Source organism: Mesorhizobium sp. WSM3868 (assembly GCF_002294785.1).
Classification (GTDB): Bacteria; Pseudomonadota; Alphaproteobacteria; order Rhizobiales; family Rhizobiaceae; genus Mesorhizobium.
In genome coordinates, this window is the sequence record NZ_NSGB01000010.1 from 1 (window position 1) to 224,546 (window position 224,546).

The window sequence follows — 224,546 nt, forward strand, 5'->3', positions numbered from 1 at the left end:
TCTGTCTTCACCGCCGCCACGACGCGCTCTCGCAGATCCATCGATAGTGCCATCCATGCTGGCCTCCTTCCCAGCATGAATGGTGAATCATAAACCCGCTGATTTGGGAATCCTCAACGACTCCCAACAATTTCATCCTGCTCTAGGAGGTTCTACCCCCGCTTGCGCAGTTCCGGATGCGCCTCGATCTCACGCCGCAGCGACGCTGCCGCGTTCACATATGGCTCCTGCCTGGCGACGCTCCAGTATTTGAGCTCGTCCAGCGGGATGCTCTCGCCGGTCACCGCGCAGCGCACGAACGCGCCGGGGCTCGTCACCTGGAAGTCGCCGTCGAGATAGCGGATGCGCGCTTCCTTGCCGCCGGGGCCTTCAAAACGGTTCATCATGGAATGGCGCATAGGTTCATAGGGGTTCAATCGCCACAAATCGAAGGCAAGGTCAAGCTTGGCGCAATGCTCATGTAGTATGCCGGTTGGCACAATGGTTGTCGGGAAGCGCCATGGACATCACCAACGCCAGCGTGACGTCGCTGCTGAAAGAGGCGCTGGCGCCGCAGCCGGTGCCGTCGCCCAAGGCCGAACCTGCGACCGCGGCGCTGGTCAAGGCGCTCGTCCAGCCGCCGGCGCCGTCCGTCGTGTCCTCCGCACAGGTGGCCGCGCAGGCGCTGAACGGCACGTTGCCGGCCGCTCAACCAACTCAGCGTCTGTCCTCGGCCGAGATCGAGAACGCCTACAGAGCCGTCCTGGAATCCGATGCCGGCACTGATGGCGCCTCGACGAAGTCTCCGGCTGGCAGGTCGGCGGCTGACGCCGATCAGCCTTCGCGGGCGCTGCCCCAGGTTCCACCGCCAGCCGCCGATGGCACCGCAAGGGTCGTGGCGGCGCCCTCTTCGTTCTCGCCGGTGCTTGCGTCCGGAGTGCTGGTAGCGGCCAACGCCAATGCGCCGCCGCGCGGCGGCGTTCGCAGCCCCGGCCATGCCCCGCGATCCGAACCCGGCCAGACGCCGCTGTGGATGATATCGATCGTGACGGCCGTCGTCTCGGCTGCGACCACCTCGATCGTGCTGATGCTGCTTCGCTGATCCGGGCGATCTAGTCCTCGTCCTGCAGGAAGGCTTCGAGCTTCTCCGGCGCCAGGCCCGCCTGTTCGGCGATGCGCCTGGCGAGATCGGCGGCGGCCGCGCGCGGCCGGCCGACCGGGCGGTCGAGCCAGTAGGACACCGGATTGAGCGCGACCCGCTCGTCAACGGGAACAATCCGGCCCGACTTCAACTGGTCTGCCGTCAGCGGCGGCCGCGCCAGCGCGATGCCGAGCCCGTGCGCCGCCGCGTCGAGCACCAGATTGTAGTCCTCGAAACGCCGGTCCTGCGGGCGCGGGCGATAATCGACCTCCTGTGCCGCGAACCAGGCGCGCCAGGCGGACGCGTCGGAATCGTTGATCAGCGGCAATTTGAGCAGCCGGTCCGGGTCGCCGTGCCCGATCTCCTCCGCCAGCTCCGGCGAGGCGATCGGGAAGATGTGCTCCTCGAAAAGCTGGACCGAGACGCGGCCCGGAATGCGACCGCGCCCGCAGCGCACCGAAAGGTCGATGCCCTCGTCGGCAAGGTCCGCCTGGCGGTTGTCGACGTCGAGCACGATGCGCAGCCGGGTCGGGTTGTTTTCGAGCGCCGCCATGCGCGGCATCAGCCAAAGGCCGCTGACCGAAGGGATCGAAGCCAGCCGCACCACCGCGGTGCCGCGCGGCTCGACCCAGCGATCGGAATTGACCGAGATCAGCGCGAAGGCCTCGGTGGTGCGCAGGTGCAGCCGGTTGCCCTCATTGGTCAGCGTAACGCCGCGCGCGTTGCGCTCGAACACCTTGAGCCCGAGCCAGTCCTCCAGCTTGGCGATCTGACGGCTGATCGCGCCATGGGTGAGGTTGAGCCTTTCGGCCGCCGCGGAAAAGCTTCCCGTCCGCGCCGCCGCGTCGAAGGCGCGCAAAGTCTCGAGCGGCAATAGCTGGTCAGAGCTGTGAAGCATGCTCACAGCTGACCCTCGAATTGCTCGTTTGTCAATCGGCGGGCAATGGCGTTTTCTCTCTCTATGGCACTGAGAGGCGAGGATTCGGCAATGAGCGCTTACACCGGCACGTTGAATGAGACACAGCGCATGGACACCACGGCCGCGATCGCGGTGGCGCTGACGGTGGTCGGCTGGGCGTCTGCCTTCCCGGCGATCCGCGCCGGCCTCGCCGCCTTCCAGCCGCTGGAGCTCGGGGCGCTGCGCTTCGCCATCGCGGCCGTGCCGGCAGCGATCTTCCTTGCGGTCAAGCGTCCGGCGCTGCCGAGGATCGATGAGCTGTGGCGTTTCGGCTTCGGCGGTGCCATCTTCGTCGCGCTCTACACCGCCATGCTCAATTTCGGTGAGCTCACCGTCTCGGCGGGCGCCGCCGGCTTCATCATCAATGTCAGCCCGATCTTCACGGCCATCATGGCCATGGCGCTGCTCGGCGAGCGCTTTTCCGGCATGGCCTGGTTCGGCACGGTGATCTCGTTTGCCGGCATCGGCATCATCGCGGTGGCGGACGGCCATGGCCTGCATTTCAACACCGGCGCGTTGCTGGTGCTGGGCTCCGCCCTTTGCTCGGCCGTCAACACCATCGTCCAGAAGCCGCTCTTTGCCCGCCATCATCCGCTGACGATCGCCGCTTCCAACATGGTGCTCGGCGCGCTCTGCCTGTCGCCCTTCCTGGCGGAAGCGTTTTCGCAGGCCGCGGTCGCCGACATGGCCGGCCTCGGCGCCGTCATCTATCTGGGCATCGTGCCCAGCTTGATCGCCTACGCCGCCTGGGCCACCGCGCTGTCGCGCCTGCCGGCCGCGCGCGCCTCGAACTTCCTCTATCTGGTCTCGCCGACCTCCGCCCTGATCGGTTTCTTCTGGCTCGGCGAAGTGCCGACACTCTTCGGCATCCTCGGCGGCGCACTGGCGCTCGGCGGTGTGATCGTGGTGAATTTGAAGCGGTAAGTCAGAGGGTCGAGGCCGGTTCCTGACTCAAGAAAAGCGCCGCCTCGAGCGGACCTTTATCTGGCCGCTACGCGGCCACGAGAACCGGTTGGTGCTGGCGCTGAAGGTCTCCTCTCCCCATCGGGAGAAGTCAGCGGAAGTGAAGCGGAGGCTGGGTGAGAGCTTTGGTGCGCTCACCTTCGCCCGAACAATCTTTCAATGTCGGCGAGTTTCAGCTCGATATAGGTCGGCCTGCCATGGTTGCAGGTGCCGGAGCCGGGCGTCGCCTCCATTTGGCGCAGCAGCGCGTTCATCTCTTCGGCCTTGAGCAGCCGGCCCGAGCGCACCGAGCCGTGGCAGGCCATGGTCGCGGCTATTCTGTCCAGCCGTTCCTTCAGGGTCTCGACCGTGTCGTTGTCGGCGATCTCGTCGGCGAGGTCACGCACCAGTTGCTGCACGTTGGTTTCGCCGAGCATCGACGGCGTCTCGCGCACCGCCACCGCGCCCGGGCCGAAGCGCTCCAGGCCGAGGCCGAATTTGGCCAGCGTCTCGGAATGCATCGCCAGCCGCTCGGCATCCTCTTCCGGGAGGTCGACGATCTCGGGCAAAAGCAGCATCTGCGAAGGCACGGCGCGAGAGTGCAGCGCGTTCTTCAAGGCCTCGTAAACGAGGCGCTCATGTGCGGCATGCTGGTCGACGATGATCAGCGAATCCCGGGTCTGGGCGACGATATAGTTCTCATGCACCTGAGCGCGCGCCGCGCCCAGCACAGTGCCGAGCAGCGCCTCGGCCGGCTCGGCGATGCCCGCCCGCGCGTCGGCGCTTGCCAGCGGCCCGGTGTCGAAGGCAGCCTGATCGTTCTCGGCGAAGCCGCCTCGCGCCGGCCGCGCTTCGCCCATGTCGAGCGGCCGCTGCGGCGAGCGCGCCAAAGTCGAACCATGATCAAAGCTGGAGCCGGAGGCGCGAAAAGCGGCCTCATAGCTGCGGTGGCCACTGGCCGGTCCGGGATGCGAATAGGACGCCGCGCCGGGCCGGAAAGCCGCCATCATGCCGGCCGCGCCGGTGGTCGCGGCCCGGATGCCGGCGCCGGCCATCGCCTCGCGGATGGCGCCGACAATCAACCCGCGCACCAGGCCCGGATCGCGGAAGCGCACATCGGCCTTGGCCGGGTGGACGTTGACGTCGACGGTTGCCGGATCGAGCGAAAGGAACAGCACGGTCACCGCATGCCGGTCGCGCGGCAGCACGTCGGCGAAGGCGCCGCGGATCGCGCCGGCGATCAGCTTGTCGCGCACCGGCCGGCCGTTGACATAGGCATATTGCTGCAGCGCGTTGGCGCGGGTGTAGGAAGGGATCGAGACGTGGCCGGCAAGATGCACGCCGTCGCGCATGGCATCGATCGCAATGGCATTGTCGGGAAAGTCGGCGCCCATCACTTGCGCGATGCGGGCGAGCCGGCCCTCCGGCGTGTCGCCGGTCGCCGGCAGCTCCAGCGTCGAGCGGTCGGACCCGGCAAGCGTGAAGCGCACGGCGGGGAAGGCGATGGCGATGCGCTTCACCACGTCGCCGGTGGCCGAGCTTTCGGCGCGCTCGCCCTTCATGAATTTGAGCCGTGCCGGCGTGGCGAAGAACAGGTCGCGCACTTCGACGGTGGTGCCGCGGTTGGCCGCCGCCGGCTTGACGGCCGACACCCGGCCGCCCTCGATGCTGATCTCGGCCGCGCTGTCGCCGGCGGCCGTGCGCGAGCGGATCGAAAGCCTGGCCACCGAGCCGATCGACGGCAACGCCTCGCCGCGGAATCCGAGCGAGCGGATGTCGTGGATGTCGTCCGACAGCTTCGACGTGCAGTGTCGGGCAACTGCCAGCGCCAGTTCGCGCTCGGGAATGCCCGAGCCGTCATCGGTGACGCGGATGAGCGAGAGCCCGCCGCCGGCGGTGACGATCTCGACGCGCGACGCGCCGGCATCGAGCGCATTCTCGACCAACTCCTTCACCACGCTTGCGGGACGCTCGATGACCTCGCCGGCGGCGATCTGGTTGATCATCGTTTCGGAAAGCTGGCGAATGGGCATCCGAGGATTATAGGCGGATTCGAACGGTGTGGGGGAGGGGCTACTTCATGCCTGCGCCACCAGCCAGTCCCTGACCTTGCGCGCGTTGTCGCTGAGCTCGCGGTTCTTCGGCCAGATGACGTGGAAGCCGATGCCGGTCCTCATCACATGCTCGGTCACCGGCACCAGCAGCCCTGATGCCACCAGCCGCTCGACCAGATGCCGCCAGCCAAGCGAGATGCCTTGCCCTTCCATCACCGCCTGGATCACCAGGGCATAGTCGTTGATGCGCAGGCCGCGCTCGGCATTGCGCAGGCTGGTTCCGGCCGACGCGAACCATTCGTCCCAGTTCGGCGCCTCGCGATAGGGCTCCTCGAGATGGATCAGCCGGTGCGTGGCCAGTTCCTCGACCGTCTTCGGCATGCCGAATTTGGCGAGGTAGCTGGGGCCGGCGACGGGGAAGATCTCTTCATCGGACAGCGACAGCGAGTGATAGTCCGGCCAGTCGCGCGGCACGCCGCCGCGCACCCCGAGCGGAATACCCTCGGCAATGATGTCGAGGTCGCGGTCGGCGGTCTGGATGCGCAGGTCGATGCCCGGCAGTTGGTCGCGGAACTGCTGCAGACGCGGCATCATCCAGAACGAGCCGAAGGCCGTCGAGGCGGCAAGGGTCACATGGCCGCCGGTCGCCTGCAGGCGAAGGTCCTCGGCAGATTTGCGGATATGCGACAACCCCAGCGAGACGTCCGCGTGGAAGCGCTCGCCGGCCTCGGTCAGGAGCACCTGGCGGTGGCGGCGCTGAAACAGCTTGGCGCCGAGCTGTTCCTCCAGTCCGCGCACCGCATAGGAGACGGCCGCCTGGGTCATGCCGAGCTCGCGCCCGGCGGCGGTGAAGCTCGACAGCCGGCCTGCCGCCTCGAAGACGACGAGGCTGCCGGCCGAGGGCAGGAGGTGGCGCAGGCTTCGCATAAGCGCAACTTATACAAGAGATCAGGATTTTCCAGCGTCACATCCATATTTCGTGTCGCTAACTTGGTCGGGCGGGATGAAGGAGACAACATGAACGCACCGGCCGCTGAATTGACTGAGCCGACCCACCGTCGCGGCGGCGGCCGCCTTGGGCGCAAGGCGCTGAGAAGCGTGCCGGTCGCGTCCTTCCCGACGCTCGTTCGCCAGATTCCGGCCTATGAGATCGTGCCCGACGAGGCGGTGGAGCTGATCCACGAGGAGTCGCTCAAAATCCTCGAGGAGGTTGGCTGCGAGTTCCGCGACGACGAAGCGATCGCGCTTTGGAAGGCGGCGGGTGCCGACGTCAAGGACACACGCGTCCGCATCGATCGCGCGCTGCTGATGGAGCTTGTCTCGAAGGTCCCGCCGGAATTCACGCTCAATGCGCGCAACCCCGAGCGGACGGTTCGCGTCGGCGGCAAGAACTCGATCTTCGTGCCGATGTATGGCGCGCCTTATGTGCGCGACCTCGACAACAAGCGGCGTTACGGCACGCTCAACGACCTCAACAATTTCCACAAGCTCGCCTACATGGCGCCGGCGCTGCATTCGTCGAGCTCGATCATCTGCGAGCCGATGGAGATCCCGGTGCCGAAGCGGCACCTCCACATCATCCATTCGGCGCTCAAGCACTCCGACAAGCCGTTCATGGGTATCGTGACGTCGAAGGAGCGGGCCGAGGACACGATGGCTATGGCTGCGATCGTGTTCGGCGAGGAGTTCGTGCGCGACAATCCGGTGCTGGTGGCGATCACCAATTGCAATTCGCCGCTGGTGTGGGACGCCACCATGCTCGACGCCATGCGGGTCTATGCCCGCCACAACCAGCCGCTGATCCTGGCACCCTTCGCGCTCTGCGGCGCCTCGACCTCGGCCTCCGCCGTCGGCGCGGTCGCGCAGGTCAATGCCGAGGCGCTCGCCGGGGTGGCCTTCACCCAGCTGATCCGTCCCGGCTCGCCGCAGATCTATGGCCAGTTCATGGTGACCGTCGACATGAAGACCGGCGCCCCGATGGGCGGCACGCCGGAGGCTGCGCAGATGATGTATCTGATGGGCGCGCTGGCGCGGAAATACAAACTGCCATGGCGCACCTCGGGCTTCCATGTCGGCTCCAAGCTCAACGACGCCCAGGCAGGCTACGAGGCGAACATGCTTATGCATGCCGCGATCCTCGCCGGCGCCAATTACATCTGGCACTCCGCCGGCTGGCTCGAGGCCGGCCTTACCTGCGGCTATTCGAAATTCGCCACCGACTGCGAGCAACTCATCGGTTGGTACAAATATGCCGGCGGCGTTCCCTTCGACGATTTCAAGGAGGCTATGGCGGCGATCCGCGAGGTCGGTCCGCAAGGGCATTTCCTCGGCACGCAGCACACGCTCGAGCATTTCGAGCGCGCCTTCTTCATGCCGAGCATCATGGACTTCAATTCCTTCGAACAATGGACAGCCGAGGGCGCGAAGGATCATGATACGCGCGGCCTCGAAAGGGCGCGCAACATGCTCGCCGACTACCAGGAGCCGAAGCTCGACGAGGGCATCGCCGAAGGTCTCAAGGATTTGATCGCGCGGCGCGAGGAAAAGCTGCCTGATACCGTTAGTTGACAAAAAATGGGCAGCAAGCCAATGGCTCAGCCAGCGCGCACCTTACCGTTGGCCAGGTGTTTCTGAAGCGATTGACAGGCGTTCATAATATGATCGTAGACCAACTTTGCGGCCTGTTCGATCTCGCCAGCGCGGCAGGCGGCCAGGATTTCGCGATGTTCTCGATCCGCAAGCTCATGACCGCCGGAAATCGTCAGCTGAACTCGCAGATAGCGTTCGATGCGATCGTTAACCGACCGGATCATGCGGAGCAGATATGGTCGCCCGGCGTCTAGATAAAGACTGGAATGGAACTCCCAATTCAGTTCCGCCCAGCGGCCGACGTCGGTTTCCTTCGCGAAGGAGTCGCAACTTGCTTGCGCCTTATCGAAGGTCTTCTCGTTCATGTGGGGGAGGGAAAGCCGAATTGCGTTCGATTCCAGCATGGCTCGGACCTCGAAAATCTGCACGATCTCCGGTTCCGACATGCTGGCGACAATTGCGCCCTTGTTTCGCTGAAATGCCACGAATCCCTCGGCCTCGAGCCGCTTCAAAGCTTCCCGCACCGGAATCTTACTGATGTTGAACATGCGGGCGACGTCGTCTTGCCTGATCGGTTCGCCCTCATCCAGCGACCCGGATATGATTGCTCCGCGGATGAACTTCAAAACCACGTCGGAAGCGGTTGGTGCGGCACCCAGATCGGGAATGTCGGCAAATGCAAATGGCACGTGTAGAGTCTCCGCAAGGAGCGTCAGATCTGCAAACATAGATATCGTAGACGATGTTCGCGATCAAATACGCTCGCGATTCTGCTCAATCCGAGTGGCTGCGTGGCCTGAGATGCCGTCCGGCGTGGGCTCTTTTGAGCCCGGCCGATCAGCAGCGACTGGCGCATTTCGCTTCAATCGAGCCTTGACGAGAGCCGAAGATCGTATACGATATCCCATCGGAAGCCGCGGCTCTGGGGACTCCCGAATGCGAAGCACGAAAGTCATCCATGTTGTTTCCTGCCACGCGGAGGGCGAAGTCGGGGATGTCATCGTTGGCGGAGTGTCTCCTCCGCCGGGAGACACCGTCTGGGACCAGCGCAAATGGATCGCAGAAGACAACGGACTTCGGAACTTCGTTCTCAATGAACCGCGCGGCGGCGTCTTCCGGCACGTCAACCTTCTGGTCCCTCCCAAGCATCCCGACGCGCAGATGGCCTGGATCATAATGGAGCCGGAGGATACGCCCCCGATGTCCGGCTCCAATTCGATCTGCGTGTCGACGGTAATTCTGGACACCGGGATCATCCCCATGCAGGAGCCGGTAACCGAAATGGTGCTTGAGGCGCCGGGCGGTCTGGTACGCGTGCGGGCCGACTGTGCCGGAGGAAAAGCCCAGCGCATCACGGTTGAAAACGTACCCTCATTCGCCAGCAGGGTCGGCGTGCCGCTTGAGGTCGATGGCCTCGGTACCATCACGGTCGACACGGCCTATGGAGGCGACAGTTTCGTCGTCGTCGACGCACCTGCCCTTGGGTTAGCGCTTGAAACCGACGAGGCTCGTGATCTCGCCGAACTTGGGGTGCGCATCACCGATGCGGCCAATCGACAAATGGCGTTCTTCCACCCTGAGCGTCCCGATTGGCGCCACCATTCGTTCTGTCTTTTTGCCGGCGCCATCACCCAGGATGGCAACCGCCTCCGAGCAAAATCGGTCGTTTCGATAAAACCTGGCAAGCTCGACCGATCGCCGACCGGAACGGCGGTGTCGGCCCGCATGGCGCTCTTGCACGCGAAGGGTCAAATGACAGCCGAGGATTGGTTCACCGGTGTGTCCATCATCGGGTCAGAATTTCACGGCAAGATTCTCGGCACCACGCAGGTTGTCGGTATGCCCGCAATACGCCCCCAGATCAGCGGTCGCGGTTGGATCACCGGCATCCATCAGCACATGCTGGATCCTGAAGATCCTTGGCCGGCGGGCTATCGCGTGGCGGACACCTGGCCGATGAAGCGTGCGAAGGTGTGAAGATGGTTCTTCGCCCGGCATCTTTCTCCAGCTCATGCCCCAAGAAGCTTGACGCTCAAGGCTCGTATACGATATTCGAAATGCCGCAGGATGGAGCGAGTTCTCACTATCTCAGGCAAGGCAGCGTCTGGACGCACACTCACGCTGCAGGCGCCATCTACAGCTGAAAAAAAGTGCACCAGGATGGCCAATGTTTCGCAACATGGGAGGAAAAAATGACAATCTTCAAAAGCAACGGTGATCGCGTTCCTGCCGCCATCAAGGCGATGGCTAAAGAAGCGCGCGCGGGCCGCGTGGACCGGCGCGAATTCCTGGCGCTGGCAAGCGCCTTCGGCGCGTCGACGGCGTTCGCCTATGGCATGATCGGCCTTGCCGCGCCGACAAGAGCCCTGGCGCAAGAGCCGAAGAAAGGCGGAACGCTGCATGTCGCGATGTCGGTCAAGGCGCAGAAGGACCCGCGCACCTATGACTGGACCGAGATGGCGAACGTCACTCGCACCTGGCTGGAGCCGCTCGTGCGCTACACGCACCAGTTCACTTTCGAGCCGGTGCTGCTCGAAAGCTGGGACGTCAACGACGACGCAACCGAATACACGCTGCATCTGCGCAAAGGCGTCACCTGGAACAATGGCGATGCCTTCAACGCCGATGACGTGGTCTTCAACCTCAATCGCTGGTGCGAGAAGGGGGCTTCCGGCAATTCCATGGCCGCCCGCGTCGGCGCGCTGGTCGATGCCAAGACCGGCAAGGCAAGGGATGGCGCGATCACCAAGGTCGATGACCATACGGTCAAGCTGAAGCTGTCCGAGGCCGATATCGCGATCATTCCGGGTTTCACGGACTATCCGGCGCTGGTCGTGCATCGCAACTTCGACAAGGACGGCGCCGATCCGATCAAGAAGCCGATCGGCACCGGGGCTTTCGAGCTGGTGTCTTACGATGTCGGCCAGAAAGCCGTGGTCAAGCGCCGCGAGAACGGCAAGTGGTGGGGTGGCGAAGCGCCGCTCGACGGGGTCGAGTTCATCGACTACGGCACCGACTTCAACGCCACGCTGAATGCCTTCGATTCGGGCGAGATCGACCTCGATTTCGAAACGCCGGCCGACTTCATCGACCCCCTTGACAAGATGGATCTGGTGAAATCGGAAGTCGCGACGGCGACCACGCTCGTGGCGCGCACCAACATCACGCACAAGCCTTACGATGACAAACGGGTGCGCAACGCGCTGCAGATGGCCGTCGACAATAACCAGGTCATGCAGCTCGGCTACGCGGGCCGCGGCACGGTCGGCGAGAACCACCATGTCAGCCCTATCCATCCGGAATACTATCCGCTGCCGAAGAAGGAACGGGACGCGGCGGGCGCCAAGAAGCTGATGGCCGACGCCGGGCAGGCCGACTTCGAGCACGAGCTGATCACCGTCGAGGACGAATGGCAGAAGAACACCGGCGACGCGATCGCCGGCCAGTTGCGCGATGCAGGCATCAAGGTGAAGCGCACGGTGCTGCCCGGTTCGACCTTCTGGAACGACTGGACGAAATATCCTTATTCCATGACCATCTGGTACATGCGCCCGCTCGGCGTGCAGGTGCTGGCGCTGGGCTACCGTACCGGCGAGGCCTGGAACGAGACCGCGTTCTCGAACCCGGATTTCGACGCCAAGCTCAAGGAGGCGCTGTCGCAGATCGACGTCGCCAAGCGCAAGGAGGTTATGAAGGACGTCGAGCAGATCCTGCAGGACTCCGGCGTCATCGTCCAGCCGTTCTGGCAGAAGCTCTACTGCCACATGAACAAGAAGGTGAAGAACTACGCCATGCACCAGACCTATCAAATGGACTTCCAGAACGTCTGGCTGGAAGCTTAAGCCGCGCAGCGCAAGGACTTCATGCGCCGTGAAAAAGCCGATATGCAGGATGCGTGGTGGTGATCGTGCCACCACGCCGCCGACCATCCGGAGATCCTGCATGAGACCGATGATGCTTGCAGTTGCCATCTCGATCGCCTTGCCTGCCGCGGCGCTCGCCGGGCCGGCTTCCAACGCCGTGAAGTTCTTCTATGTGCCTGAAGTGAAGTTCGAGGCGGACGCGAAATACCGCGACCGCTTCACCGAGCCGGTCACCAAGCTCTTCGAAGCCAACGACAAGGCGCGCAAGGAGAAGCCCGACGAGGTATCCTGCATCGACTTCGACCCAGGCCTCGACGCCCAGGATTTCGACCAGAAGACCGTGTCGAGGACACTGAAGCTCGCCGAGGCCGTCAATGGCGACACCGCTGAGGTGACGGCAAGCTTCAATCTTTTCCCAGAAGGCGATGACTCCAAACGCGAAATGGTGTGGTCGCTGAAGAAAGTGGACGGCAAGTGGAAGATCGCCGACATCACCTCCAAAACCAGCGACTGGACGCTCAGCGCGCTGGAATGCGGCTCCTCGACGGAGTGACGCCGTGCTTCGGCGTCTGGTCCTCGCGCTGTCGAGCTTGTCGATGCTGACCGCGGGGCTGAACGGCGGCGCCTACGGGCAAGGACTGTTCGGCTCGCCGCCGCCGAACGCGTCCTCAGGCGACAATGCGCCTGCGATCGACAAGTCGGCGCCGGCCACATCGCCTGAAAGCAAGCTGGCCGAACCGGCGCCAGCTGCGCCCGTCCTGCCCGGATCGCCGACGGCGGTGGTGAAGCCCTTCTACGAGCATCTCGGGCTGGAATTGGACCCCGGCCAGCGCAAGAACTTCAGCGATCCGGCGAAGAGCGTGCTCGACAAAGCCGACGCGCTGCGCGCCTCGGGTCAGGGCGAGTGCCTCGATCCCAACATGGCGCTCGACAATGCCGATTACGACAAGCTCGCCATCGACAAGAGCCTGCGCACCATCGAAGCGATCAATGGTGACGAGGCCAAGGTGGTGGTCGTCTTCGTCGTCGAAGGCCACCAGCACCGTCTCGAATGGAAGCTGAAGAAGGTCGGCGGCGACTGGAAGATCTCCGACCTCCTGTCGGTCACCGGCGAATGGGCGCTCAGCCAGTACCAGTGCGAATGAATATGATTGAACTTCGGCGCCGGCGATCCTTCGCGCCCCCCTCTGGCCTGCCGGCCATCTCCCCCACAAGGGGGGAGATTGGCAGCTTCGGCGACCCGCCTACTTTGCCACGATGGAGATTGGCGAAAGCCGGGGTGACGTCCGATCTCCCTCCAAGTGGGGGAGATGTCCGGCAGGACAGAGGGGGGCGCTGTCCCGCCAGCCTTTCGCAACAAATTTCACCCGCGCCCGCGATATGGCGGCACCCCGGTGTCGGGCAGCCAGGCGCCTTCAGGCGGCGCGCCGGTCTGCCAGAAGACGTCGATGGGAATGCCGCCCCGCGGGAACCAGTAGCCGCCGACGCGCAGCCAGAGCGGCTTGGTCGCTTCGACGATGCGGCGGCCGATCATGACGGTGCATTCCTCGTGAAAGGCGCCATGGTTGCGGAACGAGGTCATGAACAGCTTCAGCGACTTCGATTCCACCAGCGTCTTGTCGGGCGCGTAGTCGATGACGATGTGGGCGAAGTCGGGCTGGCCGGTGACCGGGCAGAGCGAGGTGAATTCCGGGCAGGTGAAGCGCACGATCGCGGGCGGGCCGTCGCCTCGCTCGAACGGCACGGTTTCCAGGACTGCCTGTTCGGGACTCTGCGGCGTCTCGACGTGTTTGCCGAGCTGGGTCAGGTTTTTGGCGTCGGTCATCGATGGCTCCTTGCTGCCGCCGATGATTGCAAGGGCGGCAGGTGCAATCAGTTGAAAGTGCGCCGCGATCGAACGGACGCGGCGTATTTGGCGGCTCATTAGCATTGGAGCGAAAGCCGCGCAGCGGTTTTCGGATGAATCCGATGCGTGAAATGGAAGCGGGAGCAGCTCCCGCGCAATTTGATACGGCAGGAAGACGATGACCAGCAACGACCCGCTTCTCCAACCTTATCCGCTCAAGCACCTGACGCTGAAGAACCGGGTGATGTCGACCAGCCATGAGCCGGCTTATTCCGAGGACGGCATGCCGAAGGAGCGCTACCGGCTCTACCACGCCGAGAAGGCCAAGGGCGGCATGGCGCTGACGATGACAGCGGGCTCTGCCATCGTGTCACGCGACAGCCCGGCCGCCTTCGGCAACCTGCATGTCTATGACGACGCCATCGTGCCGTGGCTCGCAGAGCTTGCGGATGCCTGTCATGAGCATGACTGCAAGGTCATGATCCAGATCACCCATCTCGGTCGCCGCACCGGCTGGAACAAGGCCGACTGGCTGCCGGTGCTTTCCGCCTCGCCGGTGCGCGAGCCGGCGCATCGCGCCTTTCCCAAGACCATCGAGGATTGGGACATCGAGCGCATCGTTGCCGATTATGCTTCCGCCGCCCAGCGTTGCCAGGCGGCCGGCCTCGACGGCATCGAATTCGAATCGTACGGCCATCTGATGGACGGCTTCTGGTCGCCGGCCACCAACCATCGCGACGATGATTTCGGCGGCTCGCTCGAAAACCGGCTGCGCTTCACCAACATGGTGCTGGATGCGGTTCGCGCCGCGGTCGGCGAGAAATTCGTCGTCGGCATCCGCATGGTCGCCGACGAGGATTTCGAAAAGGGCCTATCGAAGGAGGAGGGCGTCGAGATCGCGAAACGTCTGGCTCGCTCCGGCAAGGTCGATTTCCTCAACATCATCCGCGGCTCGATCGAGACCGACGCGGCGCTGACCAAGGTCATCCCGGTGACCGGCATGCGCTCGTCGCCGCATCTCGATTTCGCCGGCGAGGTGAGGGCGGCGACGAAATTCCCGACCTTCCACGCGGCGCGGATATCCGATGTCGCGACCGCGCGTCATGCGATCGCCTCTGGCAAGCTCGACATGGTCGGCATGACGCGCGCCCATATCGCCGATCCGCATATCATCCGGAAAGTGATGGAAGGGCGCGAGCACGAGATCCGGCCTTGCGTCGGCGCCACCTACTGCCTCGATCGCATCTATGAAGGCGGTGAGGCGCTCTGCGTCCACAACGCCGCCACCGGCCGCGAAGCGACGATCCCGCATGTCATCGCGAAAAGCGAAGGGCCGAAGAGGCGGGTGGTGGTCGTCGGCGCCGGGGCGGGCGGTCTGGAAGCGGCGCGTGTCGCCGCCGAACGCGGCCATCAGGTGGCGGTCCTCGAAGCGTCCAGCCAGGCCGGCGGCCAGGTGCGGCTCGCGACGCAAAATCCGCGCCGTAAGGAACTGATCGGCATCATCGACTGGCGGCTTGCCGAGCTCGATCGCCTCGGCGTCGAGATCCGCTACGACACATGGGCCGAAAAGGACGATGTCCTGGCACTGGCGCCGGATGTGGTGATTGTCGCCACCGGCGGCCTGCCGCAGAACCCGCCGCTGGCAGCGGGCGACAATCTCGTCACCTCGAGCTGGGACATTATGGCCGGCAGCGTCAAGCCGGCCGAGAACGTTCTGGTCTATGACGACAATGGCGGCCATCAGGGCATGGGCGCGGCGGAATTGATTGCCAACAGCGGCTCGAAGCTGGAGCTGGTCTCGCCCGAACGCTTCTTCGCGCCGGAAATGGGCGGCCTGAACCACGTGCCCTATATGCGGGCTTTCCACGAGAAAGGCGTCACCGTCACCATCAACACTCGTCTGCGCTCCGTGCGACGCGAGGGTAACCAGCTCATCGCCGAGCTGGCGTCGGACTTCGCCGATGGCTGGCGCGGCGAGCGGCGCGTCGACCAGGTGGTGGTCGAGCATGGCACCGCGCCGCTCGACGATCTCTACCTCGCGCTGAAGCCGCTGTCGAAGAATGGCGGCGCGGTCGACTACGAGCGGCTCGTAAGCGGCGGCGACATTTTTCCGCCGCGCAATCCGGAAGGCGGCTTTGTTCTGTTCCGCATCGGCGACGCAGTCGCCTCGCGCAACATCCACGCGGCCATCTATGACGGCATCAGGTTCGGCATCCGGATCTGAACCTGGGTCCTCCATTGGCCAGGCTGGAATCATCGAAACGCGGGTCGCGGCCTGCGCCATCCTGGCCAGGCAACTGGGCCGCGAGGATCTCGCCGCGACAATCGAAACATATGGTGGCCGTGATGAAGCGCTTGGCTGGGCGGCAGCGCTTGAGGACGTCAGGCTGGAAGGTTTTCGCATCGCCCAACATGCGCACCTACACAAAGCTGCGACGGGAAAATCTGCGCGGCGGTTCCGTTGAGGTGATCTGATGCGCCGGCGACGGCCGCACTGGGGAACGCACCGGACCGTCACAAGGAGAGCCACCTGCCGCGTTGGTCCGGTGCGCCGCGCGCGGCCGCCGGCCCGCACCGGTACCGCGCGAGCCGTTGACGGTCAGAACATCCTGGCCGTGGCCATGCACAATACGGTGATGACCAGCAGCCCGCCGGCAAGGCGTTCGCCTTTGGTCATTTTCGCGCGCAACTGCGCTTGCGTCGCCGCATCGGCACCTGCCAGTTGCCTGCTGGAAGAGGCTACAAGGGCGCCCTGCACGCCGGCGGCGATCAGCGCTGTCGCAATGCCCAGCGCCAGCACCATTTCCATCGGGCCGAAAGCGCCTTCGTGGAAGAAATACCAGAGCAGCAGACCGGTCAAAAAGACCATGCCGGAGGCGCCGAGTTGCGGCCGGATGAAGCGCTCCGCCTTAATCTCCGGATCACGGGCAACCGCAATGGTCGTGCCGGCCCAGAAGACGCCGGCCATAACATGCAGGCCGATGACGACGATGTAGACATATTGCATGACCGCATTCCTCTCGTTCGCCCCGCCACCGGTGTAACGCTTTGCCTGTCGGTTTTTGTCTGTCGGCTGGGTCCGACAACGTTAATCCGCAACGTTAACAAGACAAAGTTAGATATCTAATAGTTAGATGTCAATGCTTCATGCGGAGTTCCGCCAATCCATTGCTTGTTCTAGTGTCCGGCCATGACGCCATTTGATCGCCCGCCCATCGGCATGAATCTCGCTCGCACCGCCAAACTGGTGGCGCAGGCCTTTGACGCTGCCTTGGTGGAGGCTGGCGGAACGTTGCCGGTCTGGGTGACCTTGCTCTCGGTCAAGTCGAAGGAGCTGGCCAACCAGCGCGAGCTTGCCGGCATGATCGGCATCCAGGGCGCGACGCTGACGCATCACCTCAACGCCATGGAGGCGCAAGGGCTGTTGACGCGCCGCCGCGATCCGCAGAACCGCAGGGTGCATCAGGTGGCTCTGACCGAAACCGGCGAAGCGCTGTTCGAGAAGTTGCGCCTCGCGGCCGTCGCCTTCGACAAAAGGCTGAGAGCCGGGCTGCCGGACGAACGACTTGCGGAATTCGCCGAGGTGCTGGCGGCGCTTCGGGCGAATGTGGGCGGTTAAGCCCGGCTGCCCTGCAGCACCTTGAGCTTCGCCTTCTTCGGGCTGCGCGCGGTAAGCCATTCGCGCGCCTTGTCCTGCGGCATCGGGAAGGCGATCGAATAGCCCTGCACCTGGTCGCAGCCGATCGCCATCAGCGAGTCGAGCTCGGCCTCCGTTTCCGCGCCCTCGGCGACGATCGAGATGCCGAGCCCGCGGGCAAGCTCGGTGATGGCGCGCACGATCTTGGTGTTGTCGCCGTTCTCGTTGATATTCTGGACGAAGCGGCGGTCGATCTTCAGCCGATCGATCTCGTTCGGGTTGACATGGCTGAGTGAAGCATAGCCCGTGCCGAAATCGTCGAGCTCGAGGTGGACGCCCGCCGCGCGGATATGCCTGAGCTTGGCGGCGATGCCGGTCTTCTCGTCGTCGAGGATGACGGATTCAACGATTTCCAGCGACAGCTTCTGCGGCGCAAGCCCGGCTCGTTCCAGCGTTCCGAACAGGAAACTGTCGAAGTCCGGCTCGCGCAGCTCGGTGCCCGAGACATTGACGGCGATGCGTCCGAAATCGATGCCGGCGCGATCCCATTCGGCGGCTTCGTTGATCGCCTTGCTGATGACGATGCGGCCGATATCCGGCATGAAGCCGCACTTCTCCGCCACCGGGATGAATTCGCCGGGCGAGATCATGCCGCGCGTGGCGTGCTTCCAGCGCACCAGTGCTTCGATACCGCTGATCTTGCCGCTGGTGAGCGACACTTGAGGCTGGAAATAGACCTCGAAGGTCTTTTCCGCGATCGCCGTGCGGATGTCCTGCTCGAGCTGCTTGCGGTAGTCGAGCTCGCGCCGCAGCTCTTCGGAGAAGAAGGAGAAGCTGCCGCCGCCGAGCTTCTTGGCCGAATAGAGGGCGAGATCGGCATGGACGAGCAGGTCCTGCGCGTTGTCGGCGTCGACTGGATAGACGGCGATGCCGGCGCTGGCGCCAGGCATTATGGTCGTGCCCTGGAAGGTGATCGGCTCGTTGATGTTGGCGATGATGCGCTTGGCCAGCGCATGGATGTCCTCGGTGCTGCCGGCGCCGTTGAGGATCATCACGAACTCGTCGCCGCCGAGACGGGCGCAAAGATCCGATGCGCGGCAGGAATCGCGCATGCGTTGCGCGGTGACAACAAGCACATAGTCGCCCGCCGCGTGCCCCAGCGTGTCGTTGATCTGCTTGAAGCGGTCGAGGTCGAGTTGGATCACCGCCAGCCGCTCGCGGCGCCGATGCGCGCCCTTGATCAGCGTGTCGAAATGATCGGTGAGGAAGGTGCGGTTGTGCAAGCCGGTCAGGCCGTCATGCACGGCGATGAAGGCCATCGAATTGCGGGCGTCGACCAGTTCATGCGTCTTGCGCAGGATGGCCTTGGACATCGGCCGGAAGATGAATAGCGCGACCAGCACGATGACGCCGATGGTGGCAAAGAACAGCGTGCGGTGCAGGCTGAGCATCTCATCCGACCGCTCGGTGGCGAAGGCGCTGATGCGCTGGCCGAGCGCGGCATAGCCGGACAAAGTCGCATTGGCGACGGAGGCGTCGAGGCCGACGCGCTCGCCGCCGCCCTTATAGCCGTCGCTTTGCATGCCGAGCTGGGATGCAAATGATGAAACCAGTCGATCGCCGTTGGCGATAAGGCCGACCGAGAAATAGTCGAGATGGAACGGCTTGCTGAACAGCACATATTCGATCGACTGCGGATCGTTGCGCGCCGGCGATAGCGGATCGGCACCGGTCTCCTTGAGCAGCCGGTCGTAATTGGTCTCGAACTCGCCCGTTGCCTGCTTGAGCGCGGTGACCAGCGCCGGCTGCTTGTCGCGCGGGGCCGCACCGGTCGCGCTGGCCAGGAAGACGATGCGCTGCGACAGCGCCTTCTGCGTGGAGACGATGTTGAGCAGCGCGTCGTTATGCTGCTGCTGCGCCATCAACTGCTGCAGCAGGATGAAGGAAGCCATCACCATGGCGGCGATGATCAGCAAGGCCAGCCAGTAGCCGCTCTTGATCAGCAGAATCAGCTTGCGCGAAACGCTGTGCACCGGCTGCTGCGACATAACTGAGTGACCCCTCCCGATCGACGGATTCCTGCCATGGATTTGCGGCGCCAGAACCCTTGACGTGAAAGGGTTAACAGCTCGGCAAACCGACACGGTGCCAGAGGCGGTGGCGCGACAAAGCTGAGAGGATGGTTATTATGTCCTTTCGCCGATCGTCGCATTTGAACACATTCTTGTCCGGCTGCGCTGAAGGAGCTGCGGCGCGGCTTGCACAACGCCACCGAAGCGGTCGTTTTTGCGATGGATTTTTCTTGTCCGCAGCGCGACAGTCCGCATCAAACAAAATAGGGCCATACGATGAGCGCAGCGTTTCTCTCCCACATCGACAACGAGCTTGAAGGCCTGAAATCGGCCGGGCTCTACAAGTCCGAGCGGGTGATTTCCTCCACGCAGTCGGCCCTGATCGAGGTTGCCGGCCAGAAGGTGCTGAATTTCTGCGCCAACAACTATCTCGGCCTCGCCGACAGCCCCGAGCTGCGCGATGCGGCGAAGCAGGCGCTCGACCGCTACGGCTACGGCATGGCGTCGGTGCGCTTCATCTGCGGCACCCAGGAAGAACACAAAGAGCTCGAAGCCACCATCTCATCCTTCCTCGGCATGGACGACACCATTCTCTACGGCTCCTGCTTCGACGCCAATGGCGGCCTGTTCGAGACGCTGCTCGGCGAGGAGGACGCCGTCATCTCGGACGCGCTGAACCACGCCTCGATCATCGACGGGGTGCGGCTCTCCAAGGCCAAGCGCTTCCGCTACGCCAACAACGACATGGCCGACCTCGAGGCGCGGCTGAAGGAGGCGAAGGACCGCCGCTTCCGGCTGATCGCCACCGACGGCGTGTTCTCGATGGACGGCATCATCGCCAACCTGCAAGGAGTCTGCGACCTCGCCGAGAAATACGACGCCATGGTCATGGTCGATGACAGCCATGCCGTCGGCTTCGTCGGCAAGAACGGCCGTGGCTCGGCCGAGCACTGCGGCGTCGAGGGCAGGGTGGACATCATCACGGGCACGCTCGGCAAGGCGCTGGGCGGCGCGTCCGGCGGCTATACCGCGGGGAAGAAACAGGTGGTCGACTGGCTGCGTCAGCGCTCGCGGCCCTATCTCTTCTCCAACACGCTGATGCCGGCGATCGCCGGCGCCTCGCTGAAAGTCTTCGAGCTGATCCGCAATGGCGATGCGCTGCGCCGCCGCCTATATGCCAATGCGGAACGCTTCCGGTCTCAAATGGGCAAGCTCGGCTTTACGCTTGCCGGCGCCGATCATCCGATCATCCCGGTGATGCTGGGCGACGCCACTCTTGCGCAGGAGATGGCCGCCCGCATGCTGAAGCGCGGCATCTACGTCATCGGTTTTTCGTTCCCGGTGGTGCCGAAGGGCCAGGCGCGCATTCGCACCCAGATGTCGGCGGCGCACTCCGGCGCCGATATCGATCGCGCCGTCGAGGCGTTCGGCGAGGTCGGGAAGGAACTGGGTGTAATCGCTTGACGGTGCCGCCGGCAATGGAAAAGGGCCATGGCGATCGATGTAACGAGCAGTATCGAGATCGCCAGCCCGCGCGCGGTTGTCGCCGCCTTTTCTTCCGATCCGGACAATGTTCCGCGCTGGTACGTCAACATCAAGTCGGTGGAATGGAAGACTCCCCGACCGGCCCAGATAGGATCGAGAATTGCATTCGAGGCGCAGTTCCTCGGACGGCGGCTCGCTTATACCTACGAGATCCTGGATCTCGTGCCGGGCGAGAGGCTGGTGATGCGATCCGACGAAGGACCGTTTCCGATGGAGACGAGCTATGGATGGCGGGATTCCGGCGAAGGCCGCACGCATATGACGCTCCGGAATCGCGGCTCGCCGGCCGGCTTTTCCCGTCTCATGACCCCGCTCATAGCCGTGGCTGTCCGACGTTCGACCAATCGCGATCTGCTGCGGCTGAAGAACATCCTGGAAGCGGCAGGTTGATGATCCGTCAGGACGGGGAAGATTTTCTGGAGAGTGTTCGATGTCCAACATGATGAAGGCGCTGGTGAAGGCCAAGGCCGAGCCGGGCATCTGGATGGAAGAAGTGCCGGTGCCGGAAATCGGCCCCAACGACGTGCTGATCAAGGTCAGGAAGACCGCGATCTGCGGCACCGACGTCCACATCTACAATTGGGACCAGTGGGCGCAGAAGACCGTGCCGGTGCCGATGGTGACCGGCCATGAATTTGTCGGTACCGTCGCGGATTTCGGCGCGGCCGTCACCGAATACAAGGTCGGACAGCGCGTCTCGGGCGAGGGCCACATCGTCTGCGGCCACTGCCGCAACTGCCGCGCGGGGCGAGGGCATCTCTGCCGCAACACGCTCGGCGTCGGTGTCAACCGGCCCGGCGCCTTCGGCGAGTATGTAGCGATCCCGCAGCACAATGTCGTGCCGATCCCCGACGACGTGCCGGACGAGATCGCGGCGATCTTCGATCCATTAGGCAATGCTGTCCACACCGCACTGTCCTTCGACCTGGTCGGCGAGGATGTGCTGGTCACCGGCGCCGGCCCGATCGGCATCATGGGCGCGCTGGTCGCGCAATGCGTCGGCGCGCGGAAAGTCGTCATCACCGACATCAACCCGGTCCGGCTGGAACTGGCGCGCAAGCTCGGCGTCCAGCATGTGGTCGACGCCTCGAAGGAGAAGCTGCGCGACGTGATGCCGGCACTCGGCATGACCGAAGGTTTCGACGTCGGGCTGGAGATGTCGGGCGCCGCGCCAGCCTTCCGCGACATGATCGACACCATGAACAATGGCGGCAAGATCGCCATCCTCGGCATCGCTCCCACCGGCTTCGAGATCGACTGGAACAAGGTCATCTTCAAGATGCTGCATCTCAAAGGCATCTACGGCCGCGAGATGTTCGAGACCTGGTACAAGATGATCGCCCTGGTGCAGGGGCCGCTGGATGTTTCGGGTCTGATCACGCATCGCATCGGCATTGACGATTTCCAGGTTGGGTTCGATGCGATGAGGAGCGGTAGTTCCGGCAAAGTGGTGATGGACTGGTAGGTTTGGTGGAAGCAGCATCCTGGCAATGCTGGCGGGACAGCACCCCCCTTTGGCCTGCCGGACGGACAGAGGGGGTGTGAAGGATCGCTAAGAAGAAGATAAAGCCTCTTCTAGCGCTGCCACCCCCCTGACAATCGCCGCTCTCTCTTCCTCGCTCAGCCTCGCCAGCAGCTCCCTTTCAAACGCTTTCGCCAGCGGCACCATCTCGCGATAGGCGGCGAGGCCCGCCTTGGTCAGCGTCAGATGCTCGACGCGGCGGTCGTTCTCGTCCGGCGTTCTTGTCAGCCAGCGCCGACGTTCGAGCGCGGCGACTGCGCGCGACACCTTGGTCTTGTGCATGGCCGACTGCTCGCCGAGTTCCGTCGCCGTCATCATCCCGCGCTGGCCGAGGCCTGAGAGCGTGCGCCATTCCGGCCGCGTCAGACCGTGGCGCTCCTTGTAGATGCGCGAGAATTCGCGGCTCACGGCGTCGGCCAGCCGGTAGAGCCGGTAGGGCAGGAAGTTTTCTAGCTCGAGAATCTCCGATTTCATTTGGCGCACCATCGATGCGGGGTTCGGCGTTGATAGTTACATCTTCGATGGTTACAAATGAAACCAGTTTGGTCAACATCGCCGGAAAGCCTTCCTCAACGCTGAGCGCGGCAGCCCGGGATCAGAGAGGATCGGATGGCTTTTTCCTATATGCCGGGCTTCGGCAACGACTTCGAGACCGAGACGCTGCCGGGATCGCTGCCGCAGGGCCGCAACTCGCCGCAGCGGCCGGCCTACGGGCTCTATGCCGAGCAGCTTTCGGGCTCGCCCTTTACCGCGCCGCGCGGCACCAACGAGCGCTCCTGGCTTTACCGCATCCGTCCAAGCGTGAAACACACCGGCCGCTTCAAGGGCGCGAGCTATCCTATGTGGAAGACCGCGCCCAACGTCGGCGACCACGAGCTGGCACTCGGCCAGTACCGATGGAACCCGGTGCCGATCCCGACCGAGCCGACCGACTTCATTTCCGGCATGCGCACCATGACCACGGCCGGCGACGCGGTCGGACAGTCCGGCATGGCGGCACACGTCTATGTCGCCAACCGCTCGATGGTCGACGACCATTTCTTCAATGCCGACGGCGAGCTCATGATCGTGCCGCAGGTCGGCACGCTGCGCTTTGTCACCGAGATGGGCGTCATCGAGCTTCGCCCCGGCGAGATCGCGGTGCTGCCGCGCGGCCTCGTCTTCAAGGTCGAGATCGCCGACAGTCAGGCGCGCGGCTATGTCTGCGAGAATTACGGGGCAAAATTCACCATGCCCGACCGCGGCCCGATCGGCGCCAATTGCCTGGCCAATCCGCGCGACTTCAAGACCCCCTGCGCCTGGTTCGAGGAGAAGGAGACGCCATGCCGGCTGATCGTCAAATGGTGCGGCACTTTCCACGTCACCGAGCTCGGCCATTCGCCGCTCGACGTCGTTGCCTGGCATGGCAACTACGCGCCCTATAAATATGATCTGGCGACGTTTTCGCCGGTCGGCGCCATCCTGTTCGATCACCCTGACCCGTCGATCTTCACCGTGCTGACGGCGCCGAGCGGCGAGGAGGGCACGGCCAATGTCGACTTCGTCATCTTCCCGCCGCGCTGGCTGGTGGCGGAAAACACTTTTCGGCCGCCCTGGTACCACCGCAACATCATGAGCGAGTTCATGGGCCTGATCGACGGCCAGTACGATGCCAAGGAGGAAGGTTTTGTCCCCGGCGGCATCAGCCTGCATAACCAGATGCTGGCGCACGGGCCCGACGCCTCCGGCTTTGAGAAGGCCACCCGCGCCGACCTGAAACCGGTCAAGCTCGACAACACCATGGCCTTCATGTTCGAGACGCGCTTTCCGCAGATGCTGACGCGCTACGCCGCCGAACTCGACACCTTGCAGGCGAACTACATCGACTGCTGGGCCGACCTGAAGAAGCGCTTCAACGGCACGCCGGAAGGCGACTGGTCCTGATTGGTGAGGTCAGAATCAGGAAAACATCGGCGGGTGGCTTGACGATCACTCGCGACGGCCTTGTTGTGGGACGAGCGGCACAAAGCCCGCGAGGAGAGGAAACCGCATGAAGCTTGCCACTTTGAAGAACGGGACGCGCGACGGGAAGCTGGTCGTGGTTTCGCGCGATCTGACGCGGTTCACCGACGCCTCTTTCCTGGTGCCGACGCTGCAGGCTGCGCTCGACAATTGGGGGCGCTTGGCGCCGCATCTGGCGGCGATGGCGGAATCGCTCGAGACCAACGCGGTGCCCTCGGCCCGCTTTCACGAGCATGACGCCCATTCGCCGCTGCCGCGCGCCTATCAATGGGCGGACGGCTCCGCCTATGTGAACCATGTCGAGCTGGTGCGGAAGGCACGCGGCGCCGAGATGCCGGCGAGTTTCTGGACACATCCGCTGATTTACCAGGGCGGTTCGGACTCCTTCCTTGCGCCGCGCGATCCGATCCGCATGGCCGACGAAGCCTTCGGCATCGACATGGAGGCGGAAGTTGCCGTCATCGTCGGCGATGTGCCGATGGGCGCCGGGCTGAGCGAGGCGCGCGAGGCCATCCGCCTGGTCATGCTGGTCAATGATGTGACGCTTCGCGCCATCACGGGGCCGGAACTGGCAAAAGGCTTCGGCTTCTTCCAGTCGAAGCCGTCTTCTGCTTTCTCGCCGGTCGCGGTGACGCCGGACGAGCTTGGTGATGCCTGGGACGGCGGCAAGGTCAGCCTGCCGCTGCTCGCCGATCTCAACGGCAAACCGTTCGGCCGTGCCAATGCCGGCATCGACATGACCTTCGATTTCCCGGCCTTGATCGTGCATGCCGCGAAAACGCGGCCGCTTGCCGCCGGCACCATCATCGGCTCCGGCACCGTCTCCAATAAGCTGAATGATGGGCCAGGCAGGCCGGTCGCGGCAGGCGGCGCCGGCTATTCCTGCATCGCCGAACTGCGCATGATCGAGACCATCGAGAGCGGCGAGCCGAAGACCCCGTTCCTGCGCTTCGGCGACACGGTGCGCATCGAGATGAAGGACAAGGCCGGCCATTCGATCTTCGGCGCCATCGAGCAGAAGGTCGAGAAATACGAGGGGGAGAAAGGAACCTGAAAGGGTGACCTTGCTTGAGCACCTGCGCCGCATGGCGCGCAACAATTTGTGGTCGAACGACCGGCTCTACCGCGCCGTGCTGGAGCTTAAGCCTGGCGAGTTCGAGGCCGGTCGAACCAGTTTCTTTCCCTCGATCAAGGAGACGCTCAACCACATCCTCGCGGTCGATCGTCTCTATCTCGATTTTCTGACGGATGGCGGCCTCGGTGCTGCGGCCTATGACGACTTCATACCGTTCGACGATGCGTCAAGCCTGGCCGCTGCACAGACCGATTTTGACCGCAGGCTTGTCGCCTTCTGCGACGGCCTGTCGGAGGCAGATCTCGACCGCCACGTCATCACCGACCGCCGCGAGGACGGCATGATCCCCGAAAGGATCGGCGACATCCTCGCCCATGTCTTCCTGCACGACATCCACCATCGCGGCCAAGTGCACGCGATGCTGTCGGGCACCTCGGTTGCACCGCCGCAATTGGACGAGTTTCTGCTCGATTATGATCTGAAGCTCAGGCAGGCGGAAGTCGAGCGGCTGGGGATTGCGGATCAGGCCAGCGTGACATCATACGCTGAAAAATGACGGTCCGCTGAAATCAACGTAAGGCCTTCAATTTGCGCTTGTGCAATGAGCAGGCGGTCGAAGGGATCGCGATGGTGGAGCGGCAGATGCTCAAGCCGTTCTGCGTGTAGTTCGTTCACACTGAGGATCGGAATACCGTTCGACCGCAAGATTTCCGATATATTGCCTGCGAGCGTGACCTTGCCGAGCGATTTTTTGATGGCGATTTCTGCCACGGAAATGGCGCTGACGATGACATCTTCGCCGGCAAGGAAGATGTCACGATGATGATCCGAAAGGCGTGAATCCGCGTTGAGAACCCAAAGCAGAATATGGGTATCGACCAGATATTGGCGGCTCATTTGATGTACTCGTCCCATTCGGGACCGAGTTCATCGAAATCATCCGAGATGCGAATCTGGCCTTTCAGAGCCCCGAACAACCCTTTGCTCCCGCCAGGCCGGGCGGGAGCGCTCAAGGTTGCCACGATTTCCCCGTGCCGGGTCAGATGGATCTCTTCACCAGCTTGAGCACGTTTCACCAACTCAGAGAGCTGGGCCTTCGCTTTCGCCATCGGAACGTTCATTGCTAGACCTTTCTGACCATAATTTAGGTCATAATCGGTCGGGCCGCAACCGAGCTTAAGGAGGCGCTACGCCGCTTTGCCATTCAGCTTGATCACGCCGCGCTTGATCTGGTCCTGCTCGATCGATTCGAACAGAGCGCGGAAATTGCCTTCGCCAAAGCCTTCGTCGCCCTTCCTCTGGATGAATTCGAAGAAGATCGGCCCGATCACCGTCTTCGAGAAGATCTGCAGCAGGATCTTGGTCATACCGCCGTCGACGACGCCTTCGCCGTCGATCAGGATGCCGTGCTTCTTCATGCGCTCGATCGGCTCGTCATGGCCGTGCACGCGCTCATGCGACATCTCGTAATAGGTGTTGGGCGGGCCGGGCATGAACTTCAGCCCGTTGGCGGCGAGCTTGTCGGTGGCATCGTAGATCGCGTCCGTACCGACGGCAATGTGCTGGATGCCCTCGCCATTGTACTTCTTCAAATACTCGGCGATCTGGCTGGTTTCGTCCTTGGACTCGTTGAGCGGAATGCGGATCTTGCCGCAGGGCGAGGTGATCGCCCGGCTGACCAATCCGGTGATCCTGCCGTCGATATCGAAGAAATGGATCTGCTTGAAGCCGAACAGGTCGCGGTAGAAGTCCCACCACTTGTCCATGTTGCCGCGATAGACATTGTGGGTCAGGTGGTCCAGGTAGTAGAAGCCGACGCCTTCGGGTTTCGGATTGCGCTCGCCAAGCCACTCGAACTCAGCATCGTAAGCCGAGCCCTTGTCGCCATAGGTTTCGATGAAATAGAGGAGCGATCCGCCGATGCCGACGATCGCCGGCGCGTCGAGCGCCTTGTCGGTGCCCTCGTAGGGCACAGCACCCTTCGACACGGCGTGGTCGAAGGCATGCTTCGCATCGACCACGCGCCACGCCATCGAGGCGGCGCAGGGGCCGTGCTTTTCGACGAATTTCATCGCATGCGAGCCTGGCTCGGCATTGACGACATAGTTGATGTCGCCCTGGCGCCAGACGGTGATGTCCTTGGTGCGGTGCTTCGCCACCGCGATATAGCCCATGCGGGCAAAGAGCTCGGCAAGTTTTGCCGGGTCTAAATGCGCGAACTCGACGAATTCGAAGCCGTCGGTGCCGGCGGGATTCGCCTTGCTGATCTTGGCGGGTGGGGCGTCATGCGGGAAGGGTCCCATGGCATTCCTCCGAAAGCTGTTGCGGCCGTGCTTGGCCGATTTTCACCATAATAACGCTGGACGGCTGCATGGTGCTTGCATTCAACCGCCTGGAATGCCCACAATGTGCGCAGATTGTGCATGATTGGGGACAAAACCATGGATGATGCGCGCCTTGATCAATTTGACCGCAAGATACTGGCGCTCCTGCAGGGCGATGCGCGGCTCACCAACAATGATCTTTCGGAGCGCGTGAACCTGTCGGCCTCGCAATGCTCGCGCCGCCGCCAGCGGCTGGAGGAAGATGGCTATATCAGGGGCTATCGCGCCGTGCTCGACCGCGACCGTCTCGGCTTTTCGCTGGTCAATGTGATTTCGGTGACCTTGGCCACCCACAACCGCGACAATGCCCGCCGCTTCGGCGAGCTGGTGGCGCGGCTACCCGAGGTGCAGGAAGCGCACGCGCTGACCGGCGAGATGGATTACATCCTGAAGGTGGTGACGCCCGATCTCAAATCGCTTTCCGAGTTCGTCAACGGCGTGCTGCTGCCGCATGAATCGGTGCAGCATGTGAAGACGGCGATCGTGCTGGAAACGCTGAAAGAGACCGGCGCGCTGCCGATTTAGTTTGCGGAGATCTTTGTTGGATGCGACGGCGACGGAACGCGAACCTGCGGAATTGGCTCTCGCCAATGCGCAAGCTTTCACCCCCGCTGCTGCTGGATCAGCCCATAGAGGTTGGTGCAGCGCGCGCCGGAGCGGCAATAAGCGAAGACCGGGCCTTCGAGGTCGTCCAGCGCTTCGGCCTGATCCTCGACATTGTCCATAGTGAGCTGGCCGCTGATCACCGGAATGTAGCGGAAGGCGAGCCCCGCGGCTTCCGCGGCCGCCTTGACGCTGTCGGCCGAGGGCTGGCCGGGCTGTTCGTCGTCCGGGCGGTTGCAGATGATGCTCTTGAAGCCGGCGTCCTTGATGGCAACGATATCCTCAGGCTGGATCTGGCCGGAGACCGAATAGTCTTCGCTGATCTGGCGGTATTCCATGGCATCGTCCTCGCAATCTCTTTGGCCGCAGTCATGCCACCGCGCGGCATTAGCGACAATCCGTAGCACCGGATTTCTCTGCCAAATAGAGAGTGCGGGGCGGAAAATCCAACCGGGCCGGTTTTAGCCCGGTTGGATGATGCCGCTTAGCTTCCGAGCAGCGCGCCTTTGAACTGCTCGATGTTGTTGTGCATCATGTCGATATAGGTCGAGGCCGGGCCGTCGGGCGGCGACAGCGCATCGGAATAGAGCGTGCCGCCGACCTTGATGCCGGTCTCGCTGGCGATCTGCTCGATGAGCCTGGGGTTGGTGATGTTCTCGATGAAGATCGCCGCCGCCTTGTCCTGCTTGACCTGGTTGACCAGCTTGGCGACGTCGGCGGCCGAAGGCTCGGAATCGGTCGAGATGCCTTGCGGAGCAAGGAAGGTCAGGCCGTATGCATGCTCGAAATAGCCGAAGGCGTCGTGCGAGGTGATGACGACACGCTTGGCCTCGGGGATCGCCTGGATCGCCGCGGTCACTTCGCCCTCCAGCGCGCCGAGCTTCTGGGTGTAGGCGGCGGCATTGGCCTTGTAGCTGTCGCAGCCCGCGCTATCGGCGGCGCAGAATGCATCGGCGATATTCTTCACGTAGATCTTCGCATTGGCGATCGACTGGAAGGCGTGCGGGTCGTTGACCGTCTTGCCGCCGCCGGTGCCGGCGCCTTCGGCCGCGTCGGCATCGGCGAATTCCGGCTTGAAGGCGATTGGCGTCACGCCCTTGGTCAGCGTCACGATCGTCGCCTTGGTGGCGCTGGTGTCGACTAGGCGCTGCAAAAAACCTTCGAAATGCAAGCCGTTGACCAGCACGACATCGGCGCCGGCCATCGCCACCGCATCGGCCGGGGTCGGCTCGTAGACATGCGCGTCGCCGTCCGGGCCGACGATGGTGGTGATGTTGACGCGGTCGCCGCCGACATTCTTGGCAAAGTCGGCAATGACCGTGAAGCTCGCCACCACCTTGAGCGGCGCCGCAAAAGCGGACGATGCGGCGAAAGCGCTTAATGTTATAACGCTCAGCGCCAGGGCGGCGCGAAAGGATTTCAACATTGGGAAGAGTCTCCTTGCTTGGGGATTAAGCTGTGCGGTGGCGGTGATGCACGATGCGGGCGCGCAGCGCGCCGCGCGTGCCGAACAGGATCGAGCAGAAATAAACGACGCCGGCCGAAAGGATGATAGCCGGGCCGGAGGGCAGCGAGGCGTGGTAGGACAAAAGCAGCCCGGCGATGCAGGAGGCAAAGCCGATCAGCACCGCCAGCGCGCACATCGGCTCGACGCGAACCGTCCAGAAGCGGGCGGCGGCGGCCGGCAGCATCATCAGCCCGACCGAGAGCAGCGTGCCCAGCGCCTGGAAGCCGCCGACGAGGTTGAGCACGACCAGCCCAAGAAAGATGAAATGGACCGGGCTGCCCATGCGGCTCACCGATCGCAGGAACAGCGGATCGAGGCATTCGGCGACCAGCGCCCGCCAGAAGATGGCGAGGCAGGCGAGCGTCACAACCACGATGCCGCAGATCAGGATCAGCGCCTCGTTGTTGAGCGCCAGCACGGTGCCGAACAGCACATGCATCAGGTCGACGCTCGAGCCGCGGATCGACACCATCAGCACGCCGATGGCGAGCGAGATCAGATAGAAGGCCGCCATCGAGGCGTCCTCGCGCTGGATGGTGAAGCGCGAAACCGCCCCTGCGCCAAGCGCGACGATGATGCCGGCGATCAGCCCGCCGACGGTCATCGGAAGGATTTCGAGGCCATAGAACAGGAAGCCCGCGGCGGCGCCCGGCAGGATGGCATGCGCCATTGCGTCGCCCGACAGGCTCATGCGCCTGAGCATCAGGAAGACGCCGACCGGGCAGGCGCCGAGCGACAGAATCAGCGAGCCGAACAGAGCCCGCTGCATGAAGGCGAAATCGGCGAAGGGCTGGATGAACAGGCCGTAGAGAAACTCCATCACGCCGCCCTCGGTCCGGAGCCGTGGTGGTGATCATGAACATGAGCGTGATCATGGTGGTCGTGTGCGTGATCATGGCCATGGTCATCGGGCTCGCACCACGGCGCGTTCTCTTCCCAGGCCTCGTGGAAGCGCCGCGCCTTGAGCAGGTTTTCAGGCCTGAGCGTCTCTTTTGTGTCGCCCCAGGCGACAGGCTGGCGGGCGAGCAGCAGCGTCTCGGGAAAGTTCCGCCGCACGAGATCGAGGTCGTGGACGACCACCATGATCGTGCGCTCCTCGCCATGCCAGCGCTTTATCAGCTGGATGAGGTCGCCGACGGTCTTGGCGTCGACGGCATTGAACGGCTCGTCGAGCAGGATGAGGTCGGCATCCTGCAACAGCACGCGGGCAAACAGCGTGCGCTGCAACTGACCCCCGGAGAGCGTGTCGATCGGCCGCTTCTCGAAGCCGCCGAGCCCGACCGCCATCAGCGCCTTGCTGACCGACTCGCGATCCTCTTTGGTGTAGCGTCCGAGCATGCCGCGCTTCGGCCACAGGCCAAGCGAGACCAGGTCGACCACCCGCGCCGGAAAGCTGCGGTCGAGCTCCGACTGCTGCGGCAGATAGGCGGTGCGCACGCCTGGCGCGCGCACAACTGTGCCCTCCATCGGCTTTAGCACGCCGACAATGCCCTTCATCAGCGTCGACTTGCCCGAGCCGTTGGCGCCGACCACCGCAGTCAGCGAGCCTTTTCGGACCGTGCCGTTGAGGTGATGGATGGCGGGATGGCTGTTGTAACCGAGCGTCAGGTCGCGGAAGGTCAGGCAGGCATTTGTCATCAGACGTTCCGGATCGGGCGCGAATTCGAGAGTACCCGTCGATATGTGATGTTATTACATTAGTCAACACGCCGGTTCGGCGGAATTGTGTCCAGATCGGTCAACTCGCCGTGTACACGGAAGCGGTCCGGAGCCGATAAATTGGCTCAATCGGTTTGGCGCCGGTCGGCCTTGCCCGGAGCCGGCACGGACTCTAAACAGGCGCGACCCTAGAAAAGAAGGAACCTCCCATGAGCATTCGTCGTATCGATGTCGGCCCGCGCATGAGCCAGATCGTCATTCACGGCAACACCGTCTATCTGGCCGGCCAAGTCGGTGAGCCCGGCGGCAACGTCGCCTCGCAGACTCGCGACATCCTGAAGACCATCGACGAATTGCTGGCCAAGGCTGGCACCGACAAGACCAAGATCGTGCAGGCGATCATCTGGCTGGCCGACATGGGCACCTTCGCCGAGATGAATTCGGAGTGGGACAAGTGGGTGCCGCAAGGCCACACGCCCGCCCGCGCCACCGGCGAAGCCAAGCTCGCCACCCCGGAATATCTGGTCGAGATCATTATCACGGCGGCGCTGTAAGGCGCTAAAAGTGCCAATCTCCCCCTCGTGGGCCCGCGAGGGGTGAGATTGCTCATCCCTGCGAAGGCGTGAACCGCGCCACAAGCGTGTGGCTTTCCGCCGGATAGATGAAGCGCACATGCGTGACCGGATGCTCGGCGCTCCAGGTGCGGCGCTCGACCACCAGGCAGGGCGCGCCAGGATCGATGTCGAGCGTGTCGGCGATAGTTTCGTCAGCCGCCATGGCGCGGATACGGTGCTCGGCCTCGCTCCACGGCACGCGTCCGATCAGCCAGGGGCCGGGCGCAATGTCGAGAAATTCTTCCTCGCTGGCCTCGCCCACCGCCGAAAGATTGATCAGGCGCTGCTCGAGCGCGAATGGCCGTTCGCCGGCAAAATGCAGCCCCTCCAGCCAAAGCACGGGACCCGCAGATAGCCCAAGCAGCGACCGATCCTCGGCATTGCCGCGCCGTTTCATGCGCTCCAGCCGTTCATAACGATAGGGCAGGCCGAGCGCCTCGACCTCGATCCTGATGTCGTGCAGTTCCAGCACCGCCGCCTGCGACTGCGGCTGGCGCACGAAGCTGCCCGAGCGGCGGCGGCGCTCGATCAACCCCGCCTTGGCGAGCTGCGACAGCGCCTTGTTCACCGTCATGCGCGAACAATCATATTGAGCCGTCAGCTCGTGCTCGAACGGGATGCGGTGGCCGGGTGCCCATGCACCCGACAGGATTTTTTCCCGGATGTCGGACAGGATCCGCTGGTGCAGCGAGAGAGTCTCGCCGTCTTCCATCTCTGCCGTTTCGGTCATGCTCATCGGGATCAGCCCTCGGAAAGCGCCATCATCACTTTGCGGAAGCGCCCGGCGACCGCCTCGCGTTTGACATGCCTGCCGCCGCTCACTTGCTTGTTGCCATGCACCCAGACGCAATCGACCTTGCTGCCATTGGCAAAGATCCAGGCGTCGAGGATGGCATCGCCCGCCTTGCCGGCAAGCAAGGGGTGGCTGGCATCGAGCGAGACGAAATGGGCCGGACTGCCGACGGCGAGAGTTGAGGGGCCGGCGCCGAGCGCGATGCTGCCGCCATCGAGCGCGGCATCGAACAGCGCGCGGCCGGTAGAGCCGCCGGCACGCGCCAGCACGTTGCGGGCGCGGTGGGCAAGGCGCTGCGAATATTCGAGCTGCCGCAGCTCGTCCGGCAGGCCGATCAGCACATTGGAATCGGAGCCGACACCGAAGCGGCCGCCATGTTCGATGAACGAGGGGGCGGCGAAAGTGCCGTCGCCGAGATTGGCCTCGGTGATCGGGCAGAGGCCAGCGATGGCGCCGGCCTTGGCCATGGCGATGGTCTCGGCTTCGGTCATGTGTGTGGCGTGGATCAGGCACCAGCGCCTGTCCACCTCAGCATGTCCGAGCAGGAACTCGACCGGACGTTTGCCCGACCAGGCGATGCAGTCCTCGACTTCCTTCACCTGCTCGGCGACATGGATGTGGATCGGCCCGTTCGGCGCCATTGCGGCAACGGCGTTGAGTTCGTCCGGCGTTGCGGCGCGCAAGCTGTGCGGCGCGAGGCCGACGACGGCTTGCTCAAGCGAGCGAACGCCCTCGCGAGTTTTCTCAAGCAGACGTCCGAAGCGTTCGACATCATTGATGAATCGCCGCTGGCCTTCGTTGGGAGCAGCGCCGCCGAAGGCCGAATGGGCATAGAAGACCGGCAGCAGCGTCAGTCCGATGCCGGTGTCGGCGGCGGCAGCCGCGATCCGCTCCGCCATCTCGGCGATGTTGGCGTAAGGCTGCCCGTCGCGATCATGGTGAAGGTAGTGGAACTCGCCGACGCGCGAAAAACCGGCTTCCAGCATCTCCACATAAAGCTGCGCCGCGACCGCCTCGACTTGGTCCGGCGTCATCGACAGCGCGAAGCGGTACATCACCTCGCGCCAGCTCCAGAAACTGTCGGCCGAGGGACCGCGCAGTTCGGCAAGCCCCGCCATGCCGCGCTGGAAGGCGTGGCTATGCAGGTTGGGCATGCCGGGCAGGACGATGGCGTGGCGTTCGTCGCCGGCGTGTGCCGAAGAGCCCGCTTCGACTTCAGAGATACGGCCGCCGTCGAAAGCGATCCTCACATTGCCCCGCCAACCGCCGGGCAGCAGCGCCTGTTCCGCATAGATCGCCGTCACCTCCAAACTCCCAATCCGAATGCCCGAGCGACATTAACACTTGCGTCGCGTTCCAATATGTATATACATAATCGTCATCCTTTCAAATGGAAAAGATGATGGGTGGAGCAAACGGAAAGAGCGGCCTTCGTCTGTGGCGCAATGCGCGCCTGGCGACTATGGCCGAGGGTGCTGCCGGTCTCGGCATCGTCGAGAAAGGTGCGATCGCCGCGCGCGACGGGCTGATCGTCTATGCCGGATCGGAGGCCGACCTGCCGGCAGCCGCCGGGCAGGGCGCCGAAACGGTCGATTGCCAGGGCCGCTGGATCACCCCCGGCCTGATCGATTGCCACACCCACCTTGTCTATGCAGGCAACCGCGCCAACGAATTCGAGATGCGCTTGGCCGGCGCCACGTATGAGGAGGTGGCGAGGGCAGGGGGTGGCATTGTCTCCTCGGTCAAGTCGCTGCGCGCCGCGAGCGAAGACGAGCTCGTCTCCCAGACGCTGCCCCGCCTCGACGCGCTGATGGCCGAGGGCGTGACGACCGTCGAGGTCAAGTCCGGCTACGGCCTCGATGCCGACAATGAAAAAAAGTCGCTGCGCGCTGCCCGCCGTCTGGCCAGTGAGCGTCCAATTACGATCCTTACGACCTGTCTCGCCGCCCATGCGCTGCCGCCCGAAGCCAGGGGCGACAAGGACGCTTTCATCGATCTCGTCGCCGGCACGATCCTCCCGGCGGTCGCCGCCGAAAAGCTCGCGGACGCCGTCGACGGTTTTTGCGAGGGCATTGCCTTCTCACCGGAACAGATCGCGCGCGTCTTCGATAAGGCGAAAGCGCTCGGCCTGCCGGTGAAGCTTCACGCCGACCAACTCTCCAACCTGCATGGCGCGGCGCTTGCCGCGCGCTGTGGCGCGCTGTCGGCTGATCACCTGGAATACACCGATGAGGAGGGCGCCGCGGCGATGGCCGGGTCCGGCACCGTCGCGACCATCCTGCCCGGCGCCTACTATTTCATCCGCGAGACCAAGAGGCCGCCGGTCGAGCTGTTCCGCCGGCAGGGCGTGAAGATGGCGGTCGCCACCGACTCCAATCCCGGTACCTCGCCGCTCACCTCGCTGCTGCTCACCATGAACATGGCCGCGACGCTCTTTGGCCTGACCGTCGACGAATGCCTCGCCGGCGTCACCCGCGAGGCCGCGCGTGCGCTGGGGCTTCTCGACAGGATCGGCACGCTGGAAGCCGGCAAATCGGCCGACCTTGCCGTCTGGAATATCGAGCGTCCGGCCGAACTTGTCTACCGCATGGGCTTCAACCCGCTCCATGCCCGCATCTGGAGAGGACAATGACCGAACTGATCCTGAAGCCCGGCAGCGCGACGCTTGCCGACTGGCGCGCCATCTATCGCGGCGCCGTGCCGAAGCTCGACGATGCCTGCCAGCCGAAGATCAAGGCCAGCGCCGAAGCCGTTGCCCGCATCATCGCCAAAGGCGAGCCGGTCTACGGCATCAACACCGGCTTCGGTAAGCTCGCCAGCGTTCGCATTCCGGCAAACGATCTTGAAACGCTGCAACGCAACATCGTGCTTTCCCACGCCGCGGGCGTCGGCGAACCGATGCCGGCCCCCGTGGTGCGGCTGATGATGGCGTTGAAGCTGGCGAGCCTCGCCCAGGGCGCTTCCGGCGTGCGCGCCGAGACCATCGACCTGCTCCAGGGGATGCTCGCCAACGACGTCATTCCGGTGGTGCCGGCGCAAGGTTCGGTCGGCGCCTCGGGCGACCTCGCGCCGCTCGCGCATATGACGGCGGTCATGATCGGCGTCGGTGAATGTTTTACCCCGCATGGTCGCTTCCCGGCCAAGGTCGCCTTCGTCTCGCATGGGCTGGAACCGGTCACGCTCGTTGCCAAGGAGGGCCTGGCGCTGCTCAACGGCACCCAGTTCTCGACCGCCTTCGCGCTCGCCGGCCTGTTCGAAGCCGAGACGCTCTACCAGTCGGCGCTGGTCGCCGGCGCCCTGTCGACCGATGCTGCCCGCGGCTCCGACGCGCCTTTCGACCCGCGCATTCATCTGTTGCGCAAGCATCGCGGCCAGATCGAGACCGCGGACGCGTTGCGCAATCTGATGGCCGGCAGCGCCATTCGTGAATCGCACCGCGTTGGCGACGAGCGCGTGCAGGATCCATACTGCCTGCGCTGCCAGCCGCAGGTGATGGGCGCCGCGCTCGACGTCCTGCGCAAGGCGGCCGACACGCTCGAGACCGAAGCCAACGGCGTCACCGACAACCCGCTGATCTTCGCCGAGGACGACACCGCGCTCTCGGGCGGCAATTTTCACGCCGAGCCGGTGGCCTTTGCCGCCGACATGATCGCGCTTGCGGTCTGCGAGATCGGCTCGCTGTCGGAGCGGCGCATCGCCATGCTGGTCGATCCGGCGCTCTCCGGCATGCCAGCATTTCTGACGCCGAAGCCTGGCCTCAATTCCGGTTTCATGATCCCCCAGGTGACGGCGGCGGCGCTCGTTTCGGAAAACAAGCAGAAGGCTTATCCGGCGAGCGTCGATTCCATCCCGACCTCGGCCAACCAGGAAGACCATGTCTCGATGGCTGGTCACGGCGCGCGCCGGCTGCTCGGCATGATCGAGAATGCAACGGCCGTCATCGGCATCGAGCTGTTGGCAGCCGCGCAAGGCTGCGATTTCCATGCCCCGCTCGCTTCGAGCGAAGCGCTGGAAACGGTGCGCAAGCTGGTCCGAGCCGAGGTGCCGCATCTCGACAACGACCGGCATTTCCACCCCGACATGGAAAAGGCGATCGCCCTGGTCCGCAGCGGCGCCGCGGTTAAGGCGGCGGGTGCGGTGGCGCTGCCGGGGATTGCGTCATGAGATTGAATGCTCTGATAGGTCGCGATTCTTCACGCCCCCCTCCGTCCTGCCGGACATCTCCCCCACAAGGGGGGAGATTGGCAACTTTGGCGCCCCGCTCCTTCTTGCAACGTGGACGATTGGCGAAAGCCGGCGTGATATCTGATCTCCCCCCTCGTGGGGGAGATGTCCGGCAGGACAGAGGGGGGCGCCGTAGAGCTCCAACCCTTGGAGCGCTCCAATGACCACGCCCTGGCTCACCATCACACGCGGTACGGCGCCGCTGCTGGTCTCGATCCCGCACACCGGCATAGATCTTGCGGGCCTCGACAGCCGGCTGGTCTCGACCTGGCTCGGCCGCCGCGACTGCGACTGGTGGATCGACAAGCTGTACGACTTCGCGAACGATCTTGGCGCCACAGTCGTCCACACCGCCATCTCGCGCACCGTCATCGACGTCAACCGCGATCCTTCCGGCGTCTCGCTCTATCCTGGGCAGGCGACGACCACCCTATGCCCCACCGACACGTTTGATGGTGATCCGCTCTACCGCATGGGCGAGGAGCCGACGCCGTCCGAGATCGACGGGCGCCGCGAGACTTACTTCGCGCCTTACCATGCCGCCCTGCAGGCCGAGATCGACCGTCTGCGCGGCATGCACGACAAGATCGTGCTCTATGACTGCCATTCGATTCGCTCGGTGCTGCCGCGCCTGTTCGAAGGCACGTTGCCGGTGTTCAATCTCGGCACCAATGACGGCAAGAGCACCGAACCATCGCTGCAGGAAAAGGTAGCCGCCATCCTCGCGGCGAGCAGCCAGTCCTGGGTAGTCAATGGGCGCTTCAAGGGCGGCTGGATCACCAGAAGTTTCGGCCGGCCGCAGAGCGGCGTCCATGCGCTGCAGATGGAGCTCTCGAACCGCGGCTATATGCGCGAGCCGTCGGAAAAGGGCGCGCCAGACAACTGGCCGGTGCCTTACGACCCAACCTACGCGGCGCCGATCCGCGCCACGCTGAAAACCATTCTCGAAACCGCGATTGCCTGGGCCGCGCGCTGACGCTCCCGCCGCACCTGATCGAAAGGGAACTGCCGACATGACCGACCCTCGCCACAACATCCGTGAAGTCCGCGCGCCGCGCGGCGATAAGCTCAACGCCCGCTATTGGACGACCGAGGCGCCGCTGCGCATGCTGATGAACAATCTCGATCCGGAGGTCGCCGAGAACCCGAACGAGCTCGTGGTCTATGGCGGCATCGGCCGGGCGGCGCGCACCTGGAACGATTTCGACCGCATCGCCGCGTCACTGAAGACGCTCGGCGAGGACGAGACGCTCTTGGTGCAGTCGGGCAAGCCGGTCGGCGTCTTCCGCACCCACAAGGACGCGCCGCGCGTCTTGATCGCCAATTCCAACATCGTGCCGCACTGGGCGACCTGGGAAAAATTCAACGACCTCGATAGGAAGGGCCTGATGATGTACGGCCAGATGACGGCCGGTTCCTGGATCTATATCGGCACGCAAGGCATCGTTCAGGGCACCTACGAGACCTTCGTCGAGGCCGGCCGCCAGCACTATGGCGGCAATCTCAAGGGCAAGTGGATCCTGACCGCCGGCCTCGGCGGCATGGGCGGCGCCCAGCCTCTGGCCGCTGTCATGGCCGGCGCCTCCTGCCTCGCCATCGAATGCAATCCGGACTCGATCGACTTCCGCTTGCGCACTCGCTACGTCGACGAGAAGGCCGAAACGCTCGACGAGGCGATGGAAATGATCGAGCGCTGGACCAAGGCCGGCGAGGCGAAGTCCGTCGGCCTGCTCGGCAATGCCGCCGAGATTGTCCCGGAAATGTTCAGGCGGGGCATCCGCCCCGATATCCTCACCGACCAGACCTCGGCGCATGACCCGATCAACGGCTATCTGCCCAAGGGCTGGACCATGGCCGAATGGCGCGAGAAGCGCGTCAGCGATCCGAAGGCAGTGGAGAAGGCGGCGCGCGCGTCGATGCGCGAGCACGTCGAGGCGATGGTGGCGTTCTGGAACGCCGGCGTGCCGACCCTCGACTACGGCAACAACATCCGCCAGGTCGCCAAGGACGAGGGTTTCGAAAATGCCTTCGCCTTCCCCGGCTTCGTGCCGGCTTACATCCGTCCGCTGTTCTGCCGCGGCATCGGCCCGTTTCGCTGGGCTGCGCTCTCGGGCGATCCGGAAGATATCTACAAGACCGACGCCAAGGTGCGCGAACTCACCCCCGGCAACACGCATCTGCACAATTGGCTCGACATGGCGCGCGAGCGCATCTCCTTCCAGGGCCTGCCGGCGCGCATCTGCTGGGTCGGGCTTGGCGACCGCCATCGATTGGGGCTCGCCTTCAACGAAATGGTGGCCAAGGGCGAGCTCAAGGCGCCGGTCGTCATTGGCCGCGACCATCTCGATTCCGGCTCGGTCGCCTCGCCGAACCGCGAGACTGAGGCGATGAAGGATGGCTCCGACGCCATTTCCGACTGGCCGCTGCTCAACGCGCTGCTCAACACCGCGTCCGGTGCCACCTGGGTCTCGCTGCATCACGGCGGCGGCGTCGGCATGGGCTTCTCGCAGCATGCCGGCATGGTGATCGTCGCCGACGGAACGCCTGACGCGGCCAGGCGCCTGGAGCGCGTGCTGTGGAACGACCCGGCGACCGGCGTCATGCGTCACGCCGATGCCGGTTACGACATCGCCATCGAGTGCGCGAAGGAGCACCAGCTCAACCTGCCGGGCATACTGGGTTGAGGCGATGCGCATCCTTCGTGCCGCCGGCTATCGCGTTATGCCGTGGAAGAACGGCGGCGGCACGACCACCGAGATCGCCGTCTCGCCTGATGGCGCCGGTCTCGAGGATTTCGACTGGCGCATCTCCATGGCGCGCGTCGAGACCAGCGGGCCATTCTCCAGCTTCGCCGGCATCGACCGCACGCTGTCGGTGCTGGAAGGCGACGGCATTATGCTCGACATCGCCGCTCGACCGCCGGCGCGGCTGACGCCAGCCTCGGCGCCGCTTCCTTTTCCCGGCGACGTGCCGACCCGCGCCACGTTGATGGGCGGCCCGATCACCGATCTCAACGTCATGAGCCGCCGCGGCTGCATCAGCCATACGGTCGAGCGCTTGCCTGTTTCGGGTGAAGTCGAGATAAGGTCGACCGACGGCACGACGATTATCTTGCCGGTTGGCGGTGGCGTCACAGTCCTCACGGACACCGCTGCCAGCCTCAGACCGCTTGATGCGCTCGTCCTCGATCAGCAGAGCCAGAAACTGCGCCTCCAGCCTGAAGGGCATGAGCTGATTTTTGTGATCCGCCTGCGCGTCACCGCCGCCAATGGTTAACGGCTGTTGCCAAACATGATCGCGGCGCGGGCGAAATATCGCCTGGCCCCTTGCATGTATCACGAAAAAGCCTGAATCCTTTCCCTGATCGGACCCGGGGCGGGAAGCGAGGGGCGTTCGCCCTTGAGTTGTCGAAAGGGGACGCCCCTGTCATGGAGCGCAAACAAACTTTCGGCCGAACCTGCCATGCAACAGATTGCATTTGAACCGGTTTTAGGGCCATTGCCGTGGCGGTGACGCCGCATCGCGCCCCGCCTTACGGAATAATCAATGAACATCCAGACGAATCCCGCCAAGATCGAACAAACTAGTGCCGGCTTCCCGACCGTCACGGAAGCGCCGATACGCTCCAATTTCCTGCCGGAAGACCGGCTGCGCGCGCTGGGCGCAGCACTCGCCAAGGGCGATGTCAGGGACCTGTTCGGGCTTTCGCCGTTCGAATTCCAGGCCCGCATCCGCGACAGCGCCAAGAAGATTCTCGAAGTCTACCGTTCGACCAACGCCGCCCAGGCCAAGGGCGAGACGATCACGCCCGCGGCGCAATGGCTGCTCGACAACAACTACCTGGTCGAAGAGACCATATTTCAGGTCAAGCGCGATCTGCCGCGCCGTTTCTACCGCCAGTTGCCGACGCTCAAGCTTGCGGGCGGCACGGCGTTGCCGCGCGCCTTCGTCGTCGCCTGGAGCTATGTCGAGCATTCCGACAGCGCCGTCTCGGCGACCATGTTCAAGGCCATCGTCGAGGGCTTTCAATCGGTCGAGCCGCTGAAGATCGGCGAGCTCTGGGCGCTGCCGTCGCTGCTGCGGTTCGTGCTGATCGAAAACCTCCGACGCATCGCAGTGCGCGTCAACCGTACCAGAGAGATGCGCCAGATCGCCAACGAGGTCGCCGACCGGGTGTTGGCGACCGACGACAATGCCGACCGGACCAGGATCCTGTCGAGCTACGCCGCGCATGCGCAGGATACCACTTTCGCCACCCAGCTCCTTTATCGCCTGCGTGACGGTTCGCAGAACGCCGGCCGCGCGCTGGAATGGCTGGAGGGCGAGCTCGAGAAGACCGGCTCCGACGCCGAGGAGATCATCATCTCCGAGCATCAGACGCTGTCCAGCGGCAACGTCACCACCGGCAACATCATCCGCGGCCTGCGCCTCATCAACGACGTCGACTGGACGGTCTGGTTCGAGGGCGTCAGCCGCATCGACACGCTGCTGCGCGAGAAGACCGATTTCGCCGCGCTCGATTTCTTCTCGCGCGATCAGTATCGCACCGCGATCGAGCAGCTTGCGCGCCGCTCCGACCTTTCCGAATTCCGCGTCGCCGAAACGGCGATCGAGCTTGCAGGCCACATGCCTGGGGTCACCGATGCGTCCGGCGTGCCGGAAACTGCCGACCCCTCCGTGCATACCGATGTCGGCTTCTTCCTGGTCGGACCGCGTCGGCCGGAGCTGGAACAGGCGATCGGCTACCGGGCTCCCTTCTATGTGACTTTCAAGCGCGCCTTTGCCGCCACCGGCTGGCTCGGCATCGTCGTGCCGGTCTTCCTGCTGACGGTGCTCCTGCTTGTGCTGTCCGGCAACGCGCTTGCCAATCTCGGCCTCTCGGCGGGGGCGATCACGCTGATGCTGGCTTTGTTCGCGGTGCCGGCGAGCGAAGGCGCGTTGGCCTTCTTCAACACCGTCGTGGCGCTCTTCCTCAAGCCGACGCGGCTAGTCGGCTATGACTACAAGCACGGCATCCCCACCTCAGCGCGCACGCTGGTCGTCGTGCCTTCGCTCATCGGGTCGCGCGACGACGTCGAGGAAAACATCCGCAACATCGAGGTGCATCATCTCGCCAACACGGCAGAAGAGATCCATTTCGCGCTTTTGTCCGACTGGCCGGATTCCAAAACCGAAATCGACGCAGCCGACATCGAGATCCTGCAATATGCCCGCGACGAGATCGCCAGGCTGAACGCCCGCTACCCGTCGGAAGGTGCTCCGCGCTTCTATCTTCTGCATCGCCGCCGGCTCTACAATCAGGCCCAGGGCTGCTGGATGGGCTGGGAACGCAAGCGCGGCAAGCTGCACGAGCTCAACCTTCTGCTGCGCGGCGACAGCGATACCACCTTCCTGCCGCTCGATGTGCCGCTGCCGGACAAAGTCACCTATGTGATGACGCTCGACGCCGATACGCGCACCACCCGCGACGCCGTCTCGAGCCTTGTCGGCAAGCTCGCGCATCCGCTCAACCGTCCGCATTTCGATCCGGCAAAGCGCGTCGTCACAGCCGGCTACACCATCCTGCAGCCGCGCATCACCGCCTCGCTCACCAGCGGCGACGATGCCTCCTTCTTCCAGCGCGTCTTCTCGGCCAATCGCGGTCTCGACCCGTACGTCTTTGCCGTGTCCGACGTCTATCAGGACGTCTTCGGCGACGGAACTTTCACCGGCAAGGGCCTCTACCATATCGACGCCTTCGAAACGGCGCTGAAGGGCCGCATCGAGGAAAACACCATCCTCAGCCACGATTTGCTCGAAGGCGCCCTGGCGCGCGCCGCGCTCGTCACCGATGTCGAGTTGGTCGAGGACTATCCGACCCGCTACTCGGTCGACGCCTCACGCCACCACCGCTGGGCGCGCGGCGACTGGCAATTGCTCGGCTTCATGTTCGATCCGCGCTCTGGCGTTCCGGCACTGTCGCGCTGGAAGATGGTCGATAACCTCCGCCGCTCGGTGACCCCGATCTTCTGGGTGATGGCCTGTATCGCCGGCTGGACGCTGCTGCCGTTCACGCAGGCCGCGCAGTGGCAGGCGCTGATGATCCTCAGCCTGTTCATGGCCCCGACTTTCGACATCGTCAACGGCATCCTGCCGAAGAGCGGCGACCAGACGCCGCGCGGCCATTTCTCGGCGCTGGCGCGCGACACTGTGTTCGGCACCGCGCTGGTGGCGCTGAAGGTGCTTTTGATGGCGCACCTCGCCTGGATGATGGGCGATGCCATCGTCCGCACTCTTTACCGGCTCTTCGTCAGCCGCCAGAACCTTCTGGAGTGGCGCACCGCCTCGCAGGCGCACAAGACCGGCGGCAGCGATCTCGGCGCTTATTACAGCATGATGTATGGCGCCGTGATCATCGGCGTTGTCGGCCTTGCCGTTCCGGTGCTGGCCGATTCCACCGGCGCGTTCGTCGCCTTCTTCTTCGCGATTTTCTGGATCGGCTCGCCAGCCGTCGCCTGCTGGATCAGCCGCTCGGCCGAGACCGAGGACAGGCTGCGCATTTCCGCCGCCGACATCCATGCGCTGCGCACCGTGGCGCGTCGCACCTGGCATTATTTCGAGACCTTCGTGACGGCCGAGCATCACCATCTGCCGCCCGACAATTTCCAGGAAAGCCCGGCGCCGGTGGTGGCGCCGCGTACCTCGCCGACCAACATCGGCGTCTACCTGCTCTCGGTGGTGTCGGCGCGCGACTTCGGCTGGATCAGCCTGTCGGATGCCATCACCCGCATCGACGCCACGATGACGACCATCGAGAACATGCCGCGCGATCGCGGGCATCTCTACAATTGGTACGACACGACGACGCTGAAGCCGCTTTATCCGCTCTATATCTCGGCGGTCGACAGCGGCAATCTCGCCGGCCATCTGGTCGCCGTGGCTGCGGCCTGTGCCGAATGGGCCGAGGCGCCTTCCGTCCACCTGCAGGGCGATTTCGAGGGCATCCTCGATACCGTCACCATCCTCGACGAGAGCCTGGAGGAACTGCCCGACGACCGCCGCCAACTGCGGCCGCTGCGCCAGCGTCTTGCCGACCGCCTCGACGGCATGCGCCGGGCAGTGATGACCATCAAGGCGCAGCCCGAGATGGCCTCGATCCGCACGATCAATCTCGCGGTGCTGGCCGGCGAGATCCGCAAGCTTGCGACCGCCATTCACGTCGAGGCGGCGTCGCCCAAGAGCGACGTCATCGCCGACTGGGCGGCCAGGCTGGAGGCGACCTGCGAGGCGCATGTGCACGATTCGCACAATGACGAAAGCGCGGTCTCGGCGCTCCGCACCAAGCTGCTCGCGCTGCGCGGGCGCTGCCGCCGCTACGCCTTCGAGATGGATTTCTCCTTCCTGATGCGGCAGGAGCGCAAGCTCCTGTCGATCGGCTATCGCGTCGAGGAGCACCAGCTCGACGAGAGCTGCTACGACTTGCTCGCCTCCGAGGCGCGGCTGACCAGCCTGTTCGGCATCGCCAAGGGCGACTTGCCGACCGAGCACTGGTTCCGGCTCGGCAGGCCGATTGTCGAGATCGGTTTCAAGGGCGCGCTGATGTCCTGGTCGGGCTCGATGTTCGAGTACCTGATGCCGCCGCTGGTGATGAAGGAGCCGCAGGGCTCGATCCTCAACCAGACCAGCAAGCTCATCATCAAGCGCCAGATCCAGTATGCGCGCTCGAAGAACGTGCCCTGGGGCATCTCGGAAGCGGCCTACAATGCCCGCGACCGCGAGCTCACCTACCAGTACACCAACTTCGGCGTGCCCGGCCTCGGCCTGAAGCGTGGTCTCGGCCAGAACACCGTGATCGCGCCTTACGCCACTATCCTGGCGGCGCAGTTCAATCCGCGTGAGGCGGTGCAGAACCTGATGCGGCTGCGCGCGATCGGCGCGCTCGGCCGGCACGGCTTTTACGATGCGGTCGATTTCACGCCGCAGCGCGTGCCGGAAGGTACCGACCACGCGGTCGTCCAGAACTACATGGCCCACCATTCGGGCATGTCGATCGCCGCCGTGGCGGACGCCATCTTCGAGGGTCGGCTGCGCGAACGCTTCCACAGCGATCCGGTGATAGAATCGGCCGAACTCCTCTTGCAGGAGAAGGCGCCGCGCGACATCCCGACCGCTACCGTCAGGACCGAGGCCGACGAGCGCTCCAAGGACGAGACCGAGACCGAGAGCCCGGACAGCCGCATCATCCTTGACCCGATCAAGGCGCTGCGCGCGACCAACGTCATGTCGAATGGCCGTTACTCGGTCATGGTCACCGCCACCGGCTCCGGCTACAGCCGCTTCGGCGAGCTTGCCGTCACCCGTTGGCAGCCGGACCCGAGCGAAGACCGCCTCGGCTCCTATATCTTCTTGCGCGACACCGCCACCGGCGACTGGTGGTCGGCCACCGCCGAGCCGAAGCGCGCCGAGGGCGAGCGCGTGCAGACGCTGTTTGCCGACGACAAGGCAAGCTTCACCAAATCGATCGGCTCGCTGCGTTCGGAGGTCGAGTGCATCGTCATTTCCGAAGGCAATGGCGAAGGCCGGCGCGTCACGCTTTACAATGACGGCCCCACCGACCGGCACATCGAGGTGACGTCCTTTGCCGAGCTGGTGCTGGGCAACGAAGCCTCCGACAACGCCCATCCGGCCTTCTCGAAGATGTTCGTCGAGACCGAGATCTCCGCTAACAACGGCGCGATCTTCGCCACCAGGCGCAAGCGCGAAAAGAACGAGCCCGACCTAACCGTGGTGCATTTCGTAACCGATCCGTCGGGTCCCTCGCGCGACGCCGAGGCCGAAACCGATCGCCGCGCCTTCATCGGCCGCGGCCGCACCATCGCCGACGCTGCCGCCTTCGATCCCGGCGCCCGGCTCTCCGGCAGCCACGGCTTCACGCTCGACCCGGTCGCGGCACTTCGCCGCCAGGTGCGCGTGCCGGCCAACAAGAAGATCTCGCTGACCTTCTGGACCGTCGTCGGCGCCAACCGGGGCGAGCTCGACGAGGCGATCGGCCGCCTCGACCATCAGGAGAGCTTCGCCCGCCAGGCGATGCTCGCCTGGACGCGCAGCCAGGTGCAGACGCGCCATCTCGGCCTCAGCCTGACCGATGCCGCCAATGTGCAGAAGCTGGCGCGTTACCTGATCTATCCCGATCCGTTCCTGCGTCTGCCCGCCGACTCCATCGCCTCGGGCCTCGGCCGCCAATCGAGCCTCTGGCCGACCAGCATCTCCGGCGATTTTCCCATCTTCCTGGTGCGCATCGGCGACGTCGCCGATCTCGAGATCGTCGCCCAGGCGCTGCGCTTCCAGGAATATATGCGCGCCCGCGGCATGATGATCGACTTCGTCGTCGTCAACGAGCAGGCATCCTCCTACGTGCAGGACCTGCAGCGCGCCGTGGAGACGCTGTGCGAGAACAGCCGCCTGCGTGGTCGCGAGCTTGGCCCGCGTCAGCACATCTTCGCCGTGCGCCGCGACCTGATGGACGAGCCGACCTACAAGACCCTGCTGTCGGTCGCGCGTGTCGCGCTCCACACCCGCAACGGCACCATCTTCGACCAGCTCGAGCGGGCCGAGACGGCGGCATTGCAGGCCCGCGACGCGTTGCAGCAGGCGGAAGGCGTTCCGGCTCGCCAGCCGTCGCTGCCTTTGCCGGAGCCGACGCGGGCAAGCGAGGGGGGAGCCGATATTGCCGCCGACGGCACCGGCCTCGGCCTCTGGAACGGCTTTGGCGGCTTCGATGGCGACGGTCGCCACTATGTGACGCGGCTGACCGGCCGTCGTGTGACGCCGCAGCCCTGGATCAATGTCATCTCCAACGCTTCCTTCGGCTTCCACGTCTCGGCCGAGGGCGCCGGCTTCACCTGGAGCCGGAACAGCCGCGACTACCAGCTGACGCCGTGGTCGAACGACCCGGTGTCGAACCGGCCGGGCGAGGGCTTCTATATCTACGACCAGTTGAGCGGCAAGGCGTTCTCGCCGATGGCCGCGGTGGTGCGCGATCCCTCGATGACCTACGAGACCTGGCACGGGCAGGGGTTCTCGACCTTCCGCTCGAAGCGCGGGCCGCTGTCGATGGATCTGACGCAGGTCGTCGACCCGGTGGATCCGGTGAAGATCACCCGGCTGCGCATCCAGAATGCCGGCCCCGCGCCGGCAAGGCTGCGCGTCTATGCCTATGCCGAGTGGGTGCTCGGCGGCCATCGCTCGCGCACGGCGGCAACCATCGTGCCGACCAGGGACGCCGCGACGGGCGCCATGCTGGCGCAGAACCCCTACGGGCTCGACTTCGGCGAGCGGGTGGCTTTCCTCGCCGCGACGGCGCCTGTTCATTCGGTGACCGCCGACCGCGGCGAGTTCGTCGGCAGGCACGGCACGACCGAATATCCGCAGGCCGTGCTTGGCGGAGTTGCTTTGTCCGGCCGCGTCGAGGCAGGCGACGATCCGTGCGCGGTGATCGCCAGCGACATCGACATCCCGGCCGGCGGCGACGTGACGCTGTTCTGGCTGCTTGGCGACGCCGCCACGGCCGCCGAGGCGAGCGCCCTGGTCCAGACCCACAGGGACAAGGATTTCGACCGGCGTCTGGCCGACAATGAGCGCGTCTGGCGCGGCTTCCTCGACACCATTCAGGTCGAAACGCCGGACAAGGCGCTCAACGCCATGGTCAACCACTGGCTGCCCTACCAGAGCCTGGCCTGCCGCATCCGCGCGCGGTCGGCCTTCTACCAGGCGAGCGGCGCCTTCGGCTTCCGCGACCAGTTGCAGGATACTCTGGCCTTGCTGGCGCATGATCCGAAGCTGGCGCGCGACCAGATTCTCAACGCCGCCCGCCGGCAGTTCCAGGAGGGCGACGTGCAGCACTGGTGGCTGCCCCGCACCGATGCCGGCGTGCGCACCATGATCTCGGACGATGTCGTGTGGCTGGCGCACGCGACGGCCCGCTACATCGAGGTGACGGGCGATGCCGCCATCCTCAAGGAGCAGATACCGTTCATCGACGGGCAGGAGCTTGGCGAGGGCGAGCACGACGCCTTCTTCACGCCCGAGATCACCAAGACCACAGCCTCGCTTTACGAGCACTGCGCGCGGGCGCTCGATCTGGCGATCAAGCGCAGCAGCCCGGCCGGCCTGCCGCTGATCCTCGGCGGCGACTGGAACGACGGCATGAACCGTGTCGGCGAGGGCGGCAAGGGCGAAAGCGTCTGGCTAGGCTGGTTCCTGCTGAAGACGCTGGGTGACTTCGCCCCCATCGCCAAGGGACAGAGCGATGGCAAGCGGGCGCAGGCCTGGACGAAGCACGCGGACCTGCTGAAGCGGGCGCTGGAGAGCACGGCCTGGGACGGCCAGTGGTACCGGCGCGGCAGCTTCGACGACGGCAGCCCGCTCGGCTCCCGCAATTCGGACGAGTGCAAGATCGACTCCATCGCCCAGTCCTGGAGCGTGCTGTCGGGCGAGGGGGATCCTGCCCGCTCGACCACGGCCATGGAGCAGGCGACGAAGATGCTCGTCGACGACAAGCACAAGATCGTCAAGCTGTTCACGCCGCCCTTCTCGAACAGCGACAAGGATCCCGGCTATATCAAGAGCTACCCGCCGGGCGTGCGCGAGAACGGCGGCCAGTACACCCATGCCGCCACCTGGTTCGTCATCGCGCTGGCCGAGATGGGACGCACCGACGAGGCTTATCGCTGCTTCTCGATGCTGAACCCGGTCAACCACGCCTCGGACGAGGCGGCGGCCGAGCATTACCGCGTCGAGCCTTACGTCGTGGCGGCGGACATCTACGCCGGCGAAGGAAAAGGCGGCCGCGGCGGCTGGACCTGGTACACGGGGTCGGCCGGCTGGCTCTACCGGGCCGCGGTGGAAGGAATCCTCGGCATCGAGCGGCGCGGCAAGCAGATCACGTTTAGGCCGAAGCTGCCCGGCCATTGGGACGGCTACGCCGCCACACTCAAGATGTTCGGCGGCGAAATCAAGGTTCGCGTCATCCGCGACAAAAAGACCAAGTCGATCGCGCTTGAAGTCAATGGTTCGAAGACCAAATCATGGTCTTTCGAACCGAAGGCCGGCGAGATGACCGACGTCGTCGTCAAGATACCTGCGTAGGATCAACGACTTGCCTTGCAGGCCGCGCATCTCTCGGGATGCGCGGCCGAGCTTGGCGTTTTACTTTGGCCAATGAGCCGGGCAGCGTGCGCCCACGCTGCTTCAGGCACGGCTAAGCAAGCGCCAAGTGATTAAAAATGTGGCAGCGCTGGGCAGGTGCCATTGTTTTGCCGCAAGGCTGACATTTCACCTTTTATCTCAAACCGTTAGGTGATCACGTCAGATTTCGCACCGTCGTCATCTTTTGTTCGCTAAATGGGAACGGAAGGGATAGACGACGCATTGTTTCGCGACACATTAACCGGTACGTGTCAAAAAATGGTGCGGCGCACAATACCGACATTGAGCACGGACAAGAGTTTGGCGGAGTAGCTGAAGTGTCACTTCTGCAGATCTACTTTAGAGCGCTGAGTTATCTGGCTGCGGACAAGAAGCGCGTCGCGCTGATCTGCGGCGCCAACGTCGCGCTTGCCGCGATCGCTATTCTCGAGCCGATCCTTTTGGGCCGGGTGATCGGCGCCATTTCCGAAAAAGGTCCGGTGTTTTCGACGCTCGCCGTCTGGGCTGCTCTCGGTGTCTTCAATGTCATAGCTTTCGTGCTGGTGTCGCGCGGCGCCGACCGCTTCGCCCATGCCCGGCGTTCGGAAGTGCTGTGCCAGTCCTTCGAGCGCGTCATCACCATGCCGCTCGCCTGGCACCACCAGCGCGGCACGTCCAATTCGCTGCACACGCTGCTGCGCGCCGTCGAGACCCTGTTCAGCCTGTGGCTCGAATTCATGCGCGTGCATCTCTCGACGGCCATTGCGCTGGTGCTGCTGGTGCCGACCGCGCTTTCCATGGACATCCGCATGTCCATCGTGCTGCTTGGCCTCGGCGTGCTCTACGTCGGAATCGGCCGTATCGTCATGCGCCGTACCAAGTCGGGGCAGACCGCCGTCGAGCGCCACTACCACACCGTCTTCGCCCATGTGACCGACAGCGTCAGCAACGTCGCCGTGCTGCAGAGCTATAACCGCATCGGCCATGAGACCGCGACGCTGAAGCGCTACGTCAAGGACCTGCTCGACGCGCAGAACCCGGTGCTCGACTGGTGGGCCATCGCCAATGCGCTGAACCGCCTGTCGTCGACCATCTCGATGATGATCGTGCTCTCGATTGGGGCTTATCTCGTCACCCGTGGCCAGCTCCGTGTCGGAGACGTCGTCGCCTTCACCGGCTTTGCCGGAATGCTGATTGCCCGTCTCGACCAGATGTCGGCCTTCACGACGCAGATTTCCGAGGCGCGCGCCAAGCTCGAGGATTTCTATCGCCTCGAGGACTCGGCCGCCGAAACCGCCGAGCCGGACGGCCTGCGCGAGTTGACCAACGTCACCGGCCGTGTGCGCTTCGAGGACGTCAGCTTCGAGTTCGCGAATTCGGGCCATGGTATCGAGAATGTCTCCTTCGAGGTGCCGGCCGGCAAGACCGTCGCCATCGTCGGCCCGACCGGCGCCGGCAAGACGACGCTCATCAACCTGCTGCAGCGCGTCTTCACGCCGTCCAGCGGCCGCATCCTGATCGACGGCATCGACACCCGCACGGTGACCCGCAAGTCGTTGCGCCACTCGATCGCCACCGTCTTCCAGGACGCCGGCCTGCTCAACCGCTCGATTGAGGATAACATCCGGGTCGGCCGCGCCGATGCGAGCAATGACGAGGTGCACGCCGCCGCCAATGCCGCCGCCGCACAGGACTTCATCCTGGCCAAGAGCAGCGGCTACGATACCGTCGTCGGCGAGCGCGGCGGCCAGCTCTCGGGCGGCGAGCGCCAGCGCATCGCCATCGCCCGCGCCGTGCTGAAGGATGCGCCGATCCTGGTGCTCGACGAGGCGACCAGCGCCCTCGACGTCGAGACCGAGGACCGAGTCAAGGAAGCGATCGACGAACTGCGCCGCAACCGCACGACCTTCATCATCGCCCACCGCCTGACCACCGTGCGCGACGCCGACTTGGTCGTCTTCATGGACAAGGGCAAGGTGGTCGAATACGGCGGCTTCACCGAGCTGTCGCTGCGCAACGGCCGCTTCGCAGCCCTGCTGCGCGCCGGCGGCCTGCTCAACGACGAGGAGGTCCGTCGCCTCAGCCGTCCGGTGACGGAAGCGGCGTAAGCTTTCTTCCCTGTGGGACAAGGTGTCGCCGCAGGCGACAGATGAACTGTCCAGGAAGACCAGCGTCTCACTCCGTCGCGCACCCTATCCGTCTCGGCGCTCGCGCGCCGATCCACCTTCTCTCACAAGGGGAGAAGGAGAGAGTGCGACAACCGTCCGATTGCCCCTGATGCATCGCCGGTCTATTTAGATCGGCATGAGCGACACCACCTCACGCCTCGCCGGCTGGATCGATCTCGCCAACCCGACGCGCTTCGTCGGGCTGGCCGACAAGGTTATTCCGTGGCTCGCGGCGACCGCGGCGATACTGCTCGGCGTCGGCCTCTATATGAGCTTCACCGCGCCGGAGGATTTCCAGCAGGGCATCACGGTGCGCATCATGTACATCCACGTGCCTTTCGCCTGGCTTGCGATGATGTGCTACACCATCATGGCGATCTCGGCGCTCGGCACGCTGGTCTGGCGCCATCCGCTGGCTGACGTGGCGCTGAAGGCGGCGGCTCCGATCGGCGCCACCTTCACCGCGCTCGCGCTGATCACCGGCTCCATCTGGGGCAAGCCGATGTGGGGCACCTGGTGGGTGTGGGACGCTCGGCTGACCTCGGTCTTCGTGCTTTTCCTTATGTATCTTGGCATCATCGCGCTGACCCGCGCGCTGGACGACGCCGGCCGCGCCGCCTGGGCCGCCGCCATCATCACGCTGGTCGGCTTCATCAACATCCCGATCATCAAATTCTCGGTCGACTGGTGGAACACGCTGCACCAGCCGGCCTCGGTCTTCCGCCTCGGCGGCCCGACCATCGACCCTTCGATGCTGTGGCCGCTCGCCGTGATGGCGCTTGGCTTCACCGTGCTGTTCTTTGCGCTGCACCTGATGGCGATCCGCACGGAGATTTTCAGGCGCCGCGTGATCGCGATGCGCAGGGTTGCGGCTCGGCAGGCTGAGCGGCAGTAGATTTTCGGATCAATAGCGGTCTGTCGCGTTCCTTCTCGCCCCCCTCTGTCCTGCCGGACATCTCCCCCACAAGGATGGTGCGATTGCTTTCGGCAACTTTCAGCGTTTGGAGGAGGGCGCGACGCCCGAGCCGCCAATCTCCCCCCAAGTGGGGGAGATGTCCGGCAGGATAGAGGGGGACGGTTTCCCGCCAGCCTAGACGAACTTAAAACATCTGCGTGCGTCTCAGGATCCTCAAGCCATCTTCCCCCGCGCCGCCACCGGCAGCGTTTCCAGCACCTTGTCGCCATCGATCAGATGCACCTGGTCGAACAAATTCGTCACCACGCAGCAATGATCGGGAACCACGCGCACGCGCTCGCCAATGCGCAGGGCGGCGCCGTCTGAAAGCGTGACGTTGCCGTGCTCCTCGCTCAATCCAGTCACTCGCGCGCTGGGCACGCCGAGCAGCTCGCCGAAATCCGGCAGTCCTAGCGTATCGGAGGACAGAGCCTTGCTGCCGCTGTCGAGGATGGCGCGGGAGGGCGTCGGGTGGCTGACCACGGTGGCCAGCACCGTCAGCGCGCAATCGTCGAGCGTGCCGACGCCTTTGGCGACCTGGTAGCGGTCGAGATAGATGTAGGTGCCGGGCCGGTATTCGGTGACGACGCTGTCCTGGCCCGAGCGCCACATGTCCGGCGTGCCTCCGCTGGAGATGCGCCGGCATTCGAGCCCGGCCGCCGCAAGCGTCTCGCGCGCGTTCCGCAGCCACGCCTCGGCTTCGGCGGCGCGGCCCGCCGCCGGATAAGTCATCAGCCCGCCGAGGGTCAGGCCCTTGGCCTGGTCGATCACTTTCGCCAGTGCAACCGCTTCGGCCGGGCTCTGCACGCCGCAGCGGCCCATGCCGGTGTCGCATTCGACCAGCACCGGCAGCGGGTGGCCGGTATCGGTGAAGGTCGCGGCTAGCCCTGACAGCGTTTCGTGGCTGTCCGCCGTGACCGACAGCGTGACGCGGCCATGCAGTGCCTTCAGCCGCTCCAGCTTGGCGCGGCCGAGAATGTTGTAGGGCAGGAAAATGTCCTCAAGCCCGGCATCGGCCATCACCTCGGCCTCGCCGATCTTCTGGCAGGTGATGCCGACCGCGCCAGCCGCGACCTGCTTCTTCGCCCAGTAGGGCAGCTTGTGCGTCTTGATATGCGGGCGAAGCTTCAGCCCGTGGCGGTCGGCATGCGCCTGCGCCTTTGCGATGTTGGCTTCGGCGCGGGCCGCGTCGATCAGGATCGCCGGCGTGTCGAGATCGTCTATGCTTGCCATGAAGATCACCGTTCAAAAGCATGTCTCCCGAAAGTGGGAACCGGTTTCGGGAATGAAGACATGCGCAATCAAAAACCGGTTGGGGTTATGGGCTTGATCGGGCCGGATGTCACGAGGCCAGAGCCGTCGGTTTGCGTCGACAGCGGATCGGCATTGGGATATTCGGGTTGGCAGATTTCAGCAGGCAGCGGCCGGAAGGAAAAACGACCATGAAGCGCTCCAAAATCAACGACATCATCCGCGAAGCCGACGCCTTCATCCGCTCGTTCGGCTACATGATGCCGCCCTTCGCTTACTGGTCGCCGGAAGAGATGAAGGCGCACAAGGCGGACTCCTCGGCCATTTTCAGCTCGCGTCTCGGCTGGGACATCACCGACTACGGCCAGGAGAAATTCGATGAGCTTGGTCTCTTCCTTTTTACCGTCCGCAACGGCCGCTACGCGGACATGAAGCTCGGCATGGGCATGCTCTACGCCGAGAAGATCATGATCTCGCGCAAGGACCAGCTGTCGCCCATGCACCGCCACAACATCAAGGCCGAGGACATCATCAATCGCGGCGGCGGCAAGCTGGTGCTGGAACTGTTCATGCACGACCGCGACGGCGGCATCGACCCGAAGGCCGAAGTGTCGGTGCCGGTCGACGGCACCATCACCAGATTGCCCGCCGGCGGGCTCCTGAAGCTCGACCCGGGCCAGAGCGTGACGCTGCTGCCGGGCGTCTGGCACGCCTTCTGGGCCGAGGGCAAGGACGTGCTGATCGGCGAGGTCTCGACCGTCAATGACGACCTCACCGACAACGTCTTCCGCGATCCGATCGGCCGCTTCTCCAACATCGAGGAGGATGTGGCGCCGGTTCACCTTCTGGTGTCGGATTATGAAAAATGGGTGGGGTAGGGCGAGGGCCTAGTCGTCCCAATTTCGCTGCTGAAAGAAGGTCCAGATACTGATAGTGCTGTCGTCCCGGTCGCTCGTGCTGTGCAGCGTGAGGACAATATCCACGGTGGGCGGCGCTTTGATCATGGACTGTGATCACGCGCGTCCCGTCGTCGGGTACGATGCCTGTGCCCCATTTCATTTCCCGATTTCCTCCGGCCTGCTGCAGTCGGGGAGTGGAATCTTCGAACTGCTCCCTCATCGACGCATCGTTTGGAAACGGTTCATCGGTGAGTTTGCAAAAACCTCCCACGACCCGGCAACTGCTGCCTGAATGGCGCTTTCTATACTGGCGCTCTCGGCTTGGCTGATTGTTTCAGACATACTGAGAGTTCCAATCTACCGCGCGTACTTGTCCGCCTTCCGATTGCCCAGCAGCATCTTGCGCTCCAGGTGCGCGCGCAGCTCGCCGTAATAGGCGGTGAGGAATGCCCTTGAATCGACCGGCTCGACCCTGGCGCCGATCTTGCGGCCTATCGTTTCCGCCACCGCTTTCATCGCGAAATAGTCGTCGCGGCGCAGCACTTCCTCCAGCTTGTGCAGCTCGGCGATGCCATAGGCGTCGAGCTGCGCAGCGCTGAACTGGAAGCGGGTCGCGACCGGATCCTTGCGCAGCGACAGATCCTCGAGCAGCGCCACCTTCGGCGCCTCGACCACCCATGTTCCGGCGAGCAGGTCGCCGATCCGTAGCCGGTCGCGGTTGAAGAGCGGGAATAAGGAGAACAGCAGCGCCCACAACAGGCCGAAGATGGTCGACAGCGTGTCGGCGACACCGGCGCTGCCGCGCGCCGCCAGGATCGACAGCGGCAGGAACACCTCGATCTCGCGCATCAGGTTGCGCGCGATGACCTGGTCGAGGCTGAGGCCGGCGCCGCTGCGCGAAGCGACGCGGACGCCGACCATCCGCTTGCCGGGCGTCGCCGCCCGCCGGCCCGCCTCGAAGGCGATGAAATAGACGTTGCGCAACAGGAAGATGAAAATGATCCAGACGATGAAGAGCGGTTCGGCGTCCTTCACGCCGAGCCCGCCCAGGCCGAAGATCGCGACAAGGCTGACCGCGACGGCGGCGACGACGATGATCACCACATCGAGCAGGAATCCTGAAGCCCGCGTCCCGGCATCCGCCAGCTTGACGCGCAGGTCCACGCCCTCCGGCGTGACCAGCGGGCGCACCAGCGCGGCGGGATTCCTAGCCGTTGCCATGCCGCACCATCCGGAACAGGTAGAAATAAGAAATCCAGAGCGCCAGCATGCCGCCGCCGATCGAATAGCGGGCGATATCGCTTGTGATCGTCTGCCGGCCGATGCCTTCCAGCAGGCCGGCAAACAGCAGCATCACGACGACGCCGACCATCGCGGTCGCCGCCACGCGGCCCGCTCGTGAGGCCGCGGCCATGCGCGTCAGCTCGCCGGGAAAGGCGATGCTGGTGCCGATTCGCATGCCGGCCGCGCCCGCGATGGCGATGGCAAAAAGCTCCGTCGTGCCGTGGATCGACAGCCAGCCGCCGAGCTCGAAACCGAGCCCCTTGGCGGCATAGATCTGGAAGATGGCGCCGAGCATGCAGCCATTCATCAGAATGATCAGCACGCTGGGCACCGCAAAGGCGAAGCCGAGCGCGAAGGCCAGGATCGAGACCTGCGTGTTGTGGGTGAAGAGATAAGCTGCGAAGCCCGAGAGAAAGTGGTCGCCGCCGCCATAAAGCACGCTGCGCAGCATCTCGGCTGACGAATCCGGATTGCGCCCGCCGGCGAGGCTCGGCGCGATGATGGCGTCGTACCAGCGCTTGTCGGAGGCGACCAGCCAGTATCCGGCAATGGCGCCGATCACCGTCAGGGCGACCGATGCCCACACCTCGCGCCACAAGTCGCGGATCGCCGCCGGCCAGTCGTGCAGGAAGAAGTCGCCGATGCGCGTTCTCAGGGATCGCCGCGCGCCATAGAGGTAAAAATAGCCGCGCAGGCAGAGCGCTTCGAGATAGGCGACGAGCGCGCTGTCGAGCGAAGTGGCGCGTGCCACCGAAAGCGAGGACAGCGCCGAGCGGTAGAGCAGGGGCAGCGACAGCAGCTCGTCTTCCGACAGGGCGCGCGGCGCCCGCTTCTCGACGCGGGCAAGCAGCGCCTCGAACGCCTTCCAGTCGGCCTCGCGCTCCTGGCGGAAGCTTGCCAGCGACTGGCGGACGGCATCGGTGCCGGCGGGCAGCGTCATAAGAGGTTTTCCTCCTTGAGCTGGATATAGCGCTCGACCAGGGCGGGGCCGAGCCGCTGGTGGTCGGTCTCGATGACATGCGCGCCGAGCAGCCTGAGGCGTCCGATCACCACCTGCCGCTGTTTGAGCAGGTCGCCGGCGGTGACCGCGCGGGCCACGTCCTCCGGGGCGGTAGGCGCCATATCGGCCAAGGTCTCCAGCTCGACATCCTTCATCAGCATGAACAGCACCAGATGCCGCTCGGTCAGCCGCCCGACGGTGCGCAGCATCAGCTCGGCGCTGATCGGGTCGACGAAATCGGTGAACACGATGACCAGCGAGCGCCGGTCGAGCTTCGCGGCGAGCGTCGTCAGCGCCAGGGTGAAATTGGTCTCCTCGGTCGAATAGTCGATCTCGGCGGCGCGCTTCTGGATCATGGTGAAGCTCGGCGAGCCGCGCACGGCGCCGCTGGAAACGCGGGGCCTGGCGTCGAAAGAAAACAGGCTGACGAGGTCGCCGCCCTTGAGCGCAATGAAGGCGGACAACAGCGCCGCCGTCACGGCCCGGTCGACTTTCGGCACGCCCTCGACCGGCTCGCACATCAGCCGGCCACTGTCGATGGCCAAGACGATGTTGTTGTTCTCTTCGATGCGGAATTCGCGGGCAAGCAATTTGCCGTGGCGGGCGCTGCGCTTCCAGTCGATCATGCGCCGGCCCATTCCGGGCTGGTAGTCCTTGAGCGCCTCGAACTCGCGGCCCTGGCCGGCGCGCTTCTGGGCATGCCCGTCGGCAAGAGCGGAACGCTGCAGCAGCGTGATCGCCTCGTCGCGCGCGCGGCTGACATCGGGCAGCACCGCTATCTTGCGGTCCACCGGCAGCACGGCCTGGTTCCAGACCAGCCCGAACGGCCCTTGCCAGCGCAGCCATAGCCGATCGAAGCTGGCGATGCCGCGCCGAACGGCGTCGAATTCGAGATCGAGCGTGCCGCCATTCGCCGGCAGCGTGCCGCCCGTTCCGTTGACCGGCGCCAGCCGCTGGTCATGCCCGACGCGCGCCTGCAGCCACCGCGTTCGCGCCCCGAGACCGGCCGAGATGTGCAGCGTGAAACGTCCGCCGACGCCGACCTGCGGCGGCGCGGTGAGCGTCGCGCTGAGCGACGCGCGTCCGCGCCCGGCCGCCGCGTCGACCGCCAAGAAGGCAAGCAAAGCGCAAATCCAGAGCAGCCCGAGATACCAGACATGCGGCAGCGCGAGCGCGATCAGGAAGGCGGGAATCGCTCCCGCCGCCGCCGCCCATACCGCTCTGCCGCTCGGATAGATCAACGCGGCGCTTCCGTCTGGTCGACCAGGTCGGACACGATCTGCTCGACCAGCTTTCCGTCGATCTGCGCCGCCGGCGAGAGGATGACGCGGTGGCGCAACGCCGGCACGGCTAAAGCCTTGACGTCGTCGGGGATGACATAGTTGCGGCCGTCGAGCGCGGCCCGGGCTCGCGCCGCGCGCGCCAGCATGGCGCCGGCGCGGGGACTGGCGCCGACCTCCAGATCCGGGCTTTCGCGCGTGCCGCGCACGAGGGCAGCGATGTAGCCGACGACGTCGTCGACCAGCGTGACGGCGCCCACTGTGGCAAGCGCCACCTCCAGCGTCTTGCGGTCGGTCTGCGCCTTGATGCCGTATTGCTCGATATTGTGCGAGGCGGAGCCGCCGCCGTGGTGGATGATGATGGCACGTTCTTCCTGCGCGTCCGGATAGCTGACCCGGTGCTTGAACAGGAAGCGGTCGAGCTGGGCCTCGGGGAGCGGATAGACGCCTTGATGCTCGATCGGGTTCTGCGTCGCCACCACCATGAAGTTCTTGCCGAGCGAATGGGTCGTGCCGTCGAATGTGACCGCGTGCTCCTGCATGGCTTCGAGCAGTGCAGCCTGCGTCTTCGGCGGCGTGCGGTTGATCTCGTCGGCAAGCAGCAGATCGCAGAAAATCGGGCCGCGCGTCAGCGTGAACTGGCCGGTCTGGAAATTGTAGATGTTGGCGCCGACGATGTCGCCGGGCATCAGGTCGGGCGTGAACTGGATGCGCCCATAGGCGACGCCGAGCGCCTGCGCGAAGCAGCGCGCGGTCATGGTCTTTGCGGTACCGGGCGGACCTTCGAGCAATATATGGCCGCCGGCGAACAGCGCCGTCAGCATCAGATCGACCGTGTCGCGCTGCCCGGTGATCGCTTTAGCCACTTCTTCCCTGATCGCGCTCGCCAGGGCTTTCACTTCATCGACGTTCACCGAGCCTCCTTGCCGTCCAGTCATGCAGCTCTTCCGCTGCTTCATGCATTGCGGCCAATGTGTTGGAACCGTTCGCAGCCTTGAACCGCACGGTGAAGCCGTTCGCTTCATTTTTGTCGCGGGAATCCAGCCAGCGGTCCAGCGCTTCACCCTGCAGCCCGTGCGGCGCGCCAAGCAGCGCGGCGGCGCGCTGGCGCATCATCGCGGCATAGCGGTCGCCGAGTTCCTGCAGCCGTCCTGCCCGCTTCAGGAGCATTGCCGTGGTGTCGACCAGCGCCTGCTTACCGAAGGCGATGGCGCGACCCTCCGTGCGCGGCGGCCCGAAGCGACCGAGCCCGTGCAGGAAGGCGAGGGCAGCCGCCACCAGCACCGACAGCGTCAGCGCCAGGAAGGGCGGTTCGACCAGGAGCTTGCCGAGATCGTAGTTCTGGCCGATGCCGTGAAGCGTCAGGTCGAACATAACCGCGCCCTTGGCGGGCTCCAGCATGGCGATCATGTCGAGCGCCGCCGCCGCCTTTTGCGGATCCTTCAGCGCCGCGTTGTTGATGAGATCGGGATCCGTCAGGATGTAGAAGGGTTCGCTGTCGAGTTCGGTGAGAACAGCCTTGCCGTCACCCGCCGCAATCAGCGGATGATTGTCGGCTACCCATTGCAACTCCTCGGGCACGGCGATCTTGCGCCCCTCTACATCGATCCGATCGACCGATGGCTTGCCGTCGCCGAGCTTGGCCTTGGCGAGGCGACCGAGCCAGTCGTTGACCGCCGTTGCGGGCAGCCTCTCGACTTTCGTCTCCCAGCCCTCCTGGCCCGGCTGCGGAAAGGTGACCCATTTGGGCAGCACGAAAAGCGTGTGCTTGCCCAAGCGGAGCTTGATGATGCGCTGAAGCGCCGCCGGGTCGCTGTTGGGCGCGATGGTGACGATCAGCAGGAATGTGGATGCCAGGGGAGATTGCAGATCCTTCTCCCCGCGCGCCATGGGCGGCGCCTGCCCGTTGGTGAGCTTCAGCCATTCCACGAGCCCGGCATAGCCGGTGCCGCCCTTGGAGAGCGGTGTTGCGCCGCCCTGGGGCTGACGAAAGTCCGGAGCGTAGGTCGAGAGCAGGAAGAATCCGGCGGCCGCGAGCAGGCTGGCGAAGATGCCCCAGAACAGCGTCTTGCGGCTGAACGGCTCTTGTGCCTCTGTCGCCTCCGCGCTCATGCCCAGGCATCCCGGAAGGCAAAGCGCTCATAGGCGCCGCGCGCCTGCTGCCAGCCCTCGGCGCCGACCGGCCGGCGAGCGAACAAGGCGGCCTCGACGATGCGCGCGATCTCACTGAAGGCAGCGCGGGGGCGGGACGGGATGGAACCTGCGGCGGCGATGTCGCGCGCGGTCAGCGACGGGCGCAGGAAGTCGGGCAGGCGGCTGGCGATGTCGGCAACGCTGCGCCGGAGCAGCAGATGCACCGCCTCGTCATAGTCGCCGCGCGCGGCGAGCGCATCGGCTTCGGAGAGCAGGATCTGAGCCGCGCCGGCATCCGGGCGCCATTCCTCCTGCGCCTCAGCCTCCTTGCTCAGGCGCCGCCACGGCAGCCGCCAGGCGATGCCCTTCGCCTCGAGCACGAGCAGGAACACGATGATTGCGACGCCGATGATCACAGCGCCCCAGAACAGATAGATCATGTAAGGGCCTAGCTTTGCCAGGGCTTCCAGAAAAGGCTTCAGCCATTCCGGCGGCTCCGGCCGCACCAGCCCCGGCAGGTCAAACTGGATCGAATCGTCAGCCAGCAGCTGCTTGTGCATCTTGGCCAGCCATTCGGCGTCCGCTGTGGCCGGCTGTGCCGCTGTCACCAACTCGCTCCCCTGCTACCCACGGGTTCGACACTGGCAATACCGCAGGACAATTGCAAGTGATTGGACGCGTCTCGTCAATACTGGCAGATTTGCTTTGGGGCGATAGGCTGGCGTGGAGCGGCCAAGCAGGGGAGGGCGTCATGACTTCAGCCGCGTTGGTACGGCAGGAGAAGTATCAGATCGGCCGAGTGTTCAACAACACTTTCTCCGTGATCGGTCGTAATATTGTACTCTGCGTTGGTCTTGCGGCGCTGTTTTCAGGACTACCGCAACTGGTCACCCAGCTCGTGCCACAACTGGTCACCCAGCACGTGGGTCTGAATTCCCATACTGGAAATCCGGCGAATTTCGCCGCGGCTATCACGAACCACAAGCTCGGCTTCATCATTGGAACTGCGGTCATTGCAATACTTTATCTCGCCTTTGCGGTTCTGTTGCAGTCGAGCCTCGTCCGGGTGGCGATCGAGGACATGAACGGCAAGAAGCCGACTTTCGGCGATTCCATCGCAACAGCGATCCGCTTCCTGTTGCCCACGGTCGCCATAGGTCTGCTTGTAGCGCTCGGCGTGGGCGCGGCCTCGATTGCCTTGCTGGTGCCTGGGATTATCCTCGGGCTCGGCTGGTCGGTGGCAATACCGGTGCTCATTCAGGAGCGCTTGGGCGTCTTCGGCTCGATGTCGCGCAGCCGCGCCCTGACCAAAGGCAGCCGCTGGGCTCTGTTTGGCCTTTTCGTGATCCTGGTCATCATGGGGCTTGTGATGCAATCCATCACCGGAGTGGTCGTTTATCTATTCCATGGCATCGTCGCCGCCGTCGTGGCCGCCATGGTCCAGAGCATCGGCTCGATGGTGGGTTCCGTCGCAGCCGCGGTCAGCTATGTCGAACTGCGACAGGTCAAGGAAGGCACCGGCGTCGATGAACTGGCGGAGATATTCTCGTAGTCTGGGATGCTGGCGAGGCCGGCCGAAGTGCTGGTGAGCGGCAGCCCCCGCTGAGAGCCTGCCTGTCCTGCAAAATCGCCATCCTGGCCTCAAATCAGAGCGCGACCGTGAGCTTTTGCTGCAGTCGGCGGTTCTGGCTGACACCGGGAATACCCGAAACAATTGCAAGTCCACTGGACGGGGCCCGCCGTTCTTGGCAGATTTACTTTGAAGTTGCCGAATTGGATTCGGCAGCGGCTCGGGGGAAAGCTATCATGACCACTGCGACATTGGGACGACCAGGCAGATTCGAAATCGGCAGGGTGTTTAACAGCACTTTTGCCGTCATCACGCGCAACATAGGACTCTGCGTCGGGCTTGGGCTTTTGTTTGCCGGCCTGCCGACGCTGCTCATCAGGTTATGGACCCAACCGCAGATGGAAGCGGTGATGAATGGCGATCCAAGTGCCATGGCGGATCCGAACGCGGTGCTGCGCAACTCCTATCTCAGCATCCTCGCGGGATTGATTTCCTTCGTCTTCACGCTGCTGCTCCAGTCGTCGCTGGTGCGGGCAACAATCGAGGATCTGAACGGAAGGCGGCCATCCTTCGGCGACAGCGTGCAGATTGCCATCCGCTTCCTGTTGCCGACGCTCGCGATCGGCCTGCTCGTCGGCATCGGCTCTGCGCTTGCGATGATCGCGCTGATCGTTCCCGGCATCATCCTGTGGCTCGGCTGGTCAATGTCGGTTCCCGTTCTCATCCAGGAGCGGTTGGGCGTATTCGGCTCGATGTCGCGCAGCCGAGCGCTGACCAAAGGCAATCGCTGGTCGCTGTTCGGCCTCTTCCTCATCCTGGTCATCATCGGGATGGTCATCCAGTGGGGGATCCTGGTGGTGCTGCTTCTCTTCGGCGGGATCCTTGCCGAACTGGGCGCCGCCGTGGTGCAGGCCGTCGTCTCGATGGTGCTCTCCGTCGCCACCGCGGTCAGCTATGTCGAACTGCGCCAAGTCAAGGAAGGCACCAGCGTCGATGAGTTGGCGAAAATCTTCTCTTAGCAACGTCCGGGCCGCCTTCCACTTTGAGGGCGGCCGCCCGCTGTCTCAACGACAACAGCAGTGGTCTGCCTGCATGGTCGTGCGGCAGAGGCATGACGATGTGATCGGCACGTCCGCCTTGGTCAGCGCCAAAGCAAGTTTCGCCTGCAAGCCCGGCAGCTCCTCGCTCTCGCGGCGCCGCTTCAGGCATTCGACCAGCCCGTGCAGCGCCCAGACATTGTCCGGATGCTGGGCGCAGCGCTGCACGGCGCCGCTGAGGCCCAGATCGTCGCGATCGGTCCTGGGAGGAATCAGGACTCCAGTCAAACCGTCTCGAAATGCTGCTCGAGCGCCTGGTGCTGCTCGCAGCCATGCACGCCCTTGCGGTAGGTGCGGTAGACCGAGCGCCAGTAGGGCTGGATGATGATGCCGGAGTCGCGCAAATTCTGCTCGATCTTGGCCATGATCTCCTTGCGCTGGGCGGCATCCGGGGTCGCAAGTGCTTTATCGAGAAGCTCGTCGAACTCCTTGTTCGAATAAGCGCTTTCGTTCCAGGCCGCGCCCGATTTATAGGCCAGCGCCAGCACCTGGACGCCGAGCGGGCGGCCGAGCCATTCGGTGCAGGAGTAGGGGAACTTGCTCCAGTCGTTCCAGAAGGTGGCGGCCGGCAGCACGGTGCGCTTGATCTTGAGGCCGGCCTCGCGGATCTGGGCGGCGATCGCGTCGGCGGTGCTCTTTTGCCATTCGATGTCGACCGAGATCAGCTCGTATTCGTGGTCGGCCTTGCCGGATTCGGCCAACAGCTTCTTCGCCGCGTCGACATCGCGCTTGGCCGGGCCGATATCGGCGAATTCGGGATGCATCGGTCCGACATGGTGGTTATCGGCGGGCTTGCCCCTGCCGTCGAGGCCGAGCTTCAGCACGGCCGCATTGTCGACGGCAAGCTGGGCGGCACGGCGCACCTTGACGTCGTCATAGGGCGCGTTGCCGACATTGAAGCGCGCGACGAAGGTCGAGCCGGTCGCGATCTCGGAATTTTCGAGCCCCATCTGCTCGGTCTGCGACACGGCGTCCGAGGCGGTCCCGTGGTCGGTGTCGATCTCGCCGGATTCGAAGGCCGACAGCATGGCATTGGGATCGGAGCCGTAGTCGACCCACTTGATGCCGTCGAGATAGAACTCGCCCTTCCACCACGGCTTGTCCTTGCGCTTCACCTCCGCACCGGTCTCGGCGTCCCAACTCACCAGCTCGCACGGGCCGGTGGTGATGGCCAAAGCCTTCTTCGGATCGGCATCGCCTTCATAGGAGCGGTGCATGATCAGCGCCGGATAGTCGGCCATGCCGGCGATCAGAGAGATGTCGGGTTTGGGCAGGTTGAGCTTGACGGTGTAGTCGTCGACCTTCTGGATACCGCCGTCGACCGGCTTCTTGGTATCGGCATTGACGAGCGCGCCCATGCGCGCGGCGACCGAATTGCCGGCGACCGAGGCATCGCACCAGCGGTTGAGGTTGTGGATCACGTCGTCGGCGTTGAAAGTGTCGCCGTTGGACCAGGTGATGCCTTTGCGCACGTGAAGCGTGATCGTCTTGGCGTCGTCGCTGGTCTCCCAGTTTTCGAGCAGCCAGGGCTCGAAGGTGAAGTCGGTTTTCCAGCGCACCAGATATTCGTTGCAATGACGCGCGACATTCGACATCTCGACGCCATCGAAAGTGCGCGGATCCTTGAACCCTTTCACGTTCATGGCGACGCGCAGGACCCCGCCCGGCTTCGGCTCCTCGGCGCGGGCAGGCGAGGGGGCAAGCCCACCCAACGCCAGCGCGCCGGCGGCGCTGACGCCCAAGCCGGCCATAAGCGCCAGATACTCGCGGCGGCTGATCGCGCCCTTCTTGAAATCCTCCGCGGTCGGCCTTGCCCCCGGGTGCAGTTTTCTGTCGGTCAGCATGAATTTCATTGTCGTTCCCTCTATTGTTGGTGCATGTCGCCCGCGCGCGGTTTTTGGCGGCAACGACCTACACGAAACCCAGGGGCGCCCCCTTGCCGTCAGGCGCGGAGGCGGATACGGCCGCCGGGCGCCGTTGCCTGCGAGGAGATCATAGGTCCGCTTTCCGCGGCGGAATGTTTGGTTTTCCGCAATTCTTGTGCGCTGTTCCGCAGGCTAAAGTTGGCTGACGCGCATAATTGCTGCGCCTTGCCGGGCGGCTGGGTCTCCGGTCTTCGCGGTCAGAGCTCTGCGTAAAGTTGCGCCGCATTCTCGAAGGTGAAGCGCAGCGGCGCCGATCCCTCGACCTGCCACACGCTCACCGTGTCGCCTGCCATCAGCCGGCAGGCGTCGAGCGTGTTGGTCACGGCGCCGCCATAGAGGCGGTTGGCGAGGTTGAGGATGCCGGTCTGGTGCATGGCGCTGCTGCCGCTGCCGCAGGCATCCTTGACCAGCAGCACGCGAAAACCGCGCGTCACCGCATCCTTCACTGTGGCGTCGATGCAGGCTTCGGTCCACACGCCGGCAATCACCAACCATTCGATTCCGGCCGCTTTGAGCTTGTCGCCAAAATCGTTCTTGCCGAAGACGCTCGCTTCCTGCTTGAGCAACATGGCTTCGCCCTTTTGCGGCGCCACTTCATGGCAGATCGCCGTCAGCGGATCGTCCTTGTCGGAGAAGGCCGACTTGGCGCTCTCGTCGAGCGGATGGAACGGCCGCGCCTCGGCGAGGTCGACAATATAGGCCCAATGATAGAGCGGCACGAAATTGCGCCGCGCCGCCTGCTGCAGGCGTTGGACATTGGCGAGGATGTCGGCAAAGCCTTCGACCAGATAGCGCTTGTCCTTGCGATGCTCCTCCTGGAGATCGATGAACACCGCGGCCACCGCGCCGCGCCGGATGGAAATGGGGGATTTCATGCGGATGCTCTCGAAGGGGTGCCGCGGCGCGTCGGAATGTGCCGCAGCGTATCAGCTTCGTCATTCCAGCGCGAAGCAGCCGCGAAGCGGCGTCGCGAAGACCCTGGAATCCATTCCGTTACCTTGATCGAAGAGTGCGGCCTAACAGAATTCTGCGCCGTTGCGGCGCTCCGACGTAACGGATTGGATCCTAGGGTCTGCGGCGCGTCGCTTCGCTCCTTGCTTCGCCCTGGGATGACGAGGACATGAGTGCTGCGGCCAGTCTCGAACGCCTGCGATAACGAATGGGCGGCGCCAACAGAGCGCATCGGCATCAAACCGCTCATTCCAGAAACTCATCCTCATAAGGGAAGCTCGAGAGAAGCTCGGTGCCGGTTTCGGTGATCAGGACCTCGTCCTCCAGCTTGACGCCTTCGCGGCCGCCCTTCTCGCCGATATAGCTTTCGACGCTCACCACCATGCCCGGCACGATCATGCCGTCGCGGCCGTACGTCTCGTAATCCATCGCGTGGGCGATGAAGGGCGTCTCGCCATGCATGCCGACGCCGTGCATGACCGAGGTATAGCGCTGATCGACGAAGCGGTCCGGGATTTTCCAGGCCCTCTCGGCGATCTCGCGGAAGGCCATGCCGGGTTTCACGATGGAAATGTTGTGCTGCACCTGGTCGTGCGCCATGCGGTAGAGCGATTTCTGGTAGGGAGTCGGCTTGCCCGGGCCGCAGCGGAACGTGCGCGAGAAGTCGGAATAATAGCCGTAGCAGCCGATGGTGTCGGTATCGAGCGCGACCAGCTCGCCCGGCCTGATCTTGCGGCCGCTCGCCTCGTTGAACCACGGATTGGTGCGCTGTCCTGACGTCAGCAGCCGGGTCTCGATGAACTCGCCGCCCTGGCGGATCACCTCGTGATACATAATGGCGAAGAGCTCGTTTTCGGAAACGCCGGGCTTGATCGCCTCGCGCACGGCGGCCACCGCGGCTTCAGCTCCGGCCATGGAGGCCTGCAGGCATTTCACCTCCTCCGGCGTTTTCACCGCGCGCACGGCAAGAATCTCGCCCTGGCAGTCCTTCACCTCGCAGCCGCGCTTTTCCAGAGCCACCGCCTGCAGATGGCTGCAGCGGTCGAGGCCGAGCTTCATCGAGCCGCCGCCATGCCTCTTCAGAAGCTCGGTGATCTCGTCGGCGAACGGCCCCGCCGTCTCGTCGTCGCGACCGGAGACGGAGGACCAGACGAGCTTGGAAGGACGCGCCTCGTCGATCGTGTCGAGCACCATCGAGACATGGTAGCTCTGCGGATATTCGAACAGCACGATCGGCCCTTCGGTCGGGATGAAGAAGTAGCGGGTCGAATTGCGCAGGAAATAGCCGAACATGTTGCGCGAGCCGGTGGCGTAGCGCTGGTTATAGGGGTCGAACAGCACGACGCCGCCATAGCCCGCCTCGCGCATCCAGGCGCGCAGTTTGGCGAGCCGCCCCTTGCGCAGAGCGTCAGCGTCGATGAAGGACGGCTCGGTGTCGGAGAGCCACATGCCGCCGGCGGGATCGGCCGCGGCCGGATGGCGCATGCGGTCCTTGAAGTCCACATCCTCGGTGCTGTCGGGATCAAATACGACGATGCTCATGGGTGCCTCCTGTTCCCGCGAACATAGCCGGGCAGGATGCAGAGCTTGTGCGGCATTCCGCAAATATCGTGCAGGATGCCGCGCGACCGATGTCGTCACTGCAATGTCGTCGGGACAGAGGGGGTGTGTGAAGGAAGTCGGAGTAGTAGCAGCAAAGCGCACCCTAATGCCTTCGCATCGCCTTCGGCGCGTGCCCGTGCTCCTCGCGAAACGCCCGCGCAAAGCTCGACATCGAAGCAAAACCGCAGGCCAGCGCCACATCGCGCACCATCAGCGTCGAATGCGCCAGCAGATCGGCGGCGCGCTTCAGCCTGAGGTCGCCGGTAATAGCCGTTCGGCGAGATATCCAGCTCGGCGCGGAAATTGCGCTCGAGCTTGTCGGGCGAGACGCCAAGCCGCTCAGCCAGCTCCGCCATGCCGAGCCGTTCCTCGACCGCGTCCTCCATGATGGCGATCGCCGACAGCACCAGCTCGTTCTGCACCCCGGTGCGCAGGCGCAGCGGCATCAGCTTGCGGTCGACGCTCGACCGCAGGGGAGAGTGCACGAACCATTCCGCGACACCCGCGGCGAGCTCGGCGCCGTAGTCGCGCGTGATGATCTCCAGCATCATGTCGAGGCTGCCGACGCCGCCCGCCGAGGTAAAACGCTTGCGGTCGATGACGAAGAGATCGCGCCTGAGCTCGATGTCGGGAAACGCCTCGGTGAAAGCGGGCTGGCTGGTCCAGTGCAAGGTGCAGGCATGTCCGTCGAGCAGGCCGGCGCGGGCGAGGAAGAACGCCGCATCCGCCACGGCGCCGATATGCGCGCCGCCGCGCAGGCTTTTGCGGATCCAGCTCATCGCCTCGTCGGCTACGACATGGTCGGCATCGCCACCGGAGCAGACGACGATGCGATCGACCTTCGGTGCGTTGGCGGCCGAGAAGCCGGGCTGGATGACGACGCCGTTGGAGGCTTCGACCGTGCCCTGATCCGCGCCGACGATCACCCATCGGTAGCAGTCGCGCTTCGCAAGAATGTTGGCGCCGCGCAGCGGCTCGATGACCGAGGAAAACGCCATCATCGGAAAGCCGGGAAAGACCAGCACCGCAAAGGTGAGCGGGGTCTCGCCTGCCTCCGGCTGCGCGCGGTCGCGTTTTCGGTTGGCGAGAATGGCGCTCACGACTTTGGTATTTCCCGCGCGCAGCATTGGTGGCAGAGAAGGCCAAACTGTAGCGGGCGCTTCAGCGCCCTAGCAACGGAGAAACGACCAGGATGTTTGCGGCAACGGCCCTCGACAAGAGCAACAAGCCGGCCTTCTACGATGAGCTGGCCAGGCAATTGAAAGCGCTGCTGGAAGGCGAGCGCGACTCGATCGCCAACGCCGCCAACACCTCGGCGCTCATCTACCAGATGGTGCCCGACCTCAACTGGGCGGGCTTCTATTTCCTTCAATCCGACGAAGAGCTGGTGCTCGGCCCCTTCCAGGGCAAGCCGGCCTGCGTGCGCATAGCGGTCGGCAAGGGCGTCTGCGGCACGGCGGTCGATCTCGATATGTCGATGCTGATCAAGGACGTGCACGATTTTCCCGGCCACATCGCCTGCGATGCCGACTCGCGCTCGGAACTGGTCGTGCTCTTGCGCGACGACGAAGGCGTGTTCGGCGTGCTCGATCTCGACAGCCCGCTGCCAGGCCGCTCCGACAAGGAAGACCAGGCCGGCATCGAGAAGCTTGCCGCGATCTATGTGGCCGCCAGTTCCTTTGAGGACTGAACTCTTAGCGAACTGCGGTACGGCTCCGCCGCTGGCTCAACGACCCTGTCTTGCGTTGCAATACGCGCGTCGTTACCTCTGGCGGAATATGACGCCTACCAGGCGCGCCGAAGAGAGAAGATATGTCGCACAATCTGCAGTTCTATATCGACGGCGCCTGGGTCGATCCGGTGGTGCCGAACAATTTCGACGTCATCGATCCGTCGAACGAAGACGCCTTCGCGCAGATCTCGCTAGGCACCAAGGCCGATGTCGACAAGGCGGTCGCTGCCGCCAGGCGCGCCTTCGCCACTTTCGGCTTCAGTGAAGTCGAGGAGCGCCTCGACATCCTCAACCGCGTCATCGAGGTCTACAAGAAGCGCAGCAAGGACCTTGCGCTCGCCGTCTCGCGCGAGATGGGCGCGCCGCGCCAGATGGCGCTGGACAGCCAGGTCGGCGTCGGCCAAGCGCATCTGGAGAAGATGGCCGAGGTGCTGAAGACCTTCCAGTTTCGCCATGTCAAAGGCTCCTCGCTGATCGTCAAGGAGCCGATCGGCGTCGTCGGCCTGATCACGCCCTGGAACTGGCCGCTCAACCAGATCACCTGCAAGGTCGGCCCGGCGCTCGCCGCCGGCTGCACCATGGTGCTGAAGCCTTCGGAGATCGCGCCGCTCGACGCCATCATCTTCGCAGAGATCATCGACGAGGCCGGTGTGCCGAAGGGCGTCTTCAACTTGGTCAATGGCGACGGCCCAACTGTCGGGCAGGCTTTGGCCAGCCATCCGGATGTCGACATGATGTCCTTCACCGGCTCGACGCGGGCCGGCATCCTCGTCGCCAAGGCGGCCGCCGACACGGTGAAGCGTGTTCATCAGGAGCTCGGCGGTAAATCCGCCAATATCCTGTTCCCCGACGTCGATCTGCAAAGGGCGGTTACCAAGGGCGTGGCCGGCTGCTTCGGCAATAGCGGCCAGTCCTGCAACGCGCCGACCCGCATGTTCGTGCCGCGCGACCGGCATGACGAGGCCGCCGGCTATGCCAGGACGGCGGCGGAGAAATTCACCGTTGGCCCGGCCGACGCGCCGGGAACGAAGCTCGGCCCGGTGGTAAGCCAGCTGCAGTTCGACAAGATTCAAGACCTGATCCAGAGCGGCATCGACGAAGGCGCAACCCTGGTCACCGGCGGCCCCGGCCGTCCGGCCGAGCTCAACCGCGGCTTTTATATCCGCCCGACCGTCTTCGCCAACGTGACGCACGACATGCGCATCGCGCGCGAGGAAATCTTCGGGCCGGTGCTGTCGATCATGCCTTACGACACGGTCGAGCAGGCGATCGAGCTGGCCAACGACACCGTCTTCGGCCTCGCCTCCTACATCCAGGCCAAGGACATCGAGAAGGCGCGCCAGGCCGCGGCCCGCATGCGCTCCGGCAACGTCTATATCAACTATCCGACCTGGGACGCCGGCCTGCCCTTCGGCGGCTACAAGCAGTCCGGCAACGGCCGCGAATATGCCGAATACGGTCTCGAGGATTTTTTGGAGATCAAGGGCATCGCCGGATACGCGGCGGCGGAGTAGGCGGAGCAGAGGCCGGCGCAGGCAGATAGAGAAAGGGCGCGATCTCGGCTTCGCCATTTGCCATGAGCCGCTTGCCGCGACAGCCGATCAGCTCTTCCTCGCCGCCTTCTTACCCGCGTCTTGCCTCGATGATGCCCACCATGGCGCGGGTAAATTCGACCACGCTGTTTGCGGTAATGGCAGCATTGTCGGGGCTCTGGCCGATTTGCTCGGCTGCTCCGCAGCACGAGCGGCGGATGAGGTCGTAATGAGCAAGTCTTTCATCGTCCGGCAACGCCGCCAGGTTCAAGGCTCGACGGTGAAGCATGCGCAACAGCTGCGCCAGCGCGGTTTCGACACTCATGCGTTTGGCTCCGCATCGGTCGAACGTCTCGGCACATAAAGTGCCGGATCGTCGATCAGGGGCAGTTCTCGTCCCGATCCGGCAAGGCTGCGCCTTAGTCGTTAATACATCGTTGATCGCTAATATGATCGGCGAAGGCTTTGGGCGGATTCCCGGATGCTATCGGATGTGGCGGAGGCAGATCATCCCCCGCGCGACACGGCTAACGTCCTCGGCATTTCAAAATCTAACGATCGGCAAAATGCACCAGTAAGGATGCTTGGTAAGGCTTGATTCAACCCTTGCTGGTATGTACAAGGTGGCGGCTCCGGCCAGGGGTAGGGTTGCCTGAAAGCCGGAGCCGCCTGCGCGGCCGATGGGTAGTGTCCGCGCTGTCCCAGAATAGGACAGCGCGGTCTACGATTCGTTAATTCGCTAATATATCGTCCTATGGGCGAACCCCGCGGACAGCGATGCCGGCAAACGAAATTTCCCAAGCAATTGAATTCTCACAGTTCTAGCTGCGAATCTGGATTCGAACCAGGACCGGCGGAGTTAAGAGTCCCGCTGGTCTACCCGTTCCTATCACCAGCAAACGCTGCCAGCCCCCAGACAAGATCCACCATGTCTTTGGCCTTCTTTTCGGCGGCGTTGGGATCGAGTAGCGGATGGTGATGGGGTCGACAGACCGGCCCGGCCGTCATCCTGAATGATGATTGCATCGATGCACTTCGTCGCAATGCTCAAGCCCTTTGCCATGGTTAACGAGTCATGGGCCGGCGGGACCTTCATAAAGACTTTGCTAATATTAGAAAGAAGACAAGCCGTTCAGCGGAACAAGCCTCGCTGAACGCAGTTCGGTGCGACGTCGCGTCGGCTATTGCCGTCGCGTTGGGAGACAGCAGCGCAAGCGAACCCGACAGGAAGCCAAGCCTTCGCAAGGCCTCTCGCGAGCTGCCAAGAAATGAGTGGAACATCACCCCTAGGTGCGCAATGACTACCCCCAAACACATTTCAACGTTCGACCTCGATCAGCTGCGCGAAGCCTTCAAGCAATTGACTCGCGAGCAAGGCATCACAGCCGAAGAACGGGACGTATACGCCCAGCTTTTCCTTAAGCAGACCTGCGCCCCAGTCTTAGCGCTCGGCCCTGAATGGCGGCCGGTGCAGCCTTGGAGTTAGCGGCTGGTGTGCCGCATTGGCGGTTGCGGGTTTGACGGCAGCTTCCCGCAAAGTCCGGCGACACAATTGCGCCAAGCCAGGCTTGTCCGTCGAGATCATGGCCCGAACGCCGCTGCAGCTCTGCGATGGATCACCAGATGGTGGGCCGGGGCCCCAGCTGATCTGGACGCCTTATGAAGCGGCGCTAAATCAAGCCGATGCTGGTTGCGTTGAGTATATTCACTTTTCTTTTTTGCACCGCCTCCCTTCAGGCCCAGGACTGGCAGCCGTTTGGGGTCCGGCAACTGGGCTTCACATTCGATGTTCCGCCTGGTTTCGTCCTCACCCAGCATTCGGATCAGGGTGCTGCATTCCAAGGCGAACGAGACGCGTTTCTTGCCGTGTGGGGCGCCAGACTTGGCAGAGCCAGCTTTCGGGCCGAGATCGAGCATCGCATGCTGGAAGACGAAAAGGCTGGCTGGAAGTTGACGTACCGGCGCCTGACCTCGACCTGGGCGAGCTATTCAGGGATCAAAAACGGCGAGATCCGATATGTTCGCGCCATCAGGGTCTGTGATGACCGCGCCGCGCTTTTCACGATCAACTACAGCAGATCGGAGAAAACGCCTTATGATCGGATCATTGTGCGAATGGTAAGATCCTTAAAGGCCGAAGGCTGCTAGCCTTAGGCCCAGGATGGGTTTCGATCTGCATTGCCGGCATGCCCTGATGCTATTTTTTACGAGCGACACGCATTTCAATGATGCCCGCATCTTACGGATTGACCGGCGGCCTTTCGCATCGCTTGCCGAACATGACGAAGCGCTGATCTCTTTCTGGAACGAGACCGTCACGCCTGACGACGAGGTCTGGCATCTTGGCGACTTCGCGCGCCACGGCAAAGCAGGCGGGGAGGCACTTCTGTCGCGCCTCAATGGGCGCAAGAACCTGATCATCGGCAACAATGACCCGGACGAAACGACCGCCGCCGACGGATGGGCCAGTATTCAGCATTACGCGGAACTCAGGTTCAACGGGGTGCTTCTCATCCTGTGCCACTATCCGTTCCGCACCTGGAATCAGATGGGCAAGAAGTCGATCAATTTGCACGGTCACTCGCATGGGAAGCTCAAGCCGCTTCCACGCCAGTATGACGTTGGCGTAGATGCTTGGAACTTTCGGCCGGTCCCGCTGCCAGCATTGATCCAAAAAGGCGGTGCCCGGACGCAGGCTTCGCCAGCTTAAAAAGTAGGTCAGCCGGCCAGCGAGAGCATCCAGGGGCGGCCGTTCTTTTGGACCGCGCTAACCGAACACCCGAGTCTTTCATCATCGACGGCGAGATGATCGCGCGGGATCCCGACGGACGGCCGAACTTTCATGCCGTCCATTCGCGCATGACCTGAACGCCGAGCTGCTCACCTTCGTCGCCTTCGACCTTCTCTACTCAACGGCGAGCACATTCGTGCTCTGCCGCTGATCGAGCGCTAGGCGAGGCTCTGGAAACTGATCAAACCGTAAGACGCGGGGCTTACAGGGCGCGATCCGGCGCGAAGACCGAGATCGCCTTTGGGTGAACCTTGAAATGGGCCGGTGTCGACGTGACGATCTCGCCATCGGTGTTGACCGGCATCGCCTTCCGCGTCTCGATGTCGAACTCGACGCACCTGGCCGTGCGCACCTCACGCCATGCGCCATGCGTTCCAGAACGAAAAGAGCGGAGCATCAGCGCCAGCTTCCAGAGGTTCGTCATTTCCAAGCTATAGAGATCGAGATGTCCGTCATCGATCTCGGCCGTTTCTTCCACCACGTTGCCGCCGCCGTAGTGCCGACCGTTTCCAACCGCGATCTGGTAGGTTTCCACCTCGATCGCCGCGCCTTTCTCGGTAATCTTCGCGTGAAACCGCGCGGCCCGGGTCAACACTTTCATCGCCGCCAGCGCATAGCCCAGCCTGCCGAAGCGCTTCTTCAGTGCGGGGTCAAGACCCTGCGCCAGCTCGGTGCTGAGTCCGATACTTGCGACATTGAAAAAGGCATGACCGTTGACCGTCCCGACATCGATCAGTCGGGTTCGGCCTCGCGCGATCACATCGGCGGCCTGCAGGAGATCCATCGGAATGTTGAGCGTACGAGCAAGGTCATTCGCCGTCCCCATAGGAATGATGCCCATCGGCAGGCCGCTTTCCATGATCGCCGTCGCCGCCGAGGACACCGAACCATCGCCACCGCACACGACCACAAGATCGGCCATATGGCGTAAGCGAACGATGTCTCGAGCGATTTCAGGCAACGCCTCGAACATCTCAACGGTGACGGAAAGCCGACCTCGCCCCAGCCGCTCCACAATTGGCGCGAGCATCTCCTGGCCGCGCCGAGCCTTGGGATTGAGGAGCAGCAACGCGCGCCTTTTGGCTGCTTCGCTCATTCAAAGATCGGTCCGACTGATCATGGCTCAACGCAAATAGGGTGGCTGCTTCCGGATTTCGACCGCAATCCGACGCGAAACGTCACACCTGCCCCGCCCATGGCGCGCGGTTTCTAAGCGACGGAGAGCGTAGCGCGCCTGCGGCGTCGGATCATTCGCGGGCAAAAGGTCCACATTGGCTATGGCGAAGCGCTTTCTTGAGAAGGCGGGCTGAAGCGATCCGCTTTTTGCAGTAGGACTCCCGAGGAGCGAGAGAGCCGCCTTGGCTAGTGAAGTTTGTCCTTGGAAGGTTTGGCGGCCGACTCGCTCAAGATTTCTTTAAGCGCTTGCTCCAGCTCCAGCTCCAGCCGAGCCCGATAATGGGCTCGGGAATCGCAATCACGTCATTCCGGTACCGTCGAGACCTTCGCTGCCCGTGGACACCCGTTCGGTGCCTGTCTCTTCCGTATCGAAGCTGGCCCCCTCAGCGAGATCGTTGTCCGCCACCTTTTCGTCCCTCGAATGAGAGGCGACGGGATACGCTGGCCCGCCGAGCCGGAAATGACGGCTCTGGTTCCCGCGTGGCTCCTCTGTCCACCTCTCGGCGGGACTCTTTGCAACTCAATGAGTTTCGCTTAGCCGCATTGTCTGGCGCCGATCGGCCTTCGAACTTGACCATGCTCAGCAGTGTTAATCCAAGCTTGTCGTTCGGCAGCTTGCGGCTAAGCTTGCAGTATTGCGGAAGACAGGGAAACAGATTTGCTTCGTCGATCGGTACGAGCCCATCTGCTTGGACTAATCGCAGCGGCCGTGTTGCCGGTCTGGCTGTTTGCTGCCTATCTGTTCGTTGCCTACGCCCTGCATGAGCAGTCTCGTATCGAGCAGGAGGCGCTTTGGATTGCTCGTCAGGTGTCGCTGGTCGTTGATGGCGAACTCGTCAATCTCAAGACCCTTCTGGAAGGGCTCTCCAAGTCGCCTGCTCTCGCCGATGATGATCTTCAGGCTTTTAGCAACGAGGCGAGCCGCCTCGTCCATGGTACGGATCAGGTAATCACGCTGCGTGATCTCGGTGGCCGCGCCTTGGCAAGCACTCAATCCGCCAAGGGCTCCGAGCCTTCGGCCGAACCGCTGACGCCCGAGGAGCGCGAGCACCTGGATCTTGCTGGCGTGCTGGTCAGCAACGTGTTCGCCGCGCCGGGATCGAACGCATACCGGATCGCGGTCACCAGACAAGTGTCGGGCTCGAAAGGCCAGCCGTTGCTGCTTTCGATGTCGGTCCCGACGGAACGCATTCGCCTTGCTATGCTGCCCGCCGTGCCAGCAGGGTGGACGGTCGCTGTCGGTGATCGTGAGGGCAACTACGTTGCAAGGTCCAAGTTGCATGGTCAGGTGACCGGCAAGCCCGGTTTGCCGGAATATTTAGCAAAGGTCGTTGGCCGCTCCGGTACGTTCCGATCTCGCAATTTCGAAGGCACCACGCTGCTGGCCGGGTACTATCGATCGCCCTATTCGGACTGGTTCTACACCGCAAATGTTCCGCTCTCTGATGTTCAGGCACCTCTCTGGTGGTCTCTCGCACAGATTGGTGCAACAGGCCTAACAGCGCTGCTTTTTTCGCTCACTCTGGGCTACGTGGTCGGTAAAACCTTCACCAAGGCCACAGTCGATCTCGCCGCGCGCGCCGATGCGCTCGGCAAAGGGAGCGAGGTCAAACCTATGTCGACGTCTGTCGCCGAGTTCGACACGATTGCCCAAGCCATGATCAAAGCCGGCCGTGCAATCGCGGAACGCACGCGCGAGTTGGAAACCGTTCTGGATACGGCGCCGGTGGCGGTCTGGTTCACCTATGATCCGCAAGCGCGACAGGTGATCCGCAACCGGTTCGCGGCGGAACTGATGGGCCTGTCGACGGAGTCCCGGAGATCCTTTGGGACGCCCGACCTGGTGATCGATACGCTGGCGTACAAAGACGGCCAGACCATCAGCCGGGAAGACCGTCCGCTGAGCAGAGCCATGCGCGGCGAGGAAACTGACAGTGAGGAATTCGCCTATACGCTGCCATCCGGGGTGCAACGGTACCTGCTTTCCAGCGCGCGGCCCGTCCGCGATGCGGCAGGCTCGGTAATAGGCGCTGTCCAGATCAGCCTCGACATCTCCGAGCGCAAACGGAGTGAGGAGCAGCGTCAACTGTTGATCAATGAACTAAACCACCGGGTCAAGAACACGCTGGCCGTAGTTCAGGCAATCGCGAGCCAGACGATGCGCAGCGCAACTAGCCTCGCGCTCGCAAAGGAGGCGCTTTCGGCCCGGCTGGTTTCGCTGGCAGAAGCGCATGATATCCTCACCCGGGAGAATTGGAGCGGTGCCGATCTCAGCACGCTCATTGCCGCCTCGATCGACCCGCATGCCTCTCTCGATCGGTTCGATCTCACAGGCGAGCCGGTTTGGTTGCCCTCGAACGTGGCGCTTTCCTTCGCGCTGGCCATTCATGAACTTACCACGAACGCCATCAAATATGGGGCGCTCTCCAATCCTACCGGATCGGTCTCGATCTCGTGGCGGTTGGAATACGTCGATGGGGGCCGAATTCTGGTCCTGGAATGGTGCGAGGAAGGCGGCCCGCCGGTCGTGCCTGGCAAACACGGCTTTGGTACGCAACTCCTGCAGCGAGTGTTCGACAGCGAAAGAACGGGCGGGGTTGAGCTGGTCTACGATCGCTCCGGGCTGCGTTGCATTTTTAAGGTGGGATTGGACCGCAGCAAGTAGCGTAGTGCCGACGCAAACACCAGACGGCGACGAGACCCGCGACGTCTTCAGCACCTAGGAAGAATGGAGAGTTTGGCCCGGGAATTTAGGGGGTGCCTGTTCCGACAACTTCCAAACGTCTAATATGCCCAAATGCAGCGGTGTCGCATCGCCTTCGGTCCGTTCGTGCTCGATCCCGACATGGGGACGCTTCTTAAAGACCAGATCCCGATCACTGTTGGGCATCGTGGGCTGACGCTGCTTGCTGCGCTTACCGCACGGCCCGGTGAGATCCTGACGAAGGCCGAGCTGATGGACGCTGCCTGGCCGGGCACCGCCGTTGAGGAAGGCAACCTTACCGTCCAAATCGCGACGCTGAGAAAGGCACTCGGTCCGGCTGATAACGGCGGTGAGTGGATCGCCACAGTGCCTCGCCACGGGTACCGCTTCACGGGGACTGTCGAGCCGGTGGCGAGCGCGTCCTACGGAGCGATCCCACCGCCCGGCAAGCCGTCGATCGCGGTGCTGCCCTTTGTCAACTCGGGCGGCGATCCGGACCAGCAGTATCTCAGCGACGGCATAACCGAGGACATAATTACGGAGCTGGCCAGGTTCCGCTCCCTGCTCGTCATCGCACGCAATTCATCGTTTCAGTTCCGTCACCCCGCATTGGACACTGCCGAAGCCCACCGCAAGCTCGGAGTTCGCTACCTCGTCGCAGGCAGCATACGAAAGCTCGGTGATCGCATTCGGATCACCACACAATTGATTGATGCCGCCACCGGCACCCACCTGTGGGCCCAACGGTACGACCGGGCCCTCGACGACATCTTCGCATTGCAAGACGAGGTTGCGGCTCTTATCGCCTCGATGGTCGAAGGCCAAACGGAGGCCGATTCGGCGAGCCGCAGCCGATTGGGACGCATACGACTACTACCTGCAGGGGCGCGCGCACTTCTACCGATATGAACTGGACAAGTCCGAGCCCCTCTTCGCGCGGTGTGTCGAGCTCGATTCGGCATTCGCTCAAGGTCACGCCTTCCTGGCGCAGGCCCTCGTCGGCAGATTTTGGTACGACAACGATCTGCGGACGCTACAGAAGGCCTGGGACGCCGCTCGAACGGCGCTCGCTCTCGACAGGAGCGATGGCGTCTGTCACCAGAGCATGGGGCTGGTGCTTACGCACATGCGCCAACACAGCGATGCGGGAGTGCATTTCGAGCGAGCGCGCTCGTTGAACCCGCTGGACGTGAACATAGCGGGGGATTACGCAAGCTGGCTCAACTACGGCGGGCGGGCCGAGGCGGCGCTCGACGTGCTCGAAACAGCGCTCCTGCGCGAGCCGGTACCACCGATGTGGTTCTGGGAGGTGAAGGGTAGCTCCCTTTTCCTGCTTGGAAGGTACTCGGAAGCCGTCGCTTCGTATCAGAAGGCTGGCGACCAATTCTTCGTCCATGCTTTCCTCGCAGCGTCTTACGCACATTTGGGCGAGACGGAGAAGGCGCGCGCTGAAGTCGAGGAGGCACTGACCAGGAAACACGACCTGACTCTCCGGCTGATTTCAAATCTCCCGTTCGCCGACCATGTCGCCCTCGGGCTTTTCACATCAGGCTTCAGAAAGGCCGGTTTTCCCGCCTGAACGCACCCCAGGGAAGGCTATTTTCACACTCGGAGGGGTGGATGCTTTCCCATCTCTCAAATTTGAATGCGGGTGCATCTCGTGCGGCCCACAATAATGCATGCCGAACTATCTGTTCGAAGTCTTCCGAAATGGGCAAAGCCTCGGCGATGCTTGGGTCGACCTCGGCAATCTCACCGACCTGCGACGAGAAGCGCTGAAGGCGCTTCACGATATCGCTGCAGACGAAATCGCCTCAAGCGACTTGGATGAGACTGTGACCGTTGCCGTTCATGACGAAGCCGGCAGGCCGGTATATTCTGCAAGTCTCACCGTCTCGCAGCCGCTGCCCGCCTTCAACGGCTAGGAGTCGTGCGCTCATCCTCCAGCGGCACGAACGCGCCCGGTCGCAGCGAAGCCGGAACTGGCAGGTTTGATGAAGGGGAAAGACGGTAGCGGAAGAGAGCGTTTCCTGCCGCTGATCCTGATCTCGCCGCTCGCGGCCCTGCGCACGCGAGTGGCGTTCCTCTGCAGCATATTGGCTTGGAAGACCGACCAGCCGGTTGAGGCTGAAGCCGCACATTATTCACCGTGGTGATGAGTGTTTCTGCGTTTTCCAAATTGGACGCGTACAACCTTTTTGGGCGATGTTCGTTCAGAACGCCTCTGCTCTCAACGCCACCAGCGAAGCAGGGCTGCGTGCCTGACGACCGATGGAGCAGACATCGATGCCTGTCGGGAACGCGCGATCGGGCCCACGCTGCAGCGGACCTCGATTGCGGGCTGGAGGCAGAAGGCACTGCTTGCCCAGGGAAGTTGAATAGGGAGTTGGTCGGCTCCCCTAAGAGTTGCCTTTCGACCAAGGAGTGATCGATGAAGTCGGCTTTCCGGTACCTGATGTTCGCCGCGGCCTTGCTGTCGCCAGCGGGAATGAATGCAGTCCAGGCAGCGGACGCTCAAATGCCACTCGTTGTTGCGAGGCCCCGGGAACCCTCCATCACCACGAGCACGTCCGAGACGTCCCGGGTCAACGGCCAGAGCGGTACGGTGCTCCATGTGAATGCGACGAAGCCTGGATTGCATGCCGTGTTGCTGCGGCTTGAGCCGCACAAACACGTCATGCCGCTGTCGCACCTCGATTCCCGCTTCGCGACGATCCTGTCTGGAACCTTCTACGTTGCGTTTGACGACACATACGACGCAACCAAGCTCAAGGCCCTTCCGCCTGGTGGCATCTACGCTGAGCCGGCCTAGGCAGCCGTTCGGTTGCCGAATGGTGTGAGTAAGAAAACCTGAAGGGTTGAGGCGACCTACACGCGTCATTGGTTCGCCTCAGGCATTGTTTCATGATTGCACTCGTCCGCATTGCCCTCAGCCGGCCCTACACCTTCATCGTGTTGGCGCTGCTGATCCTGATCATCGGCCCGCTCGTGGCCCTGCGCACCCCCACGGACATCTTTCCCGATATCCGTATCCCCGTGATCAGCGTGATCTGGCAATATACGGGCCTGCCGCCCGATCAGATGGCGGGCCGCATGACGACACCGTTCCAACGTTCGCTGACCACCACCGTCAACGACATCCAGCATATCGAATCCACCTCTTACAACGGCTTCGGCATCATCAAGGTGTTCTTCCAGCCGAATGTCGACATCCGCACAGCCAATGCGCAGGTCACCGCAGTGGCACAGACCGTGCTAAAGCAGATGCCGGCCGGTGCAACGCCGCCCCTGATCCTCAACTACAACGCTTCCACCGTGCCGATCCTGCAGATTGCCCTTTCGGGGCAGGGCCTGACCGAGCAGGCGCTGGCTGACCTTGGCCTCCAGACCATCCGCACGCCGCTTACGACGGTGCCGGGCGCCGCCATTCCCTATCCGTTCGGCGGCAAGACCCGCCAGGTGCAGATCGACCTTAACCCTTACGCACTGCAGGCGCGGGGCCTGTCGGGGCAGGACGTCGCCAATGCGCTGGCCGCCCAGAACCTGATCACACCGGTCGGCACCGAAAAGATCGGTCGCTACGAATATGCGGTGCAGCTCAACGATGCTCCATCTTCGCTGACTGACCTCGCTGATCTGCCGATCAAGTCGGCGAACGGGACGCTTGTCTATGTGAAGGACGTGGCGACGGTGCGCGACGGCAATCCACCGCAAACCAACATCGTCCATGTCAACGGCACCCGCTCGGTCCTGCTTCAGATTCTCAAGAATGGCTCGGTCTCGACGCTCGCGATCATCCAGGGCATCAAGGATCAACTCGCCTTGATGCGAGCGAGCTTGCCCGACAATCTTCAGGTGTCGCTGCTCGGCGACCAGTCGCTCTTCGTCCGCGGCGCCATCACCGGCGTGGCGCGCGAAGGCGCAATTGCGGCCGCTCTCACCAGCATGATGATCCTGCTATTCCTCGCCAGCTGGCGCTCCACTATCATTATTGCCGCGTCGATCCCGCTCGCGATCCTCGGTTCAGTGATCGCTTTGTCGATGATCGGCGAGACGCTCAACATCATGACGCTTGGCGGCCTGGCGCTCGCCGTCGGTATCCTTGTCGACGATGCGACGGTGACCATCGAGAATATCAACTGGCATCTCGAACACGGCAAGGATGTTCGGACCGCGATCCTCGACGGTGCCCGGCAAATCGTGACGCCGGCCTTCGTCTCAATGCTGTGCATCTGCATTGTCTTCGTGCCGATGTTCTTCCTCGACGGCATTGCACGTTTCCTCTTCGTGCCGATGGCCGAGGCAGTGATGTTCGCGATGATCTCGTCCTTCATCCTCTCGCGCACCTTCGTGCCGACGCTGTGCAACTACCTGCTCAAACCGCATGTCGATCATAGGGAGCATGGCAAGCCGCGCAGCTACAACCCGCTGGTGCTGTTCCAGCGTGGCTTCGAGGCGACGTTCGAACGCATCCGTGTCGGTTATCACGGCCTGCTGGAGCTGGTGCTCGGCCACCGGATGGTGTTCGTCGCCGGGTTCATGGCCTGCGTCATGGGGTCCTTCCTGCTGACGCCCTATCTGGGACGGAATTTCTTCCCCGCCGTCGACACCGGGCAAATCCTGATGCATGTACGCCTTGGCATCGGCACCCGCGTCGAGGAGAGCGCCAACCAGTTCGCCGACATCCAAAAGGCAATCCGCCAGCTGATTCCGCCCGACCAGCTCGACACTTTGGTCGACAATATCGGCGTCCCGGTCTCGGGCATCAATCTGGCCTACAACAACACAGGCGTGATCGGTTCCCAAGATGGCGACATCCAGGTCAAGCTGTCGCAAGACCACCGACCGACCGATGAATACGTCCGCAAGATGCGCGAGGAGCTGCCGCGCCGGTTCCCGGGCGTGACCTTCGCCTTCCTGCCGGCCGACATTATCAGCCAGATCCTGAATTTCGGTGCACCAGCACCTGTCGATATCCAGGTGCGCGGCAACAATCTGCCGGCGAACTTCAAATATGCCGGTCTCGTGCTGGACCGCCTGCGGCACATTCCCGGCGTTGCCGATGCCCGCATCCAGGAATCGCAGGCCAATCCGACACTGGACGTCGATGTTGACCGCGCCCAGGCCGAATATATCGGCCTTACCGAGAAGGACGTCACCAACAGCCTCGTCGTCGACCTTGCCGGTTCGAGCCAGGTGTCGCCGACCTACTGGCTCGACCCAAAGAGCGGCGTGTCCTATCCGATCGTGATGCAGACGCCGCAATATCAGGTGGATACGCTGGGCGCCCTGCAGACGACGCCGATCACGGCGGCCGGCATCGGGACGCTGCCCATCCTCGGCGGCGTCGCCAGTGTGAAGCGCTCGGTCAGCAACGCAGTCGTCTCGCAATACAACATCGTGCCGATGGTGCAGATCTACGCCACCACGCAGGGGCGCGACCTCGGCGCCGTCGCCACCGATATCAAGAAGATCCTTGCTGACACCGCCGCCGATTTGCCGAAGGGCAGCTCCGTTTCCTTGCTCGGTCAGGTGCAGACCATGAACAGCGCCTTCGCCGGCCTGCTATTCGGCCTGCTCGGCGCCATCGTGCTGATCTATCTGCTCATCGTCGTGAACTTCCAGTCCTGGTCGGACCCCTTCGTCATCGTCTCGGCGCTGCCGGCCGGCCTTGCCGGCATCGTCTGGATGCTGTTCGTCACGCAGACGCCGATGTCGGTGCCTGCCCTCACGGGTGCGATCATGTGCATGGGCGTGGCGACCGCCAACTCCGTGCTCGTGATCAGCTTTGCCCGCGAACGCCTGGCGGAACTGGGCGACCCGATTGCCGCCGCCCTCGAAGCCGGCTTCGTCCGCTTCCGGCCAGTCTGCATGACCGCACTCGCCATGATCATCGGCATGGCGCCGATGGCTCTCGGCCTCGGTGAGGGCGGCGAGCAGAACGCCCCGCTCGGGCGCGCCGTGGTCGGCGGCCTGATCTTCGCAACCATGGCAACGCTGCTCTTCGTGCCCGTTGTCTTCAGCCTCGTTCACAAGCGTGAAGCCAAGCCGGCCGCAGCGCCTTCGGAGACCTTGCATCATGCTTGAGCACGCTACCGAGCAGAAGCTCGACACGAGCCCCGAAATCGCTCCCATGCCGCGACACGACACCGACAACGGGCATGAAAGCTCTAAAACACCTGACAAGTCGCTCGACACGGCTGGGACAACCGAGGTGACGTCCTCGGAACGCAAGCCTGGCCGCTCACCGGTCGGGCTCGGCATCTTCGGCGTCGTCGCCATCGCCGGTGCCGCGACCCTGGTCTACACCGGTGTCAGTGCTCGCCAAAGGAGCGCGGTCGAGCTGCGGCAATGGACGGAGGCGCAGGCGATACCAAGCGTTGCCCTGGTGACGCTCAACGCCAAGCCCGGCGTCGTCAGCCTAAATCTGCCCGGACGGCTGCAGGCCAACGACAGCGCACCAATCTATGCCCGCGTCAGCGGTTATGTGAAGGATTGGAAGGTTGATATCGGCGCGAGCGTCAAGGCGGGGCAGACCCTGGCCGAGATCGAGGCCCCCGATCAGGACCAGCAATTGCTGCAGGCCAAGGCCGACCTCGCCAACGCTAAATCGGCCGAGGTCCTGGCCGACATCACCCTCAAGCGCGAGCGTCCGCTGCTCGAATCCCGGACCGTCGCGCAGCAGGAAATCGACCAGCGCGTGGCAGATCTAGCCAGCAAGCAGGCCGCGGTGAATTCCGGCGAGGCCAATGTCGAGCGCCTTGAGGTGCTGTCCGCCTACAAGACCGTCGCCGCGCCGTTCGACGGCCTCATCACTGCGCGCAACACCGATGTCGGTTCGCTTATATCGGCCGGATCGAGCGCCGGGCAGGCGATGTTCGTGGTCTCGGACGTACATACGCTGCGCGTCTATATCAACGTGCCGCAGAACTACGCACCGGATGTGAAGTTGGGTACGCAGGCCACCGTCTCGGTGCCGGAATATCCGGGCCGCAGCTTCCCGGCTACCGTGGTCGCCTCGGCTCGGGCGGTCGACATCACGTCCGGCACGACGCAAATGCAGCTTTCCGTCGACAACGCCAAGGGAGAGCTGATGCCCGGAGCCTATGCCAATGTGAAGGTGGATCTCTCCGGGGTGGCCGGCACATTCCGCATTCCCGTCAGCGCGCTCATCTTCGACGAGAGAGGCCTGCGCGTCGCCACCGTCGCGCAAGACAATCGCGTCGCCTTCAAGACGGTGACGATCGCCCGCGACCTGGGCAACGAGATCGAACTGGCCTCGGGCGTCGCTGCCGACGACCATGTCATCGCCACTCCGCCTGACGGTCTGGCGGAGGGCGACGAAGTCCATATCGTCAAGCTGTCACAGGCCAAGGAAGCCACACCCAAGGTCCCCTAGGCGAAGTGGCGAAAGACTATTCCCGAACCCGGCTGGCCGGGGCCAATGTTGAGACTGGACGCCTACATGCGACCAGGTCGGGGCGGTCCTGCCGATTGCCGCCGCTAACGAGCCTTGATCGCGATCAGAGAGATCGAGACTGTCATCGCGATCACGACAAGCGTCCAAACCACCGCATTGGGCGTCAGGCGCCAACGGTGGCGTTCGGTCATCCGCTTGCGCCACAAGTCGGCGTGGTTCGCGCCTTCGTATTTTCCCGAAGGGCCAGGGCCGGGAGGTTTCTTGTGCTTGGCTCTAGCAGCCATGCCTAGCCGGCGACCGCAAGCACCAGGGCGATGCCCACGCCAATTGCGAGCCCAGTGGCGAGACTTTCTGCCATCCGCATGGCAAAGGCGCCGTAGCGCGTCCGCAGACTGGTTTGCGGGGCTGTCAGGATGCGAGCAAGATCATCGAGCGCGTCTTCCATGCCAAGATTCTAGATCGAAACGGATTCGCTGTGAATCCCCCATCCTCTGGTGCGAAGACACCAGTTCTTAGCGAAGCGTCATCGGAATCCGATAACCCGCCGCTCGGTGTGCCCCCACACCCAGCGGCGGGCTAAGGTGACCGGCGCCTTTTCTCGTGGGGGAGAATTGCCTGAGAGCCCGGCGCCGGCCTAGCGACTAGTGGTCCGCCGCATATGCAAGATAGCTAATTTCTACCTCAAAAGGACATGGTGTGATCGCGTAACCTCTTTGGCAATCGCCCTGGCGATCAGGAATAAACCTCACCGGTGCGGCGGCCCCAATTTGCGAGGATCGCCATGGCAATGAAATTTCCCTTCACGGAAGTCACGCTCGGCAAAAAAGCTGGACGCCGGGACGGGCCTTTCTGTCTATTGCCTCACTTGCCGGCGGTCGGCGGTGCTGGACGTTGCCGCACTGGTGAAACGGCTCGGGCCAGACCATAAATGCCTGCTTTACGTACCAGTTGATGGGATCGCCTACAGTTGTTCGATGGCGCAAGAGTGATCGCGTAGGCGTTGAATTCGAGGGCACCGAGCCAAAGCCGAAGTTCCATTACGGTTGAATGCCGGCTCCGGCCTTCCTGTCTCTAGTGGCAGAAATGTCACGCAATCTGAATATGCAGCGCTTCAACTAGGGCGCGCTTATGATCCGTCTTACCGAGGCGTACCGTCTTGGCTGCGAGGGATGCGGGGACCACTGGAGCGCTCGCTGCGGCAACGCAGCGGGCGCTTCGGATGGGAGCTATGGCGATTTGCACCAGAGCAGGGTTAGCATCCGGCTTTCCGGGCCTTCTGTCAGCCCACTCTCCGGCTGGACCGCCAGCGCGCGGTCTCGATGTCGTCGCGGGAAATCCCCATGTCGCTGAGCATGTCGTCCGGTGAGTCGCTCAGATCGTCAGTTGCCTTCAATAGCGCCCTCTGATCGGCTCGGCGACCAAACCAATCGACAACGGGACCAGCTACGACAAGAGGAAGGTTCATAAGCATAGGAAGGTTCATAAGCATCAAGGCACTCCCTTCACCGCTGCACAAGCTAGGCCGATGCGCCACGAGCGTATGTGACAAGACTCACAGACCCGTTAGTGCCTGCTAATTCAAGAACGTGCCGAGAACATCACGGCCATTCCGTGTTCCATGGAGTGAGCGGGAATGTTTTGCAATGCACGGAAAAACAAGGACTTAGGTGAGAGCGTGCTGCAAATGAGATGTAACACGGTCCGGAGACCATGTTTTCATAGTTCTGCTTGGATATTTCGTTGGCTGGGGAACCTGGATTCGAACCAGGACTAACGGAGTCAGAGTCCGCTGGTCTACCGTTAACCTATTCCCCAGCAGGCGCGGTTGGTGCCGCGCGAAGCGGGCGGCTCAAGCGCCGCGAGCGCTGCCTTGTAGCCGCCATCCGAAAATAGTCAACCCCGCGCCGCAGTTCAACCGCAGCCTTTTTCTCATTCGATCGCGGGCCGCATGGGGACGCTCAGCCTTCGCCGCGGCTGTATTGCGAATGCTCGAAGAACAGCACCACGCCGAGCCCGATCAGCAGCGGGATGATCAGGTAGAACAGGCGGAACACCAGGAGTGCGGCGAGCACGCCGACCGGATCCATGTGCGACAGTCCGGCCAGGAAGACCACCTCGAAGACGCCGAGGGCGCCCGGCGCATGCGACAGCAACCCGACCGAAAAGGATATCATGAAGACGCCGAGCACGACGAAATAGCCGGGATTGCCGGCCGCCGGCAAGGCAAAGTAGATGATGGCCGCCGCCGCGAGCAGCTCGACCGGGCCGATCAGCAATTGCCGCGCCACGATCGGCAGTGCCGGGTAATGCAGCTGGAAGCTGCCGACCTTGAGCGGGCTCAGATGCAGCCAGCTGCAGAACACATAGACCGCAACCAGGATCAGCATGGCGAGGCCGGCGGCTGTTGCCAGCTCGTGGTGCGGGGTCGTGGTAAAACGGTCGACGATCTGCGGCTCCAGCACCAGCACGAGGCCCCCGACAAGCAGGCTGGAGAGCACGAAGGTGATCCAGCAGATCGCCACCAGAACGCCGACATCCTGACCGGTCAGCCCCCTGGTGCCATAGGCGCGGTAGCGGATCACCGCGCCCGACAGCACCGAGCCGCCGATATTGTGCGACAGCGCATAGGTGGTGAAGGAGCAGAGCGTGACGAACAGCCACGAAACTTTCTTGCCGATATGGAGCAGCGCAATGTGGTCGTAGCCGGCGAGGGAGGCATAGGCGACGACCGAGCTCAGCGCCGCCAGCACCCAGGCGCGCGGGGGGATGGCGACGATACCGGCCCAGACGTCGTCGAGTGAGATGCCGCGCAACTCATGGATGAGCAGCCAGAGCGAGAACACCACGGCCGCTATGCCGATGACCGGCCAGAAATAGCGCGTCCAGTTCATGGCGTCGTCGTCATGCGATTAAGCTCATTGCTATGATGTCGCCCAAACCCGTTCCAAGTCTCATTGAGACATGCCTGATTGAAGCCGGCTATTCAACCGGCATGAGGTGGCCCCTGCGTGACGGCGCCAAAAATCGGGCCATGCGCTCTTGGTGATTGCAAAGCGCGCTGCTAGTCTGTTCTCAACTTGAACAAATCGAGGTGCCTGCTGCGTCCTTGCTGGTTCGCGCGGCGCCGAAAGGAATTGAAGTGGAAGACCACGATACCGGCGCGGGCGCGTCGGCAGTGGGCGTGTCCGGGGCATCGCCGGCGGTACCGGCGGGCCCGCCCGCGGGGCGTTTCAGCCGCCATGCGGGCGCGCACGCAACAAGACATGCCGACAATCAAGGCGAGAACCCGAAAGGCAAAACGCGCAAGCGCCGCAAGCGCAGGCGAGGCCGCAAGGTTTTCGCACGTGATGAGAACGGCGGAATACCCTCGCCGGGGCCCGTCGCCGCTCCCGCCAGCCTTGCGCCTGAACCCGCGCCGATCGTCCCCCAGCCGCGACCGTCGCCTCCAAATGGCGCGCGCCCGCCGCATCAGGAACTGCCGGTATTCGCAGCGCTCGATCTCGGCACCAACAATTGCCGGCTGCTGGTCGCGGTGCCCGCCCGCCACGGCCAGTTCCGCGTCATCGATGCGTTCTCGCGCATTGTCAGGCTGGGCGAGGGGCTTTCGGCCAGCGGCCGGCTCGGCCAGGCGGCCATGGACCGTGCCGTCGAGGCGTTGAAGGTCTGCGGAGACAAGCTGCGCAACCGCAAGATCAGGAAGGCGAGGCTGATCGCCACCGAGGCCTGCCGCTCGGCCGAAAACGGCGTCGAGTTCCTCGAACGGGTCGAGCGCGAGGCCGGTCTGAAGCTGGAGATCATCGATCGCCAGACCGAGGCCCGGCTGGCCGTCTCCGGCTGCGGCTCGCTGGTCGAGCGCGAAACGCGCGGCGTGGTGCTGTTCGACATCGGCGGCGGCTCGTCCGAGATCGCGTTGATCGACCTCACGCGCGGTCAGCGCTCGCCGCAGCTTGCCAACCACATCGTCTCCTGGACGTCGCTGCCCGTGGGTGTCGTCTCGCTCGCCGAACGTTTCGGCGGCCGCACGGTGACGCGCGAGACCTTCGCCGCCATGGTCGATGACGTTGCGGTGCGGCTCAAGGCCTTCGACGGGCGCAACCGGCTCGCGCATGTGCTCGCCAGTCCGAATTTCCATCTGCTCGGCACCTCCGGCACGGTGACGACGCTGGCCGGCGTCCATCTCGACCTCGAGCGCTACGATCGCCGCCGCGTCGACGGGTTGTGGATGGACCGTCAGAGCGTCGACCGCATGGTGGAAAAACTGATCGGCTGGGATTTCCAGCAGCGCGTCGCCAATCCCTGCATCGGCGCCGACCGCGCCGACCTGGTGCTTGCCGGCTGCGCCATCCTGGAGGCGATCCGCGGCGTATGGCCGTCGGAGCGGCTGCGGGTCGCCGACCGCGGCCTGCGCGAAGGCATCTTGAGCGAACTGATGGCCGATGACGGCGTCTGGCGTCATGACGGGCGTGGCCGGTGATGAGCAGGAAGCCAGAGAAGCCGGGCTCGGCCGGCATGCGCGTGCTGAAGACCCGGATCAAGAAGAAGAGCGGCCTGAAGGAATCCTCGCGCCGCTGGCTCGAGCGGCACATGAACGACCCCTATGTGCAGCGCTCCAAGGCCGATGGTTACCGTTCGCGCGCCGCCTACAAGCTCACCGAGATCGACGACAAGCATCATCTTTTGAAACCCGGCATGAAGGTGATCGACCTCGGCGCCGCGCCCGGCGGCTGGTGCCAGGTGGCGGCGGCCCGCACCAAATCGAGCGCGGAAAACCCGCATGTCGTCGGCATCGACTATCTTGAGATGGACGCCGTGCCGGGCGCCGTCATCCTGCAGATGGATTTCCTCGATCATGACGCGCCGCAAAAGCTGTCAGACGCGCTCGGCGGTCAGCCCGATGTCGTCCTGTCGGACATGGCGGCCCCCACCACCGGGCACCGCCGGACCGATCATCTGCGCACCATGCATTTGTGCGAAGTGGCGGCGGATTTCGCCCTGCAGGTTTTGAAGCCCGGCGGCCATTTCCTCGCCAAGACCTTTCAGGGCGGGGCCGAGAACGAGCTGCTCTCGCGACTCAAGCAGAATTTCCGCTCGGTTCATCATGTGAAGCCGCCGGCCTCGCGCGACGAGTCGGTGGAGCTTTATCTGCTGGCGAAGGAGTTCAAGGGGTAGCGCCTAACCTTCTCCCCTTGTCAGGAGAGAAGGGAAAGGTGGCGCTCATTTCCCCGCGGTCCCCACCGCCTCCAGCGTCTTCGGCGTCGTCAATTTGCCATGTCCCGACACCGCATTGCCGGCGTCCGGCGCCAGCCGCATGAAGGTTAGCGATGCCGCCGCCGAAACCGCCGCGACGATGAAGAAGGCGATGTGGAAATCGCCAAGCGTCAGCGGGCCGCCATGGATCGAGGTCGACACTTCGAGGATGCCGCCGGCCAGCGCCACGCCAAGCGCGATCGACAGCTGCTGGAACACGGCAACGATCGGCGTCGCCTTGCTGGTGTCGGCGGTCGATACTTCGGCGTAGGACAGCGCGTTGACGCCGGTGAAGAACATCGAGCGGATGAAGCCGCCGACCAAAAGGATCGCGAGCATCAGCGCATAGGGGGTTGCGGGGGTGAAAAGGCCGTAGATGGCAATCGAGCCGGCGGCGATCAGCGATCCCCAGATCAGCACCCGCCGGAACCCGGCGAGCCTGAAGAGCAGCGCGGTGACGAACTTCATGCCGATGGCGCCGACCGCGGAGACGAAGGTGATCATACCGGACTGGAACGGCGTCAGCCCGAAGCCGATCTGGAACATCAGCGGCAGCAGGAAAGGCACCGCGCCGATGCCGATGCGGAACAGCGAGCCGCCGAGCACGGAGGAGCGGAACACCTGGTTTCTGAAGAGCTCCAGCGCCAACAGCGGGTTCCTGGCGCGCCGAGCATGCAGCAGATAAAGCACGCCCGAAACCAGGCCGACGGCAACGGTAATCAAGCCGGCGATCGGCGGCAAAGCGGGGAGGCTGACCACCGAGAGGCCGAACACGATGCCGGACGCCGCGAGGCCGCTGAGCACGAAGCCCGGGAAGTCGAGCGGCGGCGTTTTGGCGGGGTCGGTTTCCGGCAAATAGCGGGTGGCAAGCCAGATGCCCAAAAGCCCGATCGGCACGTTGATCAAAAAGATCCAGTGCCAAGTGAAATAGGTGGTGATGAAGCCGCCGATCGGCGGGCCGACCAACGGCCCGACCAGCGCCGGCACCGTCAGCCATGACATCGCCGCGACGAGCTCGCTCTTTGGCGTCGCGCGCACCAGCACCAGGCGCCCGACCGGCGTCATCATGGCGCCGCCCATGCCTTGCAGGAAACGCGACACCACGAAGGCCGGCAGCGAATTGGAGAAGGCGCAGGCGACCGAGCCGGCAATGAAGACGGCGATCGCGGCGCGAAACACGTTCTTGGCCCCGAACCGGTCCGCCATCCAGCCGCTAATCGGAATGAAGATTGCCAGCGACACGAGATAGGCCGTCAGCGCCAGCTTCAGCGCGATCGGGCTGGTGTGGATGTCGATGGCGATTGCCGGCAGCGAGGTCGCGATCACGGTCGAATCCATGTTCTCCATGAAAAGTGCGACCGCCAGGATGAGCGGGATGATGCGGTTCAAGGGGACGCCCTGATTTGACTTCGCGATTCCGGGCCTGGCTTTGGGGGCGAGCCGGCACGCTGGGGCGGTACCACCAATTGGCCCGGATGTCGCATTAATTTGCTGTCACTTTTGTGCGACCGCAACCCTCGCTGGGAATCATCGCGCGCGCCGCTTGATAAACAGAGCCTCTGGGTTATTGTAGTGAAAATAACTACAGGTTATGCAGCCATGGACGAAACCGTTTCGGCAGCCGATGCCAATCGCAGGTTCTCCCACATCCTGCGTGATGTACGCGAGGGCCACAGCTACGTCGTGACCACCCATGGGCGGCCGGTGGCGCGGATCGTGCCTGCGCAGAAGCGCGAGGGCGTGGCCTCCCGCTCGCACGCAGCATTGCTGTCGCGCCTCGAACGGCAGCCGATCCTCAATGCCGGACACTGGACCCGCGATGAACTTTATGAGGACGATCGGTGAAGGTCGCCATCGACCCCAACGTCCTGGCCTATGCTGAGGGCGTTAACAACGCAGAGAAGCGCGACGTCGTTATCGAACTGCTACGCAACGTTCCACGAGAGGCCGCAGTCATTCCGGTCCAGGTGCTGGGCGAACTGTTCAATGTTCTCGTCCGCAAGGCCGGAAGACATTCCCAGGAAGCTCGGGATAAGCTGCTTAGCTGGAGCGACGCCTTCGCGGTTGCCGGAACGACGCCGGAAGTGATGATGAAGGCTGTCGATCTTGCGGCAGACCATCGTTTCGGCATCTGGGATGCTGTCATTCTTTCGACTGCTTCGCAAACGGGTTGCCGGCTACTCCTGTCGGAAGATCTGCAGGATGGCTTTACCTGGGGCGGTGTAACAGTCGTCAATCCTTTTGCATCGCCGCGGCACGCTCTGCTGGATGCTCTCCTAGGTGCGGAATAGGAACCTGAAGCGTCTCGCAACGATCGGCTTTTCATCGCCTGCGGGACGTGTTACCAGCCAGCGCCAATCCTGAAAGGGAAGATGAGAGTCGGCGCTGGCCATTTCGGCCCAGCGCCTTTTCCGCATTCAAAAAGGACTGGCCATGGCAAAAATCATCGAGACGTCCACCGGCGCATTGGCGCTGACCTTCGACGACGTGCTGTTGCAGCCCGGCCATTCCGAGGTCATGCCCGGCGAGACCGATATCCGCACCCGCATCGCCACCGACATCGACCTCAACGTGCCGATCCTCTCGGCCGCCATGGACACGGTCACCGAAGCGAGGCTGGCGATCGCCATGGCGCAAGCCGGCGGCATCGGCGTCATCCACCGCAATTTTTCTCCGGCCGAGCAGGCCGAGCAGGTCAGGCAGGTGAAGAAGTTCGAATCCGGCATGGTGGTCAATCCTGTTACCATCGGCCCCGACGCCACGCTCGCCGACGCCCTGGCACTGATGCGCGCTCATGGCATTTCCGGCATTCCGGTAGTCGAGAACGGCGGCACCGGCGGTCATACGGTCGGCCGGCTGGTCGGGATCCTCACCAACCGCGACGTGCGCTTCGCCTCCGATCCGTCGCAGAAGGTCTACGAATTGATGACCCGTGAGAACCTGATCACGGTGAAAGAGAATGTCGACCAGGACGAGGCCAAGCGCCTGTTGCACAAGCATCGCATCGAGAAGCTGGTGGTGGTCGACCGCAAGGGCAATTGCGTCGGCCTGATCACCGTCAAGGATATCGAGAAGTCGCAGCTCAACCCGCACGCCACCAAGGACGCTCAGGGGCGGCTGCGCGCAGCGGCCGCCACCAGCGTCGGCGACGACGGCTTCGAGCGCGCCGAGCGCCTGATCGATGCCGGCGTCGACCTTTTGGTCATCGACACCGCGCACGGCCATTCGCAGCGCGTGCTGGACGCGGTGACGCGGGCGAAGAAGCTCTCCAATTCGGTGCGCATCCTGGCCGGCAACGTGGCCACCGCCGAGGGCACGCAGGCGCTGATCGATGCCGGCGCCGACGCCGTCAAGGTCGGTATCGGCCCCGGCTCGATCTGCACCACCCGCATCGTCGCCGGCGTCGGCGTGCCGCAGCTCTCGGCGATCATGTCGGCGGTTGAGACGGCTGAGAAGTCGGGCGTGAGCGTCATCGCCGATGGCGGCATCAAATATTCGGGCGATCTCGCCAAGGCGCTCGCTGCCGGCGCAAGTGCCGCCATGATCGGCTCGCTGCTTGCCGGCACCGACGAGAGCCCGGGCGAGGTCTATCTGCACCAGGGCCGCTCCTTCAAGGCTTATCGCGGCATGGGTTCGGTCGGCGCCATGGCGCGTGGCTCGGCCGATCGCTACTTCCAGGCCGAGGTGCGCGACACCTTGAAACTGGTTCCGGAGGGCATCGAAGGCCAGGTTCCCTACAAAGGACCTGTGGCTGGCGTGCTGCACCAGCTTGCGGGCGGCCTGAAAGCCGCTATGGGTTATGTCGGTGGGCGCGATCTTGCCGAGTTCCGCGAACGCGCCACCTTTGTGCGCATATCAAACGCCGGACTTCGTGAAAGCCACGCCCATGACGTCACGATCACCCGCGAAAGCCCGAACTATCCGGGCGGACTTTGATCAGGCGGACGAGCGGCCGGATCGCTTGGGGCTATGGCGCAACCTGATCGTCACGGTGTTGCGCCTGTCGCGTCACGCGGCGGCGCTCTCGATTGGGTCCGCGGCGATCTTCATCGCCATGACGGCGCTCGAGTTCTTTTATTTCCGCCACCTGAGCGGCGGGCTTCCTTCGCTCGACATGCGTGTTACCGGCTTCACGCCGGATGAGGGCATGGCATGGCTGACGGCGCTCGGCCGGCGCGGCAGCGAGATCATCATCGTTTGGCATTATCTGACGTTTGATCTGCTCTTCCCGGCGCTGCTGTCGCTCACCTTGCTCAGCCTGATCCTGGCCTTCGGCAGGCGGCTGAGCACTTTCCGCTCCATGCCCGCGCAATTGAAGGCGCTGTCGGCACTGGTCCTGGTGTTGCCCTATACGATCGCCGACTACGCGCAGAACTTCGCCGTGGCGCGGCTTTTGTCGGATTTCCAGTCGGCCAATCCCGACTCGCTGGCCTTCGCCTCGTCGCTGACCGTGACAAAGTTCACGCTTCTGGCGATCCCCTTCGCGGTCGTTGCGGTCCTGGCGCTTGCCGGGCAGCGGCGGCGTTAAACGGTAGGGGCAAGATGAACCAGACCGCCATCTTCTGGCCGATGCTGGCGCAGGTGCTGCTGGTCTACATCGTCTATCTGGTGATGCTGAAGCGGCGTTATCTTGCCGTGAAGTCCGGCGAGGCCAAGATCAGCCAGTACAAGGTCCGCTCGACCGAGCCGGCCTCAAGCGTTACCGTCGCCAACAACCTCATCAACCAGTTCGAGCTGCCGGTCCTCTTTCACGTGCTATGCTTGGCGCTGTTCGTTACCAATGGCGTGAATTACCTGACGCTGACGCTGATGTGGCTCTTCGTCGTCACGCGCTATGTGCACGCCTGGGTGCATCTCAGCAGAAACTATCTGCTGCACCGCAGCCGCGCCTTCTTCCTCGGCGCGGGCATCCTTCTCGTCGCCTGGATCTGGTTCGCGCTGCACCTGCTTGGGGCGGTGTAGATTGATGCATGTCGCCCAGAAGCGTGCGCGGTTCTGGGACAACGACACGCCATGAAATTCAAGTATTTGAAGCGGTTGCCGGAATCCGTTTCGGCGCGACGCGCTTTAAAGGTCGAACACCGCTATCCTGCGCTTGTCGAACTTGATGCCGATCTCGCCGCGCACCAGTCTAAGCGCCTGTTCGCCAAACACGGCACGCCGCCAGCCTTGCAGCGCCGGCACGTCGGCGGCATCACCCTCGGCGGCGATGCGGTCGATGTCGTCGCTCGAGGCGAGCACCTTGGAGGCGACGCCTTCCTTCTCGGCGACGATCCTGAGCAGCACCTTGAGCAGTTCCGCCGCCGCGCTCGAGCCCTCCGGCGGCTGGAACGTCTTCGGCAGTTTGGGCATCGCTTCCTTCGGAAGGGAAAGGGCGGTGTTGACGGCGCTGAGCAGCGCGGTTGCCGTCGCCGAACGCTCCCAGCCCTTCGGCGTCGTCCGCAGCCGCCCCAATGCAGTCGCGTCGCGCGGCGCCTGTTGCGCGATTTCGTAGATCGCATCGTCCTTGAGCACGCGGCCGCGCGGCACGTCGCGCTCGCGCGCCTCGCGTTCGCGCCATGCCGCCACCGCCTGCACGATCGCCAGCTCCTGCGGCTTGCGCAGCCGCATCTTCAGCCGCTTCCAGGCATCCTCCGGATGCGGATCGTAGGTCTGGCGCGAGGTGAGGACGTCCATCTCCTCGTTGAGCCAGTGGGCGCGGTCCTCGCGCCTCAGCTCGGCGCTGAGGTGCTCATATACCTTGATCAGGTGGGTGACGTCGGCGAGCGCGTATTCGAGTTGCTTGTCGGAGAGCGGCCGGTGCCGCCAGTCGGTGAAGCGCGAGGATTTGTCGAGCCGCGCGCCGGTGATGCGCTGCACCAGCTGATCGTAGGAGACGCTGTCGCCGAAGCCGCAGACCATGGCCGCCACCTGCGTGTCGAACACCGGATGCGGCACCAGATCGCCCAGATGAACGATGATTTCGATGTCCTGGCGTGCGGCGTGAAAAACCTTGACCACCGCTTCGTTGGCCATCAGCCGGAAGAAGGATTTGAGGTCGATGTCGGGCGAAAGCGGATCGATCAGCGCCGTCACGCCCGGCGCGGCCATCTGGATGAGGCAGAGGATCGGCCAGAAGGTCGTTTCGCGGATGAATTCGGTATCGACGGTTACGAATTCGGACTTTTCGAACGCCGCGATGACGCTCTCGAGTTCTTTCTGGGTGGTGATGACGTGCATCAATTCGCTTTTGGCATCATATCAGGCCTCTTTTCAATTTCAGCCGCAAGCGCTTTCGTCAAGCCGCAGCTAGAGCAATTCCAGGAAAAGTGACGAACGGTTTTCCGTCCGGAATTGCGTAAAAACAAAGAGATAGAGCGGTTCGGCGCTTCCGCGAAACGCTGAAACGCTCTAGTCCTGCTTGTCGGAATCGCCGCCCCGCCGCGCCAGTCGCGCGAACAGCGTCGACGTGCGCAAAAGCGCGGTGAAGCGGCTGCGGCTGCCGGCCGGCACACCCGACCGCACCTGCATGCGGTAGAGGATTACGATGATGAGAACGGCATAGACGACGGCGTTGAAAACGAACAGCGCGCTCGGCCCGAAATGTTGCATCACCGCCGAGGCCGCAATCGGACCGCCGATCGCGCCGAAGGAGTAGAACAGCATCAACGCCGCGTTGATCAGCACGAATTCGCCTTTGCCGGCGCGGTCGTTGGCATGCGCTGCCGATAGTGAATAGAGCGGCATGGCGAAGCTGCCGAAGATGAAAACGATGATGAAGTTGAGGAACGGGTCGGCGCGCGCCACGAAGGCCAGCGCCAGCGCGGCAAGCATGGCGCAGCACGTCGTCGCCAACAGCACCGAGCGCCGGTCTCGGCGGTCGGAGAGATAGCCAAGCGGATATTGGATGAGGGCGCCTCCAAAAATGCCGACGCTGACGAAGGTCACGACATCGGCAACCGACATGCCGATCTCCTCGGCATAGACCGGCGACAGCGTGCGAAAGGCGCTGTTTGTGAGGCCGACGGCGATGCAGCCGATCGAGCCGAGCGGCGAGATCCGCCAGACGCGCGGCAGGTCGAGCTTGACGTCTTCCGGAGGCGCCGGGTTCGAGCGGTCCCCGAGCGAGACCGGCACCAGCGAAAAGGTGATCATCATCGACATGACGGCGAAGATGGCGAAGCCGCCGGCGCCGAAGATCGGAATCAGGAATTGCGCGCCGGTAACCGAGCCGATGTCGACCATGCGATATATGGCGAGCACCCGGGCGCGGTCCTTGTTGCCGACGCCGGAATTCAGCCAGGCTTCCATGACGGTGAACAGGCCGGCGAAGCAGAAGCCGCCGGCAAAGCGCACCGCGCACCACATGACGGGGTCGATGACGAGCACCAGAAGCAGCGTGCCGACCGAGGCGATCGCGGCCAGCGCGGCAAAAGTCCGGACGTGGCCGACCGCCTTCAGGATACGCGTGACGGCCAGGCAGCCGAGCAGGAAACCGGCGAAATAGAACGTGCCCATCAGGCCGATATCGGAAGCGGAAAAGCCTTCCTGCGCGCCGCGCAGGGCAATCAGCGTGCCCTGCAGCCCGTTGCCGCCAAGCAGGATGCCTGCGGCAATCAGGAGCGGAATAAGCGGGCGGATGGACGACATTAAAGAGAGGCAATCACGGATCTGTGACCTCTTCTTGGACCATAGATCCTGTCAACGCCAGCGGCAAATGCAACTTCACATCCTTGCACCCGGCCGAGGAGATGGGCTGCCAATCGGGGTAGGGGTGTCCTAAGCCTTGCCGGCCCGTATTTCTATCTCCAGCTCGACCGTAGCAGGTGTCTCGCCCGGAAACGCATGGATGTGCTCCGCGGCCGGCCTCCGGCCAAGTGAACCTACCGTCAGCAGGCTGAGCGCGATAAAGGGGATGCCGGTGCCATAGGCGGAGCGGATGCCCCAATGGTCCGATACGAAGCCGAGCAGCGGCGGGCCGAGCAGGAAAGCGATGAAGGAAATCTGCGAGAGCGCCGCGACGTTGATCGCCGCCGGGCGATCCGTCCGTTGCGCGGCGGCGGAGATCGCCAGCGGGAAGAGGGCGCTGATGCCGATGCCCAACAGGGCAAAGCCAAGCATCGAAACGGCCGGCAGCGGCGAGAAGAAGACGATGAGCACGCCGGCCGCCATCGCTGCCAAGAGCACGCGCGCGACCCCGCTTGGCGAGTGGCGGTCGACGAAGGAGTCGGCGAAAAAGCGTGTGGTTGCCTGCGAGAAGGCAAACAGCGCCACCGTCAATCCGGCGACGAAGGGGCCGGAGTCGAAGACGGTGCGCATGTAGATCGCCGACCAGTCGATGCTGGCGCCTTCGAGGAGCATCGCCGAAAGCGTCACGGCGACCAGGACCAGGATCGGCAATGTCGGCCGCGCGAACATCGGCGCCTTGTCGCCGGAGTTGGCGAAGCGGGCGGGCGCCGGCTCGAAGCCGCCGAGAAACAGAGCCGTTGCAATGGTCACCATCGGCACCACCAGCGCCAGATGCAACTGCGGCGACAGGCCGAGATGCGCCATGGCGCCGCCGAACAGCCCGGCGCCGAAGAAGCCCGCGCTCCAGAAGGAGTGCGCCCGGTTCATGATTCGGCGCTTGAGCAGGAACTCCGTCCGGTCGGCCTCGACATTGAGGATGATCTCGACGCTGCCGATCATCAGACCGACCGGCAGCAGCATCAGGAACAGCCCAAGCGGCCCCGGCGCGTGCACCGCGACCGAATAGGCGAGCGCCAGAAGCGGGACGAGCCAGAGCAGCGCGCGCCGAAAGCCGACACGCTCAAGGACGGGCGTCGCCAGCGTCAATGCGGTCAAAGTGCCGATCGGCGTCCCGATTAGGCTGAGCCCCAGCGTGCCGTCCTCGATCGCCATGGCGTGCTTGATGTCCGGCAAGCGCGGAAAAATGTTGCCCATCGCGAAGGAGTAGATCGCGAAACCGGCATAGACGCGATGCTGAGGGGCGAGTTTCAAGCCAAAGGTCATTGCGACTTTCCATCGGGGAAGGGCGGACGGCACTGCGCACTTTCTTGCATGAACACGCAAAACATGCAAGAACATGCACAAAGAAATAGGATCGTGCATGCTCACCGAGGAACGGTATCAATTTATTCGCGACCGGCTGGCAGCGGAAGGCAAGGTCCTGGCTGGCGAGCTCGCCAGCCGCTTCGGCGTTTCGGAAGACACGGTTCGCCGCGATCTGCGGGAACTGGCCAAGGCCGGGCAGTTGCGTCGCGTGTATGGCGGTGCGGTAGCGCCGGCGCCTTTCGCAGCGGCAACGATCAGCGAGCGCGCTCGCCACGCCCCTGAGGAGAAGCTACGCCTTGCGAAGGCCGCAGTCGGTATGCTGAGATCCGGACAGGCCCTGTTCATTGACGGCGGTACGACCAACGAAGCGATCGCCAGGGCCATCCCGCGCGATATCGAGCTGACGGTCGCTACCAATTCGCTGGGCGTCGCATCGGCACTCGCCGATCTGCCCCTGGTCGAGCTGATTGTGCTGGGCGGCCGGTATGTCCGCGACCTCGGCACCTGCGTAGGCGGCGATACGCTGGCCGCCGTGGCGCAGCTTGGCGCCGATATGTTCTTCCTTGGCTCCTGCGGCCTCGATGCCTCGCGTGGCGTCACCGCCTTCGATTCGGCGGAAGCGGAGGTCAAGCGCGCCATGGCCAGGAATAGCGCCGGCATCGTGATCGCCGTCACCAACGACAAGCTCGCCACCGCGGCGCCTTATCGCGTCGCCGCGCCCGAGGCGATAAGCCATCTGGTGGTGGACAAGACGGCGCCTCCAGCCATCCTTGCCGATTTCGAGCGCCTGGGTGCCGAAATCCACTTTGCCTGACCTGGGGCACCGCGCCTGCGTGTGACCGCTTGCCTTGACAAAGGCGGCCTCTCATGCGCTTTTCGCGCCAATTTTCGAGCCGGGCTTTCGCCCGCAATTCCGGACTCCACCAATGACAATGCATCGTTACCGCAGCCACACCTGTGCCCAATTGAGAAAGACCGACGTCGGCAATTCGGTCCGCCTGTCCGGCTGGGTGCATCGCGTGCGCGACCATGGCGGGCTGCTGTTCATCGATCTGCGCGACCATTACGGCCTGACCCAGATCGTCGCCGATCCGGACTCGCCGGCCTTCAAGGTCGCCGAGACGGTGCGCGGCGAATGGGTGATCCGCGTCGACGGCGAGGTCAAGGCGCGCCTGCCGGAGACCGTCAACGCCAATTTGCCGACTGGCGGGATCGAGATTTTCGCGCGCGAGATCGAAGTGCTGTCGGCGGCCAAGGAACTGCCGCTGCCGGTGTTCGGCGAGCCTGAATACCCCGAGGACATCCGCCTGAAATACCGCTTCCTCGACCTGCGCCGCGAGACGCTGCACAGGAACATCGTTGCGCGCACCAAGATCATCGCCGAGATGCGCAAGCGCATGGACGAGGTTGGTTTCACCGAGTTCTCGACGCCGATCCTGACCGCGTCGTCGCCCGAAGGCGCGCGCGACTTCCTGGTGCCCTCGCGCATCCATCCCGGCACCTTCTATGCCCTGCCGCAGGCGCCGCAGCAGTATAAGCAGCTGATCATGGTCTCCGGCTTCGACCGCTACTTCCAGATCGCGCCCTGCTTCCGTGACGAGGATCCGCGCGCCGACCGCCTGCCCGGCGAGTTCTATCAGCTCGACCTCGAGATGAGCTTCGTCGAGCAGGATGACGTGCTCTCCACCATGGAGCCGGTGCTTCGCGGCGTCTTCGAGACCTTTGCCGCCGGCAAGCCGGTGACTCAGCAATTCCGCCGCATTCCCTTCGACGAGGCGATGCGGACCTACGGCACCGACAAGCCGGACCTGCGCAACCCGATCGAGATGCAGGCGGTCTCGGATCATTTCCGCGATTCCGGCTTCAAGGTCTTCGCCAACATCCTGGCCAACGATCCGAAGGCCGAAGTCTGGGCTATCCCCGCCAAGACCGGCGGCAGCCGCGCCTTCTGCGATCGCATGAACTCCTGGGCGCAGGGCGAGGGCCAGCCAGGCCTCGGATACATCTTCTGGCGCAAGGAGGGCGACAAGCTCGAAGGCGCCGGACCGATCGCCAAGAACATCGGTGAGGAACGCACCGAGGCGGTGCGCCAGCAGCTTGGCCTTGCCGATGGCGACGCCGCCTTCTTCGTTGCCGGCGACCCGAAGAAGTTCGTTTCCTTCGCGGGCGCCGCGCGCACCCGCGCCGGCGAGGAATTGAACCTCGTCGACCGCGATCGCTTCGAGCTCTGCTGGATCGTCGACTTCCCGTTCTTCGAATGGAACGAGGACGAGAAGAAGATCGACTTCGCCCACAATCCGTTCTCCATGCCGCAAGGCGGCATCGACGCGCTCGGCGGTCAGGAGCCGCTGGGCATCAAGGCGTTCCAATACGACATGGTCTGCAACGGTTTCGAGATCGCTTCCGGCGGCATCCGCAATCACCTGCCGGAGACCATGGTCAAGGCCTTCGAGATGGTCGGCCTCGATCGCCAGACGGTCGAGGAGCGCTTCGGCGGCCTCTACCGCGCCTTCCAGTACGGCGCGCCGCCGCATGGCGGCATGGCGGCCGGCATCGACCGCATCGTCATGCTTTTGGTCGGCGCCAAGAACCTGCGCGAGGTCACCATGTTCCCGATGAACCAGCAGGCCTACGACCTGCTGATGAACGCGCCTTCGGAGGCAACCCCGCAGCAGCTTCGGGAGCTGTCGCTGCGCGTCGCCGTGGCGAAGAAGGACTGACGAGAGGACTCTTCCTGAATCGATGGTAGCTCCGGGAGCGATTGGCGGCTGGCGATCGCTCCCAGAGCCATTTTCTCAAGGATTGGGTCAGAGCGTGTGGGCAACCGCCCGGATTTCAACCAATTGCTGCGGGAATGCCAAACCCGAGACCCCGAGGAGGGTCACGGCGGGCCGGTGTGGTCCGACATACTCTTGTAAAGAGCGACGAACGCCTTCGTCGAGGAGATCAGGCCCTGATCTTACGAAAACGGCGATCCGGATCATCCGAACCGCCGTTCGACAATGCTGGCAGGTGCGAAGCGCCCCGATCAGTCCTCGTTCGCCTTGACCTTCACGCCCAGCGTCTTCGGCAGGTCGAGCGGGTTGGACATGGCGCCGGCCATGATCAGCGCGAACGGCACCGACGCCGGCGGTTCGGCCGAGATCTCTAGGCTCTTGGGGTCGTCGAGGAACTTGTTGACCGCGGCCGACACCTCGGCCGTCAGTTCGGGATTGTTGAGCTGCGCCATGCCGAACGGCACGATCGCCTTGGCCTGGTTGGCGACGTCCTTGCCGGACATGCCCTGCTGCTTGCCGACATAGTCGAGCACCTTGCCGGTCAGCGAATCGTCGTCGAAGCGCACCGAGGCGCCGTTGAAGGACAGCTGCTGCAAGAGGCCGAGCATGGCCATGCCCTGCGCGGAATTGTCGGCACCCTCCGGCTGTGCGGCGAACTTCTTTTGCATCTCCTGCATCGACTTGATGAAGTCGAGGGTGTAGCCGCCGAGATTGAAGGTCATGCCGAGCGTGCCGGCATTCTCGACCGAGATGTCGTATTTCGAGAGCTCCATCTTGCCGTCGCTGGGCTGCCAGGTGCCGGCCATCGAGACCGTACCGGAGATGTTCTGGTAGCCGAGCGCTTGGATCGCCTCCTTCGACTTCGGGTCCTCGACCAGTGTCAGGTCGGCGTTGAACTTTTCCGTGTTGGCGGTGAAATCCATCGCCTTGCCGTCGGCCGGCGGGGTGATCTGGACGGCCAGCCCGTCCATCGAGAAGGCCGTCTTGTCGCCGACCTTGACCGTCATGTTGGAGAGCTCGGCCGACTTGTACATCATCAGCGAGCCGAGTGGGTCGGTGCTGCCTTCGGCCGGCACCTTCATGCCGTGAATGACAACGGGGCTGAGGTTGAGCGTCACGCCGTCCTGGCTGCGCTCGAATGCCGAGCTCGAGACGGTCGCGATCTCGAAGCCGCCATTGGCCTCGGTGATGCCCTCCAGCTTCACGTCGCCGATCGGCAGGGCTTGCTTTTCAGCTGCCGGCTTGATGGACACGCCCTGCAGCACCGCGTTCGAATCGTCGCCGGAGACGCCGGTCCAGGAAATGTCGACGCCCTGGGCGGCAAGGGCCGCCTTGACGCGCTCGGCCACCGCCGGATCGGCGGCGAAGGCGGTGTTGAGCGGCAGGGTCAGCAGAAAGGTTGAAAAAACCAGTTTCTTGAGCATTGAGCGTTGAATTGTCATGGCGAGTTCCCTGTCCTGAAAAGTGTTTTTGAATTCTACTCCATCACCATTCCGCGACGAACGGGTCGGGAACAAGGCGTTTCCCGGCACATTTGTCGAAAACGGCGATGAAAAGCAAACCCGGCCGGCACGCTTTGCATGATGCGGTGAATTTGTCATGAAGACCGCGGCTCTCCTGCGCCGGCGCGTTGCCTGCCCAGATAGAGGGCGCATGTAACAGATTGATGTTGGCCGGTTAGCCCGCTTGCTGCCGAGGCCGGTTGCAGAATGGGCAAACTGGAATGCTCGCCTTGCCGGTTCCGTGAAATCCTTCACGTCGCCATTTGCGACGAATCCGCCGACTGCCAACCCGGCGCTTGCCGCGAATCACCCGCTCGGCTAGTCCAAATCCATGGGCAAAAGGCATTTGCCGCCTGAAGACAATGGCGGCGGCGACAACATCGAACCGGTCGATCTGAAGGAAGCGCTCGAGAAGCGCTATCTCGCCTATGCGCTGTCCACCATCATGCATCGGGCGCTGCCGGATGTGCGCGACGGACTGAAGCCGGTCCATCGCCGCATCATGCATGCCATGCGGCTCTTGCGGCTCAACCCGGATCAGGGCTTCGCCAAATGCGCCCGCATCGTCGGCGAGGTGATGGGTAAGTTCCATCCGCATGGCGACCAGTCGATCTACGACGCGCTGGTGCGCCTCGCGCAGGAATTCTCGATGCGCTACCCGCTGGTCGACGGGCAGGGCAATTTCGGCAATATCGACGGCGATAACGCCGCCGCCATGCGCTACACCGAGGCGCGCATGACGGAGGTGGCGACCGAGCTGCTTGCCGGCATCACCGAGGACGCCGTCGACTTCCGGCCGACCTATAATGAGGAGGACGAGGAACCCTCCGTTCTTCCCGGCGCCTTCCCGAACCTGCTCGCCAACGGCTCGTCCGGCATTGCGGTCGGCATGGCGACCTCGATCCCGCCGCACAACGCCGCCGAGCTTTGCGACGCGGCACTTCATCTGATCGAGCATCCGGACGCGCCGGTGGCGAAGCTGATGGATTTCGTCCAAGGGCCGGATTTCCCGACCGGCGGCATCATCGTCGACAGCCGCGCCTCGATCCTCGAAGCCTATGAGAGCGGCCGCGGCGGTTTCCGCGTACGCTCCAGATGGAGCCAGGAGGACCAGGGCAGGGGCACCTGGAGCATCGTCGTCACCGAAATCCCCTATGGCGTCCAGAAGGCCAGGCTGATCGAGAAGATCGCCGAACTGCTAATGGCGCGCAAGCTGCCGCTGCTCGAGGACGTCCGCGACGAAAGCGCTGAGGATATCCGTATCGTGCTGGTGCCGAAGAGCCGCAGCGTCGATCCAGGCATCCTGATGGAATCGCTGTTCAAGCTGACCGAGCTCGAAAGCCGCTTCCCGCTCAACATGAACGTGCTGTCGCGCGGCAAGGTGCCGAACGTCCTGTCGCTGAAGGGCGTGCTGAGGGAATGGCTCGATCACCGCCGCGACGTGCTGATCCGCCGCTCGAGACACCGGCTGGGCGAGATCGAGAAGCGGCTGGAAATCCTGGCCGGCTATCTGATCGCCTATTTGAACATCGACGAGGTGATCAGGATCATCCGCGAGGAGGACGAGCCCAAGCAGGTGATGATGGCCCGCTGGTCGCTCACCGACAATCAGGCCGAAGCCATCCTCAACATGCGGCTGCGCGCCCTGCGCAAGCTCGAAGAGATCGAAATCCGCAAGGAGTTCGACGGCCTTACCGAGGAGAAGAAGCAGATCGAGGCATTGCTTGCCTCCGACGTCAAGCAATGGGCGACGATCAAGTGGGAAGTCGCTGAGGTTCGTAAGAAGTTCGGTCCGGAGACCGAGCTCGGCAAACGCCGCACCCAGTTCGCCGACGCGCCCGAGCATGACCTCACCGATATCGCGCACGCCATGATCGAGCGCGAGCCTGTCACCGTCGTGGTTTCGGAAAAGGGCTGGCTCCGCGCGATGAAGGGTCACCTGACCGACTATTCGCAGCTTGCCTTCAAGGAAGGCGACAGCCTGAAGCTCGCCTTCCACGCGCAGACGACCGACAAGATCCTGGTCTTCACCACCGGCGGCAAGTTTTACACCATCGGCGCCGACCGGCTGCCGGGCGGGCGCGGCCATGGCGAGCCGATCCGCATCATCGTGGACATGGAGAACGACCAGGACATTGTCACCGCCTTCGTCCACGACCCGAAGCGCAGGCTGCTTCTGGTCTCTTACGACGCCAACGGCTTCGTCGTCTCCGAGGACGAGGTGATCGCCAACACCCGCAAGGGCAAGCAGGTGATGAACGTCAAGGCGCCGGACGAGGCCAAACGCTGCATTCCGGTTGCCGGCGACCATCTCGCGATCGTCGGCGAGAATCGCAAGATGCTGATTTTCCCGCTGTCCGAAATCCCGGAGATGGCGCGCGGCAAGGGTGTGCGCTTGCAGAAATACAAGGACGGCGGCGTGCTGGACCTTAAGACCTTCACGATTGCAGCGGGGCTGACCTGGCAGGATTCGGCCGACCGCACCTTCACCAAATCGCGCGAGGAATTGGCCGAGTGGATCGGCGCCCGTGCAGCCGCCGGTCGCATGGTGCCGAAGGGTTTCCCGAGGACGGGCAAGTTCGGGTAGCGGAGCTCCCCCTTCTCCCCGTGTGGGAGAAGGTGTCGCCGAAGGCGACGGATGAGCGTGTTCCAAGGAACGCAGAGGTCTCGCTCCGCTGGAACATCCCTTATCCGTCTCGGCGCTACGTGCCGATCCACCTTCTCCCACATGGGAGGAGGCTAGGCGCAAACATTTGGACTATCGTCACGATTGCTGCACTATGATGGTGCATAAGCAACCATCGGAGCTGGCAGGGGAGAACCGCAGGGTTGAAGCGGGCTGAGATCCAGAAACCAGGGCAGCGCCTGTTCGGTCTGTCGGCGCCGCTGAGGGCAGCCGTCATCCCGCCGCTGTCGGCGGCGCGCTGGCTCCTGGTGCTGATCGTCGCCGCCGGCGTCTATTTTTTTCACGGCTTCCTGTTCCCGGTGCTGGCGGCGCTCGTCATCGCCTTCGCCAGCTGGCCGCTCTACCGCCGGCTGCTCGCCGGGGTCGGCGGCAATCGCACCATCGCCGCGACCCTCGCGATCCTGTTCATCCTGACCTTCCTGGTGGTGCCGATAGCGCTCGCCGGCACTTACGCCATCAACGAGCTTCGCGAGTGGGTGGTGTGGGCGATCGAGACCAACCGCAACGGGTCCGCCACGCCGCAATGGATCGCCACCATGCCGGTCGTCGGCGAATGGCTGAACCAGCAGTGGACGGCCAATCTCGGCCATCCCGGCGGCATCGGCGAATTGATCCAGATGGTCAGCGGCTCCAACATCGGCACCATCTATCGCGGCGCGCTGGCCGCCGGCGGCAGCGCCTTCGGGCTGCTGCTCACGCTGCTTTTCATGCTGATCGCGCTGTTCTTTGCCTATCGCGACGGCGAGGGCTTCGCGGCGCAAGTTGATCGCCTCGGCGAGCGCATCCTGCCGACGCGCTGGGAGCGCATCTCGCGCGTCGTGCCGGCTACCATTTCATCGACCGTCACCGGCATGACCGTCATCGCCATCGGCGAGGGCGTGGTGCTGGGCGTCGCCTATTGGCTGGCCGGCGTGCCGTCGCCGGTCACGCTCGGGGCGCTTACCGGCATCATGGCGCTGATCCCGGGCGGCGCGCCGCTCTCCTTCACGCTGGTGTCGATCTACCTCGCGGCCAGCGGCAAGTTGTTTGCGGGCCTCGCGCTGTTCGTCTGGGGCGCGGTCGAGCTTTTCATCGTCGACAAGACGCTGCGCCCGAAGCTGGTCGGCGGGCCGATCAAGCTGCCTTTCCTGCCGACCTTCTTCGGCCTGATCGGCGGCGTCAAGACGATGGGCTTCCTCGGCCTCTTCATAGGCCCTGTACTGATGGCGCTGCTCGTCGCCATCTGGCGCGAATGGCTGCGCGAGGTCGAGCTGATGGATGAGCTTCCACCTGCCGCTGAAGAAGGGAACGGGCCGCCACGGATCGAGACGGCGCCTGAGACCAGGAAAATTCAGGCCGGGTAGGCGACGGCGAGCGCCGCGCGGCGCCTGCGGCCTTCGTGCAATTGCCAGAGCGAGTGCGCTACCAGCGCCACGATCAGGATCGCGCCGCCGATCAGGCTGTTTCGTGTCGGAGCCTCGGCAAAGACCAGCCAGACCCAGACGGGCGCGAGCACCGTCTCCAGAACGTAGAACATCGCCACCTCCGGCCCTGAAATATATTTCGGGCCGGCGGCGAGACAGAAGAACGAGATCGGCATGATCACCGCGCCGTTGAAGATGATCCACCACGGCGCGTTGACGTGCAGCCCTTCACCCGAGACCATGAATGCGGCGAGCGCCAGCGGAAAGACGACGCCGATCAGCGCGGTGAAGCCCATGTCCTTGCCGCTGGCGCGCGAGATGGTGATGGCGAGTGCGACGAAGAAAGCCGAGCAGAGCGCCATGAAGTCGCCGAACAGTTTTCCGGTGCCGACCGAACCGCCGACAATGATCAGCACGCCGACGATCATCGCCAGCATTGCGATCACGGTGCTCAGCCGCGGTCGTTCTCTGAGGAACAGCCAGGAGAGCAGCGCCGCGAAGACGGTGTTGAAGGCCAGGATGAAGACGAGGTCGGCGGTCGAGGTATGATAGACGGCGGTGACGAAAGTGATGGAAGTCAGGCCGTAACAGATCGCCGCCGCCAGGCCCGACCAGCCGGGGATGAGCTTCGGCACGTTGCCGCGCACCGCGCGCCAGACGACCCAAATCAACAGGGTGGCGACAAGCGTTGTCCCGGTCCGCAGCGCCATGATGGTCCACGGGCTGCCATCCGCGAGCCGGATCAGGGGAATGTCGAAGGTGAGCACCAGGCCGCCGATAGCGGTGATCAGCAGGCCTTTCCGATGGTCGTGGTGGGAAGACATGATAGGTCTCGCAATGATTTGCAGGCGGTGGCTGGCTCGATGGCGCACTCTTCCAGCGAGTGGCGGAAACACCAGCTTCCTGCCCCTTGAAACAGTTTAAGAACGGGCTTTGGAAAAACGTCAGCGACTGACCGCTTCGTGGTCGTAGCGTTCCCAGCCTTTCGGGCCGAGATGCTCCTGCGGCATGAATCGCATCTTATAGCTCATCTTGCGCGAGCCGTTGACCCAGTAGCCGAGATAGACGTGGGGCAGTCCCATCGCCTTGGCGCGGGCGATGTGATCGAGGATCATGAAGGTGCCGAGCGAGCGGTCCTCGAAATCGGGATTGAAGTAGGAATAGACCATCGACAAGCCGTCGGCCATCTTGTCGGTCAGCGCCACCGCGATCAATTCACCCTGGCCCTTGCCGGTGATGAAGGTGTCGGGGCCGCGGCGCCGGTATTCGATGATCTTGGTGTCGACATGCGTGTCCTCGACCATCATCGCATAGTCGAGCACTGTCATGTCGGACATCCCGCCGCGGCGATGGCGCGCGTCGAGATAGGCGCGAAACAGCGAATATTGCTCGGTAGAAGGCTGCGCGTCGTGCATGGCGCCGATGAGGTCGGCATTGCGCTGGGTGACGCGGCGCATGTTGCGGCTGGCGGTGAACTCCTGCGCCAGGATGCGCACCGACACGCAGGCGCGGCAGGATTCGCACGCCGGTCGGTAGGCGATGTTCTGGGAACGCCTGAAGCCGCCTTGAGTGAGCAGATCGTTCATCTCGGGCGCCTTGTCGCCGACAAGGTGTGTGAACACCTTGCGCTCGAACTGGCCCTCCAGATAGGGGCACGGGGACGGCGCGGTCAGGAAGAACTGCGGCGACTGGGTCGGATGCTGCGTCATCGATTCTTGGACACGCTCCTGCGAATCGCCCTACCTTTGGCCCGGCCGGCGAAAAATTCAACAGGATTGTGCTGTCGCGGCCGGCCCAAGCTGTTCATAATCTAGCACAACCGGCGCGGCGAGGGCGGCCGCACATATCGTCAGCTATCGGTGCGGGTGACGACGGTGCCGAGAAGCAGGTCGTGCAGCGTGCGCTTGCGATCGGAAAACAGCGTGACCAGCAGCACCAGCGGCGTCAGGATGACGTTGCCGGCCCAGAACAGCACCGAATGCACGACGGCGGTCAGGCCGTCGACGCGCGTGCCGTCGAGCCTCTCAAGCCGGATGCCCATGATCTTCATGCCGGTTGTGGCCTGGTCGCGGCTGCCCAGCGTGTTCCAGACATAGAGGATGGCAACCGCCGGAAGCAGGACGGAGAACAGCGCCCAGCCCAGGCCGAAGGTCAAAAGCCCGAGTAGGGCGACCAATATGGCGAAGGGGATGGTGAGCAGCGCCACGAAGAAATAGTCGAGGATGAAGGCGAAGACGCGCCTGGTGCGCACGCCGCGGTAGGCGCGTGTATCCTCGAGCCTTGTGGTGATAATCTCGCCGTCCAGCACGCGCGTGTTCATGTGTCATGCCCTCGCAACAGACCAGAAATCAATCTCGGCCATTCGCCACTGAAATGGTGAAAGCCGGTGGCGGAATCAAGATGGACTGCTCGTGACGCCCGCGCGGCAGGCTGTGGCGAGCGGCACTGCGGCGATTGAATTCATGGCGCGGATCGCGTTAGCCTGCTGCGGCGCAAAAAGACGCCGAGGGGATGTGGAATATGGACTACGACATGTTGGTCATCGGCAGCGGCCCCTCCGGGCGCCGCGCCGCGGTGCAGTCGGCCAAGCTCGGCAAGTCGGTTTTGGTCGTCGATAGGGGCCGGCGTCTCGGCGGCGTCTCCGTGCACACCGGCACCATTCCATCCAAGACGCTGCGCGAAACCGTGCTCAATCTCTCCGGCTGGCGCGAGCGCGGCTTCTACGGGCGCGGCTATCGGGTCAAGCAGGATATTTCGGTCAGCGACCTCGTCGAGCGCCTGCGCAAGACGCTCGATCACGAAGTCGAGGTGCTACAGCATCAGTTCATGCGCAACGCGGTCAAAAGCGCGCGGGCCACGGCCAAGTTCATCGGCGCCAACAAGGTCAGCCTGACCACCGACAATGGCGACTACAGCGAGATCGGTTTCGCCAATGCGCTGATCGCCGTCGGCACCAGGCCGCACCGCCCGCGCGACGTGCCGTTCGACAAGACGCGCGTCTTCGACAGCGACGAGATGCTGGAACTCGACCGGTTGCCGCGCACGCTGACCGTCATCGGCGCCGGCGTCATCGGCGTCGAATACGCGACCATCTTTTCGGCGCTCGACGTGCCGGTGACCCTGGTCGAGCCGCGCAACACCATCCTCGATTTCGTCGATCGCGAAATCGTCGACGACTTCATCCATCAGATGCGCGACCGCGGCATGACCATTCGCCTCGGCAGCACGGTGAAGGAAATCGCCTCCAAGCCCGATCATGCCGAAGTGACGCTTGCCGATGGCCGTACCATTCGCTCCGAAATCGTGCTTTACGCTGCCGGCCGCAGCGGCAATCTTGGCAGCCTCGGGCTCGACGTGGTCGGCATCGAGGCCGACAGCCGCGGCCGCATCAAGGTCGATCCCCAGACATTTCAGACCAGCGCGCCCAATATCTATGCCACCGGCGACGTCATCGGGTTTCCGAGTCTGGCCTCGACCTCGATGGAGCAGGGCAGGGTGGCTGCCTGCCATGCCTTCGGCGTGGCGCTGCCACCGCCGCCGGAAACCTTCCCTTACGGGATCTACGCCGTGCCGGAAATCTCCACCGTCGGCCAATCGGAGGAGCAGGTGCGCGAGAGCGGGATCGCCTATGAGGTCGGCGTGGCGCGCTTCCGGGAAACCTCGCGCGGCCACATCATGGGCGTCAACTCAGGTTTCCTGAAGCTCCTGTTCTCGGTCGACACGCGCCGCCTGCTCGGCGCCCATATCGTCGGCGAGGGCGCGACCGAGCTCATCCATATCGGCCAGGCGGTGATCAATCTCGGCGGCACGGTCGACTTCTTCGTCAACAACACCTTCAACTATCCGACGCTGGCCGAAGCCTACAAGATCGCCGGGCTGGATGCCTGGAACCGGATGGGGCAGGGCTAGCCTCGGCAGCAGCGTCTATCTCTCGTCAGGCGGCCGGCGTCGAGGTCGCGGCAAGCCACTGCCGGGCGATCGCGGCATCCGCGGCGCCGAACTCGTGGCCGGAGGCGACGATGCGCGCATCGACCTCGGCACGGCGCTGGCTGAAGAGCGTCACCAAGGCTGGCGCGAACGGGCCGTAGGTCTGGTCGGCCGCGCCGGCGATGATCAGCACTCGCGTTGCGGCAAGGTCGGTCGCCGGCGCATCGTCGAGCACCGGCATGGCCCTGAGCAGCGCCGCCTGCCTGACGAGGCCCGGGTGAAGCAGCATCAGCGTGGAAACCAGATTGGCGCCGTTTGAGTAACCCAGGAAGGTCGCGCGAGTGAGATCAAGCTCGTGGTGCCGTGCGGCTTCCACCGCGAATTGGGCGAAAGCGGCCGTCTCCGCGCGGATGCTCGACTGCTCGAAGCTGGTCGGCGTGATTCGCTCGAACCAGCGAAAACCGTCCTCCTGGCGGATGCGGCCGCGTGCTGCGACAACCACCGCGCGCGGCGCGATCCGCCTCGCCAGCGGCAAAAGTGTCGCTTCGTCCACACCCGATCCATGCAGCACGAAAAGGCATTCGCCGCTCGCATTTTCCGGTCTGATCAGACGATAGGAAAAGGGCAGATCACGCTGCAGCTCGCTGTTTTTGCTGTCATGTTCGGACATGATCAGATCCTTTTGATTCTACGGTGATTTCGCTGATTTGCCGGCTTCAAAACGGAATGTTTTCAAGCTCCGCGAAAGTTGATTGAACCCGGCGCATTTCGGGCCGTTTCTGCGCCGATACACTCCCGAACGGGAGGAATCGAAGCGGTGCGTCGGGGGTCGCATTGCTGGACATGAAACACCAGCTCTGAGGCCTTTTGTCGATGACCATCCCCGTTTCTCAACGCGATACGCGTATCGATGTGCTGCGCGCGCTCGCCTTGCTCACCATTTTCGTCGACCACGTGCCGGGTACCGTCTTCGAAAACCTGACCTACAAGAACCTCGGCTTTTCCGATGCGGCAGAGGCCTTCGTTTTGATCTCCGGCATCTCGGTGGCGCTCGCCTATGGCACCAAGTTCAAGCCGGGGGGCAGGCTGCTGGCGACCCTCAAGATGTGGCGGCGCGCCGGCGTGCTCTACGTCACCCACATCGTCATCACCATGCTGGTGATCGCCCTGTTCTCCGCCACGGCTGTGTTCGCCCACCGCCCGGAGCTGTTGAAGATGATCAACATCGAGCCGCTGATGAAGGACACGCCGGAGGTGCTTTTCGGCATCGTCACGCTCGGCCATCAGCTCGGCTACAACAACATCCTGCCGGTCTATGCGGCGCTGCTTCTGGCGGCGCCGGCCTTCGTTCTGTTCGTCAGCTATAGGCCCGTGGCGGCACTGACCGTGTCCGGGCTGCTGTGGCTGGTCGCCGGAATCTGGCAGATCGCGCCGCCGAATTATCCCGAGCCGGGTCTCTGGTTCTTGAACCCGCTGTCCTGGCAGTTTCTGTTCAACATCGGCCTTGCCGCCATGCTGCATATCAAGCGCGGCGGCACCATCCCCGTAAACCGGTGGCTGGTGGGTTTCGCCGGTGTCTATGTGGTGGGCGCGTCGATCTGGGTGCACAGCCCACTCTGGGGGCAGATCACCTGGTTCAATCTGCCGGTGGTGATCGGCGGCTTCGACAAGACCTTCCTGTCGCTGCCGCGGCTGCTGCATATCCTGGCCGTCAGCTATCTGGTCGTCGCCCTGCCGGCCGTGTCGAACCTTTTCCGCGCCAAGCCTGACAATCCGCTGGCGATCCTCGGCAAGCGCTCGCTGCCCGTCTTCGTTGCCGGAACGCTGATCGCCATGGCCGCTCAGGTGCTGAGGCTGATCAATCCGGGCGGCCTCGCCTATGACACGCTGCTGATTGCTGCCGGCATCGCCATGCAGTTCGCGCTGGCGCTCTATCTTGAATGGCTCGCCGGTCTCGGCCCGACCCGCACCAAGCCGGCGCGTGCGGAGCCGGCGCGCGCCGGGTTCGCTGCGCCGCCCATGCCGGCGAGGATCGGCGGATATTGAGATGTGGTTCTAGGATATGGGAGCAGGGCCCGTTGAGGCCCTGACGACGAGCTCAACGCCCATCGTCTCGCGCCGCACGGCGCCGTCATAGTCGAGGATCATGCGCGCGGCCCGCCGGCCGATCTCGGTGATCGGCTGCGCGATCGTGGTCAGCGGCGGGTCGCAGAGCGCGCCGTCGGGCACGCCGTCGAAGCCGACAACGGAAACGTCTTCCGGCACTTTCAGACCGCGCGCAGTCAGCCAGTCGATGGCGATCATGGCCATTCTGTCCGACATTGCCAGGATGGCGGTCGGCCGCTCGCCGCCGGCAAAGATCGCTTCGAGCCCGGCCCTGGTGCTCCTTTGCTCGTTCTCGGTCTCCAAGACCGGGATGCTCTTCGTGTCGACACCGAAGCCGGACAGTTCCTCGAAATAGCCGGCCAGACGATCGCGCGTTCCCGTGTAGACGGCCGAGCGGACCATTTCGGGCGTGACGAAGCCGGTGCGGTCATCGCCGAGAGTAAGCGACAGCACGGCGAAACGGCGATGTCCGAGTTCGGCAAGATGCCGCGCGGCGAGCCGTCCGCCGGCGATGTTGTCGATGCCGATGGCCGAGATCGTCTCGTCGTGAAAGCCGAGCTCCAACGCCACGAAGGGCAGCCTGCGTTCGCGCGTCAGCTCGACGAGACGCGAGCCGCCTTCGATGCAGAACAGGATGAAACCGTCGACAAGCGCGCTCTGGATGTTCCAGGCGAGCTTCTCCTGGTTGGCCGCCGAAACCAATGCGATGCCGGCGCCGGTGGCGTCGCAGGCCTCGGAAATGCCGGCCATCATGACGCGCGCGAAGGGATCCTCGAAGAAGTAGGAAAGGGGCTCGGTCGTGCCGACGCCGATGGCATTGACCTTGCCGGCGCGCAGCAGGCGGCCTTTCGGATCAGGCCCGGCGTAACCCATCGCCTCCGCTACCGCCCTGACCCGCTCGCGCACCTCGGCGCGCACGACCTCCGGGCGACTGAAGACATTGGAGGCCGTCCCATGCGAGACGCCCGCCGCCTTGGCAATATCCGCCAGCCGGATGGGGCGTGCCTGGCCTTCGATGAGTGATGCCATGTCTGTTCTCCGAATCCGGTCGCATGTCGAACATGGACGCGGAATGTCCGACGGTCCACTTACCATTTTTGTTGGATCGATTCAAATTTTCGCTTGACTTCGGCGGTGCAGGGCTTATGATTGAATCGATCCAAGTCACCTGACATGAAGCAAGATACGAGAAGGAGGGTGCCATGCATCCGGTCAACTTTTTGTTCGAGGACGTCTACCGCAACGCTTCCACGGGCCTGTCTTGCCGCGGCGCCGCTCACTCTGCGCGGCCGAAGCAATGCCGTCAGCCCCGCTTCATCGTGGAGCGCAAGCGCGCCTGAGCAGCAGTCTTTTTCGCGTCGATCGGTTGGATCGATTCAATTGAAGGAACCAAGCCATGCATCCCATCAGCCATCTTTTCGAGGACATCTATCGCAACTATTGGGGCATCTCGCCGGCAACCGACCGGCCGGAACGCCGGCGCGCGGCGGAGCCGGCGTCGCGCCAGCGGCGCCTGCGTCGGGGAAGTCGGTAATCGCGGCGCATCTCCCGGCGAGCCTCAGCAATGGCGGCGCAGGTCTAGACTAGGATCGTGGACGCCACAGCGCCGAGATCGCAATCGCCAGCCAGCCGACGATAAGCAGCGTGCCGCCGATCGGCGCCGACATCGGAAACAGCCGCGAACCGAGGAAATCCCGGGCGAGAAGATCGCCCGAGAACAGCAGCAGGCCGACAAGGAGCGCCAGGCTTGCGATCCTGAGATACCGGCTGCCGCCGATAAGACCGATGGCGAGGAAGACCGGCGCATGCATCAGCAGGAAGGATGCGGCCGTGCCGGTGAAGGCGCCGCCGCGATGCGCGGCCGCCGCCGACAGCGCCACCCCTGCCGCGCCGACGAGACCGCCTGCCAGCACGAGGATGCGGTTGCCGCCGTCTGATGGTTGCCCGGCAAGACTCATTTCGATGCTCCGTCTTCGATCGCGCGCGGCTCAGGATTCGCCGGCTTCGAGCAGTATATGCCGTGCGCGCCGCGTCTGGACAATCCAGTTGTAGACCGCCCCCAGCGCCATCAGCACCGATGTGCCCAAGAACACCGCCCGCATGCCGAAATGACCGCCGACGAAGCCTCCGGCGAGCGGTCCCGCGACCTGGCCGACATACTGCGCCGAGATCGATAGTCCGAGCACATTGCCGCCGACGCCGTCGGGGATGTTGTGACGGATGACGCTGGTGATGCAGGGCAGGAGGCCGCCCAGCGCCAGCCCCATCAGGAAGCGCAACCCGATCAGCTGCCAGCCGTCGGTGACGAAAGCTTGCGGGACAAGCAGCAGCGCAGAAATCGCGAGCGCGCCGACGACCACGTTCCAGTGGCCGACCCGATCGGCAAGCTTGCCCAGCCACGACGAGGACATGATAGTTCCAAGCGCGGCCGCCGACATCACCACGCCCGCGACCATCGTCACCTTGCTCTGGTCCGCGACGAGCTGCTGCACATAGACCGTGATGATCGGCTCGATCGACATGGTTGCAAAGGCGAGCAGCATGCCGGTCGTCAGCATCCCGACGACCGGACGCTTGTCGGGGATCTGTGCCCAGCCGCTCTTCGGCTTTGCCGACGAGACAGCTTTGGGAGCCGGCGGGTTTTCCTTGATCAGGAAAGTTGTGGCCAGAAATGCGAGAAAGATGACAGCGCCTGACAACAGGAAGGTGGCGCGGATGCCGATCACCGGCGGCAGCATGCCACCAAGCAGCGGTCCGACCAGCGAGCCGGCCGTGATACCGGCCGACAGCACGCCGAGCGCCCAGCCGGAGCGCTCCTTTGGCGTCTGCATCGCCACCAATATCGTCGATCCCGAGGAGTAGCCGCCGGCAAAGCCGATCAGGAGCCTCAGCAACACCAATTGCCAGACGCTCTCGACCATACCGGTCAGCGACATGCAGATCGCCATGCCGAACGAGGCGCGCACCAGCATCAGCTTGCGGCCGTAACGGTCGCCGAGCCGCCCCCACAGAGGGGCGACCAGCGCCGCGGCAAAGAAGGTGGCACCGTAAGCAACTCCTGACCATTGCACGATTGCCGCGTGCCCTTTGGCACCCAGCTGTTCGACATAAAGCGGCAGGAACGGCAACAGCAGCGTCATGGCAATCAGCGTGCTGAACGAGCCGGCGAAGCAGACGGCGAGATTGCGTCGCCAATGGATATTGTAGCCGCTCTGGGTGCTGTTTTCTGCCATGTCGTGCCTACTTGGTTGTCCGGGATTGTTCCGGATACCATTTTGGGATACCAAATCGGTATCCGTCATGAACCTCAACCCAGCCGCTGTCAATGCGGTGCCGAAGAGCGGAACGACAATGTCGCAAATACAGAATGTCGAAAGGCAGCTTCGCGAAATGATCCTTGGGCTCGAGATCGGCCCGGGCGAGCGGCTGACCGAGCGTTGGATCGAAAGTCGCTTCGGCGCCTCCCGCACCCCGGTCAGGGCGGCGCTGCTGCGCCTCGAGACCGAAGGGCTGATCGCTCGTGACGGCCGCGGCTGGACGGTGGCGCCGATCAATCTCGCCGAGCTCGGCCAGATCGCCGTCTACCGCGAGGCGGTCGAGGTGGCGGCGGTGCGGTTGACGGCGTCGCTGGAAGATCGCAGCGGGATCGAGGTGATCGCGGCGATGCTCGATTCCTGCGACGCCGGTACGCCGCGCGAGGAATGGCACCGCGTTGGTCTGGATTTTCACATTGAGCTGGCCAGGCTTTCCGGCAATGAATTCCTGCTTAGGGGAGTCCGCGATGCAATGACCAGGCTCTCCCGCGCGCGTTGGCTGGAAGTGCGCGACGAGGCGGCGCTTGGCCGCGCCTGGGCCGAGCACCACGCCATCCTGGCTGCCGTGCGAAAGGGTGACGCCGAAAAGGCGGCACGGCTGCTCTCGGCCCACATCGCCGGCAGCCGCGACCGCCTGGTGACTTCGCTGCATGACGACCGGCGCGGCCTGCGCGCCAGGGGCTTTGCCGTCGTCGCTGCCTGATCCTCGGCCATCGTCGAATATTAGAACTTCAACAAGTTCGTCAGCTTGGGCGGGCTTGCAAGATGTTCGGCACAATGCTGTAGGAGGCGACGGACATCTTTAAACGACGGACGCATGGCCTCGCCCTTACGCACCGCAGCCCGGGTATTTTATTTCATACGCAACATCACGCGCGATGTGGCGCCGCAGGCTCTCTTTCGCCAGCGGCTTGCGCGCCGGCTGGACCAGGCGAGGCTCTCCAGCAAAACGGTCCGTGATCGGGTCAACTACTACAACCGGCTCGACCATAGCTTCGTGCCGAGCGCGGCGGCCGTGCCGGCCAGTCAAATACCCAAGTTCGGGAGTATGTACTATTACGACCTGAAGGAGTTCGCCCGCTACTTCGATCGCCACCTGCTCATCGATCTCGAGTTTGGCGACGTCGTCGACGTTCCGGCGGTGCCGTCAATCGTCAAGGACCGGCCGATCCGTAACGACAACGGCAACGCCGTGATCATGAAGCTCGACAAGTTCCGCCATTTCAACATGCCAAAGGACAATCTGTCCTTCGCCGACAAGCGCCCGATGGCGGTCTGGCGCGGTCATTTCAACAATCCGATCCGCAAACGGTTTGTCGATGCCGTGCGCGACCTGCCGTCTTGCGATGCCGGCTCGCCCAAGCCAAGCGCCCCGGAGAACTATCGCAAGCCGTATCTCACGATCGCGCAGCAGCGGCAGTTCCGCTACATCGTCTCGCTCGAAGGCAATGACGTGGCGACGAACCTCAAGTGGATCATGAGCTCGAATTCGCTCTGCCTGATGCCGCCGCCGACCTACGAAACCTGGTTCGCCGAGGCTGAGCTCGAGGCCGATGTCCACTACGTGCCTCTGGCGTCGGATTTTTCGGACGTCGCCGACAAGATCGCCTATTTCGAAAAGCACCCGGCGGAAGCCCAACGCATCATAACGGCGGCCAACGCCTATTGCCGCCGGTTCAGCAACGAAAAGGACGAGCGGGCGGTATCGCTGCTCGTCCTCTACAAATATTTCGTGCTCAGCGGCCAGATCGAACCCGACCCGGAGGTCTGGCGTTTTATCGCCGGCTGACCTCCGCGCGTTTTCGGGCGCGGAGCACGGCGCGCATTCTCAGATATCGCTGCGGTCGAGCACCAGGTCGGCGGGGCCGAACCGGTTCTTGGCGGTGAGCTGCTGGTGCCAGTAGGGATAAAGCACCGGCGGCCGGCTGACGTCGTCGAGGCGCAGGCGCTCGTCCAGGGACAGCGTCAGGCTGGCCGCGGCGAGGTTGTCCTTGAGCTGGGCTTCGTTGCGGGCGCCGATCACCAGCGAAGAAACGGCCGGGCGGCCGAGCAGCCAGGCAAGCGCCACCTGTGCCGCCGAAACGCCGCGCGCCTTGCCGATTTCGACCAGAACGTCGACGATCCGCCACAACCTGTCCTCGTCGCGGATCGGCGGTTCGGACCAGCCGCCAAGCTGGCGGGCCGTCGGGCTGTCGCGGCGGTATTTGCCCGACAGCAGGCCGCCGGCCAGCGGGCTCCACACCAGCACGCCAAGACCCTGGTCGACCGAGATCGGCAGCAACTCGTACTCCGCCTCGCGCGCTTCCAGCGTGTAGTGGATCTGCTGCGTGACGAAGCGCGGCTGATGATGGCTGTCGCTGATCGAGAGCGCCTTCATCACCTGCCAGCCCGAATAATTGGAACAGCCGACATAACGGACCTTGCCCTGGCTGACCAAAGTGTCGAGCGCAGCGATCGTTTCCTCCAGCGGCGCGACCCCATCCCACTCATGCAGGAAATAGATGTCGATCACGTCGGTCTTGAGCCGCTTCAGGCTCCTCTCGCATTCCCGAATCAGGTGATGGCGCGACAGGCCTTCGTCGTTGGGGCCGTTTCCGATCCGCATGCGCGCCTTGGAGGCGATGAGCACATCGTTCTTGCGCTTGCCGCCGAGCGCCTCGCCGACGATCTCCTCCGACAGGCCGTTCGAATACACGTTGGCGGTGTCAATGAGATTGATGCCGGCATCGATGCAGGTATCGATGATGCGGCTCGCCTGCGAAAGATCCGAATTGCCGACCGCGGCGAACGGGCCCGTCCCGCCGAAGGTCATTGTGCCAAGGGTCAAAGTCGAAACCTTCAGGCCGGAACGGCCAAGCGTGCGGTATTCCATGTCAGGTCCTTGCGATTTGTTTTGAAGAGGCGCGCCGTCGCGGGCGCCGGGAAGAGGCGAAGTATTTGTAGGACAATTCGGGCGGCTTGTCGCCCCGCCATCGATACGGGCCGATCACATATCGGCTGGTCCAGCGTTGCCGGCTCCCGCTCGCAATAAAACCGTCATTGCGCGTCTGTATCTCAGTCGGCTTACGGAGTTGTGCTTCCGGCCGCGGCCGGAGCGCATCCGAGGCGAAAGTGGCTGACAGGCAGGAGCTGCGCAATGAACGAGGTCAAGACGAATTCCGGAGCCAAGGACTGGCTGGAAGCCGAACTCGAGGACACGCTCGACGAGGACTACGAGCTGGAGATTTCCGAACCCGCGCTCTCGCTCGAGATCGCCAGGATCTACAAGAAGTCGCATCCGCCCTCCATCGAGCGAATTACCTATTTCCGCGAGCTGCTGCGGCTGCAGTCGGAGCTCATCAAGCTGCAGTCCTGGGTTGCCTACCACAAGAAGAAGCTGGTGGTGATCTTCGAGGGACGCGACTCGGCCGGCAAGGGCGGCGTCATCAAGCGCATCACCCAGCGCCTCAATCCGCGCATCTGCCGCGTCGTCGCGCTGCCGGCGCCGACCGAGCGTGAAAGATCGCAATGGTATTTCCAGCGCTACGTGCCGCATCTGCCGGCGGGCGGCGAGATCGTGCTGTTCGACCGCTCCTGGTACAACCGATCGGGCGTCGAGCGGGTGATGGGCTTTGCCAATGCGGATCAGGTCGAAGAGTTTTTCCGCGACGTGCCGGAATTCGAACGCATGCTGGTGCGCTCCGGCATCACGCTGGTGAAATACTGGTTCTCGATTACCGACGAGGAGCAGCAGATGCGCTTTTTGATGCGCATCCACGATCCGATGAAGCAGTGGAAGCTGTCGCCGATGGACCTGCAGTCGCGCGTGCGCTGGGAACAATACACCAAAGCCAAGGAAGAGACCTTCGCCCGTACCAACATCAAGGAAGCACCCTGGTTCATTGTCGAAGGCAACGACAAGAAGCGGGCCCGACTGAACTGCATCGATCACCTGCTGCAGCAAATGCCTTACGAAGACGTGCCGCATGAGGAGATCACGCTGCCGGAGCGCGTCTTCAACCCGTCCTACGAGCGGCAGGTGCTGCCGCGCGAGCTTTATGTGCCGGAAAAGTATTGAGCACTTCCCCATCTCCCACAGGGGGAGAAGGGGGAGCCGAGCTTACGCCCGCCCGATCATCACATGCGTCGCGTCGGCGGTCGCGACCTGGCTGGTGCAGCGGTAGCCGAGCTTCGGCATGTCCAGTCCAGCGAAAAGATGCTCGCCGGAGCCGAGCAGGATTGGCGAGATCGCGAGATGCATCTCGTCGATCAGGCTTTCCTTCAGATATTGCCGGATCGTGGCAACGCCGCCGCCGACCCGCACATCCTTGTCCTTGGCGGCCGCCTTTGCCTGTTCGAGCGCCGAATGGATGCCGCCGGTGACGAAGTAAAACGTCGTGCCGCCTTCCATTAAGATCGGCGCCCGCTTGTGATGGGTGAGCACGAAGACCGGCACGTGATAGGGCGGGTTGTCACCCCACCAGCCTTTCCAGCTCTCGTCCGGCCATTCGCCGCGGACCGGCCCGAACATGTTGCGGCCGAGGATCCAGGCGCCGACATTCTCGAAACTGCGCACGGCGAAGCTGTCGTCGATGCCCTTGGTCCCGCCGTCTTTGCCGATCACCATCTCACGAAAGGTGCGGGTGCCGATCATCCATTTATGCAGTCCTTCGCCGCCGACGCCGAGCGGGCTTTCGAGAGTCTGATCGGGGCCGGCGCCGTAGCCGTCCAGCGACAGGGTAAAAGCGTTGACGCGCAGCTTTGACATGATCGCCTCGTGAACTAGTTGCATTATGCAAGCAGTCATGGAGTAGCTTAACTGATTGCATTATGCAAGCGGAATTTTCCGGCGAGCGATCACCTCGTCGGGCGGCGCCCAGGTGACGCGGCGAGAATTTAAAATTGCGCCTGGGCCTAGCCCCTCAGCATCTCCGCTACGGTCGGCGCGAAATAGGTGAGGAAGCCGTCGCAGCCGGCTCGCTTGAGGGCGAGAAGCGATTCCACCATCGCCTTTTCGCCGTCGATCCAGCCATTGGCGCTGCCCGCCTTGATCATCGAATATTCGCCCGACACCTGGTAGGCGAAGGTCGGCATCTGGAACTCGTCCTTCAGCCGCCGGATGATGTCGAGATAGGGCAGCCCCGGCTTCACCATCAGCATGTCGGCGCCTTCGGCCAGATCCTGCTCGGCCTCGCGCACGGCTTCATCGGAATTCGCGTGGTCGATATAATAGGTCTTCTTGTCGCCCTTGAGCAGGCCGGCGGTGCCGACTGCCTCGCGATAGGGGCCGTAGAAGGCCGAGGCGAATTTCGTCGCATAGGACATGATCGCCACGTCCTGGAAGCCGTTGGCGTCCAGCGCGTCGCGGATCGCGCCGATGCGGCCGTCCATCATGTCGGACGGCGCGATGATGTCCGCCCCGGCGGCTGCCTGGATGACGGCCGCGGCCGTGACCTGCTCGACGGTTTCGTCGTTGACGATGATGCCGTCGCGCAGGATGCCGTCATGGCCATGGCTGGTGAACGGATCGAGCGCCGCGTCGGTGATGATGCCGATCTCCGGCACCGCATCCTTGATGGCGCGGGTGGCCCGGTTGATGACATTGTCGGGATCGAGGATATGCGAGCCCGTCTGGTCGCGCAGCGAAACCTCGATGTTGGGAAAAGTCGCGATCGCCGGGATGCCGAGCTTGGCGGCGCGCTCCGCTTCCTTCACCGCGAGGTCGACCGACAGGCGGTAGACGTCCGGCATGGCGGCGATCGGCTCGCGCACATTTTTACCCTCGACGACGAAGATCGGCCAGATCAGATCGTTCACCGAGAGCTGGTTTTCCTGCACCAGCCGGCGCGACCAGTCGGCCTTGCGCATGCGCCGCAGCCTGCGGCTGCCTGTGATCTCGTCGACGCTGCGGGCGCCGGCGGGCTTTGCGGGGGTGAACTTGTTCATCGCCAAAACTCTGTTGTCGTCCCGGCTTTTACCATGCGCCCCTGCCGCTGACCAATGCGACACGATTGTGCCAGTTGCTTCCGTGAAGAACGAGGGAGGGATCGCCGGCGCTGGAGCACTTCCCTTCTTCCTTCACGGGGAAAAGGTGGCGCAGGCGGATGAAGGGCTGCGCCGACGTTTACGGCTGTCCATTCCCCGACAGAATCTGTGCCGCGCCCTTCACAGCCACGCGAAAAGCCTCGTCGAAGCTGACGCCGCGCACCTGCCATTGATAGGTTTTGCCGTGTTCGGCCAGCCGCCAGTCGGCGATCCAGCCCAATTCCTTGTCGTTCCACACGATGCTGCCGGCGAGCGCCCGGTCGGCACCCGCCTGCCGGGCGAGCTGGTCGAGCTTTGCCATATCGGCAGTGCGCAGCGCCTTGTCGTCGAGGCCGGCGAGCTGGTTAGCCTCTGGAAAGCTGACATGCACCGAGAGCGGCGCCGTGGCATTGGCAAAGGATTCGCGCATTGACTGGCCGCGATCCTCGTCGGCCGTCAGCACGAAATGTTGCGCCCCTTGCTCGGCCGTTATGAAGACGGCAATCAGCGGCCGCTCGCCCTGCCATGGCTTGCTGCCGAGCTGCGCCAGGAGCTTGTCGACCACTGTGGGCTTGTAGAGGCAGGTGAGATCGTGCGGCCGGTCATGCGTGCCTTGCTCGTCATGGATCGGAACGCCTTCCAGCCGGTCGCGGTAGCGGAAGGATTGGACGAAGTCAGCCGCCTTATTGCGCAGCGCCAGCATCTCCGGCTTCTGCGTCAGCCGCTGATCGCCTGAAACCTTGACCAGCACCTTGTCCAGGCAATCCCTGAAGCCGATCTCGCGATTAGGCTCGCCGGTGCCGGTGACGATCGTCTGCGCCAGGTAGAGTTCGGAGGCTGCCTCGGCGGCGGCCGGCGCAACTCCCAGAAAGAGGAGACCTGCCAATCCAGCAACGAGACGAGAAACCCCAGCCATGTCGATTAGCTCGAAATCTGTCGCGCCGCCTACGCGCGATACTTTGCCGGTTACCTAACACCGGAAGCGGCTGGCCGCCAGCGCGGCGTTGCCGCCATTGACGCATCCCTATGCCGCCTTTAGCACTTCAATCCCTCTGGAAGGGCGGAGAGGAGGATTCTCTGGCGATGGATTTTGGCGGAGGCGACGAGATTCGCTTCGAGCGTCTAGGCAAGGCGGGCGTCGTCACACTGACGCGGCCGCAGGCGCTCAATGCCGTCACCCACCGCATGGTCAAGGCGCTTGGCAAGGCGCTTGACGCCTGGGAGGGCGATGCCGGCGTCGTCGTCGTCGTCGTCAAGGCTGAGGGCAGGGCGTTTTCCGCCGGGGGCGATATTCTGCACATTTACGAGGCGGGCCGCGCCGGCAAGCCGCCGGTCGACTTCTTCGCCGACGAGTATCGTCTCAATGCCCGCATCGCCCGCTTCAGGAAACCCTATGTCGCGCTGATCGACGGCATCGTCATGGGCGGCGGGGTCGGCATTTCCTTCCACGGCTCGCACCGCGTGCTGACCGAGAACGCGCAATTCGCCATGCCGGAAGTCGGCATCGGCTTCTTTCCCGATGTTGGCGCCAGCCATTTGCTGCCCGATCTCGGCGGCAGCTTCGGCATGTATCTGGGGCTGACGGGAAACCGCATCCGCTATGGTGATGCACTGTGGTCGGGCCTCGCCACCCACACGATCAAGGCCGAGGACCAGGCGGGGCTGCTTGACGAGCTGGCTACAAGCGGCGACGTGAATGCGGAGTTGCGCGATTTCTTCACACCCGCAAGACGCGAGACCGAGCGGCAGGATCTGGAATCGATCGCCCGCCATTTTTCGCAACCCTCGCTCGCCGCTATCGTCGCCAGCCTGGAAGCATCCGCCACCGACGCTTTCGCCGCCAAGACGCTGGCGACGATCAGGACGCGTTCGCCGACCAGCCTCAACGTCGCCTGGCGCGAGATCAGCGCCGGGTCGACGCTGTCGATGGACGAGTGCATGAAGATGGAGTTCCGCATCCTCAACCGCATGCTGGCCGGCCACGACTTTTATGAAGGCATCCGCGCGGCCATCATCGACAAGGGTTCGAAGCCGGAATGGCGGCCCGCCAGCCTCGATGCGGTGAGCGCGGCCGATGTCGACGCGTATTTCGCGCCGCTCGGGGCCGGGGAGCTCGAGCTGTGAGCGAGGTCACCTCCAGGCGCGTGGTGCTGCAGCCCTCGACCACCGAGATCATCTTCGCCTGGTTCCAGCGGGTCATTGCCGGCTACTGCCTGCTGTTCGGTGTCCTCTACTGGGTCCGGCTGATCGGCATCTATCCGGGCGAGCTCTGGCGCTTCGATCTGATGCCGGTGCACTGGCAGGTGGCCGCGGCCACGCTTGCTGTTTTCTTTCCTTTCGCCGCCGCGGGCCTTTGGATGCTTGCCTCCTGGGGGCCAGTGATCTGGTTCATCTGCGCGGCGACCGAGACCGTCATGTATGCCGGTTTTCCCAATCTCTTCGGCCACCGGATCCTGATCGTCGTCTCACATGCCTGCGTGGCGCTGCTCTACATCGTCTTCCGCGTGGTCATCTGGCTGCAGAAGCGCCAGCTCAGGCAATAGCTTGCCGGGCGGCGTAAGGAACCTAGATACGGGGTCGGCGACTGCCCCAAAACCCTTGGCTAAATCTTTAGGTTAATTGTTCTTGCTCGTATGACCGTTCGTTAAGCCTCTTTCGAAACCTCTTACCGGTAAGCTCTTGTTAGCCCTGGCGTTTAAGTCGAATTTTATGAGTATTCGATAGTGTCGCGATCAAGGTGAAGAACAAAAAATCACCGGGCGACAAACGAGAGGCAAAGACAATGATCAATTCGCGTCCGGCGGCGAAGACCGCCAACGTTTCCGACGATCGCCGCGAGGCGATCCGTTCGCTGTACATGGAATCGCTGCAGCTGGTGGAGCGTCTGCATCGCCGTCTGCTTGACGTGATCAAGGACGAGTTCGACCGCAACGGCCGCTCCGACATCAACGCCATCCAGGCGCTGCTGCTCTTCAATATCGGCAATTCGGAGCTGACCGCCGGCGAGCTGCGCTCGCGCGGTTATTATCTCGGCTCGAACGTCTCCTACAATCTGAAGAAGCTGGTCGACCTCGGCTTCATCAACCACCAGCGCTCGCGCATCGACCGCCGCTCGGTCCGCGTCTCGCTGACGCCGAAGGGCAACGAGGTGGCCGAGGTCGTCGCCGGCCTCTACGAGCGCCATGTCGGCTCGATCGAGGCCGTGGGCGGCATCAACACCGACGAGTTCAAGCAGATGAACCGCGCGCTCCAGCGTCTGGATCGCTTCTGGAACGACACGATCGCTTACCGGATGTAAGCGGATTCGAAATCTGAGACGATCGAAGCCGCGGCGAAGAAGCGCGGCCGGAGAAAACAATCAGGGCCGGTGCCGACAGGTGCCGGTTCTTGTCTTTTGCGAAAGCGGGGCGGCAGCAGGGCGAGCGCTTGACCGCCGAGCAGCGCGTGTGGAAGCTCTGCAGTCAAAGGGGAGGCCTCATGCGTCATATCCTGCTTTGCGATTTGCGCTGTGATCCTTGTTTCACCGGCCGCTGCCCGGACCCTCGGTTATGGCTCCAAGGCCGGAATGGAGGTTACGGTCGTCAAGAAATCCGGCATCAACACCTCGCATGCCAGTATCCTGACTAAACATACGAGGCAGAACGCCATCGGATACTGCCGCGACTATGTCGGTAAGGTGACCGAGGATTGCATCGCTAAGGAAATGAAAACGCCCTTGCATCTGGAGATCACAGCGGACTGCAAGAGCGGAAAATTCACCACCTTTTACGGCGCCAACATGCTGTTCCAGGGGCGCAGCCCCGCCGGAAGCGAGACGGATTATCAGATCACCGACACCGACGAGAACGTGGTGCTCGATGGCTCGGGGGCCTCGGGCTACGACTACACGCTGGAGCAGTTCAAAGCCCTCTGCCCGAACCGGGTGAAATAGGGGCAAACCGAGGATGACGGCGGGCATCTGGTGAACCCGCCGCTATCGGCGATGCCAAAATGCCTCGGTCCCATTTTTTGATCATCTTGCCGGAGGCAAATCGCGGGCCAAGGTCACGTTGCCGCCATAATCGCAGTGAAAGCGAGAATGCGGGTGATGCTGCGGGCCGAGGCCCTGCGCTTCCTGGAGCAGGTGTCGTGGTCCTACGTTTTCACGCCCTGCTGACGCAAGTCATGGTTGGCTAATTGTTAAGATTGCCGACCCTAGAGTGCGGGCAACCCGCCAGTAGAGCGAACTGAGCGAGATTAGATATAGCTAAAATGTCTGGAACATCCATGAGAACCAGCCGCCGTTTCTTCCTGACCGGAGCCTCTGCGCTCGCCGCCGCCGTCGTCGCCGGCCATGCCAGCGCGCAGGATGTGATCGGCGACATTCTGAAATCCTCGACCCGCGGCAATTGGGACGACCAGTTCGACGCCCGTGCAAGCGAGACCGGCAAGGTTGCCTCGACGCTGCCGATCTTCAGCCTGCAGACCGTAGCCTTCACCGAGCAGGCGGTGGCGCAGTACCAGGGCATTGTCGGCCAGGGCGGCTGGGAGCAGGTTCCGGCAACCAAGAAATTGCAGCTCGGCGTCGACGATCCGGATGTCGTGCCGCTGCGCAAGCGGCTGATGGTCTCGGGCGACCTGTCGCAGAGCGCCGGCATTTCGACGGCGTTCGATTCCTATGTCGACTCGGCGGTCAAGCGCTTCCAGCTCCGTCACGGCCTGCCGGCCGACGGCTCCATGGGCAAATACACTTATTCGGCGATGAACGTGCCGGCGCCGATCCGGCTTGGCCAGCTGCAGACCAATCTGCAGCGGCTGCGCGAGAAGGCGGGCACGCTCGGCGACCGCTATGTGCTGGTCGATATTCCGGCCGCGCAGGTGGAAGCCGTCGAGAACGACCGCGTCGTGCTGCGCCACACCGCGATCGTCGGCAAGATCGACCGCCAGACGCCGATCGTGAATTCCAAGATCAACGAGATCATCGTCAATCCTTACTGGAACGCGCCGGTCTCGATCGTGCGCAAGGACATCATTCCGCTGATGCGGAAGGACCCGAACTACCTCAAGGACAGCCACATCCGGCTGTTCGCGCCTGACGGAAGCGAGGTCGATCCGATGACCGTCGACTGGTCGACGGACGATGCCGCCAAGTACCGCTTCCGCCAGGATCCCGGCGCCGGCAACGCCATGGCCTCGGTCAAGATCAACTTCCCGAGCCCGGACGGCGTCTACATGCACGACACGCCGCAGCAGAGCCTGTTCGGCAAGCTGATGCGCTTCGACTCTTCCGGCTGCGTGCGCGTCCAGAACGTGCGCGACCTCGTCACCTGGATCCTGCGTGATACGCCCGGCTGGGATCGCCAGCATTTCGAGGCGGCGATCAAGACTGGCGAGAATACGCCGGTTCAGGTGGTCAACCCGGTGCCGGTCCACTTCCTGTATCTGTCGGCATGGTCGACCGGACCCGGCGTCGTGCAGTTCCGCGACGACATTTACGGCCTCGACGGCAACAGCGAGCTGCAGATTACTTCTGCGCTGTAACCGATTGATATAAATCACGAAAAGGCCGCTCTTGGAGCGGCTTTTTTGTTTGCATGTCCCCAAACAGTGCGCGGCGGTTTGGGCAGAATGACATGCGTCAAAAAGTGGGACATACAGCGCGAACAGCTGGAATCGCATCATGGACGTAGCCGTCTTCATTCTCGTCGTGCTCGCTTTCGTGGCACTTTCCGGCGCTCTCGTGCGGCTGGTGCGGGTGCCGCTCCCCGTGCTGCAGATTGCGATCGGCGCCGCGCTTGCCTGGCCGGCCAAGGGCCTGCATGTCGAGATCGATCCGGAACTCTTTCTGCTGGTGTTCATTCCGCCGCTTCTGTTCGGCGATGCCTTCGCGGCGCCGAAACGGGAGCTGATCGAGCTGCGCGGGCCGATCCTCGATCTCGCCGTCGGACTTGTCTTCTTCACCATCGTCGGCTTCGGGTATGCTCTGCACTGGCTGGTGCCAAGCATCCCGCTGGCGGTTGCGTTCGCTTTGGCCGCCGTGCTGTCACCGACCGATGCCGTTGCCGTGTCCTCGATTGTCGACCGCAATGTCGTTCCGGCTCGGCTGATGCACATATTGGAAGGCGAATCCCTGCTCAATGATGCCTCCGGCCTGGTCATGTTCCGCTTTGCCGTTGCGGCGGCGCTGACCGGCAGCTTTTCGTTCGCCGCCGCCTCGTTGAGCTTTCTTTACGCCGTGGCGGCCGGCATCCTCGCGGGCATTGCGGCGTTGTTCGTCGCCGCCAAGGCGCTGCAGGTGCTTGGCCGCATCGGCGGCACGCCGGCGGGGGCGCAGGTGCTGGTGATGGTTCTGCTGCCCTTCGTCGCCTATCTGATTGCCGAGCATGTCGGCGCTTCGGGCATCCTGGCCGCGGTCACCGCCGGCCTGGTTACGGGCACCTCCGGCATTTTCCGCCATCTCTCGGTCTCGGCGCGGATCCAGGCGATGTCGCTATGGTCGACGCTGACCTTCGTCTTCAACGGTGCTCTCTTCATCCTGCTCGGCCTGCAGCTTCCTGACATCATCCGCAGGGTCCCGCCGGAACTCACCAGCCGGCACTGGCTGTTCGAGCCGGTGCTGACCGTGCTCATTCTGACGCTCTGCGTGATCGGCCTGCGCTTCGTCTGGATCTGGATCGGCGACATGGCGTCGATGATCGCCGCGCGGCTCGGCAAGCGCAAGGCAGAGCCCTTTGGTTTCCGCGTCAGGCTTGCCGGATCGGTGGCCGGTGTGCGCGGCGCGATCACGCTTGCCGGCATCCTGTCGCTGCCGCTCGCGCTGCAGGATGGCTCGCCCTTTCCAGCGCGAGACGTGGTGATCTTTCTCGCCGCCGGCGTCATCATCTGCTCGCTGGTCATCGCCAGCCTTGCTTTGCCGAGGATCGCCCGCGGGCTGGTCGAGCCAGGCGAGGATCCGGGTGCGGCCGAGGAGCGGCGGGCGCGTGCGGGCGCCGCCGAGGCCGCCATCGCCAAGATCGAGAGCCTCGCCATCGAGGGCGGCGAAGGCGAGGCGGCCGAGGCTCGGCTCGCGGTCGCCGACAGCATCGTTGCCGGCTACCGGCGCCGCATCGCGGCTTCCGACGAGGCCGAAGAGGCGCGCGCCGAGGCGCGCGAATCCGGGCGGCTGGAGCTTGAGCTCAGGCACGCCGGCATCGAGGCGGAGCGCGCCGCCGTGCGCGCCATGTTCCGCACCCGCCAGATCAACGACCACACGATGCGGGCGCTGCTTTCCGAGATCACTTTGACAGAAGCGCTGCTCAAAAGCCGGCGCGACCGGAAATAGTGTTCAGCCGATTTGCTTGGCGCAATCCGGCCAGCAAATTTCGCGCCGCAAACGTGGCGGGCTCCAAACAACTGTGTTAATGGCGCGGCGACCTCGCAGACCTCCGGCCCCAAGGGAAAGCAAGCCATGTCAAATGCCGCGGCAGCCGCCAACAAATTCGAATCCTTCTTCGAGACCACGCTTGCCGACGCCGATCCGGAAATTTTCGGCGCCATCCGCAACGAGCTTGGCCGCCAGCGCCATGAGATCGAACTGATCGCCTCGGAAAACATCGTGTCCCGCGCCGTGCTCGAGGCGCAGGGGTCGATCATGACCAACAAATATGCCGAGGGTTATCCGGGCAAGCGCTATTACGGCGGCTGCCAGTTCGTCGACGTGGCCGAGGAACTGGCCATCGAGCGCGCCAAGAAGCTTTTCGGCTGCAACTTCGCCAATGTCCAGCCGAACTCGGGCAGCCAGATGAACCAGGCCGTCTTCCTGGCGCTTCTGCAGCCCGGCGACACGTTCATGGGCCTCGATTTGAACTCCGGCGGCCATCTCACGCATGGCTCGCCGGTCAACATGAGCGGCAAATGGTTCAAGGTCGTTTCCTACGGGGTGCGCAAGGACGACCACCTGCTCGACATGGACGCGATCGAGAAGACCGCGCATGAGACGAAGCCGAAGCTGATCCTGGCCGGCGGCACGGCCTATTCGCGCATCTGGGACTGGAAGCGTTTCCGCGAGATTGCCGATTCGATCGGCGCCTATCTGATGGTCGACATGGCGCATATCGCCGGGCTAGTCGCCGGCGGTATGCACCCGTCGCCGCTGCCTTATGCGCATGTCGTGACCACGACGACGCACAAGTCGCTGCGCGGGCCGCGCGGCGGCATGATCCTCTGCAACGACGAGGAGATCGCCAAGAAGATGAACTCGGCGGTCTTCCCGGGCCTCCAGGGCGGCCCGCTGATGCATGTCGTCGCGGCCAAGGCGGTGGCGCTCGGCGAGGCGCTGAAGCCGAGCTTCAAAGCCTATGCCGAGAGCATCGTCGCCAACGCCAAGGCGCTGGCTTCGAGCCTGCAGGAAACTGGCCTCGACATCGTGTCGGGCGGCACCGACAACCATCTGATGCTGGTCGACCTGCGCCCGAAGAACGCCACCGGCAAGCGCGCCGAGGCGGCTCTCGGCCGCGCCAACATCACCTGCAACAAGAACGGCATCCCCTTCGACCCCGAAAAGCCGTTCGTCACCTCCGGCGTCCGTCTCGGCACGCCGGCCGGCACCACGCGCGGCTTCGGCCAGGCCGAGTTCCGCGAGATCGGCAAGCTGATCGCCGAGGTGCTGGACGGGCTGAAGGCGGCGAATTCCGACGAGGGCAATGCGGCAGTCGAGGCCGCGGTCAAGGCCAAGGTCACGGCGTTGACGGATCGCTTCCCGCTCTATCCTTATCTCGGTTGACCGGAAGCCGCGCGTCATCTTTTATCCGCCGGCAGTGCGCCGTCCTGATTGGGCGGCGTCGCGAACTGGAGACTTGATGATGCGCATTTTCCATCTTGCCGCCTTGGCCCTGGTCGGCTCGCTGGCCGGTTTCGCCGTGTCCGGCGCGGCCGGGCAGGAGCAGGCGCAGCCAGAACCGGCCACAAACACCTTCGGCAGATGGACCACGATCATCGACACGCTCGACACCGGGCAGGATGCGCACAAGACCTGCGCGGCCTCCGCAGCTTTCGTCGACGGCATCGGCAATGCTGGCACGCTAACGCTGTCGATCTCGACCGGCGACGCGCTGCCGCCGGATGCCTATCCCGCGATCATGATCGCCGTCGACAACAAGGACCTGCCGACCGGCAAGGACATCGCGGCGACCTTCGGCGACCCCGGCATCAAGGTTTCCGCGAAAGTCTATTCGAATGCCGTTGGCGGTCGTCCCAGCTGGACGGTCGACAACCAGGCGAAGACAAGTCTCGCTCTGCTGCGCGCCATGCGCAAAGTCACCTCGCTCGATGTTGTTTTTGGCAAGCAGACCGTCGCCAGCATTCCGATGGACGGCTTCACCAAGGCCTACCGCAACCTCGGCACGTCCTGCGGATTCCCGACCAAGGACGTCGCGCCCTGAACCGACCGGGCACGACAGGGGCAGGGCGCTGGCAATCTTTCTCGCGCCTCGCTATCTCTGAGAAATGAAGGCTCTAAGCCTTCCGCTCACCAGAGCGAGATGACGCTTCCTTGAATCGCCATCTCGCTCTAAGATTTTGTTTTTGAAGCATGATCTTCTCCGAAGAGTCTGCAACTTTTCGGGATCATGCTCTGAATCGCAAACCCAAGGCTCTCCATGCGCTGCCCCTATTGCCAGTCCGAAGATACGCAGGTGAAGGATTCGCGTCCCGCCGAGGATGGCGCGGCGATCCGCAGGCGCCGCGTCTGTCCGGACTGCGGCGGCCGCTTCACCACCTTCGAGCGCGTGCAACTGCGCGATCTCGTCGTCATCAAGAAGTCCGGCCGCAAGGTGCCGTTCGACCGCGACAAGCTGCTGCGCTCGGTCGAGATCGCGGTGCGCAAGCGCAATGTCGACCCCGAGCGGATCGATCGCGCCGTGACCGGCATCGTGCGCCAGCTCGAAAGCTCCGGCGAGACGGAAGTGGCCTCCGGCGAGGTCGGTCGGCTCGTCATGGAAGCGCTGAAATCGCTCGACGACGTCGCCTATGTCCGCTTCGCTTCGGTCTATCGCAATTTCCGTGAAGCCAAGGATTTCCACGAGTTGCTGGGCGAACTGAAGGGCGACGAAGAAAAGACCGAAGAGGACGCCGGCTGATCATGGCGAAAGCTCAATTGGGCGGGGCCGAGCAAGCAGCCCTTGATCGCCGTTTCATGGCGGCGGCCATCAGGCTGTCGCGCCGCAATGCCGGCCGCACCGCGACCAACCCTTCCGTCGGCACCATCGTCGTGCGCGACGACGGCGCCGGCCCGATGATCGTCGGCACCGGCGTCACTGCTGTTGGCGGCCGGCCGCACGCCGAGACCGAGGCGCTGGCCGAGGCCGGCGAACTGGCCCGCGGCGCCACCGCCTATGTGACGCTTGAGCCCTGCGCCCATCACGGCCGCACGCCGCCCTGCGCCACCGCGCTGGTCAATGCCGGCATTGCGCGCGTCGTCGGCGCCGCGAGCGATCCCGATCCGCGCGTTTCCGGCAAGGGTTACGCCATGCTGCGCGCCGCCGGCATCGAGGTCGTGGAGAAGGTGCTCGCCACAGAGGCCGCCGAGCAGATGGCCGGCTATCTGATTCGATCTTTGAAGAAACGTCCCGAAGTGACGCTGAAGCTTGCGCTTTCGAGCGACGGCAAGATCGGCCGGAAAGGCGCCGGCCAGGTCGCCATCACGGGTGAGATCGCCAGGCGCGAAGTCTATCTTATGCGCGCGGAGGCCGACGCTATCCTCGTCGGCATCGGCACTGCGCTGGAGGACGACCCGGCGCTGACCGTGCGCCTGCCGGGGTTGGAGAACCGCTCCCCGGCTCGCATCATCCTCGATCGCCAGATCCGGCTGCCGGAGTCGTCGAAGCTCGTTTCCGGGGTGGATCGTGTCCCGCTCTATGTCGCGGCATGCGCCGAGGCCGACCCGCAGCGGCGGGCTGCGCTCGAACGCGCGGGCGTGCACTTCATCGGCACTGAAACTTACGAGAGCGAAGTAGCCCTGCCGGAACTGCTCGAGGATATTGCAGCCCTCGGCATGGCGAGCGTGGTGGTCGAAGGCGGCGCCAAGGTAGCCGAGGCCTTCCTGGCGGAAGACCTCGTTGACCGCATCGTCCTGTTCCAGGGACCGGAGGCGATCGGCGAGGATGGTATCGCCTCGCCGATCGACGCTGCGCATATCCCGCCGGGTTTCCGCAAATTGCGTGAGATGCGCTTCGGCGAGGACAGCTATGCCGAGTGGGTAAGACCATGATCCCAAAAAGTGGGAAATGGTTTTTGGATAAGAGCATGGTCAAACTGGAAGACACGATCTGATGTTTACGGGAATCGTTACGGATGTCGGCACTGTCGCTTCGGTGAAGCCGCTCAGCGAAGGCGTCGGCCTGCGCATCGACACGGCCTATGACCCGGAAACGATCGCGATCGGCGCTTCGATTTCCTGCGGTGGCGTCTGCCTGACTGTGACGGCGCTGCCCGAGAACGGCTCGAACGCGCGCTGGTTCGAGGTCGAAGCCTGGGAAGAGGCGCTCAGGCTGACCACTGCATCCGGTTGGAAATCGGGCACCAGGATCAATCTCGAACGGGCGCTGAAGATCGGCGACGAGCTCGGTGGCCATATCGTCTCCGGCCATGTCGACGGCACGGCGGAAATCGTCGAGCGCAAGGAAGAGGGCGATGCCGTGCGCTTCACGCTGGAGGCGCCGCGCCACCTGGCGAAGTTCATCGCGCCGAAAGGCTCCGTCGCGCTCGACGGCACCTCGCTTACCGTCAACAAGGTCGAAGCTACGCGCTTCGATGTGCTTTTGATCCAGCATTCGCTGAGCGTCACCACCTGGGGCGAGCGCCAGGCTGGCGACCGCGTCAACATCGAGATCGATACCATGGCCCGTTATGCCGCGCGCCTCGCCGAGGCGGCGAAACAGGGGCTTTGAGCGCAGCCGAGGGGTTCCGGCGAGGCGGCGCGGATCGCTGAGGTGCCAGGTCGCGCCGGCGCCTCAGCTTCCCTTCTCGGACTGAAGCTTGAGCGGGTGATGGGCCCTCGAGCATCGATCTCGATCCTCGAGCCTTCGCCTGCTAGCTGAAGAAAGCCCGGAAGATCGCGATGCTTGGGATCCGGACCTGTCGGAAGATGCTGGACCTGTGTCGGGCGGCAATCTTGTGCTTGCGATCAATCCGGCTTCGGCCTAAGTCACCGGCAACCCCCCGGAGACTTTTATGGCAGGCATATCCCAACACGGCAAAGCGTTCATTCGTCCGCAGGCGAAGGCGCATCTGCTTATCGTCGAGGCGCGTTTCCACGACGACCTCGCCGACGCGCTGCTCGAAGGCGCGACCAGCGCGCTGGACGAGGCCGGCGCCACTTATGACGTCGTGACTGTTCCTGGCTCGCTCGAAATTCCGGCCGTCATCACCTTCGCGCTGGACGGTGCCGGCGAGGGCGGCGTACACTATGACGGCTTCGTCGCGCTCGGCACCATCATCCGTGGCGACACCTATCATTTCGACATCGTCGCCAATGAATCGAGCCGTGCGCTGATGGATCTTTCCGTGCAGGAAGCGGTCGCGATCGGCAACGGCATCCTGACCACCGAAAACGATGCGCAGGCCTGGACGCGGGCCAAGCGCACCGAAGGCGACAAGGGCGGCTTTGCCGCCCGCGCGGCGCTGACCATGATCGCGCTCAAAGAGAAGTTCGGAGCCCAATCGTGAGCGATCCTGCCCAGACCGGTGCGGCGCGCCATGCCAACAAGCGCGGTGCCGCCCGTCTTGCCGCCGTCCAGGCGCTCTACCAGATGGACGTGGCCGGCAGCGGTATTTTCGAGATCACCGCCGAATACGAGGCCTTCCGCCTCGGCAAGGAAGTCGACGGCGCGCTTTATCGCGAGGCCGACCCGCAGTGGTTCCGCGCCATCCTGACCGGCGTCGTCGAGAACCAGAAGACCATCGATCCGATCATCCGCCAGGCGCTGACTGACGACTGGCCGCTGTCGCGGCTGGACTCGACGCTGCGCGCCATCCTGCGCGCCGGCGTCTATGAGCTGATGAAGCGCGAGGACGTTCCCGTGGCCGTGATCGTGTCGGAATATGTCGACATCGCCAAGGCCTTCTACGAGGAAGACGAGCCGAAGCTGGTCAACGCCCTGCTCGACCGTGTCTCGCGCCGGGTACGGGGCGAGGGTCGCGGCAAGGACGCATCGTGACCGCCACGGCAGTCGTCGCTGACGCCGGCAGGGAAGCGCGCCGCACGGCAGTGCTCCTCGCGGCCGCGCAGGCGATCGTCGGTTCCGCCGCGCCGATCGCCATTTCGATCGGCGCGCTTGCCGGCCAATATCTGCTCGGCCCCGACAAGTCTCTGGCGACGGCGCCGGTCACCGGCTTCAACCTCGGCGTTGCGCTCGGCGCCCTGCCGGCGGCCGCCATCATCCGCCGGCTCGGCCATCGCGGCGGCTTCATGACCGGCACCATCGTCACCGCCCTCGGCGGGCTGATCGCGACGCTCGCGCTCTTTCAGGCGAGCTTCTGGCTGTTCGCCTTTGGCCTGGGCGTGATCGGTGTCGGCGGCGCCTTCGTGCAGCAGTTCCGCTTCGCCGCCGCCGACAACGCGCCGCCGCAATTCAAGGCGCGCGCCATTTCCTTCGTGCTGGCTGGCGGCATCGTCACCGCCATCCTCGGGCCTCAGATCGTCATCTACACCGGCGACCTTCTGGCCCCGGTGATGTTTGCCGGATCCTTCGCCTCCATCCTGGTGCTGGCCGCCATAGGCGCGATTATCCTTTCCTTCCTGCATACGTCCAGGCGGACGAGCAGCGCCGCCGAAGCCGCCGCAAGCGACGCACGTCCGCTGGTCGAGATCGCCACCCAACCGCGTTTCGTCGCGGCGCTGTTCTGCGCCGTAGGCAGCTATGCGCTGATGAGCTTCGTCATGACCGGCGCGCCGCTCGCCATGGTCGGCTGCGGTCTTTCGACCGACGATGCCACGCTTGGCATCTCCTGGCACGTTATGGCGATGTTCGGGCCGAGCTTCTTCACCGGTTCGCTGATCCACCGCTTCGGCGCCGAGCGCATCGTCGCCATTGGGTTGGTGCTGCTCATCGCCTGCGCAGTGGTGGCGCTCTCAGGCCTTGCGCTATGGCAGTTCTGGACCGCGCTGATCCTGCTCGGCCTCGGCTGGAATTTCGGTTTCATCGGCGCGACCGCCATGGTCGCCGCGAGCTACCATCCATCCGAAAAAGGCAAGGTGCAGGGCTTCCATGACTTCGTCCTGTTCGGCTCCGTCGCCTTCGCCTCGCTGATGTCGGGCGCGGTCTACAATGCCTGGGGCTGGACCATGCTGAACTGGATCGTGTTCCCGGTCGTTGTGCTCTGCTTCCTGGCGCTCGGCACCCTGAAGCTGCCGGGCTTGCGCCGCGCCAACTGACATTGCGCCGTTTGCCGGCGCGCAATCGATCTAAATGCACGGCGGCCCCCTGCCGGTGAGTCGCGGCGTTCGTCTTTCCGGCGAAAGCCGGGCAAAAACCGAACAATATCTTGACGTTCCCAGCCCTGTTTCGCATACACCTTAGCCAAGGGGTGGATTCCGCGTGCGGCGTTCATCTCCGTCCCAACGGCCCAGGGAGGGGTTCTTCTGGGCCATCAATCGAGGAAAATTCGGCAATGACCATCATTACCGCCGTCATCGCCTGCGGCTTGCTGTCAGTCCTGTACGCCATCTGGGCGACACGATCGGTCCTGGCGTCCGATCAGGGCAACCAGCGCATGCAGGAAATCTCCGCCGCCATTCGCGAAGGTGCTCAAGCCTATCTGGCGCGCCAGTACACCACCATCGCCGTCGTCGGCATCGTCGTGCTTCTTCTCGCCTGGTGGCTGCTCTCCATCACGTCCGCGATCGGCTTCCTGATCGGCGCGGTGCTTTCGGGCGCTGCCGGCTTCATCGGCATGCATGTCTCGGTGCGCGCCAATGTCCGCACCGCGCAGGCTGCTTCCAACAGCCTCGCCGCCGGCCTCGACATCGCCTTCAAGTCGGGCGCCATCACCGGCCTGCTGGTGGCGGGCCTGGCGCTGCTCGGCGTCTCCATCTACTACCTCATCCTGACCGGCCCGATGGGCCTGCAGCCAAACGACCGCATCGTCATCGACGCGCTGGTCTCGCTCGGCTTCGGGGCCTCGCTGATCTCGATCTTCGCCCGTCTCGGCGGCGGCATCTTCACCAAGGGCGCCGACGTCGGCGGCGACCTCGTCGGCAAGGTGGAAGCCGGCATTCCGGAGGACGATCCGCGCAACCCGGCCACCATCGCCGACAATGTCGGCGACAATGTCGGCGACTGCGCCGGCATGGCCGCCGACCTGTTCGAGACCTATGCGGTGACGGTCGTCGCCACCATGGTTCTGGCCGCAATCTTCTTCGGCGGCACTGCAGTGCTGGGCGCCGCCATGCTCTATCCGCTCGCCATTTGCGGCGCCTGCATCCTGACCTCGATCGTCGGCACCTTCTTCGTCAAGCTCGGCTCCAACGGCTCGATCATGGGCGCCCTCTACAAGGGGCTGATCGTCACCGGCCTGCTGTCGATCGTCGGCCTGGCCGTCGCTACTTCGGCCACTCTCGGTTGGGGAGAGGTCGGCACCGTCGCCGGCATCGTCATCACCGGCAAGAACCTGTTCATCTGCGGCCTGATCGGTCTTCTGGTGACCGGCCTCATCGTGGTGATCACCGAATACTACACCGGCACCAACAAGCGCCCGGTGAATTCGATCGCCCAGGCCTCGGTGACCGGCCACGGCACCAATGTCATCCAGGGCCTCGCGGTCTCCTTGGAATCGACGGCGCTGCCGGCCATCGTCATCGTCGGCGGCATCATCGCCACCTACCAGCTTGGCGGCCTCTTCGGAACGGCAATCGCCGTCACCACCATGCTCGGGCTCGCCGGCATGATCGTGGCGCTCGACGCCTTCGGCCCGGTCACCGACAATGCCGGCGGCATCGCCGAAATGTCGGGCCTGCCCAAGGAAGTGCGCCACTCCACCGACGCGCTCGACGCGGTCGGCAACACCACCAAGGCCGTGACCAAGGGCTATGCCATCGGCTCCGCCGGCCTCGGCGCGCTGGTGTTGTTCGCGGCCTATTCGAACGACCTCAGGTTTTTTGCCGCCAATGGCGACAAGTACCCGTACTTCCAGGGCATGGGCGAGATCTCCTTCGACCTTTCCAACCCGTATGTCGTTGCCGGCCTGATCTTTGGCGGCCTCATTCCGTATCTGTTCGGCGGCATCGCCATGACCGCCGTCGGCCGCGCGGCGGGCTCGATCGTCGAGGAAGTGCGCAAGCAGTTCCGCGAGGACAAGGGCATCATGGCCGGGACCTCGAAACCGAACTACGCGCGCGCCGTCGACCTGCTGACCCGGGCAGCGATCCGGGAAATGATCATCCCGTCGCTGCTGCCGGTGCTGGCGCCGCTCGTCGTCTATTTCGGCGTGCTCCTGATCTCGGGCTCGAAAGCCTCGGCCTTCGCGGCCCTTGGCGCCTCGCTGCTCGGCGTCATCGTCAACGGCCTCTTCGTCGCCGTCTCGATGACCTCCGGCGGCGGCGCCTGGGACAACGCCAAAAAGTCGTTCGAGGACGGCTTTACCGACAAGAATGGCGTCAAGCACCTGAAGGGCTCCGAGGCGCATAAGGCCTCGGTCACCGGCGACACTGTCGGCGATCCCTACAAGGACACCGCCGGCCCGGCGGTCAATCCGGCGATCAAGATCACCAATATCGTGGCGCTGCTGCTCCTGGCCGTGCTCGCGCACGGCTGAGCCACGTTCTTTCTGCATCAAGTGACCCGCGGGAGCGATCCCGCGGGTTTTGTTTACGGCCAAGCCGTTTCGGCGAAACAAAAAACCCGCCGAAGCGGATTCGGCGGGTCTTGGTCCGTGGACGTCGCTGACAGCGAACTCAGGGCGTGCCGCCGCCCGGGATCCCGGGCGCCAGCTTGCTGGCGCCGTTGATGATCTGGCTGAGGAAGTTCTGGTCCTTGCCGCCCGTCGGCGTCGTCCTCGAGATGAAGTCGAAGACCTTGCCGTCCTTCAGGCCGTAATTGGCGATCTGGGTGACGCGGCCGTCGGCGCCGAAATAGACCGCCAGCACGTGCTGGTCGACGATGCGCGGGTTGTCGAAGGCGACGTAGCGCTTGCGCGTCTGCGAGATATAATAGAACGCCTCGTTGTCGAAGGTCGCCGTCGTCGACGGCGTGCCCAGCGCAAGAAGAACCTGCTCGCGACTCGATCCGACCGGCACCGAGTCGATCGCCGCCTGGTCGATGACGTAGCCTTTCGTCAGCGTCTCGCTCGGACGCAGATCACCGAACATCTTGGACGAATTGCAGGCGGAAAGCGCGGATACCGCCACCAGCAGAGTGGCCACGCCCGCCCGCACAGGCATGAAAAACGACTTGAATTTCAGCGCACCCAACAACAATTCTCCATCACATCCCCGCAGCTTGCGCTGGGCCGCAAAACCGGTAAACCAGCTTGCATGCCGATGCAACAAGGCCAAATCAAACAAAAGGTCCCCGGGAGACCACCCTCAATGTTCCAGCGCCTTTTTGGTCGCGAACGTCACGCCAACCGCGCCATCACCGAGGCGCTCTACGCACAAATCGTGGCGGCGGCGCGGCAAACGGTGTTTTATTCCGACTGGAATGTGCCGGATACGCCGCTCGGCCGCTTCGAGATGCTGTCGCTCCATATGTACCTGATCCAGCACCGGCTGCGCGGCGAGGGCGGAGCCGCGGCCGAGATCGCTCAGGTGCTGATCGACGAGTTCTTCCTCGATGTCGACCATTCGCTGAGGGAACTCGGCATCAGCGATGTCGGCGTGCCGAAGCGCATGAAGAAGCTGGCAAAGATGTTCTATGGCCGCACTGCGGCCTACGACGAAGCCTTGCGGGACGACGACGGCGCGGCGCTTGCCGTGGCGCTCGCCCGCAATGTCAGGCCCGATGCCGGCGAATGGCCTGAGGCGTCGCTGCTGGCGAATTATGTTAGCGCGGCGACCGGGCAGCTTGCCGCTCAGCCGACCGAATCGATCATGGCTGGCGCCGTCGCGTTCCCGGTCGCCGGAGCCACCTGAAGGAGGCGAGAATGAAGCACGCCGAACCGCAGAGCCCCGTATCCTTTGTCGCCAATGTCGCCCGCCTGCCGCAAAAGGGTTTGCCGGTTGCAATCGAGGCCGACGAAAGGCAGCGCACTGCGCTTGCCGCCGAACATGACCTGCTTTCCGTCGAGAGCTATCGCGCCGAGCTCTTGGTGGCGTCCTGGAAACGCAACGGCGTCAAGGTCAGCGGCCGCGTCGAGGCCGACATCACCCAGGCCTGCATCGTCACACTCGATCCGGTCGCGGCTCACATCGACGAGCCCGTCGAGGCGCTGTTCTTGCTGGAGCAGTCGAAACTCGGACGCGAAGGCTTCGACGGCGGCGGCGAGATCGTCCTCGACGCCGACGGGCCCGACAGCCCGGAAACTTTTTCCGGCGACACCATCGATGTCGGGGCGCTCGCCGAGCAGTTTTTCGGCCTGGCGATCGACCCTTATCCGCGCAAACCCGGCGCCTCGCTCGAGGGCGCGGGTGACGATCAGCCCGAGGAAAGCGAATTCCAGAAAAAGCTGCGTTCGCTGCTCGGAAAATCCTGAAGGCGGCCTGGATTTTGGAAAAGTTGGTTGTGCGGCAGCCCAAAACCGCTATTTTCGCCGAACCTTCGCGAGCCCCCTTACCTCGGCAGGCGCCCGCCGCTAGCCAGGCAAACCGTGAGAAAAACACCGCGTGATCAGGATTTCCATCGATGCCATGGGCGGGGATCACGGACCAGGCGTCGTCATCCCCGCGCTGATGACGGTCGCCATCCGCCGCCCTGACATCCGTTTCGTCATCTATGGCCGCGAGGACGCTGTGCGTCCCGAACTGGCCAAGTTTCCCAAGCTCGCCGAGGTGAGCGAGTTCGTCCATTGCGAGATCGCTGTCAGGATGGACGACAAGCCGAGCCAGGCGCTGCGCCACGGCCGCTGGAAATCGTCGATGTGGAAAGCGGTCGAGGCGGTGAAGAACGGCGCCGCGCAGGCCTGCATCTCGGCCGGCAACACCGGCGCGTTGATGGCGATGTCGAAATTCTGCCTGCGCACCATGGCCACCATCGACCGCCCGGCGATCGCGGCGCTTTGGCCGACGACGCGCGGCGAGAGCGTGGTGCTCGATGTCGGCGCCACCATCGGTGCGGATGCGCATCAGCTCGTCGATTTCGCCATCTTGGGCACCGGAATGGCGCGCTCGGTGTTCGGTATCGAGCGGCCGAGCGTCGGCCTGCTCAATGTCGGCGTCGAGGAGATCAAGGGCCAGGAGGAGGTCAAGGAGGCCGGGCGCATGCTGCGCGAGGCCAACATGGCCTCGATGAACTATCGCGGCTTCGTCGAGGGCGACGACATCGGCAAGGGCACGGTCGATGTGGTCGTCACCGAGGGCTTTGCCGGCAACATCGCACTCAAGACCGCCGAGGGCACGGCAAGGCAGATCGCGGGCTATTTGCGGGCCGCCATGAGCCGCACGCTGATGGCCAGGATCGGCTACGTGTTTGCCAAAGGTGCCTTCGACCGGCTGCGCGAAAAGATGGATGTCGGCCGCTCCAATGGCGGCGTCTTTCTGGGCCTGAACGGCATTGTGGTGAAGAGCCATGGCGGTGCCGATTCGGATGGCTTTGCCGCGGCGATCGAGCTCGGCTACGACATGGTGCGCAACAATCTGCTTGACCGGATCGAGGCCGATCTCGATCTGTTCCATGCGCGCAATCCGACTGCCCAGGCAAACAGGAAATCCGGCGTCGCCGTCGAGGCCGAGGAATAGGAACGAACCTTGATCAGATCAGTTGTGCGCGGCAACGGTGCCGCGCTGCCCCGCCGCATCATGAAGAATGCCGATTTCGAAGGCATGGTGGAGACCTCCGACGAGTGGATCGTCCAGCGCACCGGCATTCGCCAGCGCCACGTCGCGGCCGATGACGAGACGACGGCCTCGCTGGGCGAGGCGGCGGCGCGCGCCGCGCTCGACAGCGCCGGCCTGACGCCAGCCGATATCGACCTGATCGTGCTGGCGACCTCGACGCCCAATAACACGTTCCCGGCGACGGCTGTCGAAATCCAGAACCGCCTCGGCATGCATCACGGCTTCGCCTTCGACATGCAGGCCGTGTGTTCCGGCTTCGTCTATGCGGTCGCCACCGCCGATCTCTATATCCGCGGCGGGCTGGCAAAACGCGTCCTGGTGATCGGCTCCGAAACCTTCTCGCGCATCCTCGACTGGAGCGACCGCTCGACCTGCGTGCTGTTTGGCGATGGCGCCGGCGCCGTGGTGCTCGAAGCGGCGAAAGGGGCTGGCAACATCGCCGATCGCGGCGTGCTGGCCGCCAGCCTGCGCTCGGATGGCGTCCACAAGGAAAAACTCTTCGTCGACGGCGGCCCGTCCACCACGGGAACGGTCGGCCATCTCAGGATGGAAGGCCGCGAGGTGTTCAAGCACGCGGTCGGCATGATCACCGATGTCATCGAGGCCACTTTCGCCGAGGCCGGCATCACGGCGGAAGACCTCGACTGGTTCGTGCCGCATCAGGCCAATAAACGGATCATTGACGCTTCCGCCAAGAAGCTCGGGATAGCCGAAGAGAAAGTCGTGGTCACCGTCGATTTGCACGGTAATACCTCGGCTGCCTCCGTGCCGCTCGCCTTGTCGGTGGCCGTCGCCGACGGCCGCATCAAGAAGGGCGACCTTGTTCTGCTCGAGGCGATGGGCGGGGGTTTTACCTGGGGCGCGGTGTTGCTGCGCTGGTAAGTGCCGAACGCGGGGGTTCGGTCCTTGACCTTGCCGGATCAATTACTTAGGCTCTGCCGCTGCCTGTATCGATTTATGTTTTTGAGCTGATGGGACGGTCGCATGGGGGGAAAGACACTGACGCGTGCCGACCTAGCCGAAGCCGTTTACCGCAAGGTTGGTTTGTCGCGAACTGAATCGGCCGAGTTGGTCGAGGCCGTCCTGGATGAGATTTGCGAAGCCATCGTTCGCGGCGAGACGGTGAAGCTGTCTTCCTTCGCGACTTTCCATGTCCGCTCCAAGAATGAGCGCATCGGCCGCAATCCCAAAACCGGCGAAGAAGTGCCGATCCTGCCGCGCCGCGTGATGACCTTCAAATCCTCGAACGTGCTGAAGAACCGCATCTTGCGTTCGCACCAGAACAGCAAGGCCAAGGGCGTCAAGTAACCCTCGAATGCCGGTTGAAAACCGCGGCCCCTTTGACGCCGGGCTTGAATATCGCTTCATAAACCGCTGAAATAAGGTGCGATTCGGATCAACTCCGGATTGCGGTCCAGCGTGAGGATTCGCCCATGGACAAGAGCCCCGATGCTTTCCGTACCATCAGCGAGGTTGCGGAAGATCTCGACCTGCCGCAGCACGTGCTGCGTTTCTGGGAAACCCGTTTCAACCAGATCAAGCCGATGAAGCGTGGTGGCGGCCGCCGTTACTACCGGCCGCAGGATGTCGAACTGATCAAGGGCATCCGGCACATGCTTTATGATCAGGGCTATACGATCAAAGGCGTGCAGAAGCTGTTGCGCGAGAACGGAAACCATTTCCTGGTCGCGATCGGCAATGGCGACATGGCAGCCGTCGAGGCGATCGCGCAGCGCCGCCAGGCCGAGCAGGTGCCGCTGACCGCGGCTGCCCAGCCGCGCGGCGACGAGGATGCGCTCGTCGGTCAGCCCAAGGTGAAGCCCAGCCGCCGCTTCTTCGGCCTTGGCAAGGGAGACGACGAAGGTCCCGTGCAGCCGGACTCCTCGAAATTGTCGCGCGACAACCGGGCCTTGCTGCAGGAGGCGCTCTTCGACCTTCTGGAGTGCAAGCGCCTGCTCGACCAGGTGCGTTGAGCTTCGGTTGCCGCTCCCGCGGCTTGGACGGCCGGCGTACCTGACACCCGGAACTGCTGTCGCATCCATGCGTTAGCCCTTCTCTGCAAGAGAAGGACATCAGGCATGGCGTGGTTTTCGACCCTTTCCGATCTCGATCTGGACAGGCAGGTCGCGGCGCTCTCGCGTCAACTTGACGATGTCAGGAAAGCCTTGGCAAAACGCGGCGACACCTATTACGAGGACGGCCGCGAGGCGGCGTCCGATTATTATTCGCAGCTCGCCGACCGCTTTCACGAGGCGCTGCCGGCAATCAGGCGCCGGGGCAGGGCGCTCGAGCACACCGCGCGCGAGCATCCGGCCACTGTGGCCGCCGTCGGACTGGTCGTGGTCGGCCTGCTTGCCGGCCTTCTGATCAGCCGGCGCTGACCCCGGGGCTGCGAAACAGAAATGGCGACCGTTCGCGCCGGCCGCCATTCCGTCAGCACGAGAGCCCAACCGGATGAAATCGGGATGGAGTGGGCTCCGGCTTCGATCAGTTCGCGAGCTTGATCCGGCTCTTAGGATCGACCTTCATGACCTGGCTGCATTTGCCGTAGACGGTGCCGTTCTTATCGGTGGCGTCGGTGTAGGTGCCCTTACAGTCGAGCTGCAGCACCAGACAGGAGCCGGAGCCTTTGCAGACCGCGCCGCCGTCGCCGGTCGGATGCGTGCCGGCAAAGGCCGGCGCGGAAACCGAGCCGAAAGCCGAGACGACGAAGGCGGCGGCGAGCGAGATACGCTTGAAGTTGGTCATTTGAGCATTTCCTTCCATTGGTTGCTGGGAGCGCTTTCTGGCGTCCCGGTCGGGTTGCGGAACGCCTTCGTGGCGTCCATGACCGCTTGGTGCAGCCTCCAATGGAAAGGTTCATGGCCCGCGCGATTTTTGTCGCCTGGCGAGCATTGCTGTGAAGGTGTCAGGGTTCAGGGATTACCGTAGGTGCCGGATCTGCCAGAAGCGCTAAGCGCTCGTTGGGCAGTGGCGACTTGATGCGGCAAGAGGTCGGGACCGCTTGAAAAGCGATCGAACCCGGCTGCGCGCTCATCAGGGGACAGCGGGTGCTCAAAGGAGAGGCTTGTCCCACGAAGCGAAAAATTCCGCTGGGAAGACTTGCGCGACCAATACAATGAAGGCCTGTCTTCCCATCGGCAGGTGGGAAGGATCAGGCCTTCTTCTCAACCACCTTCTTATGGTGGTGATGATGGTGGTGATGATGATGATGATGGTGCCGGCGATGATGCTTGTGATGGTGGTGCTTTATCACCGGGGCCGCATCGGCGCTGGTCGTGCCGAGGATCGGCATGGTGAATGCCAGGGCCAGAGCCAGCCCGAGCGCGGAGAGGAGGGACTTCTTCATGATTTCGTTTCCTTTTACGCGGGCGTTCCGGAGTTCACCGGACCAAATCGGTGACCCAAGCCCCGCGATCGGCACTATCCTCCTGGATTTTTTCGACACTTTTTCCGGACTGTAGATTTTTGTTTCTGGATTGTTTCTGGCGAACCACGATCGCGCCGCGCGCTCTTGCGGGCGCGCATGGACGGCTCGACATCATGCTTTTCGAGCCTGATGAGTCAGCTGCGCGCCTCACATCGGCGGAGCCACGCCATGATTGCCGACCACCACCCGGCGCGAAACGAGCTTGCCGCCGCTGCCGCGCTCGGCGCTGACGAACACGGTCATGCCTGGCTTGAGATCCGCAGGCGCAGCGGGCGCGAATTTCACGATCGGCGTCGATTGCGGGATGGCGATCTCTTTCTTCTGGCCATTGCTGTAGGTCAGCGTCACGGTCCTGCCGTTGACCTCGGTCACGTCGGCGACAGTGCCGTTGGTCATTCGGCTGTTGGGCTGCAAATCCCAATCGCGGTCGCCTTCTCCGGTTCCCTTTAACGCCGCCGGGAAGATCACGACTTCCAGCGCGCCGCTGCCGCCGTCGGCCTTGGACACCGATGCGATGCCGAGGAAATCGCCCTGTTTGATATCGGCGGCCGACGCCTTGGCGACACCGGAGATCATCCAGTCGGGGGAAAGGGTGATCGTATCGGTCTTGCCGTCGCGGGCTTTCACCTTCAGCGTCGTGCCGGCGAGGTCGACCACCGTGCCGCGCAAGCGCACGGTGTCCGCCTGAGCGGCGCCCGCAAAGCCTGAGATCATGCCGAGTACGATAGCGAATAGCTTCAGTTTCATGGAATCCGATCCTCTTCAAAGGGGCTGGCGTCGCCCGCCTTCCGGCAAGCGACGAGAGCTAACGAATCGGAGTGGGCAAAATGCCGGCGGGTGCGGCCTTCGGCGCTTCAAAAGATCTTGATTGGGCTTCGCGCCACCTTACATGTCGGTGGCCTGCGGCCTCGGCTCCCAGCCGATGACCACGGTCACGATGGCGTGACGGCCAAAACGGCCTCTTGGCAAATCATCCGTTAACGGCCATTCTCCCGCCCGTCTCAGGCAACGCCACATTTCATCTGTGTTGTTTCATCCCAAGGAGTTGCCATGCCCAACACCGCAAGAAGCGCTGTTTCCAACAACATCATTGCCGCGTCCGGCCTCAATCCGCTGAAAGCCGTCCGCGAAACGAGGGGATATACGATTGAGGAGCTTTCCTTGACCTGCGGCCTGGCCGTGGGCGAGATCGTCGACATCGAGGACGGCAAAGACGCCGACCCCGCCAAGCTCAGGCGTATCGCTTCCGCGCTGCAAGTGCCGGAAGAGGAATTGATCATGATGCCGACCGAAGAGAATCGGCCCACACAGCAATAGAGACGCCGAAGCGTCCGCGAAAAAAGCCCGCCATGGCCCGCCCTGGCGGGCTTTTTGCGCCTTCCACAGATGGTCCCCTGGCCCTTGCCAACTGCCAGCGCGCCATGCGGCAATCCCGGCCGCTGCCACGATTCGGCGGCATCGAGTGGCCAACATGCCTGATTGAGGTTTCGCTCATGAGCTTGGAATCGGTCCGCGCCTTCTTTGCCGAACATGCTCCCGACATCGAGGTGCTGGTCACCGAAGCGAGCTCGGCGACCGTGGCACTGGCGGCCGACGCCCATGGCGTGCTGCCGGCGCAGATCGCCAAGACCATCTGCCTGCGCGTCGGCGAGGAGACCATGCTGGTCGTGACCAGCGGCACTGCCAGGCTCGACAACCGCAAATGCAAGGACACGCTCGGCGGCAAGCCGCGCATGCTCGACGGCGAACAGGTGCTTGCCGCGACCAGCCACCCGCCGGGCGGCGTCTGCCCCTTCGGTCTGCCGGCGCCGCTGCCGGTCTTTTGCGATGTGACGCTGCGGGCCTTCGACGAGGTCGTTCCCGCCGCCGGCGCGACGAATGCCGCCGTGCGGATTTCGCCGCAGCGGATGGCCGAACTTGTCGACGCCAAATGGGTCGACGTGTGCCAGTAGGAGATTGGAGGGGACTTCTGGGGGGCAAGTCTCAGGCTTGAAAAATGGTCGGAGTGGCCGGATTCGAACCGACGACCCCTTGACCCCCAGTCAAGTGCGCTACCGGGCTGCGCTACACTCCGGACCGGGTGGCGATGTATCGTGATAACCCCGTGCGGGTCAACCGAATTCGGCGGCTAATTCGCCGATGACAGTGCCGCAGCAGGGACGGCGCGCGCCAACCGCAATTCCTTCTGGTGCCGGTATTCCAGCGCGCTCGCGCCCCAGATCAGCCCGAGCAGCAGATAGAGATGGCGCCAGTGATCGATGTCGATGAAGGTGCCGAGCCCGATATTGCCGAGATAGGCGACATAGGCGCAAAGCAGATAGGGCTGCCAGGGACGAGCGCGAAGGAGGATGCGGAAGCCGGCGCAGATCGTCCACAGGGTTAGCGTCAGGAACGAGACGAAGCCCAGCCAGCCATAGTCCATCAGCGCCTTCAGCCAGATGTCGTGCGTGTCCTCGCCGTAGATCGTGCCGAAGACCAGCGGGCCGATGCCGAACGGGTGTTCCAGTGCCAGCTGGAAGCCGATCGTATAGCGTGCGAAGCGGCCGAGCCGCGCGGTATCGTAGCTTTGCTCGAGATGCGCGCGTTGGGTGAACATGTCCGACACGCCGGGCAGCTGCAGGATGACGAGGATGGCGATGATCAGCAGCGCGAGCGCGGCGATCGTCATCACCACGACCCGCAAGCGGAACATGCCGCTGGCGCTCTGCAGGAAGAGGCATGCGGTGAGCAGCACCGCCGAAACCGCGAACATGCCCCAGGCGCCGCGCGAGAAGGAGAAGAAGATGCCGGCGGTGATGATCAATAGCGGCACCGCCAGAAGCGGCATGCGCGATGCCGGGCCGGTCAAGAGCAGATAGAGCAGGTAGGTGCCGGGCAGCACCAGGAACGGACCGAACACGTTCGGGTCCTGAAAGGCGCCGGCGGCGCGGTCGTATTTGGTGAACATCTCCGCGCCCGGAAAGGTATGGAAGTAGCCGGCGATGCCGAGCAGCGAGGTCGCCACAGCCGAGACCACATAGGCGATGAAGATCAGCCGGTAGAGGTCAGGCTGGACCGATGTCACCGAGGCGAAGAAGACCGCGCTGAAGGCGAGAAACAGCGAGACCGCCAGATAGAGCGGTGTGTTGGCAAGTTCCGCCATCTGCGTCATTGCGATCATGCCGCCGATGTTCATCGCCACCAACAGCACGAGCAGCGGCAATATCGCTCGCGATATTCTGAGGCGAAACAGCGCCCAGACGGCGATCAGCCCGGCCATGTAGAGTTCGTAAGGCGCCGGCTCGCTGATGACGAAGCCGGAAAGCAGGATGCCGACGACGATAGCGGCCGACGAGATCAGCGCGATCAGCTTGGCGTTGACCGCCTGCGGCGACAACTGGTTGACCGCCTGCGGCGACAACTGCTTGACCGCCTGCGGCGGCAACTGGTTGACCGCTTGAGGCGGCAACTGGTTGACCGCGTCCGCTGGCAACTCCTGCGCGAGCGCGCTCAATAGGCGTTTTCCGTATTGAGCAGGCGCACGGGTGTCAGGAACAGGATGCGCAGGTCGAACAGCATCGACCAGTTCTCGATGTAGTAGAGGTCGTATTCGGTGCGCATGCGGATCTTTTCATTGGTGTCCATCTCGCCGCGCCAGCCGTTGATCTGCGCCCATCCGGTGACGCCGGGCTTGACCTTGTGGCGGGCAAAATAGCCGTCGACCACCTCGTTGTAGAGCAGGTTGTGCGATTGGGCGGCGATCGCATGCGGGCGCGGCCCGACCAGCGACAGCGAGCCGAACAGCGAGTTGAAGAACTGCGGCAGCTCGTCGATCGAGGTCTTGCGGATGAAGCGGCCGACGCGGGTGACGCGCGGGTCGTTCTTGGTCACCGTCTGCTTGGCGGTCGGGTCGGACCTGTCGGTATACATCGACCGGAACTTGTAGACCTCGATGACCTCGTTGTTGAAGCCGTGGCGCTTCTGCTTGAACAGCACCGGCCCCTTGCTGTCGAGCTTGATGGCGATCGCGGTGGCGAGCATCACCGGCGAGAAGACGATGATGCCGACAAGCGAGAAGATGATGTCGAAGCTGCGCTTGGCGACAGAGTCCCAGTCGTTGATCGGCTTGTCGAAGATGTCGAGCATCGGCACGGAGCCGATGTAGGAATAGGCGCGCGGGCGGAACTGCAGCGCGTTGGAATGCGCCGAGAGCCGGATGTCGACCGGCAGAACCCAGAGCTTCTTCAAAAGCTGCAGCACGCGCGATTCGGCCGTCAGCGGCAGCGACACGATCAGCATGTCGATGCGGGCGATGCGGGCGAACTCGATCAGCTCGGAAATGGTGCCGAGCTTCGGGTAGCCGGCGACGATCGGCGGCGAGCGCTTGTCACCGCGATCGTCGAAGATGCCGCAGATGCGAATATCGTTATAGGGCTGCTTCTCGACCGAGCGGATCAGCATTTCGGCCGACTTGCCGCCACCAACGATGAGCGCGCGGCGCTCCATGCGCCCGTCGCGCGCCCAGCGCCTGATCAGCCTGGACATCACCAGTCTGAGCCCGAAGATCAGCACGAAGCCGACCACGAACCAGCTGCCGAACAGGAGGCGCGAATAGTCCTCCGAGGCCTTCATGGCGAAGGCCGTGAGAGCCATCAGCGCGAAGGTGCCGGCCCAGACGAGGAGCACGCGGCCGAAATTGGCGAGGGGGCGCATCAGCGCCGCGATCTGGTAGCTGTCGCTGACGTCAAGCAGCACCACCGCCAGGAACGAAGCTGCCGCGATCGTCAGCGGATATTGCCAGGCGAGATAGTTGAAGAACCCGACATAGTAGAAATAGAGGCACATGCCTGACACGAAGAGCACGGCGAATTCGACCATGCGCAGCACGCCGCTGACCATGATCGGCGACATCGTATCGCGCCGGTACTGCGAGGCGACCTGTCGCGCCACGTCATTGATGCCGGGCACTTGAGCTTCGGCAGGGCCGTCGAATTTGCGCACCGCCTCGATCGAAAAGCGGTGCGCGGGGTCGATCTCGTTCATGGGGATTGTCCGCGAGCTTCGCGCGAGTGAATAGCAAAAGAGAGCTAAGAAAGCCTTGAAACAACAGGTGGCTTTGAATGCGTGTTGTTGCTTGCGACGACTGGCGGTTTTTTCACGCCGATTGCAGATTAGTAAAGTCTAAAGCTTTAGCGCCGCGAAGTAAGCCTTCTCGATCTCGGCCGCCATCACGTCGGCCCCGAATCGCGCCTTCAACTCGGGGTTCTGCGGCATCAGCTTGCGGTAGGCGCCGCGATCGTCGAGAGCCGTTCTGAGCCTGTCGGCGAGCTGGCGGGCATCGGGCCGGATCAGGGCAGGGGAGTCTTCGCCGAAGATCTCGGGAATGCCGCCCACGGCGGTGGCAATCATCGGCATGCCGGCTGCCAGCGCCTCGAGCACGATATAGGGCATTGCTTCCGCGCGGGACGGGACGACGATCAACTCGGCCAGGGCGAAGGCTTCTCTGGCCGGCATCGGCGGCAGGAAGCGGACATGGCCCTTAAGTCCTAGTCGCTCCACCTGAGCGTGGTAGCGTGGCAGGTCGTCGCCGGCGCCGACCATCACCGCGCTTAACCGGCGGCCGAGCGCCCTGCCGGCCCGCGCCAGCGCGTCGATGAAGATGTCCGGGCCTTTGAGATCGCGCATCATGCCGATGTATATGAGATCGGCCGCATCGGCCGCCGGCGCCACCGGTTCGAACTCGACGGCCCGCAGGCCGTTATAGACCAGCCTGTTGGGGATGGGCGGCTCGCCGACCTTCCGTCGATAGGTTGTCCGCTCGTAGTCGGAAACGAACAGAAGGCAGTCGCTGAAGCGGGCCATGAAACGCTCCAGCGCGAAGAACAGCCTTCCGGTGGCCGTCGTTTCGTCATAGTGCAGCGAGCCGCCATGCGGCGAATAAAGGCGGGCCACGCGAGACCTTGAAACCCGCAACAGTGAGCCGAACAGACGGGCATAGGCGCCACCCTTGGCGCCATGCCCGTGCAGCACGTCCGGCCGCAATTCCTTGATGATTTGATAGGTGCGCCAGGCCGCGGCGATGTCGCCCGGTCCGATATGGCGCTGCATCGGCGTGCGATGGATGCCGAGCGCCAGGCGCTCCTTCATCGCTCCGAACAGCCGCTCCTCATAGTCCCCGCCCGTGGTCGAATCGCAGACGATACCCACGGAATGGCCGGCGGCGACCTGCGCCTCGGTCAGGTCGCGCACATGCCGGAAGATTCCCCCGACAGGTGAGCGGAAGCAGTGGACGATCCGAAGGTGAGCCGCCACGTTGATTTTCAGAACAGGCGTTCGCGGACGTAGACGGTGTCGCCGGGCAGGAGTGGATCGGATGTCTGCACCCTGCCGGTCATCACCTTGCCGTTGATGTCGCGGGTGATGTCGACGCTTTCCTGGTTGGCGCGCGGTGTGAAGCCTCCGGCGATCGCGATCGCCTTCTGCACAGTCAATCCCGGCACATAGGAATATTGCCCTGCGGCGCCGACTTCCCCCATGACGAAGATCGGCCGGTAGCGGTCGATCTCGACCGAGACGTCGGGATCGCGCAGATATCCCTGGCGCAATTTATCGGCGATTTCCTTTTCGAGCTGCTGGGCGGTGTGGCCGCGCGCCGGCACGGCGCCGACGAGCGGGAAGGAGATGTAGCCGGACTGGTCGACGCTGTAGGTGTTGGTCAGCCCGTCCTGCTCGAACACCGTGACGCGGATGCGGTCGCCGGCGCCGAGTCTGTATGGCTGGTCGAGCACTTCATGAAAGGCGGCGGGCGCCGGCCGGTAGCTGGAACAGCCGGTAAGCAGCGACAAGGCGAGCATGGCGCGAAAGAGATGAGCAGTGCTTTTCATGATCGGACACGAACCTTCGTCGCTCTCGCCACCGGTGAGGCGGCCAACCCCAGGAAGTGCGCCCGTTATCATCCTGTTAGGGTTAATGGTCGGTAAAGGATGGGCCTTAGACTCATCGGCTGCTGGCAAAAAAGCCAATTGTTCTATTGCTTTCGCAGGACGTTCTTTGAGTGCGTTCTAATAAGTACGCATCCTGATCTTAACGGCTGAGTTACCATAGTTGTTTACGGTCCATCCTCGACTCAAAGTTCGGAGCAGGATGCATGTCCGTTCAGTCCGCGGCCGCAGATGTCGATGTCGACCTGAGACAGCTCTTCGCCAGCCTGGCGAGGAATTGGCTGCGCATTGTTCTCGTCACGCTTGTCGTGACCGGGCTGGCGTTTGCCTTCGCCTGGCTGGCGACGCCGCAATATAAGGCAGTGGCCAAGCTGGAGATCGGGTCGCGCGAATCGGTCTTCACTCGGCCGGCCGGCACAACCAGCGACGACAAGCCGGCGACCGATGAGGAGGCTGTAGCCACCGAGGTCCAGATCATATCCTCGCCCGATATCCTCAAGAAGGTTGCCTCGGACCTCAACCTGGAAAAACTGCCGGAATTCGACGAAGCGCTGAAGATGTCGGCGCTCAGTCGCGCGCTGGTGCTTGTCGGCCTGAAGAGCGATCCCTTCGACATCCCGCCGGAAGAGCGCGTGCTCAAGGCAATGCACGATAAGCTCAACGTCTACGGCGTTGAAAAATCCCGCGTAATCGCCGTTGAGTTCTCCTCGAATGATCCAAAGCTCGCCGCCCAGGTCGCGGACGCCATTGCGCAGGCCTACCTTGCCTCAAAGGGCAGTGCGAAGATGGAATCGAACACCGCCGCCACAGGCTTCCTCGGCCCGGAAATCACCGATCTGCAGAACCGGGTGAAGGATGCCGAAGCCAAGGTTGCCGCCTATCGCGCGCAATCCGACCTGTTGATGGGCGGCAACAATTCGGTGCTCGCGACCCAGCAGCTCTCGGAACTGTCGAGCGAGCTTTCCCGGGTGCGCGCCAACCGCGCCGCCGCCGAAGCGACCGCCGACAGCGTGCGCAAGGCGCTGCAGAATGGCGGCACGCTGGACAGCGTGCCGGAAGTTCTGTCTTCCGAGCTGATCCAGCGCCTGCTCGAGCGGCAGGTAGAGCTCAGGACCAATATTGCCGATCTGTCGACGACGCTGCTCGACAACCATCCTCGCATCCGGGCGCTGAAGTCGCAGCTTGCCGATCTCAACGGCCAAATCCGCAACGAGGCGCAGAAGATTCTCAAGGGATTGGCGACTCAGGCACAGACCGCCAAGGCTCGCGAGAACCAGCTGGTCCAGGAGGTCAACACGCTGAAAGCCGCTTCGGCCCGCGCCGGCGAGCAGCAGGTGGAGCTCGATGCGCTGCAGCGCGACGCCAATGCCCAGCGCCAGCAGCTCGAATCCTATATGGCAAGCTACCGCGAGGCGGCTTCGCGCGCGGACCGCAACTATCTGCCGGTGGACGCCCGTCTGCTTTCGAGAGCACAGGTGCCGACCGAACCGTATTTCCCGAAGATCGGCCCGATCACTGGTGCCGCTGCCACCGCGTCGCTGCTGCTGATGGCGATCAGCACGCTTCTGAGGGAATTGTTCTCCGGCCGTGCCATGCGTCCGGCCGCCGGAGCCCGATTCGAGCCGATCGAACAGGTGGCGATGCCGGTGGCGCGCACCGAACCGGCGCTCGCCGATGCCGAGGATGAAGCTAGCGACGATTCGGTCGCTGACGAGCGGATCGGGCAGGGCACCATCATGGAGGCAGCGCCTGCCGAGCCGGTAGATCCACCAGACCCGGCACAGCCCGAAGCGCGTCGGTCATGGCAGCCGAGGCTTGGCGAGATCGATGTCGAGAAGGCGGCGGAAAAGCTGATTGCCTCGGGTGCCGCGCGCGCCATCTTTGTCTCCCCGGAAGGCGACGAGGCCGCCGCCACCGCCGTGCTGGTGGCGCGCGAAGTGTCGGATGCGGGCCTCCGGGTGCTCCTGCTCGATCTCACCGCCTCGGGCGCCGCCTCGCGCCCGATGCTGGACAGCGGACTGCTTCCCGGCATCACCAATCTGCTGGCCTCCGAGGCGCAGTTCAGCGACGTCATCCATCCCGATCTCTATTCGGACGCGCATGTGATTCCGGTCGGTACCGCCGATCCTATCCGCGCCATGCGCGCCGCCGACCGGCTGCCGATCATCATGCAGTCGCTGACCACGGCTTACGACCTCGTCGTTGTCGAATGCGGCCCTGCCGACGCACAAGGCATTGGCCGACTGGTCGGCGATGGCACGGAAGTCTTCCTGTCGATGCTTGAAGCCGATGACGAGGTGACGCAGGCGGCGGTCAAGCTGATCGAGAACGGCTATCCGGATGTCACGCTGGTCACGCCGGTTGGCCATGAACCGGGAGATCCGTTGCCCGGACGCCGGTCGGCAGCCTGAACAGATATCGCCCGCGAAGCGCTCGGATTTTGAGTCTCGCGCTGGCGGACGACGGTCAGGCGTCGTCCTCGGCAACAATAGGGGCGGCCTGTCCGGCAGCCTTCCGGCGCAAGCTCTTGGTCAGTCTCCACACCGTCGGACTGTTCTTGATGAAGGCCTTCGCCCGCGCGCCTTGCCGTAACCCTGTGGCTAGCACGCGACCTTTCAGCGTCAGCGGCATCAGCACCTCGAAATGCTGGACCTCGATGTCGCACCAGAGCCGCTTGTAGGGCTCGTCGCCGACCGAGAAATCATAGAGGTCGAAGCCTTGCTCGCAGGCTTCCTGGATGTTGTCGAAGAACAGGAAGTCGCCAGGGCTGGTGAAGGCGAGATCATCCTCGGCGATCGCGCCGAACTCGCAGATCAGGCGCTTGCCTGAGCGGCTGGAGCTGGTAACGGCGCGAAGTTTTCCCGCTACCTCCAGCCCATGCAGCAGGAAGGATGGCTCCTGCTCGGCAAGCGCATCGGCAAACAGCGCCCGGAAGAAGGCGCGCACGCCTTCATCGCCGAACACGTTGGCGATGCCCATCTTGGCGAAGCGCGCCTGCTTCATGTCGAAGAAAGCGTCGAGCAACCTGTCGACCTCCTCGCGGCTTCGCGCCTCGATTCGGCGGAAGCTGCCGACGGCCTCGAACTTGCGCGTCTGCGAGCGGTGCTTCTTGCGCTTCCGCTTGCCGCTCGCGCGGCTGAGCAGCGCGTCGAAGCCGCCATCGAGGTCGACGGCCAGCGCAAGGTTAGGGCTCGGAAAATTGGGCAACGCGGCGAGCGGGTTGGCGGTGCCGTCGAGATCGGGCAGCAGCCGCTCCAGCGAAACGAGGTCGATGTCGGGCCGTGCCGTGGCGATTGACGAGAGCAGGGAGCGGATCGCAGGAACGTCGAAAGCAGGCAAAAGCCGCGGGTCGGTGGCGGGGAAATTGCCGTTGGCATGACGTCCGCCGGCGAAACGAGCGACGCGGAACGGGCCGTTTCGGACCACTTCCAGCGCCAGCGAAAGAGCCGGTCGACCCTTGATGCTTAGCGTGGCGACCGCCATATCGGCTTTGGTCTTGGCCGCCCAGTTGCTCACCCAGGACGCGCTCTGCGCCGGAGCAAACAGCGCCGAAGCGCAGAATTCTGCATAGCCCGCAAGACCGGTGCCATCGGTCACCGCCGCCGTCAGTCTGCCTCGGCTCGAGGCAGGCGCACGCGCCGGCGCTTCGTTGGCAGCGACGCGATTGCCGTCAAATGACGCGGCGGCGTCAACCATCCCTCAATCCTTAAGACGTATTGGTTGCAACCTGGGGTTCGCGTAGGTCCTTGGATGAGCCTAGGCGCAAAAGGTGAAGGAATGATCGACGGGGCCGAGGCAATCCGGAAGCTGGCGTTGAACGTTGCCCGCTACACCGGTCTCGCTCCGCTGGCGAGGCCGTTTGTCGGCGGCATCGGTGCCATCTTGATGTTGCATCGCGTGACCGCGACGCCCGAGAAGCCGAACAGCGTCAATCGCCATCTGAACATCGCCCCTGCCTTCCTCGACAAGCTGATCGCCGACATGAAGGAAAGGGGCTATGCCTTTGTTGCCCTTGATGAAGCGATCGAACGCATCGGGGCGGGCGGCAAACACGGCCAGTTCGCCACCATCACCGCCGACGATGCCTATCGCGATAACATGACGGAGGCGCTGCCGGTATTGGAGAAGCACGGTGCGCCGATCACCATCTATGTCGCGCCCGGCCTGATCGACGGTGCCGTCGACCTGTGGTGGGAAGTCATCGAGGATATCGTCGACACCGGCTCGCACCTGACGCTGAAGACGAAGAGAGGATCGACGGTCGTCGATTGCTCGACACCCGGCCGAAAGATCCAGACGATTGCAAGGCTGAACGCATGGTTGACCCTAGAGGTCCCCGAGGAAGAACAGGGCGCCGCGCTGCGTGAACTGGCGCGCTCCAACGGCATCGAGCTCGGCACCGGCCGCCCCGGCACCCTGATGAGCTGGGATGAGATTCGCAGGGTGGCCGCCCATCCGCTGGTGACGATCGGCGCGCACACCATCAACCACCGCAACCTTAAGCGGTTGTCCGAGGCGGAAGCGCGTCACGAGACCGGCGACGTCCGCCGTATCCTCATGGAACGGCTGGGCGCAGAGCCGCGCCACTTCGCTTACCCCTACGGTTATCCCAGCGCGGTTGGCTGCCGCGAGGTCGGCTTCGCTCGTGATGCCGGCTATGTCTCGGCGGTGACAACCCGGCATGGCGTCCTGAGAGCCGAGCATGCCGGCTTCCTGCATGCGCTGCCGCGCATCTCCGTCAACGGCCGCTACCAGAGCGTCGCCCATATCCGCACGATGCTGTCGGGTGTGACGACGCCGCTTGCCAATGCCGGCAAGATGGTCGTCACCATTTAGCCCGAAGGGGCGTCAGCATCTGTGGAAATAGCGGTGGGTGTCCGGCGCGTTCATCCATTTGAGCTGTGACGCAAGCCCGCCATGCGCGTTGATCCAGCCTCGGATGTCGGCAGCATAGGCATTCCACAAGACGGCGGTCATGTCGGTGCGGTGCGCCAGATGGAACCCGAAGCTTGCCGCAGGCATCACGCAGATGCGGCTGCGGGGAATATAGCCGAGCAGCACCGTGCAGGCCGACTGGCATTTGCCGACGATGCGGACATTGACGCCGCGCGCGGCGAGCCCCTTCCAGCGCTGGCTGTACGCGGCGACGCTGCCGCCATGATCGTCCGACACGTTGATGGTTTCGGCGGCTGCCATCGAGGCCGCCATGCGGGCGATGATCAGGATCAATCCCGCGAACGAGGCTTTTGGCATGACGCAAGCCCTCCCTGCCATGCGGTCAAGCCAGGCAAGTTAGTCCCAATGCGCAATCACGTATGAATCACGTTAGCGTTGGCGCGGCCGCGCTCAGCCCTTCTGAGGCGGCTCCAGGATCAGCCATTTGATGATGCCCATCGCCGGCAGGACCCAGAGCAGGCCGCTGAGCAGGAAGAACAGGAAATGCGCCAAGGAGCCGTATTCGGCGAGCCTTGTGACCGCGATGGCCGAGGCGATCAGCGCGTAGATGACGACCAGCGCCACCAGCAGGATGGTTCCGATCAGCTTTTTCAGGCGAATGGGCATGTCGCGGTCCCGTTGACCCGCCTCGCTTAGGCCGATCGGGGAGCGGGCGCAACCGCCGCGGGCCGGCGCGACGGCGTGCCGCGCTGTCCGGTCTTGCCAGCCGGGCGGCCATAGTCCACCAATCCCGCGATTTCAACTGCCGGGAAACTCCCATGGCCGCCATAACCACCACGGCCCCATACGCCGCCCGCGACCGCGATCTGCACAACCGCGCGCTGGTGCGCGGCTGGCTTTATTTTGTGCTGGTCGTGCTGGCCGCGCTGGTGCTGGTCGGCGGCGCCACAAGGCTCACCGGTTCCGGCCTGTCGATCACCGAATGGCAGCCGATCCATGGCGTGATCCCGCCGCTCAACGATGCCGAATGGCAGGAAGAGTTCCAGCGCTACCAGCAGATCCCCCAATATACAGAGCTCAACAAGGGCATGAGCCTAGATGCGTTCAAGTCGCTCTTCTGGTGGGAATGGGTGCATCGCATCCTCGCCCGCAGCGCCGGCGCGGTCTTCGCCTTGCCGCTGCTGTTCTTCTGGGCGACGCGCCGCATTGAACGCGGCCTCGGGCCGAAGCTTCTAGGCATACTGCTGCTCGGCGGCCTGCAGGGCGCCATCGGCTGGTGGATGGTGGCCTCGGGTCTAGTCGACCGTGTCTCGGTCAGCCAGTACCGGCTGGCGACGCATCTGACGCTCGCGGCGCTAATCTTCACCGCCACCATGGTTGTCGCGCGAGGATTGGCGCCGCACTCCGAGCGCGCCGCCGACCGCTCGACCCAGCGGCTTGCCGGCGCGATCGTGCTCTTGGCACTGATCCAGATCTATCTCGGCGGCCTGGTTGCCGGCCTCCACGCCGGCCTCTCCTACAATACCTGGCCGCTGATGGACGGCAAGGTGATCCCGGCCGATCTCCTGCTCTTGAAACCTGCCTGGCTGAATTTCTTCGAGAACCCGAAGACTGTGCAGTTCGTGCACCGGCTCGGCGCTTACACGCTCTTTGTGGTGGCGCTCTGGCACATGATCGCCACCTGGCGGCGTCAGCCCGGCACCACGCATGCCCGCCGCGCCACGCTGCTGTTCCTGCTGGTGCTGGCGCAGGCCTCGATCGGCATCGGCACGCTTTTGATGCAGGTGCCACTGCATATGGCGCTCACCCATCAAGGCGTCGCGCTGATCGTGCTCGGCTTCGCCGCCGCGCACTGGCGCGGCACCAAGGGTGCCTATCCGCTGCCGACCGAGATCGCCGTCAGAGGCTGAGGCGCGCCTTGCGCATTGTCGCTCAGTGCTTGATGCCGAGCATCAGGTCCAGATTCTGCACGGCAGCGCCGGAAGCACCCTTGCCGAGATTGTCGTAGACGGCCAAGAGCAGCGCCTGCGCCCGCTCGTCATTGGCGAACACATAGACCCTCATCCGGTTGGTGCCGTTATAAGCCTCCGGATCAATCTCCGGCATGCGCTCCATATGCGTATAGGGCGCAACCTCGACCACGCCGCCGCCGACCGACGCATAGTGATCGGCGATCGCCGCATGAAGCTCGGCGCCGCTCGGCACACGGTCGAGGCCGCCGAGCTGCAGCGGCACCACCGTGATCATGCCTTGCGCGAAATTGCCGACGGCGGGCTGCATGATCGGATCGTGCGACAGCTTCGCGTAGGTCCTGAGCTCCGGCACATGCTTGTGCTGCAACGTGAGCCCATAGGGCAGGAATTCAGGCGCGTCCTCGCCCTTGCCGACATAGTCCTCGATCATCGGCCGGCCGCCGCCGGAATAGCCGGAGATGCCGTTGACGGTGACGGGGAAATCGGCAGGCAGCAGGCCGGCCGAGACCAGCGGACGCAGCGTCGCGATAGGGCCCTGCGGCCAGCAGCCGGGATTGGCGATGCGTTTTGCACTGGCGATCTTGTTGGCCTGATCCTTGTCCATTTCGGCAAAGCCGTATTCCCAGCCTTCGGCCACACGATGCGCGGTCGAAGCGTCGATGACCTTGGTCGTATCGTTCTCGATCAGCGATACGCTTTCCTTGGCCGCGGCATCCGGCAGGCAGAGGATCGCGACATCGGCGGCGTTGAGGAATTCGGCCCTGGCCGCGGCTTCCTTGCGGCGGTCGGCGGGAATGGAGATGATCTCCAGATCGCCGCGGTCGGCCAGCAGCGCCCTGATCTGCAGGCCTGTCGTGCCATGTTCGCCGTCAATGAAGATTTTCGGTTTCATCGGTTGCCAAAATCCCTGCGATTCCAGAGCTATATGCCTTGAGCGTTATGTAGTACGGCATGAGTGCCGTTGTTCAGGTCGTCGAGCCGCGCCTTCCTTTCGGCCACCAGGCCGAGATAGTGCATGGCGATGATCGATCCGGCGATCGCCGTAATATCGGCATGATCATAGGCCGGCGCAACCTCGACGACGTCGGCACCGACGATATCGATCTGGCCGAGTTGGCGCAGCGTCGAAAGCATCTTGGCCGAAGACGGGCCGCCGGCCACAGGCGTGCCGGTGCCCGGCGCGAACGCCGGATCGAGGCAATCGATGTCGAAGGTAAGATAGGTCTTCCTGCCGCCTGTGCGCTCCACGATCGCGTAGGCGATGTCGGAGGCGCGCATCTCCTCGACTTCATGGCCGTAGATGATCTTGATACCGAACGTGTCCGGCGCATGGGTGCGGATGCCGATCTGGATCGAGCGGTCTGGATCGATGACGCCTTCTTTGACCGCGCGGGCGACGAAGGAGCCGTGATCGATGCGCCTGCCGTCGTCCGGCCAGGTGTCCTGATGCGCGTCGAACTGCACCAGGGCCAGCGGCCCATGGATCGCTGCATGCGCCTTCAGCAGCGGCCAAGTGACGAAATGATCGCCGCCGAGCGTCAAAAGAAATGCGCCTGAGCTCAGGATCTTGGCCGCCTCGCGCTCGATCGTACCGGGCGTCTTCTGGTGGTTGCCGCTGTCGAGCAGGCAATCGCCGTAGTCGACCACGGCGAGCTGTTCGAACAGGTCGCGCGAGAACGGATATTGCGGATCGTTGTCGAGGATCGCCGAGGCGCGGCGAATCGCCTGCGGCCCGAAGCGCGCGCCGGGACGATTGGTGACCGCGGCGTCGAAGGGAATGCCCCACACGACGGCGTCCGCGCCCTTCGCATCCTTCGTATATTTGCGCCGCATGAACGACAGCGCGCCGGCATAGGTCGGCTCGAGCGACGCCCCCGTTTTGGAACGGGCGGTGAAGGCGTGGTCGATCTCTTGGTTCGCCATTACGGGTCCTCGGTTGTCATCGGGGAGCCACAACTACAGAACCGGCACGCAACTTGCCAGTCACAGCTTGCCGATATCGAGCGGCGCTCGAGGAGTGCCACGGCAGCACAGGATTTGTCTCGCCATGACGCCTCGCCAAAACGGATTTGAGCAAACAGCTAGCCGGCTTCGTTCACCTCACCGTCATGGGCATCGCCTAACCGGGTCCCGACCCGGAACGGAGCGATTCCCCGATGCGAACACTCTGGCTGAGCCTTCTTCTGACCGCCGCGCTTGCGACTGCTTCGAGTCAAACCTTAGCCGGTGAGACGCGCGCCGCCCAAATCCTCGACCGCTTCGAACACGCCAACCAGTGGCGCGACCATGTGATGATCGCGGCGCATCGGGCCGGCAGCATGCAGGCCGGCAAGACGCTTTATGCCGAGAATTCGCTTGCCGCGGTCGAGGGCTCGATCGCGATCGGCGCCGAGATAGTCGAGGTCGATGTGAGGCGCTCGAAGGACGGCGCGTTCGTCATCATGCATGATAGCTGGCTCGACCGTACCACGAACTGCAAGGGCGAGGTGGTGGAATATACGCTGGCGGAGCTGAAGAAGTGCCGGCTGGTGATCGAGGGCACCGGCGCCGTCACCAGCGAGCCGGTGTCGACGCTGCGCGAAATGCTGCTGACGACCAAGGACAGGATCCTGATCAATCTCGACAACAAGCTCGAGGTGACGGACCTGCCCGGCATGATCTCGGCTGCCCGCGATCTCGGCATGGCCGATCAGGTGATCGTCAAGGAGAACCTGTGGAACCAGGCGCGCATTGAAGCCGCGAAGGCCGCGCTCGCCCAGGCGGGCGGCGGCTTCCAGTTCATGCCGATCCTTGCCGATGACGCCGTGCAAGATGCCGCCTTTGCCGGCGAGGTCGACAAGGCGTTCGCGCCACGCGCTAATCGAGCTGATCAACTGGCGCAACGGCGCCGAGACGCTGACCGCAAACGGCGGCCCGCTGTTCAGCACGCGCATGCGGGCTACAGCCGTCCGCGGCGACTGGCACCTCTGGGCCGATACCTATGCCATCGTCAACAAGCCGGGCGGCTTCCTTGCCGGCGGCCGTGGCGACGAGCTGGCGGTCGCTGCCAGTCTGCCGCGCGAGGCTTGGGGTTTCTGGGTCGATCGCGGCGCCACCATCATCCAGACCGACGAGCCAAAAGCGGCGATCGAATGGCTGGCTGCCAATGGCTATCGCGTACCGTACACGACGGACATCAAGCAAGCCGAGTCGGCGCATACGGCCAGTATCAATTAAGCTGACGTCGGCGCTTCACCCCGCCCGGCGCTTCGCGCCGAGCTAGAGCGTCGTGCCAGCCTGCCGTCGCTGCATGCCTGCGACATTCATGAAATGCTAAACCCGTTTGAGCGTAAAGCGCGGCGCCTTACCTCCCTTGATGGGGAGGTCGCGCCGCAGGCGCGGGCGGGTGCTGCGCCGACCTACGCCGCTCTCGTCACGCCCTCCAACTCGGCCAGCACCTCGTCCGCCAATTCCAGCTCCGCAGCCGCAAGATTCTGCCGCAGATGCTCGACCGATGAGGTGCCGGGGATCAGCAGGATGTTCGGTGAGCGTCGCAACAACCATGCCAGCGCAACCTGCATCGGCGTCGCGCCGAGCCGCTCGGCCACACCGGACAGCGTCGACGATTGCAACGGGCCGAAGCCGCCAAGCGGAAAGAACGGCACATAGGCGATGCCGTGGCGCGCCAGTTCATCGATCAGCGCGTCGTCGTCGCGATGCGCCAGATTGTACTGGTTCTGCACGCAGACGATGTCGCAAATCTTGCGGCCTTCCTGGATTTGCGCTCGGGTGACGTTGCTCAAGCCGATATTGCGCACCAGGCCCTTGCGCTGAAGCTCGGCGAGCTTGGTGACCTGCGCCTCGATGGAGCCCTCCGCTGGACCATGCATCCCGAACGTGATGCGCAGATTGACGACGTCCAGCACCTCGAGGCCAAGATTGCGAAGATTGTCGTGTACGGCATGTTCGAGCTCATCGGCTGTGAAGGCCGGCAGCCAGGAAGCATCTTCGCCACGACGGGCGCCGATCTTTGTGACGATGGTGAGGTCGTCGGGGTAGGGCCATAGCGCTTCGCGGATCAGCTTGTTGGTGACGTGCGGACCATAGTAATCGCTGGTGTCGATATGGTTCACGCCTTGCGCTATCGCTTCGCGCAGCACGGCGATGGCCGCGTCATGGTCTTTCGGCGGACCGAACACTCCTTTGCCTGCGAGCTGCATGGCGCCGTACCCGAGGCGGCGGACCGAGCGGTCGCCGAGCTTATAGGTGCCGGATTTGTTTACGCTGGACATCGTGGTTCTCTCCTTCGTTGTCGGCGACGGAGATAAGGCATAGCCGCTGTCCCGATAACCAGCTATATTCGGCACAGCTTGTACGAAATTTAGGACAATGGCGGCCGAACTCAACGACCTCCAGGCATTCATGGCCGTGGCCCGCGCCGGCGGCTTTCGCGAAGCAGCTCGCGCCACCGCCGGCAGCGCGTCAGCGCTCAGCGAAGCCATCCGCCGTCTGGAAACTCAACTCGGTGTTAGGCTCTTCAACCGCACCACGCGTAGCGTTGCTTTGACCGAGGCTGGTGCCAGCCTGCTGGCGCGACTCGGCCCCGCATTGGGCGAGGTAGAAGCTGCGCTCGATGTGGTGAACGGCTTTCGCGACCGGCCCGCCGGAACCTTGCGTCTCAACGTGCCGATAAGCGCCTCGCGGCTGGTGCTGCCCAAAATCGTTCCGGGATTTCTCGCGGCCTATCCCGCCATTCGCCTGGAGGTGATCGCCGAGGAGAACTTTGTCGATGTGCTGGTGGCCGGCTGCGACGCCGGAATCCGCTACGACGAGCGGCTGGAGCAGGACATGATCGCGGTGCCGATCGGACCGCGCGCGCAGCGCTTCACGACCTCCGCCGCGCCGTCCTACCTTGACCGGCACGGTCGGCCGCAGCACCCGCGCGACCTGCTTGGCCATGCCTGCGTGCGCGGCCGCTTTCCGAGCGGGGTCATGACGCCCTGGGAGTTCGAGCGGGAAGGCGAGGTGGTGCGGGTCGATCCCACGGGGCCATTGGTCGTCAGCATCGGTGGAGGCGTCGATCTCGCTGTCGATGCGGCGATCGCCGGCGTCGGCATCCTTTGGCTCTTCGAGGACTGGGTGCGCCCGTATTTCGACAGCGGCGTCCTGGAACCGGTGCTCCAGCCCTGGTGGCAAAGCTTCTCGGGGCCGTTTCTTTATTACCCTGGCCGGCGCTTGGTGCCGGCACCGCTGCGCGCCTTCATCGACTACATAAAGACGCCGGCCGGGCACTGGTGACGGAAACAAAAAAGCCGCCCGGAGGCGGCCTTTTCGAAATGCTTGGACTTCGCAGCGCTTAGCGCTTCGAGAACTGGAAGCTGCGGCGGGCCTTGGCCTTGCCGTACTTCTTGCGCTCGACCACGCGGCTGTCGCGGGTGAGGAAGCCGCCCTTCTTGAGCACCGAACGCAGGCCCGGCTCGTAATAGGTCAGCGCCTTGGAGATGCCGTGACGCACGGCGCCCGCCTGGCCGGAGAGACCGCCGCCGATGACGGTGGCGACGATGTCGTACTGGCCGGCGCGGTTGGCGGCGACGATCGGCTGGTTGAGAATCATCTGCAGCACGGGACGCGCGAAATAGGTCGCGAATTCCTTGTCGTTGACGATGATCTTGCCGGAGCCCGGCTTCACCCAGACGCGCGCGATCGCGTTCTTGCGCTTGCCAGTGGCATAGGCGCGGCCCGACTTGTCGAGCTTCTGGACGTGGACAGGCGCGGCCGGCTGCGCGGCGGTCGTGACAGTCCCGAGTTCTGCGAGCGAGGAAAGCTCAGCCATTACGAGGCCCTCTTGTTCTTGGAGTTCAGCTTGGCCACGTCGAGCGTGACGGGCTGCTGGGCCGCGTGCGGATGCTCAGTGCCTGCATAGACGCGGAGATTCTTCATCTGGCGGCGGCCAAGCGGGCCGCGCGGGATCATGCGTTCGACAGCCTTCTCGACGACGCGCTCGGGGAAGCGGCCCTCGAGCAGCTGGCGCGCGGTGCGCTCCTTGATGCCGCCGGGATGGCCGGTGTGCCAGTAATAGACCTTGTCGGTGTACTTCTTGCCGGTGAACACCACCTTGTCGGCATTGATGACGATGACATTGTCGCCATCATCGACATGCGGGGTGAAAGTGGGCTTGTGCTTGCCGCGCAGATGGTTGGCGATGACAGTGGCAAGGCGGCCGACGACGAGACCCTCGGCGTCGATCAGCACCCACTTCTTCACCACATCCGCAGGCTTCTGCGAAAAGGTAGCCATGGTTTTGCTCTCAGGTTGACCGTCCTGTCCGCGAACGGCAGGAACAGGCGTTTTTTGTTGCTTGAATTGACGGAGAGGCCAAGCCGTCCGGCAATAACAAAACGGCGGTCCTTGCGGCCGCTGTTTCGTGACGGCTTATAGGCGAGGGTGCCGGATGCGTCAAGCCAAGCGGAAACTCTACTGGCGCTGAAAATAAAGCAAAAACAATCAATTGGCGAAACGGTATTATTTTACCTCATCCATTCGCTTCGGCGGGATCGAATAGGTCCCGGTGGCGTGGGCCACCGTGTGCCGGTCGGCCCCGGCGACGATGTCGATGTCGAAGACCATCAGGCTCTTTCCGAGCTTAAGGATACGGCAATGGCCGTCGATCGGCCCGGCCTCGGCCTTGCGCATGAAGTTGATGTTGAGATTGGTCGTCACCGAAAGCGCATCCGGCCCGGCATGGCTGAGCACGCAAACATAGCCGCCGATGTCGGCAAGCGTGAACAGCGCCGGACCCGAGACGGTGCCGCCGGGACGCAGATGCCGCTGGTCGGCATTGAGCCGCACCGTGCAGCCGCCCGGAAACACTTCCAGCGCCTCATAGAAGGAGAACTGGTCGTTGAGCTGCGGATAGACGTTTGCCATCAGCGCGTTGACTTCGGCCGCGGTCAGCACCGGCTTGAGATTGCTTTGAGCGGGCATGCGCGATTCCTATATACGGGACGTTCCAGACAGCGCGCCTGGACCAAACGGTGCCACGGAGAAAACACGTCTCGCGGCTGTTCTTCAATCGGCAGCATGTTAGTTCTGTTGCTCCATAACCCGGGACCGCTGATCGAGAGGTTCAAAAATGGCCGAAGTCGTTGCCATCAAGCCCGCCGTCGCCGACGGCCCGGTTCTTGTCAGCCAAGACAAGGGCGTGCTGCGCCTCACCCTTGCAAGCCCGCCGGCCAACGCGCTGTCGCTGGCGACGATGGCGGCGCTGCAGGCCGAGTTCGACCGCGTGAAGGACGACAAATCCGTACGCGTCATCATCCTGGCAGCGTCAAGCAAAGTGTTTTGCGCCGGCCACGACCTCAAGGAAATGACGGCGCACCGCGCCGAACCGGATCGCGGCCGCGCCTTCTTCGAAATGACCTTTGTCGCCTGCGCAAAGCTGATGCAGACCATCGTGCGCCATCCGAGGCCGGTGATCGCCGAGGTCGACGGTCTGGCTACCGCGGCCGGACTGCAGCTTGTCGCGAGCTGCGACCTCGCCATCGCCTCGCACGAAGCGACCTTCTGCACGCCCGGCATCAATATCGGCCTGTTCTGCTCGACGCCGATGGTTGCGCTGTCGCGCAACGTCTCGCGCAAGCAGGCGATGGAAATGCTTCTCACCGGCGAGACGATCGATGCGGCGACGGCCAAGGAGTTCGGTCTCATCAACCGGATCGTGCCGCGCGAATATCTGAATCAGGTTGTCAACAAATACGCGCAAACGATTGCTTCAAAATCGTCTTTGGTGGTCAAGACCGGCAAGGAGGCGTTCTACGCCCAGGCCGAAATGGGGCTGGCCGACGCCTATGCCTACACCGGCCGCGTGATGGTGGAAAACATGCTGGCGCGCGACGCCGAGGAAGGCATCGGCGCCTTCATCGGCAAGCGCAAGCCGGAATGGGCCGACGAATAATTGACCCGAGAATGCAGCGCGCTTTTTCATGATTGAAGGTCCGACGTGGCTGCCCGCAAGCAACTGACGCGGCTGAAAGCGACCTATCTCAAGCGCATTCTGCTTGAGCCTTCGCGCGTCGCGGATTGGGATGGATATCCATGGAGCCTGCCGATCTTCCGGGATCGCGAATTCGAGTTCGAATTCACGTCGGCCATCACCATCATCGTTGGCGAGAACGGCACCGGCAAATCGACGCTGCTCGAAGCCATCGGCGCCCTGGCCGGCTATGACGAGGCCGGCGGCGGCAAAGGCTATATGCCCGTCGACCAATCCGGCGCCATCGACAAGAGTGGTGCTGCACTTGCCGCTGCGCTGCGCTGCCATTGGCTGCCGAAGGTCACCGCGGGCTGGTTCTTCCGGGCGGAGTCCTTTTACTCCGTGGCTCGTTATCTTGACCAGGCGGCGCTGGAGTCTGGCGGAGCGCCGCCGGACTTCCTGTCATGGTCGCATGGCGAAGGGTTCATCCGCTTCTTCGAGGAACGCTGCCGACGACAGGGCATCTACATCCTCGACGAGCCCGAAAGCGCGCTCTCGCCGACGCGCCAGATCGAGTTGCTGAAGCTGCTTCAGCGCATGGAGCGGTCCGGCACCGCGCAGGTGATCATGGCGACGCACTCGCCGTTGCTGATGGCCTGCCCGAACGCGCGGCTCTTCCGCATCAGCCGCATCGGCCTCGATCTGATTGATTTTCAGGACACCGATCATTTTCGCATGATGCGTGACTTCTGCAGCGATCCGGCTGCCTTTCTCGCCGATGCGCTGTATGAGGACGAGCCATGAATCACGACGCCTACGACAACAGCTACATTGCCGGCATTCTGAACTCGGTGAAGACCATTGCCATGGTCGGCGCCTCGCCCAACGACGTGCGGCCGAGCTATTTCGTGCTGAAATATCAGCTGGCCAAGGGTTTTTCGGTGTTGCCGATCAATCCCGGTCATGCCGGCAAGCAGATCCTTGGACAGACGGTCTATGCCAGCCTGGCCGACCTGCCGCATCCGGTTGACATGATCGACATTTTTCGCGGCTCGGCCGCTGTCCCTGGCATCGTCGAGCAGGTACTGAAGCTCGATCCGCTGCCGAAGGTCGTTTGGATGCAACTCGGCGTTCGCCATGACGAGGCCGCCGCGCGCGCCGAGGCAGCCGGCATCAAGGTGGTCATGAACCGCTGTCCCAAGATCGAATATGGCAAGCTGTCGGGCGAGATCGGCTGGACCGGCGTCAACTCCGGCGTGCTGTCGTCGAAGAAGCCATTGATGCGCAAGGGTTTCCAGAGTTTTGGCGTGCGCCAGAAATAGACGGACAACCAGGCGCGCAAAATTATTCCGGGAAGAAATGGATTTTCCCGGGCGTTCGCCGCAGATCGCACGCCGAAAGGTATTTTGTTCTTTGCATTCACGACCGCGCTTGGCCAAGAATGCCCGGCGATTTTCGCAAGTTTGAGAGGGAGGCTTCGATGACCCGTACGCCCGGTTTCAACACGCTCGCCGTCCATGCCGGCGCCAAGCCGGACCCGGCGACCGGCGCGCGCGCCACGCCGATCTATCAGACCACCTCCTATGTCTTCGATGACGCCGACCACGCCGCCTCGCTGTTCGGGCTGAAGGCCTTCGGCAACATCTATACCCGCATCATGAACCCGACGCAGGCGGTTCTCGAGGAGCGTCTCGCCGCGCTCGAAGGTGGCACTGCCGCGCTGGCCGTCGCCTCCGGCCACGCCGCCCAGGTCATCGTCTTCCACAATCTGATGCGGCCGGGTGACAATTTCGTATCTGCCACAAAGCTTTATGGCGGCTCCATCAACCAATTCGGCCACGCCTTCAAGAATTATGGCTGGGAGGTCCGCTGGGCCGATACCAACGATCCATCGACCTTTGAGGGCCAAATCGACGACAACACCAGGGCGATCTTCATCGAAAGTCTCGCCAATCCGGGCGGCATCTTCGTCGACATCGAGAAGATCGGCGACATCGCTCGCAGGCACGGCCTGCCGCTGATCGTCGACAACACGCTGGCCTCGCCCTATCTCGTGCGGCCGATCGAGCATGGCGCCGATATCGTGGTGCATTCGCTCACCAAGTTCATCGGCGGCCACGGCAATTCGATCGGCGGCGCCATCGTCGACGGCGGCACCTTCGATTGGTCGAAGTCGGGCAAATACCCGATGCTGTCGGAGCCTCGCCCTGAATATGGCGGCCTCGTCCTGCACGAGACTTTCGGCAACTTCGCCTTTGCCATTGCCGCGCGCGTGCTCGGCCTGCGCGACCTCGGCCCGGCGATCTCGCCCTTCAACGCCTTCCTGATCCTGACCGGCCTGGAAACCTTGCCGCTCAGGATGCAGCGTCATTGCGACAACGCAGCGAGCGTCGCCGCCTGGCTTTCCAACCATCCGAAAGTCGCCTGGGTGAACTATCCCGGACTGCCGAGCGACAAGAACAATGCGCTGCAGAAGAAATACTCGCCGCAGGGTGCCGGCGCCGTTTTCACCTTTGGCCTCAAGGCCGGCTACGAGGCCGGCGTCAAGTTCGTCGAGGCGCTGGAACTGTTCTCGCACCTCGCCAATGTTGGCGACACCAAGTCGCTGGTCATTCACCCAGCTTCGACCACGCACCGGCAACTGTCCGACGAGCAGAAGGTAAAGGCCGGTGCCGGCCCGGACACGGTCCGCCTGTCGATCGGCATCGAGGACGTCAACGACATCGTCGCCGACCTCGAACAGGCGCTGAGCAAGGTCTGAGCGCGATGTCCGCCTTTCTCGCGGTTGATCCCGAAACTGTCGAGCCGGAGGCCGGCGCGCCGGCCCCGGACCGCTTGATCTCCGGCGATCCGAAATTCCGCACCTGGAATGTCGAGGAGCGGGACGGCAGCCTTTATGCCGGCATCTGGGAAGCGACGCCGGGCAAGTGGCGCATCGTCTATGACGAATGGGAATTCTGCCACATCCTGTCCGGCGTCTCGGTGATCGCCGAAGACGGCGGCGACGCGCGCACGGTCAAGGCCGGCGACAGTTTTGTGCTGCGGCCGGGTTTCAAGGGAACCTGGGAAGTGCTGGAGACGACGCGGAAGGAATATGTGATCAAGCTGTGAAGCGCGCTTGCCGGGCTGTTAGAGCAGCCGGTCGACATCCGCTCCGGAGAAACCGAATCCGGCCATCAGGTCGCGGTGCCACCGGCTTCCAAGCAGGTCGCCCAGACCGTCATCGACACGCCGCCTCAACGCGTCGTTGCCTTTAGCGACCGCAAACGCGCCGGCGGCGGGCAACCGTTCGGACGCGGGAACGTCAATGACATCGGCCAGCGCAGCCGGTCGCCGCGCGATGTAGCCGCGATGCGCCATGGCAACGCTGGCATAGGCCTGCACCCTGCCGATAGCCACCGCCTCCGCTGCCTCGGCCTGCGTGGCGAACACACTGATCCGCTCCGGCGGCACGCCATTCTCAAGGGCCGTCCGATGCTGGATCTGGTTCGATATCACGCCAAGCCTCGCGGAAGGGTGGCCTGCAAGAGAGCGATAGCCCTCAAGGTCGAGCGGGTTGCCCTTGGCAACCATCAAGCCGTCCGGCAGCGACCAGATCGGGCGACTGAAGTCCACCAGCTTGCTGCGCTCTTCGGAGATGAACAGGCCGGTGGTCATGTTCCAGCGGCCGTCGGCCAGTCCCGGCAGCAACTCGGCGAATTCGGTCTCGACGGGCGTGAAAGCCGTCGTTTGGGACATCGCGAAGATCTTCTCGGCCAGCATCGCGTCGCAGCCGCCGACTTTCCCGGATGCATCGGTGAAGCAGAAGGGCGGTTCCTGCAGAAAGGCGAATCTCATTTTCAGATCTTCGGATTATTGCGGTTCAGAAGCGCACCGAGAGCGCTTCCAATCCATGAAAATGATAGGTGTCGCGGAAGCGCGGCTCTTCCGTCAGGCCTAGATCCGGCAGCCGGTCGAACAGCGTCTTCAGCGACACCTGCAACTCCAGCCTGGCCAGCGGCGCGCCGATGCAGAAGTGGATGCCGGCGCCGAACGACACGTTCTTCTGGTCCGTCCGCGCCGGGTTGAATGTGGCCGGTCCGGCGAAAGCCAGCGGGTCGTGATTGGCCATGCCGAGCAGCAGCGCCACCGTCTCTCCGGGCTTGAGCAAAATGCCCGGAGCAGCTTCCATCTCTTCATAGGCATAGCGCAGGAACATGTGCAGCGGCGCATCGTAGCGCAGGCATTCCTCGACCGTGGCGGCATTGGCCTCCGGTGTTGCAAAGAAGCGGCGCCCATCGCCGCCCTGCGCGAGGATCGTTCTCACGGCATTTCCGGTCTGGTGCACAGTCGCTTCGTGCCCTGCGTTGAGCAGAAGGATAGCTGAGGAAACCAGCTCCTCCTCCGAGAGCTTCTGGCCGTTGTCCTGGGCCTCGATCAGCAGCGAAAGCAGATCGTCGTCGGGTCTCTTGCGCCGCTCGGCGACATAGCCGCGCAGGAAAGCCGCGAAATCGTGCGCGGCGCGGTTGGCCGTCTCCTCGGTCTCGCGCGTGCGGCCGTGCATGTACATGGCGACCATCTGATGCGACCAGTCGAGCAGTTGCGGCCCCATCTCGACCGGAACGCCGAGCATCTCGGCGATGATGGTGATCGGCAAGGGCGAGGCGTAAGCGGGCAGAACATCGGCGGAGCCCGGCTCGAAGCGGTCGATCAGCTCATGGGCCAGAGCCTCGATGCGCGGCCGCAGCCGCTCGACCTGGCGCGAGACAAAGGCTCGATTGACCAAAGTTCTCAGCCTAGTATGCACCGGCGGCTCGAGCTCAAGCATCGAATTGGCTTCGATGGCGTCGAAGGCTGTCAGGTGCGAACGGTCGTCGCCAACCCCGCGGCTGTCGGGAATGCCGGCCGGGTTCTGGCGGCCGAAGCGACGATCGCGAAGCAGGCGGTTGACGTCGTCGAAGCCGCCGAAACACCAAAAACCGTAATTCTCCCAGAAGAAGGCGTTCGAAGCGCCGTGCAAGAAGGCGTAGGCCTCATACGGGTTCTGCACAAAGGCAGGTTCATGCGGGTCGAGGCGCAGGCGGCGGCTGACGGGATCGAACGTGAGATAGGGTGGCATCATGTTCGACCAATAGCGCGCCTTGCCGGCCCGATGCCAGACCGCATCGCCGAGCCGGTCGTGCCGATATATTGAGCCAGGCTGGCCGCTGGAGAGGAAGAGCGGGTGGCGCGCCATGGCTCCAGCGGAGCGCTTCAGCGTCCCGTTTTCAGGATACCGGCCACCTTGGTGGCGATCGCGGCATCGAGCGCCTGCCAGTTCCCGAGCAACTCGCGCGGGAAGCGGTAGGTGAGGCTGAGATCGTCGCCGACTTGGATGTCGCGCTCGCAGGGGGCGAGCGATTCCTCGGCAGTTGGGCCGCTCAGGCAGCGGGCGACGAACGGGTCTTTGCCGGGGCGCTCGGCGACCGCCAGGACCTCGTTGAGATAGCCCGATTTCTCGGTGAAGCCGTAGAGCCTTGTACCGCCCGGGCCGGGCGTGCCCGGCGTGACGATCAGGGCGCTGTAGATTGGGGCGAAACGGCCGCTCATGTCGCGCGACATCATCCGCGGCTCGAATGACAGGAAGATGATCTTCCTGGTCGTGACGTGGTTGAAGTCGTCGCGCGCGGCGGTGCTGTAGCCGTCCATTTCGGGATAGCGCAGATAAAGGTCGAAGCGCGAGGCGATGCCGTCGCGCCTGGCCTGGTCGAAGCGGATGAAGTTGGCCGGCACACTGATCACATTGTTGCCCATGACGACCTGGCGCACGGTCGTGTCGTCGGTATAGCCGGCCATGGCGATCGACCGGCCGAGCCATTTGCCGCCGAGACTGATAGCCACTGAAAGCAGGGCGAGCGCCGCGAAGACGTAGAAGACCCGCTTCATCAAGGTCGAGTCGACGACCTCGAATTCCTCCGCGGCGGCTGCCTCTCTCATCGCGATTCCCCGATCCGCTCACCTGTCCTCAGGTGGCACAACTGGCGCGGCATGGCTCTTGCAGCGCGTCGGCACGACTGTGCGGTCTCATGGTAAACGGTTGGTAAAGATGGATCTCATGCTGCTCCCTCTCTACGCTTTTGCGGTCGGCCTGACGGCTTGCGGCCTCGCCGGCTCGGCGATGGAAATCGTCTGCGGCCACCGGCTGGCCTTCGCCGAACCCTATGTCACGCCTGCCCATATTGTGCGCTCGCTCGCGGTGACCGCCTGCGCCGGCCCGTTCATGCTCACCAATGATGCTCTGGCTGCGCGGCGCGAGGGGCGCATCGGCACGCTTGCGCTGCTTTCCTGCGGCTGCACGGCGATTGCGTGGGCACTGGCGCTCGGGATCGTGCTGATCACCATTGCTTCCTGGGCAACGGGTCTCCTAAGCTCCGCCGAATTCTCGGCTTGAGACGAATCGGAGAAAAGATGCCGATCTATGCGATCGACGGGAAGGCGCCCCGGTTCGAGGACGCTGAAACCAATTGGGTGGCGCCCGACGCCACGCTGATCGGCGATATCGCGATAGGCCGCAATGCCGGCTTCTGGTTCGGCGTCGTCATCCGCGGCGACGGTGAACCGATCACCATCGGCGCCGACACCAATGTGCAGGAACATACGGTCATGCACACCGACCCGGGCTATCCGCTCACCATCGGGCAGGGCTGCACGATCGGCCATCGCGCCCTGCTGCATGGCTGTACGGTCGGCGACAACAGCCTGATCGGCATGGGCGCCATCGTGCTCAACGGCGCGAGGATCGGCAAGAATTCGCTGGTCGGTGCCGGCGCTTTGGTGACGGAAAACAAGGCTTTCCCGGACAATTCGCTGATCGTCGGCTCGCCCGCCAAGGTGATAAGGGTGCTGGATGACGCGGCAATCGAGAGGCTGCGGGTATCGGCCGCGCACTATGTCGCCAACGGCAGGCGCTTCAAGGCCGGATTGAAGGAGCTCTGAGAGCGGTTCGGTCTGCCGTTTCGCCTGCGGCCTATTAATTGCGTCTGGACATCGCCTCACGCAGCAGCGACGCGCCCGCTTCGAAACCGGCGTGGTCTGCACCTTCCAGGGCGGTTTCATAATCATCGATGCGCGTCCTGAGCGACGGATCCGCGCCCGACGCCAGCAGCAGGCGGATTGCCTCGGCGTCGCGCAGCGCCACGGCGTAATGCAGAGGCGTCCAGTCGTTGACCCCGCGCATGTTCGGGTCGGCGCCCTGCTCGAGCAGGATTTGGATAAGCTGCAGCCTGTCCGGCCGCTCGGTGGATAGCGCGGCGATGATCGACGGGAAGCCGGCGGGATCCTCGTAATTCGGATTCGAGCCTGCATCAAGCAACGTGGCGATGAAGCCGGTCGGGCTCCAATAGATCGCATATTCCAACGGATGGCCGAGGCCGAGCTCGAACGGCATCCTCTCGTCGTACCATCGTGCGGAGCCGCCCAGCGCCTTGCCAAGCCCCTCGAAATCGCCCGCCTTGAAGGCGTCGTCTATCGCCTTGAACAGCTTGGCGCGCTCATAGCGGTCGTCAGGGATTTCCAGCATCGCCGTCCATCCAAAAATAAACGGCGATATTGCTCCGGTCTGCCGCTACGAGAAAGGCCCGCAGGCGGCGGCAAAAAAAGCGGAGCCGGCCCGGGGACAGGGCCGGCTCCTAAAACCCGGTCGTTGGGGACGGGGAGGGTGGGGACTCGACCGGGCTTTTTCTAGGCACGCCATATGAATGCGGCGTGCTTAATCTCTTCGTGTGTGCCGTTGCCCAAAAGCCCTGCGCATCTTGGGGCAGCATGCATTGGGGTCCTAGCGGACGCTGGCGACCGCGTCCTCGCGGCCGTCGTTGATCGAAACCCAAACGCCTGAATTCTCCGTCGATTGACGTTTGAGGTAGGTGTAGACCGTGTCGTTCCAGGCGAGCACTTTCGGCTCGAGATTGTCGAGGATGAACTCGCCGAGGCTGGTGCGCACCGTCAGCACCGCGTGGCCGTCGCCGTTCGGCTGGCGCACGACCGTCATCAAAAGGTCGCCCGCGGGGACACCGGCGGCCATCAATTCGCGGCGCTTCTCCAGCGCGTAGTCCTCGCAGTCGCCGAAACCGTTGTCGGGATAGGCCCAGTATTCCTCGACCCCGTAGATCTCCATATCGGTACGTGGCTTGACGCGGGTGTTGACCGAATTGTTGACCTTGATCATCGTCGCCCACAGCTTGCGGGTCAGCTCGACAGGAGACCCATTCGGCGTCGTCTCATTGCATTCGATGGGGATACGCTGGCAGAGTTCATAATGGCCGACGGGCTGGGTGGTGCGGCCACCCGTATGCATGAACAGCGGTCCCGCGCTTGCCGTGCCCCAGGCCGAAAGCTGCATCGCCATTGCCAAGAGCAACAGCTTGCCCCTCGTCATTTTCATTATGGTAGTCTCCCCGTTTGAGAGAGACTGTGCCACGTTGGGATTTATTTGACGCAAAAACCGGAAGTAGAGATTGAGTAAAACGCCCGTAGATTAAATATAAAATTTGAACTATCTCGACTGCGGATTGTTGAGAATCTAAACCGGCCGCCGCACCCGGATCACGTGGCGTCTCGACATGCCGCCCGGCTGCTGGAAGGCTGATCCGGCCAACAAAAAACCGGCCGCTGGGGGCCGGTTGGATGCATGTCCGCATTCTAAGCGGTCAGGTCCGCGGCGCGTTGAATTCCGAATCCAAGGTTTCCGGCCGCTGGATGACGGCGAACTCAATGGCGACGCCGTCCTCGAAGTGACGCACAACCTGGCCGCGCATCGTTCCCAGCATGACCTGCACGCCGATTGCTGGTTTGACGTCGATCTCGATCGCCGCGCCCGAGAGCGACAGGTCGATGATGCGGCACTGATACTGTCGCCCGTCGGTGAGCTGCAGCACGCTCATCGGGTTGCGCGGCGCGACGCGCTCGTGGCGACGGTCTTCCGGCAGGTCGAGCTCATGCTTGTTTGCAAGCCAGGTGAGCTGCGCGGCGAGCTTGTCCTTCTTGCGGTCCGAAGCGATGACGGTCATGGCGAAACCGTCCTGCGAGGTGCGCGTCACGATGCCTTCGATGCGACCGATGTGATCGATATAGGCAATGACCTTTTCCCCCGGCATGCCGACGCGATCGGTGCGCAAGGCGACATTGCCTGGCGACATGTCTATCACCTGGCACGCGTGTTCCGTGCGGTCCTCCAGCATGAAGCGTCCGTAGATTTTCACCCGGACACGCTGAAAATTGCGCCGCTCCACACGGGACGGCGCAAATTCCGCCGCTGACCTCATGACTGCCTACACCCCGTTGGCATTCCGCGCGACGTGCGAGGAATTTCACCGGAAAAAGCTACAGCAAAGCAGGTTAACAAACGGGAAAAAGCCGGCCCAAATGGGCTGGGGGCGGCCCCCCACGCAAGGCAAAGGCCTGGACCAGATTCGGGGCAAAATCTCGCGATCCGCTCTACTCGTTGCGCCCGCCGTCGAAGACGACGAGATGCCGTATCCGGCGTACGCGGCCGAGCGCCGAAATGGTCTCGGGCGCGTCGAACTCCGTCGGCACGAGCGACGGAACATCGATCGCCGGCCGGTTCTTCAGGAACATCGGGTCCTTGTCGGGATCGATGACCCGGATCGCGTCGATCAGGGCGTCGGCGAGCGGGTCGGCACCAAGCCAGAACGGCCGATCCGCGGCGCTGACGATGCCGAGGCAGCGAGGGCTCTCGACGCCGCCATCGAGCGGCAGCGCCAGCAGCTCGAACTTGCTGGAACGACCGTTTCGGCTGAATCCTTCATAGGTCAGAAGCAGCACCGACTTCTGATCGAAGACGCCGTGGATAAGACGCGACATAAGCCGCTGGTCCTTCTCGCGCCAGAGCGAGGGGAAGGAAAACCCTTTGAGCTCGCGGCCGTAATAGGCGCAGAGCCTGGTGCCGGCCAGCCGGAACACGGCCTCTCCGCGTGTGTCGCGCTCCAGGATGAACGTATCGGCCAGGAGCGTCTTGATGTCCGCCGGCTCCACTTCCGAGCGTTTCGGAGCCGGGCGGCCATCACGCAGCCGGTTCCAATATTGGAACAGCGCGATTGATCCGTTCTGATTCATTTCCATTCCGCTCCGGCAATCTGTCTTTCTTGTTGTCCCATCGGCGAACAGACAGGGCGCCCTCCGATGACTTTCATGCGGTGCGGAGCAGGATGCGTGCCAGCATCGTTAACGTTTGTTCACGTCTCGGGGTCGTTAAGGTTAACAAGTGGTTTACGTTGCACGCCGTTGGGACCTGTGGCACATCAAAACCACTCCAAAACGGTCGTTTCAGCAGCGATCGGCAGCACTTCAGTCAGTTTTCGGGGAGCAGGGGACTCGACCGGCCGTTCAGGGAAACCTGGACGGCTTTCTTTTGATTCGCGTCGCCGATCCAGGCCTATCCGATTCAGCTTGAGCGATTCGCGATTTGTGATTCGATCAGGCGTGAACTACATGCTCGGCCGAAATCGAGTCTCCAGCCAGCTGCGAAGAGGCCATGAGCGAGCCGGTAACACCGACCGAATCCGAAATGCAACCAGACGACGAAGCGCCGGAGCCGCGCCGCGAGCCGGTGTTCAACTTGCCGCCGGTTGTGCTGGCGGTGATGGGGATCTGCGGGATCGTCTTCCTGCTAGAGCGATATGTGCTGAACGACGACCAGCAAATAACGCTGCTCTACGACGGAGCCTTCATTCCGGTGCTCTACACCGGTCAATACGGCTTCGACTGGTTCTTGTTCACGCGCCCCTTCACCTATGCCTTCATGCATGGGGGCCTCGCCCACATTGCCGTCAACATGGTCTGGCTTGCCGCTTTCGGCTCACCGCTCGCCAATCGTTTCGGCGCGGCCCGATTTGCGGTGTTCTACGCCGTGACCGGGCTGGCTTCGGTCGCGCTGTTCTGGGCCATGCACCCTTATGGCGAGATGCCGCTGGTCGGCGCTTCGGGCGCGATCTCGGGCATGATGGGAGCGGCGGCGCGCTACGGCTTCCGGATCGATCGCTCGTCAGGCCAGGCGGCCTTCGCCGGCGAGCCGTTGCCGATCGCAATCGTGCTGCGTTCGCGCGGCGTCATGACGTTCCTCGGCGTCTGGATGGTGATCAACCTCGCGACCGGCCTTCTCGGCTTTGCGCCGGGGATCGAAGGACAGATCGCCTGGGAAGCCCATATCGGCGGCTTTGTCGCAGGCTTTTTCGGCGTGCGTTTTTTCGATCGGCCCCAGCCGTCCGAGTAGCCCTGCGGCGCACTTGAAATGCAACCAATCACGGCGCACCATGTTCACCGGAACGTGAATGCCGGTCAGGGCAGGAGCCGGCGGGCAAGGCACAGGAGGACGCCATGACTGTGAAGGCAATTCTTGAGCAAAAAGGCCATGACGTGTTCACACTCGGGCCTAATGAAAAGCTGAGCGAAGCCATTCGCATCCTGACCGAGCATAGGATCGGCGCGCTGGTCATCACCAATGGCGACCGCAAGATCGTCGGCATCCTTTCCGAGCGCGACATCGTGCGAGTGCTGGCCAGGGAGGGCGCGGCCGCGCTCGATATTCCGGTCCGATCGGCCATGACGCCGAAGGTCAAGATCTGCAACGAGAACCACACGGTCAACGAGGTCATGGAGATCATGACGAAGGGTCGCTTCCGCCACCTGCCGGTGGAGAAGGACGGGATGCTCGACGGCATCGTGTCGATCGGCGATGTGGTCAAGCGCCGGATCGAGGATGTCGAGCGCGAGGCTGAGGAGATCCGGGCCTACATCGCCACCGCCTGATACAGGCGGAAAGGAGCCGCCAGCACAGCCCGTGGGCTTACAAGCGCAAGCTGCCTGGAGGCCTGCGCGCGGCTTTGGACTTGTCTCAAGGAACGGTTTGCACTAGCGAGTGATGCGATTTTCGCAACGCGATAAGCAAAATCGCGCCAGCCACAAATGCGACCCATAGGCCTCCATGAGCATCATCGATACCCGCACGCCCGACCCGAAACGCCTGATCTCCGGCGCCACCGGCGACTGGGAAATCATCATCGGGCTCGAAGTGCATGCGCAAGTGACGTCCGAGGCAAAGCTGTTCTCCGGCGCCTCGACCTCTTTCGGCGCGGCGCCCAACGCCAATGTCAGCCTGGTCGACGCGGCGATGCCCGGCATGCTGCCGGTGCTCAACGAGGAATGCGTCAGGCAGGCGATCCGCACCGGGCTGGGCTTGAAGGCCGCGATCAACCAGAAGTCGGTCTTCGATCGGAAGAACTATTTCTACCCGGATCTGCCGCAGGGCTATCAGATCTCGCAGTACAAGCAGCCGATCGTCGGCGAAGGCAAGGTGATCGTCTCGGTCGGGCCGGACCGGCAGGGCGAGTTCGAGGACATCGAGGTCGGCATCGAGCGCCTGCATCTGGAGCAGGATGCCGGCAAGTCTATGCACGACCAGCATCCGACAATGTCCTATGTCGACCTCAACCGGTCCGGCGTTGCGCTGATGGAGATCGTCTCCAAGCCGGACATGCGCTCCGCCGACGAGGCCAAGGCCTATGTCAGCAAGCTGCGCACCATCATGCGCTATCTCGGCACCTGCGACGGCAACATGGACGAGGGTTCGCTGCGCGCCGACGTGAATGTCTCGGTGCGCCGCCCGGGCGGCGCCTTCGGCACGCGCTGCGAGATCAAGAACGTCAACTCGATCCGCTTCATCGGCCAGGCCATCGAGTCCGAAGCGCGCCGTCAGATCGCCATCCTCGAAGACGGCGGCGCGATCGAGCAGGAGACGCGCCTGTTCGACCCCAATAAGGGCGAGACGCGCTCGATGCGCTCCAAGGAAGAGGCGCATGACTACCGCTATTTCCCCGACCCCGACCTTCTGCCGCTGGAATTCGACCAGGCCTACGTCGATGATCTGGCACAGCATCTGCCGGAACTTCCGGACGAGAAGAAGGCGCGGCTGATCGGCTCGCTCGGCCTCTCGCCCTACGACGCCTCGGTGCTGGTGTCGGAAAAGCCGATCGCCGACTACTTCGAGAAGGTGGCCTCGGGGCGCGACGGCAAGCTTGCCGCCAACTGGGTTATCAACGACCTCCTGGGCGCTCTCAACAAGGCTGGCAAAGATGTTGAAAACGCTCCGGTTTCGCCTGAGCAGCTCGGTACCGTCGTCGACCTGATCAAGGAAGGCACGATCTCCGGCAAGATCGCCAAGGATCTGTTCGAGATCGTCTGGAACGAGGGCGGCGATCCGCGCCACCTCGTCGAAAGCCGCGGCATGAAGCAGGTGACCGACACCGGCGCCATCGAGAAGGCGGTCGACGAGGTCATCGCCGCCAATCCGGACAAGGCCGAGCAGGCGCGCGCCAAGCCGACCATGGCCGGCTGGTTCGTCGGCCAGGTGATGAAGGCGACCGGCGGCAAGGCGAACCCGCAGGCGGTCAACGAGCTGGTCAAGGCCAAGCTCGGCATCGAATAGAGCGATGTTCGTCCGCACCGCCAGCGAGCGCGATCTTGTTGCGATCCGCGCGCTGCTGGTCGAGACGTGGCATGCGACCTATGACGCCATTTACGGCGCCGAGCATGTAACGGCGATCACCGACGACTGGCATTCTCTTGCTTCGCTCAAGGCGCAGCTGGCCCGGCCGAATTCCGAATTCCTGGTCGCTGACGATGGCAAGCGGCTTGGCGGCATGGCTTTCGCGGCCGCGACTGCCGACCCGAAGATCGTCCTTCTGAACCAGCTCTACGTATCTCCGGATTGTCAGCGGCAAAGGATCGGCCAGGCGCTGCTCGACGAAGTCGAGGCCAGTTTTCCGCAGATGCGGACGCTGCGTCTCGAGGTCGAGCAGGTGAATGCGGCGGCGATCGCCTTCTACGAGGCCAACGGATTTCGGACGGCAGGCAGGACAGCGGATTGCGGCGGCAGTTCGGGATGGCCCGCGCTCATCCTGGAGAAGCGGCTCGGCTAAAGCGCCGGCGGAGCGGCAGGGATTTCCACATTGTCGATCAGCCTGGTGGTGCCGAGCCAGGCCGCCGCGAGCAAGCGCCCGTCGCGGTCCCGCCGCCAGGGCGCGAGCGCTGCGGCCTCCCGCGCGGCGACGTAGTCGACCTTCCGAAAGCCCGCGCTGACGAGCGCTTCCGCAGCCGCATTCACCGCACGTGCCTGATCCGCGCCGGACGCGAGTTCGGCCGCGGTCTGACGCAGAACCACGTTGAATTTGCGCGCGATCTCGAGCTCGGCCGCGCCGAGATAGGCGTTGCGCGACGACATGGCGAGGCCGTGGGAATCACGCACGGTCGGCGCGCCGACGATCTCGACCGGCAGATCGAGATCACGGCACAGCTGCCTGACAACGCAAAGCTGCTGGTAGTCCTTCTCACCGAACACGGCACAGTCGGGCGCTGCCTGCAGGAAAAGCTTGGCCACGACAGTGGCGACGCCGTCGAAGAAGGCGGGCCGAAAATCCGTCTCCAGGCCGGAGGAGGGGCCTCCGACCGAGATTTTGGTGGCGAAGCCGGCCGGGTACATTTCCGCCACGCCTGGCGTGAAGGCCAGATGCACGCCTGCTTCCCGCAGTTGGTCGAGATCGCGGGCCAATTGGCGCGGATATTTGTCCAAGTCCTCGGTCGGCGCGAACTGGGTCGGATTGACGAAGACGGAGACGACGCAGCGCTCCGCCTTTTCGAGCGCGATCCTGACCAGCGAGATGTGGCCGTCATGCAGCGCGCCCATGGTCGGCACCATGGCGATCTTGAGGCCAGCCCGGCGCCAATCCCCGATCTGCGCGCGGAGGGCCGCAACGCTCTCGACGACGATTGGCCCGCTCATGCCTGGTCCTTGCCCGATGCGGCCGAAAAAACGTGGTCAGGTCCTGGAAATGCGCGGCTGCGCACCTCGTCGGCGTAACGAGCCGCCGCATCCGCAATGGTGTCGCGCAGCTTTGCGTATTCCTTGACGAATTTCGGCACGCGGTCGACGGTCATGCCAATCATGTCGTCTACCACCAGGATCTGGCCGTCGCAGTCGCCGCTGGCGCCGATGCCGATGGTCGGGATCGCGATATGGCGGGTGAGATCCGAAGCCACCGCCTCGACCGTGCCCTCGATGACGACCGAGAAGGCGCCGGCCTTTTCGACCGCTTCGGCGTCGCGAAAAAGGGCGGCGACGTTTTCCCTGCTCCTGCCCTTGATCTTGTAGCCGCCCTCCTTGTCCACCGACTGCGGCTGCAGGCCGATATGGCCCATGACCGGGATGCCTTCCGCGACGATTGCAGCGATCTGCGCGGCCATGTCGACCCCGCCCTCGAGCTTCACTGCCTGGCAGCCCGTCTCGCCGATGATGAGCCTTGCCGAGGCAACGGCTTGCGCCACCGAGTCCTCGTAGCTGCCTGCCGGCATGTCGACCACCACACAGGCCTTCGCCGAGCCGCGCATCACCGCTTGTCCATGCGCGATCATCATCTCCAGCGAAGCGCCGAGCGTCGTGGCATGGCCATGCAGCACCATGGCGACGCTGTCGCCGACCAGAAGCAGGTCGACATGCGGATCGAGCATGCGCGCAATCGGATAGGTGTAGGCGGTGAGACACACGATCGGCACGCCGTCCTTGCGACGGCGAATGTCTTCGGCGCCGATCCGATTGCCGGTGGATCGTTCTGGGGCCAATCGTCACCTCCCTCAACCGGCGCGGGCCGGCCGCCAGCTTTGCCGGGCGTGCGAGCTTTAGAAACTGCGCAAACGCTTGGCAAGCCGAGGTGGCGATATCTCCACGCGTGTATCGATTTAGCGAACGAAGCATTTACATCGCAGACTGGGCAAAACCCTTGCCTTCGCGTTGACCTGACGCCATAAGCAGGAAACGGCGCGGCCGCTGCCGCAACGAGGATCTGGATGAAGACTTTCCTGCTGCAGTTTTTCACCTGGTGGAACAGCCAGACGCTTGGCACGCGCTTCCACACTTGGCGCTTCGGCAACAAGGTCGGCGAGGACGAGGTCGGCAACGTCTATTACGAGGGCGGCATCGATTCGGAAGGTCGCACCCGCCGCTGGGTCATCTATCGTGACTATTCCGAAGCCTCGAAGATCCCTCCAGGCTGGCATGGCTGGATGCATCATCGCGTAGACACGCCTCCGTCTAGCGAAAGCTATAAGGCTCGTGATTGGCAGAAGCCGCACCGGCCCAACCTCACAGGAACGCCGAGCGCCTATCGCCCGCAAGGTTCCATTCTGACCAACCAACATCGCCCGCAAGTCACCGGCGACTACGACGCTTGGACGCCCGGTTCGTAAACGCGTTTTCGGTCTTTTGTCGCCACAATTGGCGTTTAGCTGCTTGCTGATAGCGCAGCCCTGACTAGCCTTGGGCGATTGAGAGAATCACCCGGGCGCAACCACCGGTATCCCTGCATGAACTCTTTCGGCCGACTCTCGACGGGACTGTTCGCGGCAGCGTCCGTTCTGGCTGCCTCGACGCCAGGGTTCGCCGCCGCGCAGACACCGGCGGCGCCGGCGGTTTCCGACCGCATCACCAATCCGGTCGCCGAATTCGCCGGCATCGACAAGATCACCGGCCGCATCATCACCTTCGACGTCTATATCGACGAGACGGTGCAGTTCGGCGCCCTGCAGGTGACGCCGCGCGTCTGCTACTCTCGGCCCGAGACCGAACAGCCGAAGACCGATTCCTTCGTCGAGGTCGACGAGATCACGCTCGATCGCAAGATCCGCCGTATCTTTACCGGCTGGATGTTCGCCGAAAGCCCCGGTCTCAACGCGGTCGAGCACGCCGTCTATGACGTCTGGCTGAAGGGCTGCAAGCAAAAATCGGACGTGCCGCCGCCGACCGCCGCCAAGGCCGATACGGGCAAGCCGAAGACGAATACCGCCAAGCCGAAGCCGCCTGCCGAGGCAGCGCCTGAGCCGTCGGACGCGGCGCCCGCGCCGGATGGCGCCGACACCACAGACACGAACTGATCTCGGAACTCTCGGAACCCTCTTTTTCGCAATCCGTTGGATAAACGGTGATGGCGACGGGAGATTTCCATGGCAACGATCAGGCCGATCACTGCCAGCACGAAAGAGCTTCTCGATATCGAGAAAGGCTTCTGGACTGGCGATTCCGCCTATTTCGCGGCCCACGCCGATGTGGATTGCCTCGTCGCCTTTCCGGAGATGGCGCAGGCGATGACCAATGCCGATCTGGCCAAGACCGCCACCAAGCCCAATCGCTGGCGCGATCTCGACATTCGGCTGAAAGGCATGGTCGAACCCGGCAGCGATATCGTCATGCTAACCTACGAGGCGCGCGCGACGCGGGAAAACGGCGAGCCCTATGCCGCTCTCGTCAGCACCGGCTATGTTCATCGCGCCGATGGCTGGAAGATGATGTTTCATTCCCAGACGCCAATCGAAACTGCGAGCGGGTGACCGCTTACCTCAGGGATAAAAGACCGCGTCGCCCTTCAGGGCCTCGGCCAGCATTTTTTCGTAGCGGCTGCGCGGCACGTCGATGGCGCCGAAGCGCTTCAGGTGCTCGGTGGTGAACTGCGTGTCGAGCAGCGCGAAACGGCGTTCGTTCAGCCGCTCGACCAGATAATAGAGGCAAGTCTTCGAGGCGTCGGTTTCCCGGGCGAACATGCTTTCGCCGAAGAAGACGCGCCCGAGTGACACCCCATAGAGACCGCCGGCCAGCCGGCCCTCGCGCCACGCCTCGACGGAATGGCAGTGGCCCAGCCGATAGAGCTCGACATAGGCTTCGCGGATCGGCGCATTGATCCAGGTCGAGCGGCGCTCGTCGCGCCTTTCCGCGCAGCCGTCGATCGTCGCCTCGAAGTCGAAATCGTAGCGGATGTCGAAAGGGTGCCTGCGGATCGTCTTCTTCAGACTGCGTGGCGTGTGGAATCCGTCGAGCGGGATGATGCCGCGCGTCTCCGGCCGCACCCAGAACACTTCCGGGTCGGTGGCGCTCTCTGCCATCGGGAACACGCCCGAGGCATAGGCTTTCAGCAGCAGGTCGGTTGGGATGCGGTAGCCGGGCGCGTAGGGACGAGTCATTGCGCCATTATAACCGCAAGATCCTATTCCTCCTTGGCCAAATATTTCTCGAGCCAGTGGATGTCGTAGTCGCCGTTGGCGATATCCGGATTGCCGACGAGGTCGCGGAACAGCGGCAGCGTCGTCTTGATGCCGTCGACGACGAATTCGTCGAGCGCCCGGCGCAGCCGCATCATGCATTCGACGCGGTTGCGCCCATGCACGATCAGCTTACCGATCAGGCTGTCGTAATAGGGCGGGATCCGGTAGCCGGAATAGACGCCGGAATCGACGCGGATGCCGAGGCCGCCCGGCGTGTGGAAATGCGTGATCGTACCGGGCGACGGCGTGAACGTGCGCGGATCCTCGGCGTTGATGCGGCACTCGATGGCGTGGCCGTTGAACTTGATGTCTTCCTGCTTGACCGACAGTCCGCCGCCGGAGGCGACACGGATCTGTTCATGCACGAGGTCGATGCCGGTGATCGCTTCGGTCACCGGATGCTCGACCTGCAGGCGTGTGTTCATCTCGATGAAATAGAATTCACCGTTCTCGTAGAGGAATTCGATCGTGCCGGCGCCGGAATAGCCAAGATCGGCGATCGCCTTGGCGCAGATGCCGCCGATGCGCGCACGTTCCTCGGCGTTGAGGGCCGGTGAGTTCGCTTCCTCCCACACCTTCTGGTGGCGGCGTTGCAGCGAGCAGTCGCGCTCGCCGAAATGCACGCCGCGTCCGGCGCCGTCGCCGAACACCTGCAATTCGATATGGCGCGGCTTTTCCAGATATTTCTCGATGTAAACGGCGTCGTCGCCGAAGGCAGCGCCGGCTTCTGATCTGGCGGTCTGCAGCGCCACTTCGAGGTCGGCTTCGGTGCGGGCGACCTTCATGCCGCGGCCGCCGCCGCCGGCCGAAGCCTTGATGATCACCGGATAGCCGATCGCGGCGGCAATGCGCTTTGCTTCCTTCTCGTCGCTGATCGCGCCGTCCGAACCAGGCACCACCGGGATGCCGAGGCGCTTTGCCGTGCGCTTGGCTTCGATCTTGTCGCCCATGATGCGGATATGGTCGCCCGAAGGGCCGATGAAGGTGATGTTATGGGCGGCGAGGATATCGGCGAACTTGGCGTTTTCTGACAGGAAGCCGTAGCCCGGGTGCACGGCATCGGCGCCGGTGATCTCGCAAGCGGCGACGATCTGGTGAATGTTGAGATAGCTTTCGCGCGACGGCGGCGGGCCGATGCAGACGCTTTCGTCGGCAAGCCGCACATGCATGGCGTCGGAATCGGCCGTCGAATGGACCACCACCGTCTGGATGCCGAGCTCCTTGCAGGCGCGCAGCACCCGAAGCGCGATTTCGCCGCGATTGGCGATGAGGATTTTTTGGAACATCTGCCCGCTGTTCCCGGCTCTACTCGATGACCACGAGCGGCATGCCGTATTCGACCGGCTGGGCGTCCTCGATCAGGATCGCCGTCACCGTGCCGGCGCGCGGCGAGGGAATCTGGTTCATCGTCTTCATCGCTTCGATGATGAGCAGCGTCTGGCCTTCCTTCACCTTCTGGCCGATCTCGATGAACGCCTTGGCGTCGGGCGAGGGCGCGAGATAGGCGGTGCCGACCATCGGCGAGGGCACGGCGTTCTTGGAAGGATCGGCTGCCGTCGCGGGCGCGGCCGCTCCCGCCTGAGCCGGCCCGGCAACCGCCGCGGACGGCATAGGAAGCGGAGCAGCGACCGCGTGGACGGCCTGAGACTGACGCGACACGCGCACTTTCAGATCGCCGAGCTCGACCTCGATCTCGGTCAGGTTGGTGTCGTTCAGTATGCCCGCCAGGTCGCGGATCAGCTGTTGGTCAACACCGTTCTTCTTTATCGACATTTTCGAGCCTTCTGTTTGGGAGCCGGTCACAGGCGCGCCGCCAGTGCCTGCAGCGCAAGCGTGTAGCCGAGTGGCCCGAACCCGCAGATCATGCCGACGGCGACCGGCGCGACCATGGAGACGTGGCGGAAAGGCTCCCGCGCGTGGATATTGGAAAGATGGACCTCAGCGACGGGCAGCGGCGCGACTGCGCGGATGGCGTCGTGAATGGCAATCGAGGTATGGCTGTAGGCGCCGGGATTGATGACGATGCCTGCGGCCTTTTCACCGGCTTCCTGGATCCAGTCGACGAGATCACCTTCGTGATTGGACTGACGAAAATCGATCTCGAGCCCGAGCGCCGTGCCGGCGGTCTTGCAATCCTCGGCAATGGCGGCAAGCGTCTTGCCGCCATAGATCCCCGGCTCGCGCTTGCCGAGTGCATTGAGATTGGGACCGTTCAGGACGAAAATCGTTTTCAAATATGCCGACCTCTTCGGCGCCGGCCTCAAGCCGGCGCGCCGGACCTCTATAATGGGCATAGCCGCCCGCGAAAAGAGCGCAAGTACGTTCTTTCGCTGTCCACAACAGGCGGAAAACCGCCTGTTGTCGCGACTCGCAATCGCTTAGAGCATGATCCCGAAAACTGTGCAGCGGTTTTCGGAAAAGACCATGCCCAAACCTAGAGCGCGCTCTTGGCCTGCTCGATCTTCTCCGCCAGAACCTGCTGTCCGAGCGCGCCGAACACCACCTCATTTCCGACCACATAGGACGGCGTGCCGGTGATCGACAGCTTGGTGGCGAGATCGTAGGTGCGCGAGAGCGCTTCGTTGATGCTCGGATCCTTCATCTTCTCGCGCAGCTTCGCCTCGTCGGCACCGAGCGAAACAGCGACCTTCATGGCGGTGGATTCGGTGGCACGGCCCTGGCTGCCGAGCAACGCAGTGTGGAACTCGCTGTACTTCTCCGGCATCATCAGATGGAAGGCCATCGAGACCACGCTGGCCTTTTGCGAATCCGGGCTGAGGATTGGAAACTCCTTGAGCACGAAGCGCAGGTCCGGATCGGCCTTGGTCAGCGCCTTCATGTCCTCAATGGCGCGTTTGCAGAAGCCGCAATTGTAGTCGTAGAACTCGACGATGGTGACTTTGCCCTTAGGGTTGCCGACCACGCCGTCGAAGGTGGAGTTGAAGATCTCGTCCTTCGCGTCCTTGATGACGCCGAGTGCGGCGAGCCGCTGCTCTTCCTTCTGCTTGGCCTCGAGCGCGTCCTGGACCTCGAGCAGGACCTCGGGGTTTTTCAACAGATAGTCGCGGATGATGCCTTCGACCTCCTTGCGGTCGATCTTGCTGTCCGCCGAGGCCACCTGGATGGCTTGCGTCGTGTCGGCCCTAGCGGCCTGCGGGCTTCCTGCCACGAAGCCGAATGCCAGCATGCCGAGCGCCACCGCCACGCCGGCGCTGCCGAGCAGGATTGCCTTGTTCATGATCAGTTCCTTCTGCCTGTCCCGGTCCAACCTGGTCGCCGCGCGCGCCCGGGAGGTTCACTTGAGTTTGTTAGATGGCGTGTAGTTTATGATATCCTGCGCGCGAAGCCAGCGGGGCTCGCCGCGCTTCAATTTCTGTTGAGCGCGCATGGCGAAGATCTTCGCGTTCTTATAGTCGGCCGAATAGAAATGGCCCTCCGCCGTCGCAAGGTCGGCGGCCGGGATTTGCCCCAATTCGCCATAGGCTTGAGCCAGATAGCGGTAGGCTACGGAGTTTTCCTTGTCGCGCCCGATCCCGTTGTTGAGCTGCGCCACCGCTTTGTTGATTGAGTCCGGCGTGCCGACCGCCATCAGCGCCTGGCCGAGCGAGACCAGCAGCAAGCCGGACCGCGCCGCGTCGAGGCTCGCCGCTTTGGCATAGGCATCCGCGGCGTCCTTGGGCCTGTTGGCCTTCATCAGGATGTCGCCGCGAAGTTCCTGGAAATAGGGGTTTTTCGGCTGTTCCTTGATCAGCGCCGCGGTTTTCGTCAGCGCGGTGCCAGGGTTGCCGTAGAGATAGGTCTGCTGCGCGTCGCCGTAGCGCGAGGCAAGGCTGGTCGGGTTCTTGCGCATCAGCCGCGCCACCGCCGCCTGGCCTTGCATATAGGCCGCGATCTTGATGCGCATCATGTCATGCCGCTGCTGCAGCGCCGGCGCGTCGACCTGGCTGACATAAGGGCTCGCCTTGACCAGCACCTCGAGATTGGCGATGCGCTCCCGGGGCATCGGATGGCTGATCCGGTAAGGATCGAGCTGGGTGCCCGACAGCGAAAGCGCGCTCTGGAATCGCCCGAAGGTCTTCAGCATGCCCATGCCGGACTGGCCGGTGGCATTCAGGTAGGTGATCGCCGAGCGGTCGGCGGTGATTTCTTCGCCCCGCTGATAGGCAAGGATGCTGCGCTGCGCCATCTCGCCGCCGCCGGCCGCGACGCCCATGCCGGCGCCGGCAAGGCCGCGGCTGTTGGTGGTGGCGCCGGCCACGATCGCGCCCGCCCCGAGCAGCGTGGCGATGATGGCCATGGTCTTGGCGCGATCGAGTTGATCGCGCAGCTTCTGCTGGTGGCCGCCGGCAATATGGCCGGCCTCGTGCGCGATGACGCCGATGATCTCGTTCGGCGTCTCGGCCGTCACCAGCGCGCCGGTGTTGATGAACAGGCGGCGGCCGGTCACGAACGCATTGAAGCTCTGGTCGTTGACGAGAACGATGTCGATCCCGTCATTGGCGAGGCCCGCCGCCTTGAAGATCGGTCGGGCATAGTCGCGCACCAGCGCCTCGATCTCGGCGTCGCGCACCACCGGCACGCCTTGCGCGAAGGCGCTCAGCGAAGTGGACACCGCGACGGCGGCGGCAAGCAGGAGCGTCGCAAATCCGCGCGCGGTTCGCCCTATTGCGGTCGATCTATCCATCATCGTTCGGGTCGGCTCAACATGACAGGTCCACTGGTAGACGAGCGGGCGAAGGATGAAAAGTCGGCGCCATTAACTTCCTGCGCGCTTGTGATCCCCACACCAATCGGGCATTTGTGCGGCGCTGCCGTCGAACTCCCGGCAGTTCCAGGGCAAGCGAGCGATGGTTTGCCTGTGGATTTGCCAACCAAAGGCAGGCTGAAGAGTCAGATGGTCGTTTCGCTTTCACGCCGCGGCGAGGTCGAGCCGTTCCACGCCATGGATATTCTGGCCGAGGCCAACCGGCTGAAGGCGATCGGTATTCCCGTGGTGTCGATGGCAGTCGGCCAGCCGTCGGACCCGGCGCCGGTCGGCGTCCGCGAAGCCGCAGCTCTCGCGCTGAAGCACGGCCGCATCGGCTACACCGATGCTCTGGGCCTGGCGGAGCTGCGCAAGGCGATCGCCGCGCACTATGGCGAGCATTACGGAATTGATGTCGCGCCGGCCCGTATCGCCGTCACAACCGGATCGTCCGCCGCCTTCAACCTGGCTTTCCTGGCGATGTTCGATCCCGGCGACCGCGTCGCCATCGCCGCGCCCGGCTATCCGGCCTACCGCAACATCATGGCCGCGCTTGGCATCGAGATCGTCGAGATCGAGCTTGGCTCGGACGCCTATCTGCATGCCGACCACCTGAAGAGCGCACACCGCGAGAAGCCGTTGAAAGGCGTGCTGTTTGCCAGTCCAGCCAATCCGACCGGCGCGGTCATTCCAGCCGACGAGCTTTCCGCGTTGGTGAAGACCGCAGGCGAGCTTGGCATCGCGGTGATCTCGGACGAAATCTACCACCGGCTGGCCTATGCCGCGCCCGATGTCACTGCACTTGCCTGTGGCGCCGGCGTGACGGTGATCAACTCCTTCTCGAAATACTATTGCATGACCGGCTGGCGCATCGGCTGGATGGTGCTGCCGGAGGAACTGGTGCGGCCGGTCGAGCGCATCGCGCAGAGCCTTTACATCTCGCCGCCGGAACTGTCGCAGGTCGCGGCGATCGAGGCCTTCAATGCCACGCAAGAGCTCGAAGCGGTGAAGGCGCGTTATGCCTGGAACCGCGACCTGCTGATAAAGCGTCTGCCGAAGCTGGGCTTCCCGCTCGCAGCGCCCATGGACGGCGCTTTCTACGCCTTCTGCGATGTCACGCGGCACACCAATGACAGCATGGCCTTCGCGCGCAAGATGCTGGCCGAGGCGCATGTAGCGGCTACGCCCGGCCGTGATTTCGATCCGCTCCAGGGCCATCGCACCATGCGCTTTTCCTATGCCGGCAGCCATGACGACATGGTCGAGGCGCTGGCGCGCATCGAAAGCTGGCTGAAGTAGACGCCATGCCCGAGCTTGAACAGGCGCTGGCGGAAGTGGCCGCCGAAATAAACGAGCGCAGCGATCGTGGCGATGTCGCCACCTATATCCCGCAGCTCGGCAAGGTCGATCCGAAGAAATTCGGCATTGCCGCCGTGACCAATGACGGGCGCATCATCCTTGCCGGCGATGCCGACCAGCCCTTTTCGATCCAGAGCGTCTCGAAGGTGTTCACGCTGACCCTGGCGCTGGGCAAGGTCGGCGATGCGTTGTGGCAGCGTGTCGGCCGCGAGCCGTCGGGCAATCCGTTCAACTCGATCGTCCAGCTCGAGCATGAGAGCGGCATTCCGCGCAATCCGTTCATCAACGCCGGCGCCATCGTCGTATCCGACATCCTGCTTGCCGGCCACCAGCCGCGCGAGGCGATCGGCGAGATCCTGCGCTTCGTCCAATTCCTGGCCGACGACGACACGATCATCATCGACCGCGAGGTCGCGGCCTCGGAACGCGCTACCGGCTACCGCAACTTCGCTCTGGCCAATTACATGAAGTCCTTTGGCAATCTCGACCATGAGCCGGAGCTGGCGCTGGGCGTCTACTTCCATCATTGCGCCATCGCCATGAGCTGCCGGCAGCTCGCCATGGCCGGCCGCTTCCTCGCCAATGGCGGTCGGAACCCGGCGACCGGGCTGTCGGTAGTGTCGACCGAGCGTGCGCGCCGCATCGGCGCGCTGATGCTGACCTGCGGCCACTATGACGGCTCCGGCGATTTCGCCTTCCGTGTCGGCATTCCGGGTAAGAGTGGCGTCGGCGGCGGTATTCTTGGCATCGTGCCGGGCGTCGCCTCGCTCGCCGTCTGGTCCCCCGGCCTCAACGAGAACGGCAATTCCAAGCTCGGCTCCATAGCGCTTGAGAAGCTCGCCAGGATGATGAACTGGTCGATCTTCGCGCCTTAGCAGGTGCTGGGGCGCAAGATTGGAAGGCCAGAAAACGAAAATCCCGCGCCGGGCGGCACGGGATCTTCTGTTTAACAACTAAGCCTAATGAGCTGACAGAGCTTAGAAAAAACCCTTCCGCTGCCACCAGCCGGCACGCTTCGGCTTTTCTTCGGTCTTGGCTTCCTCGCTGACGTTGGACGAAACGACGGGGACAGCCGGCGTGTCGATCGACTGCGGTTTGCGCCGCGTTGGATGGGCATTGACCTGCGCTTCGGCCTCGGTCGGAGCAGCAGCGGCCGCTGCCAGCTCCGGTTCGGCGGCCGCAGGTTCAGCGGGAAGTTCCGCCGCCCGCTCGGGCGCTTTCTCGGAGACGGTTTCCTCGACAGCCTTCTTCGATCGCGGTGCACGGCGAGGCTTCTTCGGCTTCTCCGTTTCCGCAACATCGTCATTGGCGGGCGAGGGCGCGGCCTGCTCTTCGGCTGCAGCGACCGGCGGCGCGCCCTCGGGAGCTTCGACTTCCGCTTCTTCGCCTTCGAGACCATCGCCGGCATCGGCATCGGCAGCGATTTCGCCTTCCTCGCGGCGATTGCGCTTGCCGCCGCGCTTGCCGCGACGGCGCTTCTTGCCCTGCCCCTCTTCGGCTGCTTCTGCCCCGGCCGGTGCTTCAGCCGTTATCTCGGCTGCTTCGCCTGTCGTCGCTGTGGCATCCGCCGGCCCGGGGGCCGAGACGGCATCGCCATGGCCTTGATGCTCGCGGTCGCGATCCTTGCCGCCGCGCCGCCGACGGCGTTTGCGGCGCTTGCGGCCGCCTTCGCCGTCCTCGGACCGCTGCGGATGCTGTCCCTGCTGTGGATGGCGCGGCTGTTCGGCCTGGACCGATACCTCTTCTTCCTCCTCGACGACGATCTCGTCCTCGGGTTCTTCCGGCTCGACATAGGTCGGCAGGCTGCGCACCTCGACGAAGCCTTCCGGCTTCTCAGCCACCGCGCCGCGGAAGATCGCGTAGTGTTGCGCGCCCAGCGTCTCGTCAGCTTCGAGCGTGATGCTCAGGCCGAACCGGGCCTCGAGCTCGACCAGATTGGCGCGCTTGTGGTTGAGCACATAAAGCGCGGTCGCCGCCGGCGTGCGCACTGTGATGTGGCTGCGCGAATCCTTGAGCAGGAATTCCTCGATTGCCCGCACCACCATCAGCGCCACCGAGGAGTCCGATCTCACATGGCCCGTGCCGCCGCAATGCGGGCAGGGCTTCATCGTCGATTCCAGCACGCTGGCACGGATGCGCTGGCGCGACATCTCCATCAGGCCGAAATGCGAGATGCGACCGACCTGGATGCGGGCGCGATCGTTCTTGAGGTGATCCTTCAGCCGCTTCTCGACCGCGCGGTTGTTGCGGTTCTCCTCCATGTCGATGAAGTCGATGACGATCAGGCCGGCAAGGTCGCGCAGCCTGAGCTGCCGCGCGACTTCCTCGGCGGCCTCCAGATTGGTGTGGAGCGCGGTGTCCTCGATCGAATGCTCCTTGGTGGAGCGGCCGGAGTTGACGTCGATCGAGACCAGCGCCTCGGTCTGGTTGATGATGATGTAGCCGCCGCTCTTCAGCGTCACTTGCGGCTGCAGCATCCGGTCGAGCTGCGCCTCGATGCCGTTGCGCACGAAGATCGGCGTGGTGTCGCGGTAGGGCTGCACCACCTTGGCATGGCTCGGCATCAGCATGCGCATGAAGTCCTTGGCCTCGCGGTAGCCGTCCTCGCCGGAGACCAGGATCTCGTCGATATCCTTGTTGTAGAGGTCGCGAACCGAGCGCTTGATCAGGCTGCCTTCCTCATAGACCAGGGCAGGGGCCGTGGACTGCAGCGTGAGGTTGCGGACATTCTCCCAAAGCCGCATCAGATATTCGTAGTCGCGCTTGATCTCGGCCTTGGTGCGGCTTTCGCCGGCGGTGCGCAGGATGACTCCCATGCCCTGCGGCACCTCGAGATCGGCGACGACCTCCTTCAGCCGTTTGCGGTCCTGGGCATTGGTGATCTTGCGCGAGATGCCGCCGCCGCGCGCCGTGTTCGGCATCAAGACCGAATAGCGGCCGGCGAGCGACAGATAGGTGGTCAGCGCCGCGCCCTTGTTGCCGCGCTCTTCCTTGACGACCTGGACCAGCAGGATCTGGCGCCGCTTGATGACTTCCTGGATCTTGTACTGGCGGCGCACCGGCTTGCGGCGGTTGCGGACCTCTTCAAGCGCATCCTCGGCGCCGACCGATTCGATTTCGTGTTCGTCCGAATGCGCGGACGAAACCTCTTCGAGCATGCCGCGATCATCGTCGCTTGGAGCGGCTTCCTCGGCCGGAGCGACCTCGCTGGTGGATTCGGCCGGCACCGGTTCCGAAATCACATCCGCATCGATGCTCGCGGCGATCGACGTGGGGCCGCCCTCGGAAGGCTGGCGATTCTCGCTGTCGGTCGCATCGGCTTCTTCGGTGTCGCTGCCGGCTTCGGGGGCCTTGTTCTCCTCTTCGCCGGCTGCCTCGGCTACGGTCTCAACGGTTTCGGAGCCTGCGGTGGCTTCGGTCGAGGTATCGGCCGCATCGCCGGGCTCATCAGCGGAAGCGCTGGAAGCTGCGACCTCATCGGCGCTTTCGCCGCCTTCGTCGGCACCGGCAGCATCGGAACCGCGCTTTTGCTCGGCCCGGTCGCGGTTCTTGCCGCCGCGCCGTCGGTTGCGGCGGCCGCCGCGATCGCGCGCCTGCTGTTCCTCGCCGGCCTCGGCCTCCTCGTCCTCTTCGTCGTCCGCCTCCTGCGCTTCGGCGCGCAGCAGGGCCTGACGGTCGGCGACCGGGATCTGGTAATAGTCGGGGTGAATTTCACTGAAGGCGAGAAAACCGTGACGGTTGCCGCCATATTCGACAAAGGCTGCCTGAAGGGAAGGTTCGACGCGGGTTACGCGGGCGAGATAGATGTTTCCTTTGAGCTGCTTCTTGTCCTGGGATTCAAAGTCGAATTCTTCGATGCGGTTACCGCGAACGACAACAACGCGTGTTTCCTCCGGGTGGGAGGCGTCTATCAGCATCTTGTTGGGCATTATTTCGTTTCCTCCCGGCAGCCATCAGCCGCAGCTGGCGAGGCAGACCCCGCCGCTGTGTGCCTGGATTTGTGTGGCTGCCGGATAATTGAATGTCCGCCGGCCGGAGCTTGAGCGCGATGGCGGTGCCGCCCGCAGCCACAATGGCGCGGTTCGATGCGGACCTTTCCATGATTGCGCTTGAAGCCATCGGCACCCAGCAGAACCTTTTGAACCAAAGCCCGGGCTTGGCCGGACCAGCTTGTTTGCTCGCACAGAGCCGGCGCGGGAGATCCCGGCCGTTTTCATCGCGCAAGCGATTCCCCCGCCACGGGAGCACGCCTGCGAAAATCGTCGCGATCATCTGAAACCCGGAAGCGCCTTGCACATCTTACCCTAGCGGGAAGCTGCAGGGCGGGCGGTTCCAGGATTGCAGTGATCCAATGTCGCTTTTATGATTTGGCGGGTTGGAAGGCAACCCCGATTTCGGATGCCGGCAAAAAGCGCTTCCGCAGGGGAAGGTGGCGCTCCACTTGCTGCATGAAAGGCTTGGTTAACCTTCTCTGGATACCAATCGTTAATCGGGTTGGCCGCCAGACAGGCCGTTCTGCCAAACAGGCCGGCGCGAGGCGCCTAACGGGGAGCGACTAGAATAGAGATGGGACTGGCAGGCACCGCAGACAAGGAGCGTGGCGCCGCCGGATATCTGCGGCTCATGGCAAGGACTGTTTTCCTGCTGGTGATCCTGCTTGGCGCGACCGCCGCCTCGCGGGCCGACGGGTTGCTTGGCGCCACCGGCTACAAGATGGCCGGCGACGCGACCAAGATGCGCATCGTCGTGACCTTCGACCGAGAACCGGACGTGAAGTGGTTCCTGCTGCGCGGTCCCAGCCGCCTTGTCGTCGACCTGCCGCGCACGCGATTCGCCCTCAACGCCAAGGACGTGAAGCCGCGCGGGCTGGTGCGCGCCGTTCGCTACGGCGATCAGGGCAAAGGCTCTCGGCTGATCCTGTCCGGCAAGGGACCGTTTGCCGTCGACAAGCTCGAGGTGCTGAAGAATGACGATGGCAGCGGCTATCGCGTCGCCATCGACATGTCGGCCGCATCCGAAAGAGAATTCGACGAGGCTTTGGCCAACCAATCGCTGACCACCGGCTCGACCGTTTCTACCGACAAGGGCGGCCGTGTCGGCACAGGGCCGATTTCGGCGCCTGGGCACCGCTTCACAGTGGTCATCGATCCGGGTCATGGCGGCGTCGACGGCGGCGCGGAGAGCGCCGGCGGCACGGTCGAGAAGAACGTCACGCTCGCCTTTGCGACCGAACTACGTGACAAGCTGGCCGCGGTCGGCAGCTATGATGTCTATATGACACGGGACAGCGACGTGTACCTGCCGCTCGACGAGCGCGTGCGCATCGCCCGCCAGCACGAAGCCGATCTCTTGATCTCCATCCATGCCGATACGATCGCCGTCAGAGGTCTCCGCGGCGCCACGGTCTACACGCTCTCGGACAAGGCTTCCGATCCCGAGGCTCAGGCGCTCGCCGATCGTGAAAACCTCTCCGACCAGTTCGCCGGCCTAAAGATCGAGGACGACAATAAGGAGGTCACCGACATCCTGATCGACCTGATCCGCCGCGAGACCCACGGCTTTTCGATGAGCTTTGCGCACACGCTGGTCGGCCAGTTGTCGACCAGCGTCGGTCTGATCAACAATCCGCAGCGCTCGGCCGGCTTCAAGGTGCTGAAGGCGCCCGACGTGCCCTCGGTTCTGGTCGAGCTTGGTTACCTCTCCAACAGCAAGGACGAGGCGCAATTGCTCAGCGCCGACTGGCGCGGCAAGGCGGCTCAGAGCATAACCAATGCCGTTGCCCTGTTTGCCGCGGCGAAAGCGGGAGCCAGGGCTGGGGGCTGACGGGGACCGAACCCGCCCACAACCTTGAGCCGTCCTACAACCGCAAGCAGCGTTGCGCGACGACAACACGTGGCGTTATTATTTGACGGACGGAGTTCCTGAAACTTCGTGCTGCCGTATTTTGTCCACATGGTCGCGACAATGGGTTTCCATTGCGGATTGGGACCGCCCCTGAAGCTTGCGCGACTGTCGGCTTCGTTTAGGAAATCCCGGACCTCGGACTGGAGCGGGCATGATTCGTCTCATCGGCTATTTCTTCGGCATCGGCACGACGCTGGCGCTGCTGGTCGCTGCGGGCCTTGCCATCTACATCGGCCATCTGACGAAGGATCTGCCCGACTACGAGGTTCTGGCCAAATATGAGCCGCCGGTGACGACGCGCATCCATGCCTCGGATGGCTCGCTGATGGCCGAATATGCTCGCGAGCGGCGCCTTTATCTGCCGATCCAGGCGATCCCGGACCGCGTCAAGGCTGCCTTCATGTCGGCCGAGGACAAGAACTTCTACAACCATCCCGGCATCGACATCACCGGCCTCGGCCGCGCCATCATCGTCAATCTGCAGAATTTCGGCTCGGGCAGGCGTCAGGTCGGCGCCTCGACGATCACGCAGCAGGTTGCAAAGAACTTCCTGCTGACCTCCGACCAGACCTATGAGCGCAAGATCAAGGAGATGATCCTGGCCTTCCGCATCGAGCAGGCCTATTCGAAGGACCGCATCCTCGAGCTCTATCTCAACGAGATCTTCTTCGGCTTCGGCGCCTATGGCGTTGCCGGCGCCGCGCTGACCTATTTCGACAAGTCGGTCAACGAACTCACCGTCGCTGAAGCCGCTTACCTTGCTTCGCTGCCCAAGGGCCCCAACAACTATCATCCCTTCAAGCATGCCGACCGGGCGATCGAGCGCCGCAATTGGGTCATCGACCAGATGGTCGAGAACGGCTACGTCACGCGCGAGGAGGGCGACAAGGCCAAGGCCGAGCCGCTCGGCGTGAAGCCGCGCCGCAACGGCTCCTACCTGTTCGCGGGCGAGTATTTCACCGAGGAGGTGCGCCGCCAGATCATCGCCCGCTACGGCGAGAATGCGCTCTATGAGGGCGGCCTGTCGGTGCGCACCACGCTCGATCCGAAAATCCAGCTCATCGCCCGCAAGGCGATGCAGAACGGATTGCTGAAGTACGACACGTTGCGCGGCTATCGCGGACCGGTGACCCATATTGACGTTTCCGGCGACTGGGGCGTGCCGCTCGGCGCGGTCAAGGGGCTGGAGGACGTGCCGGAGTGGACGCTCGCCGTCGTGCTCGACAGTTCTGCCGATGGGCTGACGATCGGCATTCAGCCGGCGCGCCAGGTCTCCGGCGACCTCGTCAAGGACCGCGTCGAGGGCACCGTCAGCAAGGACGACATGGGCTTCGCCATGCGCCATTTCGTCAACGGCAAGTCCGTCAGGGCGAAATCTCCGGCGGAAGTGCTTGAACCCGGCGACGTCATCTTCGTGCAGAAGAACGAGGGCTCCGACAACGCCTATAGCCTGCGCCAGGTACCCGAGGTCGAAGGCGGCCTGGTTGCCATGGATCCGCATACCGGGCGTGTGTTGGCCATGGTCGGCGGCTTCTCCTACGCGCAGTCGGAGTTCAACCGCGCTACCCAGGCGATGCGCCAGCCGGGCTCCTCGTTCAAGCCGATCGTCTATTCGGCGGCGCTCGACAACGGCTACACGCCGGCTTCCGTGATCATGGACGGGCCGATCACCATCCAGAGCGGCAACACGACCTGGACGCCGAAGAACTATGACGGCACGGCCGCCGGCCCGGCCACATTGCGCTCGGGCATCGAGAAGTCGCGCAACCTGATGACGGTGCGGCTGGCCAACGACATGGGCATGAAGCTGGTCGTCGAATATGCCGAGCGCTTCGGCGTCTACGATCATCTTGCGCCCTATCTGCCGATGGCCCTGGGCTCCGGCGAGACGACGGTCATGCGCATGGTGTCGGCCTATTCGATCATGGCCAATGGCGGCAAGTCGATCAAACCGTCGCTGATCGACCGCATCCAGGATCGCTACGGCAAGACCGTGTTCAAGCAGGACGAACGCGGCTGCGAGGGCTGCAACGCCGCCGAATGGAAGAACCAGCCCGAGCCGGAACTGGTCGACAATTCCGAGCAGGTGCTCGATCCGATGACCGCCTATCAGATCACCTCCATGATGGAGGGCGTGGTGCAGCGCGGCACCGGCGCCACCATCGCCGAGCTCGGCCGCCATATCGCCGGCAAGACCGGAACGACCAATGACGAGAAGGACGCCTGGTTCATCGGCTTCACCCCGAACCTCGTCGTCGGCCTCTATATGGGCTACGATACGCCGCGCGGCCTGGGCAAGGGCGCCACGGGTGGTGGCCTCGCCGCGCCGATCTTCAAGGACTTCATGCGCGTCGCGCTCGACGGCACGCCCAATGTCGACTTCCAGGTTCCGGAAGGCATGAAGCTGATCGCCATCAACCGCAAGACCGGCATGCGCGCGGCCGAAGGCGACCCCAACACCATCATCGAGGCGTTCAAGCCCGGCACCGGCCCGGCCGACAGCTATTGGGTCATCGGCATGGGCGCGGACGGCTCCAATGGCGCCGGCGGCGCGCTGTCGCCGCAGGCCAATCAGGCGATCCAGGACGGCGGCGGCGGCCTTTACTGACTTCCCAGGTTTCGAAATGGGCCGGCAGCTAAACGCCGGCCCATTTCGCTTTACAGGCGGCGGTGCCGTGCCTATGTATCGCGCCGATTCCAAAAAAACGACAAGAACAGGACAGAACGAAGGGCCATGCGCGCGGAAACGCAGAACATTGTCGACGAGATCAGGCAGGCGATAACCCTGCTGAGGAGGCATCTTTGACTGGGATCCGGCCCTCAAGCGGCTTGAATATCTGAACTCGCGCGCGGAGGATTCCAGCCTCTGGAACGACCCCGCGGAAGCGCAGAAGCTGATGCGGGAGCGCCAGAGCCTCGATGAGGGGATCGCGGCGGTCAAAGGCCTGACCCAGGCGCTCGAGGACAATATCGGCCTGATCGAGCTCGGCGAGGAAGAGGGCGACGAGGGTGTCGTCGCCGAAGCCGAAGCGGCGCTGCGTTCGATGCAGGGCGAGGCCAAGGCCCGTCAGGTCGAGACCCTGCTGTCGGGCGAGGCGGACGCCAACGACACCTATCTTGAAATCCATGCCGGAGCCGGCGGCACCGAGAGCCAGGACTGGGCGTCGATGCTCTTGCGCATGTACACGCGCTGGGCCGAGCGGCGCCGCTTCAAGGTCGAGGTGCTGGAAGTCCATGAAGGCGAAGAGGCCGGCATCAAGTCGGCCACCGTGCTTATCAAGGGGCACAACGCCTATGGCTGGCTGAAGACGGAATCCGGCGTTCACCGCCTGGTGCGCATCTCGCCTTACGACAGCAATGCGCGCCGCCATACCTCCTTCGCCAGCGTCTGGGTCTATCCCGTCATCGACGACACGATCGAGATCAACGTTTCGGAATCCGACGTGCGCATCGACACCTACCGTTCGTCCGGGTCGGGCGGCCAGCACGTCAACACCACCGACTCGGCGGTGCGTATCACCCACCTCGCGACCGGTATCGCAGTTGCTTGCCAAGCCGAACGCTCGCAGCACAAAAACCGGGCCAAGGCCTGGGAGATGCTGCGCTCGCGGCTCTACGAGGAAGAGCTGAAAAAGCGCGAGGCCGTGGCGAACGCCACCGAGGCGTCGAAGAGCGATATCGGCTGGGGCCACCAGATCCGTTCTTACGTCCTCCAGCCCTATCAGCTGGTGAAGGATCTGCGCACCGGCGTCGAAAACACCAGCCCGTCAAGCGTGCTCGACGGCGATCTCGACGAATTCATGGAGGCCTCGCTGTCGCATCGCATCGAGGGCGGTGCAGGTGAGGCGGTGGCGGACCTCGACTAGGTATTCCGAAAACTTTCCGCCGGGTGGCGGCTGGCAGGGGGTGAGACCTTGGCAAATCCGGAAAAGGCAGGTGCTCGTACGCTTGCCGGGCAATGCTTCTGCGGCACCGTCCGCTACGAGGTGACCGATGAATTCGCCTACGCGGTGAATTGCCATTGCTCGAACTGCCGCCGTACCACAGGCTCGGCTTTCAAGCCCATTGCCGGCATCGCGCGCGACAAGTTTCATCTCACCGCGGGCGACGACAGGCTGCTGATCTATGGCGATGCCGGCGGCCACGACGCGCATTGCGGGCAGTGCGGCTCCCTGCTCTACTCCTTGGTGCGGGAGGGTGCCTACGTCCATGTTGCCATGGGGACCCTGACGGGCGATCCGAGCATTCGCCCAAGTGCACATATCTTCGTCGGTTCCAAGGCGCAATGGTTCACGATTACGGACGACCTGCCGCAATATCGTGAACATGTCACCGGCTGACGGTCGGAACTTCCGTCGGCAGAATTTCGTTCTTAGGCACCCCTGGTCGCAGGCTTGTCGTAGTTATTGTTAACCAAGTCGGCGCACCCTTTTCTGCGGCCGCTGCTGAACCCCGGTGCGATTCCGAGGGCACGCCCAGTTCTTGCGCCGGCCAAGGAATCAGCCCAGCATTCGGGCTGGGTATAGAAGCATGTATGGCCGGACGCGGCATAACTGCGACTGACGATCCGGCCACTGGGAAGACACGTTCCGGGAACGGGCAAGCGACAAAACGCTTGATGCTCGAAAGGAACGCTTCGATGTCTGCTGCCAAGTCAAGATCGGCCCGAGCCGTTCGCCCGGCCGGCCGGCTCCTGTTTTCCCTGTTCGCCACCTTCGGGACCATGATGCTGACCGCTACTGCCGTCGCGCACGACGCCAAACCTACGGCGGTGCTTCCGCAAGCCTGGAGCTATCCCTTTGCCTGCTGCGCCAACTACGACTGCAAGGAGGTGCCACAGACATCGATCGGCGAGCGGCCGGAAGGCTATGTGATAAAAGGCACGGGCGAGGTGGTCGCCTACAGCGACAAGCGGGTCAAGGATTCGCCTGATGGCGAATATCACTGGTGCGCGCACCAGGCCGGATTGGACGCCGGCAAGACCATCTGCCTGTTCGTGCCGCCGCCCTCTTACTAGGATTGCCGCGGCCAGGCAGTGCCATGTGAGCTCTCGACCGGGCGCTGCCGCGCCTGCTGACGAACGGTTGTCAGGACGACTTCTTTATGTTGCCTTGCTGCCACAGAAGTTCCGCGGCGTCTTCCGCACGGAACTGTGCGGGGCAGGCGGACAAGGGAGAGATCCATGATGATCAAGGGAAGCTGCCACTGCAAGGCCACGACTTTCGAAGTCTCCGAGGCGCCGCAGACGGTGACGCAATGCACCTGCTCATTCTGCTCCAAGCGCGGGTCGCTCTGGGCCTATTACGTCCCGTCGCAATTCAAGCTCACCAGCCCGCCTGAGAACGTCTCCTTCTACCGCTGGGGCTCGAAAACCATAAAGCATGGTTTCTGCTCGACCTGCGGCTGCGGCACCTTCACCGAAACGCCGGACTGGTCGACGGGCCAGCCCGACTTCGACAACCCGAGGATCAGCGTCAACTCTCGCCTGTTCGACGACTTCGACCTGGACACGGTCGAAGTGGTGGTGATCGACGGCAAGAACCTCTGGTAGCTTTGCCGTTCCGCTTTTTGCCGCAATTCATGGTACAACGCGTGCGGAAGGGCTGATTTGGCGCGGCTGCAACGGCCGCGATTTGGAGAGGGACAATCTTATGAAGAAGACCGTGCTCGTCGTCGTGGCGACGGCTGTGCTCGTGAGCGCCTGCACCACCACCGATCCGTATACCGGCGACCAGAAGATCTCCAACACCGCGGCCGGCGCCGGCCTCGGCGCGTTGGCGGGTGCCAGCCTTGGTCTGCTGGCCGGCGGCAACGACCGCCGCAACGCGCTGATCGGTGCGGGCATCGGCGCCCTTGCCGGCGGCGCGATCGGCGCGACGATGGACCAGAACGAGGCCGAGCTTCGCCGTCAGCTGCAGGGCACCGGCGTCAGCGTCACCCGCAGCGGCGACCAGATCATTCTCAACATGCCGTCCGACATCACCTTCAACGTCGACCAGGACGCGGTGAAGCCGGGCTTCTATCCGGTGCTGAACTCGGTGGCGCTGGTGCTGAACAAGTTCCGCCAGACGACCGTCGACGTCTTCGGCCACACCGACTCGACTGGCGGCGACGAGCACAATTTCGACCTGTCGCAGCGCCGTGCGCTGGCCGTCGCCAACTACCTGTCGGGCCAGGGCGTCGATTCCCGCCGCTTCGCCGTCACCGGCTTCGGCAAGACACGTCCGGTTGCTTCCAACGCGACGGCTGCCGGTCGCGCCCAGAACCGTCGCGTCGAGATCCAACTGTCGCCGCTGACCTGATAGAAGCTGCTGCCAGGAGAACTACTCTACTATGCAAAACGGCCCCGCGAGGGCCGTTTTGTTTTTGACCTCGAGATGGGAAAAGGCGTCGGGGCGTTAGCTAGTTCTAATTGATGCCTTTCCATCGCCTTGGAAAGGACTAGCATCGACGCTGTCCAGCGGGGACGAGGCGGTACAACCGGCCGCGCAATCAGCATTTTTCCGCCTCGGTCTTGCACGGCCAGTTCAAGAATCTGGGAGGAATGCATGACAAGAACGACTCGCCTTGGGCGCTGCGGCGTCCTCGTTTTGACTGGCCTCTTGGGCGCATGGGTTGGAGCAGCCACGGCTCGAGCCGAAGACGCCAACAAGGCCGACGTCGAAGCTTTGAAAAAATCGCTGGCCAAATATGAGGACTACACGGCCGCCGTTCGCGACCTCTATCTGTCGACCGTCGGCTGCGTCTACTACTCGGGCGAGAAGATTCCGGGCACGATGGAATATCCGAAGGGCGCCATGGGCATCCATTTCGTCAACGTTCCGAGCGTCGGCCAGAAGCTCGACCCGATGAAGCCCAACGTGCTCATTTACGAACCGACCAAGAAAGGCTTGAAGCTGGTCGCCGTAGAATGGCTGGTGCCCTTGACGCCGGATGTCAAGGAACCACCGAGCCTATTCGGCCAGAAATTCATGGGTCCGATGGAGGGGCATTATCCGCTCATCCCGAAGGAGTTCGTCCATTACGATCTTCACGCCTGGCTGTTCAGGGACAATCCGAACGGCATGTTCAGCCCGACGAACCCGAAGGTGAAATGCAGCGACGCCGAGTTTCCGATGCTGGAGAAGCCGACCAAGATGATGCCCGGGCCGATGTAAGCGGCAGCAGGACAATCCCGGCAAAGCGCTTGTATCCTTCGAGCGAAACGGCAGTAGAGGAACGGCCCCATTCGGGGCCGCCTCGTTGTTGCCGACGCGGTATTGAGGTCAGACCTTCGCGACGATGCGCATGAAGGCGGGCACGTCATCGCCGAAGCCGACGGTCGCGTCGTCCTCTTCATGACGGTGGCGGCCAGGGCGGTTGTGGTCGCGCTGAGGACGGGAAGCCCCGCGCTGCTCGTTGCGGTTGTCGGAACCCTTGCGGTCGTTCTCGGAACGGATCGCATCCTTGCGGGCGCGGCGCTCGGCAATCTCGGCAATCTCGGCCACCGGCTGCTCTTCGCGTGCTGTCTCCGGCGTCTCGTCGTCGCTGTGCCTGGCGTGGCGGTCCGCGCCTTTCTTGCGCTCGCCACGGCCCTTGCGGTCCTCGTCCTTGCGACCGGCGCGCCGCGGCCACGGCGAGGCGCTTCTTCGCCTTCGCTCTCGGCGACCGTCGACAGGTCGCCGTCATGCCATTCGATCTTGGTGCCAATCAGCTTTTCGATGGCGTCGACATATTTGGTGTCGGAGCGCGTCGCGATGGTGAAGGATTTTCCCGAGCGGCCGGCCCGGCCGGTGCGCCCGATACGGTGGACATAATCCTCTGCATGGATCGGCACGTCGTAGTTGAAGACGTGGCTGACGTCTGGAATATCGAGGCCGCGGGCGGCGACGTCCGAGGCGACGAGGTAACGCAGCTTGCCATCGCGGAAATTGGCAAGCATCTGCATGCGGGCGCGCTGATCCATGTCGCCATGCAGCGCGCCGGCGTCGAAATCATGCTTCAGCAGCGAGCGGAAAAGCTCCGACACTTCGACCTTGCGGTTGCAGAAGATGATGGCGTTCTTCAGATCGGACTCTTCGGTCCGCATGAGATTGCGAAGCGTCTCGCGCTTGTCCCACGGCTTGGAGCCTGACTTCACCAGGCGCTGCGTGATGCTGGTCGCGGTGGAAGCGGCTCTGGATACCTCGACGCGCACCGGCGCATGCAGGAATTTTTCGGTGAGCTTGGTGATTTCCGGCGGCATGGTCGCCGAGAAGAACAGGGTCTGGCGCGTGAACGGGATCATCTCGCAGATGCGCTCGATATCCGGGATGAAGCCCATATCGAGCATGCGGTCGGCCTCGTCGATGACGAGGATCTCGACGCCGTTGAGCAAGAGCTTGCCGCGCTCGCGGTGGTCGAGCAGCCGGCCGGGCGTGGCGATCAGCACATCGGCGCCGCGCTCCAGTTTTTTGTCCTGCTCCTCGAAGGAGACGCCGCCGATCAGCAGCGCGATGTTAAGCTTGTGGTTCTTGCCGTATTTGACGAAGTTTTCCTCGACCTGGGCGGCGAGCTCGCGTGTCGGCTCGAGGATCAGCGTGCGCGGCATGCGGGCACGCGCACGGCCCTTTTCCAGCCGGGTCAGCATCGGCAGCACGAAGGAAGCGGTCTTGCCGGTGCCTGTCTGGGCAATGCCCAACACATCCTTGCCAAGCAGCGCATGCGGAATGGCGCCGGACTGGATCGGGGTAGGCTTGGTGTAGCCGGCATCGGTGACTGCGGAGAGGACCTTCGGCGACAGGCCGAGGTCTGTGAACGTCAACGCTTCTTGAGCGGTCTGAGTGTCTGCGGACAAGTTGTGGCTGTCTTTGGCTGGTTCGGGAAAAATCGCAACACGCGTTGCGGCGGGCGCCGCGCGCCTGCAAGATCGGGTTGCAGTTAGGCGCAAGGCCGCGATTTGTCAACAGAAACGGCCGGGAATCCGGCGGATTGTGAACACGTAACCTTAATTGCGATGCTTGATCCGGGTTATTGTCTTCTACCGGCTCAATAGCGGAATTGCTCGGCAAGAATACGCTCGTTCCATGAATGATTGGGATCGAACAGCAACGTCGCCGTCGCGGTCGGCGATTCCCGCACCGTGACAGAGGCGATCGCCTTGACCTCGGTGTGGTCGGCGGCGGCGTTCACCGGGCGCTTTTCCGACTCCAATATGTCGAAGCGCACGATCGCTTTGTTGGAGAGCAGCGCGCCGCGCCAGCGCCGGGGCCGGAAGGGGCTCACCGGCGTCAGCGCCAAAAGCGGCGCGTCGAGCGGTAGGATCGGCCCGTGCGCCGACAGATTGTAGGCTGTCGAACCAGCGGGTGTCGCGATCATGACGCCGTCGCAGTTCAATTCCTCCAGCCGCACCTGCTCGTCGACGGTGATGCGTATTTTCGCGGTCTGATAGGATTGGCGCCAAAGCGCCACTTCGTTGATCGCCAGCGCCGAGATCGTTTCGCCCTCGTGAGTCACCGCCTGCATTTCCAGTGGGCGGATCGTCTCGGATACCGCTTTCGAAATGCGTTCATCGAGACCGCCGGCGCGATATTCGTTCATCAGGAAGCCGATGGTGCCACGGTTCATCCCGTAGACCTTCTTGCCCGTGCTCATCGTGTCGCGCAGCGTCTGCAGCAGGAAGCCGTCACCGCCGAGCGCGATGATGATCTCCGCCTCGGCGACAGGTATTTGCCCATAGCGCGCCGACAGGGTTTCCAGCGCCGCGCGGGCGTCGTCGGTGTCGGAAGAGACGAAGGCGAAACGGCTGGTTTCTTTGCTCATGGATCCCGAACGGCGACCGCTACCGCCTGCCGGTCGCGCAGGCGACGGCGTAGCATGCGCCGACCGCATCTGCAAAGGGCGGTGCGCCCCGCCATGCGGATAGGCGTTGGCGCTCGCGCTTCGTGACAGCCATGCAACGAATGTGATGGCTGCAATGGTTAAGACCAGGCTTAAACACTCGTAAAGCCGGATCGATCATGTTAGCCGGCAGTGGATGGGTTGGCGGGGGCTGGCCAGTCGAGAGACCTATCTATTGCCAGTGACGCGTCTGATCATAGTCTTCCTGATGATGGGAAGTTTCGCCCTCATGTTCGCCGAGCTTGTGCGCCACTCGGAGGAGATGAGCCAGCGGCCGCATCCGACGGCCTCCCGCTGCGGCGACGCCGCCGGGATGCCTTGTCCGCAAAGGGCGCTTTGAAGCGCTAGCGGTTCTGCAGCAGGTGACAGCCTGCCTGCCGCTTCTGCGCAAGATACTCGTCGATCAACTGGCGGTAGCGCACCTTGCCGAAGCTCGGGAAATGGCCGCCATGCACGACCGAGACGTCGAGGTCGCGCATGGCAAGCAGCGTCTCGACATAGTCGCCGATATCGGAGTGGTAGACGTCGTCGATCAGCGGCCCGTCATAGACGATGTCGCCGGACAAGAGGATGCGGGTCTTTCGCTCGAAGAGCGCGATGCCGCCGGGGGAGTGGCCAGGCGTGTGGATGACCTCGAAGGCACGATCGCCGAGATCGACAACGTCGCCCTGCTCAAGCAGCCGGTTGGCCGGCGCAGGCGGGATGCGGTAGCTGGCCGTATCCCATCCGTCGGGCATGCCGTCGAACATCTCGTCTGTCGCGTAGCGGTCGGCGACCGTCCACTCGTTGCGCGGATCGGCGAGGATCTGGGCTTCAGCCGAATGCACGCAGCGATCCGGAAATTCGTGGTGGCAGCCGATGTGGTCAAAATGCGTGTGGCTGGCGACGCAGACAAGCTTGCGTTCGGTGACCAGCGGCACATGGCGCCGCAGGCTGAAATGGCCGAGGCCGGTATCGAACAAAAGATCGCCGTCGCGGCCGCGCACATGCCAGATGTTGCAGCGGAAGAACGGCTTTATCCATGGCTCATGGATGAGCGTGACGTCGTCGCTCATGCGGATGCTCTCGTACCAGTCCGGAGCCTCGATGACCGGAAGCATGCTCATTGGATCAGTCCGCCAGCAGGATGATGTCTTGAGCGTCGCAGGAAACCGCGACCGTGTCGCCGGCCTGGACGGTCGCGGGAGCTGGTGCCTTGGCGATGAACTGCAATGCAGGATCCTGCGCCGAGGTGGCGAGCACCCGCTTGAAGCTCCCTTGGAAGACGACGTCGCTCACTCTGGCGGTGCCGAGCGCAACGTCGCCTTTCGCTCCCGCAAGGATGAGGTGCTCGGGCCGGATGGCAAGCGCCACAGCCGCGCCAGCCGGCGCCGTGCCGGGCAGCGAGATCGGCCCGAGCCTGGTCGCCACTGCGACGCGTCCATCCTGTGTTTCGCCGGCTTTGCCGGCAAGAATCGTGCTTTCGCCCATGAAGGTCGCCGAGAAGCGAGTCTTCGGCCGCGCATAGACTCGCTCGGGCGGTCCTTCGTCCTCGATGCGCCCATCATTCATCACCACGCAATGGCCGGCCAGGGCCATCGCTTCTTCCTGGTCGTGCGTGACATGGACGAAAGCGGTGCCGACCCGCTTCTGGATCGCTTTCAACTCGTCCTGCATCTGCCGGCGCAGCTTAAGATCCAGCGCGCCGAGCGGCTCGTCGAGCAACAGCACCGCCGGCTCGATGACCAGCGCACGCGCCAACGCCACGCGCTGGCGCTGGCCACCGGAGAGCTGGTGCGGCTTCTTGTCGAAGGAGTCTGCAAGCCCGACGAGGGCGAGCGCTTCGCGTGCCTTTGCCGTCCGCGTCGCGCCATCGACGCCCTGCATGCGCAGCCCGAAGCCGACATTCTTACCGACGCTCATATGCGGGAACAGCGCGTAGTCCTGGAAGACGGTCGTCGTCGGGCGCTTGGCCGGCGGCACGGCGGTGCAATCCGCGCCGCGAATGAACACCTTGCCTTCGCTGGGGGTGACGAAGCCGCCAAGGATCGAAAGCAGCGTCGTCTTGCCGGAGCCGGACGGGCCGAGGAGGATCGTGTAGCTGCCGGGCTCGATCGCGAGCGAGACGTTCTTCAAAACGCGAAGGTGGCCGAAATGATGCGAGACGTTGCGGATGTCGACCAATGGGGCGCTCATGCCGGCTTTCTCCGCAGCAGGGTCAATTCGAACAGCACCACGAGCACAATGGAAACCGCAAAGACCAGCGAGCCGACGGCATTGGTCTTGGGATTGAGGCCGGAGCGCAAGAGGTTCCAGATCTCGACCGGGAGCGTCGTCTCGAATCGGGTGAGCAGGAAGGAGATGACGAACTCGTCCCAGGAGAAGGTCATCGACAGGAAGAAGCCGGCGAAGATCGCCGGCGCCATGACCGGCACCGTGATCATCAGCAGCACCTTCCATTCGGGAGCGCCGAGGTCGCGCGCGGCGCGCTCGATGTTGATCTGGTGGTCGCCCATCTGGCTGTAGATGATGGCGAAGCAGAGCGGCAGGTTGATCACCACATGACCGATGCCGACGGCGATGAGCGATTTCGGCACGCCGGCCCAGTTGAACAGCACCAGCAGCCCCATGCCGATGATCAGATAGCTGACGGTGAGCGGCAGCGTGATCAGCCCGCGCAGCAGGGCCGAGCCCGGCAGCACGAAGCGCGCGAAACCCCAGGCGGAAAGGAAGCCGAGCGTGACGGATGCGAGCGAGGACAGCACCGCCACCAGCAGCGAATTGACCAGCGCGGACGTCAGTCGCGCATCGGACAGCACCGCCTGGTACCAGCGCAGCGACGGGCCGGTGAAAGGCGGGATGGGGAAAGAGGTCGCCTGCAGCGAGAACAGTATCAGCACGACCACCGGCAGGAAGATGAAGCCGTAGACGGCGATCGCGTAGAGCCAGGCAGCGAGGCGGACGGCAGCACGCATGGTCAAGCCCGCTCGATCTTCAGCCAGCGGGCGCAGGCGAGATAGGCGACGGTGACGACGGCCATCAGGATGATCGAAAGCGCCGAGGCCAGCGGAAAATCGCCGCGCCGGCCGATCTGCATCATGACCAGCTGCGGCATGACCAGCTCGTTGTTGCCGCCGAGGATCTGCGGCGTGATGTAGTCGCCGATGCAGAGTACGAAGGTGAGGAAAGCCCCGACCATGATACCGGGCAGGGTCAGCGGCAGCACGACATGCAGGAAGGTCCGCACCGGCCCGGCACCGAGGTCGGCGGCCGCCTTGCGATAGCTCGGGCTGAGTTGTTTCAGATTGGCGAAGATGGTGAGCGTCAGCAGCATGATGAAGAAGTGGACGAAGCCGGTGACGGTAGCGAACCGAGTGTTCGCAAGCTGCAGCGGCTCCGCGACCAAGCCGGTGCCGGTGAGCGCCCGATTGATGACGCCGTTCTGCGCCAGCACGAGCAGCCAGGAATAGGAGCGCACGACGTAAGACGTCCAGAACGGCAGCACGGCGAGCATCAGTGCCAATCGCTGCCAGCGCTCCGGTACTTGTTCGGCGAGGATCCAGGCGAATGGGTAGGCGAGCAGGATCGAAATCACGGTGACGTTTGCGGTCACCTGCAGCGAGTTCACCATCGCCCGCCAGTAGGATGGATCGGTGAAGAACTGGCTGTAATTGGCCAAAGTGAAGCCGCCGCCTTCATGCGCCGTCAGGCTCGACAATCCCATGGCGACGAAGGGCAGCACGAAGAACAGAAGCGTCCACGCCAGCGCCGGCGTGACCAGCGCCCAGGGCAGGGCACGCGGGCTACCTCCGGAACCGCTCATCGGCCGATTACTGCGCCTGCAGCATTTCGGTCCACATGTCCTGCATCTTCTTGTCGAGATCGGCGTTCGGCGCCGGATAGGCCTGGGCGCGGGCGAGGAAGCCGGGCTGCTCGTCGAAGCGCAGGATCTTCTTCTGCTCGTCGGTGAGCGCTGCCTTCTTGTTGGACGGCATGCCCCAGTAGCAGGAGGAGGTGGCAAGGCGCGCCTGGCCTTCCGGGCTCAGAATGTACTGGATGAATTTTAGCGCCATGTCCTTGTTCTTGGAATCCTTGAACATGGCGAGCGACTGCGACCACAGCACCGCGCCTTCCTTGGGGATCGAGAAGTCGAGCGCCGGGTTTTCCTTGGCGAGCCCCGCAGTCACCCACTCGCCGCCGCCGACAAGGACGTCCACCTCGCCGGTCGCAAGCGCGGTCTGGCTGGCGGTGACTTCGCCGACCAGCTTGGCGTTGGCCTTCATCTTGAGCAGTTCGGCCTTGAGAGCGGGCAGGTCTGCCTCGGAGAGGTCGGCGGTCTTCTTGCCGATGGCCAGAGCCGCCATGCCGATGACCGGCAGGTAATAGTCGTAGATCGCGATCTTGCCCTTGTATTTGTCGCTGGTCAGCGAAGCCAGCGACTGCATGTCGGCCGGATCGACCTTGGTCTTGTTGAAGCCGATCGTGTTGTAGCCGAACTTTTCGGTGATACCGTAGCGCTTGCCGTCGACCACGGTGGACTTGTCCATCTTCACTTCCGGAAAGAGGTCGGCGAAAGGCAGCTTGTCCTCCGGCAGCGGCTCGAACAGGCCTTTCTCGACACCGCGCGGTACGTCGATGGAATCGATCACCATCACGTCCCAATCGCCCGGCTGCGACTGATCGACGATCGCGAGCCCTGCGCCTGTGCCCTCGAATTCCTTGACGTTGACCTTGACGTTGTTGGCCTCCTCGAAGGGCTGCAGCAGCGCCGGATCGGAGTGGTCGCACCAGATCAGCGCGTTGAGATCGGCGGCCTGAGCGCCGCCCGCGGCGAGCAGCGCCACAGCAGCGCAGGCGGCTCCGAGACGGGACTTCAGGCTGGAAAGCGGATTCCGGACATTGACGGTCATCGAGTGTTCTCCCTGCCTTGCTGGCTTGTTGAGGAAAAGTTGAACCAATTCTAAAATTGAGTCAATTATGATTTTGTGGCAGAGAGGCCGATATGAGCGGATTGCGCGCACGGCAGAAGGCGGACAGGCACCGCCGCATCATCGATGCGGCGACGGAGCTTTTCCGTGAGGCCGGCTATGAAGGCGCCAAGATCGAGGCCATAGCTGCGCAGGCAGAGGTCTCGATCGGCACAATCTACAATTACTACCAGAACAAGGGTGACATCCTCGGCGCCATCGTGGCTATGGAGGTCAACGAGGTGCTGAATGCCGGGCAAGGCGTGGTCGGCAGCCCGCCGGCCGATGTCGGCGACGCGCTCGACAGGTTGATCGGCATCTATATCGAGCACTCGCTGAATTACCTGAGCAAGGAGATGTGGCGGCAGGCGATGGCCATTTCGACGCAGCTGCCCGACAGCCCGTTCGGCCAAGCCTATACCGCGCTCGACCGCGCCTTGACCGAACAGATCCGGGCGCTGATCGCCCGCCTGCAGGAGATCGGCCTGGTGCGGTCAGACATCGATGGCCCGGCGGTGGGCGAGTTGATCTTCAACAACATGAACATGATGTTCATCGAGTTCGTGAAGCGCGACGAGGCGAAAATCCCGGAGCTGCGCGCGGCGATAAGGCGGCAGAACCGGATCTTGGTGGCTGCGATCGGCGTATAGAAGATCAAGAGCGAGCAGGTAGAGGGCTTTCAGCAAAGCGTCGCGGCCGAACGTACTCACTGACGGTTGATCAGCCACAGAATGGTCGAGAGAACGACACTGATCAGAATTCCCGTGGTGATGGGTGCGTAGAGCCTGAAATTCTCGCGCTCGATCACGATATCACCGGGCAACCTGCCGAGGCCGATCCTGGTTACCCATGGCCACAGCAGGCCAGCGGCAACTATGCTGAGGCCAATGACGATCAGAGTTCGCGACATGGCAGCACCTGCCGGAAATAGCGCATTGCCAGAATATAGTGATGCTCGAAAGCTGGCAGAGCGAAGGATGGTGCCCCCGGCAGGGATCGAACCCGCGACCTTCGGTTTACAAAACCGCTGCTCTACCAGCTGAGCTACAAGGGCACGGCGCTCCGGTAGCACATTTCGTGCGCCAGTAAAGACAAAACTCCGTTTTGGGTTGCTAATGGACCGCTTGGCTTAGTCGGCATGCTGAAAAGCGGCGCGCCGCTTCCTACATCTCTGTCGGGTGCAATGGCATCGAACGGGGTGTCGCATGATCAGATTCGTCATCATCCTACCGCTCATCGTCGTGACCTGGCTTCTCCTGATGAAGGCCGTCAGCGATCTGAAGAAGGCCAACATCGACTGGACGGGCGTCACCACGATCATCGGCTTCATCGTGCTGGCCTTCTGGCTGCGGCACGTGACGGGGATGGGGTGAAGGGGAGTGAATGGTGAATGGTGAAAGGCGGCGTTTTCTCGACCATTCACTCATCCACCCATCCCTCGAACCTTTTGCCGCCGCTCCGCCACAACTGATCGCCAGAGGCGAATGGTCGCCTCGATCAAGGATAGGGGCAGTTCCGAAAGATTTGAGCCGCTTCCGGCCACTCAAAAAAATCAGAAAAAAACTTCGAACCTTTTCCGCGCTGCAACGACAGATGATCAAGAGGCGGATCGATCGCCTCGGTCAGGAAACCAAGGAGGTCATCATGTTCAAGCGCACGCTCGTTTCGACCCTTATCGCCACCTCTGTCGCCGCCGGCACGCTGGCCGGCACCGTCCAGCCTTCGGCCGCTCACGACCATCATCACCGCCGCGAGCTCGGCATCGGCATCGCCGCCGGCGTTGGCGGCTTCGTCCTGGGCAACCTGCTCGCTCAGCAGCCGCGCACGGTCTATGTCGAGGATGGCTACGCCGGTTCCTGGCATGTTCGCCGCTGCATGGCCCGCTATGCCAGCTACGATCCGGGCTCGAACACCTACATCGGCTACGACGGCTATCCGCATTACTGTCGCCTCTGAGCAATTCCAGGAAAAGCGCATAGCGGTTTTCCGTCCGGAATTGCGTAAACAGAGGAGAGCCACCGTCTCGGCAACCGGAAAGGGGGCTTCGCGGCCCCTTTTTCGCCTGGTGCTAGGAGGTCTTGGCCTCGATCGCCAATCCCGCGCTGCGGCAGGCGCCGGCAACAGCAAGCCCGGCATTCGGCGATTCACCGCTCATCGCGACAAGTTCGAAGCTGTTTCCAGCATCCGGGTAGACCTTGGCAATGAAGGCTTTGCCGTCCCTGGAGCCGCCGGCCGAGCGCTTGTCGTCGACAAAGCCGCAAACCACGATCTCCTGGCGGCCATTCAACGTCCGCTCACCGGCAAGCATCGTCCCGAACTTCGCCGAGACTGGATCCTTCAAGTGCTGGCGGACGCCGGCGGTAATGATCTCGTCGAGGGCGAGCGACACCGGTATGGAATCGACGCGTTGCCCGCTGGAGTCAGGCAACGGTGTCGTGGCGGCGCATGCGCACAGTGAAGCGGCGAGCAAGAGTTGAACCGTTTTCAGCATCACGCCCTTTCGCATGCATTCGAACGCCGCGGCAAGACGGCAGGGCCTATGCAGCCGACGGTGTACAGCGATACGTTTAGTCCAGCCGTCCCGAGATGGCGGCCAAGAGCGCGCTGCCCGGCGCATGACGCCGGGGTCATGCGCAAACAAAAGCTGTCGCAGTCAGTAGGCTTTCACGCCGCCGATCATCTTCGTCACCTCGGCCGCGGCCTCGCGCACCAGCGGACCGATCTCGGCCAGGCGCTCGGGCGTCACCCGCACCGTCGGGCCGGACACGGAAACGCCGCCGATCGGCTCGCCGAACTCGTTGAAGATGGCAGCGGCGACGCAGCGCATGCCGGGATGGCGTTCCTCGTCGTCGACCGACCAGCCGCGATGCTTGATGGTCGCCAGATCATGAGCCAGCGCCGAGATGTCGGAGAGCGTCTTGTCGGTGAAGCGCTGCAGGCCGGCCTTGCGCAGGATGGCGGCGACCCGCTCCGGCTCGAGATGCGCCAGCACCGCCTTGCCGATGCCTGATGCATGGAACGAACTGCGCGTGCCCGGCCGGAAGAAGGCCCGGATCGCCTGATGCGTCTCGACCTGACTGACGAAAACCACGCAATCGTCCTCGGCGACGCCCAGGTTGGCGGTCTCGCCGGTCTTTTCCATCAGTTCCTGCATGACGATGCGGGCGCGGTCGACCAGCTTGCGGCGGCGCAGGAAGGCGGCGCCCATGCGGTAGGTCTCGACGCCGATCGACCAGAGCTGGTCGGTCGAGTCGAACTCGACCATGCCGTGGTTCTCCAGCGTCGTCAGCATGCGGTAGGCCGTTGAGGCGGCGATGCCGCTGCGCGCCGCGATCTCGCTCAAGGACAAGCCGCTGGCGTCCGCGACGATCGCCAGGATGCGCAGCGCGCGGTCGAGCGACTGCACTGAAGCCGCTTCCTGCGGGCCGTTGAAGGCACGCGGCCGGCCGCGTTGGCGTTTTTCCGTGGTTTCCATGCACGCATTCTCCGCAATTTCGCGCGGAGCACAATGAAAAAGTTTTTCACTAGCCCGTCGCGGCGATTTTCTGGAAAAGGAAAGGGTCAGTGAATTCAGCCAGGTACAACAGTTTTCTAGAAATGAAAAAATATTCTGAAAAAATTGAAAAATCGGGAACGCGCTGGCATTCTCAGCCAATCAACGAAGTGGAGGCTGAACATGGCCAGGATGCGCGCTGTCGACGCGGCGGTTCTCGTTCTAGAAAAGGAAGGCATCACCAATGCCTTCGGCGTGCCGGGCGCGGCGATCAACCCGCTCTATTCGGCGCTGAAGGCGCGCGGCACCATCCGCCACGTTCTCGCGCGCCATGTCGAGGGCGCCTCGCACATGGCTGAAGGTTTTACCCGCGCTAAGCCCGGCAATATCGGGCTCTGCATCGGCACCTCAGGTCCGGCCGGCACCGATATGATCACCGGGCTCTATTCCGCCTCGGCGGATTCCATTCCCATCCTCTGCATCACCGGGCAGGCGCCGCGCGCTCGCCTCAACAAGGAGGATTTCCAGGCCGTCGACATCGCTTCGATCGCAGCACCCGTCGCCAAATGGGCCGTCACCGTCATGGAACCCTATCTGGTGCCGATGGCGCTGCAGAAGGCGTTCCACCTGATGCGCTCCTCGCGACCGGGCCCGGTGCTGATCGACCTGCCGCTCGATGTGCAGCTTGCCGAGATCGAATTCGACATCGAGGCCTATGAGCCGCTGGTTCCCTTCAGGCCGGCAATGACGCGCGCCCAGGCCGAAAAGGCTTTGGCAATGCTCAACCAGGCGCAAAAGCCGCTGATCGTCGCCGGCGGCGGCATCATCAACGCCGATGCTTCCGATTTGCTGATCGAGTTCGCCGAAGTCACCGGCGTGCCGGTCATTCCGACGTTGATGGGCTGGGGCGCGATCCCCGACGATCACCGGCTGATGGCCGGCATGTGCGGCCTGCAGACCTCGCACCGTTACGGCAACGCGACAATGCTTGAAGCCGACTTCGTCTTTGGCATCGGCAACCGCTGGGCCAATCGCCACACCGGGTCGGTCGACGTCTACACCAAGGGCAAGAAATTCATCCATGTCGACATCGAGCCCACTCAGATCGGCCGCGTCTTCGCGCCGGATCTCGGCATCGTCTCGGATGCGGGCGCGGCGCTGAAGATGCTGCTCGACGTCGCCACCGAGTGGCGTACGGCCGGCAAGCTGCGCGACTGGTCGGGCTGGGCGAAGGAATGCCAGCAGCGCAAGAAAACCATGAAGCGCAAGACGCATTTCGAGCAGGTGCCGCTGAAGCCGCAGCGCGTCTATGAGGAGATGAACAAGGCTTTTGCCCGCGACACCACCTATGTCACCACGATCGGCCTGTCGCAGATCGCCGGCGCGCAATTCCTGCATGTCTACAAGCCGCGCAACTGGATCAACTGCGGCCAGGCCGGCCCGCTCGGCTGGACGCTGCCGGCCGCGCTCGGCGTGCGCGCCGCGGATCCCGATCGCGCCATCGTCGCGCTCTCCGGCGACTACGACTTCCAGTTCATGATCGAGGAGCTGGCGGTCGGCGCGCAGCACAACCTGCCTTACATCCACGTCGTCGTGAACAACGCCTATCTCGGGCTGATCCGCCAGGCGCAGCGCGGCTTCTCGATGGACTACGAGGTGAGCCTCGCCTTCGAGAACGTCAACCGGGCAAACGATCCCGAGGCCGGCTACGGCGTCGACCATGTTGCGGTCGCCGAGGCGATGGGCTGCAAGGCGGTTCGTGTGCGCAAGCCGGAAGAGTTCGCCGGCGCCTTCAAAGAGGCTGAGCGGCTGATGAAGGAACACCAGGTCCCGGTCGTTCTCGAATTCATCCTCGAGCGTGTCACTAACATTTCCATGGGCACCGAAATCGACAAGATCACCGAATTCGAGGAGCTTGCCGAAAGCCACGAGGATGCGCCGACGGCGATCGTGATGCTCGATTAAGGTCCGGCGGAAAGAAGGAGCAAAAGAATGCCGCGTTTTTCAGCCAATCTTTCGATGCTCTTCGGGGAGCACGAATTCCTAGACCGTTTCGATGCCGCTGCGCGCGCCGGCTTCAAGGGCGTCGAATATATCGGGCCGTACGACCATGCGCCGGACGTTGTTGCCGCTCGCCTCAAGAAGAACGGCCTGACGCAGGTTCTCTTCAACCTGCCGGTCGGCGACTGGGCAAAGGGCGAGCGCGGCATTGCCGTGCTGCCCGACCGCGTGCCTGAATTTCGCCAGGGCGTCGCCAAGGCGATCACTTATGCGCACGCGCTTGGCTGCGAGCAGGTCAACTGCCTCGCCGGCATCGCGCCGCAGGGTGCCGATCGCACCACTTTGGAAAACGTCTTTGCCGAAAATCTCGCTTTCGCGGCCGAAAAGCTGGAGCAGGCCAGCATCAAGCTGCTGATCGAGCCGATCAACACTCGCGACATTCCGGGCTTCTTCCTGAATTACACCGATCAGGCGCTGGCGCTGATCGACCGCATCGGCTCGAAGAACCTGTTCCTGCAATACGACATTTATCACATGCAGATCATGGAGGGGGATCTCGCCCGTACCATCGAGGCAAACCTTGGCCGCATCGCGCATATCCAGCTTGCGGACAATCCCGGCCGTCACGAGCCGGGGACGGGCGAGATCAACTATCCCTTCCTCTACGACCATATCGACCGGCTCGGCTATCCCGGCTGGATCGGCGCCGAATACAAGCCGAAGGCCGGCACGGAGGTAGGACTCGGCTGGTTCCGTCAGTTCGCCGGGCAGGGGAGTGCGGCGGCTTAGGCGCTTCTCAACCAGCGTCGCCCCTGCCCCTCACCCTTACCCTCTCCCCGTGAAAAACGGGGAGAGGGGTCGCCAGCGCTGGAGCTTGTCTTATCTCCCCGTCCTTCACGGGGAGAAGGTGCCGGCAGGCGGATGAGGGGCGGCGCCAGCCTTCGATCCATTCGGACAAAGATCTTCAGGAGACCGCAAAAATGGAAACCATCGGCTTCATTGGCCTCGGCATCATGGGCGCGCCGATGGCGGGGCATCTGCTCGACGCCGGCTACCCGGTCATCGCCAGCGACCATCGCTCGAAGCCGCCGGCCGCTCTCGCGGCCAAGGGGCTGAAGACCGTCACCGGCCATGATGCGGTGGCCAGCGCCGCCGGCATCATCATCACCATGGTGCCCGACACGCCGCAGGTGGCGGATGTGCTGTTCGGCGAAAACGGCGTCGCTTCAGCTCTGTCGAAAGGCAAGCTCGTCATCGACATGAGCTCGATCTCGCCGATCGCCACCAAGGACTTCGCCAAGAAGATCAACGATCTCGGCTGCGACTATCTCGACGCGCCGGTATCCGGCGGCGAGGTCGGCGCCAAGGCAGCCTCGCTTACCATCATGGTTGGCGGCGAGGAAGAGGCGTTCGAGCGCGCCAGGCCGGTGTTCGAGAAGATGGGCAAGAACATCACGCTGGTCGGGCCGAACGGCGTCGGCCAGACCACCAAGGTCGCCAACCAGATCGTCGTGGCGCTCACCATCGAGGCGATCGGCGAAGCCCTGGTCTTCGCCTCGAAGGCCGGCGCCGATCCTGCAAAGGTTCGCCAAGCCCTGATGGGCGGTCTCGCCGCCTCGCGCATCCTCGAAGTGCATGGCGAGCGCATGATCAGGCGCACCTTCGCGCCCGGTTTCCGCATCGAACTGCACCAGAAGGACCTCAACCTCGCGCTGGAAGGCGCCAAGGCGCTCGGCGTTGCGCTCCCCAACACCTCGACCACGCAGCAACTGTTCAATTCCTGCGCCGCCAATGGTGGGGCGAAGGAGGATCACTCGGCGCTGGTCAGGGCGCTGGAGCGGATGGCGGGCCACCAAGTGGCCTAGCGAATAGGGGGTAGCGAATAGGGATTGCAGGCCGACGGGCCGCCGTGTTTCGGCTATTCGCTATTCGCTATTCGCTATTCGCTATTCGCTATTCGCTATTCGCTATTCGCTATTCGCTATGAATTTTCGCGCCGCATAAAGGCTCACCGCCGCGGCGTTCGACACGTTGAGCGAGCGGATGGCGCCGGGCATGTCGAGGCGGGCGAGCGCGGTCACCGTCTCGCGCGTCTTCTGGCGCAGGCCCTTGCCCTCGGCGCCCAGAACCAGGGCAATTTTTTCTCCGGCGAAGCTCTTTTCCAGCTCCGCCGATCCCTCGGAATCGAGCCCGATCGTCTGGAAGCCGGCATCGTGCAGTTGACCCAACGCGTCGGCCAGGTTCTTCACCTCGATCTGGTCGATGTGCTCCAGCGCGCCCGACGCCGATTTCGCCAGCACGCCGGATTCGTGCGGGCTATGCCTCGCCGTGGTGATCAGTGCGCCGGCGCCGAAAGCCACCGCGGAGCGCAGGATAGCACCGACATTGTGCGGGTCGGTGACCTGGTCGAGCACCAGCACCAGCTTTGTGTCGCCGAGCGTGTCAAGGCGCTTGGGTTTAAGCGGTTCCGCCTCGATCAGCACGCCCTGATGCACGGCGTCCGAGCCGGTGATTTTGTCGATATCTTTCGGCTCGACCAACTCGGCCTTGAAGGGCAGGGCGGCAAGATCGCCGATTGCCAGACGCTCGGCGGCGTTGCGGGTCACCAGCATTCTTTTGATCTTGCGTCGCGGATTGTCGAGTGCGGCCCGCACCGTGTGCAGGCCGTAAAGCCGCACCAGTCCGTCGGCGGGGCCTTCGCCCGGCGGCACCGGTTGGCGCGGCCGGAATGCCGGCGCGCCGCCCGCCTTCTGGTCGCGATGCGCGCGCCTCAGCTTGGCGTAGTGGGTGTCCTTCGGGGTGCCCGGTTTGCTGCTTTTGTTGTCGCTCATGCCGGCCTCTATAACCGTCCCGGCCGGCTAAGGATACGGGCTGCGGCGACGAATGCCGAACATCCTCGAAAAACCCTGGCCGCGCCGGTTGACACCCACCGGCCTTGCCGCCATAAGGCGCATCGCTGATTTCGGAGAAGATCCTTACTCGGGCTCCGGGTCGGCTGAAATGCCTCGTTGCATGGCTCCGGCGGCAGACTGGAGAGGTGCCCGAGTGGTTAAAGGGGACGGACTGTAAATCCGTTGGCTTAGCCTACGTTGGTTCGAATCCAACCCTCTCCACCACTGCCGGCCCGGAAGCCCTGAAACGAAAAGCACCGGAAGTGTGCCACTGTTTTCCGATGCTAGCGCAGGCGGGTATAGCTCAGTGGTAGAGCAGCAGCCTTCCAAGCTGAATATGCGGGTTCGATTCCCGCTACCCGCTCCAGATCTTTCTCCTCTTATGCCTCAAATGAAAGACGCCGAGCACCCGTGGCGCGCGGCGTGTTCGGCCCGCCTTGTGCTTAGCTGTTGAAAGCCGATGTCACCTGATGTTGTGGCGGGACTTGGCCGTTCGGCGTCAGCTTGTCGACAACGCCGGGCAGCGCCGTGGACAATTGCTGCAGCAGCTCCTGCTCGTTCATACCGGTACGTTGCGCGATCTCGCGGATCACCGCCGGCCCCAGCGCCGAGCCGAGATCGTTGGCGTTGATCGGCCGGTTCTGGCCGGTGCCGACCCAGGAATCGGCTACGCCGCCGTGGCCGGCGTCTCGCAGTCTGTCGAGCAGCCCGCCCAGTCCGCCGAGCAGGCCGCCATCGGCGGAGGTTCCGGCGGGAGTTGGGGCGGGGGCCTGAGCTTCGGCTGGCTGTTCCTCGCTTCTGCCGCTCAGCATCTTGCCGACCAACAGCGCGCCGAGCGCGATCATCAGGGGTTTGGTGATGTTGCCGCCGGGAACGGCGTTGTCAAAAAGGCCCATCATGGATCTCCTATCAACCAAGTCCACCCGGCGCCAGAATGGCTCAACCGGGGGGATTTTCAAGCTGTCTTGAGCTTTTGACAATCATATGAAAATGATTGGCAGCGGGGGGATTGGAGGGAAGAAATGGGCATCATCAGCTGGATCATTCTCGGCGCGATCGCCGGCTTCATCGGCAGCAAGATCGTCAACAAGACCGGTCAGGGCTTGATCATGGACATCGTGCTCGGCATCGTCGGCGCGATCGTCGGTGGCGTGATCTTCAGCGCCTTCGGCGCATCGGGTGTCACCGGCCTCAACATCTGGAGCCTGATTGTCGCCGTCATCGGCTCGGTCGTCGTGCTCTGGGCTTATCACCAGTTCTCCGGCAGGCGCACGCTGTAGAACGGTCGAACGATCGGCGAAACCACGGCTCGATCGCCGTGGTGGGATCGTCAGCCGAGCGCTGGTCGTCGAACGCGACCGCGCTGCGTATTGGCATTGGATGGCGTGGGGCGGAACGGCGATGGCGGTCCAGATTCAAGGCCTTCCAGTCACCTATTATCCAATCCCGAAAAGCGGCACCAGCAGCGTCAAATATGCGCTGATGGCGCTCGGCGGCAAGGAAGCCACTCTGCTTGACCCGGACAACGACGTCCACAGTCAAATTGCAACCAATTGGGCCGATCCGTTCGAGCCGGTCTATGACGGCCTCAGCGGTAAATTCACGATCGTTCGTGATCCGCTGGAGCGGCTGCTCTCGGCTTATTCGAGCAGGATATTGGACACCGATGTCCTACGGTCACGCTCGCCCAACCTTGAGTTGCTCGAGAGCTTTGGGCTGCCGACCAACCCGGATCCCGATACCTTCATCCTCAACATCGAAAAATACTGCGCGTGCTCAGGGGACATCCACTTTCACGTCGCCTCGCCACGCCGCTTCATCGGTTCCAGCCTGTTCCTGTTCGAGCACGTCTTCAAATTCGAGGACATGGACAAGGTCGGCGCCTTCCTGTCCACGGTCAGCGGCAAGACAGTCTCTATGCCGCGGCTGCAGGCAGCCCGGGGCAAGGTCAGTCCCTCGGATCTTTCCCCCGCGGCGTTCAGAAGGGCGATGCGCTTCTGCCGCTACGACTACGGTTTCCTTGTCGACTATTACGATCCGGCACGATGGGGAGGCATCCCCCAAGGCGATCCCGATGAGACGTCCTCGCTGCATGTCGCCGGCGATCTGACGGCTTTTCGCAACGGCCGTCTGGTCTACCCGCGGACGCTGCGCAACCTCGTCGGTTTCCTTGCCAAACGTCCGCTGAAGAAAAGGGTGGGGCTGTAGCGTTCAGCTTTTCAGTCCGGACGACCTCAGGCCACAATGCTCAAGCGCCTCCTTCGCTCGTCGAGCGAGACGATGGCGAGGCCGCTGCCGATCACCAGGAGAATGCCGCAGACGGCGAGCGCGTTGGGGAGCTGCCCGAACACCAAAAGGCCGGAAATCACCGCCCAGACGGTGAAGCAATAATAGAAGGGCGCCACCGCGCTTGTCGGTCCGACGCGATAGGCCATGAAGATGAAGAAGTGACCGAAGATCAGGAACAGGCCGGCGCCGGCAAGCAAAAGGAGATGACGGCCCTCCGGCATCACCCACTGTTCCGAGACAAGGTGTGCGACACCTGAGCCGAGCAGCACGACAACCACGGCGGAGATGGCAACGATCATGCCGGGGACCTCGGCGCCCACCTTACGTCCGGCGAGGTCGCGCGCCGCGGCCAGGGCCGCGTTGCCCAGCGCCAGCAAGGCATAGATGGAAATGCCCTGCATCGTCGGTTGCGCCACCATGACGGCGCCGACAAAGCCGAGGCTGATCAGCGCCATTCGCACGGCGCCGATCTTCTCGCCGAAAAGGAGCGAGGACCCGACCAGCACGATGAGCGGCGTGATCTGCCCGAGCGCCGTCGAATCGGCGATCGGCATGTTGGCCAACGCCACGACGTAGCAGAGGATCGCCGCCAGCTCGCAAAGGTTCCGGCGCAGCACCTTGCGTTCGAACAGCAGCGGGATCTGCCTGCCATAGCCCAGCATGAAAAGCAGCGGCATGCCCCACACCGTGGCGGCCGCGCCACGCAGCAGCAGCACCTCATAAGGCGGCAGCCCTGCGGTCGCGAGCTTCATCATCGTGTCATTGACGAGGTAGGAGCCCGTCGAGACGATCATGAACAGCGGACCGCGGATATTTGCCGGAATGAATTGCATTGGCTGAAGAAATCAGAGCCGGATCGGGGCGGCAATGGGCCAGTTCCGGCCGATCGGGCGTCTACCCGCGCGAAACTTGTCGATGGCTAGCCGAGGCAAGACGCGCGGATTTGAATTCGCCTGTCGCGATCCTATATCCGCGCCATACCCCTGAAATCAGATCATTGGTTCGGCTCGAGCGTGACAACGCTCAACCACAAGGCACTTGTGTTTTGCGGCCGTTGTCGCTAATCGCCCCGCATTCGACTGAACTGAAGGTCAAGGCCGCCCAAGGAAAGAGACTATGGCAAAAGGTAAATTCGAGCGCACCAAGCCGCATGTGAACATTGGCACGATCGGCCACGTCGATCATGGCAAGACG

Annotated in this window: 211 protein-coding genes, 5 tRNA genes and 6 pseudogenes; 123 read left to right on the forward strand and 99 right to left on the reverse strand. The window is 63.6% G+C overall.

Features of this window, described 5'->3' with window-relative positions; genetic code table 11:
* Positions 1-152: 152 nt before the first annotated feature.
* A complete protein-coding gene (locus tag CK221_RS17030; RefSeq protein WP_067000947.1) occupies positions 153-386 on the reverse strand; it encodes a DUF2093 domain-containing protein in 234 nt (77 codons plus the stop codon).
* Between the two features lie 113 nt (positions 387-499).
* Here CK221_RS17030 and CK221_RS17035 point away from each other — a divergent pair, with 113 nt between their 5' ends.
* A complete protein-coding gene (locus tag CK221_RS17035; RefSeq protein WP_067000453.1) occupies positions 500-1,081 on the forward strand; it encodes a hypothetical protein in 582 nt (193 codons plus the stop codon).
* A gap of 10 nt (positions 1,082-1,091) precedes the next feature.
* Here CK221_RS17035 and CK221_RS17040 read toward each other — a convergent pair whose 3' ends face one another.
* The gene (locus CK221_RS17040; protein ID WP_095778560.1) at positions 1,092-2,018 is read right to left on the reverse strand and encodes a LysR family transcriptional regulator; all 927 of its coding nucleotides are present in this window, start codon (positions 2,016-2,018) and stop codon (positions 1,092-1,094) included.
* A gap of 90 nt (positions 2,019-2,108) precedes the next feature.
* On the opposite strand from CK221_RS17040, the gene CK221_RS17045 reads away from it, so the two are divergent.
* A complete protein-coding gene (locus CK221_RS17045; protein WP_095778561.1) occupies positions 2,109-3,002 on the forward strand; it encodes a DMT family transporter in 894 nt (297 codons plus the stop codon).
* Positions 3,003-3,175: 173 nt separating this feature from the next.
* Here CK221_RS17045 and mutL read toward each other — a convergent pair whose 3' ends face one another.
* Positions 3,176-5,053, reverse strand: coding sequence for a DNA mismatch repair endonuclease MutL (gene mutL / locus CK221_RS17050; protein ID WP_095778562.1), 1,878 nt, complete (start codon positions 5,051-5,053; stop codon positions 3,176-3,178).
* A gap of 45 nt (positions 5,054-5,098) precedes the next feature.
* Positions 5,099-6,001: a LysR substrate-binding domain-containing protein gene (locus tag CK221_RS17055; RefSeq protein WP_095778563.1), complete on the reverse strand. Its 903-nt coding sequence runs from the start codon at positions 5,999-6,001 to the stop codon at positions 5,099-5,101.
* A gap of 90 nt (positions 6,002-6,091) precedes the next feature.
* Here CK221_RS17055 and CK221_RS17060 point away from each other — a divergent pair, with 90 nt between their 5' ends.
* Complete coding sequence (locus CK221_RS17060; RefSeq protein ID WP_095778692.1) at positions 6,092-7,642, forward strand: trimethylamine methyltransferase family protein; 1,551 nt, start codon at positions 6,092-6,094, stop codon at positions 7,640-7,642.
* Between the two features lie 26 nt (positions 7,643-7,668).
* Here the strand turns inward: CK221_RS17060 and CK221_RS17065 are convergent, their stop codons facing one another.
* On the reverse strand, positions 7,669-8,352 hold the full coding sequence (locus tag CK221_RS17065) for a GntR family transcriptional regulator (protein ID WP_095778693.1): 684 nt from the start codon (positions 8,350-8,352) through the stop codon (positions 7,669-7,671).
* A 247-nt stretch (positions 8,353-8,599) separates the two neighbouring features.
* Here CK221_RS17065 and CK221_RS17070 point away from each other — a divergent pair, with 247 nt between their 5' ends.
* The 4 genes from CK221_RS17070 (at position 8,600) to CK221_RS17085 (ending at position 12,671) form a co-directional block, all read left to right on the forward strand.
* Positions 8,600-9,640, forward strand: a complete 1,041-nt coding sequence (locus tag CK221_RS17070) for a proline racemase family protein (RefSeq protein WP_095778564.1) — start codon at positions 8,600-8,602, stop codon at positions 9,638-9,640.
* A 215-nt stretch (positions 9,641-9,855) separates the two neighbouring features.
* Entirely contained in the window at positions 9,856-11,505 is a 1,650-nt protein-coding gene (locus CK221_RS17075; RefSeq protein WP_095778565.1) for an ABC transporter substrate-binding protein, read from the forward strand.
* 100 nt (positions 11,506-11,605) lie between these two features.
* Positions 11,606-12,079: a DUF3828 domain-containing protein gene (locus CK221_RS17080; RefSeq protein ID WP_095778566.1), complete on the forward strand. Its 474-nt coding sequence runs from the start codon at positions 11,606-11,608 to the stop codon at positions 12,077-12,079.
* A gap of 4 nt (positions 12,080-12,083) precedes the next feature.
* Entirely contained in the window at positions 12,084-12,671 is a 588-nt protein-coding gene (locus CK221_RS17085) for a hypothetical protein (protein ID WP_095778567.1), read from the forward strand.
* A 218-nt stretch (positions 12,672-12,889) separates the two neighbouring features.
* On the opposite strand, the gene queF is transcribed toward CK221_RS17085, so the two are convergent.
* On the reverse strand, positions 12,890-13,351 hold the full coding sequence (gene queF / locus CK221_RS17095) for a preQ(1) synthase (RefSeq protein ID WP_095778694.1): 462 nt from the start codon (positions 13,349-13,351) through the stop codon (positions 12,890-12,892).
* Positions 13,352-13,550: 199 nt separating this feature from the next.
* Between queF and CK221_RS17100 the strand changes: the two genes are divergently transcribed.
* Positions 13,551-15,596 carry an NADH:flavin oxidoreductase gene (locus CK221_RS17100; protein ID WP_095778569.1) on the forward strand — a complete coding sequence of 682 codons (2,046 nt, stop codon included), beginning with the start codon at positions 13,551-13,553 and terminating at the stop codon, positions 15,594-15,596.
* Between the two features lie 375 nt (positions 15,597-15,971).
* Here CK221_RS17100 and CK221_RS17105 read toward each other — a convergent pair whose 3' ends face one another.
* Positions 15,972-16,379, reverse strand: coding sequence for a hypothetical protein (locus CK221_RS17105; protein ID WP_095778570.1), 408 nt, complete (start codon positions 16,377-16,379; stop codon positions 15,972-15,974).
* Between the two features lie 183 nt (positions 16,380-16,562).
* On the opposite strand from CK221_RS17105, the gene CK221_RS17110 reads away from it, so the two are divergent.
* Positions 16,563-16,991: a MarR family winged helix-turn-helix transcriptional regulator gene (locus CK221_RS17110; RefSeq protein ID WP_095778571.1), complete on the forward strand. Its 429-nt coding sequence runs from the start codon at positions 16,563-16,565 to the stop codon at positions 16,989-16,991.
* On the opposite strand, the gene CK221_RS17115 is transcribed toward CK221_RS17110, so the two are convergent.
* Positions 16,988-19,057 carry an EAL domain-containing protein gene (locus CK221_RS17115; RefSeq protein ID WP_095778572.1) on the reverse strand — a complete coding sequence of 690 codons (2,070 nt, stop codon included), beginning with the start codon at positions 19,055-19,057 and terminating at the stop codon, positions 16,988-16,990. The two genes, CK221_RS17110 and CK221_RS17115, sit on opposite strands and share 4 nt — an antisense overlap.
* 300 nt (positions 19,058-19,357) lie before the next feature.
* On the opposite strand from CK221_RS17115, the gene CK221_RS17120 reads away from it, so the two are divergent.
* From CK221_RS17120 to tdh, 3 genes are read left to right on the forward strand one after another with little or no spacing between them, the layout of a single operon-like run.
* Positions 19,358-20,545 carry a glycine C-acetyltransferase gene (locus tag CK221_RS17120; RefSeq protein WP_095778573.1) on the forward strand — a complete coding sequence of 396 codons (1,188 nt, stop codon included), beginning with the start codon at positions 19,358-19,360 and terminating at the stop codon, positions 20,543-20,545.
* Positions 20,546-20,572: 27 nt separating this feature from the next.
* Positions 20,573-21,016 (forward strand): SRPBCC family protein, encoded by a 444-nt coding sequence (locus CK221_RS17125; protein WP_067000499.1) that lies wholly within the window; start codon positions 20,573-20,575, stop codon positions 21,014-21,016.
* Positions 21,017-21,056: 40 nt separating this feature from the next.
* Entirely contained in the window at positions 21,057-22,091 is a 1,035-nt protein-coding gene (tdh, locus tag CK221_RS17130; RefSeq protein WP_067000502.1) for an L-threonine 3-dehydrogenase, read from the forward strand.
* 87 nt (positions 22,092-22,178) lie between these two features.
* On the opposite strand, the gene CK221_RS17135 is transcribed toward tdh, so the two are convergent.
* Positions 22,179-22,622, reverse strand: coding sequence for a MarR family transcriptional regulator (locus CK221_RS17135; protein ID WP_067000962.1), 444 nt, complete (start codon positions 22,620-22,622; stop codon positions 22,179-22,181).
* 135 nt (positions 22,623-22,757) lie between these two features.
* On the opposite strand from CK221_RS17135, the gene hmgA reads away from it, so the two are divergent.
* The 3 genes from hmgA (at position 22,758) to CK221_RS17150 (ending at position 25,780) form a co-directional block, all read left to right on the forward strand.
* Positions 22,758-24,071, forward strand: coding sequence for a homogentisate 1,2-dioxygenase (gene hmgA, locus CK221_RS17140; protein ID WP_095778574.1), 1,314 nt, complete (start codon positions 22,758-22,760; stop codon positions 24,069-24,071).
* 106 nt (positions 24,072-24,177) lie between these two features.
* Entirely contained in the window at positions 24,178-25,203 is a 1,026-nt protein-coding gene (locus tag CK221_RS17145; RefSeq protein WP_095778575.1) for a fumarylacetoacetate hydrolase family protein, read from the forward strand.
* A gap of 4 nt (positions 25,204-25,207) precedes the next feature.
* A complete protein-coding gene (locus CK221_RS17150; protein ID WP_095778576.1) occupies positions 25,208-25,780 on the forward strand; it encodes a DinB family protein in 573 nt (190 codons plus the stop codon).
* On the opposite strand, the gene CK221_RS17155 is transcribed toward CK221_RS17150, so the two are convergent.
* The 3 genes from CK221_RS17155 to hppD form a co-directional block, all read right to left on the reverse strand.
* Positions 25,747-26,121 carry a type II toxin-antitoxin system VapC family toxin gene (locus CK221_RS17155; RefSeq protein ID WP_095778577.1) on the reverse strand — a complete coding sequence of 125 codons (375 nt, stop codon included), beginning with the start codon at positions 26,119-26,121 and terminating at the stop codon, positions 25,747-25,749. The two genes, CK221_RS17150 and CK221_RS17155, sit on opposite strands and share 34 nt — an antisense overlap.
* Positions 26,118-26,345 carry a type II toxin-antitoxin system prevent-host-death family antitoxin gene (locus CK221_RS17160; protein ID WP_095778578.1) on the reverse strand — a complete coding sequence of 76 codons (228 nt, stop codon included), beginning with the start codon at positions 26,343-26,345 and terminating at the stop codon, positions 26,118-26,120. Before CK221_RS17160 ends, CK221_RS17155 begins: the two co-directional genes overlap by 4 nt.
* A gap of 66 nt (positions 26,346-26,411) precedes the next feature.
* Entirely contained in the window at positions 26,412-27,527 is a 1,116-nt protein-coding gene (hppD, locus tag CK221_RS17165) for a 4-hydroxyphenylpyruvate dioxygenase (RefSeq protein WP_095778579.1), read from the reverse strand.
* Positions 27,528-27,665: 138 nt separating this feature from the next.
* Between hppD and CK221_RS17170 the strand changes: the two genes are divergently transcribed.
* A complete protein-coding gene (locus tag CK221_RS17170; RefSeq protein WP_059187534.1) occupies positions 27,666-28,133 on the forward strand; it encodes an Lrp/AsnC family transcriptional regulator in 468 nt (155 codons plus the stop codon).
* A 77-nt stretch (positions 28,134-28,210) separates the two neighbouring features.
* Here the strand turns inward: CK221_RS17170 and CK221_RS17175 are convergent, their stop codons facing one another.
* From CK221_RS17175 to aztA, 4 genes are all read right to left on the reverse strand, one after another.
* The gene (locus CK221_RS17175) at positions 28,211-28,549 is read right to left on the reverse strand and encodes a TIGR01244 family sulfur transferase (protein ID WP_095778580.1); all 339 of its coding nucleotides are present in this window, start codon (positions 28,547-28,549) and stop codon (positions 28,211-28,213) included.
* 146 nt (positions 28,550-28,695) lie between these two features.
* Positions 28,696-29,637, reverse strand: a complete 942-nt coding sequence (gene aztC / locus CK221_RS17180) for a zinc ABC transporter substrate-binding protein AztC (protein ID WP_067000519.1) — start codon at positions 29,635-29,637, stop codon at positions 28,696-28,698.
* Between the two features lie 25 nt (positions 29,638-29,662).
* Positions 29,663-30,538, reverse strand: coding sequence for a zinc ABC transporter permease AztB (aztB, locus tag CK221_RS17185; protein ID WP_095778581.1), 876 nt, complete (start codon positions 30,536-30,538; stop codon positions 29,663-29,665).
* Positions 30,538-31,356, reverse strand: a complete 819-nt coding sequence (aztA, locus tag CK221_RS17190) for a zinc ABC transporter ATP-binding protein AztA (RefSeq protein ID WP_095778582.1) — start codon at positions 31,354-31,356, stop codon at positions 30,538-30,540. Before aztA ends, aztB begins: the two co-directional genes overlap by 1 nt.
* Before the next feature lie 230 nt (positions 31,357-31,586).
* On the opposite strand from aztA, the gene CK221_RS17195 reads away from it, so the two are divergent.
* Positions 31,587-31,931, forward strand: a complete 345-nt coding sequence (locus CK221_RS17195; RefSeq protein ID WP_095778583.1) for a RidA family protein — start codon at positions 31,587-31,589, stop codon at positions 31,929-31,931.
* Positions 31,932-31,983: 52 nt separating this feature from the next.
* Here the strand turns inward: CK221_RS17195 and hutC are convergent, their stop codons facing one another.
* Positions 31,984-32,727, reverse strand: a complete 744-nt coding sequence (gene hutC / locus CK221_RS17200) for a histidine utilization repressor (RefSeq protein WP_095778584.1) — start codon at positions 32,725-32,727, stop codon at positions 31,984-31,986.
* A 5-nt stretch (positions 32,728-32,732) separates the two neighbouring features.
* Positions 32,733-34,088, reverse strand: a complete 1,356-nt coding sequence (locus tag CK221_RS17205; RefSeq protein WP_095778695.1) for a formimidoylglutamate deiminase — start codon at positions 34,086-34,088, stop codon at positions 32,733-32,735.
* 98 nt (positions 34,089-34,186) lie between these two features.
* Between CK221_RS17205 and hutI the strand changes: the two genes are divergently transcribed.
* From hutI to CK221_RS17250, 8 genes are all read left to right on the forward strand, one after another.
* Positions 34,187-35,416, forward strand: coding sequence for an imidazolonepropionase (gene hutI / locus CK221_RS17210; RefSeq protein ID WP_179295158.1), 1,230 nt, complete (start codon positions 34,187-34,189; stop codon positions 35,414-35,416).
* Positions 35,413-36,948 (forward strand): histidine ammonia-lyase, encoded by a 1,536-nt coding sequence (hutH, locus tag CK221_RS17215; RefSeq protein WP_095778585.1) that lies wholly within the window; start codon positions 35,413-35,415, stop codon positions 36,946-36,948. The genes hutI and hutH overlap by 4 nt, the downstream gene beginning before the upstream one ends.
* Before the next feature lie 220 nt (positions 36,949-37,168).
* Positions 37,169-37,984, forward strand: coding sequence for an N-formylglutamate deformylase (hutG, locus tag CK221_RS17225; protein WP_095778587.1), 816 nt, complete (start codon positions 37,169-37,171; stop codon positions 37,982-37,984).
* A 37-nt stretch (positions 37,985-38,021) separates the two neighbouring features.
* A complete protein-coding gene (gene hutU, locus CK221_RS17230; RefSeq protein ID WP_095778588.1) occupies positions 38,022-39,692 on the forward strand; it encodes a urocanate hydratase in 1,671 nt (556 codons plus the stop codon).
* A gap of 4 nt (positions 39,693-39,696) precedes the next feature.
* Positions 39,697-40,284: a HutD family protein gene (locus CK221_RS17235; RefSeq protein WP_095778589.1), complete on the forward strand. Its 588-nt coding sequence runs from the start codon at positions 39,697-39,699 to the stop codon at positions 40,282-40,284.
* A 270-nt stretch (positions 40,285-40,554) separates the two neighbouring features.
* On the forward strand, positions 40,555-49,134 hold the full coding sequence (locus tag CK221_RS17240) for a glucoamylase family protein (protein WP_095778590.1): 8,580 nt from the start codon (positions 40,555-40,557) through the stop codon (positions 49,132-49,134).
* A 377-nt stretch (positions 49,135-49,511) separates the two neighbouring features.
* On the forward strand, positions 49,512-51,281 hold the full coding sequence (locus CK221_RS17245) for a glucan ABC transporter ATP-binding protein/ permease (protein WP_067000546.1): 1,770 nt from the start codon (positions 49,512-49,514) through the stop codon (positions 51,279-51,281).
* A gap of 196 nt (positions 51,282-51,477) precedes the next feature.
* On the forward strand, positions 51,478-52,236 hold the full coding sequence (locus CK221_RS17250; protein ID WP_067000549.1) for a heme ABC transporter permease: 759 nt from the start codon (positions 51,478-51,480) through the stop codon (positions 52,234-52,236).
* Positions 52,237-52,470: 234 nt separating this feature from the next.
* Here the strand turns inward: CK221_RS17250 and CK221_RS17260 are convergent, their stop codons facing one another.
* Positions 52,471-53,529 carry a D-TA family PLP-dependent enzyme gene (locus CK221_RS17260; protein WP_095778697.1) on the reverse strand — a complete coding sequence of 353 codons (1,059 nt, stop codon included), beginning with the start codon at positions 53,527-53,529 and terminating at the stop codon, positions 52,471-52,473.
* 209 nt (positions 53,530-53,738) lie between these two features.
* Between CK221_RS17260 and CK221_RS17265 the strand changes: the two genes are divergently transcribed.
* Entirely contained in the window at positions 53,739-54,425 is a 687-nt protein-coding gene (locus CK221_RS17265) for a D-lyxose/D-mannose family sugar isomerase (RefSeq protein ID WP_095778592.1), read from the forward strand.
* 378 nt (positions 54,426-54,803) lie between these two features.
* On the opposite strand, the gene CK221_RS17270 is transcribed toward CK221_RS17265, so the two are convergent.
* The 6 genes from CK221_RS17270 to CK221_RS17295 are packed head-to-tail and all read right to left on the reverse strand — an operon-like array spanning position 54,804 to position 60,751.
* A complete protein-coding gene (locus tag CK221_RS17270) occupies positions 54,804-55,667 on the reverse strand; it encodes an RDD family protein (RefSeq protein ID WP_095778593.1) in 864 nt (287 codons plus the stop codon).
* Positions 55,654-56,670 (reverse strand): stage II sporulation protein M, encoded by a 1,017-nt coding sequence (locus tag CK221_RS17275; RefSeq protein WP_095778594.1) that lies wholly within the window; start codon positions 56,668-56,670, stop codon positions 55,654-55,656. The genes CK221_RS17270 and CK221_RS17275 overlap by 14 nt, the downstream gene beginning before the upstream one ends.
* Positions 56,667-57,971: a DUF58 domain-containing protein gene (locus tag CK221_RS17280; protein ID WP_095778595.1), complete on the reverse strand. Its 1,305-nt coding sequence runs from the start codon at positions 57,969-57,971 to the stop codon at positions 56,667-56,669. The genes CK221_RS17275 and CK221_RS17280 overlap by 4 nt, the downstream gene beginning before the upstream one ends.
* Positions 57,968-58,924, reverse strand: a complete 957-nt coding sequence (locus CK221_RS17285; RefSeq protein ID WP_095778698.1) for a MoxR family ATPase — start codon at positions 58,922-58,924, stop codon at positions 57,968-57,970. Before CK221_RS17285 ends, CK221_RS17280 begins: the two co-directional genes overlap by 4 nt.
* Complete coding sequence (locus CK221_RS17290; RefSeq protein WP_095778596.1) at positions 58,911-60,122, reverse strand: hypothetical protein; 1,212 nt, start codon at positions 60,120-60,122, stop codon at positions 58,911-58,913. Before CK221_RS17290 ends, CK221_RS17285 begins: the two co-directional genes overlap by 14 nt.
* Positions 60,119-60,751: a DUF4129 domain-containing protein gene (locus CK221_RS17295; RefSeq protein WP_067000982.1), complete on the reverse strand. Its 633-nt coding sequence runs from the start codon at positions 60,749-60,751 to the stop codon at positions 60,119-60,121. Before CK221_RS17295 ends, CK221_RS17290 begins: the two co-directional genes overlap by 4 nt.
* A 143-nt stretch (positions 60,752-60,894) precedes the next feature.
* Here CK221_RS17295 and CK221_RS17300 point away from each other — a divergent pair, with 143 nt between their 5' ends.
* Positions 60,895-61,695: a hypothetical protein gene (locus tag CK221_RS17300; RefSeq protein ID WP_095778597.1), complete on the forward strand. Its 801-nt coding sequence runs from the start codon at positions 60,895-60,897 to the stop codon at positions 61,693-61,695.
* A gap of 254 nt (positions 61,696-61,949) precedes the next feature.
* Positions 61,950-62,732 (forward strand): hypothetical protein, encoded by a 783-nt coding sequence (locus tag CK221_RS17305; protein WP_095778598.1) that lies wholly within the window; start codon positions 61,950-61,952, stop codon positions 62,730-62,732.
* A 45-nt stretch (positions 62,733-62,777) separates the two neighbouring features.
* Here CK221_RS17305 and CK221_RS17310 read toward each other — a convergent pair.
* The 5 genes and pseudogenes from CK221_RS17310 to CK221_RS17330 all read right to left on the reverse strand — a co-directional run.
* A pseudogene (locus CK221_RS17310) lies at positions 62,778-63,005 on the reverse strand (hypothetical protein); the annotation flags it as partial.
* A gap of 29 nt (positions 63,006-63,034) precedes the next feature.
* Entirely contained in the window at positions 63,035-64,663 is a 1,629-nt protein-coding gene (locus tag CK221_RS17315; protein WP_095778599.1) for an ABC transporter substrate-binding protein, read from the reverse strand.
* A gap of 269 nt (positions 64,664-64,932) precedes the next feature.
* A complete protein-coding gene (locus CK221_RS17320; RefSeq protein ID WP_095778600.1) occupies positions 64,933-65,610 on the reverse strand; it encodes an isochorismatase family protein in 678 nt (225 codons plus the stop codon).
* Positions 65,611-65,932: 322 nt separating this feature from the next.
* The gene (locus CK221_RS17325; protein ID WP_095778601.1) at positions 65,933-67,228 is read right to left on the reverse strand and encodes a Xaa-Pro peptidase family protein; all 1,296 of its coding nucleotides are present in this window, start codon (positions 67,226-67,228) and stop codon (positions 65,933-65,935) included.
* A gap of 163 nt (positions 67,229-67,391) precedes the next feature.
* Positions 67,392-68,289 (reverse strand): annotated as a pseudogene (locus tag CK221_RS17330) (GlxA family transcriptional regulator).
* 191 nt (positions 68,290-68,480) lie between these two features.
* On the opposite strand from CK221_RS17330, the gene CK221_RS17335 reads away from it, so the two are divergent.
* Together CK221_RS17335 and CK221_RS17340 are read left to right on the forward strand one after the other, a co-directional pair.
* Entirely contained in the window at positions 68,481-68,978 is a 498-nt protein-coding gene (locus CK221_RS17335) for a GAF domain-containing protein (protein ID WP_095778602.1), read from the forward strand.
* A gap of 122 nt (positions 68,979-69,100) precedes the next feature.
* Positions 69,101-70,534, forward strand: coding sequence for an aldehyde dehydrogenase family protein (locus tag CK221_RS17340; protein ID WP_095778603.1), 1,434 nt, complete (start codon positions 69,101-69,103; stop codon positions 70,532-70,534).
* A 109-nt stretch (positions 70,535-70,643) separates the two neighbouring features.
* On the opposite strand, the gene CK221_RS17345 is transcribed toward CK221_RS17340, so the two are convergent.
* Positions 70,644-70,877, reverse strand: a complete 234-nt coding sequence (locus CK221_RS17345) for a hypothetical protein (RefSeq protein WP_067329916.1) — start codon at positions 70,875-70,877, stop codon at positions 70,644-70,646.
* Between the two features lie 1,358 nt (positions 70,878-72,235).
* Between CK221_RS17345 and CK221_RS17355 the strand changes: the two genes are divergently transcribed.
* Entirely contained in the window at positions 72,236-72,700 is a 465-nt protein-coding gene (locus CK221_RS17355) for a hypothetical protein (RefSeq protein WP_095778605.1), read from the forward strand.
* A gap of 13 nt (positions 72,701-72,713) precedes the next feature.
* The gene (locus CK221_RS17360) at positions 72,714-73,262 is read left to right on the forward strand and encodes a metallophosphoesterase (protein WP_245299705.1); all 549 of its coding nucleotides are present in this window, start codon (positions 72,714-72,716) and stop codon (positions 73,260-73,262) included.
* Positions 73,263-73,545: 283 nt separating this feature from the next.
* Here CK221_RS17360 and CK221_RS17370 read toward each other — a convergent pair whose 3' ends face one another.
* Positions 73,546-74,439: a lipid kinase gene (locus CK221_RS17370; RefSeq protein WP_095778606.1), complete on the reverse strand. Its 894-nt coding sequence runs from the start codon at positions 74,437-74,439 to the stop codon at positions 73,546-73,548.
* Between the two features lie 789 nt (positions 74,440-75,228).
* Between CK221_RS17370 and CK221_RS17375 the strand changes: the two genes are divergently transcribed.
* The 8 genes from CK221_RS17375 (at position 75,229) to CK221_RS17400 (ending at position 84,622) form a co-directional block, all read left to right on the forward strand.
* Positions 75,229-77,184 carry an HWE histidine kinase domain-containing protein gene (locus CK221_RS17375; RefSeq protein ID WP_245430666.1) on the forward strand — a complete coding sequence of 652 codons (1,956 nt, stop codon included), beginning with the start codon at positions 75,229-75,231 and terminating at the stop codon, positions 77,182-77,184.
* Positions 77,185-77,349: 165 nt separating this feature from the next.
* Positions 77,350-78,132, forward strand: coding sequence for a winged helix-turn-helix domain-containing protein (locus CK221_RS30780; protein WP_245430667.1), 783 nt, complete (start codon positions 77,350-77,352; stop codon positions 78,130-78,132).
* A 265-nt stretch (positions 78,133-78,397) separates the two neighbouring features.
* Positions 78,398-78,802 (forward strand): hypothetical protein, encoded by a 405-nt coding sequence (locus CK221_RS30785; RefSeq protein WP_245430668.1) that lies wholly within the window; start codon positions 78,398-78,400, stop codon positions 78,800-78,802.
* A gap of 100 nt (positions 78,803-78,902) precedes the next feature.
* Positions 78,903-79,148 carry a hypothetical protein gene (locus CK221_RS17385; protein WP_067000612.1) on the forward strand — a complete coding sequence of 82 codons (246 nt, stop codon included), beginning with the start codon at positions 78,903-78,905 and terminating at the stop codon, positions 79,146-79,148.
* A gap of 69 nt (positions 79,149-79,217) precedes the next feature.
* Positions 79,218-79,379, forward strand: a complete 162-nt coding sequence (locus CK221_RS30305) for a hypothetical protein (protein WP_179295159.1) — start codon at positions 79,218-79,220, stop codon at positions 79,377-79,379.
* Between the two features lie 275 nt (positions 79,380-79,654).
* On the forward strand, positions 79,655-80,035 hold the full coding sequence (locus CK221_RS17390) for a hypothetical protein (RefSeq protein ID WP_095778608.1): 381 nt from the start codon (positions 79,655-79,657) through the stop codon (positions 80,033-80,035).
* Between the two features lie 92 nt (positions 80,036-80,127).
* Positions 80,128-83,310 (forward strand): efflux RND transporter permease subunit, encoded by a 3,183-nt coding sequence (locus CK221_RS17395; RefSeq protein ID WP_095778609.1) that lies wholly within the window; start codon positions 80,128-80,130, stop codon positions 83,308-83,310.
* Positions 83,303-84,622, forward strand: a complete 1,320-nt coding sequence (locus CK221_RS17400; RefSeq protein ID WP_245430669.1) for an efflux RND transporter periplasmic adaptor subunit — start codon at positions 83,303-83,305, stop codon at positions 84,620-84,622. Before CK221_RS17395 ends, CK221_RS17400 begins: the two co-directional genes overlap by 8 nt.
* Before the next feature lie 307 nt (positions 84,623-84,929).
* Here the strand turns inward: CK221_RS17400 and CK221_RS30310 are convergent, their stop codons facing one another.
* A complete protein-coding gene (locus CK221_RS30310) occupies positions 84,930-85,088 on the reverse strand; it encodes a hypothetical protein (RefSeq protein WP_156752737.1) in 159 nt (52 codons plus the stop codon).
* Positions 85,089-85,575: 487 nt separating this feature from the next.
* Between CK221_RS30310 and CK221_RS30790 the strand changes: the two are divergent.
* Positions 85,576-85,690, forward strand: a pseudogene (locus CK221_RS30790) (PilZ domain-containing protein); the annotation flags it as partial.
* A gap of 694 nt (positions 85,691-86,384) precedes the next feature.
* On the opposite strand, the gene CK221_RS17420 reads toward CK221_RS30790, so the two are convergent.
* A tRNA-Gln gene (locus CK221_RS17420) sits at positions 86,385-86,458 on the reverse strand.
* A 143-nt stretch (positions 86,459-86,601) separates the two neighbouring features.
* Positions 86,602-87,534, reverse strand: coding sequence for a YbhN family protein (locus CK221_RS17425; RefSeq protein ID WP_095778611.1), 933 nt, complete (start codon positions 87,532-87,534; stop codon positions 86,602-86,604).
* A 248-nt stretch (positions 87,535-87,782) separates the two neighbouring features.
* Here CK221_RS17425 and CK221_RS17430 point away from each other — a divergent pair, with 248 nt between their 5' ends.
* Both CK221_RS17430 and CK221_RS17435 read left to right on the forward strand, forming a co-directional pair.
* Positions 87,783-89,117 carry a Ppx/GppA phosphatase family protein gene (locus CK221_RS17430; protein ID WP_095778612.1) on the forward strand — a complete coding sequence of 445 codons (1,335 nt, stop codon included), beginning with the start codon at positions 87,783-87,785 and terminating at the stop codon, positions 89,115-89,117.
* Positions 89,117-89,812, forward strand: coding sequence for an RlmE family RNA methyltransferase (locus CK221_RS17435; protein WP_095778613.1), 696 nt, complete (start codon positions 89,117-89,119; stop codon positions 89,810-89,812). The genes CK221_RS17430 and CK221_RS17435 overlap by 1 nt, the downstream gene beginning before the upstream one ends.
* 45 nt (positions 89,813-89,857) lie before the next feature.
* Here CK221_RS17435 and CK221_RS17440 read toward each other — a convergent pair whose 3' ends face one another.
* Positions 89,858-91,279, reverse strand: a complete 1,422-nt coding sequence (locus tag CK221_RS17440; RefSeq protein ID WP_095778614.1) for an MFS transporter — start codon at positions 91,277-91,279, stop codon at positions 89,858-89,860.
* Positions 91,280-91,489: 210 nt separating this feature from the next.
* Here CK221_RS17440 and CK221_RS17445 point away from each other — a divergent pair, with 210 nt between their 5' ends.
* From CK221_RS17445 to CK221_RS17465, 5 genes are all read left to right on the forward strand, one after another.
* Positions 91,490-91,735 (forward strand): type II toxin-antitoxin system prevent-host-death family antitoxin, encoded by a 246-nt coding sequence (locus tag CK221_RS17445; RefSeq protein ID WP_095778615.1) that lies wholly within the window; start codon positions 91,490-91,492, stop codon positions 91,733-91,735.
* Complete coding sequence (locus CK221_RS17450; protein ID WP_095778616.1) at positions 91,732-92,181, forward strand: PIN domain-containing protein; 450 nt, start codon at positions 91,732-91,734, stop codon at positions 92,179-92,181. Before CK221_RS17445 ends, CK221_RS17450 begins: the two co-directional genes overlap by 4 nt.
* 142 nt (positions 92,182-92,323) lie before the next feature.
* Positions 92,324-93,826 carry an IMP dehydrogenase gene (gene guaB / locus CK221_RS17455; protein WP_067000642.1) on the forward strand — a complete coding sequence of 501 codons (1,503 nt, stop codon included), beginning with the start codon at positions 92,324-92,326 and terminating at the stop codon, positions 93,824-93,826.
* Positions 93,827-93,869: 43 nt separating this feature from the next.
* Positions 93,870-94,418, forward strand: coding sequence for a hypothetical protein (locus tag CK221_RS17460; protein WP_245322393.1), 549 nt, complete (start codon positions 93,870-93,872; stop codon positions 94,416-94,418).
* Positions 94,419-94,432: 14 nt separating this feature from the next.
* Positions 94,433-94,852 (forward strand): MAPEG family protein, encoded by a 420-nt coding sequence (locus CK221_RS17465; RefSeq protein ID WP_095778618.1) that lies wholly within the window; start codon positions 94,433-94,435, stop codon positions 94,850-94,852.
* 105 nt (positions 94,853-94,957) lie between these two features.
* Here the strand turns inward: CK221_RS17465 and rnd are convergent, their stop codons facing one another.
* From rnd to CK221_RS17480, 3 genes are all read right to left on the reverse strand, one after another.
* Entirely contained in the window at positions 94,958-96,109 is a 1,152-nt protein-coding gene (rnd, locus tag CK221_RS17470) for a ribonuclease D (RefSeq protein ID WP_095778619.1), read from the reverse strand.
* 171 nt (positions 96,110-96,280) lie between these two features.
* Positions 96,281-97,519, reverse strand: coding sequence for an MFS transporter (locus CK221_RS17475; protein ID WP_067329973.1), 1,239 nt, complete (start codon positions 97,517-97,519; stop codon positions 96,281-96,283).
* Positions 97,520-97,648: 129 nt separating this feature from the next.
* Positions 97,649-98,881: an MFS transporter gene (locus CK221_RS17480; protein WP_095778620.1), complete on the reverse strand. Its 1,233-nt coding sequence runs from the start codon at positions 98,879-98,881 to the stop codon at positions 97,649-97,651.
* A gap of 97 nt (positions 98,882-98,978) precedes the next feature.
* Between CK221_RS17480 and CK221_RS17485 the strand changes: the two genes are divergently transcribed.
* Positions 98,979-99,737 carry a DeoR/GlpR family DNA-binding transcription regulator gene (locus tag CK221_RS17485; RefSeq protein ID WP_095778621.1) on the forward strand — a complete coding sequence of 253 codons (759 nt, stop codon included), beginning with the start codon at positions 98,979-98,981 and terminating at the stop codon, positions 99,735-99,737.
* A gap of 118 nt (positions 99,738-99,855) precedes the next feature.
* Positions 99,856-101,643: an aspartate--tRNA ligase gene (gene aspS / locus CK221_RS17490; RefSeq protein ID WP_067000662.1), complete on the forward strand. Its 1,788-nt coding sequence runs from the start codon at positions 99,856-99,858 to the stop codon at positions 101,641-101,643.
* A gap of 308 nt (positions 101,644-101,951) precedes the next feature.
* On the opposite strand, the gene CK221_RS17500 is transcribed toward aspS, so the two are convergent.
* Positions 101,952-103,142, reverse strand: coding sequence for a hypothetical protein (locus CK221_RS17500; RefSeq protein ID WP_095778622.1), 1,191 nt, complete (start codon positions 103,140-103,142; stop codon positions 101,952-101,954).
* Positions 103,143-103,533: 391 nt separating this feature from the next.
* Between CK221_RS17500 and parC the strand changes: the two genes are divergently transcribed.
* Both parC and CK221_RS17510 read left to right on the forward strand, forming a co-directional pair.
* The gene (gene parC, locus CK221_RS17505) at positions 103,534-105,789 is read left to right on the forward strand and encodes a DNA topoisomerase IV subunit A (protein WP_095778623.1); all 2,256 of its coding nucleotides are present in this window, start codon (positions 103,534-103,536) and stop codon (positions 105,787-105,789) included.
* Between the two features lie 242 nt (positions 105,790-106,031).
* A complete protein-coding gene (locus tag CK221_RS17510) occupies positions 106,032-107,231 on the forward strand; it encodes an AI-2E family transporter (RefSeq protein WP_067000672.1) in 1,200 nt (399 codons plus the stop codon).
* Here the strand turns inward: CK221_RS17510 and CK221_RS17515 are convergent.
* The 3 genes from CK221_RS17515 to CK221_RS17525 form a co-directional block, all read right to left on the reverse strand.
* Positions 107,219-108,115, reverse strand: coding sequence for a DMT family transporter (locus tag CK221_RS17515; RefSeq protein ID WP_095778624.1), 897 nt, complete (start codon positions 108,113-108,115; stop codon positions 107,219-107,221). The two genes, CK221_RS17510 and CK221_RS17515, sit on opposite strands and share 13 nt — an antisense overlap.
* 120 nt (positions 108,116-108,235) lie before the next feature.
* Positions 108,236-109,000 (reverse strand): arginyltransferase, encoded by a 765-nt coding sequence (locus tag CK221_RS17520; RefSeq protein ID WP_067000678.1) that lies wholly within the window; start codon positions 108,998-109,000, stop codon positions 108,236-108,238.
* A 140-nt stretch (positions 109,001-109,140) separates the two neighbouring features.
* The gene (locus CK221_RS17525) at positions 109,141-109,611 is read right to left on the reverse strand and encodes an RDD family protein (protein ID WP_095778625.1); all 471 of its coding nucleotides are present in this window, start codon (positions 109,609-109,611) and stop codon (positions 109,141-109,143) included.
* Positions 109,612-109,811: 200 nt separating this feature from the next.
* Here CK221_RS17525 and sthA point away from each other — a divergent pair, with 200 nt between their 5' ends.
* Positions 109,812-111,200, forward strand: coding sequence for a Si-specific NAD(P)(+) transhydrogenase (sthA, locus tag CK221_RS17530; protein ID WP_067000999.1), 1,389 nt, complete (start codon positions 109,812-109,814; stop codon positions 111,198-111,200).
* Positions 111,201-111,225: 25 nt separating this feature from the next.
* Here the strand turns inward: sthA and CK221_RS17535 are convergent, their stop codons facing one another.
* A complete protein-coding gene (locus tag CK221_RS17535) occupies positions 111,226-111,888 on the reverse strand; it encodes an alpha/beta hydrolase (protein ID WP_095778626.1) in 663 nt (220 codons plus the stop codon).
* A 203-nt stretch (positions 111,889-112,091) separates the two neighbouring features.
* On the opposite strand from CK221_RS17535, the gene opgC reads away from it, so the two are divergent.
* Positions 112,092-113,264 (forward strand): OpgC domain-containing protein, encoded by a 1,173-nt coding sequence (gene opgC / locus CK221_RS17540; protein WP_095778627.1) that lies wholly within the window; start codon positions 112,092-112,094, stop codon positions 113,262-113,264.
* Positions 113,265-113,273: 9 nt separating this feature from the next.
* On the opposite strand, the gene CK221_RS17545 is transcribed toward opgC, so the two are convergent.
* Complete coding sequence (locus tag CK221_RS17545) at positions 113,274-114,353, reverse strand: substrate-binding domain-containing protein (RefSeq protein ID WP_095778628.1); 1,080 nt, start codon at positions 114,351-114,353, stop codon at positions 113,274-113,276.
* A gap of 173 nt (positions 114,354-114,526) precedes the next feature.
* On the opposite strand from CK221_RS17545, the gene CK221_RS30315 reads away from it, so the two are divergent.
* Entirely contained in the window at positions 114,527-114,664 is a 138-nt protein-coding gene (locus tag CK221_RS30315) for a hypothetical protein (RefSeq protein WP_179295160.1), read from the forward strand.
* Between the two features lie 56 nt (positions 114,665-114,720).
* The gene (locus CK221_RS30320; RefSeq protein WP_095778629.1) at positions 114,721-114,858 is read left to right on the forward strand and encodes a hypothetical protein; all 138 of its coding nucleotides are present in this window, start codon (positions 114,721-114,723) and stop codon (positions 114,856-114,858) included.
* A gap of 49 nt (positions 114,859-114,907) precedes the next feature.
* On the opposite strand, the gene CK221_RS17555 is transcribed toward CK221_RS30320, so the two are convergent.
* Positions 114,908-115,282: a DUF423 domain-containing protein gene (locus CK221_RS17555; protein ID WP_095778630.1), complete on the reverse strand. Its 375-nt coding sequence runs from the start codon at positions 115,280-115,282 to the stop codon at positions 114,908-114,910.
* Positions 115,283-115,312: 30 nt separating this feature from the next.
* Positions 115,313-116,557, reverse strand: a complete 1,245-nt coding sequence (locus CK221_RS17560) for a multidrug efflux MFS transporter (RefSeq protein WP_095778631.1) — start codon at positions 116,555-116,557, stop codon at positions 115,313-115,315.
* 118 nt (positions 116,558-116,675) lie between these two features.
* On the opposite strand from CK221_RS17560, the gene CK221_RS17565 reads away from it, so the two are divergent.
* The gene (locus CK221_RS17565; protein ID WP_095778700.1) at positions 116,676-117,341 is read left to right on the forward strand and encodes a GntR family transcriptional regulator; all 666 of its coding nucleotides are present in this window, start codon (positions 116,676-116,678) and stop codon (positions 117,339-117,341) included.
* A gap of 114 nt (positions 117,342-117,455) precedes the next feature.
* Positions 117,456-118,427, forward strand: coding sequence for a glycosyl transferase family 90 (locus CK221_RS17570; RefSeq protein ID WP_095778632.1), 972 nt, complete (start codon positions 117,456-117,458; stop codon positions 118,425-118,427).
* 39 nt (positions 118,428-118,466) lie between these two features.
* Here CK221_RS17570 and CK221_RS17575 read toward each other — a convergent pair whose 3' ends face one another.
* Positions 118,467-119,510, reverse strand: coding sequence for an aldo/keto reductase (locus CK221_RS17575; RefSeq protein ID WP_095778633.1), 1,044 nt, complete (start codon positions 119,508-119,510; stop codon positions 118,467-118,469).
* 264 nt (positions 119,511-119,774) lie between these two features.
* Here CK221_RS17575 and ppk2 point away from each other — a divergent pair, with 264 nt between their 5' ends.
* Positions 119,775-120,695 (forward strand): polyphosphate kinase 2, encoded by a 921-nt coding sequence (ppk2, locus tag CK221_RS17580; RefSeq protein ID WP_067000709.1) that lies wholly within the window; start codon positions 119,775-119,777, stop codon positions 120,693-120,695.
* Positions 120,696-120,737: 42 nt separating this feature from the next.
* Here ppk2 and CK221_RS17585 read toward each other — a convergent pair whose 3' ends face one another.
* From CK221_RS17585 to CK221_RS17595, 3 genes are all read right to left on the reverse strand, one after another.
* Entirely contained in the window at positions 120,738-121,385 is a 648-nt protein-coding gene (locus CK221_RS17585; protein WP_095778634.1) for a dihydrofolate reductase family protein, read from the reverse strand.
* Between the two features lie 146 nt (positions 121,386-121,531).
* A complete protein-coding gene (gene hemB / locus CK221_RS17590) occupies positions 121,532-122,563 on the reverse strand; it encodes a porphobilinogen synthase (protein WP_095778635.1) in 1,032 nt (343 codons plus the stop codon).
* Between the two features lie 178 nt (positions 122,564-122,741).
* A complete protein-coding gene (locus tag CK221_RS17595; protein WP_095778636.1) occupies positions 122,742-123,557 on the reverse strand; it encodes a DUF2066 domain-containing protein in 816 nt (271 codons plus the stop codon).
* A gap of 167 nt (positions 123,558-123,724) precedes the next feature.
* Between CK221_RS17595 and CK221_RS17600 the strand changes: the two genes are divergently transcribed.
* The 15 genes from CK221_RS17600 to CK221_RS17670 all read left to right on the forward strand — a co-directional run bounded on the left by CK221_RS17600 (position 123,725) and on the right by CK221_RS17670 (position 139,408).
* On the forward strand, positions 123,725-124,765 hold the full coding sequence (locus tag CK221_RS17600; RefSeq protein ID WP_095778637.1) for an enoyl-CoA hydratase/isomerase family protein: 1,041 nt from the start codon (positions 123,725-123,727) through the stop codon (positions 124,763-124,765).
* Positions 124,762-125,184: a DUF6163 family protein gene (locus CK221_RS17605; protein WP_067000719.1), complete on the forward strand. Its 423-nt coding sequence runs from the start codon at positions 124,762-124,764 to the stop codon at positions 125,182-125,184. Before CK221_RS17600 ends, CK221_RS17605 begins: the two co-directional genes overlap by 4 nt.
* Positions 125,185-125,423: 239 nt before the next feature.
* Positions 125,424-125,939, forward strand: a complete 516-nt coding sequence (locus CK221_RS17610) for a winged helix DNA-binding protein (protein ID WP_067001002.1) — start codon at positions 125,424-125,426, stop codon at positions 125,937-125,939.
* Between the two features lie 210 nt (positions 125,940-126,149).
* Complete coding sequence (locus CK221_RS17615) at positions 126,150-126,572, forward strand: hypothetical protein (RefSeq protein WP_170950319.1); 423 nt, start codon at positions 126,150-126,152, stop codon at positions 126,570-126,572.
* Positions 126,573-126,907: 335 nt separating this feature from the next.
* The gene (locus CK221_RS17620; protein ID WP_067000724.1) at positions 126,908-128,161 is read left to right on the forward strand and encodes a L,D-transpeptidase family protein; all 1,254 of its coding nucleotides are present in this window, start codon (positions 126,908-126,910) and stop codon (positions 128,159-128,161) included.
* A 139-nt stretch (positions 128,162-128,300) separates the two neighbouring features.
* Positions 128,301-129,941 carry a Na+/H+ antiporter gene (locus tag CK221_RS17625; protein ID WP_095778639.1) on the forward strand — a complete coding sequence of 547 codons (1,641 nt, stop codon included), beginning with the start codon at positions 128,301-128,303 and terminating at the stop codon, positions 129,939-129,941.
* A gap of 126 nt (positions 129,942-130,067) precedes the next feature.
* Positions 130,068-131,381: a serine hydroxymethyltransferase gene (gene glyA / locus CK221_RS17630; RefSeq protein ID WP_067330041.1), complete on the forward strand. Its 1,314-nt coding sequence runs from the start codon at positions 130,068-130,070 to the stop codon at positions 131,379-131,381.
* A gap of 79 nt (positions 131,382-131,460) precedes the next feature.
* Positions 131,461-132,039 carry a hypothetical protein gene (locus CK221_RS17635; RefSeq protein ID WP_067330212.1) on the forward strand — a complete coding sequence of 193 codons (579 nt, stop codon included), beginning with the start codon at positions 131,461-131,463 and terminating at the stop codon, positions 132,037-132,039.
* A 216-nt stretch (positions 132,040-132,255) separates the two neighbouring features.
* Positions 132,256-132,735 carry a transcriptional regulator NrdR gene (gene nrdR / locus CK221_RS17640; protein ID WP_059184872.1) on the forward strand — a complete coding sequence of 160 codons (480 nt, stop codon included), beginning with the start codon at positions 132,256-132,258 and terminating at the stop codon, positions 132,733-132,735.
* Between the two features lie 2 nt (positions 132,736-132,737).
* Positions 132,738-133,865, forward strand: coding sequence for a bifunctional diaminohydroxyphosphoribosylaminopyrimidine deaminase/5-amino-6-(5-phosphoribosylamino)uracil reductase RibD (ribD, locus tag CK221_RS17645; protein ID WP_179295161.1), 1,128 nt, complete (start codon positions 132,738-132,740; stop codon positions 133,863-133,865).
* A 61-nt stretch (positions 133,866-133,926) separates the two neighbouring features.
* Positions 133,927-134,544: a riboflavin synthase gene (locus tag CK221_RS17650; protein WP_095778642.1), complete on the forward strand. Its 618-nt coding sequence runs from the start codon at positions 133,927-133,929 to the stop codon at positions 134,542-134,544.
* A gap of 283 nt (positions 134,545-134,827) precedes the next feature.
* Positions 134,828-135,322, forward strand: a complete 495-nt coding sequence (gene ribH / locus CK221_RS17655) for a 6,7-dimethyl-8-ribityllumazine synthase (RefSeq protein WP_067000738.1) — start codon at positions 134,828-134,830, stop codon at positions 135,320-135,322.
* Complete coding sequence (nusB, locus tag CK221_RS17660) at positions 135,319-135,813, forward strand: transcription antitermination factor NusB (RefSeq protein ID WP_095778643.1); 495 nt, start codon at positions 135,319-135,321, stop codon at positions 135,811-135,813. The genes ribH and nusB overlap by 4 nt, the downstream gene beginning before the upstream one ends.
* Entirely contained in the window at positions 135,810-137,030 is a 1,221-nt protein-coding gene (locus CK221_RS17665) for an MFS transporter (RefSeq protein WP_067000744.1), read from the forward strand. The genes nusB and CK221_RS17665 overlap by 4 nt, the downstream gene beginning before the upstream one ends.
* A gap of 236 nt (positions 137,031-137,266) precedes the next feature.
* A complete protein-coding gene (locus CK221_RS17670; protein WP_067330052.1) occupies positions 137,267-139,408 on the forward strand; it encodes a sodium-translocating pyrophosphatase in 2,142 nt (713 codons plus the stop codon).
* 139 nt (positions 139,409-139,547) lie between these two features.
* On the opposite strand, the gene CK221_RS17675 is transcribed toward CK221_RS17670, so the two are convergent.
* Entirely contained in the window at positions 139,548-140,063 is a 516-nt protein-coding gene (locus CK221_RS17675; RefSeq protein ID WP_067000750.1) for an outer membrane protein assembly factor BamE, read from the reverse strand.
* 117 nt (positions 140,064-140,180) lie between these two features.
* Between CK221_RS17675 and CK221_RS17680 the strand changes: the two genes are divergently transcribed.
* The 7 genes from CK221_RS17680 to CK221_RS17710 all read left to right on the forward strand — a co-directional run bounded on the left by CK221_RS17680 (position 140,181) and on the right by CK221_RS17710 (position 144,964).
* Positions 140,181-140,723: a ubiquinol-cytochrome C chaperone family protein gene (locus CK221_RS17680; RefSeq protein ID WP_095778644.1), complete on the forward strand. Its 543-nt coding sequence runs from the start codon at positions 140,181-140,183 to the stop codon at positions 140,721-140,723.
* 11 nt (positions 140,724-140,734) lie between these two features.
* Positions 140,735-141,283 carry a YceD family protein gene (locus tag CK221_RS17685; RefSeq protein ID WP_095778645.1) on the forward strand — a complete coding sequence of 183 codons (549 nt, stop codon included), beginning with the start codon at positions 140,735-140,737 and terminating at the stop codon, positions 141,281-141,283.
* Positions 141,284-141,413: 130 nt separating this feature from the next.
* Complete coding sequence (plsX, locus tag CK221_RS17690; protein WP_067000757.1) at positions 141,414-142,484, forward strand: phosphate acyltransferase PlsX; 1,071 nt, start codon at positions 141,414-141,416, stop codon at positions 142,482-142,484.
* A gap of 9 nt (positions 142,485-142,493) precedes the next feature.
* Complete coding sequence (locus CK221_RS17695; RefSeq protein WP_095778646.1) at positions 142,494-143,465, forward strand: beta-ketoacyl-ACP synthase III; 972 nt, start codon at positions 142,494-142,496, stop codon at positions 143,463-143,465.
* 102 nt (positions 143,466-143,567) lie between these two features.
* The gene (locus CK221_RS17700; protein WP_067000778.1) at positions 143,568-143,891 is read left to right on the forward strand and encodes an integration host factor subunit alpha; all 324 of its coding nucleotides are present in this window, start codon (positions 143,568-143,570) and stop codon (positions 143,889-143,891) included.
* 125 nt (positions 143,892-144,016) lie between these two features.
* Positions 144,017-144,556 carry a MerR family transcriptional regulator gene (locus CK221_RS17705; RefSeq protein ID WP_067000781.1) on the forward strand — a complete coding sequence of 180 codons (540 nt, stop codon included), beginning with the start codon at positions 144,017-144,019 and terminating at the stop codon, positions 144,554-144,556.
* 105 nt (positions 144,557-144,661) lie between these two features.
* Positions 144,662-144,964, forward strand: coding sequence for a DUF883 family protein (locus CK221_RS17710; protein ID WP_095778647.1), 303 nt, complete (start codon positions 144,662-144,664; stop codon positions 144,962-144,964).
* A gap of 106 nt (positions 144,965-145,070) precedes the next feature.
* On the opposite strand, the gene CK221_RS17715 is transcribed toward CK221_RS17710, so the two are convergent.
* The 3 genes from CK221_RS17715 to CK221_RS17725 all read right to left on the reverse strand — a co-directional run bounded on the left by CK221_RS17715 (position 145,071) and on the right by CK221_RS17725 (position 146,760).
* A complete protein-coding gene (locus tag CK221_RS17715; RefSeq protein ID WP_067000787.1) occupies positions 145,071-145,331 on the reverse strand; it encodes a hypothetical protein in 261 nt (86 codons plus the stop codon).
* A gap of 406 nt (positions 145,332-145,737) precedes the next feature.
* Positions 145,738-145,932: a hypothetical protein gene (locus tag CK221_RS29840; RefSeq protein ID WP_143749061.1), complete on the reverse strand. Its 195-nt coding sequence runs from the start codon at positions 145,930-145,932 to the stop codon at positions 145,738-145,740.
* Positions 145,933-146,160: 228 nt separating this feature from the next.
* Positions 146,161-146,760 carry a hypothetical protein gene (locus CK221_RS17725; protein ID WP_067330070.1) on the reverse strand — a complete coding sequence of 200 codons (600 nt, stop codon included), beginning with the start codon at positions 146,758-146,760 and terminating at the stop codon, positions 146,161-146,163.
* 303 nt (positions 146,761-147,063) lie between these two features.
* Between CK221_RS17725 and CK221_RS17730 the strand changes: the two genes are divergently transcribed.
* Together CK221_RS17730 and CK221_RS17735 are read left to right on the forward strand one after the other, a co-directional pair.
* Positions 147,064-147,330: a helix-turn-helix transcriptional regulator gene (locus tag CK221_RS17730; RefSeq protein WP_095778649.1), complete on the forward strand. Its 267-nt coding sequence runs from the start codon at positions 147,064-147,066 to the stop codon at positions 147,328-147,330.
* A 176-nt stretch (positions 147,331-147,506) separates the two neighbouring features.
* On the forward strand, positions 147,507-147,965 hold the full coding sequence (locus tag CK221_RS17735; RefSeq protein WP_095778701.1) for a YbaK/EbsC family protein: 459 nt from the start codon (positions 147,507-147,509) through the stop codon (positions 147,963-147,965).
* Between the two features lie 45 nt (positions 147,966-148,010).
* On the opposite strand, the gene CK221_RS17740 is transcribed toward CK221_RS17735, so the two are convergent.
* The 5 genes from CK221_RS17740 to CK221_RS17760 all read right to left on the reverse strand — a co-directional run bounded on the left by CK221_RS17740 (position 148,011) and on the right by CK221_RS17760 (position 152,876).
* Positions 148,011-148,087, reverse strand: a tRNA-Pro gene (locus CK221_RS17740).
* A 54-nt stretch (positions 148,088-148,141) separates the two neighbouring features.
* The gene (locus tag CK221_RS17745) at positions 148,142-149,389 is read right to left on the reverse strand and encodes an O-antigen ligase family protein (protein ID WP_095778702.1); all 1,248 of its coding nucleotides are present in this window, start codon (positions 149,387-149,389) and stop codon (positions 148,142-148,144) included.
* 113 nt (positions 149,390-149,502) lie between these two features.
* Entirely contained in the window at positions 149,503-151,035 is a 1,533-nt protein-coding gene (locus CK221_RS17750) for an undecaprenyl-phosphate glucose phosphotransferase (protein ID WP_095778650.1), read from the reverse strand.
* Between the two features lie 138 nt (positions 151,036-151,173).
* Positions 151,174-152,304 (reverse strand): glycosyltransferase, encoded by a 1,131-nt coding sequence (locus CK221_RS17755; RefSeq protein WP_067000801.1) that lies wholly within the window; start codon positions 152,302-152,304, stop codon positions 151,174-151,176.
* An 8-nt stretch (positions 152,305-152,312) separates the two neighbouring features.
* Entirely contained in the window at positions 152,313-152,876 is a 564-nt protein-coding gene (locus tag CK221_RS17760) for a polysaccharide biosynthesis/export family protein (protein WP_067000804.1), read from the reverse strand.
* A gap of 263 nt (positions 152,877-153,139) precedes the next feature.
* Between CK221_RS17760 and CK221_RS17765 the strand changes: the two genes are divergently transcribed.
* The gene (locus CK221_RS17765) at positions 153,140-155,344 is read left to right on the forward strand and encodes an exopolysaccharide transport family protein (protein WP_095778651.1); all 2,205 of its coding nucleotides are present in this window, start codon (positions 153,140-153,142) and stop codon (positions 155,342-155,344) included.
* Positions 155,345-155,399: 55 nt separating this feature from the next.
* Here the strand turns inward: CK221_RS17765 and CK221_RS17770 are convergent, their stop codons facing one another.
* Positions 155,400-156,629: a GNAT family N-acetyltransferase gene (locus CK221_RS17770; protein WP_095778652.1), complete on the reverse strand. Its 1,230-nt coding sequence runs from the start codon at positions 156,627-156,629 to the stop codon at positions 155,400-155,402.
* A gap of 81 nt (positions 156,630-156,710) precedes the next feature.
* Between CK221_RS17770 and CK221_RS17775 the strand changes: the two genes are divergently transcribed.
* A complete protein-coding gene (locus tag CK221_RS17775; RefSeq protein WP_095778653.1) occupies positions 156,711-157,769 on the forward strand; it encodes a polysaccharide deacetylase family protein in 1,059 nt (352 codons plus the stop codon).
* A 12-nt stretch (positions 157,770-157,781) separates the two neighbouring features.
* On the opposite strand, the gene CK221_RS17780 is transcribed toward CK221_RS17775, so the two are convergent.
* Positions 157,782-158,186 carry a hypothetical protein gene (locus CK221_RS17780; protein ID WP_095778654.1) on the reverse strand — a complete coding sequence of 135 codons (405 nt, stop codon included), beginning with the start codon at positions 158,184-158,186 and terminating at the stop codon, positions 157,782-157,784.
* 93 nt (positions 158,187-158,279) lie between these two features.
* On the reverse strand, positions 158,280-158,495 hold the full coding sequence (locus CK221_RS17785; RefSeq protein ID WP_067330098.1) for a DUF2842 domain-containing protein: 216 nt from the start codon (positions 158,493-158,495) through the stop codon (positions 158,280-158,282).
* A gap of 152 nt (positions 158,496-158,647) precedes the next feature.
* Between CK221_RS17785 and CK221_RS17790 the strand changes: the two genes are divergently transcribed.
* A complete protein-coding gene (locus CK221_RS17790; RefSeq protein WP_095778655.1) occupies positions 158,648-159,739 on the forward strand; it encodes a COX15/CtaA family protein in 1,092 nt (363 codons plus the stop codon).
* Between the two features lie 22 nt (positions 159,740-159,761).
* On the opposite strand, the gene argC is transcribed toward CK221_RS17790, so the two are convergent.
* Positions 159,762-160,694: an N-acetyl-gamma-glutamyl-phosphate reductase gene (gene argC / locus CK221_RS17795; protein ID WP_095778656.1), complete on the reverse strand. Its 933-nt coding sequence runs from the start codon at positions 160,692-160,694 to the stop codon at positions 159,762-159,764.
* 29 nt (positions 160,695-160,723) lie between these two features.
* Entirely contained in the window at positions 160,724-161,725 is a 1,002-nt protein-coding gene (gene speB / locus CK221_RS17800; RefSeq protein ID WP_067000830.1) for an agmatinase, read from the reverse strand.
* Positions 161,726-161,958: 233 nt separating this feature from the next.
* On the opposite strand from speB, the pseudogene CK221_RS17805 reads away from it, so the two are divergent.
* Positions 161,959-163,018: pseudogene (locus CK221_RS17805) on the forward strand (glycerophosphodiester phosphodiesterase family protein).
* A 182-nt stretch (positions 163,019-163,200) separates the two neighbouring features.
* Here the strand turns inward: CK221_RS17805 and CK221_RS17810 are convergent.
* Positions 163,201-164,073 carry an aldo/keto reductase family oxidoreductase gene (locus CK221_RS17810; protein ID WP_095778657.1) on the reverse strand — a complete coding sequence of 291 codons (873 nt, stop codon included), beginning with the start codon at positions 164,071-164,073 and terminating at the stop codon, positions 163,201-163,203.
* Between the two features lie 97 nt (positions 164,074-164,170).
* Between CK221_RS17810 and CK221_RS17815 the strand changes: the two genes are divergently transcribed.
* Entirely contained in the window at positions 164,171-165,079 is a 909-nt protein-coding gene (locus CK221_RS17815) for a LysR family transcriptional regulator (RefSeq protein WP_095778658.1), read from the forward strand.
* A 58-nt stretch (positions 165,080-165,137) separates the two neighbouring features.
* On the opposite strand, the gene rpsI is transcribed toward CK221_RS17815, so the two are convergent.
* The 3 genes from rpsI to CK221_RS17830 all read right to left on the reverse strand — a co-directional run bounded on the left by rpsI (position 165,138) and on the right by CK221_RS17830 (position 166,765).
* Positions 165,138-165,614 carry a 30S ribosomal protein S9 gene (gene rpsI, locus CK221_RS17820; protein WP_066989448.1) on the reverse strand — a complete coding sequence of 159 codons (477 nt, stop codon included), beginning with the start codon at positions 165,612-165,614 and terminating at the stop codon, positions 165,138-165,140.
* Positions 165,614-166,078, reverse strand: a complete 465-nt coding sequence (gene rplM, locus CK221_RS17825) for a 50S ribosomal protein L13 (protein ID WP_066989450.1) — start codon at positions 166,076-166,078, stop codon at positions 165,614-165,616. The genes rpsI and rplM overlap by 1 nt, the downstream gene beginning before the upstream one ends.
* A 225-nt stretch (positions 166,079-166,303) precedes the next feature.
* Positions 166,304-166,765: a PaaI family thioesterase gene (locus CK221_RS17830; RefSeq protein WP_095778659.1), complete on the reverse strand. Its 462-nt coding sequence runs from the start codon at positions 166,763-166,765 to the stop codon at positions 166,304-166,306.
* Between the two features lie 148 nt (positions 166,766-166,913).
* Here CK221_RS17830 and CK221_RS17835 point away from each other — a divergent pair, with 148 nt between their 5' ends.
* The 5 genes from CK221_RS17835 to CK221_RS17855 all read left to right on the forward strand — a co-directional run bounded on the left by CK221_RS17835 (position 166,914) and on the right by CK221_RS17855 (position 170,864).
* On the forward strand, positions 166,914-167,735 hold the full coding sequence (locus tag CK221_RS17835) for an enoyl-CoA hydratase (RefSeq protein WP_095778660.1): 822 nt from the start codon (positions 166,914-166,916) through the stop codon (positions 167,733-167,735).
* Between the two features lie 45 nt (positions 167,736-167,780).
* A complete protein-coding gene (locus CK221_RS17840) occupies positions 167,781-168,557 on the forward strand; it encodes an AAA family ATPase (protein ID WP_095778661.1) in 777 nt (258 codons plus the stop codon).
* Entirely contained in the window at positions 168,554-169,075 is a 522-nt protein-coding gene (locus CK221_RS17845) for a CoA-binding protein (RefSeq protein ID WP_095778662.1), read from the forward strand. Before CK221_RS17840 ends, CK221_RS17845 begins: the two co-directional genes overlap by 4 nt.
* A gap of 158 nt (positions 169,076-169,233) precedes the next feature.
* The gene (locus CK221_RS17850; RefSeq protein ID WP_095778703.1) at positions 169,234-170,514 is read left to right on the forward strand and encodes an O-acetylhomoserine aminocarboxypropyltransferase; all 1,281 of its coding nucleotides are present in this window, start codon (positions 169,234-169,236) and stop codon (positions 170,512-170,514) included.
* A 5-nt stretch (positions 170,515-170,519) separates the two neighbouring features.
* The gene (locus tag CK221_RS17855) at positions 170,520-170,864 is read left to right on the forward strand and encodes a cupin domain-containing protein (RefSeq protein ID WP_066989461.1); all 345 of its coding nucleotides are present in this window, start codon (positions 170,520-170,522) and stop codon (positions 170,862-170,864) included.
* A gap of 18 nt (positions 170,865-170,882) precedes the next feature.
* Here the strand turns inward: CK221_RS17855 and CK221_RS17860 are convergent, their stop codons facing one another.
* The 3 genes from CK221_RS17860 to CK221_RS17870 form a co-directional block, all read right to left on the reverse strand.
* A complete protein-coding gene (locus tag CK221_RS17860) occupies positions 170,883-171,590 on the reverse strand; it encodes a transporter substrate-binding domain-containing protein (RefSeq protein ID WP_095778663.1) in 708 nt (235 codons plus the stop codon).
* A gap of 25 nt (positions 171,591-171,615) precedes the next feature.
* Positions 171,616-172,854, reverse strand: a complete 1,239-nt coding sequence (locus CK221_RS17865) for a cytochrome P450 (protein ID WP_095778704.1) — start codon at positions 172,852-172,854, stop codon at positions 171,616-171,618.
* A gap of 131 nt (positions 172,855-172,985) precedes the next feature.
* Positions 172,986-173,708, reverse strand: coding sequence for a hypothetical protein (locus CK221_RS17870; RefSeq protein WP_066989466.1), 723 nt, complete (start codon positions 173,706-173,708; stop codon positions 172,986-172,988).
* 109 nt (positions 173,709-173,817) lie between these two features.
* Between CK221_RS17870 and CK221_RS17875 the strand changes: the two genes are divergently transcribed.
* Complete coding sequence (locus tag CK221_RS17875) at positions 173,818-174,162, forward strand: hypothetical protein (RefSeq protein ID WP_095778664.1); 345 nt, start codon at positions 173,818-173,820, stop codon at positions 174,160-174,162.
* Between the two features lie 17 nt (positions 174,163-174,179).
* The gene (locus tag CK221_RS17880) at positions 174,180-174,707 is read left to right on the forward strand and encodes a gamma carbonic anhydrase family protein (protein WP_066989470.1); all 528 of its coding nucleotides are present in this window, start codon (positions 174,180-174,182) and stop codon (positions 174,705-174,707) included.
* A 34-nt stretch (positions 174,708-174,741) separates the two neighbouring features.
* Here the strand turns inward: CK221_RS17880 and CK221_RS17885 are convergent, their stop codons facing one another.
* The 4 genes from CK221_RS17885 to CK221_RS17900 all read right to left on the reverse strand — a co-directional run bounded on the left by CK221_RS17885 (position 174,742) and on the right by CK221_RS17900 (position 177,842).
* Positions 174,742-175,290: an ankyrin repeat domain-containing protein gene (locus CK221_RS17885; protein ID WP_066989472.1), complete on the reverse strand. Its 549-nt coding sequence runs from the start codon at positions 175,288-175,290 to the stop codon at positions 174,742-174,744.
* Positions 175,291-175,545: 255 nt separating this feature from the next.
* Entirely contained in the window at positions 175,546-176,151 is a 606-nt protein-coding gene (locus tag CK221_RS17890) for a transglutaminase-like cysteine peptidase (RefSeq protein ID WP_095778665.1), read from the reverse strand.
* 265 nt (positions 176,152-176,416) lie between these two features.
* The gene (locus tag CK221_RS17895; protein ID WP_095778666.1) at positions 176,417-177,031 is read right to left on the reverse strand and encodes a PilZ domain-containing protein; all 615 of its coding nucleotides are present in this window, start codon (positions 177,029-177,031) and stop codon (positions 176,417-176,419) included.
* Positions 177,032-177,203: 172 nt separating this feature from the next.
* Positions 177,204-177,842, reverse strand: coding sequence for a PAS domain-containing protein (locus CK221_RS17900; RefSeq protein WP_066989886.1), 639 nt, complete (start codon positions 177,840-177,842; stop codon positions 177,204-177,206).
* A 418-nt stretch (positions 177,843-178,260) separates the two neighbouring features.
* On the opposite strand from CK221_RS17900, the gene CK221_RS17905 reads away from it, so the two are divergent.
* The 4 genes from CK221_RS17905 (at position 178,261) to CK221_RS17920 (ending at position 181,702) form a co-directional block, all read left to right on the forward strand.
* The gene (locus CK221_RS17905) at positions 178,261-178,998 is read left to right on the forward strand and encodes a rhomboid family intramembrane serine protease (protein ID WP_095778667.1); all 738 of its coding nucleotides are present in this window, start codon (positions 178,261-178,263) and stop codon (positions 178,996-178,998) included.
* A 104-nt stretch (positions 178,999-179,102) separates the two neighbouring features.
* The gene (locus tag CK221_RS17910) at positions 179,103-179,534 is read left to right on the forward strand and encodes a CBS domain-containing protein (protein ID WP_066989480.1); all 432 of its coding nucleotides are present in this window, start codon (positions 179,103-179,105) and stop codon (positions 179,532-179,534) included.
* Between the two features lie 175 nt (positions 179,535-179,709).
* On the forward strand, positions 179,710-181,209 hold the full coding sequence (gene gatB / locus CK221_RS17915) for an Asp-tRNA(Asn)/Glu-tRNA(Gln) amidotransferase subunit GatB (protein ID WP_095778668.1): 1,500 nt from the start codon (positions 179,710-179,712) through the stop codon (positions 181,207-181,209).
* Positions 181,210-181,213: 4 nt separating this feature from the next.
* Positions 181,214-181,702 (forward strand): GNAT family N-acetyltransferase, encoded by a 489-nt coding sequence (locus CK221_RS17920; protein WP_095778669.1) that lies wholly within the window; start codon positions 181,214-181,216, stop codon positions 181,700-181,702.
* On the opposite strand, the gene panC is transcribed toward CK221_RS17920, so the two are convergent.
* Positions 181,699-182,562 carry a pantoate--beta-alanine ligase gene (gene panC / locus CK221_RS17925; protein ID WP_095778670.1) on the reverse strand — a complete coding sequence of 288 codons (864 nt, stop codon included), beginning with the start codon at positions 182,560-182,562 and terminating at the stop codon, positions 181,699-181,701. The two genes, CK221_RS17920 and panC, sit on opposite strands and share 4 nt — an antisense overlap.
* Complete coding sequence (panB, locus tag CK221_RS17930; RefSeq protein ID WP_095778671.1) at positions 182,559-183,398, reverse strand: 3-methyl-2-oxobutanoate hydroxymethyltransferase; 840 nt, start codon at positions 183,396-183,398, stop codon at positions 182,559-182,561. The genes panC and panB overlap by 4 nt, the downstream gene beginning before the upstream one ends.
* A 225-nt stretch (positions 183,399-183,623) precedes the next feature.
* Between panB and CK221_RS17935 the strand changes: the two genes are divergently transcribed.
* From CK221_RS17935 to CK221_RS17945, 3 genes are all read left to right on the forward strand, one after another.
* Positions 183,624-184,022: an NADH:ubiquinone oxidoreductase subunit NDUFA12 gene (locus tag CK221_RS17935; protein ID WP_066989491.1), complete on the forward strand. Its 399-nt coding sequence runs from the start codon at positions 183,624-183,626 to the stop codon at positions 184,020-184,022.
* A gap of 117 nt (positions 184,023-184,139) precedes the next feature.
* Positions 184,140-184,706, forward strand: coding sequence for a DUF2155 domain-containing protein (locus tag CK221_RS17940; protein WP_095778672.1), 567 nt, complete (start codon positions 184,140-184,142; stop codon positions 184,704-184,706).
* Positions 184,707-184,775: 69 nt separating this feature from the next.
* Positions 184,776-185,159, forward strand: coding sequence for a hypothetical protein (locus CK221_RS17945; RefSeq protein WP_095778673.1), 384 nt, complete (start codon positions 184,776-184,778; stop codon positions 185,157-185,159).
* 9 nt (positions 185,160-185,168) lie between these two features.
* Here the strand turns inward: CK221_RS17945 and aat are convergent, their stop codons facing one another.
* The 6 genes from aat to CK221_RS17975 form a co-directional block, all read right to left on the reverse strand.
* The gene (gene aat / locus CK221_RS17950) at positions 185,169-185,786 is read right to left on the reverse strand and encodes a leucyl/phenylalanyl-tRNA--protein transferase (RefSeq protein WP_066989498.1); all 618 of its coding nucleotides are present in this window, start codon (positions 185,784-185,786) and stop codon (positions 185,169-185,171) included.
* A gap of 23 nt (positions 185,787-185,809) precedes the next feature.
* A complete protein-coding gene (accC, locus tag CK221_RS17955) occupies positions 185,810-187,153 on the reverse strand; it encodes an acetyl-CoA carboxylase biotin carboxylase subunit (protein WP_066989500.1) in 1,344 nt (447 codons plus the stop codon).
* Positions 187,154-187,172: 19 nt separating this feature from the next.
* The gene (accB, locus tag CK221_RS17960) at positions 187,173-187,640 is read right to left on the reverse strand and encodes an acetyl-CoA carboxylase biotin carboxyl carrier protein (RefSeq protein ID WP_095778674.1); all 468 of its coding nucleotides are present in this window, start codon (positions 187,638-187,640) and stop codon (positions 187,173-187,175) included.
* A gap of 26 nt (positions 187,641-187,666) precedes the next feature.
* Positions 187,667-188,101 carry a type II 3-dehydroquinate dehydratase gene (aroQ, locus tag CK221_RS17965; RefSeq protein ID WP_095778705.1) on the reverse strand — a complete coding sequence of 145 codons (435 nt, stop codon included), beginning with the start codon at positions 188,099-188,101 and terminating at the stop codon, positions 187,667-187,669.
* 200 nt (positions 188,102-188,301) lie between these two features.
* Positions 188,302-189,105, reverse strand: a complete 804-nt coding sequence (locus CK221_RS17970; protein ID WP_067321649.1) for a DsbA family protein — start codon at positions 189,103-189,105, stop codon at positions 188,302-188,304.
* A 57-nt stretch (positions 189,106-189,162) separates the two neighbouring features.
* The gene (locus CK221_RS17975) at positions 189,163-190,554 is read right to left on the reverse strand and encodes a M48 family metalloprotease (RefSeq protein WP_082980294.1); all 1,392 of its coding nucleotides are present in this window, start codon (positions 190,552-190,554) and stop codon (positions 189,163-189,165) included.
* A 207-nt stretch (positions 190,555-190,761) separates the two neighbouring features.
* Between CK221_RS17975 and CK221_RS17980 the strand changes: the two genes are divergently transcribed.
* Together CK221_RS17980 and CK221_RS17985 are read left to right on the forward strand one after the other, a co-directional pair.
* Complete coding sequence (locus tag CK221_RS17980) at positions 190,762-191,910, forward strand: aminotransferase class I/II-fold pyridoxal phosphate-dependent enzyme (protein WP_095778675.1); 1,149 nt, start codon at positions 190,762-190,764, stop codon at positions 191,908-191,910.
* Positions 191,911-191,915: 5 nt separating this feature from the next.
* Positions 191,916-192,845: a glutaminase gene (locus tag CK221_RS17985; protein WP_067321579.1), complete on the forward strand. Its 930-nt coding sequence runs from the start codon at positions 191,916-191,918 to the stop codon at positions 192,843-192,845.
* A 102-nt stretch (positions 192,846-192,947) separates the two neighbouring features.
* Here the strand turns inward: CK221_RS17985 and CK221_RS17990 are convergent, their stop codons facing one another.
* Complete coding sequence (locus tag CK221_RS17990) at positions 192,948-195,899, reverse strand: Rne/Rng family ribonuclease (protein WP_095778677.1); 2,952 nt, start codon at positions 195,897-195,899, stop codon at positions 192,948-192,950.
* A gap of 637 nt (positions 195,900-196,536) precedes the next feature.
* Between CK221_RS17990 and CK221_RS18000 the strand changes: the two genes are divergently transcribed.
* From CK221_RS18000 to CK221_RS18035, 8 genes are all read left to right on the forward strand, one after another.
* Positions 196,537-197,793 (forward strand): N-acetylmuramoyl-L-alanine amidase, encoded by a 1,257-nt coding sequence (locus CK221_RS18000; RefSeq protein WP_095778678.1) that lies wholly within the window; start codon positions 196,537-196,539, stop codon positions 197,791-197,793.
* A 232-nt stretch (positions 197,794-198,025) separates the two neighbouring features.
* Positions 198,026-200,482 carry a penicillin-binding protein 1A gene (locus tag CK221_RS18005; protein ID WP_066989516.1) on the forward strand — a complete coding sequence of 819 codons (2,457 nt, stop codon included), beginning with the start codon at positions 198,026-198,028 and terminating at the stop codon, positions 200,480-200,482.
* A gap of 126 nt (positions 200,483-200,608) precedes the next feature.
* A protein-coding gene (gene prfB / locus CK221_RS18010; protein ID WP_127246966.1) for a peptide chain release factor 2 occupies positions 200,609-201,740 on the forward strand; the annotation gives its coding sequence in 2 pieces (ribosomal slippage) (positions 200,609-200,674 and positions 200,676-201,740; 1,131 coding nt in all).
* 48 nt (positions 201,741-201,788) lie between these two features.
* Positions 201,789-202,214 carry a GFA family protein gene (locus tag CK221_RS18015; RefSeq protein ID WP_095778679.1) on the forward strand — a complete coding sequence of 142 codons (426 nt, stop codon included), beginning with the start codon at positions 201,789-201,791 and terminating at the stop codon, positions 202,212-202,214.
* Between the two features lie 299 nt (positions 202,215-202,513).
* The gene (locus CK221_RS18020; protein ID WP_066989898.1) at positions 202,514-202,891 is read left to right on the forward strand and encodes a hypothetical protein; all 378 of its coding nucleotides are present in this window, start codon (positions 202,514-202,516) and stop codon (positions 202,889-202,891) included.
* Positions 202,892-203,056: 165 nt separating this feature from the next.
* Positions 203,057-203,425, forward strand: coding sequence for a GFA family protein (locus CK221_RS18025; RefSeq protein ID WP_095778680.1), 369 nt, complete (start codon positions 203,057-203,059; stop codon positions 203,423-203,425).
* Positions 203,426-203,525: 100 nt separating this feature from the next.
* Positions 203,526-204,176: an OmpA family protein gene (locus CK221_RS18030; protein ID WP_059184805.1), complete on the forward strand. Its 651-nt coding sequence runs from the start codon at positions 203,526-203,528 to the stop codon at positions 204,174-204,176.
* A gap of 246 nt (positions 204,177-204,422) precedes the next feature.
* The gene (locus tag CK221_RS18035) at positions 204,423-205,031 is read left to right on the forward strand and encodes a hypothetical protein (RefSeq protein ID WP_095778681.1); all 609 of its coding nucleotides are present in this window, start codon (positions 204,423-204,425) and stop codon (positions 205,029-205,031) included.
* Positions 205,032-205,139: 108 nt separating this feature from the next.
* On the opposite strand, the pseudogene CK221_RS18040 reads toward CK221_RS18035, so the two are convergent.
* The 7 genes and pseudogenes from CK221_RS18040 to CK221_RS18075 form a co-directional block, all read right to left on the reverse strand.
* Positions 205,140-206,689, reverse strand: a pseudogene (locus CK221_RS18040) (DEAD/DEAH box helicase).
* A 191-nt stretch (positions 206,690-206,880) separates the two neighbouring features.
* Positions 206,881-207,654 carry an NAD kinase gene (locus CK221_RS18045; protein WP_067321550.1) on the reverse strand — a complete coding sequence of 258 codons (774 nt, stop codon included), beginning with the start codon at positions 207,652-207,654 and terminating at the stop codon, positions 206,881-206,883.
* Between the two features lie 422 nt (positions 207,655-208,076).
* A complete protein-coding gene (locus CK221_RS18055; RefSeq protein WP_095778682.1) occupies positions 208,077-208,838 on the reverse strand; it encodes an MBL fold metallo-hydrolase in 762 nt (253 codons plus the stop codon).
* Between the two features lie 4 nt (positions 208,839-208,842).
* Positions 208,843-209,907 (reverse strand): ABC transporter ATP-binding protein, encoded by a 1,065-nt coding sequence (locus tag CK221_RS18060; protein ID WP_095778683.1) that lies wholly within the window; start codon positions 209,905-209,907, stop codon positions 208,843-208,845.
* Complete coding sequence (locus CK221_RS18065) at positions 209,904-210,686, reverse strand: ABC transporter permease (protein WP_095778684.1); 783 nt, start codon at positions 210,684-210,686, stop codon at positions 209,904-209,906. Before CK221_RS18065 ends, CK221_RS18060 begins: the two co-directional genes overlap by 4 nt.
* A 2-nt stretch (positions 210,687-210,688) precedes the next feature.
* The gene (locus CK221_RS18070) at positions 210,689-211,534 is read right to left on the reverse strand and encodes an ABC transporter permease (RefSeq protein WP_095778685.1); all 846 of its coding nucleotides are present in this window, start codon (positions 211,532-211,534) and stop codon (positions 210,689-210,691) included.
* A 7-nt stretch (positions 211,535-211,541) separates the two neighbouring features.
* On the reverse strand, positions 211,542-212,621 hold the full coding sequence (locus tag CK221_RS18075) for a spermidine/putrescine ABC transporter substrate-binding protein (protein ID WP_095778686.1): 1,080 nt from the start codon (positions 212,619-212,621) through the stop codon (positions 211,542-211,544).
* Between the two features lie 92 nt (positions 212,622-212,713).
* Between CK221_RS18075 and CK221_RS18080 the strand changes: the two genes are divergently transcribed.
* Complete coding sequence (locus CK221_RS18080; protein ID WP_066989542.1) at positions 212,714-213,328, forward strand: TetR/AcrR family transcriptional regulator; 615 nt, start codon at positions 212,714-212,716, stop codon at positions 213,326-213,328.
* 56 nt (positions 213,329-213,384) lie between these two features.
* On the opposite strand, the gene CK221_RS18085 is transcribed toward CK221_RS18080, so the two are convergent.
* Together CK221_RS18085 and CK221_RS18090 are read right to left on the reverse strand one after the other, a co-directional pair.
* Complete coding sequence (locus CK221_RS18085) at positions 213,385-213,588, reverse strand: DUF2905 domain-containing protein (protein ID WP_095778687.1); 204 nt, start codon at positions 213,586-213,588, stop codon at positions 213,385-213,387.
* Positions 213,589-213,656: 68 nt separating this feature from the next.
* Positions 213,657-213,732: transfer RNA gene (locus tag CK221_RS18090), tRNA-Thr, on the reverse strand.
* A gap of 151 nt (positions 213,733-213,883) precedes the next feature.
* On the opposite strand from CK221_RS18090, the gene CK221_RS18095 reads away from it, so the two are divergent.
* Positions 213,884-214,051 carry a hypothetical protein gene (locus CK221_RS18095; RefSeq protein WP_082953745.1) on the forward strand — a complete coding sequence of 56 codons (168 nt, stop codon included), beginning with the start codon at positions 213,884-213,886 and terminating at the stop codon, positions 214,049-214,051.
* Positions 214,052-214,061: 10 nt separating this feature from the next.
* Positions 214,062-214,634 carry a BA14K family protein gene (locus tag CK221_RS30795; protein WP_245430670.1) on the forward strand — a complete coding sequence of 191 codons (573 nt, stop codon included), beginning with the start codon at positions 214,062-214,064 and terminating at the stop codon, positions 214,632-214,634.
* Between the two features lie 112 nt (positions 214,635-214,746).
* On the opposite strand, the gene CK221_RS18105 is transcribed toward CK221_RS30795, so the two are convergent.
* On the reverse strand, positions 214,747-215,295 hold the full coding sequence (locus CK221_RS18105) for a hypothetical protein (protein ID WP_245430671.1): 549 nt from the start codon (positions 215,293-215,295) through the stop codon (positions 214,747-214,749).
* 36 nt (positions 215,296-215,331) lie between these two features.
* Positions 215,332-216,153 (reverse strand): HTH-type transcriptional regulator BhcR, encoded by an 822-nt coding sequence (bhcR, locus tag CK221_RS18110; RefSeq protein ID WP_067321643.1) that lies wholly within the window; start codon positions 216,151-216,153, stop codon positions 215,332-215,334.
* 201 nt (positions 216,154-216,354) lie between these two features.
* On the opposite strand from bhcR, the gene gcl reads away from it, so the two are divergent.
* The 3 genes from gcl to CK221_RS18125 all read left to right on the forward strand — a co-directional run bounded on the left by gcl (position 216,355) and on the right by CK221_RS18125 (position 220,037).
* Positions 216,355-218,136: a glyoxylate carboligase gene (gcl, locus tag CK221_RS18115; protein WP_067321640.1), complete on the forward strand. Its 1,782-nt coding sequence runs from the start codon at positions 216,355-216,357 to the stop codon at positions 218,134-218,136.
* A gap of 27 nt (positions 218,137-218,163) precedes the next feature.
* Entirely contained in the window at positions 218,164-218,961 is a 798-nt protein-coding gene (otnI, locus tag CK221_RS18120) for a 2-oxo-tetronate isomerase (RefSeq protein WP_095778688.1), read from the forward strand.
* 155 nt (positions 218,962-219,116) lie between these two features.
* Positions 219,117-220,037: a 2-hydroxy-3-oxopropionate reductase gene (locus CK221_RS18125; RefSeq protein ID WP_245430672.1), complete on the forward strand. Its 921-nt coding sequence runs from the start codon at positions 219,117-219,119 to the stop codon at positions 220,035-220,037.
* A 102-nt stretch (positions 220,038-220,139) separates the two neighbouring features.
* On the opposite strand, the gene CK221_RS18130 is transcribed toward CK221_RS18125, so the two are convergent.
* A complete protein-coding gene (locus CK221_RS18130; protein WP_095778690.1) occupies positions 220,140-221,003 on the reverse strand; it encodes an RNA methyltransferase in 864 nt (287 codons plus the stop codon).
* Positions 221,004-221,203: 200 nt separating this feature from the next.
* Between CK221_RS18130 and CK221_RS18135 the strand changes: the two genes are divergently transcribed.
* A tRNA-Tyr gene (locus tag CK221_RS18135) sits at positions 221,204-221,288 on the forward strand.
* Between the two features lie 68 nt (positions 221,289-221,356).
* Positions 221,357-221,430 (forward strand) — tRNA-Gly (locus CK221_RS18140).
* A gap of 76 nt (positions 221,431-221,506) precedes the next feature.
* Here CK221_RS18140 and CK221_RS18145 read toward each other — a convergent pair.
* Positions 221,507-221,959, reverse strand: coding sequence for a YidB family protein (locus CK221_RS18145; RefSeq protein ID WP_067321636.1), 453 nt, complete (start codon positions 221,957-221,959; stop codon positions 221,507-221,509).
* A gap of 126 nt (positions 221,960-222,085) precedes the next feature.
* Here CK221_RS18145 and CK221_RS18150 point away from each other — a divergent pair, with 126 nt between their 5' ends.
* Positions 222,086-222,343, forward strand: a complete 258-nt coding sequence (locus CK221_RS18150) for a GlsB/YeaQ/YmgE family stress response membrane protein (protein ID WP_066989559.1) — start codon at positions 222,086-222,088, stop codon at positions 222,341-222,343.
* Between the two features lie 121 nt (positions 222,344-222,464).
* Positions 222,465-223,271 (forward strand): sulfotransferase family 2 domain-containing protein, encoded by an 807-nt coding sequence (locus CK221_RS18155; protein ID WP_066989561.1) that lies wholly within the window; start codon positions 222,465-222,467, stop codon positions 223,269-223,271.
* Between the two features lie 26 nt (positions 223,272-223,297).
* On the opposite strand, the gene CK221_RS18160 is transcribed toward CK221_RS18155, so the two are convergent.
* Positions 223,298-224,185 carry a DMT family transporter gene (locus CK221_RS18160; protein WP_095778691.1) on the reverse strand — a complete coding sequence of 296 codons (888 nt, stop codon included), beginning with the start codon at positions 224,183-224,185 and terminating at the stop codon, positions 223,298-223,300.
* A gap of 283 nt (positions 224,186-224,468) precedes the next feature.
* On the opposite strand from CK221_RS18160, the pseudogene CK221_RS18165 reads away from it, so the two are divergent.
* Positions 224,469-224,546: pseudogene (locus tag CK221_RS18165) on the forward strand (elongation factor Tu); the annotation flags it as partial.

What these genes read in the sequence shown, in the direction of transcription:
- CK221_RS17565 (WP_095778700.1), top strand. Translation starts at nt 116,676, where the DNA reads ATGTCGCAAATACAGAATGTCGAAAGGCAGCTTCGCGAAATGATCCTT.
- speB (WP_067000830.1), bottom strand. Translation starts at nt 161,725, where the DNA reads ATGGCGAACCAAGAGATCGACCACGCCTTCACCGCCCGTTCCAAAACG.
- CK221_RS17345 (WP_067329916.1), bottom strand. Translation starts at nt 70,877, where the DNA reads ATGAGTGTCGAAACCGCGCTGGCGCAGCTGTTGCGCATGCTTCACCGT.
- CK221_RS17935 (WP_066989491.1), top strand. Translation starts at nt 183,624, where the DNA reads ATGAAGACTTTCCTGCTGCAGTTTTTCACCTGGTGGAACAGCCAGACG.
- CK221_RS17600 (WP_095778637.1), top strand. Translation starts at nt 123,725, where the DNA reads ATGGATTTTGGCGGAGGCGACGAGATTCGCTTCGAGCGTCTAGGCAAG.
- CK221_RS17170 (WP_059187534.1), top strand. Translation starts at nt 27,666, where the DNA reads ATGGATGATGCGCGCCTTGATCAATTTGACCGCAAGATACTGGCGCTC.
- CK221_RS17980 (WP_095778675.1), top strand. Translation starts at nt 190,762, where the DNA reads ATGGTCGTTTCGCTTTCACGCCGCGGCGAGGTCGAGCCGTTCCACGCC.
- CK221_RS17790 (WP_095778655.1), top strand. Translation starts at nt 158,648, where the DNA reads ATGGCCGCCATAACCACCACGGCCCCATACGCCGCCCGCGACCGCGAT.
- CK221_RS17135 (WP_067000962.1), bottom strand. Translation starts at nt 22,622, where the DNA reads ATGAAATCGGAGATTCTCGAGCTAGAAAACTTCCTGCCCTACCGGCTC.
- CK221_RS17725 (WP_067330070.1), bottom strand. Translation starts at nt 146,760, where the DNA reads ATGAAACTGAAGCTATTCGCTATCGTACTCGGCATGATCTCAGGCTTT.
- CK221_RS17500 (WP_095778622.1), bottom strand. Translation starts at nt 103,142, where the DNA reads ATGACAATTCAACGCTCAATGCTCAAGAAACTGGTTTTTTCAACCTTT.
- CK221_RS17860 (WP_095778663.1), bottom strand. Translation starts at nt 171,590, where the DNA reads ATGAGATTCGCCTTTCTGCAGGAACCGCCCTTCTGCTTCACCGATGCA.
- hppD (WP_095778579.1), bottom strand. Translation starts at nt 27,527, where the DNA reads ATGGGACCCTTCCCGCATGACGCCCCACCCGCCAAGATCAGCAAGGCG.
- CK221_RS17525 (WP_095778625.1), bottom strand. Translation starts at nt 109,611, where the DNA reads ATGAACACGCGCGTGCTGGACGGCGAGATTATCACCACAAGGCTCGAG.
- CK221_RS18045 (WP_067321550.1), bottom strand. Translation starts at nt 207,654, where the DNA reads ATGAGCAAAGAAACCAGCCGTTTCGCCTTCGTCTCTTCCGACACCGAC.
- CK221_RS17290 (WP_095778596.1), bottom strand. Translation starts at nt 60,122, where the DNA reads ATGAGCGCGGAGGCGACAGAGGCACAAGAGCCGTTCAGCCGCAAGACG.
- argC (WP_095778656.1), bottom strand. Translation starts at nt 160,694, where the DNA reads ATGAAACCGAAAATCTTCATTGACGGCGAACATGGCACGACAGGCCTG.
- CK221_RS17810 (WP_095778657.1), bottom strand. Translation starts at nt 164,073, where the DNA reads ATGTCCAGCGTAAACAAATCCGGCACCTATAAGCTCGGCGACCGCTCG.
- rnd (WP_095778619.1), bottom strand. Translation starts at nt 96,109, where the DNA reads ATGCACGTCATCACCACCCAGAAAGAACTCGAGAGCGTCATCGCGGCG.
- CK221_RS17070 (WP_095778564.1), top strand. Translation starts at nt 8,600, where the DNA reads ATGCGAAGCACGAAAGTCATCCATGTTGTTTCCTGCCACGCGGAGGGC.
- CK221_RS17335 (WP_095778602.1), top strand. Translation starts at nt 68,481, where the DNA reads ATGTTTGCGGCAACGGCCCTCGACAAGAGCAACAAGCCGGCCTTCTAC.
- CK221_RS17735 (WP_095778701.1), top strand. Translation starts at nt 147,507, where the DNA reads ATGAGCTTGGAATCGGTCCGCGCCTTCTTTGCCGAACATGCTCCCGAC.
- parC (WP_095778623.1), top strand. Translation starts at nt 103,534, where the DNA reads ATGGGCAAAAGGCATTTGCCGCCTGAAGACAATGGCGGCGGCGACAAC.
- CK221_RS17320 (WP_095778600.1), bottom strand. Translation starts at nt 65,610, where the DNA reads ATGAAATCCCCCATTTCCATCCGGCGCGGCGCGGTGGCCGCGGTGTTC.
- CK221_RS17120 (WP_095778573.1), top strand. Translation starts at nt 19,358, where the DNA reads ATGAGCGCAGCGTTTCTCTCCCACATCGACAACGAGCTTGAAGGCCTG.
- CK221_RS17390 (WP_095778608.1), top strand. Translation starts at nt 79,655, where the DNA reads ATGAAGTCGGCTTTCCGGTACCTGATGTTCGCCGCGGCCTTGCTGTCG.
- CK221_RS17195 (WP_095778583.1), top strand. Translation starts at nt 31,587, where the DNA reads ATGAGCATTCGTCGTATCGATGTCGGCCCGCGCATGAGCCAGATCGTC.
- CK221_RS17760 (WP_067000804.1), bottom strand. Translation starts at nt 152,876, where the DNA reads ATGAAAAGCACTGCTCATCTCTTTCGCGCCATGCTCGCCTTGTCGCTG.
- CK221_RS18065 (WP_095778684.1), bottom strand. Translation starts at nt 210,686, where the DNA reads ATGCGTGCTGCCGTCCGCCTCGCTGCCTGGCTCTACGCGATCGCCGTC.
- CK221_RS17355 (WP_095778605.1), top strand. Translation starts at nt 72,236, where the DNA reads ATGCTGGTTGCGTTGAGTATATTCACTTTTCTTTTTTGCACCGCCTCC.
- CK221_RS17610 (WP_067001002.1), top strand. Translation starts at nt 125,424, where the DNA reads ATGATCAATTCGCGTCCGGCGGCGAAGACCGCCAACGTTTCCGACGAT.
- CK221_RS17465 (WP_095778618.1), top strand. Translation starts at nt 94,433, where the DNA reads ATGAACCAGACCGCCATCTTCTGGCCGATGCTGGCGCAGGTGCTGCTG.
- CK221_RS18130 (WP_095778690.1), bottom strand. Translation starts at nt 221,003, where the DNA reads ATGAGCGACAACAAAAGCAGCAAACCGGGCACCCCGAAGGACACCCAC.
- glyA (WP_067330041.1), top strand. Translation starts at nt 130,068, where the DNA reads ATGTCAAATGCCGCGGCAGCCGCCAACAAATTCGAATCCTTCTTCGAG.
- CK221_RS17045 (WP_095778561.1), top strand. Translation starts at nt 2,109, where the DNA reads ATGAGCGCTTACACCGGCACGTTGAATGAGACACAGCGCATGGACACC.
- CK221_RS17905 (WP_095778667.1), top strand. Translation starts at nt 178,261, where the DNA reads ATGAGCGAGCCGGTAACACCGACCGAATCCGAAATGCAACCAGACGAC.
- CK221_RS17265 (WP_095778592.1), top strand. Translation starts at nt 53,739, where the DNA reads ATGAAGCGCTCCAAAATCAACGACATCATCCGCGAAGCCGACGCCTTC.
- hutG (WP_095778587.1), top strand. Translation starts at nt 37,169, where the DNA reads ATGACCACGCCCTGGCTCACCATCACACGCGGTACGGCGCCGCTGCTG.
- CK221_RS17145 (WP_095778575.1), top strand. Translation starts at nt 24,178, where the DNA reads ATGAAGCTTGCCACTTTGAAGAACGGGACGCGCGACGGGAAGCTGGTC.
- CK221_RS17575 (WP_095778633.1), bottom strand. Translation starts at nt 119,510, where the DNA reads ATGGAATACCGCACGCTTGGCCGTTCCGGCCTGAAGGTTTCGACTTTG.
- CK221_RS17110 (WP_095778571.1), top strand. Translation starts at nt 16,563, where the DNA reads ATGACGCCATTTGATCGCCCGCCCATCGGCATGAATCTCGCTCGCACC.
- CK221_RS17315 (WP_095778599.1), bottom strand. Translation starts at nt 64,663, where the DNA reads ATGAAATTCATGCTGACCGACAGAAAACTGCACCCGGGGGCAAGGCCG.
- CK221_RS17325 (WP_095778601.1), bottom strand. Translation starts at nt 67,228, where the DNA reads ATGAGCATCGTCGTATTTGATCCCGACAGCACCGAGGATGTGGACTTC.
- CK221_RS17040 (WP_095778560.1), bottom strand. Translation starts at nt 2,018, where the DNA reads ATGCTTCACAGCTCTGACCAGCTATTGCCGCTCGAGACTTTGCGCGCC.
- hemB (WP_095778635.1), bottom strand. Translation starts at nt 122,563, where the DNA reads ATGAACAAGTTCACCCCCGCAAAGCCCGCCGGCGCCCGCAGCGTCGAC.
- accB (WP_095778674.1), bottom strand. Translation starts at nt 187,640, where the DNA reads ATGTCGATAAAGAAGAACGGTGTTGACCAACAGCTGATCCGCGACCTG.
- CK221_RS30305 (WP_179295159.1), top strand. Translation starts at nt 79,218, where the DNA reads ATGAAGGGGAAAGACGGTAGCGGAAGAGAGCGTTTCCTGCCGCTGATC.
- CK221_RS17570 (WP_095778632.1), top strand. Translation starts at nt 117,456, where the DNA reads ATGGCCTCGCCCTTACGCACCGCAGCCCGGGTATTTTATTTCATACGC.
- CK221_RS17920 (WP_095778669.1), top strand. Translation starts at nt 181,214, where the DNA reads ATGTTCGTCCGCACCGCCAGCGAGCGCGATCTTGTTGCGATCCGCGCG.
- aztA (WP_095778582.1), bottom strand. Translation starts at nt 31,356, where the DNA reads ATGACAAATGCCTGCCTGACCTTCCGCGACCTGACGCTCGGTTACAAC.
- CK221_RS17985 (WP_067321579.1), top strand. Translation starts at nt 191,916, where the DNA reads ATGCCCGAGCTTGAACAGGCGCTGGCGGAAGTGGCCGCCGAAATAAAC.
- CK221_RS18150 (WP_066989559.1), top strand. Translation starts at nt 222,086, where the DNA reads ATGGGCATCATCAGCTGGATCATTCTCGGCGCGATCGCCGGCTTCATC.
- CK221_RS17585 (WP_095778634.1), bottom strand. Translation starts at nt 121,385, where the DNA reads ATGTCAAAGCTGCGCGTCAACGCTTTTACCCTGTCGCTGGACGGCTAC.
- CK221_RS17425 (WP_095778611.1), bottom strand. Translation starts at nt 87,534, where the DNA reads ATGAACTGGACGCGCTATTTCTGGCCGGTCATCGGCATAGCGGCCGTG.
- CK221_RS17880 (WP_066989470.1), top strand. Translation starts at nt 174,180, where the DNA reads ATGCCGATCTATGCGATCGACGGGAAGGCGCCCCGGTTCGAGGACGCT.
- CK221_RS17870 (WP_066989466.1), bottom strand. Translation starts at nt 173,708, where the DNA reads ATGAGAGAGGCAGCCGCCGCGGAGGAATTCGAGGTCGTCGACTCGACC.
- hutU (WP_095778588.1), top strand. Translation starts at nt 38,022, where the DNA reads ATGACCGACCCTCGCCACAACATCCGTGAAGTCCGCGCGCCGCGCGGC.
- CK221_RS17160 (WP_095778578.1), bottom strand. Translation starts at nt 26,345, where the DNA reads ATGAACGTTCCGATGGCGAAAGCGAAGGCCCAGCTCTCTGAGTTGGTG.
- rplM (WP_066989450.1), bottom strand. Translation starts at nt 166,078, where the DNA reads ATGGCTACCTTTTCGCAGAAGCCTGCGGATGTGGTGAAGAAGTGGGTG.
- CK221_RS17990 (WP_095778677.1), bottom strand. Translation starts at nt 195,899, where the DNA reads ATGCCCAACAAGATGCTGATAGACGCCTCCCACCCGGAGGAAACACGC.
- CK221_RS18055 (WP_095778682.1), bottom strand. Translation starts at nt 208,838, where the DNA reads ATGAGCATGCTTCCGGTCATCGAGGCTCCGGACTGGTACGAGAGCATC.
- hutH (WP_095778585.1), top strand. Translation starts at nt 35,413, where the DNA reads ATGACCGAACTGATCCTGAAGCCCGGCAGCGCGACGCTTGCCGACTGG.
- nrdR (WP_059184872.1), top strand. Translation starts at nt 132,256, where the DNA reads ATGCGCTGCCCCTATTGCCAGTCCGAAGATACGCAGGTGAAGGATTCG.
- otnI (WP_095778688.1), top strand. Translation starts at nt 218,164, where the DNA reads ATGCCGCGTTTTTCAGCCAATCTTTCGATGCTCTTCGGGGAGCACGAA.
- CK221_RS17260 (WP_095778697.1), bottom strand. Translation starts at nt 53,529, where the DNA reads ATGGCAAGCATAGACGATCTCGACACGCCGGCGATCCTGATCGACGCG.
- aat (WP_066989498.1), bottom strand. Translation starts at nt 185,786, where the DNA reads ATGACTCGTCCCTACGCGCCCGGCTACCGCATCCCAACCGACCTGCTG.
- hutI (WP_179295158.1), top strand. Translation starts at nt 34,187, where the DNA reads ATGGGTGGAGCAAACGGAAAGAGCGGCCTTCGTCTGTGGCGCAATGCG.
- CK221_RS17705 (WP_067000781.1), top strand. Translation starts at nt 144,017, where the DNA reads ATGGACAAGAGCCCCGATGCTTTCCGTACCATCAGCGAGGTTGCGGAA.
- CK221_RS17770 (WP_095778652.1), bottom strand. Translation starts at nt 156,629, where the DNA reads ATGGTTGACGCCGCCGCGTCATTTGACGGCAATCGCGTCGCTGCCAAC.
- CK221_RS17445 (WP_095778615.1), top strand. Translation starts at nt 91,490, where the DNA reads ATGGACGAAACCGTTTCGGCAGCCGATGCCAATCGCAGGTTCTCCCAC.
- CK221_RS18005 (WP_066989516.1), top strand. Translation starts at nt 198,026, where the DNA reads ATGATTCGTCTCATCGGCTATTTCTTCGGCATCGGCACGACGCTGGCG.
- CK221_RS17235 (WP_095778589.1), top strand. Translation starts at nt 39,697, where the DNA reads ATGCGCATCCTTCGTGCCGCCGGCTATCGCGTTATGCCGTGGAAGAAC.
- CK221_RS17700 (WP_067000778.1), top strand. Translation starts at nt 143,568, where the DNA reads ATGGGGGGAAAGACACTGACGCGTGCCGACCTAGCCGAAGCCGTTTAC.
- CK221_RS17155 (WP_095778577.1), bottom strand. Translation starts at nt 26,121, where the DNA reads ATGAGCCGCCAATATCTGGTCGATACCCATATTCTGCTTTGGGTTCTC.
- CK221_RS17885 (WP_066989472.1), bottom strand. Translation starts at nt 175,290, where the DNA reads ATGCTGGAAATCCCTGACGACCGCTATGAGCGCGCCAAGCTGTTCAAG.
- mutL (WP_095778562.1), bottom strand. Translation starts at nt 5,053, where the DNA reads ATGCCCATTCGCCAGCTTTCCGAAACGATGATCAACCAGATCGCCGCC.
- CK221_RS17625 (WP_095778639.1), top strand. Translation starts at nt 128,301, where the DNA reads ATGGACGTAGCCGTCTTCATTCTCGTCGTGCTCGCTTTCGTGGCACTT.
- CK221_RS17620 (WP_067000724.1), top strand. Translation starts at nt 126,908, where the DNA reads ATGAGAACCAGCCGCCGTTTCTTCCTGACCGGAGCCTCTGCGCTCGCC.
- CK221_RS17240 (WP_095778590.1), top strand. Translation starts at nt 40,555, where the DNA reads ATGAACATCCAGACGAATCCCGCCAAGATCGAACAAACTAGTGCCGGC.
- CK221_RS17435 (WP_095778613.1), top strand. Translation starts at nt 89,117, where the DNA reads ATGAGCAGGAAGCCAGAGAAGCCGGGCTCGGCCGGCATGCGCGTGCTG.
- ppk2 (WP_067000709.1), top strand. Translation starts at nt 119,775, where the DNA reads ATGAACGAGGTCAAGACGAATTCCGGAGCCAAGGACTGGCTGGAAGCC.
- CK221_RS18085 (WP_095778687.1), bottom strand. Translation starts at nt 213,588, where the DNA reads ATGTCGCGAACTCTGATCGTCATTGGCCTCAGCATAGTTGCCGCTGGC.
- CK221_RS30795 (WP_245430670.1), top strand. Translation starts at nt 214,062, where the DNA reads ATGGTGAATGGTGAAAGGCGGCGTTTTCTCGACCATTCACTCATCCAC.
- sthA (WP_067000999.1), top strand. Translation starts at nt 109,812, where the DNA reads ATGGACTACGACATGTTGGTCATCGGCAGCGGCCCCTCCGGGCGCCGC.
- CK221_RS17710 (WP_095778647.1), top strand. Translation starts at nt 144,662, where the DNA reads ATGGCGTGGTTTTCGACCCTTTCCGATCTCGATCTGGACAGGCAGGTC.
- CK221_RS17830 (WP_095778659.1), bottom strand. Translation starts at nt 166,765, where the DNA reads ATGCCCGCTCAAAGCAATCTCAAGCCGGTGCTGACCGCGGCCGAAGTC.
- aztB (WP_095778581.1), bottom strand. Translation starts at nt 30,538, where the DNA reads ATGGAGTTTCTCTACGGCCTGTTCATCCAGCCCTTCGCCGATTTCGCC.
- CK221_RS17360 (WP_245299705.1), top strand. Translation starts at nt 72,714, where the DNA reads ATGGGTTTCGATCTGCATTGCCGGCATGCCCTGATGCTATTTTTTACG.
- CK221_RS17535 (WP_095778626.1), bottom strand. Translation starts at nt 111,888, where the DNA reads ATGTCCGAACATGACAGCAAAAACAGCGAGCTGCAGCGTGATCTGCCC.
- CK221_RS18160 (WP_095778691.1), bottom strand. Translation starts at nt 224,185, where the DNA reads ATGCAATTCATTCCGGCAAATATCCGCGGTCCGCTGTTCATGATCGTC.
- CK221_RS17670 (WP_067330052.1), top strand. Translation starts at nt 137,267, where the DNA reads ATGACCATCATTACCGCCGTCATCGCCTGCGGCTTGCTGTCAGTCCTG.
- CK221_RS17835 (WP_095778660.1), top strand. Translation starts at nt 166,914, where the DNA reads ATGGCCGAAGTCGTTGCCATCAAGCCCGCCGTCGCCGACGGCCCGGTT.
- CK221_RS18000 (WP_095778678.1), top strand. Translation starts at nt 196,537, where the DNA reads ATGGGACTGGCAGGCACCGCAGACAAGGAGCGTGGCGCCGCCGGATAT.
- hmgA (WP_095778574.1), top strand. Translation starts at nt 22,758, where the DNA reads ATGGCTTTTTCCTATATGCCGGGCTTCGGCAACGACTTCGAGACCGAG.
- CK221_RS17175 (WP_095778580.1), bottom strand. Translation starts at nt 28,549, where the DNA reads ATGGAATACCGCCAGATCAGCGAAGACTATTCGGTCTCCGGCCAGATC.
- CK221_RS17270 (WP_095778593.1), bottom strand. Translation starts at nt 55,667, where the DNA reads ATGGCAACGGCTAGGAATCCCGCCGCGCTGGTGCGCCCGCTGGTCACG.
- CK221_RS17060 (WP_095778692.1), top strand. Translation starts at nt 6,092, where the DNA reads ATGAACGCACCGGCCGCTGAATTGACTGAGCCGACCCACCGTCGCGGC.
- CK221_RS17305 (WP_095778598.1), top strand. Translation starts at nt 61,950, where the DNA reads ATGACCACTGCGACATTGGGACGACCAGGCAGATTCGAAATCGGCAGG.
- CK221_RS30310 (WP_156752737.1), bottom strand. Translation starts at nt 85,088, where the DNA reads ATGGAAGACGCGCTCGATGATCTTGCTCGCATCCTGACAGCCCCGCAA.
- CK221_RS17750 (WP_095778650.1), bottom strand. Translation starts at nt 151,035, where the DNA reads ATGAACGAGATCGACCCCGCGCACCGCTTTTCGATCGAGGCGGTGCGC.
- gcl (WP_067321640.1), top strand. Translation starts at nt 216,355, where the DNA reads ATGGCCAGGATGCGCGCTGTCGACGCGGCGGTTCTCGTTCTAGAAAAG.
- CK221_RS17970 (WP_067321649.1), bottom strand. Translation starts at nt 189,105, where the DNA reads ATGAACAAGGCAATCCTGCTCGGCAGCGCCGGCGTGGCGGTGGCGCTC.
- CK221_RS17940 (WP_095778672.1), top strand. Translation starts at nt 184,140, where the DNA reads ATGAACTCTTTCGGCCGACTCTCGACGGGACTGTTCGCGGCAGCGTCC.
- rpsI (WP_066989448.1), bottom strand. Translation starts at nt 165,614, where the DNA reads ATGGCTGAGCTTTCCTCGCTCGCAGAACTCGGGACTGTCACGACCGCC.
- accC (WP_066989500.1), bottom strand. Translation starts at nt 187,153, where the DNA reads ATGTTCCAAAAAATCCTCATCGCCAATCGCGGCGAAATCGCGCTTCGG.
- CK221_RS17785 (WP_067330098.1), bottom strand. Translation starts at nt 158,495, where the DNA reads ATGCCCATTCGCCTGAAAAAGCTGATCGGAACCATCCTGCTGGTGGCG.
- CK221_RS17115 (WP_095778572.1), bottom strand. Translation starts at nt 19,057, where the DNA reads ATGTCGCAGCAGCCGGTGCACAGCGTTTCGCGCAAGCTGATTCTGCTG.
- CK221_RS17370 (WP_095778606.1), bottom strand. Translation starts at nt 74,439, where the DNA reads ATGAGCGAAGCAGCCAAAAGGCGCGCGTTGCTGCTCCTCAATCCCAAG.
- CK221_RS17875 (WP_095778664.1), top strand. Translation starts at nt 173,818, where the DNA reads ATGGATCTCATGCTGCTCCCTCTCTACGCTTTTGCGGTCGGCCTGACG.
- CK221_RS17300 (WP_095778597.1), top strand. Translation starts at nt 60,895, where the DNA reads ATGACTTCAGCCGCGTTGGTACGGCAGGAGAAGTATCAGATCGGCCGA.
- CK221_RS17395 (WP_095778609.1), top strand. Translation starts at nt 80,128, where the DNA reads ATGATTGCACTCGTCCGCATTGCCCTCAGCCGGCCCTACACCTTCATC.
- ribD (WP_179295161.1), top strand. Translation starts at nt 132,738, where the DNA reads ATGGCGAAAGCTCAATTGGGCGGGGCCGAGCAAGCAGCCCTTGATCGC.
- CK221_RS29840 (WP_143749061.1), bottom strand. Translation starts at nt 145,932, where the DNA reads ATGAAGAAGTCCCTCCTCTCCGCGCTCGGGCTGGCTCTGGCCCTGGCA.
- CK221_RS17250 (WP_067000549.1), top strand. Translation starts at nt 51,478, where the DNA reads ATGAGCGACACCACCTCACGCCTCGCCGGCTGGATCGATCTCGCCAAC.
- CK221_RS17385 (WP_067000612.1), top strand. Translation starts at nt 78,903, where the DNA reads ATGCCGAACTATCTGTTCGAAGTCTTCCGAAATGGGCAAAGCCTCGGC.
- hutC (WP_095778584.1), bottom strand. Translation starts at nt 32,727, where the DNA reads ATGAGCATGACCGAAACGGCAGAGATGGAAGACGGCGAGACTCTCTCG.
- panC (WP_095778670.1), bottom strand. Translation starts at nt 182,562, where the DNA reads ATGAGCGGGCCAATCGTCGTCGAGAGCGTTGCGGCCCTCCGCGCGCAG.
- CK221_RS17680 (WP_095778644.1), top strand. Translation starts at nt 140,181, where the DNA reads ATGTTCCAGCGCCTTTTTGGTCGCGAACGTCACGCCAACCGCGCCATC.
- CK221_RS17780 (WP_095778654.1), bottom strand. Translation starts at nt 158,186, where the DNA reads ATGCCAAAAGCCTCGTTCGCGGGATTGATCCTGATCATCGCCCGCATG.
- CK221_RS17560 (WP_095778631.1), bottom strand. Translation starts at nt 116,557, where the DNA reads ATGGCAGAAAACAGCACCCAGAGCGGCTACAATATCCATTGGCGACGC.
- CK221_RS17340 (WP_095778603.1), top strand. Translation starts at nt 69,101, where the DNA reads ATGTCGCACAATCTGCAGTTCTATATCGACGGCGCCTGGGTCGATCCG.
- CK221_RS17850 (WP_095778703.1), top strand. Translation starts at nt 169,234, where the DNA reads ATGACCCGTACGCCCGGTTTCAACACGCTCGCCGTCCATGCCGGCGCC.
- CK221_RS18070 (WP_095778685.1), bottom strand. Translation starts at nt 211,534, where the DNA reads ATGAGCGGTTCCGGAGGTAGCCCGCGTGCCCTGCCCTGGGCGCTGGTC.
- CK221_RS17545 (WP_095778628.1), bottom strand. Translation starts at nt 114,353, where the DNA reads ATGGCATCACTCATCGAAGGCCAGGCACGCCCCATCCGGCTGGCGGAT.
- CK221_RS17635 (WP_067330212.1), top strand. Translation starts at nt 131,461, where the DNA reads ATGCGCATTTTCCATCTTGCCGCCTTGGCCCTGGTCGGCTCGCTGGCC.
- aspS (WP_067000662.1), top strand. Translation starts at nt 99,856, where the DNA reads ATGCATCGTTACCGCAGCCACACCTGTGCCCAATTGAGAAAGACCGAC.
- CK221_RS17975 (WP_082980294.1), bottom strand. Translation starts at nt 190,554, where the DNA reads ATGATGGATAGATCGACCGCAATAGGGCGAACCGCGCGCGGATTTGCG.
- CK221_RS17030 (WP_067000947.1), bottom strand. Translation starts at nt 386, where the DNA reads ATGATGAACCGTTTTGAAGGCCCCGGCGGCAAGGAAGCGCGCATCCGC.
- CK221_RS17650 (WP_095778642.1), top strand. Translation starts at nt 133,927, where the DNA reads ATGTTTACGGGAATCGTTACGGATGTCGGCACTGTCGCTTCGGTGAAG.
- CK221_RS17685 (WP_095778645.1), top strand. Translation starts at nt 140,735, where the DNA reads ATGAAGCACGCCGAACCGCAGAGCCCCGTATCCTTTGTCGCCAATGTC.
- CK221_RS18035 (WP_095778681.1), top strand. Translation starts at nt 204,423, where the DNA reads ATGACAAGAACGACTCGCCTTGGGCGCTGCGGCGTCCTCGTTTTGACT.
- CK221_RS17865 (WP_095778704.1), bottom strand. Translation starts at nt 172,854, where the DNA reads ATGATGCCACCCTATCTCACGTTCGATCCCGTCAGCCGCCGCCTGCGC.
- CK221_RS17520 (WP_067000678.1), bottom strand. Translation starts at nt 109,000, where the DNA reads ATGACGCAGCATCCGACCCAGTCGCCGCAGTTCTTCCTGACCGCGCCG.
- CK221_RS18155 (WP_066989561.1), top strand. Translation starts at nt 222,465, where the DNA reads ATGGCGGTCCAGATTCAAGGCCTTCCAGTCACCTATTATCCAATCCCG.
- CK221_RS17480 (WP_095778620.1), bottom strand. Translation starts at nt 98,881, where the DNA reads ATGACCTTTGGCTTGAAACTCGCCCCTCAGCATCGCGTCTATGCCGGT.
- opgC (WP_095778627.1), top strand. Translation starts at nt 112,092, where the DNA reads ATGACCATCCCCGTTTCTCAACGCGATACGCGTATCGATGTGCTGCGC.
- CK221_RS18075 (WP_095778686.1), bottom strand. Translation starts at nt 212,621, where the DNA reads ATGACCGTCAATGTCCGGAATCCGCTTTCCAGCCTGAAGTCCCGTCTC.
- CK221_RS18030 (WP_059184805.1), top strand. Translation starts at nt 203,526, where the DNA reads ATGAAGAAGACCGTGCTCGTCGTCGTGGCGACGGCTGTGCTCGTGAGC.
- CK221_RS30320 (WP_095778629.1), top strand. Translation starts at nt 114,721, where the DNA reads ATGCATCCCATCAGCCATCTTTTCGAGGACATCTATCGCAACTATTGG.
- ribH (WP_067000738.1), top strand. Translation starts at nt 134,828, where the DNA reads ATGGCAGGCATATCCCAACACGGCAAAGCGTTCATTCGTCCGCAGGCG.
- CK221_RS17275 (WP_095778594.1), bottom strand. Translation starts at nt 56,670, where the DNA reads ATGACGCTGCCCGCCGGCACCGATGCCGTCCGCCAGTCGCTGGCAAGC.
- CK221_RS17125 (WP_067000499.1), top strand. Translation starts at nt 20,573, where the DNA reads ATGGCGATCGATGTAACGAGCAGTATCGAGATCGCCAGCCCGCGCGCG.
- CK221_RS17900 (WP_066989886.1), bottom strand. Translation starts at nt 177,842, where the DNA reads ATGAATCAGAACGGATCAATCGCGCTGTTCCAATATTGGAACCGGCTG.
- CK221_RS17485 (WP_095778621.1), top strand. Translation starts at nt 98,979, where the DNA reads ATGCTCACCGAGGAACGGTATCAATTTATTCGCGACCGGCTGGCAGCG.
- CK221_RS17035 (WP_067000453.1), top strand. Translation starts at nt 500, where the DNA reads ATGGACATCACCAACGCCAGCGTGACGTCGCTGCTGAAAGAGGCGCTG.
- CK221_RS17855 (WP_066989461.1), top strand. Translation starts at nt 170,520, where the DNA reads ATGTCCGCCTTTCTCGCGGTTGATCCCGAAACTGTCGAGCCGGAGGCC.
- CK221_RS30315 (WP_179295160.1), top strand. Translation starts at nt 114,527, where the DNA reads ATGCATCCGGTCAACTTTTTGTTCGAGGACGTCTACCGCAACGCTTCC.
- bhcR (WP_067321643.1), bottom strand. Translation starts at nt 216,153, where the DNA reads ATGGAAACCACGGAAAAACGCCAACGCGGCCGGCCGCGTGCCTTCAAC.
- CK221_RS18025 (WP_095778680.1), top strand. Translation starts at nt 203,057, where the DNA reads ATGATGATCAAGGGAAGCTGCCACTGCAAGGCCACGACTTTCGAAGTC.
- queF (WP_095778694.1), bottom strand. Translation starts at nt 13,351, where the DNA reads ATGACCGACGCCAAAAACCTGACCCAGCTCGGCAAACACGTCGAGACG.
- CK221_RS18020 (WP_066989898.1), top strand. Translation starts at nt 202,514, where the DNA reads ATGTCTGCTGCCAAGTCAAGATCGGCCCGAGCCGTTCGCCCGGCCGGC.
- CK221_RS17075 (WP_095778565.1), top strand. Translation starts at nt 9,856, where the DNA reads ATGACAATCTTCAAAAGCAACGGTGATCGCGTTCCTGCCGCCATCAAG.
- CK221_RS17775 (WP_095778653.1), top strand. Translation starts at nt 156,711, where the DNA reads ATGATCGACGGGGCCGAGGCAATCCGGAAGCTGGCGTTGAACGTTGCC.
- guaB (WP_067000642.1), top strand. Translation starts at nt 92,324, where the DNA reads ATGGCAAAAATCATCGAGACGTCCACCGGCGCATTGGCGCTGACCTTC.
- gatB (WP_095778668.1), top strand. Translation starts at nt 179,710, where the DNA reads ATGAGCATCATCGATACCCGCACGCCCGACCCGAAACGCCTGATCTCC.
- CK221_RS17730 (WP_095778649.1), top strand. Translation starts at nt 147,064, where the DNA reads ATGCCCAACACCGCAAGAAGCGCTGTTTCCAACAACATCATTGCCGCG.
- CK221_RS17945 (WP_095778673.1), top strand. Translation starts at nt 184,776, where the DNA reads ATGGCAACGATCAGGCCGATCACTGCCAGCACGAAAGAGCTTCTCGAT.
- CK221_RS17555 (WP_095778630.1), bottom strand. Translation starts at nt 115,282, where the DNA reads ATGAGTCTTGCCGGGCAACCATCAGACGGCGGCAACCGCATCCTCGTG.
- CK221_RS17055 (WP_095778563.1), bottom strand. Translation starts at nt 6,001, where the DNA reads ATGCGAAGCCTGCGCCACCTCCTGCCCTCGGCCGGCAGCCTCGTCGTC.
- CK221_RS17715 (WP_067000787.1), bottom strand. Translation starts at nt 145,331, where the DNA reads ATGACCAACTTCAAGCGTATCTCGCTCGCCGCCGCCTTCGTCGTCTCG.
- CK221_RS17475 (WP_067329973.1), bottom strand. Translation starts at nt 97,519, where the DNA reads ATGTCGTCCATCCGCCCGCTTATTCCGCTCCTGATTGCCGCAGGCATC.
- CK221_RS17890 (WP_095778665.1), bottom strand. Translation starts at nt 176,151, where the DNA reads ATGAAAATGACGAGGGGCAAGCTGTTGCTCTTGGCAATGGCGATGCAG.
- CK221_RS17895 (WP_095778666.1), bottom strand. Translation starts at nt 177,031, where the DNA reads ATGAGGTCAGCGGCGGAATTTGCGCCGTCCCGTGTGGAGCGGCGCAAT.
- CK221_RS17595 (WP_095778636.1), bottom strand. Translation starts at nt 123,557, where the DNA reads ATGGCTGGGGTTTCTCGTCTCGTTGCTGGATTGGCAGGTCTCCTCTTT.
- CK221_RS17910 (WP_066989480.1), top strand. Translation starts at nt 179,103, where the DNA reads ATGACTGTGAAGGCAATTCTTGAGCAAAAAGGCCATGACGTGTTCACA.
- CK221_RS17100 (WP_095778569.1), top strand. Translation starts at nt 13,551, where the DNA reads ATGACCAGCAACGACCCGCTTCTCCAACCTTATCCGCTCAAGCACCTG.
- CK221_RS17080 (WP_095778566.1), top strand. Translation starts at nt 11,606, where the DNA reads ATGAGACCGATGATGCTTGCAGTTGCCATCTCGATCGCCTTGCCTGCC.
- CK221_RS18105 (WP_245430671.1), bottom strand. Translation starts at nt 215,295, where the DNA reads ATGCGCCGGGCAGCGCGCTCTTGGCCGCCATCTCGGGACGGCTGGACT.
- tdh (WP_067000502.1), top strand. Translation starts at nt 21,057, where the DNA reads ATGTCCAACATGATGAAGGCGCTGGTGAAGGCCAAGGCCGAGCCGGGC.
- CK221_RS17400 (WP_245430669.1), top strand. Translation starts at nt 83,303, where the DNA reads ATGCTTGAGCACGCTACCGAGCAGAAGCTCGACACGAGCCCCGAAATC.
- CK221_RS17845 (WP_095778662.1), top strand. Translation starts at nt 168,554, where the DNA reads ATGAATCACGACGCCTACGACAACAGCTACATTGCCGGCATTCTGAAC.
- CK221_RS18095 (WP_082953745.1), top strand. Translation starts at nt 213,884, where the DNA reads ATGATCAGATTCGTCATCATCCTACCGCTCATCGTCGTGACCTGGCTT.
- CK221_RS18145 (WP_067321636.1), bottom strand. Translation starts at nt 221,959, where the DNA reads ATGGGCCTTTTTGACAACGCCGTTCCCGGCGGCAACATCACCAAACCC.
- CK221_RS17105 (WP_095778570.1), bottom strand. Translation starts at nt 16,379, where the DNA reads ATGCAATATGTCTACATCGTCGTCATCGGCCTGCATGTTATGGCCGGC.
- CK221_RS17765 (WP_095778651.1), top strand. Translation starts at nt 153,140, where the DNA reads ATGTCCGTTCAGTCCGCGGCCGCAGATGTCGATGTCGACCTGAGACAG.
- CK221_RS18060 (WP_095778683.1), bottom strand. Translation starts at nt 209,907, where the DNA reads ATGAGCGCCCCATTGGTCGACATCCGCAACGTCTCGCATCATTTCGGC.
- aztC (WP_067000519.1), bottom strand. Translation starts at nt 29,637, where the DNA reads ATGTTGAAATCCTTTCGCGCCGCCCTGGCGCTGAGCGTTATAACATTA.
- CK221_RS17815 (WP_095778658.1), top strand. Translation starts at nt 164,171, where the DNA reads ATGGCGGCCGAACTCAACGACCTCCAGGCATTCATGGCCGTGGCCCGC.
- CK221_RS18080 (WP_066989542.1), top strand. Translation starts at nt 212,714, where the DNA reads ATGAGCGGATTGCGCGCACGGCAGAAGGCGGACAGGCACCGCCGCATC.
- CK221_RS17515 (WP_095778624.1), bottom strand. Translation starts at nt 108,115, where the DNA reads ATGTCTTCCCACCACGACCATCGGAAAGGCCTGCTGATCACCGCTATC.